219 protein-coding genes, 5 tRNA genes and 5 pseudogenes (2 of these 229 running past the window's edge) are annotated in these 230,686 nt (G+C 38.4%); 106 read left to right on the forward strand and 123 right to left on the reverse strand.

Annotated features, from left to right (window positions below; genetic code table 11):
* The 3 genes in view from FNN08_RS10630 to FNN08_RS10640 are tightly spaced (at most 49 nt apart) and all read left to right on the forward strand, a layout consistent with a single transcriptional unit that may run on beyond the window.
* Window positions 1–858, forward strand: the 3' portion of a protein-coding gene (locus FNN08_RS10630) for an oxaloacetate decarboxylase (protein ID WP_143585578.1). Its footprint begins 6 nt before the window's first position; 858 of the gene's 864 nt are visible here — the last part of the coding sequence; its start codon lies off the left edge, out of view; it ends in the stop codon at window positions 856–858.
* Window positions 851–1,762, forward strand: coding sequence for a hypothetical protein (locus tag FNN08_RS10635; RefSeq protein ID WP_143585580.1), 912 nt, complete (start codon window positions 851–853; stop codon window positions 1,760–1,762). Before FNN08_RS10630 ends, FNN08_RS10635 begins: the two co-directional genes overlap by 8 nt.
* A 49-nt stretch (window positions 1,763–1,811) precedes the next feature.
* On the forward strand, window positions 1,812–2,285 hold the full coding sequence (locus tag FNN08_RS10640) for a hypothetical protein (RefSeq protein ID WP_143585581.1): 474 nt from the start codon (window positions 1,812–1,814) through the stop codon (window positions 2,283–2,285).
* Between the two features lie 36 nt (window positions 2,286–2,321).
* Here FNN08_RS10640 and FNN08_RS10645 read toward each other — a convergent pair whose 3' ends face one another.
* The 16 genes from FNN08_RS10645 to FNN08_RS10720 all read right to left on the reverse strand — a co-directional run bounded on the left by FNN08_RS10645 (window position 2,322) and on the right by FNN08_RS10720 (window position 18,773).
* Window positions 2,322–2,897: a uracil-DNA glycosylase family protein gene (locus tag FNN08_RS10645; RefSeq protein WP_143585583.1), complete on the reverse strand. Its 576-nt coding sequence runs from the start codon at window positions 2,895–2,897 to the stop codon at window positions 2,322–2,324.
* A 37-nt stretch (window positions 2,898–2,934) separates the two neighbouring features.
* On the reverse strand, window positions 2,935–3,519 hold the full coding sequence (locus FNN08_RS10650) for a DUF3833 domain-containing protein (protein WP_143585585.1): 585 nt from the start codon (window positions 3,517–3,519) through the stop codon (window positions 2,935–2,937).
* Window positions 3,516–4,070 (reverse strand): chalcone isomerase family protein, encoded by a 555-nt coding sequence (locus tag FNN08_RS10655; protein WP_143585587.1) that lies wholly within the window; start codon window positions 4,068–4,070, stop codon window positions 3,516–3,518. Before FNN08_RS10655 ends, FNN08_RS10650 begins: the two co-directional genes overlap by 4 nt.
* Window positions 4,071–4,634, reverse strand: coding sequence for a DUF2878 domain-containing protein (locus FNN08_RS10660; protein WP_143585589.1), 564 nt, complete (start codon window positions 4,632–4,634; stop codon window positions 4,071–4,073).
* 144 nt (window positions 4,635–4,778) lie between these two features.
* The gene (locus FNN08_RS10665; protein ID WP_221931786.1) at window positions 4,779–6,305 is read right to left on the reverse strand and encodes a sulfatase; all 1,527 of its coding nucleotides are present in this window, start codon (window positions 6,303–6,305) and stop codon (window positions 4,779–4,781) included.
* Between the two features lie 614 nt (window positions 6,306–6,919).
* Window positions 6,920–7,567 carry a hypothetical protein gene (locus FNN08_RS10670; protein ID WP_143585593.1) on the reverse strand — a complete coding sequence of 216 codons (648 nt, stop codon included), beginning with the start codon at window positions 7,565–7,567 and terminating at the stop codon, window positions 6,920–6,922.
* Between the two features lie 40 nt (window positions 7,568–7,607).
* Window positions 7,608–8,630, reverse strand: a complete 1,023-nt coding sequence (locus FNN08_RS10675; protein ID WP_143585594.1) for an alpha/beta hydrolase family protein — start codon at window positions 8,628–8,630, stop codon at window positions 7,608–7,610.
* A gap of 20 nt (window positions 8,631–8,650) precedes the next feature.
* Complete coding sequence (locus tag FNN08_RS10680; protein WP_143585596.1) at window positions 8,651–9,616, reverse strand: alpha/beta fold hydrolase; 966 nt, start codon at window positions 9,614–9,616, stop codon at window positions 8,651–8,653.
* A gap of 8 nt (window positions 9,617–9,624) precedes the next feature.
* Window positions 9,625–9,978, reverse strand: coding sequence for a hypothetical protein (locus tag FNN08_RS10685; protein WP_143585598.1), 354 nt, complete (start codon window positions 9,976–9,978; stop codon window positions 9,625–9,627).
* Between the two features lie 15 nt (window positions 9,979–9,993).
* Window positions 9,994–11,175, reverse strand: a complete 1,182-nt coding sequence (locus tag FNN08_RS10690) for a methyltransferase domain-containing protein (protein ID WP_143585600.1) — start codon at window positions 11,173–11,175, stop codon at window positions 9,994–9,996.
* Window positions 11,175–11,933, reverse strand: a complete 759-nt coding sequence (locus FNN08_RS10695) for a DUF3108 domain-containing protein (RefSeq protein ID WP_260679324.1) — start codon at window positions 11,931–11,933, stop codon at window positions 11,175–11,177. Before FNN08_RS10695 ends, FNN08_RS10690 begins: the two co-directional genes overlap by 1 nt.
* A gap of 119 nt (window positions 11,934–12,052) precedes the next feature.
* Complete coding sequence (locus FNN08_RS10700; protein ID WP_143585602.1) at window positions 12,053–13,273, reverse strand: CaiB/BaiF CoA transferase family protein; 1,221 nt, start codon at window positions 13,271–13,273, stop codon at window positions 12,053–12,055.
* Window positions 13,273–14,622, reverse strand: a complete 1,350-nt coding sequence (locus FNN08_RS10705) for an amidase (RefSeq protein ID WP_143585604.1) — start codon at window positions 14,620–14,622, stop codon at window positions 13,273–13,275. The genes FNN08_RS10700 and FNN08_RS10705 overlap by 1 nt, the downstream gene beginning before the upstream one ends.
* 2 nt (window positions 14,623–14,624) lie before the next feature.
* Window positions 14,625–16,016 (reverse strand): phenylacetate--CoA ligase family protein, encoded by a 1,392-nt coding sequence (locus FNN08_RS10710; RefSeq protein WP_185962633.1) that lies wholly within the window; start codon window positions 16,014–16,016, stop codon window positions 14,625–14,627.
* Between the two features lie 10 nt (window positions 16,017–16,026).
* A complete protein-coding gene (locus FNN08_RS10715; RefSeq protein ID WP_143585606.1) occupies window positions 16,027–17,406 on the reverse strand; it encodes an MmgE/PrpD family protein in 1,380 nt (459 codons plus the stop codon).
* Window positions 17,406–18,773, reverse strand: coding sequence for an MmgE/PrpD family protein (locus FNN08_RS10720; RefSeq protein ID WP_143585608.1), 1,368 nt, complete (start codon window positions 18,771–18,773; stop codon window positions 17,406–17,408). The genes FNN08_RS10715 and FNN08_RS10720 overlap by 1 nt, the downstream gene beginning before the upstream one ends.
* A 303-nt stretch (window positions 18,774–19,076) precedes the next feature.
* Here FNN08_RS10720 and FNN08_RS10725 point away from each other — a divergent pair, with 303 nt between their 5' ends.
* The 8 genes from FNN08_RS10725 (at window position 19,077) to FNN08_RS10760 (ending at window position 26,163) form a co-directional block, all read left to right on the forward strand.
* Window positions 19,077–19,385 carry an REDY-like protein HapK gene (locus FNN08_RS10725; protein WP_143585610.1) on the forward strand — a complete coding sequence of 103 codons (309 nt, stop codon included), beginning with the start codon at window positions 19,077–19,079 and terminating at the stop codon, window positions 19,383–19,385.
* An 8-nt stretch (window positions 19,386–19,393) separates the two neighbouring features.
* Window positions 19,394–20,236, forward strand: coding sequence for an SDR family NAD(P)-dependent oxidoreductase (locus FNN08_RS10730; protein WP_143585612.1), 843 nt, complete (start codon window positions 19,394–19,396; stop codon window positions 20,234–20,236).
* A 35-nt stretch (window positions 20,237–20,271) separates the two neighbouring features.
* A complete protein-coding gene (locus tag FNN08_RS10735) occupies window positions 20,272–21,156 on the forward strand; it encodes a polysaccharide deacetylase family protein (protein WP_143585614.1) in 885 nt (294 codons plus the stop codon).
* 1 nt (window position 21,157) lies between these two features.
* Window positions 21,158–21,991 (forward strand): HpcH/HpaI aldolase/citrate lyase family protein, encoded by an 834-nt coding sequence (locus FNN08_RS10740; protein ID WP_143585616.1) that lies wholly within the window; start codon window positions 21,158–21,160, stop codon window positions 21,989–21,991.
* Between the two features lie 20 nt (window positions 21,992–22,011).
* Window positions 22,012–22,530, forward strand: a complete 519-nt coding sequence (locus tag FNN08_RS10745; protein ID WP_143585618.1) for a MaoC family dehydratase — start codon at window positions 22,012–22,014, stop codon at window positions 22,528–22,530.
* 8 nt (window positions 22,531–22,538) lie between these two features.
* Entirely contained in the window at window positions 22,539–23,714 is a 1,176-nt protein-coding gene (locus FNN08_RS10750; RefSeq protein WP_143585620.1) for an acyl-CoA dehydrogenase family protein, read from the forward strand.
* A 61-nt stretch (window positions 23,715–23,775) separates the two neighbouring features.
* Complete coding sequence (locus FNN08_RS10755; RefSeq protein ID WP_143585622.1) at window positions 23,776–24,966, forward strand: CaiB/BaiF CoA transferase family protein; 1,191 nt, start codon at window positions 23,776–23,778, stop codon at window positions 24,964–24,966.
* A gap of 36 nt (window positions 24,967–25,002) precedes the next feature.
* A complete protein-coding gene (locus tag FNN08_RS10760) occupies window positions 25,003–26,163 on the forward strand; it encodes a CaiB/BaiF CoA transferase family protein (RefSeq protein ID WP_143585624.1) in 1,161 nt (386 codons plus the stop codon).
* A gap of 20 nt (window positions 26,164–26,183) precedes the next feature.
* Here the strand turns inward: FNN08_RS10760 and FNN08_RS10765 are convergent, their stop codons facing one another.
* Window positions 26,184–26,891: a Crp/Fnr family transcriptional regulator gene (locus FNN08_RS10765; RefSeq protein WP_143585626.1), complete on the reverse strand. Its 708-nt coding sequence runs from the start codon at window positions 26,889–26,891 to the stop codon at window positions 26,184–26,186.
* 412 nt (window positions 26,892–27,303) lie between these two features.
* Here FNN08_RS10765 and FNN08_RS10770 point away from each other — a divergent pair, with 412 nt between their 5' ends.
* Entirely contained in the window at window positions 27,304–27,699 is a 396-nt protein-coding gene (locus FNN08_RS10770; RefSeq protein WP_143585628.1) for a DUF3718 domain-containing protein, read from the forward strand.
* A gap of 55 nt (window positions 27,700–27,754) precedes the next feature.
* Here the strand turns inward: FNN08_RS10770 and FNN08_RS10775 are convergent, their stop codons facing one another.
* Complete coding sequence (locus tag FNN08_RS10775; RefSeq protein WP_143585630.1) at window positions 27,755–28,051, reverse strand: DUF3630 family protein; 297 nt, start codon at window positions 28,049–28,051, stop codon at window positions 27,755–27,757.
* Between the two features lie 29 nt (window positions 28,052–28,080).
* Window positions 28,081–29,535 (reverse strand): protein adenylyltransferase SelO, encoded by a 1,455-nt coding sequence (locus tag FNN08_RS10780; RefSeq protein ID WP_143585632.1) that lies wholly within the window; start codon window positions 29,533–29,535, stop codon window positions 28,081–28,083.
* 268 nt (window positions 29,536–29,803) lie between these two features.
* Between FNN08_RS10780 and FNN08_RS10785 the strand changes: the two genes are divergently transcribed.
* The 3 genes from FNN08_RS10785 to FNN08_RS10795 all read left to right on the forward strand — a co-directional run bounded on the left by FNN08_RS10785 (window position 29,804) and on the right by FNN08_RS10795 (window position 31,974).
* Entirely contained in the window at window positions 29,804–30,103 is a 300-nt protein-coding gene (locus FNN08_RS10785) for a c-type cytochrome (RefSeq protein ID WP_143585634.1), read from the forward strand.
* Between the two features lie 103 nt (window positions 30,104–30,206).
* Entirely contained in the window at window positions 30,207–30,698 is a 492-nt protein-coding gene (locus FNN08_RS10790) for a c-type cytochrome (RefSeq protein WP_143585636.1), read from the forward strand.
* A complete protein-coding gene (locus FNN08_RS10795) occupies window positions 30,670–31,974 on the forward strand; it encodes a hypothetical protein (RefSeq protein WP_260679325.1) in 1,305 nt (434 codons plus the stop codon). The genes FNN08_RS10790 and FNN08_RS10795 overlap by 29 nt, the downstream gene beginning before the upstream one ends.
* Before the next feature lie 113 nt (window positions 31,975–32,087).
* Here FNN08_RS10795 and fre read toward each other — a convergent pair whose 3' ends face one another.
* Together fre and ubiD are read right to left on the reverse strand one after the other, a co-directional pair.
* Window positions 32,088–32,783, reverse strand: coding sequence for an NAD(P)H-flavin reductase (fre, locus tag FNN08_RS10800; protein ID WP_143585638.1), 696 nt, complete (start codon window positions 32,781–32,783; stop codon window positions 32,088–32,090).
* A 59-nt stretch (window positions 32,784–32,842) separates the two neighbouring features.
* A complete protein-coding gene (gene ubiD, locus FNN08_RS10805; RefSeq protein ID WP_143585989.1) occupies window positions 32,843–34,339 on the reverse strand; it encodes a 4-hydroxy-3-polyprenylbenzoate decarboxylase in 1,497 nt (498 codons plus the stop codon).
* Window positions 34,340–34,510: 171 nt separating this feature from the next.
* On the opposite strand from ubiD, the gene FNN08_RS10810 reads away from it, so the two are divergent.
* Both FNN08_RS10810 and FNN08_RS10815 read left to right on the forward strand, forming a co-directional pair.
* Entirely contained in the window at window positions 34,511–35,935 is a 1,425-nt protein-coding gene (locus FNN08_RS10810) for an amidohydrolase (RefSeq protein ID WP_143585640.1), read from the forward strand.
* A complete protein-coding gene (locus FNN08_RS10815; RefSeq protein ID WP_143585641.1) occupies window positions 35,932–37,212 on the forward strand; it encodes an amidohydrolase family protein in 1,281 nt (426 codons plus the stop codon). Before FNN08_RS10810 ends, FNN08_RS10815 begins: the two co-directional genes overlap by 4 nt.
* A 124-nt stretch (window positions 37,213–37,336) precedes the next feature.
* On the opposite strand, the gene rluF is transcribed toward FNN08_RS10815, so the two are convergent.
* On the reverse strand, window positions 37,337–38,203 hold the full coding sequence (gene rluF, locus FNN08_RS10820; RefSeq protein WP_143585643.1) for a 23S rRNA pseudouridine(2604) synthase RluF: 867 nt from the start codon (window positions 38,201–38,203) through the stop codon (window positions 37,337–37,339).
* Between the two features lie 169 nt (window positions 38,204–38,372).
* Between rluF and FNN08_RS16595 the strand changes: the two genes are divergently transcribed.
* The 3 genes from FNN08_RS16595 to FNN08_RS10835 all read left to right on the forward strand — a co-directional run bounded on the left by FNN08_RS16595 (window position 38,373) and on the right by FNN08_RS10835 (window position 41,961).
* The gene (locus tag FNN08_RS16595; protein ID WP_143585644.1) at window positions 38,373–38,879 is read left to right on the forward strand and encodes a type II secretion system protein; all 507 of its coding nucleotides are present in this window, start codon (window positions 38,373–38,375) and stop codon (window positions 38,877–38,879) included.
* A gap of 62 nt (window positions 38,880–38,941) precedes the next feature.
* Window positions 38,942–40,522, forward strand: a complete 1,581-nt coding sequence (locus tag FNN08_RS10830; RefSeq protein WP_185962634.1) for a sialate O-acetylesterase — start codon at window positions 38,942–38,944, stop codon at window positions 40,520–40,522.
* Between the two features lie 47 nt (window positions 40,523–40,569).
* Window positions 40,570–41,961, forward strand: a complete 1,392-nt coding sequence (locus tag FNN08_RS10835) for a sulfatase (RefSeq protein WP_185962635.1) — start codon at window positions 40,570–40,572, stop codon at window positions 41,959–41,961.
* 51 nt (window positions 41,962–42,012) lie between these two features.
* Here FNN08_RS10835 and rho read toward each other — a convergent pair whose 3' ends face one another.
* Together rho and trxA are read right to left on the reverse strand one after the other, a co-directional pair.
* On the reverse strand, window positions 42,013–43,272 hold the full coding sequence (rho, locus tag FNN08_RS10840; protein WP_143585650.1) for a transcription termination factor Rho: 1,260 nt from the start codon (window positions 43,270–43,272) through the stop codon (window positions 42,013–42,015).
* 218 nt (window positions 43,273–43,490) lie between these two features.
* Complete coding sequence (gene trxA / locus FNN08_RS10845; RefSeq protein ID WP_143585652.1) at window positions 43,491–43,817, reverse strand: thioredoxin TrxA; 327 nt, start codon at window positions 43,815–43,817, stop codon at window positions 43,491–43,493.
* A gap of 286 nt (window positions 43,818–44,103) precedes the next feature.
* Between trxA and rhlB the strand changes: the two genes are divergently transcribed.
* Together rhlB and FNN08_RS10855 are read left to right on the forward strand one after the other, a co-directional pair.
* Window positions 44,104–45,378: an ATP-dependent RNA helicase RhlB gene (rhlB, locus tag FNN08_RS10850; RefSeq protein ID WP_143585654.1), complete on the forward strand. Its 1,275-nt coding sequence runs from the start codon at window positions 44,104–44,106 to the stop codon at window positions 45,376–45,378.
* A gap of 10 nt (window positions 45,379–45,388) precedes the next feature.
* Window positions 45,389–46,897, forward strand: a complete 1,509-nt coding sequence (locus tag FNN08_RS10855; RefSeq protein ID WP_143585656.1) for a guanosine-5'-triphosphate,3'-diphosphate pyrophosphatase — start codon at window positions 45,389–45,391, stop codon at window positions 46,895–46,897.
* On the opposite strand, the gene FNN08_RS10860 is transcribed toward FNN08_RS10855, so the two are convergent.
* The 7 genes from FNN08_RS10860 to tatA are packed head-to-tail and all read right to left on the reverse strand — an operon-like array spanning window position 46,894 to window position 51,439.
* Entirely contained in the window at window positions 46,894–47,739 is an 846-nt protein-coding gene (locus tag FNN08_RS10860) for a DMT family transporter (protein ID WP_143585658.1), read from the reverse strand. The genes FNN08_RS10855 and FNN08_RS10860 overlap by 4 nt on opposite strands.
* On the reverse strand, window positions 47,739–48,752 hold the full coding sequence (gene hemB, locus FNN08_RS10865) for a porphobilinogen synthase (protein WP_143585660.1): 1,014 nt from the start codon (window positions 48,750–48,752) through the stop codon (window positions 47,739–47,741). Before hemB ends, FNN08_RS10860 begins: the two co-directional genes overlap by 1 nt.
* 8 nt (window positions 48,753–48,760) lie before the next feature.
* A complete protein-coding gene (locus FNN08_RS10870) occupies window positions 48,761–49,555 on the reverse strand; it encodes a TatD family hydrolase (protein WP_143585662.1) in 795 nt (264 codons plus the stop codon).
* A 1-nt stretch (window position 49,556) separates the two neighbouring features.
* Complete coding sequence (locus FNN08_RS10875) at window positions 49,557–50,129, reverse strand: hypothetical protein (RefSeq protein WP_143585664.1); 573 nt, start codon at window positions 50,127–50,129, stop codon at window positions 49,557–49,559.
* Entirely contained in the window at window positions 50,104–50,868 is a 765-nt protein-coding gene (gene tatC / locus FNN08_RS10880) for a twin-arginine translocase subunit TatC (RefSeq protein WP_143585666.1), read from the reverse strand. Before tatC ends, FNN08_RS10875 begins: the two co-directional genes overlap by 26 nt.
* A complete protein-coding gene (gene tatB, locus FNN08_RS10885) occupies window positions 50,858–51,193 on the reverse strand; it encodes a Sec-independent protein translocase protein TatB (protein WP_143585668.1) in 336 nt (111 codons plus the stop codon). Before tatB ends, tatC begins: the two co-directional genes overlap by 11 nt.
* 3 nt (window positions 51,194–51,196) lie before the next feature.
* The gene (tatA, locus tag FNN08_RS10890) at window positions 51,197–51,439 is read right to left on the reverse strand and encodes a Sec-independent protein translocase subunit TatA (RefSeq protein ID WP_143585670.1); all 243 of its coding nucleotides are present in this window, start codon (window positions 51,437–51,439) and stop codon (window positions 51,197–51,199) included.
* Window positions 51,440–51,597: 158 nt separating this feature from the next.
* Here tatA and FNN08_RS10895 point away from each other — a divergent pair, with 158 nt between their 5' ends.
* Complete coding sequence (locus FNN08_RS10895; protein ID WP_143585672.1) at window positions 51,598–52,554, forward strand: hypothetical protein; 957 nt, start codon at window positions 51,598–51,600, stop codon at window positions 52,552–52,554.
* Between the two features lie 18 nt (window positions 52,555–52,572).
* Here the strand turns inward: FNN08_RS10895 and ubiB are convergent, their stop codons facing one another.
* From ubiB to FNN08_RS10960, 13 genes are all read right to left on the reverse strand, one after another.
* Window positions 52,573–54,198, reverse strand: a complete 1,626-nt coding sequence (gene ubiB / locus FNN08_RS10900; protein ID WP_143585674.1) for a ubiquinone biosynthesis regulatory protein kinase UbiB — start codon at window positions 54,196–54,198, stop codon at window positions 52,573–52,575.
* Between the two features lie 33 nt (window positions 54,199–54,231).
* Window positions 54,232–54,855, reverse strand: coding sequence for an SCP2 domain-containing protein (locus tag FNN08_RS10905; protein WP_143585676.1), 624 nt, complete (start codon window positions 54,853–54,855; stop codon window positions 54,232–54,234).
* A gap of 3 nt (window positions 54,856–54,858) precedes the next feature.
* Window positions 54,859–55,614: a bifunctional demethylmenaquinone methyltransferase/2-methoxy-6-polyprenyl-1,4-benzoquinol methylase UbiE gene (ubiE, locus tag FNN08_RS10910; protein ID WP_143585678.1), complete on the reverse strand. Its 756-nt coding sequence runs from the start codon at window positions 55,612–55,614 to the stop codon at window positions 54,859–54,861.
* Window positions 55,615–55,781: 167 nt separating this feature from the next.
* The gene (gene recG, locus FNN08_RS10915; protein WP_143585680.1) at window positions 55,782–57,884 is read right to left on the reverse strand and encodes an ATP-dependent DNA helicase RecG; all 2,103 of its coding nucleotides are present in this window, start codon (window positions 57,882–57,884) and stop codon (window positions 55,782–55,784) included.
* 38 nt (window positions 57,885–57,922) lie between these two features.
* Window positions 57,923–58,633: a tRNA (guanosine(18)-2'-O)-methyltransferase TrmH gene (gene trmH / locus FNN08_RS10920; protein WP_143585681.1), complete on the reverse strand. Its 711-nt coding sequence runs from the start codon at window positions 58,631–58,633 to the stop codon at window positions 57,923–57,925.
* Window positions 58,633–59,022, reverse strand: a complete 390-nt coding sequence (locus FNN08_RS10925; RefSeq protein ID WP_143585683.1) for a RidA family protein — start codon at window positions 59,020–59,022, stop codon at window positions 58,633–58,635. The genes trmH and FNN08_RS10925 overlap by 1 nt, the downstream gene beginning before the upstream one ends.
* 20 nt (window positions 59,023–59,042) lie before the next feature.
* The gene (gene spoT / locus FNN08_RS10930) at window positions 59,043–61,160 is read right to left on the reverse strand and encodes a bifunctional GTP diphosphokinase/guanosine-3',5'-bis pyrophosphate 3'-pyrophosphohydrolase (RefSeq protein ID WP_143585685.1); all 2,118 of its coding nucleotides are present in this window, start codon (window positions 61,158–61,160) and stop codon (window positions 59,043–59,045) included.
* 208 nt (window positions 61,161–61,368) lie between these two features.
* Complete coding sequence (rpoZ, locus tag FNN08_RS10935; protein WP_143585687.1) at window positions 61,369–61,644, reverse strand: DNA-directed RNA polymerase subunit omega; 276 nt, start codon at window positions 61,642–61,644, stop codon at window positions 61,369–61,371.
* 126 nt (window positions 61,645–61,770) lie between these two features.
* A complete protein-coding gene (gene gmk, locus FNN08_RS10940; RefSeq protein WP_143585689.1) occupies window positions 61,771–62,397 on the reverse strand; it encodes a guanylate kinase in 627 nt (208 codons plus the stop codon).
* A gap of 152 nt (window positions 62,398–62,549) precedes the next feature.
* Window positions 62,550–63,275: an HAD family hydrolase gene (locus FNN08_RS10945; protein WP_221931787.1), complete on the reverse strand. Its 726-nt coding sequence runs from the start codon at window positions 63,273–63,275 to the stop codon at window positions 62,550–62,552.
* An 11-nt stretch (window positions 63,276–63,286) separates the two neighbouring features.
* On the reverse strand, window positions 63,287–64,201 hold the full coding sequence (locus tag FNN08_RS10950; protein ID WP_143585691.1) for an aminotransferase class IV: 915 nt from the start codon (window positions 64,199–64,201) through the stop codon (window positions 63,287–63,289).
* Window positions 64,202–64,641: 440 nt separating this feature from the next.
* Complete coding sequence (locus FNN08_RS10955; RefSeq protein WP_143585693.1) at window positions 64,642–65,829, reverse strand: amino acid aminotransferase; 1,188 nt, start codon at window positions 65,827–65,829, stop codon at window positions 64,642–64,644.
* A 204-nt stretch (window positions 65,830–66,033) separates the two neighbouring features.
* The gene (locus FNN08_RS10960) at window positions 66,034–66,741 is read right to left on the reverse strand and encodes a DUF445 domain-containing protein (protein WP_143585695.1); all 708 of its coding nucleotides are present in this window, start codon (window positions 66,739–66,741) and stop codon (window positions 66,034–66,036) included.
* A gap of 154 nt (window positions 66,742–66,895) precedes the next feature.
* On the opposite strand from FNN08_RS10960, the gene FNN08_RS10965 reads away from it, so the two are divergent.
* The gene (locus FNN08_RS10965) at window positions 66,896–67,750 is read left to right on the forward strand and encodes a peptidylprolyl isomerase (RefSeq protein ID WP_143585697.1); all 855 of its coding nucleotides are present in this window, start codon (window positions 66,896–66,898) and stop codon (window positions 67,748–67,750) included.
* 80 nt (window positions 67,751–67,830) lie between these two features.
* Window positions 67,831–68,031, forward strand: a complete 201-nt coding sequence (locus tag FNN08_RS10970; RefSeq protein ID WP_143585699.1) for a bacterioferritin-associated ferredoxin — start codon at window positions 67,831–67,833, stop codon at window positions 68,029–68,031.
* A gap of 14 nt (window positions 68,032–68,045) precedes the next feature.
* Here the strand turns inward: FNN08_RS10970 and bfr (FNN08_RS10975) are convergent, their stop codons facing one another.
* The 3 genes from bfr (FNN08_RS10975) to FNN08_RS10985 form a co-directional block, all read right to left on the reverse strand.
* Window positions 68,046–68,510 (reverse strand): bacterioferritin, encoded by a 465-nt coding sequence (gene bfr / locus FNN08_RS10975; protein ID WP_143585701.1) that lies wholly within the window; start codon window positions 68,508–68,510, stop codon window positions 68,046–68,048.
* Window positions 68,511–68,521: 11 nt separating this feature from the next.
* A complete protein-coding gene (gene bfr, locus FNN08_RS10980; protein ID WP_143585703.1) occupies window positions 68,522–69,007 on the reverse strand; it encodes a bacterioferritin in 486 nt (161 codons plus the stop codon).
* Window positions 69,008–69,070: 63 nt separating this feature from the next.
* Entirely contained in the window at window positions 69,071–69,538 is a 468-nt protein-coding gene (locus FNN08_RS10985; RefSeq protein WP_143585705.1) for a hypothetical protein, read from the reverse strand.
* Between the two features lie 351 nt (window positions 69,539–69,889).
* On the opposite strand from FNN08_RS10985, the gene FNN08_RS10990 reads away from it, so the two are divergent.
* Window positions 69,890–71,248 (forward strand): APC family permease, encoded by a 1,359-nt coding sequence (locus tag FNN08_RS10990; RefSeq protein ID WP_143585707.1) that lies wholly within the window; start codon window positions 69,890–69,892, stop codon window positions 71,246–71,248.
* 9 nt (window positions 71,249–71,257) lie between these two features.
* Here FNN08_RS10990 and FNN08_RS10995 read toward each other — a convergent pair whose 3' ends face one another.
* The 3 genes from FNN08_RS10995 to FNN08_RS11005 all read right to left on the reverse strand — a co-directional run bounded on the left by FNN08_RS10995 (window position 71,258) and on the right by FNN08_RS11005 (window position 73,218).
* A complete protein-coding gene (locus FNN08_RS10995) occupies window positions 71,258–71,572 on the reverse strand; it encodes an antibiotic biosynthesis monooxygenase family protein (RefSeq protein ID WP_143585709.1) in 315 nt (104 codons plus the stop codon).
* Between the two features lie 5 nt (window positions 71,573–71,577).
* A complete protein-coding gene (locus FNN08_RS11000) occupies window positions 71,578–72,195 on the reverse strand; it encodes a DUF938 domain-containing protein (protein ID WP_221931788.1) in 618 nt (205 codons plus the stop codon).
* Window positions 72,196–72,318: 123 nt separating this feature from the next.
* The gene (locus FNN08_RS11005; RefSeq protein ID WP_260679326.1) at window positions 72,319–73,218 is read right to left on the reverse strand and encodes a mechanosensitive ion channel family protein; all 900 of its coding nucleotides are present in this window, start codon (window positions 73,216–73,218) and stop codon (window positions 72,319–72,321) included.
* Between the two features lie 236 nt (window positions 73,219–73,454).
* Here FNN08_RS11005 and FNN08_RS11010 point away from each other — a divergent pair, with 236 nt between their 5' ends.
* Both FNN08_RS11010 and FNN08_RS11015 read left to right on the forward strand, forming a co-directional pair.
* Window positions 73,455–73,811: a CidA/LrgA family protein gene (locus FNN08_RS11010; RefSeq protein ID WP_143585711.1), complete on the forward strand. Its 357-nt coding sequence runs from the start codon at window positions 73,455–73,457 to the stop codon at window positions 73,809–73,811.
* Window positions 73,812–73,813: 2 nt separating this feature from the next.
* Complete coding sequence (locus FNN08_RS11015) at window positions 73,814–74,545, forward strand: LrgB family protein (RefSeq protein WP_143585713.1); 732 nt, start codon at window positions 73,814–73,816, stop codon at window positions 74,543–74,545.
* 51 nt (window positions 74,546–74,596) lie between these two features.
* Here the strand turns inward: FNN08_RS11015 and FNN08_RS11020 are convergent, their stop codons facing one another.
* From FNN08_RS11020 to FNN08_RS11040, 5 genes are all read right to left on the reverse strand, one after another.
* Window positions 74,597–75,517: a DM13 domain-containing protein gene (locus FNN08_RS11020; protein WP_185962636.1), complete on the reverse strand. Its 921-nt coding sequence runs from the start codon at window positions 75,515–75,517 to the stop codon at window positions 74,597–74,599.
* A 188-nt stretch (window positions 75,518–75,705) separates the two neighbouring features.
* Window positions 75,706–76,569 (reverse strand): YicC/YloC family endoribonuclease, encoded by an 864-nt coding sequence (locus tag FNN08_RS11025; RefSeq protein WP_143585717.1) that lies wholly within the window; start codon window positions 76,567–76,569, stop codon window positions 75,706–75,708.
* Window positions 76,570–76,727: 158 nt separating this feature from the next.
* The gene (locus tag FNN08_RS11030; RefSeq protein WP_143585719.1) at window positions 76,728–78,410 is read right to left on the reverse strand and encodes a GMC family oxidoreductase; all 1,683 of its coding nucleotides are present in this window, start codon (window positions 78,408–78,410) and stop codon (window positions 76,728–76,730) included.
* Window positions 78,410–79,087, reverse strand: coding sequence for a gluconate 2-dehydrogenase subunit 3 family protein (locus FNN08_RS11035; RefSeq protein WP_143585721.1), 678 nt, complete (start codon window positions 79,085–79,087; stop codon window positions 78,410–78,412). The genes FNN08_RS11030 and FNN08_RS11035 overlap by 1 nt, the downstream gene beginning before the upstream one ends.
* Window positions 79,088–79,105: 18 nt before the next feature.
* Entirely contained in the window at window positions 79,106–79,675 is a 570-nt protein-coding gene (locus FNN08_RS11040) for a thioredoxin family protein (RefSeq protein ID WP_143585724.1), read from the reverse strand.
* Between the two features lie 200 nt (window positions 79,676–79,875).
* Here FNN08_RS11040 and rph point away from each other — a divergent pair, with 200 nt between their 5' ends.
* Both rph and pyrE read left to right on the forward strand, forming a co-directional pair.
* Window positions 79,876–80,589 (forward strand): ribonuclease PH, encoded by a 714-nt coding sequence (rph, locus tag FNN08_RS11045; RefSeq protein ID WP_143585726.1) that lies wholly within the window; start codon window positions 79,876–79,878, stop codon window positions 80,587–80,589.
* 24 nt (window positions 80,590–80,613) lie between these two features.
* Entirely contained in the window at window positions 80,614–81,255 is a 642-nt protein-coding gene (pyrE, locus tag FNN08_RS11050; RefSeq protein ID WP_143585728.1) for an orotate phosphoribosyltransferase, read from the forward strand.
* A 145-nt stretch (window positions 81,256–81,400) separates the two neighbouring features.
* On the opposite strand, the gene FNN08_RS11055 is transcribed toward pyrE, so the two are convergent.
* The 5 genes from FNN08_RS11055 to bioH form a co-directional block, all read right to left on the reverse strand.
* Entirely contained in the window at window positions 81,401–81,790 is a 390-nt protein-coding gene (locus FNN08_RS11055) for a VanZ family protein (RefSeq protein ID WP_143585730.1), read from the reverse strand.
* 125 nt (window positions 81,791–81,915) lie between these two features.
* Window positions 81,916–82,245, reverse strand: coding sequence for a DUF4144 family protein (locus FNN08_RS11060; protein ID WP_143585732.1), 330 nt, complete (start codon window positions 82,243–82,245; stop codon window positions 81,916–81,918).
* A complete protein-coding gene (locus tag FNN08_RS11065) occupies window positions 82,242–83,390 on the reverse strand; it encodes a mechanosensitive ion channel family protein (RefSeq protein WP_143585734.1) in 1,149 nt (382 codons plus the stop codon). The genes FNN08_RS11060 and FNN08_RS11065 overlap by 4 nt, the downstream gene beginning before the upstream one ends.
* Before the next feature lie 29 nt (window positions 83,391–83,419).
* Window positions 83,420–84,712, reverse strand: a complete 1,293-nt coding sequence (locus tag FNN08_RS11070; protein WP_143585736.1) for an NADH:flavin oxidoreductase/NADH oxidase family protein — start codon at window positions 84,710–84,712, stop codon at window positions 83,420–83,422.
* A gap of 51 nt (window positions 84,713–84,763) precedes the next feature.
* Complete coding sequence (gene bioH / locus FNN08_RS11075; protein ID WP_143585738.1) at window positions 84,764–85,552, reverse strand: pimeloyl-ACP methyl ester esterase BioH; 789 nt, start codon at window positions 85,550–85,552, stop codon at window positions 84,764–84,766.
* Window positions 85,553–85,686: 134 nt separating this feature from the next.
* On the opposite strand from bioH, the gene FNN08_RS11080 reads away from it, so the two are divergent.
* A complete protein-coding gene (locus FNN08_RS11080; RefSeq protein WP_143585740.1) occupies window positions 85,687–86,421 on the forward strand; it encodes a ComF family protein in 735 nt (244 codons plus the stop codon).
* Window positions 86,422–86,450: 29 nt separating this feature from the next.
* Here FNN08_RS11080 and FNN08_RS11085 read toward each other — a convergent pair whose 3' ends face one another.
* Window positions 86,451–88,994: a M14 family metallopeptidase gene (locus FNN08_RS11085; protein ID WP_409574606.1), complete on the reverse strand. Its 2,544-nt coding sequence runs from the start codon at window positions 88,992–88,994 to the stop codon at window positions 86,451–86,453.
* Between the two features lie 281 nt (window positions 88,995–89,275).
* Here FNN08_RS11085 and nfuA point away from each other — a divergent pair, with 281 nt between their 5' ends.
* Both nfuA and FNN08_RS11095 read left to right on the forward strand, forming a co-directional pair.
* Window positions 89,276–89,854: a Fe-S biogenesis protein NfuA gene (gene nfuA / locus FNN08_RS11090; protein ID WP_143585744.1), complete on the forward strand. Its 579-nt coding sequence runs from the start codon at window positions 89,276–89,278 to the stop codon at window positions 89,852–89,854.
* 307 nt (window positions 89,855–90,161) lie between these two features.
* Window positions 90,162–90,995, forward strand: a complete 834-nt coding sequence (locus tag FNN08_RS11095) for a hypothetical protein (RefSeq protein ID WP_143585746.1) — start codon at window positions 90,162–90,164, stop codon at window positions 90,993–90,995.
* On the opposite strand, the gene FNN08_RS11100 is transcribed toward FNN08_RS11095, so the two are convergent.
* Window positions 90,966–92,216: an MFS transporter gene (locus FNN08_RS11100; protein WP_143585748.1), complete on the reverse strand. Its 1,251-nt coding sequence runs from the start codon at window positions 92,214–92,216 to the stop codon at window positions 90,966–90,968. The genes FNN08_RS11095 and FNN08_RS11100 overlap by 30 nt on opposite strands.
* A complete protein-coding gene (locus tag FNN08_RS11105; RefSeq protein WP_260679327.1) occupies window positions 92,216–93,559 on the reverse strand; it encodes an MATE family efflux transporter in 1,344 nt (447 codons plus the stop codon). Before FNN08_RS11105 ends, FNN08_RS11100 begins: the two co-directional genes overlap by 1 nt.
* 88 nt (window positions 93,560–93,647) lie before the next feature.
* On the opposite strand from FNN08_RS11105, the gene FNN08_RS11110 reads away from it, so the two are divergent.
* The gene (locus tag FNN08_RS11110; protein WP_143585749.1) at window positions 93,648–94,694 is read left to right on the forward strand and encodes a polysaccharide deacetylase family protein; all 1,047 of its coding nucleotides are present in this window, start codon (window positions 93,648–93,650) and stop codon (window positions 94,692–94,694) included.
* A 71-nt stretch (window positions 94,695–94,765) separates the two neighbouring features.
* On the opposite strand, the gene FNN08_RS11115 is transcribed toward FNN08_RS11110, so the two are convergent.
* The 7 genes from FNN08_RS11115 to FNN08_RS11145 all read right to left on the reverse strand — a co-directional run bounded on the left by FNN08_RS11115 (window position 94,766) and on the right by FNN08_RS11145 (window position 100,291).
* Complete coding sequence (locus FNN08_RS11115; protein ID WP_143585751.1) at window positions 94,766–95,491, reverse strand: YebC/PmpR family DNA-binding transcriptional regulator; 726 nt, start codon at window positions 95,489–95,491, stop codon at window positions 94,766–94,768.
* A 164-nt stretch (window positions 95,492–95,655) separates the two neighbouring features.
* On the reverse strand, window positions 95,656–96,210 hold the full coding sequence (locus FNN08_RS11120) for a hypothetical protein (protein WP_143585753.1): 555 nt from the start codon (window positions 96,208–96,210) through the stop codon (window positions 95,656–95,658).
* Between the two features lie 17 nt (window positions 96,211–96,227).
* Window positions 96,228–96,869: an SCO family protein gene (locus FNN08_RS11125; RefSeq protein WP_143585755.1), complete on the reverse strand. Its 642-nt coding sequence runs from the start codon at window positions 96,867–96,869 to the stop codon at window positions 96,228–96,230.
* Between the two features lie 42 nt (window positions 96,870–96,911).
* Window positions 96,912–97,856, reverse strand: coding sequence for a heme o synthase (gene cyoE, locus FNN08_RS11130; protein ID WP_143585757.1), 945 nt, complete (start codon window positions 97,854–97,856; stop codon window positions 96,912–96,914).
* Between the two features lie 8 nt (window positions 97,857–97,864).
* A complete protein-coding gene (locus FNN08_RS11135; RefSeq protein ID WP_143585758.1) occupies window positions 97,865–98,887 on the reverse strand; it encodes a COX15/CtaA family protein in 1,023 nt (340 codons plus the stop codon).
* On the reverse strand, window positions 98,887–99,444 hold the full coding sequence (locus FNN08_RS11140; RefSeq protein ID WP_143585760.1) for a hypothetical protein: 558 nt from the start codon (window positions 99,442–99,444) through the stop codon (window positions 98,887–98,889). Before FNN08_RS11140 ends, FNN08_RS11135 begins: the two co-directional genes overlap by 1 nt.
* An 82-nt stretch (window positions 99,445–99,526) precedes the next feature.
* Window positions 99,527–100,291 carry an SURF1 family protein gene (locus FNN08_RS11145; RefSeq protein WP_143585762.1) on the reverse strand — a complete coding sequence of 255 codons (765 nt, stop codon included), beginning with the start codon at window positions 100,289–100,291 and terminating at the stop codon, window positions 99,527–99,529.
* 67 nt (window positions 100,292–100,358) lie between these two features.
* Here FNN08_RS11145 and FNN08_RS11150 point away from each other — a divergent pair, with 67 nt between their 5' ends.
* Window positions 100,359–100,571 carry a DUF2909 domain-containing protein gene (locus FNN08_RS11150; protein WP_260679328.1) on the forward strand — a complete coding sequence of 71 codons (213 nt, stop codon included), beginning with the start codon at window positions 100,359–100,361 and terminating at the stop codon, window positions 100,569–100,571.
* 81 nt (window positions 100,572–100,652) lie between these two features.
* Here the strand turns inward: FNN08_RS11150 and FNN08_RS11155 are convergent, their stop codons facing one another.
* The 15 genes and pseudogenes from FNN08_RS11155 to FNN08_RS11230 all read right to left on the reverse strand — a co-directional run bounded on the left by FNN08_RS11155 (window position 100,653) and on the right by FNN08_RS11230 (window position 121,096).
* Window positions 100,653–101,540, reverse strand: coding sequence for a cytochrome c oxidase subunit 3 (locus tag FNN08_RS11155; RefSeq protein ID WP_143585764.1), 888 nt, complete (start codon window positions 101,538–101,540; stop codon window positions 100,653–100,655).
* A gap of 17 nt (window positions 101,541–101,557) precedes the next feature.
* Window positions 101,558–102,139 carry a cytochrome c oxidase assembly protein gene (locus FNN08_RS11160; protein WP_143585766.1) on the reverse strand — a complete coding sequence of 194 codons (582 nt, stop codon included), beginning with the start codon at window positions 102,137–102,139 and terminating at the stop codon, window positions 101,558–101,560.
* Between the two features lie 14 nt (window positions 102,140–102,153).
* Window positions 102,154–103,743 (reverse strand): cytochrome c oxidase subunit I, encoded by a 1,590-nt coding sequence (gene ctaD / locus FNN08_RS11165; protein WP_143585768.1) that lies wholly within the window; start codon window positions 103,741–103,743, stop codon window positions 102,154–102,156.
* A 12-nt stretch (window positions 103,744–103,755) separates the two neighbouring features.
* Window positions 103,756–105,291, reverse strand: coding sequence for a cytochrome c oxidase subunit II (coxB, locus tag FNN08_RS11170; RefSeq protein ID WP_409574607.1), 1,536 nt, complete (start codon window positions 105,289–105,291; stop codon window positions 103,756–103,758).
* Window positions 105,292–105,760: 469 nt separating this feature from the next.
* Window positions 105,761–106,375: a transcriptional repressor LexA gene (lexA, locus tag FNN08_RS11175; RefSeq protein WP_143585770.1), complete on the reverse strand. Its 615-nt coding sequence runs from the start codon at window positions 106,373–106,375 to the stop codon at window positions 105,761–105,763.
* A 751-nt stretch (window positions 106,376–107,126) separates the two neighbouring features.
* On the reverse strand, window positions 107,127–109,370 hold the full coding sequence (locus FNN08_RS11185; protein ID WP_143585772.1) for a heavy metal translocating P-type ATPase: 2,244 nt from the start codon (window positions 109,368–109,370) through the stop codon (window positions 107,127–107,129).
* Window positions 109,360–109,791, reverse strand: coding sequence for a MerR family transcriptional regulator (locus FNN08_RS11190; RefSeq protein WP_143585774.1), 432 nt, complete (start codon window positions 109,789–109,791; stop codon window positions 109,360–109,362). The genes FNN08_RS11185 and FNN08_RS11190 overlap by 11 nt, the downstream gene beginning before the upstream one ends.
* Before the next feature lie 74 nt (window positions 109,792–109,865).
* Window positions 109,866–110,777 (reverse strand): copper resistance D family protein, encoded by a 912-nt coding sequence (locus FNN08_RS11195; protein ID WP_143585776.1) that lies wholly within the window; start codon window positions 110,775–110,777, stop codon window positions 109,866–109,868.
* Between the two features lie 18 nt (window positions 110,778–110,795).
* Window positions 110,796–111,143: a copper resistance protein CopC gene (locus FNN08_RS11200; RefSeq protein WP_143585778.1), complete on the reverse strand. Its 348-nt coding sequence runs from the start codon at window positions 111,141–111,143 to the stop codon at window positions 110,796–110,798.
* A 26-nt stretch (window positions 111,144–111,169) separates the two neighbouring features.
* Window positions 111,170–113,026 carry a 2Fe-2S iron-sulfur cluster-binding protein gene (locus tag FNN08_RS11205; protein WP_143585780.1) on the reverse strand — a complete coding sequence of 619 codons (1,857 nt, stop codon included), beginning with the start codon at window positions 113,024–113,026 and terminating at the stop codon, window positions 111,170–111,172.
* 731 nt (window positions 113,027–113,757) lie between these two features.
* A pseudogene (locus FNN08_RS11210) lies at window positions 113,758–116,874 on the reverse strand (efflux RND transporter permease subunit); the annotation flags it as partial.
* An 11-nt stretch (window positions 116,875–116,885) separates the two neighbouring features.
* A complete protein-coding gene (locus FNN08_RS11215) occupies window positions 116,886–118,700 on the reverse strand; it encodes an efflux RND transporter periplasmic adaptor subunit (protein ID WP_143585784.1) in 1,815 nt (604 codons plus the stop codon).
* Window positions 118,690–120,069: a TolC family protein gene (locus tag FNN08_RS11220; RefSeq protein WP_143585786.1), complete on the reverse strand. Its 1,380-nt coding sequence runs from the start codon at window positions 120,067–120,069 to the stop codon at window positions 118,690–118,692. Before FNN08_RS11220 ends, FNN08_RS11215 begins: the two co-directional genes overlap by 11 nt.
* Window positions 120,069–120,518, reverse strand: coding sequence for a DUF411 domain-containing protein (locus tag FNN08_RS11225; RefSeq protein WP_409574608.1), 450 nt, complete (start codon window positions 120,516–120,518; stop codon window positions 120,069–120,071). The genes FNN08_RS11220 and FNN08_RS11225 overlap by 1 nt, the downstream gene beginning before the upstream one ends.
* 170 nt (window positions 120,519–120,688) lie before the next feature.
* Window positions 120,689–121,096, reverse strand: a complete 408-nt coding sequence (locus FNN08_RS11230; protein WP_143585790.1) for a hypothetical protein — start codon at window positions 121,094–121,096, stop codon at window positions 120,689–120,691.
* Window positions 121,097–121,467: 371 nt separating this feature from the next.
* Between FNN08_RS11230 and FNN08_RS11235 the strand changes: the two genes are divergently transcribed.
* The 3 genes from FNN08_RS11235 (at window position 121,468) to csrA (ending at window position 123,513) form a co-directional block, all read left to right on the forward strand.
* The gene (locus tag FNN08_RS11235; RefSeq protein WP_185962637.1) at window positions 121,468–122,373 is read left to right on the forward strand and encodes a response regulator receiver protein; all 906 of its coding nucleotides are present in this window, start codon (window positions 121,468–121,470) and stop codon (window positions 122,371–122,373) included.
* A gap of 171 nt (window positions 122,374–122,544) precedes the next feature.
* On the forward strand, window positions 122,545–123,084 hold the full coding sequence (locus FNN08_RS11240) for a hypothetical protein (protein ID WP_143585792.1): 540 nt from the start codon (window positions 122,545–122,547) through the stop codon (window positions 123,082–123,084).
* Between the two features lie 249 nt (window positions 123,085–123,333).
* Window positions 123,334–123,513, forward strand: coding sequence for a carbon storage regulator CsrA (csrA, locus tag FNN08_RS11245; RefSeq protein ID WP_143585794.1), 180 nt, complete (start codon window positions 123,334–123,336; stop codon window positions 123,511–123,513).
* Window positions 123,514–123,632: 119 nt separating this feature from the next.
* On the opposite strand, the gene FNN08_RS11250 is transcribed toward csrA, so the two are convergent.
* Window positions 123,633–124,124, reverse strand: coding sequence for a DUF2059 domain-containing protein (locus FNN08_RS11250; RefSeq protein ID WP_143585796.1), 492 nt, complete (start codon window positions 124,122–124,124; stop codon window positions 123,633–123,635).
* Between the two features lie 159 nt (window positions 124,125–124,283).
* A complete protein-coding gene (locus FNN08_RS11255) occupies window positions 124,284–124,742 on the reverse strand; it encodes a DUF3592 domain-containing protein (RefSeq protein ID WP_185962638.1) in 459 nt (152 codons plus the stop codon).
* 322 nt (window positions 124,743–125,064) lie between these two features.
* On the opposite strand from FNN08_RS11255, the gene FNN08_RS11260 reads away from it, so the two are divergent.
* The gene (locus tag FNN08_RS11260) at window positions 125,065–126,636 is read left to right on the forward strand and encodes a PQQ-binding-like beta-propeller repeat protein (RefSeq protein WP_185962639.1); all 1,572 of its coding nucleotides are present in this window, start codon (window positions 125,065–125,067) and stop codon (window positions 126,634–126,636) included.
* Between the two features lie 161 nt (window positions 126,637–126,797).
* Window positions 126,798–127,127: a hypothetical protein gene (locus FNN08_RS16455; protein ID WP_221931789.1), complete on the forward strand. Its 330-nt coding sequence runs from the start codon at window positions 126,798–126,800 to the stop codon at window positions 127,125–127,127.
* Between the two features lie 1,540 nt (window positions 127,128–128,667).
* On the opposite strand, the gene FNN08_RS11265 is transcribed toward FNN08_RS16455, so the two are convergent.
* Window positions 128,668–129,528 (reverse strand): hypothetical protein, encoded by an 861-nt coding sequence (locus FNN08_RS11265; RefSeq protein ID WP_143585802.1) that lies wholly within the window; start codon window positions 129,526–129,528, stop codon window positions 128,668–128,670.
* An 823-nt stretch (window positions 129,529–130,351) separates the two neighbouring features.
* On the opposite strand from FNN08_RS11265, the gene FNN08_RS11270 reads away from it, so the two are divergent.
* Genes FNN08_RS11270 through FNN08_RS11285 form a run of 4 tightly spaced genes read left to right on the forward strand, consistent with a single transcriptional unit; the run spans window position 130,352 to window position 135,747 of the window.
* A complete protein-coding gene (locus FNN08_RS11270) occupies window positions 130,352–130,987 on the forward strand; it encodes a TnsA endonuclease N-terminal domain-containing protein (protein WP_143585804.1) in 636 nt (211 codons plus the stop codon).
* A 1-nt stretch (window position 130,988) separates the two neighbouring features.
* On the forward strand, window positions 130,989–132,980 hold the full coding sequence (locus tag FNN08_RS11275; protein WP_143585806.1) for a DDE-type integrase/transposase/recombinase: 1,992 nt from the start codon (window positions 130,989–130,991) through the stop codon (window positions 132,978–132,980).
* Window positions 132,981–133,016: 36 nt separating this feature from the next.
* A complete protein-coding gene (locus tag FNN08_RS11280; protein WP_185962640.1) occupies window positions 133,017–133,961 on the forward strand; it encodes a TniB family NTP-binding protein in 945 nt (314 codons plus the stop codon).
* Window positions 133,954–135,747 carry a TniQ family protein gene (locus FNN08_RS11285; RefSeq protein WP_143585810.1) on the forward strand — a complete coding sequence of 598 codons (1,794 nt, stop codon included), beginning with the start codon at window positions 133,954–133,956 and terminating at the stop codon, window positions 135,745–135,747. The genes FNN08_RS11280 and FNN08_RS11285 overlap by 8 nt, the downstream gene beginning before the upstream one ends.
* 446 nt (window positions 135,748–136,193) lie before the next feature.
* Here FNN08_RS11285 and iadA read toward each other — a convergent pair whose 3' ends face one another.
* From iadA to FNN08_RS11300, 3 genes are all read right to left on the reverse strand, one after another.
* Window positions 136,194–137,363 carry a beta-aspartyl-peptidase gene (gene iadA, locus FNN08_RS11290; protein WP_143585811.1) on the reverse strand — a complete coding sequence of 390 codons (1,170 nt, stop codon included), beginning with the start codon at window positions 137,361–137,363 and terminating at the stop codon, window positions 136,194–136,196.
* 10 nt (window positions 137,364–137,373) lie between these two features.
* Complete coding sequence (gene yfcC, locus FNN08_RS11295) at window positions 137,374–138,822, reverse strand: putative basic amino acid antiporter YfcC (protein WP_143585813.1); 1,449 nt, start codon at window positions 138,820–138,822, stop codon at window positions 137,374–137,376.
* 88 nt (window positions 138,823–138,910) lie between these two features.
* Window positions 138,911–141,823: a TonB-dependent receptor domain-containing protein gene (locus FNN08_RS11300; protein WP_143586002.1), complete on the reverse strand. Its 2,913-nt coding sequence runs from the start codon at window positions 141,821–141,823 to the stop codon at window positions 138,911–138,913.
* A 348-nt stretch (window positions 141,824–142,171) separates the two neighbouring features.
* On the opposite strand from FNN08_RS11300, the gene FNN08_RS11305 reads away from it, so the two are divergent.
* Together FNN08_RS11305 and FNN08_RS11310 are read left to right on the forward strand one after the other, a co-directional pair.
* A complete protein-coding gene (locus FNN08_RS11305; RefSeq protein WP_143585815.1) occupies window positions 142,172–143,902 on the forward strand; it encodes a cyanophycinase in 1,731 nt (576 codons plus the stop codon).
* A gap of 198 nt (window positions 143,903–144,100) precedes the next feature.
* Window positions 144,101–144,373 (forward strand): hypothetical protein, encoded by a 273-nt coding sequence (locus FNN08_RS11310; protein WP_143585817.1) that lies wholly within the window; start codon window positions 144,101–144,103, stop codon window positions 144,371–144,373.
* 66 nt (window positions 144,374–144,439) lie between these two features.
* On the opposite strand, the gene FNN08_RS11315 is transcribed toward FNN08_RS11310, so the two are convergent.
* Window positions 144,440–145,762, reverse strand: a complete 1,323-nt coding sequence (locus FNN08_RS11315) for an amidohydrolase (RefSeq protein WP_143585819.1) — start codon at window positions 145,760–145,762, stop codon at window positions 144,440–144,442.
* 166 nt (window positions 145,763–145,928) lie between these two features.
* Here FNN08_RS11315 and plsB point away from each other — a divergent pair, with 166 nt between their 5' ends.
* From plsB to FNN08_RS11335, 5 genes are all read left to right on the forward strand, one after another.
* A complete protein-coding gene (gene plsB, locus FNN08_RS11320) occupies window positions 145,929–148,361 on the forward strand; it encodes a glycerol-3-phosphate 1-O-acyltransferase PlsB (protein WP_143585822.1) in 2,433 nt (810 codons plus the stop codon).
* A 62-nt stretch (window positions 148,362–148,423) separates the two neighbouring features.
* Window positions 148,424–149,482, forward strand: coding sequence for a Kelch repeat-containing protein (locus FNN08_RS11325; protein WP_260679329.1), 1,059 nt, complete (start codon window positions 148,424–148,426; stop codon window positions 149,480–149,482).
* Between the two features lie 137 nt (window positions 149,483–149,619).
* Window positions 149,620–149,748, forward strand: coding sequence for a hypothetical protein (locus FNN08_RS16535; protein WP_260679330.1), 129 nt, complete (start codon window positions 149,620–149,622; stop codon window positions 149,746–149,748).
* 228 nt (window positions 149,749–149,976) lie between these two features.
* Window positions 149,977–151,926, forward strand: coding sequence for an alpha/beta hydrolase domain-containing protein (locus FNN08_RS11330; RefSeq protein WP_143585824.1), 1,950 nt, complete (start codon window positions 149,977–149,979; stop codon window positions 151,924–151,926).
* 76 nt (window positions 151,927–152,002) lie between these two features.
* Window positions 152,003–152,731 carry a hypothetical protein gene (locus tag FNN08_RS11335; RefSeq protein ID WP_143585826.1) on the forward strand — a complete coding sequence of 243 codons (729 nt, stop codon included), beginning with the start codon at window positions 152,003–152,005 and terminating at the stop codon, window positions 152,729–152,731.
* A gap of 250 nt (window positions 152,732–152,981) precedes the next feature.
* On the opposite strand, the gene FNN08_RS11340 is transcribed toward FNN08_RS11335, so the two are convergent.
* From FNN08_RS11340 to cyaY, 6 genes are all read right to left on the reverse strand, one after another.
* A complete protein-coding gene (locus tag FNN08_RS11340) occupies window positions 152,982–154,109 on the reverse strand; it encodes an MltA domain-containing protein (RefSeq protein WP_143585828.1) in 1,128 nt (375 codons plus the stop codon).
* 17 nt (window positions 154,110–154,126) lie between these two features.
* The gene (locus tag FNN08_RS11345) at window positions 154,127–155,326 is read right to left on the reverse strand and encodes a heme biosynthesis HemY N-terminal domain-containing protein (protein ID WP_143585830.1); all 1,200 of its coding nucleotides are present in this window, start codon (window positions 155,324–155,326) and stop codon (window positions 154,127–154,129) included.
* The gene (locus FNN08_RS11350) at window positions 155,323–156,726 is read right to left on the reverse strand and encodes a uroporphyrinogen-III C-methyltransferase (protein WP_143585832.1); all 1,404 of its coding nucleotides are present in this window, start codon (window positions 156,724–156,726) and stop codon (window positions 155,323–155,325) included. The genes FNN08_RS11345 and FNN08_RS11350 overlap by 4 nt, the downstream gene beginning before the upstream one ends.
* Window positions 156,716–157,480, reverse strand: coding sequence for a uroporphyrinogen-III synthase (locus FNN08_RS11355; protein ID WP_143585834.1), 765 nt, complete (start codon window positions 157,478–157,480; stop codon window positions 156,716–156,718). Before FNN08_RS11355 ends, FNN08_RS11350 begins: the two co-directional genes overlap by 11 nt.
* Window positions 157,467–158,402: a hydroxymethylbilane synthase gene (gene hemC, locus FNN08_RS11360; protein ID WP_143585836.1), complete on the reverse strand. Its 936-nt coding sequence runs from the start codon at window positions 158,400–158,402 to the stop codon at window positions 157,467–157,469. The genes FNN08_RS11355 and hemC overlap by 14 nt, the downstream gene beginning before the upstream one ends.
* A 95-nt stretch (window positions 158,403–158,497) precedes the next feature.
* Entirely contained in the window at window positions 158,498–158,815 is a 318-nt protein-coding gene (gene cyaY / locus FNN08_RS11365; protein ID WP_143585838.1) for an iron donor protein CyaY, read from the reverse strand.
* Window positions 158,816–158,943: 128 nt separating this feature from the next.
* On the opposite strand from cyaY, the gene lptM reads away from it, so the two are divergent.
* The 9 genes from lptM (at window position 158,944) to FNN08_RS11405 (ending at window position 169,042) form a co-directional block, all read left to right on the forward strand.
* Window positions 158,944–159,102, forward strand: a complete 159-nt coding sequence (gene lptM / locus FNN08_RS16365; protein ID WP_185962641.1) for an LPS translocon maturation chaperone LptM — start codon at window positions 158,944–158,946, stop codon at window positions 159,100–159,102.
* A 65-nt stretch (window positions 159,103–159,167) separates the two neighbouring features.
* Window positions 159,168–160,415: a diaminopimelate decarboxylase gene (gene lysA, locus FNN08_RS11370; protein ID WP_143585840.1), complete on the forward strand. Its 1,248-nt coding sequence runs from the start codon at window positions 159,168–159,170 to the stop codon at window positions 160,413–160,415.
* Window positions 160,416–160,455: 40 nt separating this feature from the next.
* Entirely contained in the window at window positions 160,456–161,286 is an 831-nt protein-coding gene (dapF, locus tag FNN08_RS11375) for a diaminopimelate epimerase (RefSeq protein WP_143585842.1), read from the forward strand.
* Window positions 161,283–161,981 carry a DUF484 family protein gene (locus tag FNN08_RS11380; RefSeq protein WP_143585844.1) on the forward strand — a complete coding sequence of 233 codons (699 nt, stop codon included), beginning with the start codon at window positions 161,283–161,285 and terminating at the stop codon, window positions 161,979–161,981. The genes dapF and FNN08_RS11380 overlap by 4 nt, the downstream gene beginning before the upstream one ends.
* A 1-nt stretch (window position 161,982) precedes the next feature.
* Complete coding sequence (locus FNN08_RS11385; RefSeq protein WP_143585846.1) at window positions 161,983–162,696, forward strand: HAD-IA family hydrolase; 714 nt, start codon at window positions 161,983–161,985, stop codon at window positions 162,694–162,696.
* 159 nt (window positions 162,697–162,855) lie between these two features.
* Window positions 162,856–164,370, forward strand: coding sequence for a S10 family peptidase (locus FNN08_RS11390; RefSeq protein ID WP_143585848.1), 1,515 nt, complete (start codon window positions 162,856–162,858; stop codon window positions 164,368–164,370).
* 198 nt (window positions 164,371–164,568) lie between these two features.
* Complete coding sequence (gene uvrD, locus FNN08_RS11395) at window positions 164,569–166,740, forward strand: DNA helicase II (protein WP_143585850.1); 2,172 nt, start codon at window positions 164,569–164,571, stop codon at window positions 166,738–166,740.
* A gap of 179 nt (window positions 166,741–166,919) precedes the next feature.
* A complete protein-coding gene (locus tag FNN08_RS11400) occupies window positions 166,920–168,008 on the forward strand; it encodes a YjgN family protein (protein ID WP_143585851.1) in 1,089 nt (362 codons plus the stop codon).
* Window positions 168,008–169,042 (forward strand): M48 family metallopeptidase, encoded by a 1,035-nt coding sequence (locus FNN08_RS11405; RefSeq protein ID WP_143585852.1) that lies wholly within the window; start codon window positions 168,008–168,010, stop codon window positions 169,040–169,042. Before FNN08_RS11400 ends, FNN08_RS11405 begins: the two co-directional genes overlap by 1 nt.
* Window positions 169,043–169,060: 18 nt before the next feature.
* Here the strand turns inward: FNN08_RS11405 and rarD are convergent, their stop codons facing one another.
* A complete protein-coding gene (gene rarD, locus FNN08_RS11410) occupies window positions 169,061–169,957 on the reverse strand; it encodes an EamA family transporter RarD (RefSeq protein ID WP_143585853.1) in 897 nt (298 codons plus the stop codon).
* A gap of 169 nt (window positions 169,958–170,126) precedes the next feature.
* On the opposite strand from rarD, the gene recQ reads away from it, so the two are divergent.
* Window positions 170,127–171,938, forward strand: coding sequence for a DNA helicase RecQ (gene recQ / locus FNN08_RS11415; RefSeq protein WP_143585854.1), 1,812 nt, complete (start codon window positions 170,127–170,129; stop codon window positions 171,936–171,938).
* A 24-nt stretch (window positions 171,939–171,962) separates the two neighbouring features.
* Here recQ and FNN08_RS11420 read toward each other — a convergent pair whose 3' ends face one another.
* Both FNN08_RS11420 and ubiA read right to left on the reverse strand, forming a co-directional pair.
* Window positions 171,963–172,799: a 23S rRNA (adenine(2030)-N(6))-methyltransferase RlmJ gene (locus FNN08_RS11420; protein WP_143585855.1), complete on the reverse strand. Its 837-nt coding sequence runs from the start codon at window positions 172,797–172,799 to the stop codon at window positions 171,963–171,965.
* A gap of 66 nt (window positions 172,800–172,865) precedes the next feature.
* Window positions 172,866–173,723, reverse strand: a complete 858-nt coding sequence (gene ubiA / locus FNN08_RS11425; protein ID WP_260679331.1) for a 4-hydroxybenzoate octaprenyltransferase — start codon at window positions 173,721–173,723, stop codon at window positions 172,866–172,868.
* Window positions 173,724–173,957: 234 nt separating this feature from the next.
* On the opposite strand from ubiA, the gene FNN08_RS11430 reads away from it, so the two are divergent.
* Window positions 173,958–175,307 carry an MATE family efflux transporter gene (locus FNN08_RS11430; RefSeq protein WP_143585856.1) on the forward strand — a complete coding sequence of 450 codons (1,350 nt, stop codon included), beginning with the start codon at window positions 173,958–173,960 and terminating at the stop codon, window positions 175,305–175,307.
* Window positions 175,308–175,467: 160 nt separating this feature from the next.
* Complete coding sequence (locus FNN08_RS11435) at window positions 175,468–175,890, forward strand: DUF3718 domain-containing protein (RefSeq protein ID WP_143585857.1); 423 nt, start codon at window positions 175,468–175,470, stop codon at window positions 175,888–175,890.
* A 60-nt stretch (window positions 175,891–175,950) separates the two neighbouring features.
* Here FNN08_RS11435 and FNN08_RS11440 read toward each other — a convergent pair whose 3' ends face one another.
* From FNN08_RS11440 to FNN08_RS11460, 5 genes are all read right to left on the reverse strand, one after another.
* Window positions 175,951–176,514: a chorismate--pyruvate lyase family protein gene (locus FNN08_RS11440; RefSeq protein ID WP_143585865.1), complete on the reverse strand. Its 564-nt coding sequence runs from the start codon at window positions 176,512–176,514 to the stop codon at window positions 175,951–175,953.
* Window positions 176,511–177,389, reverse strand: a complete 879-nt coding sequence (glpG, locus tag FNN08_RS11445) for a rhomboid family intramembrane serine protease GlpG (protein WP_143585868.1) — start codon at window positions 177,387–177,389, stop codon at window positions 176,511–176,513. Before glpG ends, FNN08_RS11440 begins: the two co-directional genes overlap by 4 nt.
* Before the next feature lies 1 nt (window position 177,390).
* Window positions 177,391–177,726 (reverse strand): thiosulfate sulfurtransferase GlpE, encoded by a 336-nt coding sequence (glpE, locus tag FNN08_RS11450; RefSeq protein ID WP_143585871.1) that lies wholly within the window; start codon window positions 177,724–177,726, stop codon window positions 177,391–177,393.
* 107 nt (window positions 177,727–177,833) lie between these two features.
* On the reverse strand, window positions 177,834–178,859 hold the full coding sequence (gene tdh / locus FNN08_RS11455; RefSeq protein WP_143585873.1) for an L-threonine 3-dehydrogenase: 1,026 nt from the start codon (window positions 178,857–178,859) through the stop codon (window positions 177,834–177,836).
* Between the two features lie 13 nt (window positions 178,860–178,872).
* Window positions 178,873–180,066 (reverse strand): glycine C-acetyltransferase, encoded by a 1,194-nt coding sequence (locus FNN08_RS11460; RefSeq protein WP_143585875.1) that lies wholly within the window; start codon window positions 180,064–180,066, stop codon window positions 178,873–178,875.
* Window positions 180,067–180,248: 182 nt separating this feature from the next.
* On the opposite strand from FNN08_RS11460, the gene FNN08_RS11465 reads away from it, so the two are divergent.
* Complete coding sequence (locus FNN08_RS11465) at window positions 180,249–180,680, forward strand: Lrp/AsnC family transcriptional regulator (RefSeq protein ID WP_143585876.1); 432 nt, start codon at window positions 180,249–180,251, stop codon at window positions 180,678–180,680.
* A 46-nt stretch (window positions 180,681–180,726) separates the two neighbouring features.
* Here the strand turns inward: FNN08_RS11465 and fghA are convergent, their stop codons facing one another.
* Window positions 180,727–181,590: an S-formylglutathione hydrolase gene (gene fghA / locus FNN08_RS11470; RefSeq protein ID WP_143585879.1), complete on the reverse strand. Its 864-nt coding sequence runs from the start codon at window positions 181,588–181,590 to the stop codon at window positions 180,727–180,729.
* Between the two features lie 12 nt (window positions 181,591–181,602).
* Window positions 181,603–182,721 carry an S-(hydroxymethyl)glutathione dehydrogenase/class III alcohol dehydrogenase gene (locus FNN08_RS11475; protein WP_143585880.1) on the reverse strand — a complete coding sequence of 373 codons (1,119 nt, stop codon included), beginning with the start codon at window positions 182,719–182,721 and terminating at the stop codon, window positions 181,603–181,605.
* Between the two features lie 212 nt (window positions 182,722–182,933).
* Between FNN08_RS11475 and waaA the strand changes: the two genes are divergently transcribed.
* Complete coding sequence (waaA, locus tag FNN08_RS11480; protein WP_143585882.1) at window positions 182,934–184,217, forward strand: lipid IV(A) 3-deoxy-D-manno-octulosonic acid transferase; 1,284 nt, start codon at window positions 182,934–182,936, stop codon at window positions 184,215–184,217.
* 30 nt (window positions 184,218–184,247) lie between these two features.
* Complete coding sequence (locus FNN08_RS11485; protein WP_260679332.1) at window positions 184,248–184,988, forward strand: 3-deoxy-D-manno-octulosonic acid kinase; 741 nt, start codon at window positions 184,248–184,250, stop codon at window positions 184,986–184,988.
* On the opposite strand, the gene FNN08_RS11490 is transcribed toward FNN08_RS11485, so the two are convergent.
* The gene (locus FNN08_RS11490) at window positions 184,985–185,647 is read right to left on the reverse strand and encodes a TetR/AcrR family transcriptional regulator (RefSeq protein WP_143585884.1); all 663 of its coding nucleotides are present in this window, start codon (window positions 185,645–185,647) and stop codon (window positions 184,985–184,987) included. The two genes, FNN08_RS11485 and FNN08_RS11490, sit on opposite strands and share 4 nt — an antisense overlap.
* A gap of 204 nt (window positions 185,648–185,851) precedes the next feature.
* Here FNN08_RS11490 and coaD point away from each other — a divergent pair, with 204 nt between their 5' ends.
* The gene (gene coaD / locus FNN08_RS11495; RefSeq protein WP_143585886.1) at window positions 185,852–186,346 is read left to right on the forward strand and encodes a pantetheine-phosphate adenylyltransferase; all 495 of its coding nucleotides are present in this window, start codon (window positions 185,852–185,854) and stop codon (window positions 186,344–186,346) included.
* 44 nt (window positions 186,347–186,390) lie between these two features.
* On the opposite strand, the gene mutM is transcribed toward coaD, so the two are convergent.
* Window positions 186,391–187,206: a bifunctional DNA-formamidopyrimidine glycosylase/DNA-(apurinic or apyrimidinic site) lyase gene (gene mutM, locus FNN08_RS11500; RefSeq protein WP_143585888.1), complete on the reverse strand. Its 816-nt coding sequence runs from the start codon at window positions 187,204–187,206 to the stop codon at window positions 186,391–186,393.
* 75 nt (window positions 187,207–187,281) lie between these two features.
* Window positions 187,282–187,731 (reverse strand): Lrp/AsnC family transcriptional regulator, encoded by a 450-nt coding sequence (locus tag FNN08_RS11505; protein ID WP_143585889.1) that lies wholly within the window; start codon window positions 187,729–187,731, stop codon window positions 187,282–187,284.
* Window positions 187,732–187,832: 101 nt separating this feature from the next.
* Here FNN08_RS11505 and FNN08_RS11510 point away from each other — a divergent pair, with 101 nt between their 5' ends.
* Window positions 187,833–188,429, forward strand: coding sequence for a LysE family translocator (locus FNN08_RS11510; RefSeq protein ID WP_143585892.1), 597 nt, complete (start codon window positions 187,833–187,835; stop codon window positions 188,427–188,429).
* A 72-nt stretch (window positions 188,430–188,501) separates the two neighbouring features.
* Here FNN08_RS11510 and rpmG read toward each other — a convergent pair whose 3' ends face one another.
* The 3 genes from rpmG to radC form a co-directional block, all read right to left on the reverse strand.
* A complete protein-coding gene (gene rpmG, locus FNN08_RS11515; protein WP_033078277.1) occupies window positions 188,502–188,657 on the reverse strand; it encodes a 50S ribosomal protein L33 in 156 nt (51 codons plus the stop codon).
* 11 nt (window positions 188,658–188,668) lie between these two features.
* Window positions 188,669–188,905: a 50S ribosomal protein L28 gene (gene rpmB / locus FNN08_RS11520; protein ID WP_033078276.1), complete on the reverse strand. Its 237-nt coding sequence runs from the start codon at window positions 188,903–188,905 to the stop codon at window positions 188,669–188,671.
* A 278-nt stretch (window positions 188,906–189,183) separates the two neighbouring features.
* Window positions 189,184–189,858, reverse strand: a complete 675-nt coding sequence (gene radC / locus FNN08_RS11525) for a RadC family protein (RefSeq protein ID WP_143585894.1) — start codon at window positions 189,856–189,858, stop codon at window positions 189,184–189,186.
* 133 nt (window positions 189,859–189,991) lie between these two features.
* Here radC and coaBC point away from each other — a divergent pair, with 133 nt between their 5' ends.
* The 5 genes from coaBC (at window position 189,992) to FNN08_RS11550 (ending at window position 194,755) form a co-directional block, all read left to right on the forward strand.
* The gene (gene coaBC, locus FNN08_RS11530; RefSeq protein WP_143585896.1) at window positions 189,992–191,203 is read left to right on the forward strand and encodes a bifunctional phosphopantothenoylcysteine decarboxylase/phosphopantothenate--cysteine ligase CoaBC; all 1,212 of its coding nucleotides are present in this window, start codon (window positions 189,992–189,994) and stop codon (window positions 191,201–191,203) included.
* Window positions 191,187–191,657: a dUTP diphosphatase gene (dut, locus tag FNN08_RS11535; protein WP_143585898.1), complete on the forward strand. Its 471-nt coding sequence runs from the start codon at window positions 191,187–191,189 to the stop codon at window positions 191,655–191,657. The genes coaBC and dut overlap by 17 nt, the downstream gene beginning before the upstream one ends.
* A gap of 36 nt (window positions 191,658–191,693) precedes the next feature.
* The gene (slmA, locus tag FNN08_RS11540) at window positions 191,694–192,278 is read left to right on the forward strand and encodes a nucleoid occlusion factor SlmA (RefSeq protein ID WP_143585900.1); all 585 of its coding nucleotides are present in this window, start codon (window positions 191,694–191,696) and stop codon (window positions 192,276–192,278) included.
* 106 nt (window positions 192,279–192,384) lie between these two features.
* Complete coding sequence (locus tag FNN08_RS11545) at window positions 192,385–193,845, forward strand: aminoacyl-histidine dipeptidase (RefSeq protein ID WP_143585902.1); 1,461 nt, start codon at window positions 192,385–192,387, stop codon at window positions 193,843–193,845.
* 130 nt (window positions 193,846–193,975) lie between these two features.
* The gene (locus FNN08_RS11550) at window positions 193,976–194,755 is read left to right on the forward strand and encodes a hypothetical protein (protein WP_260679333.1); all 780 of its coding nucleotides are present in this window, start codon (window positions 193,976–193,978) and stop codon (window positions 194,753–194,755) included.
* 88 nt (window positions 194,756–194,843) lie between these two features.
* Here the strand turns inward: FNN08_RS11550 and FNN08_RS11555 are convergent, their stop codons facing one another.
* The gene (locus FNN08_RS11555; protein WP_260679334.1) at window positions 194,844–195,743 is read right to left on the reverse strand and encodes a patatin-like phospholipase family protein; all 900 of its coding nucleotides are present in this window, start codon (window positions 195,741–195,743) and stop codon (window positions 194,844–194,846) included.
* Between the two features lies 1 nt (window position 195,744).
* Complete coding sequence (gene yrfG, locus FNN08_RS11560) at window positions 195,745–196,425, reverse strand: GMP/IMP nucleotidase (RefSeq protein ID WP_143585906.1); 681 nt, start codon at window positions 196,423–196,425, stop codon at window positions 195,745–195,747.
* A gap of 190 nt (window positions 196,426–196,615) precedes the next feature.
* Here yrfG and nudE point away from each other — a divergent pair, with 190 nt between their 5' ends.
* The 3 genes from nudE to FNN08_RS11575 are packed head-to-tail and all read left to right on the forward strand — an operon-like array spanning window position 196,616 to window position 198,582.
* A complete protein-coding gene (gene nudE / locus FNN08_RS11565) occupies window positions 196,616–197,176 on the forward strand; it encodes an ADP compounds hydrolase NudE (protein WP_143585908.1) in 561 nt (186 codons plus the stop codon).
* Window positions 197,176–198,003 (forward strand): 3'(2'),5'-bisphosphate nucleotidase CysQ, encoded by an 828-nt coding sequence (gene cysQ, locus FNN08_RS11570; RefSeq protein ID WP_185962642.1) that lies wholly within the window; start codon window positions 197,176–197,178, stop codon window positions 198,001–198,003. Before nudE ends, cysQ begins: the two co-directional genes overlap by 1 nt.
* Before the next feature lie 9 nt (window positions 198,004–198,012).
* Window positions 198,013–198,582: a YceI family protein gene (locus FNN08_RS11575; RefSeq protein ID WP_143585912.1), complete on the forward strand. Its 570-nt coding sequence runs from the start codon at window positions 198,013–198,015 to the stop codon at window positions 198,580–198,582.
* Window positions 198,583–198,586: 4 nt separating this feature from the next.
* Here the strand turns inward: FNN08_RS11575 and FNN08_RS11580 are convergent, their stop codons facing one another.
* From FNN08_RS11580 to FNN08_RS11590, 3 genes are all read right to left on the reverse strand, one after another.
* Window positions 198,587–198,814 carry a YheU family protein gene (locus FNN08_RS11580; protein WP_143585914.1) on the reverse strand — a complete coding sequence of 76 codons (228 nt, stop codon included), beginning with the start codon at window positions 198,812–198,814 and terminating at the stop codon, window positions 198,587–198,589.
* Window positions 198,815–198,835: 21 nt separating this feature from the next.
* Complete coding sequence (locus FNN08_RS11585; RefSeq protein WP_143585916.1) at window positions 198,836–199,813, reverse strand: hydrolase; 978 nt, start codon at window positions 199,811–199,813, stop codon at window positions 198,836–198,838.
* An 80-nt stretch (window positions 199,814–199,893) separates the two neighbouring features.
* Window positions 199,894–200,373, reverse strand: coding sequence for an META domain-containing protein (locus FNN08_RS11590; protein ID WP_143585918.1), 480 nt, complete (start codon window positions 200,371–200,373; stop codon window positions 199,894–199,896).
* A gap of 198 nt (window positions 200,374–200,571) precedes the next feature.
* Here FNN08_RS11590 and FNN08_RS11595 point away from each other — a divergent pair, with 198 nt between their 5' ends.
* Window positions 200,572–201,144, forward strand: a complete 573-nt coding sequence (locus FNN08_RS11595) for a PhnA domain-containing protein (RefSeq protein ID WP_143585920.1) — start codon at window positions 200,572–200,574, stop codon at window positions 201,142–201,144.
* 66 nt (window positions 201,145–201,210) lie between these two features.
* Here FNN08_RS11595 and FNN08_RS11600 read toward each other — a convergent pair whose 3' ends face one another.
* A complete protein-coding gene (locus tag FNN08_RS11600; RefSeq protein WP_143585922.1) occupies window positions 201,211–203,112 on the reverse strand; it encodes an ATP-binding cassette domain-containing protein in 1,902 nt (633 codons plus the stop codon).
* 112 nt (window positions 203,113–203,224) lie between these two features.
* Here FNN08_RS11600 and FNN08_RS11605 point away from each other — a divergent pair, with 112 nt between their 5' ends.
* Window positions 203,225–203,416: a YheV family putative zinc ribbon protein gene (locus FNN08_RS11605; RefSeq protein ID WP_143585924.1), complete on the forward strand. Its 192-nt coding sequence runs from the start codon at window positions 203,225–203,227 to the stop codon at window positions 203,414–203,416.
* An 11-nt stretch (window positions 203,417–203,427) separates the two neighbouring features.
* Here FNN08_RS11605 and FNN08_RS11610 read toward each other — a convergent pair whose 3' ends face one another.
* On the reverse strand, window positions 203,428–203,658 hold the full coding sequence (locus tag FNN08_RS11610; RefSeq protein ID WP_143585926.1) for a SlyX family protein: 231 nt from the start codon (window positions 203,656–203,658) through the stop codon (window positions 203,428–203,430).
* A 380-nt stretch (window positions 203,659–204,038) separates the two neighbouring features.
* Between FNN08_RS11610 and fkpA the strand changes: the two genes are divergently transcribed.
* Entirely contained in the window at window positions 204,039–204,791 is a 753-nt protein-coding gene (fkpA, locus tag FNN08_RS11615; RefSeq protein WP_143585928.1) for an FKBP-type peptidyl-prolyl cis-trans isomerase, read from the forward strand.
* A gap of 55 nt (window positions 204,792–204,846) precedes the next feature.
* Here the strand turns inward: fkpA and FNN08_RS11620 are convergent, their stop codons facing one another.
* Window positions 204,847–205,713 (reverse strand): S1/P1 nuclease, encoded by an 867-nt coding sequence (locus tag FNN08_RS11620; protein WP_143585930.1) that lies wholly within the window; start codon window positions 205,711–205,713, stop codon window positions 204,847–204,849.
* A 291-nt stretch (window positions 205,714–206,004) separates the two neighbouring features.
* Here FNN08_RS11620 and hemE point away from each other — a divergent pair, with 291 nt between their 5' ends.
* The 14 genes and pseudogenes from hemE to FNN08_RS11685 all read left to right on the forward strand — a co-directional run bounded on the left by hemE (window position 206,005) and on the right by FNN08_RS11685 (window position 214,076).
* A complete protein-coding gene (gene hemE / locus FNN08_RS11625; protein WP_143585931.1) occupies window positions 206,005–207,072 on the forward strand; it encodes a uroporphyrinogen decarboxylase in 1,068 nt (355 codons plus the stop codon).
* A 127-nt stretch (window positions 207,073–207,199) separates the two neighbouring features.
* Entirely contained in the window at window positions 207,200–208,219 is a 1,020-nt protein-coding gene (murB, locus tag FNN08_RS11630) for a UDP-N-acetylmuramate dehydrogenase (RefSeq protein WP_143585933.1), read from the forward strand.
* A gap of 2 nt (window positions 208,220–208,221) precedes the next feature.
* Window positions 208,222–209,196: a bifunctional biotin--[acetyl-CoA-carboxylase] ligase/biotin operon repressor BirA gene (gene birA / locus FNN08_RS11635; protein WP_143585935.1), complete on the forward strand. Its 975-nt coding sequence runs from the start codon at window positions 208,222–208,224 to the stop codon at window positions 209,194–209,196.
* The gene (locus FNN08_RS11640; RefSeq protein ID WP_143585937.1) at window positions 209,196–209,915 is read left to right on the forward strand and encodes a type III pantothenate kinase; all 720 of its coding nucleotides are present in this window, start codon (window positions 209,196–209,198) and stop codon (window positions 209,913–209,915) included. The genes birA and FNN08_RS11640 overlap by 1 nt, the downstream gene beginning before the upstream one ends.
* 162 nt (window positions 209,916–210,077) lie before the next feature.
* Window positions 210,078–210,153 (forward strand) — tRNA-Thr (locus tag FNN08_RS11645).
* A gap of 31 nt (window positions 210,154–210,184) precedes the next feature.
* Window positions 210,185–210,269 (forward strand) — tRNA-Tyr (locus FNN08_RS11650).
* Between the two features lie 30 nt (window positions 210,270–210,299).
* Window positions 210,300–210,373, forward strand: a tRNA-Gly gene (locus tag FNN08_RS11655).
* A 20-nt stretch (window positions 210,374–210,393) separates the two neighbouring features.
* Window positions 210,394–210,469, forward strand: a tRNA-Thr gene (locus FNN08_RS11660).
* 159 nt (window positions 210,470–210,628) lie between these two features.
* Window positions 210,629–211,111: pseudogene (locus FNN08_RS11665) on the forward strand (GTP-binding protein); the annotation flags it as partial.
* Window positions 211,108–211,386 (forward strand): annotated as a pseudogene (locus FNN08_RS16640) (GTP-binding protein); the annotation flags it as partial. The pseudogenes FNN08_RS11665 and FNN08_RS16640, both read left to right, overlap by 4 nt.
* Window positions 211,387–211,404: 18 nt before the next feature.
* Window positions 211,405–211,818 (forward strand): annotated as a pseudogene (locus FNN08_RS16645) (GTP-binding protein); the annotation flags it as partial.
* Window positions 211,815–212,657: pseudogene (locus tag FNN08_RS11675) on the forward strand (elongation factor Tu); the annotation flags it as partial. The pseudogenes FNN08_RS16645 and FNN08_RS11675, both read left to right, overlap by 4 nt.
* 431 nt (window positions 212,658–213,088) lie before the next feature.
* Complete coding sequence (locus tag FNN08_RS11680; protein WP_260679337.1) at window positions 213,089–213,466, forward strand: beta-propeller fold lactonase family protein; 378 nt, start codon at window positions 213,089–213,091, stop codon at window positions 213,464–213,466.
* Window positions 213,435–214,076, forward strand: a complete 642-nt coding sequence (locus FNN08_RS11685) for a lactonase family protein (RefSeq protein ID WP_143585941.1) — start codon at window positions 213,435–213,437, stop codon at window positions 214,074–214,076. The genes FNN08_RS11680 and FNN08_RS11685 overlap by 32 nt, the downstream gene beginning before the upstream one ends.
* Before the next feature lie 110 nt (window positions 214,077–214,186).
* Here the strand turns inward: FNN08_RS11685 and FNN08_RS11690 are convergent, their stop codons facing one another.
* A complete protein-coding gene (locus tag FNN08_RS11690) occupies window positions 214,187–214,744 on the reverse strand; it encodes a chalcone isomerase family protein (protein WP_185962643.1) in 558 nt (185 codons plus the stop codon).
* A gap of 281 nt (window positions 214,745–215,025) precedes the next feature.
* On the opposite strand from FNN08_RS11690, the gene FNN08_RS11695 reads away from it, so the two are divergent.
* The 13 genes from FNN08_RS11695 to fusA all read left to right on the forward strand — a co-directional run.
* Window positions 215,026–215,102 (forward strand) — tRNA-Trp (locus FNN08_RS11695).
* A 64-nt stretch (window positions 215,103–215,166) separates the two neighbouring features.
* Window positions 215,167–215,547: a preprotein translocase subunit SecE gene (gene secE / locus FNN08_RS11700; RefSeq protein WP_143585945.1), complete on the forward strand. Its 381-nt coding sequence runs from the start codon at window positions 215,167–215,169 to the stop codon at window positions 215,545–215,547.
* Between the two features lie 2 nt (window positions 215,548–215,549).
* Window positions 215,550–216,098, forward strand: coding sequence for a transcription termination/antitermination protein NusG (gene nusG, locus FNN08_RS11705; RefSeq protein WP_143585947.1), 549 nt, complete (start codon window positions 215,550–215,552; stop codon window positions 216,096–216,098).
* 143 nt (window positions 216,099–216,241) lie between these two features.
* The gene (locus FNN08_RS11710) at window positions 216,242–217,156 is read left to right on the forward strand and encodes a sulfite exporter TauE/SafE family protein (RefSeq protein ID WP_143585949.1); all 915 of its coding nucleotides are present in this window, start codon (window positions 216,242–216,244) and stop codon (window positions 217,154–217,156) included.
* Between the two features lie 235 nt (window positions 217,157–217,391).
* Window positions 217,392–217,820 carry a 50S ribosomal protein L11 gene (gene rplK, locus FNN08_RS11715; protein ID WP_143585951.1) on the forward strand — a complete coding sequence of 143 codons (429 nt, stop codon included), beginning with the start codon at window positions 217,392–217,394 and terminating at the stop codon, window positions 217,818–217,820.
* A 3-nt stretch (window positions 217,821–217,823) separates the two neighbouring features.
* Complete coding sequence (gene rplA / locus FNN08_RS11720) at window positions 217,824–218,522, forward strand: 50S ribosomal protein L1 (protein ID WP_143585953.1); 699 nt, start codon at window positions 217,824–217,826, stop codon at window positions 218,520–218,522.
* Window positions 218,523–218,820: 298 nt separating this feature from the next.
* Window positions 218,821–219,315 carry a 50S ribosomal protein L10 gene (gene rplJ / locus FNN08_RS11725; RefSeq protein WP_143585955.1) on the forward strand — a complete coding sequence of 165 codons (495 nt, stop codon included), beginning with the start codon at window positions 218,821–218,823 and terminating at the stop codon, window positions 219,313–219,315.
* An 84-nt stretch (window positions 219,316–219,399) separates the two neighbouring features.
* Window positions 219,400–219,768 (forward strand): 50S ribosomal protein L7/L12, encoded by a 369-nt coding sequence (gene rplL, locus FNN08_RS11730; protein ID WP_143585957.1) that lies wholly within the window; start codon window positions 219,400–219,402, stop codon window positions 219,766–219,768.
* A gap of 241 nt (window positions 219,769–220,009) precedes the next feature.
* On the forward strand, window positions 220,010–224,035 hold the full coding sequence (gene rpoB, locus FNN08_RS11735; protein WP_143585959.1) for a DNA-directed RNA polymerase subunit beta: 4,026 nt from the start codon (window positions 220,010–220,012) through the stop codon (window positions 224,033–224,035).
* A gap of 86 nt (window positions 224,036–224,121) precedes the next feature.
* A complete protein-coding gene (gene rpoC, locus FNN08_RS11740; protein ID WP_143585961.1) occupies window positions 224,122–228,336 on the forward strand; it encodes a DNA-directed RNA polymerase subunit beta' in 4,215 nt (1,404 codons plus the stop codon).
* 228 nt (window positions 228,337–228,564) lie between these two features.
* Window positions 228,565–228,939, forward strand: coding sequence for a 30S ribosomal protein S12 (gene rpsL / locus FNN08_RS11745; RefSeq protein WP_044836295.1), 375 nt, complete (start codon window positions 228,565–228,567; stop codon window positions 228,937–228,939).
* An 82-nt stretch (window positions 228,940–229,021) separates the two neighbouring features.
* Window positions 229,022–229,495: a 30S ribosomal protein S7 gene (gene rpsG / locus FNN08_RS11750; protein WP_143585963.1), complete on the forward strand. Its 474-nt coding sequence runs from the start codon at window positions 229,022–229,024 to the stop codon at window positions 229,493–229,495.
* 88 nt (window positions 229,496–229,583) lie between these two features.
* Window positions 229,584–230,686 carry the 5' portion of an elongation factor G gene (fusA, locus tag FNN08_RS11755; protein WP_143585965.1) on the forward strand. 1,003 nt of this gene lie beyond the right edge of the window, so the window shows 1,103 of its 2,106 coding nt (coding positions 1–1,103); it begins with the start codon at window positions 229,584–229,586; the stop codon falls past the right edge of the window.

The raw sequence follows: 230,686 nt of genomic DNA on the forward strand, positions 1-230,686 counted from the left end.
GCAAAAACATTACGTAAATTAATCAATGATAAAGAAATTTTAATTGCCCCAGGTGGCTATGACGGTTTGTCTGCGTCGTTAATTCAGCAAGGTGGCTTTAACGCTATGTACTTATCTGGTGCTAGCATTGCATATACGCGCTTTGGTCGTCCTGATATTGGCCTAGTGAGTATGAACGAAGTCGCTGAAACTCTAGCGGTAATTCGTGAACGTGTTGATTTTCCTATTATTGTTGATGGCGATACGGGGTTTGGTAATGCCATTAATACCCAACGTACAGTTAAATTATTTGAGCGCATGGGCGCATCGGCAATTCAATTAGAAGACCAAGTGATGCCTAAACGCTGTGGTCATTTAAAAGGCAAGGCACTTATATCAAAAGAAGAAATGGCTGGTAAGGTGAGAGCTGCTGTTGATGCTCGTGAAAACCCAGATACCATGATCATTGCTCGTACCGATGCAATTGCGGTTGAAGGCTTTGATGCAGCAATTGCTCGTGCTAAAGCATATTATGAAGCTGGCGCAGATATGTTATTTATTGAAGCTCCGGAAAATCTTGAGCAAATGCAGATTATTAACCAAACCTTTAATGGTAAAGTACCGTTATTAGCGAATATGGTTGAGGGTGGCTCTACACCAATTAAAGCGGCATCAGACTTACAAGATATGGGTTACTCATTAGTTATTTTCCCTGGTGCTATGGTGCGAGCTTATACATTTATGGCGCAAGAGTTTTTAGCGAGTTTAAAAGAAAACCAAAACACTAAGCCATATCAAGATCGTATGCTTGATTTAGGCGGTTTGAATAAACTACTTGGCACCGATGAGATCTTAGCGAACGGACAAAAATATGAGTAATGCGACTCAAGCAAGCGTAAATACTAATGGCCCTATTGCCGGGCCAGTGATAGGTGCAAGTTTAGTGTGCGCTGACATAGATGCTGTTAGCCGTATTTATCAGGCTAATTTCTCTATGAGTGCAGCGCAACCAGGTGTGATTAGTAAAGAGCAAGCCGATTTTTGGCAGAGTCCGCATTTAGCGGGCGCTGAGCAAATTATACTAACCTCGCCAAGTGGCGCTAATTGGTTAAGACTTATAAGCGACAAAACGGCTGAAAAAGTGACACCATTGGCCAATTATGGCTGGATGTCACTTGAGGTCAACGTTGCTAATGTGGATCAATGTGCAGCTAAACTTTCTACTGACTTTAGCGTATTAGGTGCTCCGGCAAACTTAGAATTAAGCGATGCCATAAAAGCAATGCAAGTCGCAGGCCCTGTCGGTGAGGTTTTGTATTTAACCGAGATAAAAGCTGCGGTTCCTCCGTTTGAATTACCAATGACAGATGCCGAGTTAGATTGCTTATTTATTCCTGTATTAAAGAGCCCCGATAGAGCCGCAAGTTTAGCGTTTTATGAACACATAAATAGTCATAAAGGCTTGTCATTCGATACCAAAATTACTGTACTTAACCGTTATCATAACATTGATATTAGTCATCAATATCCGGTGGCGACATTACAGTTTAAAGGTGAGTCGTTAATAGAGATTGACCAAGTTGAATCCGGTAATAGTAATTCTAATGCAGGCTTACCGGCAGGTATTGCCTTAATGACCTTAGAAGTAAGTGAGTTTCCATCAGATATTGATGAATTAGCATCTTTAGTGACTGTAAATGACAGTTACTATGGCAGTTCAGAGGTAAAATTATATCGTGGTCCTGCTGGCGAATTGGTTGAGTTAGTGCTAAAAAACAACTAGCAGATCAAACGTAAACAAGTAATAAAAACAATAAGATGAGGAGATAGTTATGTTCCCACAAGGTTTTTTTGGTACTCGTGCAGATTTAATGATGGATATCGTTATTGTCGCATTTATGATCATTATGCCTATTTTATTCGTGTCTTGGCGTAAGGCACGAGCTAATAACTATGCAACTCACTCTAAAATACAAATAGGCCTTTCCATTGTTTTAGCTATTGCTGTGATTTTATTTGAGGCAGATTTAAAGCTTTCAGGTGGTATGGCACAGCTGACTAAAGAAAGTGCTTATTATGGTAGCAACACGCTAAATTATTGGATGTGGGGTCATACCTTTGTTGCCATAATTACTGCTTTACTGTGGATAGTTTTAATGACGTTATCGATTAAAAAGTTCAAACTACCACCAAAAACCAATGCCTTTAGAAAAGTACATCGACCATTAGGCTATACAACCATGGTTTTTATGTATGCAACTGGCTTGTCATCATTTCCGTTGTACTATTACGGTTTTATGATGTAATACCAATCACATAATTAATGGAAATGGTATGAGCCGTTAGAGTAGCTTGGCAATGCGCTGTTGCAAATGAGGGATAACCTCACCTTCAAACCACGAGTTACGCTTTAACCAAATATTATTTCTCGGACTAGGGTGTGGTAAAGGCAACTGATTTGGCCAATAACTTTGCCATGATTTAACCGTCTGTGTAACTGTACTTTTGTTATTATTTAAATGATATGACTGTGCATATTTACCTATCACCAAGGTAAGCTGTAAGTTTGGTAATTGTGCTAATAACTTCTCTCGCCAAGCAGGTGCACATTCTGGTCTTGGAGGTAAATCTCCTGATTTACCTGTGCCTGGGAAGCAAAACCCCATAGGTAAAATGGCTATTTTACTGTCATCATAAAAGGTGCTTTTGTCGACTCCCATCCACTGTCTCAGCCTGTCACCGCTGGCATCATTAAAGGCAACACCCGACTCGTGAACTTTTATTCCCGGTGCTTGCCCAGCGATCAAAATTTTAGCTTTAGGGTTAATTTGAACAACAGGTCGCACTCCATGCTCAAGATGTGAAGCACATAAGCTACAAGCGCGAACGTCCGCTAATAATTGAGTAAATATAGTCATCTAGCATAGTGTATTCGAATAACTCAAACTTACCTAATTATGCTGCTTGGCATTGTTGAAAAGGTGTTTGCTTATCAAAGTAGATACTAATTTGCCCAACTTCAATGCCAAATTTTATTAACGAAGAGCGGTTGAACATGTAATTCTCATCGAGTTGATACATCCAATCATCAACATCGAACACATACGTTGTTGAGCCACCATCATCATCTTTAATTGCTACACTTAACTCATATTGCCATCTAAATGCATTACCTTCACTGCTGCCATACGCTAACTCAGGCACGTCATTAGCTGTACCTTGGTAAGATACTTTGCCATTATCCTCTATGCGTGTAATAGACCAAATTCGGTTTTGTCGCTCACCATCATCAAAGTAAAACTCTTCGTCTATTGTACCTACTAAATTATCGCCATCAGCTTGCCAGTTGGCATCTATTTCGACACAAAAATGGCGTGTCATTTTATTGCTGTAGTCCTGAACAATGCCTCTGGCGATCAGTTTATTGTTAAAAAACTCTTCTAGTACAAATTTAGGCTTAGTATTTTTGTAGTCTTCGATTTGATGGCTACAGCTTATTAGCATGGACATGCTTAATAGTACTATCAGGATATTTTTCATTTTGTTATTCCAAGTAATTTAGTTCTTAATTTAGGTCTGCTAGTTTTTTCTGACAACCAAATGGCAAGGAAATGGTTGGCAAATTCTTGATCGTTAATATGGCCAATGTTTTGCTTATTAAATAGAAAGTAGCTGTTATTGTGCTCATCAACTATAAAAGTAAGGGTGTCGTCTTCTTTAATATTAGGCCAAATGTTTGTTAACTGTTGTAGCCATAACTCTTGATTGTGATGATTAAGCCCTTGTTGCATCCACTCCTCTGCGGTTTTGCTAATCAAATCTGCAGCTTCAATATCGCGAAAGTAATTGATTTCTAACTTTAATGGTCTTTGATTTTCATTAAATGAGCCATCTAAACTATACAAGGTCGAGTTATAAATAGACCAAAACAATACCGATAATTCAGCCTCGCCAACTTTGGTAAATTGATATTCGCTAAACTCAGTTTTACCTGTACTGTCTGAAGAAACTTCTGTGGCAATCGTGGCATTAGCTACAGATAAAGCGCTTAATAGTAAAAAAGTAGATACCGCTTTCAATAATATGTGCATTTATTTCTCCTTACTTAACATCTTGCTTGTATCAAGCATAACTGATGATTTTGCAACGCTGAGGCTATGGTTTAATACAAGTAGCAGTGGTAACAAAATAGCCCAAATAATGGCTAATATAATCAGTGTTTGTGCTAATGGTTGCGGGAAGCTAACAGCATTAAGTTGCATGGCAAAATAATAGCTTATAGGGCCGGCGAATAAGCCAAGTAAAGCTGCCAGCAACAGTTTTTTTTGCAAAAATGATAAAAAGGCCTTTATGGTGGTAGCAAAACCTATCCATAGCAAGGCTAACCAAAGAGGGAAGCTAGCATGAGCAAATGCAAATACATGTTGTTGGTATAAAAAGAAGTCTATGCAGATGCCAATTCCGGCGAATAATAAATAATGAGTCAGGTGCGTTGTAACTTGCTTTAGGCTAGTAAAATACAATACCAGTAAAGCAAGTAAAATAGCTTCATCTTGATAAATGATGGCTGAAAACCAAAACACTTTAAACCAAACAAAGTTATAGACGCCACGGTGCGCCTCTATTTTATTTTGCCAAAGTTTAAGAAAAGCCATAATTCATCCGTATTTGCATTAATGGACCTGAATAGTCTTTGTTAATACGGATGAAATTTGAAAAAGGTTTAAATTTTGATTAAATAATTAATGGTTTTAAAGTTAACGAATAACTTTTTAGATTAAACCTGAAATCATTAAAATCTAGCGCATAAAAATAGTTTCTTGCTGTTTTAACTTCTGAATCTCAATATAGTTATATTCTGAATTTTCTTGGCTTAAGTCATTCACATTATAACTATCGATACCAAGCATGGTTTCATAAATTTTATCATCAATTAAATAAGCTTTATTTTTATAGCTTGAAATTATTAGCGGTCTAGTTGGCTTGATATACTCTTCTGGAAAAATATTAATGCCATTGCTGTATTGCTCTACTGGATTTGTGCAACCGGCAATATTGGTCAAGATAGTGGGCGCTATATCAATATGAGCTGTTCTTTTGGTTATATTCCTAGCTACTTTTTGTTTTGGCATTTTAATGATCATAGGTACTTTTACTTGGTATTTTGTAAAGTTACTGCCGTGCCCCCAATAACCTTGTTGGTTATCGTTAAATTCTTCACCATGATCTGAGGTAACAATAATCATAGTATTATCGAACTGTTGTGTTGTTGATAGCGCTTCTAAAATCTGGCCAAACAGTTCATCGATATAACGAACTGAATTTTTTGAATCATTGATAAAGGGAATATGGTCTATATATTTATTGAATATAAACGCTTCAGGGTCTTTGCTAATAGGTTTGAATACTGCGTGCTCTTCAGGGTACCTATAAGGGTGATGTGAAGATGTTAAAAAAGTAAATTTAAACCAAGGTTTATGTTGAGGGCTATTTAAGTTACTGAGCAAGACGTTAACAACATTTATATCGTTAATATATGAGCTGTTTTGTCGATAATTTATATATCGTTCATCAGCTATTTTACCAAACATCATTGCTTTTAAAGAAAACCTGTCAAGCCAAGAAGATGTATAAGCACTAATTTCATAATTTTGTGATGCTAGCGTTTTAGTTAGCAAGCTCTGATTGGTATATGGTGAAGCATTTACATAGTCTCGATACGAAGGGTGCAAACCATGCATAAGGCCAAATAAGCCATTAACTGTTACGCTACCGCTACTAAAATGATTGTTATAAACAGAACTTTGCTGAGAAAATTTATAAATATTGGGCGATACCTCGGCATTCATGGCGTCAAAACGCCAACTTTCTATCACAAACATTAAAACATTATGTTTTTGTTCTGCGCTTACATTACATTGCATCTCTGCCATAGGGTAGTTAAGCGTACCCTCTACTTTTTTATTTTTCAGGAGATTTTCTACATACTCAGTCGATGCTTCAGATTTTTGAGGAAACGTTTCTGGTGCAATTTTCTTTAACTGAATCATTAAAAAACTTGACGTTAAAGGTGGATAATAAGGCAAGAAAGGAGTGTATTGTGTATAGGATTTATCTTTATATTCAAAACCAACTACATGTAACATTTGACCAACTAGACATAGGCAGATGATGCTTGTTTGCCACTTCCAAAATTTCAATTTTGGCCACTTTGAGTGGTTTTTAAAAATCATTAAATTTATCGCTACGATAATACTCACAATTACTAGCGAAAATAGGGTTAAACCTATCGATATGCCAATTCCAGAAAAATCATAAATTAACATTTTGATAAAAAGTAAATCTATATGAAAGCGGTACACATTAAACACGAAGAAATCGGCTAGTAGGAATATATCTAAAAGTATTTTAGGAACAACAAGCAACCACAAAAAAGCTTTAGTCCAGATTAATTTAGACAGTAAATAGGTAACTAGGCTGAGGGTGATAAAGTAAAGTGTAGGGATAGTAAAAACATAAAAAAAGCTAAAGACGCTATCTGGTGTCGCGTTATTAAAGGCAAAGGTAAGCAGCAAGATATAAGTAAAAGGGAAGCTATAAAGCAAAAAAGTTAACTTTTTTTGCTCTTTATTTAGCAAGTTTATTTTACTGGCTTTAGCAACTATTTTTTTCTTAATTAGCCAAAACATATTAACAAGGATCCTTCCTTTACTTATGAATTCATACTCATGAGTATCATTAATCAGCAAATATTATCAAAATTATAGTTTAATTTTCAATAGAAGGAATAGCAGCTTTTAGCTGTCCGAAATTATTGTGCTGTAAGGCAGCGGGAGGTTTTAGCTAAGAATTATAAGTTGCTATGGTGAATAGTTGACAGTTTTATGCTTACACTATTCACCATTTTAAAGGGATTAATTAGGGGTTATTCAATACAAAGTTAATGTTTACGCATAAACTTACGTTCGGTAAATAATAAACTTACAATAAAGACTACTTCGGCAAAATTTCCAACGATAAAACCCCACGGTTTAGGCCCTGTTGCACCATTTAGCACAAAGATAAATAGTGAGCCGAGAAACATCCATTTCCACCCAGAGACTTTCCAAATAGCAGCAGCCATTGGCAGAATAATGATATTGGTTAATATGGTAGCAATAGGCGGCATACCTGACGTACTTACCAGTTTCTCTACCCCCATTACAGTGATCGGTGCAAGCTCAAGTAGAAATGCTTCATGATATAAACCAAAGCCTAGTGCAGCAAAGGTAAAGAGCCAGCAGGCATTCATAAGGAGTTTATTTCTGGCTATTTTTACACCTGCTCGTTGCATTATTGATAGAGCAAAAATAGTTAAAAATGGCAGTATTGTGGCATGTAAGAGAAAACGCAGGCTACTCGCGCTTTCAAACCAAGCATCGCTAATGTATAAAAAGCCTGTACCTTGAATTAAATTGTCATAAAACATACCAAAAAGCATAGCTCGCAATACCCACAACCTTAATGATGTTGGGTAGTCCCATTTATAGGTCCATATTAATAAGCTAAGTTGTATTAATGCATAAATTAGTAGCATGTAATTAAGCATAAATTTTTTCCTATAAATAGTTTTTCTGGAAGTTTTCTATTTACCGTTGTTTAAGCACCGAGAAACCATTAGTTAATCTATCTAATTTATCACTGTTAATAAAGGCTAATGATATTTCATCATTTTTTAAATACGCATTTAAAAATGCTGTACTGGTTGCGTTGAGCATATTCAGTGCATCTGTTTGTGGCGCAGCTTCTCGCTCTGGGCGACAAATTAAATTGCCCAAGTAATGATCGGCACCTTGCGTAATTAACGCGTACTTATCATTGGCCTTTGCGGTATCAAATGACATTTTATGCAATTGCCATTCTGGGAAGAAACTCGCGTCCATATCCCAAGTACCGGTTGTTACAAGCATTGGAGTCGTTACTTGTTGCCAACTGTCTTCAGTTATTTCATCAAACATTGGCCCAGGAGGAGAAATTGCAACAATGGCTTTAATGCGTTCATCTCGGTAATAGTGGTATTGCTCATCATCAGTATTATAAGTACCTGCGCCACCAAATTGTTGCGCCGAAAAGGCGCCGAAAGAATGACCTGTAGCAGCAATGTTATTTAAATCGGCTTTACCTTTAATGTCTTGTTGTTGGGCAATTAAGCTTAAGTTGTCGAGAATAAAACTAAAGTCTTTCATGCGCTCTTCAATAAGGCCAAAGTTACCATACCAAAGACTATTCATAATGCCACTGACCATGCCACAGCAGTCTTGATGATTAGGCGCAATCACCACATAACCATGACTTACCCAGTGATTAATGACGTTATCGTATTTATCATTACTGGCAAAATTACCATGAGAGAAAAGTACCAATGGGTAATTACCACCAGTGCTTGGGTAATAAAGGTTAAATGTAATTTCTCTATCGTTTTTGCTGTCGTTAATGACTAAATTCTTAACTGCACTAACCGTTAAGTTACCGGCATCAATAAAACTTATTTGCGCTAATTGCTCGCTGCTCATGTCTAAAGGATTTGCTTTGGGTAATACCGGTGGTTCACTACAAGCTAATAAAATTGAACTTAAAAAAACTGTGGTGATAAGTGCTTTAATGGTACGCATAGGTTCTCTTATTCTTTTTGTTATTGTCTTTGGCGAACAGGTTCACTTTGTTGTTTAATAAACTTAGCTACATCCATAGCTGATTGGCTTGGGATTTCTAGCGGGATCACATGACCAATGTTTGGATAAATGATGCTTTCTACTGTTTTTGCATTGATTAACTTGCTTGCGATTTGTTGTACGTGTTCGGCCGGTAGTTGTGGGTTTTTCTCTCCCCACAATATTAAGGTAGGCGCAGTGATCTTATTAAGAATAGGGGTTATGTCAGCTTTCTCATAACCACGCATACGATCATATTCCGCCATACGATTACCGCTGCGACGATACATTTGATGAAACTCAGTAAGTAACTCATCAGTCACTATACTATCATCAATAATGGGTGCTTCAAGGAAGCCTCTAAATAAAGACTCTGGTAATAAATAAAAGATAAATCCACCCCAGCTCGGCAGCTCTTTTTCCATATATTTATTGCTTACCTTAGGCATACCGGGAGTGTTGATTAGGATTAAATTTTCAATGTTATCTGGATTGTTAGCGGCATAAACATAAGCAATACCACCACCCGTTGAAGAGCCCGCTATGCTAGGTTTCGTTATGTTTAAATGATCGAGCAAACCTTGTAAAAGTTGTGTGGCACGCTGGCGTGAATAATCGTTTGTCGGATCAGGACCTGTTAAACCATGGCTAGTTAAGTCGTAGCGAATAACAGTAAAGTCGTGTTTAAGAATATCAACCCACGCTTGCCATTGACGCATGCTATAAAAGTGAGAATGAATAAGGACTAGCGGTGGGCCACTACCTTCAACTTTATAGCGTAGATTTACACCGTCGACATTGAGTTTTTGTAGGTTATCACCGCCATATTTTTGCTCAAGTTCGCTCACATCAATATCGCGATAGGCGATTAATACCCATGCAATATAAACAACTATTGTTAAAAGTAATAATTTGAGAGGCACGGTAATTAATCGCCAACTGAGCATAATATTTCCTAGTCTTTAAGTTCTTCTAAAACCTCAGCAACGCTTTTATCGTTACTTGTCATTGCTTGTTTTTCTTGATCAAGTACTAGCAAGATTCGGTTTAGGTACTCTTGCGTGTCTAGTGAACGTTTTGCGGTCTCGGTAGCGCTTGGTTGGAAGTTATCTAACTCATCACGACTGATAATACCTTTATCTGCTAATAAACACTCAAGGCTAGCTAAACGTTCTTTGGTGCTGTGTAACTCCATAGCTAATGCCATGGTAATAGCCATTACTTGCTCGGTTTGCTTGTCTTGTAAATATTGTGGGCGTTTACCTTTAGCACGGGTATTGGCCAAGCTTAATTTTTCTGCGAAATCCATAATTATTCCTACTACTTATTTCCAAATACCAAAAGCATTCCAAACTGGTGCGCGGCCAAAATCTTCGCCACCTTCATCGGCTTTGCCAAAGATGTTTTCGTCTACTTTTGATATGACACCTGTTTCAAACAGTTTGCTGCCATCAAAACCACATTCACTATGCCATTGTGCTAAATCTCGCTCGTGCATACGTCCCCAATATGGTTCGTTATTATTGAGAGTATCCCAGTCACGGATAAACTGTTCGTATACTGGCTTATCTGTGTATTGTGGCTGTTCTAAACTTATGGTTAAACCACCGGTTTTTAATACTCGGTTGATACCAGTTAAAATTGAAATCATTGAGCGGTCACACGCTTCATGCCAAAACATTGCTGTGGTCACTAAATCGAAAGATTCATCAGCAAATTCAGCCATATCTTCAGCGTCCATTTGCATAAATGTGATGTTGTGCACACCTAATGCTTTAGCACGAGCTGCTGCATAGCGTAGAGAAGGACGAGCTACATCAATTGCGATCACTTCGGCATCAGGAAATGCTTGTGCTAGAGGTACGGCGTTATGGCCAATAGTACAGCCGATATCTAAAATGCGTTTCGGTTTAAAATCTGGGTGCTGTTTCGCAAGCCAATTACCTAAACCTTGACCACCGCCATCACTTAAGCCTCCAAGTAAACCAGCAGTAGTAACAAAAATACCAATGTCATAGCTATTGGCTACGGTAACATCATCTTCGAAATATTCGGTGTAGTAACAGCCAGGTTGGCAATGTACATCAACAGCGCTGACGTTGTATGGCAACGTACAGTTATCATCAAGTACTATGTTGTCACCAGCACTAAGCAGATTTTTTACTTTGGTGGTTACGATATCACTGTCTTTTAATACTATGCTGCGACCCAATTGATGGCGCATTTCCATGGTGTTACGGCGCAGAGCACTCCACATTTGTAGATATGAATTGTCATCCATAGCTTCTCTTACTTCGTGTCTGTCTTGTGGCTCACGGCCATGTTGCTGTTTAAATTCAGGTAACACTTGCGTTTCATAGGCCGTTTTTACGCCAGGTAAAACGTTGCCCGATAAGTGCATATTTAAATGAGTAAGGAAGTTTAAGCGCGATACATCATCACTTTTTACTTGTGGAAAAAGTTCATGTTTATCGAGCGCACTCCAACTTGGTAGTGATTTAGCCATTAGTCTGCTCCATGAGTAATTTGTAATTCTTCAAGTTCATAAGCGGTTTGCATATAACCACCTACTTGGCCTTTTAAGAAGATGTAGTCACCGTCATCAGTAAACCAAACATCGTATAAAGGGTGATCTTCAGGTAGTGCACCAGGTGTTTCTACGAATTGAAAATGTAATGCGTTAAACGTACCGGCAGCAACGGTAATTTCTTCTTTACCTACGTATTGTAAACCGTAAGAGAAAGGGAAAAGCTCAGGACCAGTTGCACCACGGTGATCTGGAGAAGTGAGCATTAGGTTTTCAAAAAATTGCTGGCCCGGGCCATTAGCAATATTGAATATTTGACAAAACCAAGCATCACCACAAGTAGGATGTGCACCCACTGCTAATACTGGCTTATCAAGAGGTAACTTTTGACTTTGACGCCCGTGCTCTTTAGTAAATGACTCACACTCGGCATATTCATCAGTAAAGCGATACCAACCAGTGCCAACAAATTCATCGCCAACACTAATGCGAGAAAAACCATCGAGTGGCTTCCAGTTTTCATCGACAGAGTAAACCACATCACGTAATACTGCTGGCGCATCTTCGATTTCTGTTTGTGCGCGTAGAGTTCGAGCACCGTTGGCATGAACGGTTTGGCTAAAATATTCTCGACCACGAACATGGCCTAAACGCTCAGGTTTATTACTGGTATATTTTATCGTGCCTCTGATTGTTTTATGCGGCATATTTGACTTGTTCATGTTTAACTTGTTCATAGTTACTCTTTATTCGGTTAACTGTTTATCAATAGCTATAGCACTGATAATTGATTAAATTAGCTTGTACTGCATTGTTAAATGTCATTATTAAGCGGTGACTAAACCAGTGCGGTTAGTTAAATAATCTTTTGTTTTTCTAATTCTCTTAGCTGCTCAGGGCTTAGACCTAGCTGACTGGTTAAAATATTGTTTGTATCTTCCCCTAAAATTGGCGGTGCTTTTTTGTATTCCACCTTGGTTTGTGAAAACTTAATTGGGTTCGCCACTTGCTTCACTTTAGGGGCATTAGCATGATTGAGTTCCATCACCATTTCGCGATGCTGTACTTGTGGCTCAGCGTAAACTCTATCTAATGTATTGATTGGCCCGCATGGTACACCTGCCTGATTAAGTGCATCTAACCAATAATCTAAATTTTGCTGTGCAAATGCAGCGCTTACTAATGGCAATAAAAGCTCACGATTAGCCACGCGTAGTTGATTGGTAATAAAGCGCTCATCTTCGGCAAGCTCTGGCACGCCTAATGCTTGTACACATCGTTGGAATTGGCTGTCATTACCAACGGCCAACATAATGTGACCATCTTTGGTGGCAAAGGCTTGATACGGCACTATATTTGGGTGTGCTGTGCCTTGTGGTTTTGGCACTTTTTCGCCGACTAAGTAATTCATCCCTTGATTGGCAAGCCATGACACTTGTGTATCAAGTAATGCTAAATCAATATATTGGCCAATACCTGTGGTATTACGGTGATGCAATGCCGCTAATATACCGCTTACCGCGTACATACCCGTCATGATATCAACCACGGCAACGCCCACTTTTTGTGGCCCTGCGCCCGGTTGCCCCTCAGGTACGCCGGTTAAACTCATTAAGCCACCCATGGCTTGGATCATGGCGTCATAACCAGCACGTTTTGAATCTGGCCCAGTTTGACCAAAACCAGTAATAGAGCAATAAATAATACTTGGATTAACGGCTTTCATGCTTTCATAATCTAAGCCATATTTCTTTAAGCCGCCAACTTTAAAATTTTCAACGACAATATCGGCTTTGGCCGCTAATTGATGTATTAGTTTTTGCCCTTCTGTTGAGGTGATATCAATAGTTACTGAATGCTTTCCTCGGTTTGCCGCTAGGTAGTAAGCGGCCTCGCTGGTGTCATTACCTTGTTCATCTTGTAAAAAAGGAGGCCCCCATTTACGGGTGTCATCACCAGCGTTTGGACGCTCAACTTTCCATACCTGTGCGCCAAAATCGGCAAGCACTTGCGTAGCCCAAGGACCTGCTAAAATTCGGCTTAAATCTAATACCTTAATGCCTTGTAATGGCCCCATTATTTATCTCCAGAGATTAAGTCGGCTAGCGCTTGTGGTAATTTATATTGCCAGCCACTTAATGTTTGATATTGCTCAGCAAGGCCAATTAATTGGTAATCACTACCTGCAGGACCTACAAATTGTATGCCCATTGGTAACTCGTTAGTTGGCATTGGTGCAGTAAGAGCTGCAAGCTCTGCATGATTAGCTAAGGCTGTTAAGTCGGCTTGATTTGCTGGCACAGCTTGGCTAAATTCAAATGCTTGTTGCGGCGCGGTTGGCATAACTAAAATCTCGGCTTGCGCAAATATTTGCTGCGCAAGTTGCTCGGCTTTAGCTAAAACATTAATTGCTTTAGTGACACTTGCATCGTCTTTTGTATTGCCAAAATCGAGCATGCTAGCAAGCTCAGCCGAGAACAAATGATGATTATTTTGGTAGTCAAATTGATGTTCAACCAACATATCTTTTTCACAAATCAATAAACCTGCACGGCGAGCAGCTGAAAAATCATAATCTAGGCTAAAACGCTTTATTTTATGGCCTGCATCAACAAGTAGCTGTAATTGTTGTTCGAATTTTTCAATAATATTAGCCTCAACCCCAAGCTGCTCCAGATTACTTGGCGCCAGTAATTGATAGCTAGTCTGTTCTGCTAAGTAGTCGATTTGTCTTGATTGCTGACAGTCTTTATCAAAGCCTTGTAATATCTCTAAGGCGATTCTTAAATCACGGGCAGAGCGGGTTAAAGGACCTATGTTGTCCAATTCTTTCGCGCAAATCACCGTGCCGCCAATACTAATTGCACCTTTACTGGCTTTTAAACCAAATACGCCACAATAAGCGGCAGGGATGCGAACAGACCCCATGGTATCAGTACCTAAGGCAAGTGGTGTCATAGCCGCAGCAACACTTACGCCACTGCCACCTGATGAGCCACCTGGGGTATGGGTAAGATTATGTGGGTTAAAGCATTTACCAAAATGTGGATTATCATTGGTTGCGCCTAATGCACCTTCATGCATATTAAGCTTGCCACTTATGCTCATGCCACTTGCTAGTAGCTTTTTAATGGCAAAGGCATTGTCCGTCGGCTTGCTATCTTCACGCGTAAGCATGCCGGCGGTGGTGTTAAAACCAAGCACATCAATATTATCTTTAACCGCAACACTGATACCGGCAAATGCTTGCTTAGCATCAGTTGCCGAAATGTGCTTGGCACTTGAAATAAATGCGTTTAGATGCGGGTTAACTTGCTCATTATGAGCAAGCTGCATTGCAAGTAACTGATCAGCAGAAATATCACCTTGCTCAATCAATTGTCTTTGTGCCGTTAAATCTAAGCTTAAGATCTCAAGTGCAGTCATTATTATTTGAACCTGTTATCGATTAAACGAATTGGTTTTTGACGAACTTCGGTTTGCGTTAGTGGCGCTAATTCACCTTTCGATGCTAGCTCTACTGGCATTTCTACACCAAAGCTCTGTTTTAATAACGCTTGATACGCACTTACATCGGAATTGTTTATGTCTTCTACTTCAACTTTAACCAGTAGTTCGTCACGACCAGTACTGTCGCGATCAGCAATACAGATATAATCACCAGCAAAATCACTGCGTTTTTCTAATACAGGAGCAAAACCTTGTGGATAAATATTGATACCACGTAACTTAACCATATTGTCACTACGGCCTAAGAAACCTTCGATACGGTCAAGGTCTAAACCTAATTTTGATGGCGAGGTTTTAATGCGAGTAACATCGCAAGTATTAAAACGAATTACCGGGAATATATCGTCTTTATATAAACAGGTTACGATCAAGTTACCAATATCCCCTTTAGGTAGTGGTTTGTTGGTATCTGGGTCACATACTTCAACATAGTGAGCATCTTCCATCACGTATAAACCGTCGTGATCAGGACCTTCACCTGCTATTGCGCCAGTATCGCCAACGCCATACCAATCAAATATTTCTGCACCGCCCCAAGCTTCAGAGATTGCTTCGCGAGATTCTCGGCCCATATGACCTGAGATCATGCGTACTGGAATATCTTTACCAGGTTCAATGCCTTCTTCTTTCGCTGTGTCAGCGAGTTTTTTAATGTAATCAGCAAAGCCAATAATTACGTTAGTGCCGAAATCTTTCATCAAGTTAACTTGTTGTTTCGAGCGAGTTTCAACGCCAGTACCAGCCGACATAAATAACGCATTAGTGTAATGAGTTACGCCTTCACGCACATAGTGGCCGCCATTAATTAAGCCATGCCCGTAAACTGAATGAACAATTTCATGTGGTTTTAAACCTTGCATGCGGTAAATTCGGCCAAGTAATAAGCCTTGCACTTCGCGTGATTTTGGTGAGAAAAATAACGGCTGCGGTCTGCCAGTAGTACCACTGGTAGTGTGTAAAACCATAGTGTGGTTTGTGTCGCCTTTACTAAAGTCCATACCGTGCATATCACCAAATGGCGGGTAAGCGGCAACACTGTCCATAATTTCTGTTTTTGAATAAACAGGAAGTTTTTCGATGTCTTTTATACTTTGGATGTCTTCAGGTTTTACCCCTGCATTACCCCATAAACGTTGGTAAAAAGGGATCTCCCAAGCACGCTTAACACATTTCATAAACTGTTGATTTTGAAATGCTTGTAATTCATCTTTACTACCAGTGCTGTATTTTTCTAAAAATGCATCACCAATAGGGTAATCATTTAGCATGGCTTTTACGTCAAAAGACTCAAAATAGGTTGGGTAACTCATGAAACTTCCTTTAAATTTTCTTTTTATACATGAGGGGGATTAATTCATTGATCGAATCTAACTTCTCAAGTTGCTGTAATTTTTGGTGTAATTGGGTGATTTCAGTTTCTGTCAAAGGTGTTTGAGCCGATTGGCAACACAAACTAAATTTTTCAAATTGCTGTTTTGCTGACAATGGACGTAATGGATGCCCTAATACATTATCTAATGTCAGTTGTAATCTTTGGCCTGAAACTAAATTAACCGTGATAGTTTGTGGCACCATAGCATTAGGATCTTGGCAGTCACTTTGCTCGGTAATAATTTTTTCAGCTAAAGCCAGACGTTGCTGATCGACTAAAGCTTGTTTACTGAAATCTTCTACTGATACTTTGCCAGTTAACAAATAAGTCGCGGCGGTATAGGCGTTACATAACTTAGCGTAGTTAGCATCCATAGTTGGGGATGGCCTACGATCGACTAATCGACAAATAAGCTCTGGAGCCGATATATGGATATTCGCAATATCATCTGAGCTAAAGTTATGTTGTTGCTGTAATTCGATTAAAGCGTCTATGGTGCCGTGTGCAGCGCGACCCGTAGGGAATGGTTTATGGGCAACATCACATATTTGGTAGTGTTCGCCTAAGTCTTTTAAAAGTAAGCTCAGGTCGAAGCTGTCTTCCATTAAGTTAAAGTAACCAAAAGGCCCTTCTAAAAAGTTGTGTGGGCCGGTAAATCCTTGCTGGGCAAGAGTTATTGCATTAATTGCGTTACGAGCGTTAAAGGCAACTTGCATTGGTAGCATAGGTGAGCCTTCGATATGCGCTTGCATAGTGCCACTGCCATGACTATAGGCAATCCCCATAGCGTCTAGTGTTTGCTGTTTGCTTAGATTAAGCATATTAGCAATGCCGGCACTTGCGCCAATGGCACCACAAATAGCAGGTCGGAAAAACTTGATTGGTGATGTCGCACTTTGACCAATTCTTGTTGCTACTTCTACCGCAGCAACAACACCTTGAATAAGCTGTTGTCCTGATAGTTTATGTTCTTCGGCCACGGCAGTTAAAGCCGATAAAATTACAGCCATAGGGTGTACTACGGCTTTTTCGTGCACACAATCCCATTCTTGGTTGTGAATTTGAAAAGCATTTACCATGGCTGCAGCCGCAGCCGATTGTTTTTCACCAGAGTGCCAAATGGTTGCACCATCACAGCTACCTTGACTAGCAGCCAGTGCTTTAACTGCTTTTACTAATGGCATTCTTGAGCCACTAATGCCAACGCCAACGCTGTCGGTAATAAACACCTTGGCACGCTCAATTACATCTTCAGGTAACTGGGCGTAGCTTATTTGCAATGCAAATTGTACTAATTGTTGGGTACTTGATTCTGGCTTACTACTCATTACTCTGCCTTGCTTAAATTTTCGAGATAGTTATTTAGTGTTAAAGCGTGGCGAGATTGGTTATCGCAAATTGTCAGTAAGGCAGCTGTATTGGCGGTTGCAATACCAGCTTTACTGATCAGATATTCGGCTTTATGTTTAATGGCGGCAATACTCATTGGTTTATTTGGATCGCCTAATGTATCTACTGTTGTCGCCTTTAGAACTTCACCAGAGCTTAAGGTCACTGAAATATTTGCGGCGAACTGTTCTGGATAATTTGCGCTTATCGCTTGCTCAGCTACAACGCTAATTTTACTGCGCAGGGTGAGTAACTCATCATTAATACCATTGTCACTGCAATAATACTGCGCCTGATAATGCTCGAGCTTTGGCTCGCCTAAACAAACCCATGCGGCTAACGCATGCTGGATACTAAATTTGGCTTGTACGTCGGTGCTCGGGTTAGGACGATCGCAAAAGGTTATAGCATCATTGTATGTACTTACCGTAATCGCTTTAATGTCAGAAGCTTTTAGTTTGTTACTTTGTAATATTTGCTGCAGCGCATCCATAGCAGGATGTACATGACGACATGCAGGCCAAGGTTTAAAGCTGCAATCATGAATAAGCCACTGCGGATTTTCAGCGCTTAAATAAAGAATATTGGCATCAGTTGATGTGGCTGCTAAAAAACCTTGTTCACCATCAATGATTGATTTTGGCCCACGTAAACCAATGCTGGCCATTTGTGCAGCCATAACACCGATACGAGTAGCTTCTGCATTATGCCATTGCTTGGTATGAACATCTTCATGGCGCATTTGCCATAGACCGCCAGTACGCGAAAGGGCATTGCCCATGGCTGATAAGGTTTGCTGCTGATCTAACTTTAATAAATGAGCGCTTGCTACTGCTGCACCTAATACGCCACAAGTTGAAGTATTGTGATAGTAACGATAATGACTTAAGCCAACACTTTGACCTAAGCGTATCGTTGCTTCGTAGCCTTTAATTATGGCATCTAATAATTCATCAATACTGGCGTTTGTAGTTTGTGCTGCAGCAATTGCAGCTGGAATAACGATAGGGCCAGGATGCAAAATAGAGGTGCGATGCACATCGTCCATTTCCATTATGTTACCAAGGGCGCCATTGTAAAATGCGGCACTGGTGATATCGCTTTTACTGCCATCGATACAAGTTATATTACCTTTTGGAGCAAGGGTTAAATAGTTTTTGAACACCTTACCTGTTTCGGTAATGCTGCCGTAAATAGCACAACCTAACCAGTCTAATAAATGCAAACTCGCACGCTGGCGATCACTATCATCGATAGTTCGCTGCAGAGTATTTAATAAATTTTCGCTGGCGCTAAGTTGAGTCATTTTATGCTTATTTAATTAGTTTATAGTCAAAATAATACATTACATTTGTTATAAACATATAACAAATAAGTGTTGAGCTCAATATTTGCCTAATTGTTGAAGAGTTAAAAATGCTAAAAGTCATTTGAACAAAATAGATAAATGACTAATCGCCATGATTTTACAGGGTTTGATTGCGCTAATTGCCTTTTAGCAGTTCGGCATTTATCTAATATTGACAATTACACAACGACAGCTTAATTTGTCGAATAAGAAATTAAATGTTATATATATATAACAATATAATAAAAGGGTGTGAAACCAATGAAAAAACTTGTCGTGTTATTTAACTTAAAAACAGAAACTGATGTAGAAGCTTATGAAAACTGGGCTAAAACAGTGGATATCCCAACGGCAGGTAGCTTGCCGTCGATTGATAGTTTTGAAGTATTAAAGAGCGTATGTTTATTTGGTAGTGATGACACCCCGCCTTACCAGTACGTTGAAGTGTTAGCAATAAATAACTTAGATACGCTAGGTAATGATGTAAGCAGCGAAGAAATGCAAAAAGTAGCTGCTCAGTTCCAAGAGTTTGCCGATAACCCAACCTTTATTCTAATGGAAAATATTTAAGGACTATCATGGCTAATTATCCTGAATTATCTGGCAAAGTAGCGGTTATTACTGGTGCTGGTCGCCACAAAGGTCTTGGTGAAGCAATGGCAAAACGCCTTGCCAGTGAAGGCTGTAAGGTTGTTATTACCGATATAGGTCATGCTGCAGGCGACCATATGCCTGAGTCTGCTATTGGTACTAGTGACGAGATGCAACAAATCGTGGCTGAAATCAAAGCGGCTGGCGGTGAAGCAAGTGCTTTTGCTTGTAATGTATTAAATGCTGAAGAAGTTCAAGCTGCAGCCAAATTTGCAGTAGATACATACGGCTCATTAGATATTTGGGTTAATAATGCCGGTGTTGGTTATTTAATGAAGCCAATTTTAGACATGGATGTGAGTGAGTGGGATACCGTTTTAAATGTTAACTTACGCGGTACATTCTTAGGAATTAAATTTGCTGCTGAGCAAATGGTTAAACAAGGCAATGGCGGCAAAATTATTAACATAGGTTCGCAAGCGTCTAAATCTGCTTTTGCTCACGCATCTGCTTATACAACGTCTAAGCATGGTATGAATGGTATTACTCGTGTTGCGGCGCAGGAACTTGGCGAACATAAGATTAATGTAAACCAAATTTGTCCTAACCACGTAACTACAGGTTTAGGCGCATGGCAAAATTCGCACTTTAGTGAAGTGACAGGTAAAGGCCATGATAAATACATGCAAGATATGCGCGATCGTATTCCTTTAGGTCGACCTGGATTACAAGATGATATCGCTAAGGCTTGTGCATTCTTATGCTCAGAGCAAGCATCGTACATTACGGGTGAATGTATGAATGTATCTGGTGGCGAAGAATACCATTAGTCGTAACGCTAATTTGAGACGAGAATAATAAATATATGAGTGCAGCTACAACTAAAAAGTACCCTTGGCCAAACGATGCCCGCATTGCTTTGTCTATGGTGGTAAATGTAGAAGAGGGCAGTGAATATAATATCACTGAAGGGGATAGAGGACCTGAGCCCGTAGATGAACTACAAGTAAGTTTGTCTAAACCAATGCGTAACTATGGTAATGAGTCTAATTATTTATATGGCATCAAAGAAGGTGCACCAAGAATTATTAAGTTATTGGATAAATACAATGTAAGCGCGACATGGACCGTTTGTGGGCAGAGCCTAGAAAAATATCCTCACTTAGCCGACACCATCAAACAACGTGGTGATGAAGCGTGTTCACACGGTTACCGCTGGATCCATCAATTTCGCATGAAAGAAGATGAAGAGCGTGCTTATATTCGTAAAGCTGCAGACTCAATTGAACAAACAACAGGGCAACGTCCTAAAGGTTGGTTGTCGCGTTATTTACTCACTGACAATACTCGTCGCATCTTACAAGAAGAAGGTTTCTTGTATCACATGGATGATTACAGTGGCGATGAACCATTTTGGGATAGCGTTACTGATAGTGACGAGCCTATGTGTATTTTACCGTACGCAATGGACTCAAATGATATGAAGATGTGGGTCTCTGCCAGCTTTACTCCGGATGATTGGTTAAAGTATGCCAAAGATACCTTTGATACTTTATATGAAGAAGGTGGTGAGCAAACTCGTATGATGTCACTAGGTTTACACCTTCGCATTATTGGCCGACCTGGTCGTATTTGGGCACTAGAAGAGTTTCTTCGCTATGTAAGTTCAAAACCTGGTGTGTGGTTTGCCCAGCGCGGCGAAATTGCCGAGCAATTTATTAAGCACAATCCTGCACCCGAGGCTAAATAATATGAGCTTACCTATTATTCGTTCATTGTTATTTGTACCTGGCTCTCGTCCTGAACGTTTTGCAAAAGCAGCAGGGGCTGGCGCTGATATCATCTGTATTGATTTAGAGGATGCAGTATTACCAGCTGATAAAGCAACGGCGCGACAAGCGGTGGTTAATTATTTAAAAGACAATAACAAGTTAGTTGTACGTATTAACCATATTGCTAGTAGCGATGGTATTGATGATTTAACGGCAATGCTAAATGCAGAAAATACGCCATTGGCGATTATGTTACCTAAAACTGCAAGCGCTGATGAAATTGAACTAGTGGTAAGTAAAATTGCTAATACCGAGATAAAAATTATCGCGTTATTAGAGTCAGTTGCTGGCGTGCAAAATGCAGCGGCTATTGCTTTAGCTGATGATCGTGTTGAAGCGTTAATGTTTGGTGGGGCTGATTACAGTGCTGAGATCGGTGCCGAATTTAGCTATGAACCGCTGCTTTTAGCGCGTAGTCAGTTAGTGCAGGCAAAAGCGGCTAAATCTATACAGCTAATTGATGTGCCGCATATTGATATAAAAAATATCGACGAGCTAAGCCAAGAAACCAGCAAAGTAAAAGCCTTAGGTTTTACTGGCAAAGCGGCAATCCACCCGATTCAACTAGATGCAATACATCAAGCGTTTAGTCCGACGAATGAAGAGATCGAGCAAGCGCAGTCAATACTCGCAAGCGTAACTAGCATTGATGCTGGTGTCGTTGTGGTTAATGGCCGCATGATTGATCGTCCAATTATTGTTGCAGCACAAAGAACAATGGCACTAGCCAATGTTGCAACTAACAAAAATTAATAAGAAGTAAGGAAATTATTATGGTTCAGAATGTTAAACAAGTAGGTGAAAACCGTTTTCGCGAAACTTTTGGTCGTTCATACGAAGACTTCACAGTTGGTCATATTTATGAGCATCGTCCAGGTCGTACTATAACTAAAACTGATAATACTTGGTTTACCTTACTGACAATGAATACTCACCCAATGCATTTTGATGATGAATATGCAAAAGCCAGTGAGTTTGGTAAGTGTATTGTTTGTTCACCGTTAACGGTAGCGATTATGGTTGGTATGAGTGTGACTGATTGTAGTCAAAAAGCGATTGCTAACTTAGGTTGGGATGGCATTAAAATGACTTATCCATTATTTGAAGATGACACGCTAACGGCTGAATCAGAAGTAATTGAAAAGCGCGAATCATCATCTCGTCCAGGTGCCGGTATCGTGACTATTCGTACTACAGGTTTTAACCAAAATGGTAAGCAAGTTTGTACCTTTACTCGCACTATGTTGATCGCCAAAGAAGGTCACAGTGTTGAAGATAAAGTAAATTATTAGGATTAATGATGTCAGAAGTGTATTCAAAAGAAGATGAATTAGCCATCTTAGATATGATCAACAAATGGGTTGATAACGAAGTATTCCCAATTGCTAAAGAATACGATCAAGCCGATAAGTACCCACATGAGCTAGTTGAGCAAATGAAAGAGCTTGGCTTATTTGGTGCCACCATTGGTAGTGAATTTGGTGGTATGGGATTACCGGCTTCAATTTACGCCAAAATAGTAATTAAAGTCGCTTCAGCTTGGATGGCTCCAGGTGGTATTTTTAACTCTCATTTAATACAAGCTTCTACCATTGAGCGTTGTGGTACCCAAGAGCAAAAAGAACGAATTTTGCCGCGCATGGCCATTGGTGAATTACGTGGTGGTATTGCATTAACTGAACCAAATGCTGGTTCAGATTTACAAGCAATTTCAACGACAGCTAAACGTGACGGCGATGATTACATTATCAATGGTGCTAAGACTTGGATCACCAACTCAATGAATGGTAATTCACTTGCGGTACTCGTTAAAACTGATACTGAAATTCAACCACGCCATAAAGGTACTAGTTTATTCTTTATTGAAACCAAGGATAGTGAAGGTAATGTTTTACCAGGTATCGAAATCACCAAAATGAAAAAGATGGGTTATAAAGCCATTGATACTTGTGAAGTTGTATTTACCGACTTTAGAGTATCGGCTGATAACTTAATTGGCGGCGAAGAAGGTAAAGGTTTCTTACAAGCTATCGGTGGTTTAGAGCTTGGCCGTATCAACGTTGCCGCTCGTGGTGCCGGTATTGCGCAAGGCGCGTTAGATTTATCTGTACGTTATGCACAAGAGCGACAAACATTTGGTAAACCAATTGCTGACCATCAGGCTATCCAACTTAAACTTGGTGAAATGGCGGCAAAAGTTGAAGCTTCGCGTTTATTGATTGAGCAAGCAGCAGCTAAATTTGATGCCGAAGAACGTTGTGATATGGAAGCTGGTATGGCTAAGTACTTTGCCTCTGAAACGGGCGTTTTCTGTGCTCAAGAAGGTATGCGTATTTTTGGAGGCTACAGCTACAGTGTTGAGTACGATATTGAACGCTACTATCGCGATGCCATGCTGATGTGTATTGGTGAAGGTACCAATGAAATGCAACGTATGATTATTGCTAAACAATTAATTGCCCGCAATAAAATTTAAATTTAATGAATAAAAACGGTGCTTAAAGCACCGTTTTTGTATGTAACAAATAGGAACAAAGATGTCTGAACTTCCATTAAAAGGTGTACGCATTATTGCCGTGGAGCAATATGGTGCTGGTCCTTTTGCTTCAATGTATTTAGCCGATTTAGGTGCTGAAGTAATTAAAATTGAAAACCCAAAAATTGGCGGAGATATTTCTCGTCATACGGGGCCATATTTTTTGGGAAAAAATGACAGTTATTTTTTCCAAACCTTTAATAGTAATAAAAAAAGTTTCACCCTAAATTTAAAGTCAGAGCAAGGCCAAGAAGTCTTTGCTAAGTTAGTGGCAAGTTCTGATGCGGTACTTAATAACTTACGAGGTGATCAGCCGGATAAGTTAGGCTTAACTTACCAAGCGTTGAAAGCCGTTAATCCAAAGATCGTTTGTGCCCATTTATCGGCTTATGGTCGAGATAACGATCGAGCTACTTGGCCTGGTTATGATTACTTAATGCAAGCTGAAGCTGGCTTTATGCACCTAACCGGCGAGCCTGGTTCTCCTCCTGCTCGATTTGGTTTATCTATGGTTGATTTTATGACAGGTGTAACAACAAGTTTGGGCTTAACTGCAGCCCTATTTGGTGCATTAAAAACAGGTGTTGGTCGCGATGTAGATGTGAGTTTGTTTGATGTTGCATTACACCAATTAACTTACCCAGCTACTTGGTACTTAAATGAAGACCATGTAACGGAGCGTGCTCCTCGCTCGGCGCACCCATCAACGGTGCCATGTCAGTTATTTAAAACCAGCGATGGCTGGATCTTTATTATGGCGATGACAGAAAAGTTTTGGCAAGCATTAGTTGATGAAATCGATGACCAACAGTTACGCGCAGAACAATTCGCTACGGTGGCGCTACGTCGAGATTGTCGTGATCAGTTAACTGAAATCTTAGATGGCTTGTTATCTAAGCAAACAACGGCGCAGTGGCTTGAACGTTTAAATGGTAAGTTACCTGTTGCTCCTGTATATGACTTACCACAAGCATTAAATAATCCTTATTTACGTGAGACAGGGGCAATTCAAAAAGTTCCTCACAGCCAAAACCCTGACATGGAAGTAGTTGCCAATCCAATTCGTTTAAATGGCCAACGCTTACAAAGCAAGGCGTGTGTGACTTTGGGTGAAAACACCGAAGAATTATTAGCAGACGTTGGTTTTAACCAAGATGAAATTAAAGAGTTACAACAACAAAGCGTTGTTTAAAGCCTGAGTTAAAAACTTAGTTTATTAGGAATAATTATGAAGTTAGAAGGTATTAAGGTTTTAGACTTATCATTATTTTTACCTGGCCCACATTTTACTATGATGATGGCGGATCATGGTGCTGAAGTTATTAAACTTGAGCCACCTACTGGCGAGCCGGTACGAGAAGTTGGTTTAAAACAAGGTGGTGAAAGTGTCTGGTTTAGAAACACGCACCGCGGTAAAAAAAGCATCAGCTTAAATTTAAAGCACGCCGATGGTAAAGCCGCATTTTTAAAGCTAGCTGCAACTGTCGATGTCATTGTTGAAGCGTTTCGCCCTGGTGTGGTTGAACGATTAGGCATTGATTATGCTGCCATTAAAGCGATTAACCCAGGTATTGTTTATTGTTCTGTTTCTGCCTATGGGCAAACAGGTGATAAGCGTTTAAATCCAGCACACGATTTAAGTATTCAAGCTGATTCTGGTTTAGTTAGCGTTAACTTAGGTGCAGATGGCGTACCTGCGATGCCAGCAATGCCTACCGCTGATATGGCGGGTAGCTTAATGGCATTTTCTGGGGTGTTAATGGCCTTGCTACGTAAGCAAACCACAGGCTTAGGTGATTTTCTTGATATCTCGATGCAAGACTCGCTTGTGGCGTGGACGCCTAATGTTATGGGCCCTATCTTTGCTCAAGATAAAGCAGCTGAAACTAAAGAAGAGCGCTCGTGGGGCGGCAATGGTTTTTATAATATCTATCAAACCCAAGATGGTGAGTATTTAACCTTAGGTGGCAGTGAAATTAAGTTTGTGCATAATTTATTGTCAGCACTAGGTAGGCCCGAGTTAACTGAACTTGCTAAACAAGGCCCCGGCGCACATCAAGAACCAATGCGAGTGTTTTTAAAAGAGCAATTTGCGAGTAAAACGTTACAACAATGGCATGAGTTTTTAGCCGATATCGATGTTTGTTGGGCGCCAGTAAGAGATTTACACGCAGCAATGAATGAACAGCATTTACAGCAACGTGAAATGATTTTAACTGATGAAGCAGGTAATAAATCTCTTGGTGTGCCAATTAAGTTTGCCGAAGAGCCTGCCAAACCAAACTTATCTACGCCAAGTTTTAGCGCTGACAGCGAACAAGTGCTATTAGATTTAGGTTACAGCTCGGCTGAAATTGCTCAATTTAAACAAGATAAAGCCATTTTTTAATATAGGATAGTGCTCAACAATTAATCTGTAATGTAGTGCTCAAGTGCATCTTTATCATGAATAGTAATTAATGAGTTACTAGCAATACTGATCCAACCTTTTCTTTTTAACGCAGTAAAACCACGACATGCGGTTGATACTGTCATGCCTAAGTAGTCGGCAATGTCTTGACGACTCATAGGTAAGTTGTACTGGCCCTTATGGCAAAATAATCTATTTTCCATATCAAGTAAAAAGTGCGCTAGACGCTGGTGAGCTGTTCTTTGTCCCATCACAAATAGGTGATCGAGCATAGCTGATAATACTATTTCAGTACGCGTATGGTATTTCTTTGATATTTCAAATGAGCGTCTAAAGAAGTCTTCGAGTAATTGTCGACTAATACGAATAGCACTTAAATCGGACAATGCTTTAGCGCTAAAGTTGTATGAGGCAATACTTGAAGTAGAAAGGCCTAATATATTACCGGTAAATAGAAAAGCATATACTTGGCGAGAACCGTTAGAAGCAGTTCTCTCTAACATTACTGAACCTGAAATAGGGATATACACGTATTCAGCAAGTTCACCTTCATTAAGTAGGTAATTATCGGCGGTAATGTTTACTTCGTCTGCATGATTTGCCAATAGTGATAAAAATTCATCACCACCAGAAATACTATCCAAACCAGTGCCGAAACAGCTTGATAATGAATTTTTTACGGAAATTTTATTAATATCTAATGACATGATTGTGTTTCTTTAGTGTGCTTGTAAGTAATGTACTACTAAGCAAGGAAGTACACAATAAGAAGTTAACTATATGGTGTAAAAAAAACATCAAAAAATAGTGTTGTTCTTTCGTGTTGAAACCTGCTGTTAACCTTTATTTTACAAGGGGCTCGGCAAGATTGATAAATGTCAATTTATGTTTGAAATTGTTATCAATATGGCTGTCAATATTCTCTTGATTAAGCGTATAATCGCCGGCGTAAAAACTAGTGACATTATCTACTCATTCCAATAAATATAAATTTAGAAGTGATCCGAAAAATAGTTTTAGCAGTAATTCTAATTAAAGAATTTAAACATACTTTTAAATAACCAAGCTGAGCAAGATTACATAGTGTCAAATATATGTTCAGCAAATGAGGATAAGATCATGACTACATTAAAAACATTAACTTCTATTGCCGCAATTACTACATTAGCTTTATCAGTTTCTGTACAAGCTAAAACAGCTCAGTTTGATACGTCTAATGCTGACCGCTCTATGTACACTTGTATTGCTGCTGCAAGCAATGATGTAAGCAAATTGAAAAAATTAATGAAGCTTGAGCCTTACGGTGAAAAAAGTATTGTAACTGGCTTAAAGTGTAACGATATGGATATTTCAGATTTCGCAGCAAGCTACTACGCTGTTGATACAGTTGCCTACTTAAATAAATTTGCAACGCAAAGTGAACAAATTGATGTTGTTGCTTTAGCAGCTAAAAAACAAGCCACTCAAATTGCGCAAACACAGCAAGAGAGCAAAACGGCTAACAGCGCAAAATAATTTGTTAAATAGCGTCAATTAACAGAAGAAACTCCTACTATGTAGGAGTTTTTTTTTATGCTTGCAATACAGTGCTTAACTGCTTTAAATGTTTACTTGGTAACTGATCTTCAGCTTCAATCCAGCAAGCATTACTGTAGCTTTCAAAATGTAAAATAAGATAATCATCGTGGTAATTAAAGCGGATGTATTCTCGATCGGCACCTGTTACATGTTCAATTATGCGGTGACTTTTTATTTTGCTAAATACTAAATCTGCCAACTCTTTTATATCGTCCTGATCCCAGGCTTTCTTGAATGAGATTAAGATTAAGTCTTCATTATCTAATCTGGCTTTATCAATTAAGTGCAATGCTTTGTCCTAGCTCAGTTAACTTGGTATTAGGTACCACAAAACGTGCGGTAGCCTTGGTCTTGATCGATTGGCGTATCTTGGTATTTTACCGTATTGCTTATCACTTTATAAGGTGAACGTAACACTTCTAAAAATTCATTAGCTAAGTCCATATCTAATGTTTGTTCGCAATGGGCTAAAACCGCCTCCACATGATGATTTCTTGGAATTACGACAGGATTGTTCTCAGTCATCAACTTGTTGGCTTGTACATTTGAAATGTTACTCACTTGCAATGCCAAGCGCCATTTTTCATACCAACCCCCTATAGTTGCCTTAAGCTTTTCGGCTGCTTGCTCACTTAATAGTGACAAGGTAAGTTGCTGGAATGTTTCAGTATAATCGAGCTCTAAATCTTGCATTAAACTAAGCAATTCGTTGATGGCTTCTTTGCCAAATTGAGTAAACTCTTCAAAACCTAACTTATGGCCAAGCATGGTAAAGTAAGCTTGCTCAAAATCGGCTGAAAAATTTACTATTATCGGCTCAACAAGAGCGAGAGCTTGCTCAGTATCATCGCTAATTAAGGGCAGTAAACATTCGGCCAATCTTGCCATATTCCATTGGGCAATATGTGGTTGATTTGCAAAGGCATAACGTCCTTGGCTATCAATAGAACTAAATACAGTCCCCGGATGATAAGTCCCCATCATTGCACATGGGCCAAAATCTATAGTTTCACCGCTGATAGAGTTATTGTCAGTATTCATTACGCCGTGAATAAAACCGACACGCATCCAACTAACAATCAATTTAATTTGTTTGGCGATGACCGCTTTTAAAAATTCCAGTTCACGATTTTCCATATCGATTGATATTTCAGGAAAATGACGAGCAATAGTGTATTGGGTGAGTTGCTTTAACGCTTGGCTATTACCTCTAGCAGCAAAATATTGGAAGGTACCAACTCGAATATGACTGGCGGCTACTCTAGTTACTACAGCTCCAGGCTTTACTGTATCGCGATATACTTGCTCACCCGTTGCTGTTACTGCTAAGCAACGTGAAGTAGGTACACCTAATGCGTGCATGGCTTCACTCATTATATATTCGCGGATGGCTGGGCCTATCGCGCACTTGCCATCGCCTTGACGTGAGAAGGGGGTACGTCCCGAACCTTTAAGCTGAATATCTTGGCGTTGATTGTTGATATCAATGACTTCGCCAAGCAATACTGCTCGGCCATCACCTAACTGAGGGTTGAAACCACCAAACTGATGCCCTGCATACGCTAAGGCTATGGGTTGAGCACCGGGCAGTATTTTATTACCAGAAAAGTAGAGGCTTAAATCATCATTGTTGCCGGCGAGTTCATCAGCCATATTTAACTGCTGCGCTAGGGGCTGGTTAAATAGTAATAATTGCGGTTTTGCAACTGATTCAGGTGACTCAGTTTGAAAAAAATCACTACCAAGATTGATATAGCTATTTGAAAATTTCAACGAATAGTTCTTAATGTAAAGCTAAGGAATAGCCTTATCATATACCTTTTACATCGATAACAAAGCTCTGATTAGGGAATTAATTTATTTTAGTCGCAGATTAATTATTAAAAATGAGCATTTAATTGATGAAATTGCCGGTTAACAGCCATACTTTGGTCGATATTTTCTGTTTTGTTTGAATTTTTCTTTAAAAAACACAGACAGTTTGCAAAAATTTCAATATAATCAAATTAGTTTTAAACATAAATAATAAAGAGTAGTCACTATGAAAAAATTAACTTTAGCTCTAGCCGCTTCTGTAGTTATGGCAGCTCCAGCTTTTGCCGCCGACGTTGAAGCCGGTAAAGCCAAATCAGCAATGTGTGCAGCTTGTCATGGCGCAACTGGTATTTCAGCTGTTCCTATGTACCCAAACCTTGCTGGTCAAAAAGAAGCTTACCTTGTTAAGCAACTTAAAGATTTTAAATCAGGTACTCGTAAAGACCCAGTAATGGGTGCAATGGCTATGCCATTATCTGATGCTGATATTGCTAACTTATCCGCTTACTACGCAAGCGTTAAGTAATAGCTTATTAAGCCAAGAAAAAAAGCGCATTAATGCGCTTTTTTTGTATCTTAAATTTATTAATACCAAGCTCTTTTTGAATTAGGTATAAAATGGACTTTCAATGGCTAAAAAAATTTTAGTATTAAGCCTACTTTTAGTTGCTTTTACTAGCAGTAGTGCCGAGCAGGAAAAAGCGATAGAGAAAAGCTCTGATCAGACTAATCCTGCTTTAGAAGTGGCGCCTGTAGAGCAAACAGAACTTGAAGATGAAGATAATGCAGCAGCTTTACTTGCTGAGCAAGAATTAATAAAAGCTAAGCAGCAACGCTTAAAAATGCAGGTAGAGTTTTGCGCTCCTTGTCATGGCAAATCAGGTTTGTCGGTAATTGATATCTATCCTAATTTAGCTGGCCAACACAGTGACTATTTGCTTAAACAACTGCGCGATTTTAAATCGAAAGCTCGTAAAGATAATGTGATGAATGGCATGGTGAGCCGTTTAACTGATGAAGATATGCAAGGATTAGCTAAGTATTATGCTGAAGTATTAATTGAAACTCAGCAACCAAGTGTGGAGATAAAAGATGAAAAAGTTAGTAGCACTGATTTGTAGTGTGTGGTTGTTTGCTTGTAGTGATAATACTTCGACAACCGCTGTGTCTGAAACAGCTACCGCCGAGAATACCTTAGATCAATTAGCCATACGCTACGTTAAGCTAGCCTTGTTAGTTGGTAAACATCAAGACTACTACATTGATGCTTACTATGGCCCGAGCGAGTGGCGTGATGGTGCAAGTAAATTACCGTTACCTGAATTAGCCAGTAAAGCTGAACTATTATTAGCTGATTTAAACACGGCTAAATTCCCAGAAGAACAGCAATTACGTCACGATATGCTGACTGTTCAAACCCGCTCTGTACAAGCTTTTATCGCTATGCTCAGTGGTGAAAAGTTAAGCTTTGATGATGAATCTATGGCACTTTACGATGCTAAATCACCTGCCTTAACTGAAGCCGACTTCGATCAAGCTTTAGCGAAATTAGATAATTTATTGCCTGGTGAAGGTGATTTAAATACTCGATTAAAAGCATTTAATGATCAATTTGTTATTCCAACAGAAAAACTTGATACGGTATTTACTGCGGCAATTAAAGAATCTCGAAAGCGCACTAAAGCCTACATTGAATTACCTGAAGAAGAAAACTTCACTGTTGAATATGTTAACAATCAACCGTGGAGTGCTTATAACTGGTACAAGGGCAACAGCTTTAGTTTAATTCAACTGAATACTGACTTACCGATTAATATTGAGCGCGCAATAGACTTGGCTAGCCATGAAGGTTATCCGGGCCACCATGTATTTAACTCATTAATGGAAAAGCACTTAGTTAACGACAATGGCTGGGTTGAATATTCAGTTTATCCATTATATTCACCGCTATCATTATTAGCCGAAGGCAGTGCCAATTACGGTATTCATGTGGCATATAATGATGCCGAGCGCTTAGCCTTTGAAAAAAATGTACTATTCCCATTAGCGGGGTTAGATGCAACTAAGGTAGAGCTTTACTATCAAGTGCAAGAGGTTACCGGCCAACTTTCTTATGCAGGTAATGTTGCAGCCAAACGTTATTTAGACGGTGAAATTGATAAGCCAACAGCAATTGCATTTTTAATGAAATATGCCATGAGTACAGAGCAGAAATCGACACAACGCATTAGCTTTTTTGAACGTTACCGTGCTTATGTAATTAACTATAATTTAGGTCAGGATTTAGTTAAAGATTACGTTGAATTTCGAAGTGGGGATGATGAACAAAAGCGCTGGCAGGTATTTGCAGACTTACTTGCTAACCCTCGCAGCGCATCTATGATGGTTGTTAGATAAACATCAAGGTGTCAGACACCTTGATTTAAAAAGAAAAATGCCAGCGTTTATTGCTGGCATTTTATTTTATTGGGAATTAACTTGCTGTTTCAACAACTCTGACACCTTGAAAATTAGATAAAGGCGAATGCATCGCCGTACATATGCTCTTTTATACCACCATGCTCGATAAACTTAGTTTGTAAAAAACCAACCATATCGAATCGACCAGCCATATAAATATCGTAGTCTGCTAAGCAAGTTACATCGTTAAGTAATGGCTCATGCACTTTACCTACACTGCCTTGCCATTGCTCATCCGCTGTTTCAACCACAGGGGTAAATTGGCCCTTAGTTAAACTATCTACTAAGGCTTGGGTTTGATCTAATTGATAACAAGCACTTGGCTCTCTTAGGCCCCAGTAAACTAAAACCGGTTTATCAAATTTACGCTCAACCAAGTCAGCTAATATTGATTTGATATATGAAAATCCAGTACCGCCAGCGAGTAATATAATAGGACGTTCACTGTTGGTTTTTAATTGCGCAACTCCTGCAGCAACTTCTACTGTAACCACGTCGTTAGCTTTAATGTGGTCAATGACTTGCATAGCCCAACTATCAGCGCCAAAGGCGCCAATTTGTAGTTCAATTAATTCATCCTTAGGTGCACTAGCAATTGAAAATGGACGTTTATCATCATCACTCATGACAAAGTTAAGGTATTGGCCAGCTTCAAAACTAACGGCTTGTTCAGGCTTTAATAGAACTTGATAAACATGTTCTGTTAACGGCAAAAGAGAGTGTACTTTACAGCTTGTTGCTTTCATTAATAAAATCTTTTTTAAATAGAGTGAAGCCTTTATCTTTATTGATAAAGGCTGATTTATTAGTCGTTTTCTTGGTTGTTAGATGCAGCTGAAAAGATATCTAGCTCGTCCCAAATTTCATCAACATAGTCTTGAACTTCGCTATCCATAACAATTGGCTCGCCCCATTCACGATCGGTTTCACCTGGCCATTTATTGGTGGCATCCATCCCCATTTTTGAACCTAAACCTGATACCGGAGAGGCAAAGTCTAGATAATCAATTGGTGTGTTTTCAATTAAGGTAGTGTCTCGCGCTGGGTCCATACGTGTGGTCATTGCCCAGATCACATCTTTCCAGTCACGCGCATTAACATCGTCATCACAGACAATAACAAACTTAGTGTACATAAACTGGCGTAAGAAAGACCATACACCCATCATTACTCGTTTAGCATGGCCAGGGTATTGTTTCTTCATTGTTACTACCGCCATACGGTATGAACAACCTTCTGGTGGTAAGTAAAAATCAACAATTTCAGGAAACTGTTTTTGGATAATCGGTACGAATACTTCGTTTAATGCTACACCCAATACCGCAGGTTCATCTGGCGGACGACCAGTAAAGGTACTGTGGTAAATTGGGTCTTTGCGCATAGTAACGTGAGTTACTGTAAATACTGGGAAGTCATCTACTTCGTTGTAGTAACCGGTGTGATCACCATAAGGACCTTCAGGAGCGACTTCATCAGGATCTAAATAGCCTTCTAACACGATTTCAGCAGACGCTGGTACTTCTAAGTCATTACTAATTGATTTAACTACTTCAGTCTTACTACCACGTAATAAACCGGCAAATGCGTATTCAGATAATGAATCTGGTACAGGTGTTACTGCGCCAAGTATTGTTGCTGGATCGGCACCTAATGCTACCGATACTGGGTATTTTTCACCTGGGTATTTGTTTTTAAACTCTTGAAAGTCTAATGCGCCGCCACGGTGTGATAACCAACGCATAATCACTTTATTTTTACCTAACAGTTGTTGACGGTAAATACCTAAGTTTTGACGCTCTTTTTCTGGACCGCGAGTAATGGTTAAACCCCAAGTAATTAATGGCGCTACATCACCAGGCCAACACTTTTGAATTGGTAATTTAGTTAAATCGACATCTTCGCCACTAAATATAATATCTTGACAAGGGGCCTTTTTGAGACGCTTAACTGGCATGTTTAATACTTGCTTATATACAGGTATTTTACTTAAGGCATCTTTAAAACCTTTTGGCGGCTCTGGCTCTTTTAATACAGCTAGCAGCTTACCTACTTCACGTAAGGCTGAGATATCTTTTTGGCCCATAGCCATAGCAACGCGCTCTGGCGTACCGAACAAATTAGTCAGTACTGGCATGTCAAAACCAATAGGGTTTTCAAATAATAATGCCGGTCCTTCTGCTCGTAATGTTCTGTCACTGATCTCGGTCATGGCTAAGTCAGTAGAAATTGGCTGAGTAATACGTTTTAGTTGACCAATCTTCTCTAACTGGTCGATAAAATCTCTAAGATCGTTATATTTCATATTATTTTTGTCGAAATTTGTTTTCAGCATTATATACCCGTTAGCCTGCAAAGTGCGAGATCTCAGTGACAAGTTAGAGCTAATTAACCTATTTTTTACGACTAGTGACCATGACTTTAACGCGATTGACTGCTAGCATAGATAAGAATTTTATAATAAGAAAGTGACATTATGCATAACTCAAAGTTAACTAAAGTCTTGCTTACAGGCTTAACGCTGGTTGCTGCATCTACCATGGTAGGTTGTAGTGATGAACCCGCTAAAGCAGAGCGAGCAGCATTTGTTGAAATCAACAAAAACCCATTCCCAAGCACTTATAAAGCCCTACCAAGTGTGCCGACATTAATTACCAATGTAACTTTACTAGATGGTATTGGTGGCATGGTAGAAAATACTTCTATCTTACTTGAAAACGGTAAAATCAAAGCTATAGGTAATGATTTGCCTGTGCCAGCTGATGATGCAAACGTTATCGATGGTAAAGGTAAGTGGGTAACTCCTGGTATTATTGATGTACATAGTCACCTAGGTGTTTATGCCACTCCAGATACAGGCTCACATGCAGATGGTAATGAGATGGTTAAGCCAGTAACTGCTGCTGTTTGGGCTGAACATTCTATCTGGCCACAAGATCCTGGCTTTCGTCGCGCTTTAGCTGGCGGTGTTACCTCGATGCAGATTTTACCTGGTTCAGGTAACTTAATTGGTGGCCGTGGTGTTACCGTTAAAAACTTACCAAATCGTGTTATTCAAGACATGAAATTTCCAGGCGCTCCATATGGCTTAAAAATGGCTTGTGGTGAAAACCCTAAACGAGTTTACGGCAAGAAAGGTGGCCCAATGACTCGTATGGGTAATGTTGCTGGTTACCGTCAAGCATGGTCTGATGCGCAAAACTATCAACAAGCTTGGGATAAATACAAAAAAGATTACGATGCAGGAAAAGATGTTAAAGCACCAAAGCGTGATTTAAACCTTGAAACCTTAGCGGGTGTTTTAGACGGTGAAATTTTAGTTCATATGCATTGTTATAGAGCCGATGATATGGGCACTATGATGGATGTGATGAAAGAATTTGATTATCAGATTGCTTCATTCCAACACGCTGTTGGCGCATATAAAATTGCCGATAAACTAGCAGAAAACAATGTATGTTCAGCTATGTGGGCTGATTGGTGGGGCTTTAAGATGGAAGCTTACGATGGTATTCGTGAGAACATCCCTATGGTTGCTAATGCCAAAGCTTGTGCCATTGTTCACTCTGATAGTGACCAAGGTATTCAGCGTTTAAATCAAGAAGCAGCTAAAGCACTTGCAGATGGCCAGCGTGTAGGCATTAACTTTACTAAGGCTGATGCATGGACTTGGTTATCATCTAATGCAGCAAAATCGTTAGGTATTTTTGAAGAGACAGGTTCTCTAGAGATAGGTAAAAATGCTGATGTAGTTTTATGGAGCACTGACCCATTCTCTACTTACTCACAAGCTGAGCTAGTATTTATCGATGGTGGCGTTGCTTACGATCGTAAGAAGCCAGAAACTTGGGCAATAAGTGATTATGAGTTAGGACAAGTTGGTGAAGGAGATCACAAATGAGAAATTTAACATTAACAGCCATAGCGGCGATCACATCACTAGCATTTAGTACTTCTGCATTGGCTGAAAAAATTGCCATAATCGGTGGTAAAGTACATACCATGGCAGCGCAAGGTACTTTAGACGAAGCGACAGTGTTAATTGAAAATGGTCGAATTACTAAAATTATTCCACAAACTGTATCAACTGACGCAAGTTATCGAGTTATTGATGCCAAAGGTAAAGTAGTTACCCCTGGTTTTATCGGAGCATTTACTTCGCTTGGGCTTTTGGAAGTACCTTCTTGGGCTGGTACTAATGATGCGACAGTTGAAAATTCATATTTGAACGCTGCATTAGATGCTTCTATAGCAATTAACCCAGAAACGACTCTTAAAAACATCACTCGTATTGAAGGTTTCACTAGTGTAGCTACATCGTTAAGTTACACCGGTTCGATGTTTAAAGGTCGAGGCGCGATAATGACTTTAGGTGATTACGATCAACCGGTTATTAAAAAGCGTGCCTTTATGTCTTTAGATTTATCTAATTCTGGTGCTGATGCCAATGGCGGTTCGCGCGCGGCAATGTGGGTTAATTTAAGAAAAGCATTTAATGAAGCAATTTATGCTGCACCTTTAGATATTACGCCACAAACCGAATGGCATGGTACGGTTAATATTGAGAACGTGAAGGCTTTAATCCCGGTAGTTAAAGGTGAACAGCCATTACTTATCAAGACTCATCGTGCTGCTGATATTCGTCACATACTGCATATGATGAAAAACTTTAAACGCTTAGATGTTACTTTAGTGGGTGCAAGTGAAGCTTGGTTGGTTGCTGATGAGTTAGCGGCAGCTGGTGTAGCAGTTATCTTAAATCCTGAATCTAATTTACCATACGGTTTTGAAGAAAACGCAGCAACACTTGCTAACGCAGCAAGATTAAACGCGGCAGGTGTTGAGGTTGCTATTGGTATTAATACCCATAATATTCGTCTTGCACCACAACATGCGGGTAATGCAGTTGCTAATGGCTTGCCATGGGAAGCAGGTTTAGCGGCGTTAACTACGGTTCCAGCTAAAATTTACGGTATTGATTCATATTACGGTAGTTTAAAGCCGGGTATGGTTGCTGATATTGTCGTGTGGTCAGGTGACCCATTAGAAGTTATGCATGCACCTACTAACGTTATTATTAATGGTGATGAAGTACCTTTAGAGTCTCGCCAAACTAAGTTACGTGATCGTTACTTAGTAATTGATAATGAGAAGCCGCAGCAATACACGCGCCCTTAATATCAAGGGGGTCAGATCAACTTGAAAGCAAACTTAGCGTTTTCAAGTTGATCTGACCCTATTGATTAGGTATTAAAAAACCAGCTTAGTAGCTGGTTTTTTTGTAGTTATAGTTTGGTAAGTTTTAATCTTTTTTAGGTTTTAAACTTAAAGTACCTGAGCTAACTTTACTTGGTCCTTTAGCATTAAGCTCGGCTTCAACTTGCGCCCAAGGATCGGCTGGCTGGTTTGGATTAGCCTTTTTATGATCAACTGGAGCCGTTTTGCTTGAACCTTTAACCGCTTCATTGATCTCTTTCATTTCTTGTGCGTTTAAATTGCGCCATTGACCTGGTTTCATTGAACCAAGAGAAACTGACATAATACGAGTACGTTTTAATGCAGTTACTTCGTAGCCAAGGTACTCACACATACGACGTATTTGGCGGTTTAAACCTTGCGTAAGGGTAATTTGAAACACATATTTACCAACCATGCTTACTTTACAAGGTTTGGTCACTGTTCCTAAAATAGGCACACCACGCGCCATTCTAGCCAAGAAACGTTCGCTGATAGGCTTATCTACGGTAACAACATATTCTTTATCATGAGCATTTTCGGCACGTAAAATCTTATTAACGATATCACCATCACTAGTTAAAAAGATTAAGCCTTCTGAAGGTTTATCTAAACGACCAATAGGGAAGATACGTTCCTTATGGCCAATTGCATCGATAATATTACCACGTACATCTAACTCGGTTGTACAGGTAATACCGGTAGGCTTGTTATAAGCGATATAAATTCGATCAGATTTGTTCGCTGGCATTGCCGCAACTAGTTTGCCATCGACTTTTACCACATCTCCAGGCATTACTTTGGTGCCAAGTTCAGGCACTTTATCATTGATAGTTACTTGCCCTTGTTCAATTAATTTATCTGCACCGCGGCGAGAGCAAAAGCCTGATTCACTTATAAATTTATTTAAACGTTTGCCAATATCTGTGCTCAATGTGTTTTCAACTCTGTAAATATGTTTAATAGAACAGATTATCGCTTAAAAAGTAGCGATACGCTTTAAAAAATGATAATAATTACAATAATAATGATAAATTTTTACTAAAAGCCGCCAATTTTGTAAGTAAAGATATTAGATAAAATAAATAATAAGAAGTCAGTCTATGTACAAGAAAGGTTTTACCTTAATCGAATTAGTTTTTGTTATTTCTATTCTTGGTCTTTTAGCGGCAGTTGTAGCTCCAAAATTTATTAACCTTTCTCGAGATGCGCGAATTGAAGCAATTAATCAGTTAAAAGTCAGTGTTAAATCGGCTAATGACTTATTGTTTGTCAAATCTAAAGTACCTAGCTATTCATTTGAGCAGCCGAACCCTCGCTTTACCGACATAGATATTGATGAAAATGGCGTAATCGAAATAAATCAAAATGATCCTTCAAAGCCTGATGTTAGGTTAATTTGGAGCTACCTAGATAACGCTGATTTAACTAAACGCATTAATATGACAGGGGATTTTGTTGAAGAGCGAGATGACCCCAATTTTACTTACCTTGGTTATGATTTAAATGGTGATGGTAATGTACAAGATGATTTATGCTCATTTAAATATACGCAAGCACTAACTAATGGTGGCTCTCCTGTATATGAGTTAATCACTGACGGTTGTTAGATCGAATAATAAAAATGAATAACCTTCTCACAAAAATAATAATAATAGGTTTTGGGGTAACATTGAGTTGCCAATCTCTGGCTGGGGTGAAGCTTGCAGATGTTTTTTCAGATAATATGGTTTTACAAAGGGATAAGCCAGTAAATATATGGGGGCAGGCTGACCCGGGAGAAGCCGTGAAAGTTACCTTCTCAGAACAAAGTTTGACTACGGTTGCCAATATTGATGGTACGTGGGCAGTACAACTAGCACCTTTATCCGCAAATAAACATGGTCAGCAACTACAAGTAACAGCTCAGAATACCCAAGTAATTAATAATATTTTAATTGGTGATGTTTGGCTTGCCAGTGGCCAGTCTAATATGAAATACCCCACGCAAGGTATTTTAAATAGTAAAGAGGTTATAGCTAAAGGTAACAATCCTTTAATTAGATTGTTGAATATTAAACAAAAAATAGAAAAACAAGCGCAAACAAAGTTAGCGGATAAATGGCAGGTTTCATCTGCCAATAGCATTAAACAATTTAGTGCTCTTGCTGCGGTATTTTCTCAAGAGATACAACCACAATTGGATGTGCCTATAGGTATTATCTCCGCTGCGGTAGGTAGTACATCTGTTGAAGCTTGGGTATCAAAAGATGTATTGCAGTCAGATTTATTTGCCCCTGCAGTTGCTAAATGGCAGGAGGTTGAAAACAATTGGGATGTATATGAGGCGGCTTACTTTCAGGAAGAACTTGTTAAGCATCAGCGCTATCTGGCAAAAATGAAATCTCAAGGCAAAACGATACCGCCAAAAAGATTGAAACCGCCAACCAAAGCGATAGCCCCGCACGAGAGTCGTCAATACCCATCAGGTTCATACAACGGTATGCTGCACCCACTATTTCCAATGACCTTAAAAGGGGTTTTATGGCGCCAAGGTGAAGCCAATATGCAAAGAGGTTGGCAATATCAATTTTTATTGGCTGAAATGATCAACTTATGGCGGAGTAATTTTAAGCAAGCCGATTTACCTTTTATCCAAGTGCAATTACCAGAGCAAAAGCGGGCTGTTGCAGTACCTAGAGATAGTGCTATTGCAGAAACACGTGAATCACAGTTTAAAGTGGGAACCAAGCTAGCTAATGTGCACACTGTTGTAACGATAGACTTACAACAACAAGGTGATATACACCCGAAGAATAAAATAGTGGTTGGCCAGCGCATTGCATCTGTAGCTCTTAATAAAGTTTATGGTATAGATAAAAGATTTTCGAGCCCAGTGTTTAGCCATGTTAAGCAATCAGACACTACATTATTTGTGTACTTTTCTGATATCAGCAAAGGGCTGGTTACGGCTAACAGGAAAATTGGCTCTGGTATACAGTTGCTGCAAACTCATGATGCCCCCGTTGGTTTTGCCATTGCAGGAAAAGATAAAGTATTTCATTGGGCAGATGCTAAGTTGATTAATAATGTTGCAGTATTATCCCACCGTGATGTTAAACAACCTCTGTATGTACGCTATGGCTGGGCCGATAACCCAGAAGGTCTTAATGTTTATGATGCCAGTGGTGGACCATTAATGCCATTTCGTAGCGATACTTTACCAGCTATCAGTAAAGGTAATGTAGAGGATAAAGTTAGGATGAATAGATAATTTTTTTAAAACTATTTTTATAATTAATTGTAATGTCAGGAAGTAAAATGATTAAACGAATCCTAATTTTAGCTATCTCTTGCTTCATTTCTATAAGTGCTGCAGCTAAGCAGCCTAATATTGTTTTTATTCTTGCTGATGATCTTGGAGCTCATACTTTGAGTTCAGATGGCAATCCAATAATGGAAACGCCACACCTAGATAAATTTGCCAATGAAGGCATGAAATTTACGCGAGCTTATGCCAATGCTTCTACCTGTAAGCCATCTCGCGCGGCAATCATGAGTGGTCAATACGCACCTAGAACATCGATTTACCGAGTTGTCGATCGACATAAGATGAAAGGTAAACCTGATCTTAGCAACAGCATTAAGTTTAAAGTACCACCAAATGCGAGTCATTTAGCATTAGAAAATGTGACTATCGCCGAGTCGTTAAAATCTGCTGGCTATACTACAGGGCATTTTGGCAAGTGGCATTTAGAGCAATATAAAAACTACCTACCAGATACCCAAGGCTTTGATGTCTCATATGAAAGCCATAAGGCGCACTTTGCAGCGAAAATAAACGTAGATCAAAAGATATTAGCTGAAGATGTTTATGTTGGTGACTACATGACAGATAAGGCTATTGAGTTTATGTCGCAGGCAGTTGCTAAAAAACAACCATTCTTTACTTATTTACCCTATTTCCTCATTCACAAACCTACAGAAAGTAAAGCTGAAGATGTTGCTTATTTTCAGAAAAAATTAGGTAATGATTATGATCAAACAACCATTCAAGTAGCGGCAATGACTAAAGCATTAGATGATAATGTTGCCCGGGTTTTAACAACGCTAAAAGAGTTAGGAGTTGATGACAATACATTAGTGATATTCACCTCGGATAATGGTGGCTACAAGATGCAAGATAATATTCTTAATGGCGATCTGCGTACTTATAAAGGTGAAGTTTATGAAGGGGGGTTAAGAGTACCTTTCTTAGCTCGTTATCCTGGAAAAATAAAACCAGGAAGTACTAATTCTGAGATGGTGATGGGAATTGATATTTATCCGACTCTAATGGCATTTGCTCAGGCTCAATTAGGGCAAAAAGTATTGGACGGTGAAAATTTGATGCCCTTATTAACTGGAAAAACCCAGCAACTAGAGCAACGTGCTCTTTACTGGTTTTTCCCTAAGTGGTCACAATATAAAGCGGTTACTAAAAAGTGGAAAAATAGCTGGCGTAATGTCATTAACGATGGTCAATACAAGTTAATACAATACCCAGATTATAAAACCATTGAGGTGTATGACTTACAAAATGATCCAAATGAGAAAAAGGATATTGCTAAAATATATCCAGAAATAGCGCAGCGCTTAGAAAAACAGTTAAACCAATGGAAACTAGCTATTTCAGCACATAAAGAAATACCTAATCCTAATTATTCTGAGTGATTAAAAAAAAGGCCTGACAATGTCAGGCCTTTATCTATAACAAATGTGTTATTACTTACGCTTCATTGAATCGAAGAAGTCGTTATTGGTTTTTGTCATTGCTAGTTTATCGATCATGAATTCCATAGCGTCGATTTCGCCCATCTCGTGTACGATTTTACGCAGTATCCACATCTTCTGTAATTCATCTTGTTTAGTAAGTAGCTCTTCACGACGAGTACCAGAGCGGTTAAAGTGAATTGCAGGGAATACACGTTTCTCAGCAATCTTACGAGATAAGTGTAATTCCATATTACCAGTACCTTTAAACTCTTCGTAGATAACTTCGTCCATTTTAGAACCCGTATCAACAAGAGCTGTAGCGATAATTGTTAAGCTGCCGCCTTCTTCAATGTTACGTGCCGCACCGAAGAAACGCTTTGGACGATGCAGAGCGTTTGCATCAACACCACCAGTTAATATTTTACCTGATGATGGAATTACTGTGTTGTATGCACGAGCTAGACGAGTAATTGAGTCGAGTAAGATAACAACATCTTTTTTATGCTCAGTTAAGCGTTTGGCTTTTTCAATTACCATTTCTGCCACTTGTACGTGACGACTTGCAGGTTCATCAAATGTTGAGGCTACAACTTCACCTTTTACTAGGCGTTGCATTTCTGTCACTTCTTCCGGACGCTCATCAATAAGTAATACCATTAACTCACATTCTGGATGGTTATAAGCAATACTTTGCGCGATGTTTTGTAGTAATAACGTTTTACCAGCCTTTGGTGGAGCAACGATTAAACCACGTTGACCTTTACCAATTGGAGAAGCTAAGTCTAGAGTTCGTGCAGTAATATCTTCTGTACTACCATTACCACGTTCCATTGTTAAACGGTCAGTAGGGTGAATTGGCGTAAGGTTTTCAAATAGTATTTTGTTACGAGAGTTTTCAGGCTTATCAAAGTTTACTTCATTAACTTTTAATAAAGCGAAGTAACGTTCACCATCTTTAGGTGGGCGAATCTTACCAAAAACTGTATCGCCTGTTCTTAAGCTAAAACGTCTTATTTGACTTGGAGATACATAAATATCGTCCGGTCCAGCCAAGTAAGATGAGTCAGCTGAGCGTAAGAAGCCAAAGCCATCTTGTAAAATTTCTAACGTACCGCCACCAAAAATATCTTCACCGCTTTTGGCGTGAGCTTTAAGGATTGCGAAAATGACGTCTTGTTTACGGGTGCGAGCTAAATGTTCAAGCTTCATTGTCTCAGCAAGTTTCATTAATTCGCTGATAGATTGAGCTTTGAGTTCGATTAGATTCATATTGATGGGTCTTTGTGCTTTTATAGTGTTTGCTTAATTAAATTGTGTTTTAAGCGAGTGTTAAACTTGCTAAAACGAAAAGGTCTTTGAAAAAAGATATGTTGAGTCTTTAAGTTAGCATTAAAATTACAATAGGTAAAGTTGTTGCTTAATTAACCGGCAGGTATTTTGTGATTTTCATAAAAAAGGCTGATTTTCATCAGCCTTTTTTCGAGAAATTAAAGATTTGCGTCTAAAAATTCTTTTAATTGGTTCTTAGAAAGTGCACCTACTTTAGTGTCGGCAACTGCACCATCTTTGAATAATAATAACGTAGGGATACCACGGATACCATATTTAGGTGGAGTACCAGAATTTTGGTCAATGTTTAATTTACCAACTGTTACTTTACCGTCGTATTCTTCAGCAATTTCTGAAAGGATAGGGGCAATCATTTTACAAGGACCACACCATTCAGCCCAAAAGTCTACTAGTACAGGGCCTGTAGCATTAATTACATCAGCATCAAAGCCGTCGTCAGTTAACTGAACAATTTTATCGCTCATTTTTTTCTCCAAAAGGGTGGCAATACGCCATATCAAGATTCAATATTTATCGATATTGGGATGCATTGCAACTATTTCAAGCTCATTTCTGGTAATTAGTTATAACTTTTCATCATTTGCTTAAATATCGATAATAAACAACGAGCTTATTACATAACCTAATACCATTGCCATTAATTATGTGCACAATGAGCAGAAACTTAATGCATTGCTATAAGCTTGTTATTATCAAGTAAAGCTATATAAATTATGTGCATTGCCATTATATAGTGTTATTCTAAAGGCTATGACAAAAACACATTTAACAGAAACTAAGTTTTCCGAGCTAGGTCTTGCGCAAGCAGTCGTTACCGGCTTGGAATCTATGGGCTTTCACAACTGTACAGCTATCCAAGAGAAATCTTTACCGGTATTACTTTCAGGTAAAGATATTGCAGGACAAGCACAAACAGGTGAAGGCAAAACAATCGCTTTTTTAGCTGCAACGTTTCATCACCTGCTGTCTAAACCTAAACCAGAGCATAATCAGCCACGTGCGATTATCATGGCTCCTACACGCGAACTTGCTATCCAAATTGCTAATGATGCAAAAGAAATGGTAAAAAGCACAGGCCTGCGCCTAGGTGTAGTTTATGGTGGCGAGGGCTATGAGAGTCAACGCGAAACATTAGATAAAGGCGTTGATATCTTAATTGGTACTTGTGGTCGTTTAATTGACTACTTAAAACAAGGCGTTTATAAGCTAGATCAAATCGAAGCGGTAGTTTTAGATGAAGCCGATCGCATGTTTGATTTAGGTTTTATTAAAGATATTCGCTTTATGTTTAACCGCATGCCTGGCGCTAAAGAACGTTTAAATATGTTGTATTCGGCAACCTTATCTTTCCGCGTGAAAGAGCTTGCTTTTGAACATATGAATGACCCGGTAAGTGTTGAAATCGAACCGGAACAAAAAACTAATTTACGCATATCTGAAGAACTATTTTATCCTTCAAATGAAGATAAAATGGCTCTGTTGCAAACCTTACTTGAAGAAGAATGGCCAGATAAAGCCATTATTTTTGCTAATACTAAACATGTTTGTGAACGAGTTCATGCGCATTTAGAAGCGGATAAAATTCGTGTTGGTTTGTTAACTGGTGACGTACCACAGAAAAAGCGTAACAAAATCTTAGAGCAATTTACTGCAGGTCATTTAGATGTGCTAGTTGCTACTGATGTTGCGGCTCGTGGTTTACATATTCCAAATGTTACTCACGTTTTTAATTACGACTTACCTGACGATTGTGAAGATTACGTACACCGTATTGGTCGTACTGGACGTGCCGGTGCTACTGGTCATGCAATAAGCTTTGCTTGTGAAGACTCAGTATTTAATTTGCCTGCAATCGAAACATATATCGAACATGCATTGCCGGTAAGTAAATATGATAGTGACGCACTATTAACTGATTTGCCAAAACCTAAACCTCGACCTCGCAGACATAATGCGAATAATCGTGGGCGTAATGGTAATTCTGGTGGTAATCGTAACCATCGTCGTCCCAACCATAATAGATAGGAAGTGTTAAATGCCTGCAAGTGTCCCTTCTTGCTCTCAGCCGTTATATGCGGTCATTGATTTAGGTTCAAATTCGTTTCATATGTTAATCACTCGCCTGGTCGCTGATAGCGTCCAGGTAGTTGATAAAGTGAAACGAAAAGTTCGTTTAGCTTCTGGTCTAAACGAGCAAAACATTCTCAACCAAGCCGCCATGGCTCGCGGTTGGGAATGTTTAAGTTTTTTTGCTGAACGCCTGCAAGACATCCCCGCCGAAAACATAAAAATAGTTGCTACTGCAACCTTAAGGCTTGCGCAAAATGCCAATGAATTCATCACTAAAGCAGAAGCTATTTTAGGTTATAAAATTGAACTTATTTCGGGTGAAGAAGAAGCTCATAATATTTATTTAGGCGTTGCTCATACAACCGCGAGTGCAGATAAGCGTTTAGTGATTGATATTGGCGGCGCTAGTACTGAGCTTATTGTTGGTAGTGGCTTTGAACCGAAAAAATTATGCAGCTTAGATATGGGCTGCGTGACCTTTAACTCACAGTTTTTCAGTAACGGTGAGCTATCGGCTTCAGCGTTTGCACTAGCCAATAAAAAAGCTAAAAGTTTACTGCAGCCACTTGTTGATACGTATAAGTCAATTGGCTGGGATTGTGCTTTAGGTGTTTCTGGCACATTACAAGCTGTTGCAGAGGTACTTTCAGGACAAGGTAAGGTGCAACAAATTACTTTGGCTAACTTGTTAGATATCCAGCAGCAGGTTATCCAATGTAAAACCCTTGATATGTTAAATATTCAGGGTTTAGAGCAAGAGCGCATTCCTGTTTTTGCCCCCGGTTTAGCTATATTAATCGCTATATTTGAAACCTTCGATATTACAGATGTGCAAATTGCTGGTGGTGCTATCCGCGAAGGTCTACTGTATGAGTTACTGCCGAATATGCGTAATGTTAATATTCGTCAACGTACATTAGCTGGCTTAATTGAGCGTTATAGTATTGATGAGCGTCATGCTTATCGTGTTGCCAATATTGCCGATCAAGGCTTCAATGATTTAGTCAAACCTTGGCAGCTACCTAATAATTTAGCCAGTATTTTACAATCAGCCTGTGTGTTACACGAGATTGGTTTATTACTTGAGTATAAGAAAAACAAACAGCATGCCGAGTATATTCTAAATAATGCCGATTTAGCTGGGTTTTCTGATGCCGAGCGTAAGTTGCTCATAGCCCTAGTGAGTAATTATAAAACCGAAATTAACTTTGTTACTTTAGCCGCGCAAAGCTTTACCACAAATGATCTGGCAGTTCGCATTATTGCAATTTTAAGGTTAGCAGTTATTTTATCAAGACGAAGAAAAGACGATGCATTAGATCGCGTTAACTTTACTGCACAAGATAATAGCTTAACTTTACAGCTTGAAAGTTCGTTCTTAGAGAAGCATCCACTGATTTATGATGGCTTAAAACGTGAAGTTGAATTTTTAGCGCAGTTGCAATTGAGCTTTAGCGTTACAACCTTCGATTAAGCACTTTTTGCTGTTCTCATTACCCACATATTTGTAAGTAAAATGATGGCTGCGCCAGTAACAATGTTTATCGTTACTGGTTCAGAAAATATCAGCATTGCTGCAATCACGCCATAAACAGGCTCTAAATTGAGCGCAATACTTGCACTCCCTGCACTTAAATACCGCAACGAATAGACTAACAGTGTATGAGCCAACGCGGTGAATACTACCCCCAGCAGAATGAGCAAGAGTAGTTCGTTAAATTCAGGTGTTAGTTGGTAGTAAAGCAGACCTGGAGCCAAGATAAAGGCTGCTACTAAGTTTTGATAAAAAGAAATTTGTAAGGCAGGGGTATTCTCGATAAATTTTTTATTAAACAAGGTTAGTGCGGCGAAACTAATTGCTGATAGTAAGCCGCTTACTAAGCTTGTTATTGAGTATTCAATGCTGCCATCAACAAAAATAATTATTAGCCCCAGTAAACAAATGAGTGATGATACTAAGGTTTTGATCTGCAGCTTTTGCTTAAAATAAACAGGTTCAAATAGCGTCACAAATACTGGGAAGCAGGCAAAAGTTAGCAAGCCTAAAGTAACACTTGAGTTGCGTATACAGTGAAAGAAACTCCACCAATGCAGAGCGAGAAGTATGCCGCTTATTAGCAGAGGCATATATTTAGATCGGGTATTTAGTTTTAAGCTTTGTTGAGTAAATTGGCAAAATAAAAAAATAGCCGCGGCCGCAAAAAAACTACGACCGAGTACTATGTATAGAGCAGGTAAGTCTAACCATTTACCAAAGAGTGCACACAGAGCAAATAGTAATACCGCGCAGTGTAGCAGGATAAATGGCTGAGTCATTACTCCTCTTTTAACCAACGTGCTACTTGTTTAGCGAAGTAGGTTAGAATGCCATCAGCACCTGCGCGTTTAAATGCTAATAAGCCTTCCATTACGCATGGCTTTTCCGCTAACCAACCATTTTGAATTGCAGCCATATGCATGGCATATTCGCCACTTACTTGATAAGCATAAGTTGGCACTTGGAAGTTGTCTTTAACGCGGCGCACAATATCTAAATATGGCATACCAGGTTTTACCATAACCATATCTGCACCTTCATGGATATCTTGGGCGATTTCATGCATTGCTTCGTCTGAATTGGCAGGATCCATTTGATATGACTTTTTATTGCCACCTTTAATGTTGCCTGAAGAGCCAACAGCATCGCGAAATGGGCCATAATAGTTTGATGCGTATTTGGCTGAGTAAGCTAAGATGCGGGTATTAACAAAACCCTGGTTTTCTAACTCTTCTCTTATGGCGCCAACTCGGCCATCCATCATATCAGAAGGAGCAACTACGTCAGCACCCGCCCTAGCATGTGATAACGCTTGTTTAACTAAGATCTCTTTAGTTACTTCATTTAATACGTAATTGGTTTCATCAATGATGCCATCTTGACCGTGTGTGGTGAAAGGGTCTAACGCTACATCGGTAATAACACCTAACTCAGGGAATGCTGCTTTTAATGCGCGTACAGTTCGTTGTACTAGAGCATCATCATTGTATGCTTCTTCAGCTAATAAGCTCTTTTTCTCGCTTGGCACTACAGGGAATAAGGCAATTGCGGGAATGCCTAATTCTACTAATTCTGCGGCTTCTTCTAATAGTAAATCTAAACTCTTGCGTTCAACCCCCGGCATTGAAGGTATTGCTTGTTTTTGATTTTCACCTTCAAGTACAAATACTGGGTAAATCAAATCATTAACCGTCAACTGATTTTCAGCCATTAATCGGCGAGAAAAATCATCTTTACGCATACGTCGTAAACGTTTTGCTGGGTATTGACCGAATTGGTTGTTGTTATTCATAAAATCTCCTAACCAGTAATATTGAAGAATGCTTTGGCATTGTTACTAGTATGCATAATTAGTGTATCTGTATCTATCGTCATTGCTTGCGCCAAGGTTTGAGCTACAAAAGGCAAGTACTTAGGTTCGTTTCGGCTACTTTTAGGTTTTGGCCTAATTGTTCTAGGGGTTAAATAAGGCGCATCGGTTTCAATCATAATGCGATCTAATGGTATATATTTCGCGATGTCGTAGAGCTCTTGACCTCGTCTGTCATCGCAAATCCATCCAGTAATGCCAATATATAGGCCCATATCTAAACAACTTTTTAGCTCAGTAAGGTTGCCAGTAAAGCAATGGCTCACTGCCGCAGGTATTGAGTCTAAACTAGGTTTAAGAATAGCTTGCCATGGGGTAAAAGCATCGCGTTGATGTAAAAATAATGGCATATGTAAACGGGCAGCTAATGCAACTTGTTCACTGAACACTCGTTGTTGGTTTTCAGGAGTAGAAAAGTTACGATTAAAATCTAGGCCGCACTCGCCAATGGCACGAACTTCGTCGTTACTGGCAAGCTTTGTTAGTTGCTCGATATAGTTGCTAGGCGCGTTATCAGCATCATGGGGGTGAATACCTGCGGTGCAAAATAGATTGTTATACTGCTGGCAAAGCGCTAGTGCACTCTCGCTCTCAGTTAAACTAGTACCTGTAATAATTTGGTGAGAAACACCCGCATTGAGAGCATTTTCTAGAACGTTATCTCGGTCTTTATCGAAGCGAGAATTAGTTAAATTAACACCAATATCAATCATTTGCGCAGTCATTTTAGTTAATACGTTTAACTTTAACTGAACGATTTGAATTTTCAGTGGTTAATGAAAATGAATTAAACATGCCTCTAGATATTTTTACTTGCTGACCACTTTTAAGCTTTATACGGCCAGAAGAAATAGTTGACCATTTTTGACCATTGGTGAAAGTTAGAGTCCATTTCCCGTGCGGGTTCTTAGAGGCTTTTTCTATGGTAAAAATAAAGTGATCAGTATCAATTTCTGCTTGTGTTTTTTTATGTTCGTTACCAAAGTTATTTTCAAGCTCTTTTGCAGGATCTGGCGCTTGTACAGTAACAGCCGCTGGCTCTGGTAAAATAGGCTCGGTGATTAAAGGCGATGACTCTGCCGTTGTTATAGCTACCTCAGGAGCTGAATTATCAGAGGTGCTTGTTGTTAAATTATTGGCGCTAAACCATGCATCAAAACAGGCTAAACGTTGCTTATCATCGCTAAGTTTTGCACATTTTTGAACATCAGCATCGACCATAGCAACACTGGCGTTAACAGGGATAAATAAGAGAGCAAAAAGGGTAAATAAATTAACTGTTATTGATTGTATTTTCATCTTGTTCATCATTATTAGGACGTGTGTAAAAAGATGCTGCAATAAGCCCAAGCTCAAATAAAAGCCACATAGGTATAGCTAATAATGTTTGTGAAATCACGTCAGGAGGAGTGAGCAACATGCCGATAACGAAGACGCCAACTACAACGTAAGGGCGCTTCTCCCTTAGTGCATTCGGTGTAGTAAACCCAGTCCAACACATAAGTATAATTGCAATTGGTATTTCAAATGCAGCGCCAAAAGCAAAAAATAGCTTAAGCACAAAATCTAAGTAACTTGATATATCGGTTGCAACAACGACTCCTTCAGGAGCAAAGTTACTAAAAAATTCAAACGCTAAAGGAAACACCACAAAATAAGCAAATGAAATGCCGCCGTAAAATAATAAGCTACTGCCAAATAACAAAGGTGCAATTAAGCGTTTTTCATTTTTATATAAACCTGGAGCAATAAAACTCCAAATTTGGTACAAAATAAATGGCATCGCCAGAAAAATGGACACCACTAAGGTTAGCTTAAATGGGGCGAAGAATGGCGAAGCTACATCTGTAGCAATCATATTAGAGCCTTCAGGCATAACTGCGAGAAGGGGCTGAGCTAAGTATTGATAAATATCTTGAGCAAAATAGGCCAGACTAGCAAAAATAACTAATACGCTTAGCACCATAGCCAACAGTCGGCTACGTAACTCTAATAAATGATCAAATAATGAAGAGCCACTAGATTGTTCACTTGTCATTTTTTTCGTCACTTGCGCTAGTTTTATTGTTTGATGCATAAGGTCGATTAGCTTCTTCTGCTGCGGCTTTTAAAGAATTCACTGACTGCTCTAGCTCAGGAGAAAGGTCTTTTAAACCTTGCTCCTCTGCCTTTTTTAGATTGGCATGCAGCTCATGAACTCGTAACTCTTCTTTAAGCTCAGTTTGTACTGAGGTACTGAATTGCTTGATGTTATTTATCCATGCACGAATAGTACGAATAGCAGTAGGTAGGCGCTCTGGTCCCAATATAATAAGACCCATTACGCCTATAACCATAAGCTCCCAAAAACCAATATCAAACATCGATTACGCCTGATCTTTATCTTTTGATTTTTCTTTTACATCATCAAAGCTGCTGTCAGCTTTATCTTGAGTTAGTTTTTCCGCTTCAGGCTCTTCTTTTGAGTCTTTATCGTCACTCACCGCTTTTTTAAAGCCCTTTACTGCAGAGCCTAAATCACCACCAATGTTGCGTAGCTTTTTAGTGCCGAATAATAAAATGATAATGGCAAACACAATTAATAGTTGCCAGATGCTAATTCCACCCATAATGTAATCCTATTAGTTTATATATCGTTATTATAATGTGTATAAGCTATATATCATATCAGTTTCAAATATTTATCAATATTAGTTTTATAAAAAAATTCATTTTAGTGCATACTTGTAATTAATAAGTCTTTGATCTTAAGGAATAAGGATATTTTTTGCTCCGTTTAGCTGTATTTTTTCTATTGAGTATTGCTTATCTACCTTTGGTGCAATCAGCAGAGGATGATATGGAGCGTGTGGCTGTATATCCAGATCCTGAAGATGATTGGTTATTTGGTTTTCATGGCGCTATTAGCGACTCTGTGCACGGTACTGCAGCATGGTTTGATAGCTTCTTTGCTACGCAAGAAGTTGATGGTAGTAAGCCGCAAACATCTGCTCGTATAAGACTTGGCTTTGAGCCTAGGGCAAGAGACTTTGACGTATTTACCCAAAAATTTAGACTGCGCGTGCGTTTACCTAATCTATCTAAAAAAGTCGATTTAATTTTCTCTGATGAAGCTGAAGACGATAAAAAAGAAAATCAAGTTGATCAAGGTCGAGATATTACTAATGACAAAGAAGATTCTTTCACAGCAGCAATACGTTTAATTAATGTCGATAAATTAACTGAGTTTATTGATACTCGTATTGGTATATCAGGCGGGGATTTATTCACAAAAGCGAGGATAAAATATACAAGCGATTTTTCTGATATTCATGAATTTGAATTTCAGCCGTCAATCTACTACTACCTTGATGATGGTTTTGGGCAAAGGCTTTTTGTCGAGTATGACTATAATTTTGCCCCGAAAAAACAGTATCGCATGAACTACAGTATGACATTCTCTGAACGTTATGAGGGGCATCGCTGGCGCAATACCTATAGCTACCTGCATCAAATTGATAGATTTCGTGCTACCGCGTTATCGGTTTCGATAAATGGTGAAGATAATGGCGACAGAGGCTTTGTTGTTGATAACTACGCAGTAAGCTTTCGCTACCGGGTTAATGCATATAGAAAATGGCTTTACTTTGAGGTCGAGCCCTTTATGGAATGGCCAGAGGAATTTGATTATAAAATCACTCCGGGCATTGCTTTAAGGGTTGAAGGCTACTTTACCCGAGAGTGATATTGTGTAACTAGTAGGCTATTTCTTTAATCCTAAATAAGAAAATACAGTGCCAAAGATAGCTGCAGTCGAAGCTATGATTAATTCTTCATTAATATATAACTGACTGGCAATTACCATTAAAGCACCGGCAATAATTAAGTAACGAACACTTTGGTGTTGTTTTAATTGTTGAGCTTGCCATTTTGCCAAGGTTACTTGTTGTTGCTGCGCCGTTTCTTTACCTGTTTTGAGGTAGTCATAGACTAAATCTGGCAGTTCAGGTAATTTCTCACCCCAAAATGGCAGGTTTTCTCTTACTGCATTAAACAATGCTTTAGGACCCATCTGCTCTTTTACCCAATCTTCTAAAAATGGTTTTGCAGTTTTCCATAAGTCTAATTCAGGGTATAGCTGACGGCCTAAGCCTTCAATGTAGAGTAATGTTTTTTGTAATAAAACTAATTGCGGCTGCACTTCCATATCAAAGCGTCTAGCGGTATTGAATAGATTAACTAATACTTGCCCAAATGATATTTCTGCCAGAGGTTTTTCAAAAATAGGCTCACATACAGTGCGAATAGCAGCTTCAAACTCATCGACACTGGTATGGGCTGGTACCCAGCCAGAGTCAACGTGCAGTTGTGCTACTTTTTGGTAGTCGCGGTTAAAAAAGGCGACGAAATTTTCGGCTAAGTAGCGTTTATCATCTTTATGTAATGTACCAACGATACCACAATCTATGGCTATCCAAGTTGGATCTTCTGGGTTGCTTGTATCAACGAATACGTTCCCTGGATGCATATCTGCGTGGAAAAAACTGTCCCTAAATACTTGCGTAAAAAATACTTCAACCCCACGCTCTGCGAGTAATTGCATATTAACATTTTGCGCATTTAATTCGCTGATATCACCAACGCCAATGCCATTGATACGCTCCATAACCATAACGCTTTTACTGCAAAATTCACTGTAAACTTCAGGAACATACAATACATGGTCATTTTCAAAGTTACGTTTTAGTTTTATTGCGTTTGCAGCTTCGCGCAATAAATCGAGCTCATCGATAATGGTTTTGCGATATTCTGCGACTACTTCGACTGGTCTTAAACGTTTGCCCTCACTATAAAAACGGTTTACTAAGCGCGCAAATGTATGCATCACCTTTAAATCAGCAATGATGATTTTTTCTATGTCGGGACGAATAACCTTTATAACGATAGGCGTGCTGATGTCATCGTTGATTAAATTTGCAGTGTGAACTTGTGCTATTGATGCTGAGGCTAACGGTTCTACGTTAAAATCACTAAAGTGTTGTTCAAACTTTTCATTGCCGATAGCGGCAACAATCAAAGCTTTTGCTTGCTCGCCATCAAATGCACCTACTTTATCTTGTAATAAGGCAAGTTCGTTGGCCAGCTCCACTGGTAATAAGTCACGGCGAGTGGATAGCATCTGACCAAATTTAATAAAGATTGGTCCAAGTGATTCAATGGCTAAACGCAGGCGTAATTCAACCGGCTTATCTTTATGTTTATTACGCAGCCAAAATAGACTATGGCGGGCAACTTTGGCGAGGAAAGGGGTTTTATTCGCAGGCAACAACTCGTCTAAACCATAGTTTAGAAATGTTTTGACGATTTTATACAAACGTTTATTGCGCACGAAAATCCTTAATATTAATTATTGTTTAATCAGTTAGTTTATACGATTTTGCAGTAAATCAAGTTTACTCTGCAACTTGTTTAACTCTAATTCAACCGCTTTTACTTTACTGCTAAATGCGCTTAATTCTGAGTCTGTTACCAGTAAGCGTTTTTCATGTAAAAGGTACTCACTAGCATCTTGGCTTATTTGTGCTTTGGCAAAATTAAGCTTGTCGAGTAATTTAGCGCCTAAGCTATTTAGCCTATATGCCGGTATATCACCAATTCGCTCGGCAAGTTGCTTTTCCCAGTCAATATTAAGCTGCTCGGCTATGCCGGCAAATTGCTGCGCAATTTTTAAGTCACCAACAATATCAAGATCGCCAGAGCGTATTAATGAGGTAAGTAGTTCGGTTTGCTTTAATTTTGCTAAGCTCGCAAAGTTACTATGGATAACACAATCATCGCTATGGCTAGAGGCTATTACCGATACTGTATTTAATTCAACATTGAGGGTGATTGGATAGTCTAACTCAGTGATTTGCAGAGTTAGGCTTTTGCCATTGAGTTTACTCAATGGCTCAGTAATATTGCTATCTAAAGATAACGCCTTGTTAATGATTATTTCAATTATAGCCGTTAGCATCTGCTTAGGCATAAGTTGCTCAACATTCATTATTTAGAACTTATAACCTTTATGTAAAGCGACTATGCCACCGGTTAAATTGTGATAAGTGGTTTGCTCAAAACCTGCATTTTCCATCATGGTTTTTAACGTTTCTTGATCTGGGTGCATACGAATTGATTCGGCTAAATATTGGTAACTTTCGCCATCTTTAGCCACGAGTTCACCCATTTTAGGTAAAATATTAAATGAGTAAAAATCGTATGCTTTATTAAGCAGGTCGTGCTCAGGTTTTGAAAATTCTAAAACAAGTAAACGACCACCTGGTTTTAATACGCGGAAAATAGAACGTAGTGCTTTGTCTTTATCAGTAACATTACGTAGACCAAAAGCAATAGTTACAATGTCAAAGCTATTGTCATCAAAAGGCAGGGCTTCGGCATTTGCTTGTACATAATCAACGTTGCCTACAACACCTAAGTCACGTAATTTATCGCGGCCAACATTAAGCATTGAGCTATTAATGTCGGCTAAAATAACTTTACCAGTTGGCCCGGTTAATTTTGAAAATTTTGCCGTTAAGTCACCGGTACCACCAGCTAAATCAAGAATACTATTACCTGGGCGTACGCCACTAGCATCAATAGTAAAACGTTTCCATAAGCGGTGAATACCAAACGACATAACATCATTCATAATGTCGTATTGCTTTGCAACTGAGTGAAAAACACCGGCAACCATAGTTTCTTTTTCTTCCGCCTTAATTGTTTTAAAGCCGAAGTGGGTTGTATCTTTGTTGTCAGTAGTCATGTATTTGGTACCAATATTTTTAAAAATAGTTTAATTGTCTTTAGTTTACGACAAAGTAAGCGAGAGTAAAATTAATTTCCTAGCCGATTGGTAGGTATTTTATATTATTTGTAGTTTTGCTTGATTGATATCAAGACTAAATACCTTGAACGGCTGATTTTTCAATATTAAGCGTTTGAATATTGCTCTTTATTGGCAAGCCAGCGCTTAATTAAGGCCTCTGCTTGTTGCGGTGCTTGTCGCCATAATAAATAAGCCTGTTGCTGTATCTCGGGAATAAGTTCGCCGTCTCTAATTAGATCGGCAATTTTTAAATCGGCTATGCCGGTTTGCTTAGTGCCGAGTAATTCACCAGGACCACGAATTTCTAAATCGCGTTCGGCAATTAAAAAGCCATCATTTGATTCTCGCAATACACCTAAACGTTTGGTTGCGGTTTTTGACAGTGGACTTTTATACAGCAACACACAATGAGAGGCGACAGAGCCTCGGCCAACACGACCGCGCAGTTGATGTAATTGTGCTAAACCTAAACGCTCAGGGTTTTCGATGATCATTAAGCTGGCATTGGGTACATCAACGCCAACCTCTATTACTGTGGTAGCAACTAATAAGTGAATATTTCCAGCTTTAAATTCATCCATAATGGCTTGTTTTTCAGCTGGTTTCATTCGGCCATGCACTAAGCCTACTTTTAATTCACTTAATGTGTCTTGTAAATATGCTGCAGTATCTTCAGCTGCTTGGCATTCGAGTACTTCTGATTCATCAATTAAGGTACAAACCCAGTAGGCTTGTCTGCCTTCGTTTAAACAATTATGGCGTACGCGTTCGATCACATCATCACGGCGAATATCTGCAACCGCAACTGTGGTTATCGGTGTTCGCCCAGGTGGAAGTTCATCTATTACCGAAGTGTCTAAATCAGCATAAGCGGTCATAGCAAGAGTTCTTGGAATTGGGGTTGCTGTCATGATCAGTTGATGTGGGTAGCAGTCGCCAATTTTGCCTTTTTCACGCAGAGACAAACGTTGATGCACACCAAATTTGTGTTGCTCATCAATGATAAGCAAGGTCATTTTGTTAAATTCAACTTGCTCTTGAAATAACGCATGGGTACCAATCACCATTTGCATGCTGCCATCTTTAATTGCTTCTAAAGCTAAGCGCTTAATGCTTACTTTACTTTTACTGGCAAGCCAACCAACTTGAATTCCTAATGGTGCAAACCAATTAGCAAAATTGATTGCGTGTTGTTCGGCTAATATTTCTGTTGGTGCCATTAAAGCGACCTGGTAGCCATTGCCTATAGCAGTTAATGCAGCAAGACCTGCAACTAAGGTTTTACCTGAGCCTACATCTCCTTGTACTAGGCGCATCATAGGCACATCTTTAGCTAAATCAGCTCTTAATTCTTGTACAACTCTTTGTTGGGCATTGGTTGGCGAAAAGGGTAACTGCCCTAAGAACCTTTGTTCTAACTCATTATTTATTACTAATGGAATCGCAGGATGCTTATCACTGGATTGACGTAGTTTAAGCATACTTAAATTATGCGCCAATAATTCTTCTTTGATTAACCTTAACTGAGCGGGGTGGCGACCTTCTTCTAATAAGGTAATTGATATATCTGGAGTTGGTCGGTGCAAGGTTTTTAATGCTTGCGTTAATGAAATTGGCTCAATAAAGAAATCATTTGGTAATAATTCTTCAACGTTACCGCGCTCTAACCGCAATAGTGTTTGTTCGGTAATATTGCGCAAACTTATTTGTCTTAAACCATCGGTAGTTGGGTAAATAGGAGTTAAGGTTTCTTCTACTTGCGGGGCACTAACGTCATCAGTAACGGTTTTATATTCAGGATGAATAATTTCAAAGCCACGTCCACCGCGCTGAATTTCACCAAAACAGCGAATACGGGTGCCATTACTTAAATTATTTTTTTGTGCTGCAGAGAAGTGAAAAAAGCGCAGGGTAATTTCGCCGCTACCATCATTGATTTTGACTAACAGCATTTTGCGACGACCAAAGGACACTTGGCTATCGATAACATTACCTATAACGCCAGTATGCATGCCCGGCATTAAATCGCGAATTTTGGAAACTCGGGTTTTATCTTCGTAACGCAGAGGTAGGTGAAATAATACATCTTGCAGGGTTTTTAAACCGATTTTTTCTAGTTTACTTGCAACGCCAGGGCCAACACCTTTGAGCACACTTACTGGTGTGCTCGCTAGGTTGTGCAATCCTTCGCGTAACAATGATGACATAGTTATGGCCTAAAATTCAGATGCGCGCTAAGACGATGTTACTCGTCTATCTCTTGCCATGCTTCTTTATTCATTTGCATCTTGTTCCACCAATCTTCATCAGCAACAATTTGCCCTTCATCGTCAATCTCAGGGTAAGGTAATCCTTTTCGTTGACAGGCTTTAGCAAATATTGGGTGACCACCTTCAAATAATACTCGGTCACGCTCAACTTTAGTGATGTTAGATGGAGAATCATACATACCAGCTAATTGACGCTGACGCTGAGCTTCGTAAAGGGTTACAGCACAAGCTACCGATACGTTTAACGATTGCACCATGCCTACCATAGGAATGATAATATCTTGATCAGCTAAGGCTAAAGCTTCATCAGAAGCGCCAAATTTCTCTTGCCCTAAGATAATTGCTGTCGGTTTAGTGTAATCAACTTCACGATAATCTACTGCTGAATCTGAAAGGTTAGTAACCAATACCTGCATGCCTTGCTCTTTCAAGTGCATGATTGCATCTTTGGTCTCAGTATGATGATGTAAATTAACCCAGTTTTGTGAACCAACCGCACTATTGCCACTCATATACATGCGACTGTTTTTCCACACTGCATGAACTTCATTAATACCTATAGCATCACAAGTTCGCACCACTGCGGCTAAATTGTGAGGTTTGTGTACACCTTCCATACAAACGGTAAGGTCGGTTTGGCGCTTAGCCAGCATATCAAGTATGCGTTTATGTCTTTCTGGAGTCATTAATTTACGCTCGGGATTTCCAATATGCCGTCAATTTCAATTTCTACGCCACGTGGTAGCTGTCTAACACCAATTGCTGCGCGGGCAGGGTAAGGTTGTTCAAAATAGCGACCCATAATTTCATTTACCGTGGCAAAATTTGCTAGGTCGGTCATAAAAATATTTACTTTAACCATATCATTAATGGTAGCACCTGCAGCTTCACATACCGCAACTAAGTTTTTGAATACTTGCTCAGTTTGCTCGGCAAAACCACCTTGAACCACTTCCATAGTCTCTGGTATTAGAGGAATTTGGCCTGATAAATAAACCGTGGTGCCAACTTTTACTGCTTGACTGTATGTACCTATTGCACTTGGTGCATCGTTTGTTGCGATAATTGTTTTCATGTTAATACCAATAATATTTGTTATTTTCTCGGTCGAGTAACGCGTTCAACATCGACCATAATTTTAATTTTTCTGATGATGTTGGCAATATGTACGCGGTCACGACAAGTGATTTCCATAGTAACCAAATAAATATTTGAATCTTTCTCTTCAGAGTTTAACGTACGAATGTTTGATTCACTTTGTGAGATCACCGAAGTAAGCTTAGCTAATGCACCTTGATGATTGATTATCTCTATTCTTAATGCCGCAACAAATTCTTTATCTATGTCGTTATCCCATTTTACCGGGAAGAACTTTCCTAGCTCTTTCTCTCGGCCATTGATGTTACGACAGCCATCTTGATGCACCATCAAGCCTTTGCCTGAACTGATATATGCAACAATATCATCGCCTGGAATAGGGTGACAACATTTACCATAACTAACCAGCATACCTTCAGAGCCTTTAATTGGCATTTTGCTTTTGCCATAGCTTGGCTCTTCGCTATCGTCAGTAAACTCACCAGTTAATCGTCTGGCGATACCTATACTTAGTTCGTTACCAAGACCAATGTTGGTCATTAAGTCATCTAAGGTGTCATAACCAGTATCTTGCACAACTTCGTTAATGGTTTGCAGATCTATGTCGCTTAGTTTTGTTGCACCTAACGCATGGGTTAATAAACGATGACCTAAATTAAGCGATTCGTTTTGCTCCATTGAGCGCAAATAGTTGCGAATTTGCATTCTGGCTTTGGCGGTAACAACAAAGTTAAGCCAAGTTGCATTAGGGCGAGCACCACTTGATGTGATTACTTCAATTATTTGACCTGATAATAGCGGTTTACGTAGCGGATATGGTTTGCGTTCAACTTTAGCGCCAACACAGCTATTACCTACATCGGTATGAACCGCATAAGCAAAATCTACGGCGGTAGCGCCCATAGGTAATTCTATGATTTTACCATCAGGGGTAAATACGTAAATCTCTTCAGGGAATAAATCGGTTTTAACGTTTTCAATAAATTCAAAAGAGCTACCAGCACTTTGTTGCAACTCTAGTAAACTTTGCATCCACTTACGAGCTCTTACTTGTGCTGTTGTACCTGAACTATCATCTTTGTCTTGCTTGTAAAGCCAATGGGCAGCAACACCTTTATCTGCCATTTGATCCATGTCTTGTGTACGGATTTGGATCTCAACCGGAATACCATGAGGGCCAATTAACGACGTATGCAAAGATTGATAACCATTTGATTTTGGAATAGCGATGTAGTCTTTAAAGCGCGTTTCAATTGGCTTAAACAAATTATGTACGGCACCAAGAGCTCGATAACAAGTATCGTAACTTTCATCAACCACAATACGAAAAGCATAAATATCCATGACTTCATTGAACATTAATTCTTTATTAAGCATTTTGCGATAGATTGAATAGAGGTGTTTCTCACGGCCAATAACTTGTGCAACTATGCCAAATTCAGCTAAGCGACTTTCTATCTCATCTTTGATGTTGGCGATAATTTCTTTACGGTTGCCACGAGCTTGAATAACGGCTTCTTTCAATGCTCTTGAGCGCATAGGATAAAGGGCTTCAAAGCCTAAAACTTCAAGTTCACTCTTGATGCCATGAATACCTAAACGGTTAGCTATTGGAGCGTAAATATCGAGGGTTTCTCGAGCAATTCTTCTACGCTTATCTGGGCGTAAAGAGCCTAATGTGCGCATATTATGAGTGCGATCGGCAAGCTTGATTAAAATGACGCGAATGTCTTGCACCATTGCCATGATCATTTTTCGAAAGTTTTCAGCTTGGGCTTCTTGATGATTACTAAAACTTAGTTTATCTAACTTACTTACCCCTTCCACTAACTCAGCTACTGTACTACCAAAAAGCTCAGCTAGCTCATCTTGGGTAACCTCAGTATCTTCAATTACGTCATGTAATAGGGCAGCCATCAGAGTTTCATGATCTAAGTGCATATCGGCTAAGTTTCGAGCAACTGCAACTGGATGAGTTATGTAGGGATCGCCACTCGAACGCATTTGCCCATCATGAGCATCATGAGCAACGACGTAAGCCTTTTTCAATAGATCGATGTGTTCTTTTGATAAATAGGTTTCAGCTTGTTTTTTTAGGGGTTCAAAAAGGTACAACTAGAGCTCCTATGCTCTCAATACATGGCATATGTGTGAGGTATAAAATATAGAATACGTTGAAAATAATACCAAGTCCATCAAGTTTTTATTGGCTTAGCTGCAGTTAAACTTCAGGAGATTGCGATATTAAATAAAAAAGAAAGCCAATGACTTTCATCATTGGCTTAAATTTATATGTTGCGTTAAACGAGTTTAATATTATTTATTAAACTTGGTTACCAACAATTGCAGCTACAGCAGCTAATTCTGCAGAATCTTGTTGAACTTGATGCTGACGGTCAGCATTGTCCATGATTTCTGTAGTGATTAGGTCAGCTTCTATTTCACGTAGAGCTAAAACAGTAGGCTTATCATTTTCTAAAGGCACTAATGGTTCTTTACCACCAGTAGCAATTTGACGAGCACGACGAGATGCAATTAGCACCAAGTCAAAACGATTACCAACTTTTTCAACAGCATCTTCAACAGTAACGCGAGCCATTTATATACTCCAAGAGAACAAAAATTTTTAAATAAGTCAGTCATTTTACTAAATGCTTAAACTTTATGCTAGTAGAAAAAAGCAACTTCGTAAAAATAACTGTAAGTTTAACTCAATTGTGCAAATTTATTTTTGTAAAAGTTGTTCGAACAATTGTTTATGGGCAATAGCCTGTTGTGATTGTTTAAGGCGCTGATTGTCGACTATGGTTGTTAGCTCTTTTAAGGCGTTGTCAAAATCGTCATTAACAATAATATAATCAAACTCTTGATAGTGTGAACATTCAGCTTGCGCTCTATCCATACGTCCTTGAATTGTTGCATCGTCGTCTTGCCCACGTTTTCTTAGACGTTGCTCTAACTCTTCGCGACTTGGCGGGCAAATAAATATAGTGGTAACTTGTGGTTTTTTTAAACGTACTTGCTGTGCACCTTGCCAGTCAATGTCTAAGAAAACATCTACACCTTTAGCTAGTTGCTCATCAATTGCTGATTCGGAAGTACCGTAGTAATTGCCAAATACTTCTGCCCATTCATAAAAGTCGTTAGCTTTTACCGATTGCTGAAATTTTTCAACCGATACAAAATGATAATGACGACCGTCTTCTTCACCTGGGCGAGGTTGACGCGTTGTATGTGATACAGAAACTTGAATTGGGCGAGATGAGTCCTGTTGTAAATAAGCGCTAATTAAGCTTGATTTACCGGCGCCACTTGGAGCTGAAAGAATAAATAAATTGCCTGGTACCGTCACAACAACCTCTGTGTTTACCGAATTATCGGATATGTTTAATAGGAAATGTTCAAGCGAGCCATTCTAACTTAAAATTGTTTTATACTCTAAATATAATTTAATATTTAACAAATTTTAATGAAATGTTTACTTAGTAACTACAGTGAACAGTCCTAATCTAGCTTAATACGCTGATTAAATAACTCCAAATAATAGTCTCTATTTGCATCAGCCACGGCTTTTTGCTCCTCTGTAAGGTTTATTTTAGGTTCGACAAATTCAGCAAAACAAGTGGAGTTTTCAACGTTTTCATACCAATGCTCAGCCCATACACCATCACTTTCCCTTGCGCCTTTCGGCCAACTTAACATACGCTCGCTAAATTCAATGCCAAGCTCAGCGCAAAGTTTGCTGAGAATGCCCCGTGGATTTAACAGTACATCTTTGCCATCGATAATAGGAATTTGTTGTCCGCTAATCTCACATAATTGTTGATAAAGTTGGTACTGCCTAGCAATGCCAATATCAGCAGAGCACACGGTAGGCATTTTTTTTACGTAAGAGTTAACGACATGCAAGGGATCTCGAATTAAAAAGCAGTGACTTAGATCTTTGGTCCAAGTTAAATCAATATCATCAAGCATATGGTGAGTCATATGCTTTTGATAAAAAATTTCTGTTGGTGGGGTTTCAGTTAGTTGTTCAACAACACTAGGCCACTTTATTGGTTGGCTCAATAAAATACTTTCTTGCATAGGGTGTGGAACAGTAGTGTTAGCCAAATAATAGGCATAAAAGGGCTCATCAATAACTTGGGTATCTGATCTGTTTTCCCATGAACGCATCATTGCTGTTGATATATTGCGCGGACCAGACCACATTGCTATAGTTTTCTTCATTACATTTCTCACTATTGCTTAGCTATCATATCTAGATAGAGAGTTTGCAGACGTGAAACCATAGGTCCTTTACCTTGTGTGGCAAACTCGCCAATATCTCGCCCGTCTACATTTTTTACCGGAGATACTCCAGCGAATGTACCGGTAACGAAGCACTCATCGGCGCCATATACTTGTGCGAGGGTAAAGTTTTTCTCACGAACAGTAATGCCCGCATCTTGGCAAAGCTTAATCACATTGGCTCGGGTAATACCTGCTAAACAATAGTCACCTGTAGAGGTCCAAACCTCGCCATCGCGGACAATAAAGAAATGAGTTGAATTACAGGTGGCCACAAAGCCATGCGGATCTAACATTAATGCTTCGTCAGCACCTGCTTTGGTTGCTTGAATACAGCCAAAGATACAATTGAGTTTTGAGTGAGTATTAAGTTTTTGATCTTGTACATCAGGGTAGCCTCGGCGCACGTAAACGGTATAAAGATTAAGGCCATGGTGCATGGTATTTTCAGATGGCACTTTGTATTCAGGTATGATGACTATGGTCGCGCTAGATATTGTTACTCGCGGGTCTTGATAAGGTGTTGCTTTTATCCCCCGAGTAACCATTAACCGAATATGCACATGATCAAACATTTCATTGGCACTGCAGGTGTCTAAAATTCTTTCGATTAAATCATCCTTACTAATACCTATATCCATATCAAGAGCTTTTGCTCCTTCATATAAACGTTTCATATGCTGGTCTATAAAGGTCAGTTTTCCATGGTGTAATCTTAATCCCTCCCAAACACCATCACCAAGAATAAAGCCAGAATCGAAAACGGATACTTTTGCTTCATCGCGGTGGAATAATTCGCCATTAATATTTATTTTTATATCGGCATTACGAGGATCTGAATTAGTATGATGGCTGCCTTTGCTCATTTATCACCTTAAATTTATAAATATTAGATTTATTAACTTAGCGTGATTTTTGAACAATGCCAATCTATAAAATTGCGCGCAAGAAAATTCAATATGACAGAAAGAAAAAAGCCACTCAAAAAATTTGAGTGGCGGTGACAGATCCGTTGGGTATGACTTCTTTGGGTCACTTGCAACATTTGGCTAGTAATTAGCTTTTTATTTTAATTATTATTATTAAGTGTATTTCTACGCCCGATAAAGAAGTTATCGAAATAAAAATCACTAGGCAATAAAACAGCAATTAAAAAATGTTCACAAAATCATTGAATATTTATTTAATTTGTTATTTAACAATGGGTTATGCTGTTTTTTCTGTGCTTGATATAGGCATAAAAAAAGCTTCAAAATGAAGCTTTTTAGTGTTTACTTTATGTTATTTATTTAATTTTTAAATAAAATTAAAGTACTTTCGAAATTGATTGAGCAAGATACTCGACGTTACTGTTAGCAATACCTGCAATACTCATACGACTTGAACCAACCATATAAATGCTATATTCATCTTGTAATTGTTGCACTTGCTCAGGGGTAATGCCTAAGAATGAAAACATACCTTTTTGCGAAGTAATAAAGTTAAAATCACGTTCAACGCCTTGTGCTTTTAGGTTGTCTACTAATAACTGACGATTACCATTAATGCGGTTACGCATTTGTGCTAATTCTTCATGCCATTGCTGGCGTAATTCGTCTGATGACAAAATTGTTTCAACAATTGCCGCACCATGTGCTGGCGGCATAGAGTAAATACAACGTACTACACTTAATAATACTGAATAAGCGATGTCGGTAGTTGCAACGTCTTTGCCAATAATAGTTGTAGCGCCGATACGTTCACGGTATAAACCAAAGTTCTTTGAACATGAAGTACACAATACCATCTCATCAACGTTAGCTGCCATTAAACGTACGCCATAAGCATCTTCGTCTAAGCCATCACCAAAACCTTGATAAGCCATATCGATTAAAGGCGTAAAGCCATTTTCAACGGCAAGAGCTACGATTTTTTGCCATTGAACCTGATTTAAATCCATACCACTTGGGTTATGACAACATGCGTGGAATAGCACTACGTCGTCTTTACCAACATTGCTAAGTGTTGCTAGCATTTCATCAAACTTTAATGATTTATTTTCGTAATCATAATATGGGTAGGTTTTAACGGTTAAACCAGCGGCTTTAAATAAACCAGTATGGTTTGCCCATGTTGGGTCACTTACCCAGATGGTTGCGCCGGGCTTACAAGAGCGTAAAAATTCAGCAGCAACACGCAATGCGCCTGTTCCACCAGGTGTTGATACGGTGCGAACTCGGTTTTGTGACAATATTTCATGCTCGCCAAAAACTAGCTTGCCCATTTCGTCGTTGTAACTAGCTGAACCGGCTGGCCCAATATAAACTTTGGTATCTTCGGTTTCTAAACGAAATTTCTCAGCGGTCTTAACACAATCTAAAATTGCAGTGTGGCCTGCTTCATTTTTGTAAACGCCAACGCCTAAATCAATTTTATTAGGGTTTTGATCTACTCTATATTTTGCTAATAAACCTAAAATAGGATCGGCTGGAAGAGCTGATAAATTACCGAACATGATACCTTTTACCTTTCTATGGGGCATTCTTAAAACCATTTTTAGAATGCAGACTACTAAAGACCAAGAATATATTAGTTAGCGATGAAAATTAACCCTCTTTTAACGAAAAAAAGAATTTTCTTAGAAGTTTTTATTCTTAAACGATAGAAAGCATTATTAACTAGACCAGAACAAGGTTTGTCTGGCCTAGGAAGATAAGGTTTATAGTTGTAATAAGGCTGAGATTAAACCGATCAAGCCACCAAAAACACCACCCCAAACAACGAGCCAACCAAGGTGTTTACGGATCATATCTTGAATGATTTGTTTAACAAGTTGTGGTGTTAATTCGTCAAGGCGTTTAGTGATAATACTTTCTACTTTTTCTTTAACACTACCTAATACGTCAGGTTGCTCTAATTCAGCTTTAACTAATTCATTAAAATTATCACTTTGGGTAATTTCTACAAATGAGGTTTTCATTTTAATAATGAAAGGCTCTTTAAGAGGGATCAAAGCTTCTGAGCCACCAAACATGGCTAGCATACTGCCAAACGAAGACTCTTCTATGGTGTTCACTAAAGAATTGAAGGCCGGCTCTAAATCTATTTTTTCAATAATAGGTACTAAATTTAAGTGGCTCGCAGCGCCAGAGCTGTCTGATAAAAATTTATCGATATTTTCATCGGTAAAAAACTGGGTCATCATTAAGTCTCTGATGCCAAGTTTGAATTCTTCAAATCGAGCAGGTATTACCCCAGAACCATATAAGCCTGGAACTTTTTCAAATAGCATGTGAATGGCAATCGAGTTAGTAATAGCACCTGATACGGCAAATAAGCCAATTGAAAAAATTATTTCATTTTCTAAAAAATAACCGCCAACTGCGGTAATTAAAGCTATAGCATTAGTAATATAACTTTTGTTCACTGAATACGCCTGTATCTAATAATGATAAAAGCATATGTTACCAATCTAGTGTTTTAATGTGCAACATTTAGTTAAGGCATCGGCTTATGAGTATATTTTTCATTGCTAGTGACTGTGTTATAACTAAATAAATCCTTATAAGTGAGTAATATTGATGAAATTCCTATTTATTTTAGCTGTGGCATTCAGCTTGAGTTTTATACCTTCAGCTTCTGCACAAGAGAGTGAAAATAAGTGGCGCAGTCTCGATCTAAACAATACGGTATTACTTGAATTAGCCACGGGTTCGGTCGTGATAGAGCTTAACCCTAAATTTGCTCCAAAGCATGTTGCGCAAATCTCTAATTTAGTTCGATCGAATGAATACGACGGACAAAGTTTTTATCGGGTAATTGATAACTTTGTGGCGCAAGGTGGAATGAATGTTGAAACAACGACAAAGCTACCTTTACTTAAATTAGAGTCTGATTATCAGCTTTCAATGAAAGATCATTACACTGCGGTGTCAAATAAAGATATGTTTGTTGAAAATACTGCATTTCTCAATGGCTTTGCTATTGGCTTTGAAACTAAAAGTAAAGTCAGTTGGCTATTACATTGCCCAGGCATTGTTGGTTTGTCTAGGCAGAATGAACCTGATACTGGTTCGAGTGATTTTTATATCACGATAGGCCAAGCACCAAGATATTTAGATCGAATTATGACTATTTTTGGCCGAGTAGTCTTTGGTATGGAACATGTACAAAAGCTCAATAGAACCGAAGGTATAGAAGGGGAGCTTACTGATCGTAGCAAGCATAGTAAAATTATTAAAATGCGGATGATGAAAGATATACCTGTAAGTGACAGGATAATTATTGAAGTTGAGCGTACAGATACAGCACAATTTGAAAAAAAATTAACTGATAGGAAGTTAAGGCAACATCCATTTTTTTATAAAAAACCACCGCAAGTACTTGATGTCTGTCAGGTTCCTGTAAGCTCTAGGCAAGTGATAACAAAGAGTTAACATCTAGTTACGTAAATCTTATTGATAATCGTTATCATTTAGATTAGTATGCGTGCAATTGAAGTTAAAGAGATGAAAAAATGTTTGTTTGTATTTGCCATGCCATAACCGAAAAAGATATTGAGCAAGCGGTAGCGCAAGGTGCTGGCACGATGAAAGCATTACGCGAGCAACTTGATGTTGCTAGCCAATGTGGTAAATGCACACAATTTGCTAAAAGCATTTTAACTGAACAAAGCTTTAACTATGATTTAGCTGTAGAAGTTAAACGCGTAGCTTAAATTAAATCTCTTTTTTACATCTGAGATTGTAAGTAGTTTTCAATTCCGGTTTTTTCAATTAAATATAGTTGCGCTTCAAGCCAGTCAACTTGCTCTTCTTGATCTTCTAAAATATCTTCCAATAAGTCTCGACTAACGTAGTCACTGACATTTTCACAATGTTTAATTGCTTGTTTAATGGTTGCTAATGATGACATTTCAAAGTCTAAGTTTGCTTGGATCATCTCACTACTGTGCTGCCCGATACGGAGTCTACCCAAATGTTGAACATTAGGTAACCCTTCTAAAAAAAGTACTCTTTCCATGATTTTATCGGCATTTTTCATTACTTGAATAGAGCGTTTGTAATCCGCCTTGTTGAGCTGTTCTAAGCCCCAATTCTTAAACATTCGGGCATGCAAAAAGTATTGATTAATGGCGATTAACTCATTGGCCAGAACATTATTTAAATTAAGCAAAGTTTCTTTACTGGTTTTCATTATATTCGTCCTTAAGTTACTGGGCTGTCGCCCATTTGTGATTGAATATAATTTTCAATGCCAATCTTATCGATAAGACCAAGTTGTTGTTCTAGCCAGTAAACATGATCTTCTTCGGTGTCATAAAGCAGTTTTTCTAAAATCTCACGACTTTGGTAATCTTGCTCTTGTTCACAAATAGCGATGACTTCACGAACACATGCAACCACTTCTAACTCTAAAGTTAAATCATTGGCCATCATTTCTTTGACATCACTACCTATGATTAAATCACGGCGTTTAACTAGATTTGGTTTGCCTTCTAAAAACAGCATGCGCTTTATTAACCAATCAGCATGTTGAGTTTCTTCTTCGCGTTCGTGTTCAAGACGATCGTAGAGCTTATTTAAGCCCCAATCTTCATACATACGAGAATGGATAAAATATTGATCGATTGCAGCGAGTTCGTTGGCGAGTAAACGATTGAAACTGTCGATTACTTTTTGACTACCTTTCATAAAAGCTCCTAAGTAATTAAATACCTAATTAATAGTTTAGAAGCTAATATGATTTTTGAAAGGTTAATTACTGAGGTATTTTAAGGTTTGGTTGTTAACGCATTGGGTAAAACTTTTTTGGCGTTCACTGCGTGGTAACGAAGCTGTCGCTTGCTCCACTTTATTTAGACTAGCCTGTTGCTCAGTTTCAGGCAATGCACTTAATTGATCGATAAAACAGCCTTTAATACCAAAATTTAATGCTTTGTCTGAGGCAATATTATCATCACCTAAACAAGCCATCAGTTTATTGGCGAGTACGTCTTTATCCATCTCAGTAATTAAGTACTCAATAGTATATTGCGTTTCTTCGGATAAATGGCAGCCATAGTAAATATCAGCGACAGCAACTTTTGGCATCAGTTGTTGATGTAATAGGGAAAACTCTTCAACCATTATATCTGGGCTTTTAGTATTAACAGGAGCTGTTGTAGTTTGAGCAAAAAGGTTTGAACAACTAATAAGGCTAAAAAATAAAATAAGTGCGCGCATAAATAAGTTTAATTTAGATAAAAAATTATAGTAGCTTAATTCAGTCTACTAATTAAGGTATTTTCATTAATCTGCATTTAATAACTCGATATTAAGTTCATCATCATTAAATTTTAAGCAAAAAAAAACACCTGAAAGGTCAGGTGTTATAAAGGGATATCTCAGGGAGAGAAAATAAATGATTAACTCATTTAATGATTGTCATTATAGAGATCTTAAAAACAAAAGCTGTTACCAAGGTGTAATCGTTAGTGCAAGTTTGTAGTAAATGGCTAAAAATATGATTCAATACTGGTATTTTTCTTGATCAGAACTAATAATTAATCAATAAAAACAAACACAAGGGTAAACATGTCGGGCGATAGTTTAATTCGCGCATTATCAAAAAGGGAAGTCTTGGTATTAGCCGTAGGCGCTATGATAGGTTGGAGCTGGGTTATTATGACCGGTATCTGGCTAAATTCTGCGGGCACATTAGGAACACTACTTGCTTTTTTGGTTGGCGGAATTGCTATTTTGCTTATTAGCTTAACCTATGCTGAGTTAGTTTCTGCTATGCCCAAAGCTGGTGGTGAACATGTTTATACCGAGCGAGCATTTGGTAAACTCGGCTCGTTTGTTTGTACCTGGGCCATTATCATGGCCTACATTACTGTCCCAACGTTCGAATCTGCGGCACTGCCGGTTGCTCTTGAGTATATATTTCCAGAAATAAAAGTAGGCTTTCTTTGGTCTGTTTTTGATGCTGATATTTATTTGAGCTCGGCATTAATTGGTGTTGTAGCCTCTATTCTTATGACCGTAACTAATTTTGTTGGTATTCGGTTTATGGCTGTTATCCAAACCACTATTACCGCCGCATTTTTAATTATTGGTTGGATGTTTTTAATGGGGGTAGCAAGTGAGTTTAATCTAACTTATTTAACCCCGTTATTTGTTGATGAATATAGTGGCTTTTTTGCTGTGTTAGCAATGATCCCAGCTTTAATGATCGGGTTTGATGTTATCCCTCAATCTGCAGAAGAAATTAATTTAAAACCACAAATGATTGGTAAGATATTAGTGTTTTCTGTTGCTATATCTATTCTTTGGTATTGTTTAATTAGTTTAGGTGTTTCTCTGTCGATGACATCTGCAGAATTAGCTACCAGCACTATGGCTACAGCGGACGCGCATGCAAATGTATGGCATGGTCAATGGGCTGGTAATTTGACTGTTATTGGCGGTATCGCAGGAATTATTACTAGCTGGAATGCATTTATTCTAGGTGGTAGTCGAGCGATATACGCACTAGCAAAATCAAATCTTCTGCCGCCAATATTTGCTAAGTTACATCCAAAATATAAAACGCCATATGCAGCAATAATTCTAATTGGTGTACTGTGCTGCGTTTCCCCTTTCTTCGGTCGAACTATATTGGTTTGGCTAATTAATGCTGGTAGTTTTGCCGTTGTCTTAGGCTATGGCATGGTGGCTTATGCGTTTTTGAAACTTCGTCAAAATGAACCGGATATGGCAAGACCGTTTAGAGTAAAACATGGTAAAATTGTCGGTTGGTCAGCATTAATCATTAGTATCTGTTTATTTTGGATTTATTTGCCTTGGGGGCCAAGTGCTTTATTGTGGCCTTATGAATGGGCTATGGTTATTGGATGGGCAGGCTTAGGCTTAATTTTTTACCTGATAACTAAAAAATCAAAGACTGATTAAGCCGCATAGTTAAATCTTTTGATAATCGCGCTCGACTAAGCAAATGCGGGTTTTATAGCTTTTGTACCAGTTGTCTTTGCCTTTTTGTTGAGCGATTTTATGCTCTGCATTTTCTTTCCATCGCTTGATAGAGGCAAGATCTCGCCAGTAAGACACGGTGATCCCTACTTCATTTCTTGCTGACTCAATACCTAAAAATCCAGGCTCAAGTTTTGCTAAGTTAACCATACGCTCGGCGACACTTGCATAGGATGGTGAACTTTCATTCATTATCGAGGTAAAAATTACCGCGTAATACGGTGGTTTAGGTGTATTAGCAAACATAATGATTATCCTTTATATTGCCATATCAGTAATTGGTTATTTGCCGGCATGTTTATGTCTTTAAGTAATGTTAATCCTGCTTTTTCGGCTAATAGTTGCACTGCTTCAAAATCTCGAATACCACTTAACGGGTCACGCGCTAATAGCCATTGCTGAAATTGTTCGTTACTTGAGCTGGTGTATTGTGCATTGTATTTAAATGGCCCATAGATACAAACTAAAGTGTTTGCTTTAATGCAGGCACTAATATTTTCAAACATTTTCTCAACATGCTGCCAAGACATAATATGCAATGTATTGGCACTATAAATTACATCAAATACTGTTTTAGGCCAGTGCTCTGCTACAGCGACATTAATCTCGATAGGGTCTAAAAGGTTGGCAAGATTTGCTAGGCGAAAGTTCTGCTCTAAGCCCTGAATATATTGAAATTGATCACTTGCTTGCCAGGTTAAATCTGGTTGGTTATGACAAAAGTGAATCGCATGTTGTCCTGAGTAACTGCCTATTTCAAGTATCTTGGCAGAGCTGGGAATATAAGGTTGTAAATGCTCTAAAATGACTTGCTGATTACGTTCACACGAAGGTGAATAATTTATAATATTATCTTTGTCTAAGTTCAAACTTAACCTTAATCACTCTTTAACTTTACAGTTGAATATAACATTGTATAACTAATAGGTCTTGAAAAATTGACATAAAAAAGCCACTCAATTGAGTGGCTAATTAGATAAATAGTTTTGCTATTACTCTGATTCGTAAGTTGAATTAGAAGATGATGCAGAAGAGGGCTGAGGGATCATATGCACATCTCTTTGCGGGAATGGAATACTAATTCCAGCATCGTCAAAGGCCATTTTAATTTTCTCATGCATATCAAAATAGTACGGCCAGTAATCATCACTTTTAACCCAAGGTCTTACAAAAAAGTCTACAGAGCTAGCGCCGTGTCCACCAACCCATATATCAGATCTTGGGAATTCTAAGGTACGCTCATCTGCTTCTAATACTGACTTAATTACTTCCCTTACTTTAGGGATACTATCACTGTAACTCACGCCAAAAATCATATCTACGCGACGAGTTTTTTGAGTAAAGTCATTCACTAGACAGCCATTAGATAATAAGCCATTAGGGATAAAGATTTTACGGTTATCAAAAGTTACCATGATGGTATTAAATATTTGAATTTCTTCAATCTTACCAACAAAACCTTGCGCTTCAATAACATCACCAGCTTTAAATGGTCTAAAGAATAGGATGATAATACCACCGGCAAAGTTTGACAGACTGCCTTGCAGAGCTAAACCAACGGCTAAACCTGCAGCACCTAATAAAGCAATTAATGATGCGGTTTCGACACCAATCATTGAGGCAAATATAACCACTACTATGGTTTTTAATACTACGCCTATAATACTGACTAAGAATTTGTGTAGAGTTAATTCAACTTTACGAGCAGTCATCGCCATATCTACGAATTTTACAATTCGTTTTACAATCCACATTAAAATGAAAAGAGTAATTAAAGCGACAACGAATTTTGTACCGAACTGAATAACAATATCGATAAAGGTATTAAGATGTTGCTCTACATCTTCCATGTCTATACTTTGTAAAACTTCTGAGGATTCAATAGCATCCATAATCTTGCCTTTTTCTTATTAAATTAAGTTAAATTATTAAAGATTAATATTAGTATGTTTTATAAAAATAATGATGCAAAGATGTGAAATTGTTTGTAGTTTTTTGTAATTAATCCTGGTTCGTAAAGAATACTTTATAGGTTTTAGCTTACTATTTGTCGGCTCTATCACTATCCGCGTTACTTTCTGATATTATCAGCTAATTGAGAGCGTATTTAATTTGCAGTGAGATTTTCATGCCGTTCATTTTAGGCTTCGCCTTGCTTATATTATTCCAATTTCTTGGAGAAGTAGTAGTTATACTTTTAGAGCTTCCTGTTTCTGGCCCTGTGGTTGGTTTAGTCTTGCTATTACTAACATTAATCGTGCGCGGTAGAGTCGGGCAGCCATTACAGCAAGTGTCATCGACTTTATTAGGACATTTATCCTTGCTATTTGTACCTGCCGGCGTAGGTTTAATGTTGCATTATGAGTTATTGGTAAAGGAATGGTTTGCTATTTCTTTAGCATTAATTATTGGTACCGTTATTATGTTAGTTTGTACCGCCTTGTGTATGTCACTTACTAATAAATTATTCACTAAAGGAGATTGATAATGACTTTAGATGAAAAGATTTCGGCTATCTGGCAGCTTGCGCAATCATCTTCTATCCCTTGGTTAATGTTGACTCTATTTGCTTACGCGTTAGCTATGAAACTGTATAAGTCTTCAAACTTTAATCCTATTGTTAATCCTGTGATTATTTCGATCATCATTATCATAAGTACATTGCTAGTCTTAGGGGTAAACTATGAGCAATACTTTAATGGCGGACAATTTATTCATTACCTGCTTGGCCCTGCAACGGTAGCACTGGCGATCCCTCTTTATACGCAGCTTCATCGCATAAAAAAAATGCTTTTGCCAATTACTATCACCTTATTTAGCTCTGTTGTGATCGGTGCTTTTAGTGCCATTTACATTGCTGACCTGTTAGGTGCTAGCGCGTCAACATTATTATCAATTGCTCCTAAATCGGTTACTACGCCAGTTGCTATGGGGATTTCAGAAAATATTGGTGGCATTGTTTCTTTAACCGCGGGTCTGGCAGTAACAACTGGCATTATTGGTGCTATTTTAGGGACAAAAATATTCTCTTTAATGAAGGTCGAAGATGATGCGATAAAAGGTGTCGCTATGGGGCTAACTTCACATGGCATTGGCACCGCAAGAGCGTTTCAAGTAAGTAATGAAATGGGGGCTTTCTCTGGATTAGCTATGGCGTTAACCGCGTTCACCACGGCATTTTTATTGCCTTATTTACTGCAATTTATCGGCATGATTTAGCTGATAGGCGATGCACTTAACGCTGTGCATCGCTTATCGTTTATCTAAGAATTATGGTGTAAATTCCAAATTGCCAAAGTCAGCATTAAAATCCACACACCAAATACTTAAACCGGTAAAATCATCCAAACTTAACCCCTCAGGTAATTTGAGTGTTAATGTTTCACCGTTATATTCTCTACCATTTAATTGCTCACTAATTTTATAGCCATTAGCAAAGTCACCATTTACCCCAGTATAAACAAACACATCAGGGCCACCGCCATCATAATAAAAATTGCTTATGGTAATAGTACAATCATCATTAATTACAGCATCACCAGCAACATTATGGGCTAAGGTTTGGAAACTGCCGCTATAGCCAACTTTTGAATTTACTGATGTACATTCACTTGGCATTTCTTCAGCCATAAGACCTAACGTCATTTGTAGGTGATACTTTGCTTGCTCGGCTGATATTAATGATTGATATACACCTGCACTTTCAATAAGGAGGCTTTCAACACTCATATCGAAAGCAGTACTTGAAAAATCTATTTCCATGTTAGCAGCTAACTCAGTTGATTTAGCTGATATTTCTAAGCCGTTTTCAGCTACACCATCAACATCTAATGATTGTAATAAACGAGCTAAATTGCTCACTCTAATATCATCGATATTTTCAGTAGCAAAAACATCGAGAGGCGAAATTAACGCAGCGCTTGCAGTTTCAGGCAGCACGATACCTCCAATAGAGAAAGTAACCATTTCACCAGATTGATATTTAAATTCGCCATCGCTATTAGTTACACCGGTCTGAGTAGGTGTTTGATAAGTTAAACCCTGAACAACTGAGTCAACAAACCTCCCGGTAAATACTTGCTCAGGGGTTGGTGTTTGACTAGTTGGCTCGGCATTGCTTGAACCACTACCGCCGCCACAAGCTGAAATAATTGAAACTAAGAAAAAAACTAAGATAGGTTTTATGTTCATCGCCATGACTTCTTTTTAAATTATCGTAGTAATAAGAACAGGAAAATGAGGTTTTATTTCGATGACAAAAAATTTTATTTGTAAGCTATATAAGAAAGTAGGGTATAAGAGTAAGAAAATTAAATTGTAAAGATAATAAAAACCCTGCCGAAGCAGGGTATGTATGCAATTTTTAGCTTTACTAGATGCTATTCAATATTTTGAATTTGCTCGCGCATTTGTTCAATTAAAACTTTTAACTCAACTGCCGCTGCGGTGATGTCTGTGTTGATAGACTTTGAGCCAAGGGTGTTTGCTTCACGGTTGAATTCTTGCATCATAAAATCAAGGCGGCGACCTTGTGGTCCACCTTTTTTGAGGATCTTTTTGGTTTCTTTTACATGGCTGTATAGACGGTCAATCTCTTCATCAACATCCATTTTTTGAGCTAGCATAACAAGCTCTTGCTCTAAACGCGTTGAGTCTGGGTCGATGCCTGCATCTTTGAATTTTTCGATGATGCGGTCACGTTGCCATTGAATGATTTCTGGCATGTGCGCTTTAACTGCTTCTGCTTGTGCTGAAATTGCATCAAGGCGTGTATTGATAAGTTCAGCCATATTGCTGCCTTCACTTGCTCTTGCTGCGATGAAATCTTTTAATGCTTGTTCAAAGCCTTTAAGTAATTCGCCAGAGATTGTGTCCATGTCAGCTTCTTCAGCTTCCATAACGCCAGGCCATTTCATGATGTCGACTGGGTTTAAGTTATTTACACCTGCAGTTTCAGCAATGCTGGTGGCGTGTTGGATTAATTGTTCTGCTAGCTTGGCATTTAGGGTGATGTTGCTTTTTGCTGCAGGATTAGCATTAAAGCGTAAGTTACATTCTACCTTGCCGCGGTTAAGTGCTTTACGAAAACGCTCACGTAATACCGGCTCTAAGCCTCTAAATTGCTCTGGCATGCGGAAGTAAGTTTCTAGAAAACGTTGGTTAACAGAGCGGATTTCCCAAACTGCGTTACCCCAATCACCTTTTACTTCGATGCGCGAAAATGCGGTCATGCTGTGGATCATAATAAATACCTTAAAAATGAGTTTAATGATTTATCATAATAAGAACTTCAATATTGTCTTATTAGGAATGCAGCAATTATGCCTGATCGCAGTGCAAGGGGCAATATTGAGGCTAGTTGCTCAATATTGCCTTGAGTTATTTACTAAATTTGTAGTGACTAACTAAAGCGTTTAAGTATCTGGTCTGCCACTCTGAATGAGTTGGCGTAGATAGTATAAGTATATGGAACGCTGCCACCTGTTGGCATAAACGAACCATCGGTAATATAAAGGTTGTCTACATCGTGCGGTTTGCAGTTTTTATCTAGGACTGATGTTTTAGGATCATTGCCAAAACGACAACCTCCAGCTTGTAGATTGGCTGGCGGGTAAGAGCTTACTGACGAACTGATGTTTTTAGCACCCATTGCTGCTAATACATCTTCCGCTTTTTTGCTAATGTATTCGCCGACTTTTAAATCGTGTTGATGTGCGCCTATGCGCACTTTAGCAACCGGGTCGCCCCATTTGTCGGTATTTTCTTTATCGAGTGATACAAAGCAATCATCGGTTGGCAACCAGTCATTGAATACTTCAAAGCGTAAGGTTTTGCCAAAATTAAAGGCAGCTTGTAAATTTGCTTTTAGTTGTTCGCCCCAAACTAAATTGTCGTTTTCATCCCATTTTTCTGAGCTGGCTTTAGATATTGGGTTTTGATGAAATAAAAAGTCTATGGTGCCGCCTTTTGCTGGTGCGCCAAAGTCTTTGTCATCAATTTTGTAATAATCTTGAATTGCGCGATTAATAAAAGGCCCTACAACTCTTAATTGTTGCTGTTGTTGTTCGCTTATTTCGTCAAATAAGAAGTCACCTCTACCTGTGCCTCCAGCAGAAAAAATGATGTTTTTTCCGACTTGGCCATTATTATTGGCTAAACCATTCGGATGTTTTTCACCTTTTGATGCTAGTAATAAGCGTGATGTTTCAATGGCCTGACAAGCAACAACATACATACTTGCATCGACCTTTTGTTTGCGATCATGTTTATCGTAATACCAAACGCCGCTCACATTACCTTTATTGTCGGACTCAAGTTTAAATACTTTGGCGTGCGGTAAAATAGTACAGTTACCGCTAGCGACTGCGTGGTTTAAAAGCGCTGCTCTGCCGCTGCCTTTTGCACCAGTAGAACAGCCATAGCTAGAGCAATAGCCGGCATATTCACAGCTTTTTCGGCCCATTGCTGGCGTTGATAAAATAGCTCTTGGCACTGGAAAAGAATGATAACCAATATCTTTTGCTGCTTTATCTATCCAAGCAGATATAGGGTGCTCTGCAGTTGGTGGAAAAGGGTAATCGCTTTTATGTGGTTCTAAATGTGGATGTTGCACCACTTTTCCTGAAACGCCCACAACGTTATCTACTTTGTCGTAATATGGTTCTAAATCGCTGTAAGATATTGGCCAATCAACGACGTTCGCGCCTTTTATACTGCCAAATTCTGATTTTAAGCGAAAATCCATAGGTTTTAAGCGATGAAAATATCCGCTCATAAAATTTGAGGAGCCGCCTACTACATTACCGTTCCAAAAATCCCAGCCCGATTCACTGGTTGCTTCACCTTGCCAATAGGAATTACCTTGGTTATCTTCGTATTCTTCTTCAATAACGTGCTGTTCGTTTTCAAGTTTAGGTGAGTAAGTGGTACGTCGACAGCAGGCCATTTCATCTTTATAAAAGTCTTCTTCGGTTAACCAAGGGCCTTTTTCTAGAACTAATACTTTTTTACCCGCTTTAGCTAAGGTATAAGCAATAGGGGATGCGCCTGCGCCACTACCGACAATACAAATGTCATATTTCATTACAGTGCTTTTCCTGATGATTTTGGTTCAACTTTATTGGCATTTGTTGATGTGTTAATTTCGATACGCTGACTTTTATCTAAGGCATAGCTTGGAATTTCATAATAGCGTTTACCTTGTGGTGGTAGAGGAAAACCTGCTTGGTGGTTAAGCCATTTCCAGCCTATCCCGTCTGGGTTGCCACCGTAACTCGGTGGTGATAGCATGGCTTCAAAAATATAAGTGAGCAGTGTCGATATCCAGTTTTCTCCCGCCCTAGATTTACTTATCGCGCGCAGTGAAGCTTCTTTTTTCTCTGTACTTAATTCAACAAAATCTGCTTGCTCTTTGCCTTGAGTGTAACCATTTAACCAACCAACACCTTTACTAATAAACTCTTTTTCAGCTTGCTCTACCGGTTGTGATTTCACCACGTTATATAAATAATGAATTGCTTGTATTTCTTTGGCTCCAGGGCCTGTTTTTGAACTTGGCAGTAAGTGTTGTAATACCGCATCTAAACTTTTCCATGGCTCAATACTAGTATCGGCTAATTCAATCTTTGCTTGGGTGAGTGTTGATAACGGAATTGCTGATACTGCAGTAGCAAGCGCTGCCGACTTTAAAAAGTTACGACGAGATAGTCGTTTTTTTAACGCGTGAGGTACTTGGTAGTTAGGATCAAAAAATGAATTCATCTACGGGTATCCTTGATACTAATCACTAGTATTATTTTTGTTTTTAATTTTTTTCTGCTTTGCTAAATTGCTGTCGTTGTTGGCAAATTGCCACTCATCAATAAAATTTAACCATTGCTCTCTAGAGTATGAACCAGAGCGAAGAAATTCAGCAGTATCTTTTGATAATAAAACTTTACCTTGCGCGGTAGATACGTACATGTGTGGATAACCAAGCACTGGCGGTAAACCTTTCATAAAGGCTTCGTTCTCGTTGGCATCGCTAACACTTACTTTAAGCAACACAAAGTTAGCATGAAGTGCTTGATATATATCGGGGTTTTGTTCTAAAAAGGCATCAATTTTATGACACCAAGTGCACCAGTTACCGCCTATTTCAATAAGCACATTACGATTGCTGCTAGTTGCAGATCTAATCGCTGCGGCAGCATCTTTAAATGGATCACTTTGTTCACTATAAATTTTACTGTAAGCAGGCAAGCTTGCAGATAATTGCGCATTACCTTGCGCAGTTGGCGCTTGTGCCTGTAATGACGAGGCAAAACCAATAAGAGAAAACAGGAATGCTTTTGTAAGAGTATTTATCATAAAATTTTTATCAATTGCTTTGCTACTTAATAAACATGACCTTATAAGTATTAACTATATTTCAACATATTGGTTTTTAATAGTAATAAAAGTTTTGATATTAATCCTAATACCATGTGTATAAGCGCTGACAGTAGTATATTTTTTTATCTAGCTTGGTATAATGTCGCATCAAATTTTAGCTTAACTTAAGGATACCTATGCGTCCAAGTGGAAGAACTCCTGGTCAAATCCGTCCAGTAACAATAACTCGTCAATTTACAGCTCATGCTGAAGGCTCAGTGTTAATTGAATTTGGTGATACCAAAGTTATTTGTACTGCCACTGTCGAAGAAGGTGTTCCAAGGTTTTTGAAAGGTAAAGGCCAAGGTTGGGTTACCGCTGAATACGGCATGTTACCTCGTTCAACTCACTCGCGTATGCGTCGTGAAGCTGCAAGTGGTAAACAAAGTGGCCGCACTTTAGAAATTTCTCGATTAATTGCGCGCTCTCTGCGAGCCGCTGTTGACTTAAAGGCTCTTGGTGAAAACATGATCACCATTGATTGTGATGTTATCCAAGCCGACGGTGGTACACGTACTGCTTCTATTACCGGTGCATGTGTTGCACTTGTTGATGCTTTAGATCATTTACGCGCTAAAGGTGTATTAAAAACCAACCCTCTTAAACATATGATCGCAGCTGTTTCTGTTGGTATGTATAAAGGCGTTGCGGTAGCTGATTTAGACTACCCAGAAGATTCAGCCGCTGAAACTGATATGAATGTAGTAATGACAGATACTGGCAAGCTTATTGAAGTGCAAGGTACTGCTGAAGAAGAGCCATTTAGTTTTGACGAAATGCAAGAAATGCTACAACTTGCTAAAGATGGTATTAACGAATTATTTGATGCTCAAAAAGCAGCATTAAGCTAAGAACTAGTAAGACAGGATAGATAAATGAAAGATTATCAACGCGAATTTATAGAGTTTGCCTTAGAAAAACAAGTATTACGTTTTGGTGAATTCACCTTAAAGTCAGGTCGTACTAGCCCTTACTTTTTCAATGCTGGTTTATTTAACACTGGGCGTGATTTAGCTCGCTTAGGTCGTTTTTATGCGGCTGCATTAGCTGAGTCGGGTATTGATTTTGACTTACTGTTTGGCCCTGCTTACAAAGGTATTCCAATTGCGACAACTACGGCTGTTGCTTTAGCTGATCATCACGATATGGATATGCCATATTGCTTTAACCGTAAAGAAGCTAAAACTCATGGTGAAGGTGGCTCTTTAGTTGGTTCACCACTTGAAGGTAAGATCATGTTAGTTGATGATGTGATCACTGCAGGTACAGCGATTCGTGAATCAATGGAAATTATTAAAGCCCACGGCGCAGAGCTTTCAGGTGTACTTATTGCTCTTGATAGACAAGAGAAAGGTCAAGGTGAATTATCTGCAATTCAAGAAGTTGAACGCGACTTCAATACTGCGGTAATTGCAATTGTTGGTTTAGGTGATGTAATTACTTACTTAGCTGATAAGCCAGAAATGAAGCAGCACTTAGAAAGTGTTAAAGCATATAGAGCAAAATACGGCATCTAATATTTATACTTGGTTTTAAAAATAAAACTGTTTAAACACAAAAACCGCTTAGTGCAAACTCTGCGGTTTTTTTATATCTAAATTAATGGACTTGGTATTAGATGGATTTAATCTTTTTTAGGTAGACTACGAAGCGTTTATAAAACTATAAAGAGATGGTGTTTTTATTAAACATTGCATATGAATCAACCTTAATTGCTAACCAGGTAAATACCAATACGCCACAAAAATTAGCGGTTAAATCTAATAAACTAAATGTGCGAGTAGCAACAAACATTTGGCTAAACTCTTCAACGCTGCTGATCATCAAAATAACCACGGCGCCGTGTTGGCTAATTAAGCTTTTGCCAAAGCTACGAAATTTAAGGGCAAAGTTCATTGCAAATGCCAGTAAGCCGTACATAAAGAAGTGACCAACTTTATCACCAAATGGTATGGCATTCTTAATACTTTCAACTATCACATCTTGACCCGCATTGGCGCGAAATTGTACAAAGCAAAGTAAAAACAAACCTAATATAGCCAAATATTTCATGCTGATCCTAATAGTTGCGACGTATTAATTTAATGCACGCATGTTACAGCAATGTTAATAAAGATGTTGTCACAGTTTGTTAAATAATATTTAACTTTGTATGTACTTTATGGAGGGCTTTGATTTTAAGCTGATAATTGCTGGACGAGCTCTATTGCCTGTTTGATGGTTTTGGTTTGTATTTTTTCAATACAGCATGCTTGTGCAATAGCGGCATGAGCTTGTATTAATTCGATAACATTCTCTAAAGAAGCTGTGGCTAATACAGTACTTGAGTTAAGGTGTTGTTGCACTTCGTCTAAGCTAAATACTTGCCCGTTGCTGTCGATAAGTACATCGCGATCAGTAAAAATATAGAGCAACATTTCTTCATCATTTTGCCAATCAAGCTCTGAGCTAATATATATTAGCTCATCTTCACCATCGTGTTTAATGATTGCTGGCCAGTGGATCATGCTTTTTTATCGGTAGTTTGCTTAGTATCAGTAACATCATCAGCGGTTGATGTTGGTTCATTGGCAACTAAGCTGTGGCCAGGAAATTCTTTAATGTACACATCTTGTTTAGCAAAAGGGATCTCAATATTATGCTCAGCAAACTTCTTATAAATAGCACTGTTTAGTTGATGGATTATACGACCTCTAAGTGCGGGCTCACTGATCCAGCCCATTAGTTCAAAATCTAAACTAGAGGCGCCAAACATGCGAAAGCGCACTACTGGCAGAGGGAAGTTACATATATCATCATCTTCTTTAGCCACTTCCATAAGTATTTGTTCAATTAAGTCAATATCGCTGCCATAAGCTGCGCCTATTTTAGCGCGGATGCGGTACTTTGTACTTGGGCCACCAGACTCGTTAATGACTTTAGTATTACCCATTACCGAGTTAGGTACGGTAACTTCAATATTGTCTCTCGTTAGGATACGGGTACTGCGCAGGCCTATGTTAGTTACTTCACCACGCTCACCACTTTCTAGCACAATGTAATCTTTAATTTTATAAGGTGCATCAGCCATGATAAATACACCAGAGAAAAGATTAGCGAGCGTATCTTTCGCGGCAAAACCTACTGCAATACCAACGATACCAGCTGAGGCTAACCAAGCCGACATATCGATGTCCCATGATGAAAATATATAGTAAACCGATAGCGCTAAAATTAAGATCAGCGCTAAATTTTCAAATAAGGGTAGGGTTTGCTGATGTAATACATGGAAGTGCTTTTCGTTTTCAGCCACCCGGCGTAAAACTATTTTGGTAATACGCAAAATAAATAATGTCCATAACACCAACAGCATGGTGTACAGCACAGGAAACATTATGTTTGAAACTTGCTCAGGTAATGAAATTACGCTGGTTGCTACCGAGATACCAATAACTAAGATTGAATAGAATAAAGGCTTATGCAGTAACTCAACTAGTTGATCATCAAGTACTGCATCAGTTTTGGCAGTCATGCTTTTTACATAAGCAATAACCACCTTATCTAAGATCCAAGCAAATATCCAAGAGGCAACTAATATGATGGCGGCATGTAGTACTGGATTGTCGCCAATATAGCTAAGGTAATGCTTAAGCTCAGTTTTCCATGTTTCCATTATTTGCCTCAAAAAGTTGTTAGTGCATTTTAGTTAGTACTAAATAAGGATTTATTTTGTGCTTTTTTACGCTGTAAGTTTAACTTTGTATCATTAATCATGTGTTTAGCAAAGCAAGGAAGTACTTTTAAGCTAGTGTCGACTGGCTTATTTTTAGATAGTCGCATGATTTGCTGATAATAAAAACTGACAGCGCCAACATTATTAATGGCTTTTATTAAGCTAATAGAGCTGTTGTTCCCTAACCAGCCGTTGCCAAGTGTTAAGTTATGTTCAAAGTCATCAATGCGATCAACACTTTGCTCAAGTAGCTGCTGTGAAATGTTTGGTTGTGTACATAGCGGTCTTGCTAAACCAACCATATCAATTTCACCGCTACTAATTGCTTGCTCCATAACATCACGGCTTCTAAAACCACCAGTGATCATCAAAGGTACTTTAGCTGAGGCTTTAATGGCAGCAGCATATTCTAAAAAGTAAGCTTCTCGTTTACGCGTGCTTTCTCTTACTTCCGTTGCTTCAACGCCCATTAACGAAAGTTGCTCGTATGTGCCACCTGAAATTTCTAATAAATCAATCGAATCTTGTGCTAACCAAGCCGCAACTTGTACGCAATCTTCTAGGCTAAATCCGCCCTTTTGAAAATCGGCAGAATTTAGTTTAACGGCAACGGGAAAATCTGGCCCTACCGCTTTTCGAACGGCTTGTACGACTTTACGTGCAAAGCGAGCGCGGTTCTCTAAACTACCACCCCATTGATCACTGCGTTGATTAGTTTTAGGTGACAAAAACTGACTAATTAAGTAGCCATGGGCACAATGTACTTGTACGCCGGTAAAGCCCGCTTCTTTGGCAAGGGCTGCCGTTGTTGCATAGCGTTGAATAATTTCAGCAATTTCAACTTGGGTTAACGCGCGTGGCTTTGAAAACGAACCAAGCATCTTTAGGTGAACTTCTGAAGGTGACAGCGGTTGCTTATTAACAAGGCTAGGACATTGGCGTCCAGGGTGACTGATTTGCATCCATAAATGGTTTCCTGCTTCAGTACCGGCTTGCGCCCATTGCTTAAATTGCTCTAATGCAGAGTCATCTTCTAGCACAACATTACCTGCACGCTCTAAGTAGCGGCGATCAACCATAACATTGCCGGTAATATGTAATCCTGTGCCGCCATGCGACCATGTATTATATAGTTGATTATGTGCTGGGGTTGGTCGATCAAGGCTGTCTGCTAAGCCTTCTGTCATTGCACTTTTACCTAGGCGATTGTTAATGCTTTGTCCACAAGGTAATACGAGTTCTTGTGCAAGTGGTGAATTCATCTTTTTTCCTGAATGTTGCTCATACCTAAGGTATGTGTACTTTTTATTAAACTATTTGTTAATGATTTTACCAGTAATCCAATCACATAACACGGTATAAAATTCATCTGCGTGAGAAATAAACGGGGCATGTGATGCTCGTTCAAAAGTATAACTGTCGGTACTGATAAATAACTTATCCGCTTGCCTAACTACCGCCTTGGGTACCAGTGAATCTAACCGCCCATAAAGTCTAAAAACGGGTATAGATAAGGCATTGACTTTACTGCGTAAATCTACCGTTTCTAAAAGTGTTAATGAATCATCTAGAGTTTGCGGGCTTGGATTTGGATGTTGGTTAATGAGTGCTTTTATGGCTTTTACATCTTGGCGAATACTTTCACTACCCATGGCTTGAATCTTTAAAAAACTATTAATAGTTTTTTCTGCATTGAGCTTAAGTTGGCTGTGGAAGTCCTTTAAAATTTCCGGATTAATGCCTGGCCAATTTTGCTCTTTAACAAAATAGGGACTACTCGTTATAGTTACTAAACCAAGAGCTTTATCTTGATGGTGCAGCGCGATATTCGTTGCAATTAAACCACCTAATGACCAGCCAATAATTAATGACTTATCAGGGATTACTGCGGCGATCATCTGTGAAACATTAGCTAAACTGTAGTCATCGGTAGTAATATGGCTATTTACACCAAAGCCCGGCATATCAATCATAATTACTTGATAATCTTGTGCTAAACGCTCACTTAAAGGTTGAAATATTGCACTGTTAAGGCCCCAACCATGAATGAGAACAATGGGAGTTCCTTGGCCTTTAATTTGAATGTTTAGAGGTTGTTGCATAGCTATCTATTTTACTTGTTAGTTATATTTCTATTTTATACTAAAATATAGCCGTTGGCATTCAAAGTGCACTCCCAATGCTAACGGGTATATCAATTTATAGCATGTTCAAAAATTAACAATGGATTGTTTTTATGAACCACACAATGTTGCAAGCTATTAGCCAATTTGTAAAAGTGCTAACAGCCAATTTTTTATTAGCCGTTAAAGGCTACCCTCTTTGTGAGTTATGCCATCAACCATGTATTAAGGGGTCACTAGTTTGTTCAGTCTGTTGTGATGATTTACCCCGTTTTGACTTAACTGCCTGCCAAGAAAACTTACTAAATGAACCTAAGATTTATCGTCATTTAACTAAAATAAAGTTTCAACAATTGTTAGCATTTTCCTCTTATCAATGGCCTTATAACTTGTGGATCACACAATTAAAGTACTCAGGAAGATTTGAGGTTGCGCACTTATTGGCAAATTTATTTGCCGAACATCTACATTTATCGATAGCAAAAAGTCAGCTACCAGAATTAATCATTCCTGTGCCATTACATGGTTTACGCCTAAAAAAAAGACAATATAATCAGGCGGCATTACTTGCTTTTGAATTGGCTAAAAGTTTAGGCTGCAGTTACCTTGAAAACATAATTGCGCGTAAAAAAAATACTAAACCGCAAGTCGGGCAAAGTGGAGCAAGTCGGAGAAAAAATTTACGAGGAGCATTTGTTTTGAATACTGAAGTTGAGTTGCCTGAACATGTGGGGATTGTTGATGATGTGCTTACTACAGGGGCAACAGTTAATGAAATAGCTAAGCTACTCACTCATCACGGAGTTAAAAAGATTACCGTGATGAGTATTTGTGTAGCAACAGCTTGATCCCAATTTATCCAACTTGGGATTATGGTTTATTTACTGCTGAATGTTTGTGAGAAAAACAGGGCGTTGGCAACTATCTTTGAAGTGCCGTACCAGTAGCCTCGAAAGACTAAGTTTTCACTACTGGCAACTATGCGTCCTTTACCCACATTATGAGCGATAATTGCTGCATTATTACCAACCGTTTCTTGTATTTCTTCAGCGCTATAACCGCTAAGCAAAGGTGAGTCAGTAAATTGTGCAACCATCATAAACGGCTTAGATGGCTTTTCCATGATCAAAGTACTATTTTTAAATACCGGCAAAGTCTCGCCTTTATAGCCATAAGTCAGAGGATGGGTATTGTCTATTTGGGTATTGTAAATTGCACCAGCTATACGTTTTTTCGCAGCTAACGCATCTTTCTCAGCGTAACTAATACCATTAGTGTCGAATAAGCGGTTTATTCTATTTTTGCTAATATACTCAGCTTCTAGTAATTCTTTGCTCGATAGCCATTGAATTGCTTTTTTCTGAGCATAAATATTACCACCTTGTTCTAACCAAGTTTTAAGCTTTTTACTTGCTCTATCAGAAATAGAACTGTATTCACCATTAACCATAATCACATGGCTATAACGTGAGAAATCGATACTATCGAGTCTATGTAAATCAACTACGGTAACAGCAATAGATAACTGGTTATCTAAATAGTTAAGCATGTGTCCAGCTTCGTATTGTGAAACACCTTTACCACCTAGCAATAAAATATCTACTGGCTTTAATGGTTTTAATGACGGGCTACCAAGGTTGATGCCCTCAACTGTTAAACCTGTTGCAAGTGGAGTTAACTCAATCGCTAAATCTTGTTGGACCTTAGTTAATATTTCAAACCAATCTGTTTGTGTTTGGATTTCGGCAGGAATAACAATACTTCCAGGATTAAATGTTATTAGTTTTTGCCCGACCATTTGTTTAAATGACTTAGTCGCTACTCGTGCTTGTACTCCTTGCTCTAAAATACTATTAAGCATTTTAGGTGCTAAGTAGTGGTCCCAAGAAAATGCATAAGCATAAGACGTTACAGTTGGTGTAGGTGTGCTCTCTGATTTTGGTTGCCATGGAGCAGTTGCTATATTTAAACGACGCAACGACTTAATCTCTTGAGTTTGCAGGTTATAGGCAAGAGGCAAAGTCCAACCTGATACATCATAAAAGGTGTTATTTTTAAAACTAGTCACTTTACTAAAGATGGTCTTTATTAAGCGATACTGGTCTTGCTGCAGAGGTACAAAGTAAGAGCTTTCTTTAGGGTAGTAACCATCATCATCTTCATAGTTTTTAGTTAAGCCATAAACATTAATTTGGTGTTGTTTTAATAAACCTAAAAAGCTATTTAAACGACGTGAGTCATTATTTTCGGTAATTAGGTAACCCTTGAAGTCTTCTTTGTCGGCTAACTTAAGGTTTTCTTTATAAAAATCGTCACGGAATTTATGTAATTGCGCTTTATTTTGAAATGCTGCATTAAGAGTTGAGAATGAAGTCATTACCTGATTTTTAACGCCATAACCAAAAGTTAATACGCCATTAATTGATTCTTGTGCATAGCCGCGAGAACTTGCTTGTTCGAATAAAATACCAATCGCGCCGTTAATATCAGGGTAGGTAGATCCCTTACCGTAATAAAAATCATCAAAACTTTCTTCACTGTAATAAAGTCTGTTGTCAGTATCTAATGCCTTTGCGTGGTAAGTTGAAAACAGCTTAGTGAGTTCGATGTTTTTTGCTGGCGTCAAAGGGTTCGTACGTGATGGTACGCCTGGCTGGAAAAAGTAGGTGCCATCTTTACCCATCTCATGAAAGTCGGCTAACACATTTGGTTTGTAAATGTGGAAGTTACGCATTCTGTTTTGACTTTCAATTTGAGTTAACGGTAACCAGTCACGGTTTAAATCGAACATGTAGTGATTCGTTCGACCAGATGGCCACTGTAATCTATGGCTACGGTGGTTAGGGTCGGTATTTAAAGTTTTACTGCGGTTGGTATTTACCCAAGTGGTAAATCTATCCATACCGTCTGGGTTTAAACTTGGTTCGATAACAATAACCAAATTATCTAGTAATTCGGTGGCTTGGCTTGTTTTGGCAGCAGCTAAATAATAAGCAACTAGCATAGAAGCATTAGCGCCGCTGATTTCATTACCATGTATGCTATAACCTAACCAAACAACAGCAGGAGCATCACTGTCCTGCTTTTTATTGTTGGCTCTATCGGCAAGGATTTGATCTAGGTTTTCTAAATTGGTTTTACTACTTATTGTCGCAATTACTTGCTTGCGATGCTCATTGGTTGTGCCAATTTCTTTAAGTAAAACATTGTCACTTACTCGCGCTAGTTGCTGAAAATAATTTACCAGTTGATCATGACGAACATGGCGAGAGCCAACCTCAAAACCTAAGGTAGATTCTGGTGTAGGTATATTACTACGGTAAGCTGGCTCCTCTGGGAAATAGTAAGCTAGCGGCTCTGCTTGTGCGTAAGACAGACTAACTATGCTGATAATGAACCAGGCTTTTATATACTTAAACAAGACCATTCTCCGATAATAATGAAAACTAACCAATCATGAAAACTTAGGTGACTGGCTTATATTTAATAAAATTATAACCTTTTTAACAGCTTAACTAAACTAATCATAATTTTTTTCAAATTAAACATACTTTTTTGCAAATTATTGATAAAAAACGAGGGGAAATGCTAAGCAATGCTAGCGCTTATTCTTTGACAATAGTATTATATTGGCATACTTGAGCTTTTTAGTCGGGTATAGGCAATCGTTTCAACTTTATAAAGCATTTAATGAGAACAATGATGATTAATATTTCAGATACAGCACAGTCGCATTTTGCAAAATTACTTTCCCAACAGGCGCAAGGCACATGTATCAGAGTGTTTGTAGTTAACCCAGGCACAGCACAAGCTGAATGTGGTGTTTCTTACTGTCCACCAGAAGCGGTAGAACCAGACGATATTCGCATCGAATATACTGGCTTTGATGCGTTAGTTGATAAAGACAGTGAAAATTATTTAGTTGATGCTGAAATCGATTTTGTTACTGATCAAATGGGCTCTCAGTTAACACTTAAAGCACCTAATGCTAAATTACGTAAAGTGAGTGATGATGCACCATTATTCGAACGCGTAAATTACTTCATCCAATCTGAAGTTAATCCTCAGTTAGCAGGTCATGGTGGTGAATGTACTTTAATGGAAATAACTGAAGACGGTTTCGCAGTTTTACAGTTTGGTGGCGGCTGTAATGGTTGTAGTCAAATTGATTTAACCGTAAAAGAAGGTGTTGAAAAACAGCTTATCGCCATTATGGGTGATGAAATTAAAGGTGTTAAAGATATGACCGAGCATCAACGTGGCGAGCATTCTTACTACTAATTGAATTGTTGTATCGGTTAATTGAATCGCATTTTATGAAACCAGGATTATCATCCTGGTTTTTTTATACATAGAAGTATTTATCATCGGTTGGCAGGACAGCCAAAGAAGATGGATTATGTGTTCAATTTATGAAATAGGTGTTGATGTTATTAGTGTTTGGTTAGTTATTGGTAGCGCTTTTGTTGGGGTTGTTTATGTGTTTTTAGCAGGATGTTATTTGATTGTTTAATTGTACTTTTGTTCTATTATTTGCTTTTGTGCTTAGTTAGTATCGAAGCTATCCAAGGTACACAGAGACTATGTTATGAACAAAAAATTAGCACTTTCCCTATCAGCACTTTCGCTTTCATTACTGGCATCTACTCAGTCTTTTGCAGAGCAACAAAATGAGCAATCAGATAATTTAATTGGGTATAAACAAAGTCAATTTTCAATAAAATCTGGTTTTTATACAATTCAAAATGGTGCCAAAGACAGTGACTATAAAAAGCTCGACCCAACATTTTCTGGCGTTGATGATACTGTTGTTTCCTCCCTTGAAGCAAAAAGCCAATTTACTTGGGGCGCTACTCAGTTGGTTTTACATCATGGTTTGAAAAATGCTACCAACTTAGATGGTAAACAATACCTTGCCAACTTTATGATTAATACTGGATTTAAGCCAGTTAAGCTTTATCTAGGTTATGATGAATTAGCTTATGATAATGGCCCAACAGAAACTAAGTACCGCTACGGTGTTGGTTTTGGTATGCCCATTAAAGGACAGTTAGTTACAGGCTATTTAGCTAAAATATACGGTACATTTGTAACGCCTGGCTTAGAAGACTTTGAAGATGATAATGGCTATGCCTTAGCATTTAAAACAACTTTCAACTTAACCGATGATATTAAGTGGGATAGTGCATTTGAATATACCTGGGATAGAAAACTAACCTCATTACCACTACCTCAAGGTCATCCGCTAAGAGAAATTGCCGAAGATAATTTAAGTGGAGAGTCTTACCGTTTTGGCAATAAGATTTCATACCAAGTAAGTAGTAATTTTGATTTAGGTATTGAATACGTGTTTTTAAAAGGTGACGCCGCTTTTGTTAAAGACGCTGGCCTGCTAGGTGCGTTTGCCGCTTATAAGTTTTAAATTCCACAAGCAAACCAAAAACATAAGCAACACAAATGGCATACTAATATATACCAAGGTATGCCAGTTGCTTGCAAATAACAGCCAACCGGCGCCAAGTGATGCGATGGCTTGAATGGTAAAAATTGCAAAGTCATTAAGTGCTTGCACTTTAAAACGCTCGTGCGCATGGTAGCTTTTAGGTAACAACACAGTGCCAGTAATAAATAAGAAATTCCAACCAATGCCAAGCAGTACTAAAGCCCACCAATAGTGCACCACTTGTTGCCCTTGTAAGGCAATAACAGCTACTAGCGCAAACATTAACGTACCCACTAACATAATAGCGGTTTCACCAAAGCGCTTAATTAAATAACCAGTAAATAATGATGGTAAAAACATAGCCGTAATATGGCTTTGCAGTACCCCTTTGGTGTCTTCTAAACTATGACCCATCATGTCGTGCATACTAATTGGTGTTGCTGTCATTAAAAAGCTCATCAAGCCATAACCGATAGCGGCACTTAACATGGCAATAATAAAGATAGGTTGTTTGGCTATATCTTTTAACGGTCTTGCTACTTGGCTTAGCTCTTGAGTAGTGGCAACATGAGGGTTAGTAAAAAGTTGGAAGATGATAAGCGCAATGGTTAATAGCCCAGCTAAACCTAAAAATGAACCGGCATAACCATGTGGAGATGCTATCCAATCTTTACCTATTAAAGCTATTTCAGGTCCTATAAATGCAGCTAAAATGCCTGATAGCATTAATGCTGATAAAACTTTAGGGCCATCATCAACACTGACACTTTCAAGTGCGGCAAAACGTAATTGTTGGACAAAAGCTAAACTGATCCCCAAAAATAAGGCGGCAATAATTAATAAATAAAAGCTAGCACTAATTGCTGCCAGCATGGCAACTAAGGTTGCGAGTATGCCATTGATAAAACCAAGAGATGTAGCTGTTTTACGACCTAACCTAATCGAAAAATAAGCAACTGAAAATGTCCCTAAGGCAATCCCTATAATCATAAAGGTTAATGGTAGTGTAGCTAAGGTGGGATCGGGAGCTATTTTGCTTGCTAATAAACCGCCAATAAAAGTAATTACCGGGGAAACACATAGCACCAGTGGCTGCGATACAAATAATACCCAAATATTACGAGGGAACTTAAAGCCTTTAGCTAATACGATAGCCGCAATAAGCATAATGATGGTGACGCTAACTAAAGTATAATTCATTACTTACTCGCAATTATTTGCTTTGAATTTTTATTAAAATGCCAAGCTAACGTAACTCCGCGGCTAAACATAAAAATAGAAAATGCCGCCCAAATGCCATGGTTACCTAAATCGTCTAATATGTACCAACAGCTAAAAAATATTAGGGTAGCAATAAGCATGCTGTTGCGCATTGCTTTACCTTGGGTTAAGCCAATATAGATACCATCGTACAAATAACACCAACATGCAATAATCGGCAGTAAGATAATCCAAGGAAGTAGTTGCTCGGTATAGCTAGCAACGGACTCAATATTAGTTAGCATATGAATAAATGGCTTACCAAAAAGCAAAAATAGTAAGCTAAATGCAAAGGCAAAAATAAGATTGTAAATTAGGGCAATTTTTACTGAATGTTTTAAACCAAAATGATCTTGTGCTCCTTTGGCTTTACCTACTCGCGCTTCAGCGCCAAAAGCAATACCGTCTAAGCCAAAGGATATAAGTAAAATGAAATTCATTAATATGGCGTTGGCAGCAACGACTGTATCTCCTAATTTAGCCCCTTGGAAGGTAATAAAAATAAAGCATATTTCAAGGCAAACTGTGCGGATTAAAATATCACGATTAAGCTGAATATAAGCAAGTAACTGCGAGCGCTCAAATAGATCATCGATGATGTCTTTTATAGCACTAACTAATGAACCAAGTTGTTTGTTTAAAGTCGACTTTATAAAATATAAGCCCATGACTAAACTGGCATATTCAGCAATTAATGTTGCTAGGGCTACACCTTGTACTTGCCATTGGAAGCCAATTACAAACAATAAATCTAAGCTTAAATTAATTAAGTTAGTTACTATGATTATCCACATTGCAATTTTGGCTTTGTGCATGCCAAGTAGCCAACCCAAAATAACTAAGTTAGCAAGCGCTGCGGGAAAACCCCAAACTCGTATCTCACTATACTGCCTTGCATAAAATTGCACTTCATCAGAGCCACCAGCTAAATAAAGTGCGCTGTTAATAAAGGGGACTTGAAGTAATACTAGAAATAAACCAATGCTAAAGGCAACCAGTAAGCCCCGACATAACACTAACAGCATCTTTTGATTGTTCTGGCTACCATAAGCTTGTGCAGCAAGGCCTGATGTGGACATGCGTAAGAAGCCGCAAAACCAAATAATTGCGGTTATTATCATAGAGCCAACAGCCGTTGCTCCTAAATAATAGGCATGAGGTAAGTGACCTATTACTGCGGTATCGACTAAACCAAGTAATGGTACTGTGATATTGGACAGTATCATTGGAATAGCTAAAGCAAATAAGGCATTACGCTCATTTTTATGGGCAGTAGTTAACAAAGTACATCCTTGCTTTATGAGATAGAATTGGTATTAATTTAAATGCTAGTTACACTAATAAGATATTTAATAATAAAGGATTTATGCAATGAAACATATACTATTAGTTGTTTTGTTATTGCTAACTTTCCCAAGCCAAGCAACGGTGATTTTGGTTTATCATCACGTTAGTGATAAAACCCCGAAAAGTACATCAATAACACCTAAGCAATTTGAATTGCATCTGCAATATTTTAAAGACAATGGCTTTAAAGTCATTGCCCTTAACGAAGTAATTGATAAATTAAAAGCGAAACAACCGCTGGAAGATAAAACTATAGTGATTACTTTTGATGATGGCTATAGCGATATTTTTTATGCTGGCCATCCTCTGCTTAAAAAATATGGTTATCCTTACACCATGTTTATTAACCCCAATACTGTACCTGATAAGCCCGGTGTATATTTAGATTGGCAGCAAATTAAGCAAATGGCTGAAGAAGGTGTACTTATTGGTAATCATGGCTTAGTACATGATTCTTTAATTAAGGTGCCAAAAGGTGTAGAGCCAGAGCAATGGCTTGATGAAAAATTAAATGAACTGGTTAAATCGGAGCAAATAATAAAGCAGCAAGTAGGGCAAAATTGGCAATACTTTGCTCTACCTTATGGAGAATATACCCCGCAAGCACAAGATAAACTCGAGCAGTTAGGATATGCCGTTTTTACTCAACAATCAGGCCCGGTTGGCGCAAATACCGACCTTACCGCTATACCTAGATTTCCGGCATCTATGCCTTATGATCAGCTAGGGCCGTTAAAAAATAAACTTAATTCATTAGCATTTAATATATCTGCTGCCACACAACGCTCACCGACCATTGTTACAGATAGCATAAAAGCTGATACTAAAGTTGAGCTTGAAGTCACCGATTTTTATAGTTCGATGCTTGCTTGTTTTGTATCTGGTATGGATAAAACAGAACTGGTTTGGGATGAAAAGAAAAGTTTTACTATGCAGTTTAGCGGCGAGTTAAAACCTGGCCGGACACGCAGTAACTGTACAGCGCCAAGTATTTCTAAACCTGGTCGTTATTACTGGTATTCAAAGCCTTGGTTTATGCCTAATGCCGATGGCAGCTGGTATAAAAACTAATTTTAAAACATGAAAAAAAGGCCGATAAGTTAACTTATCGGCCCTTTTTAGCAATGTGGTTAATGCTCTGACTAGCCTTTAATCTCAGCATTGTGATAGATGTTTTGTACATCATCACTGTCATTTAACATGCCCATGAACTTTTCAAACGCGGCGATATCATCTTCGTCTGAAATTTCTTTATAATCCTGAGGGATCCAAGTGATTTCTTCCATTTCAAAAGTAATGTCAGGCATTTCTTCTGATAAAGCAGTTTTCACTTTAAAGAATTCAGTGTGAGGCGCGTAAACGCTTACTAAGCCATCTTCACATTCAACGTCGGTAACGTCTACATCTGCCATCATAAGCAATTCTAGAATAGCGTCTTCGTCGTCGCCTTTAAATACGAATAATGCTTGGTGATCAAACATAAATGAAGCTGAACCAACGCCACCAATTTTTGAATTGGTTTTAGTAAATGCGTTACGTACATCTTTAATGGTACGGTTGGTGTTATCTGTTAAACAATCGACAATAACCATACAGCCACCAGGACCAAAACCTTCGTAACGAGCTGGTTCGTAGTTTTCACCACCTGCGCCATTGGCTTTATCAATCGCGTTATTAATAACATGTGTTGGTACTTGATCTTTTTTAGCTTTTTCAATTAAGCGGCGTAGTGCTAGGTTGCCATCTGGATCTGTACCACCGTTTTTTGCTACGACGTAAATTTCTTTACCGTATTTTGAATAAACTTTGGTTTTTTGGCCCGCTGTTTTTGCCATGTCGGCTTTACGGTTTTGGTAAGCTCTGCCCATCTTAATCTGCTCTTCTGTTGCTGCTAATTTAATGTGATGATTTTATCAATAATACAGTCATTATTGCTAGCGCCTTTTGGCCTAGCTCAAATTTTATGTAATAGAATCGTTTGATTATACCTAAATGCGGGCATATTAACCATTTTCAATGGCTGATCTAGAGATTAATTACCCAGTTCAATACCTAAACTTGAAATTAATTCATAATAGCCAAAAATGACCACAATAAAGAAAACGAACAAGATCATTTCGTGTTTAAAATGATGACTAAGATAAAACTTTCTATCTTTATGATGAATCACATCCATTAATTCATCGCCAAAACGAATAGATAAAAATGTACCAATACCAGATAAGATAATGACCGCCCAATAAGGGTAAGGAGTGGTTAATATCGCTTCCATCAAGCGGGTAAGTAGGGTGGTTTGATAAAATTCTCTGAAATAGATAAAGGCGATTATATTGATTAAGATCGCAACCGCCCAAACCACAATTTCAGATAACACCATGCGTATGCCAAATAATAAGCGCAAGGGGAAATCTAATAAAAAACCAGCATCAGCAACTGGCGTGCATAACACAAAGAAACTCCATGTAACCAAGGCTGCTATACCGCCGGTTAGTAAATCATACTCAAAGCTTAAGTAGCCAAAATAGCCGACTAATATTAAACAGAGTAAGGCAAACTTAACGAGTACTTGGTGTTTAGGGTGTTTCATCTTTATTTAATACAAGGTTAATTTGCTTCGCTGATCTGATAAATTTTGTCAAAATCGCTAAGCATTATCTCTGAATTTATGGTTGGAATATCTGTTGGTTTAACTTGCGTTGGTTTAAATATCGCATGAATTTGACCATTAGGGTTAGTTAGCACGATTGATGCACTGTGATTAACTAAGTAGTTTTCTTCGGTGCTGTCTTCAACAATTGCATACATCAATCCAATATTGCGAGCAAATGGGTATAGCACTTCATGACCGCCACGCAGGGCGATGAACTCTTCATTAAAGTAACGTATGTAACTGTTTAATTTCTTTTGGCTATCACGTTTAGGATCGGCGGTAACTAGCGCAACCTGTATTTTGTTATCGGTGATTTCTTTTAGCTCGGGATAAATATAATTGAGCTCTTGTAATGTCACCGGGCAAATATCTGGGCAGGAAGTATAACCGAAGAAAAACAACGTCCATTTACCGCGCAATTGTTCATTAGTAAAACTATTACCGTTGTGATCAGTTAATTCAAAGTTCGCTAATGGCCTAGCTTTTTGATAAAGCAAGGCATGCTCAGGTTGCTGTTTAGCAACTTGTGTTTGATATACAAATACTCCGATGGCAGCAGAGACTAAGGCCAAAATTGCGATAAGAATTTTATTCATCTGAGTTTTTATATCCTAAATATATTGAAGTCGGGTTCTGAATTAAGCACTTGGCAAAATATAATGATCTGCCAACAATATTACAAACAATGCCATTAAATGCACAATGGAAAAACGAAATGTTTTCATTGCTGTGTCACTTTCTGCGTTGAATTTTAGTTTCCATGCATAAGCAAAAAACATTAAATTTAATACACAGGCACCGATTAAATATATCCAACTACTCATGCCGACTAAATATGGCATTAAGCCAACGACAAATAATAAAACGGTATAAAGTAAGATTTGTGTTTTGGTGAAGGTTATTCCGTGGGTAACAGGTAGCATCGGGATATTTACTTTGGCGTAATCGTCACGGCGATGAATAGCTAACGCCCAAAAGTGAGGTGGTGTCCACACAAACACTAATAATACTAACAATAATGCATGCGGATGTATTTCATTGGTCATTGCCGTCCAACCAAGAAGAGGAGGGATGGCACCAGCTAAACCGCCAATGGTGATATTTTGTGGTGTAGCGCGTTTTAAATACATGGTGTAAATCACCGAGTAACCTACTAAACCTGAAAATGTTAACCATGCGGTTAAAGGGTTAATTAGGGTATAGAGAATAACAAAGCCGGTTATTGATAAAACGGTGGCAAAGGCAATCGCACGAGAATTACTTATGCGACCATTTGGCAGTGGGCGGTTATGAGTTCTTGCCATAATGGCATCGATACGTTGATCAACGATATGGTTAATTGCCGCTGAAGCGGATGATAATAAACCAATACCTAACATAGCTGGTATTAATACCTGCCAAGGAATAGCGCCTGGTACCGACAAGCTCATACCCACTAATGCTGTTAATACGAGTAATGCGACTACTTTAGGCTTGGTTATTTCGTAATACTCTCGCCATGATACTGGACTAGTATCAACACTTGTTTCTTTATTTGCTTTTTCAAGCTCAACGGCTTCAATGTCTGTTATTACTTTACTCATATTCAACCCTATATTTTTCGTTTTAAGCTATAGGTTAAGGTGATTAAACTTAACATTAAAATAACGGCTACAACGTTGTGACTAACCGCAACTGCTAAAGGTAAACTAAATACGATATTGCTTACGCCAAGTGCAACCTGGCAAGTTAAAAGTAAGCCAATAATAACCGCATTGGTTTTAAAGAAACTTGATTGTGCTTTGCTAAAAATCGAGAAAGCCAGCCAAGCTAAATATACGCTAGTTATTATTGCGCCTATGCGATGTACGGCATGTATGGTAATTCGCTCAGCATGGTTTAAATAACCAAACTCATAGGTATCACGCTCAGGAGGTATTAAATCGAATGAATTGGCAAACGTTAACTGCTCTAACCATCCGTCTTGGCAAATAGGTAATTGCGTACAAACTAATGCGGCATAATTTGATGAAGTCCAGCCACCAAGAGCAATTTGGAAGCCGAGTATTATTATGCCGATAATGGCAAATGTTTGGTATTTTTGTAGTGAATAATCGCCTCCTGGGATGCGATAAGGTTTGAGCCGTAAGTACAGTAAATACAATAAACAAAGGGTAATAAAACCGCCTAACAAATGTCCCATAACTACAATGGGCATCAGCTTCATAGTTACGGTCCATTTCCCTAAGGCCGCTTGAAATATGACTGTACCTAACAACAACATAGGTAAGAACAGCGGCGTACCATGCTGGCGATTTTTAAATGAAATAATAAATATTAAACCAATTACTAAACCAAGAGTGCCGGCAAAATAGCGATGTATCATCTCATTCCAAGCTTTTTCTGGCTCTACAGGTCTTTCGGGAAATGCTTGTTCGGCAATGGCAATTTTTTCAGAGGTCTCAGGCACATCAAGAAAACCGTAGCAGCCTGGCCAATCAGGACAGCCCAAACCTGCGTGAGTTAAGCGCGTATATGCACCTAAGGTGATAACGACTAGAGCGAGTAATATGGCCACAAAGACTATTTTACGAGTACTTACCGCAGCTTTTTTATCTTCAATATAATTATGCATTAGCCAATCCTCGAATACTTTAATACTTTCTTTAAGTCTGCAAGCATGGCTTTACCAAATTCAGGAATAGCGGCTTCTGTTGTTGGCTCTGGATAGCTTAAAACAATATTGCCAAGCGGGTCGGCAACATAAATAAATTTAGTCGATAAGGTTTTGCTAGTATCAGCTGGGGTGCTTATAATTTTCCAATGTTGCTGATTCACTAACTTTAATTGTTCAGCATTAAAAGGTGAGTTGCTGATTGCAATTGGCGTTACTCTTGGCGTTTCACGTCCGAGTGCTAAATAGCTATTTTCAATTCCCTTAAGGGTAAGTAAACATTGCTGCTGGCAGTCATCAGGTAAATTATAAATGACCAGCCATTGTTTGTTTGCGAGTGGGTCGATACCAACTTCATTCAAAGTTAACGGGTTTTCAATTAGGTCACCCTGGTTAGTAACACCATAATTAAACCATTGATTATCTAAAGCGAGCTTTGCTAATAAGATCGGAAGAATGAATGCTAACAGCACTAATACTAGAGTTTTCCTCGATTGCTGTTGTTGTTTACTACTCATGAATTTACCTTTTTATTGTTTTTATTCTAAACGTTAATCTTGAATTTATTTTCGGTGTTTTCTTGTGTTTAAACTTTTTGCTTTAATCTTTTACTCTGTTTTTAAAACCAGCCCAAATCATTAAACTGAGCCAAGCCGCTGCTAATGAAAACCATTGCACTGCGTAACCTTGGTGTTTTTCTGGCGGCATCACGACCGGTTGCCAGTTTTTTTCATAACCTATGTCTTCTTTTTTATCTAAGAACACAACAAAGGGCAAGAGTTGTTTGTTAATTAATTGTGAAATCTGTGCGATGTCAATTTGCTGAATTCGAACTGGCCATTGCTCTGTTGTAAGTTTTTGCTCAGTTAGTACTATGCCTTGCTCAATAATACGTACATTACCTTGCAGTGATTGTATGCCGGTAAAGTCTTTTAAATCAGGGAGTTCACTACGGTTAATCGAGCCTTGTACCCAACCTAAATTAACTAACACTGACTTGTTCGATTGCGTGTCATTAAATATTTGCACAACCCGATAACCTAAACGACCATTATTGGTTTGGTTGTCGAGTAAGAACTTTTGTTGGTTATTAAATTCACCGCTAATACGTACTGGTAAATCATTTATTTCAGGATCTGTAGTGCTGTTAGAATTTAAAGAAAGCAGGGTAGTTAAGTCTATCGCTTTAGTGCTAACTAAGTTTTGAATATGATCTAAACGTAGTTGTTTTTCATTAGCTCGACTTGCTTGCCATAATCCAAGCTTGATTAATATTGAAAATACAAGCAAGGTAAAGATAACCCATGGCCAATGCCAGGATTTTAAAATGGTGAGCAGTAGATGTTCAGATTTTAATTCTTTCATTACTAAAACTTGTTATAACTACAAAAGCAGACGAATATGCTTTTAATAAACAACTTTGGGAGTTCGAGTGGAACTTTATAAAATTGCGATTTTGATTGCGCTTGTGTTTATGATATTTAACTTATTTAAAGCGATGTTTATCATGAACAAAAATGATCCTGATGCGCCTAGAATGTCTAAATATATTGGTCGGCGTGTATTGCTATCAGGGCTTATTGTACTGATTTTACTTATTGGTATAGTCACCGGGTTTATTACCCCAAACCCAAGACCTTACTAACGATGTATGTTTTTTAAATTAAGCAATCACTCAGTTGAAAAATTAAACGGTGCTAGCAAAGCTAAGCACCGTTTTTTATTGCTATAAAATATAGACAAAGATAAACAGCAGTACCCATACCACATCAACAAAATGCCAATACCAACTAGCGGCTTGGAAAGCGAAATGGTTATCTGGGGTAAAGTGGCCTTTTAATACTCTAAAAAACATCACGATAAGCATTATGGTACCTAACGTTACATGCATGCCGTGAAAGCCGGTTAGCATAAAGAAGGTATTACCGTATATACCACTAGCTAGGGTTAACCCCATTGATGAGTATGCATAAATATACTCCTCTACTTGCAGAGCTAAGAAGGCTAAACCTAATAATATGGTGATACCTAACCAAACTTTTAATGCGCCGCGTTTATTTTGCTCTAAGGCAACATGGGCAAAGTGAGCCGTTACCGATGAAGTCATAAGTAAAATGGTGTTATATAAAGGTAATCCACCCCAACCCATAGCTTCAGTAGTTGTGCCATCTGGTGTTTTTGTTAATGGCCATGCCGCTTGAAACTCAGGCCATAATACTTGGAAGGTTTCTAGGTTATTACCAGCACCACCTAGCCATGGTACCGCAAATACACGAGCGTAGAGTAATGCGCCGAAGAAGGCGGCAAAAAACATTACCTCTGAAAAGATAAACCAACTCATACCTTGGCGGAATGAATTATCCATTTGCGCGCTGTATTTACCTTCCATCGATTCGTTGATTACATTAGAAAACCAACCAACTATCATGTAAATAATTAAGGCAATGCCCGCGAGTAAAACCCAGCCACCGATGCCTTCACCTGTTTTGATGTTAGCGACATAACTACCAGCGCCAATTGCGATTAAAAATAATGCTACCGCACCAACAATAGGCCAGTGGCTTGCGTCTGGAACGTAATAACTTTCGTATTCTTTTTCTGTTTTTGTTGTCATTGTTTTTCCCCTACGCCTTAGTCTGATTCTTGACTAGATGGTGTGCTAGCAGTTATGTCGTATAACGTATAAGACAGTGTGATTTCAGTAAATTCTTCTGGTAAGTCTGGGTCCACGTAAAACTGCAGTGGTAACCAAGCTCCTTCGCTCGCTTGTAGTGGTTGCTGATTAAAGCAAAAACACTCTATTTTTTGAAAATAGTTAGCGGCTAAGCCAGGAGAAACTGAAGGAACTGCTTGCGCAACACCGTGTAGTCCGGTTTCATTCTTAGCGTAAAATTTTACAAATTTCATTTCCCCAGGGTGTACTTCAATTGAATTCATTTCAGGCTTGAATTGCCAAGCTGCGCCTTGCGCAGTTCGGCTAATAAATTGCACCTTAATGGTTCTGGAAGTATCAATGCCATCAGCATTGTAAGTGGCGGCAGTGTCAGCTGTTTTGCCATTTAACCCGGTAATATCACAAAATACATCGTACAAAGGCACTAAAGCGAAGCCGAAAGCGAACATCGCAAAAACAGTCAAGACTAGTTTAGTCACGCCTTTTTTTACTTGCTTATCCAGGTTTTCATCTGTCGGCTGTACTTTATCTTTATCCATGTAAAGTGTGTCTCTTATTTAATTTCTGGTGGTGTAGAGAACGTATGGTAAGGTGCTGGCGAATCAACTTCCCACTCTAAACCTTCAGCACCATCCCAAGGTTTGGCAGGCGCTTTTTCACCGCCGCGTATACATTTGATCACTAACACTAAGAAGATCAATTGTGATAAACCAAAGGCGAAACCACCAATACTTACCCACTTGTTAAAGTCAGCAAACTGTAGGGCATAATCTGGAATACGGCGAGGCATACCAGCAAGACCTAAGAAATGCATTGGGAAGAACAATAGGTTTACTGAAATTAGTGAACACCAGAAATGGAATCGACCTAATTTCTCGCTGTACATATGACCGGTCCATTTTGGTAACCAGTAATAAGCCGCAGCGTAAATAGAGAATAACGAGCCGGTAACCAGTACATAATGGAAATGCGCGACCACGAAATAGGTATCATGGTATTGGAAATCCACAGGAGTCATGGCTAGCATTAAGCCCGAGAATCCGCCAATGGTGAATAAAATCACAAAGGCCAATGAGAACAACATGGGCGTTTCAAAGGTCATAGAGCCTTTCCACATTGTTGCTACCCAGTTAAATACTTTTACCCCGGTCGGCACCGCAATTAACATGGTGCAGTACATGAAGAACAGTTCACCAGCTAATGGCATACCTGTAGTAAACATGTGATGCGCCCAAACAATAAATGACAAGAACGCAATTGATGATGTTGCATAAACCATCGAGCTGTAACCAAACAGTTTCTTGCGAGCAAACGCAGGAATTATGGTGGAAACAATACCAAAGGCTGGCAAAATCATAATGTAAACTTCAGGGTGACCAAAGAACCAGAATATATGCTGGAACATTACCGGGTCACCACCACCGGCGGCGTTGAAGAAATCGGTACCAAAGTACGTATCGGTTAATACCATAGTCACAGTACCGGCTAAAACAGGCATTACCGCTATCAATAAGTATGCAGTGATAAAGAATGTCCATACAAATAATGGCATCTTCATGTAGGTCATACCTGGCGCACGTAAATTCATGATCGTTACCACGATATTAATAGCACCCATAATTGATGAGATACCCATAATATGCACGGCGAATACGAAAAATGCTGTACTACCATTTGAATAGGTTGTTGAAAGAGGGGCGTAGAATGTCCAACCAAAGTTTGGACCGCCGCCTTCCATAAACAACGACGATAATAAAATACCGAAGGCAAATGGTAAGATCCAGAATGACCAGTTATTTAAACGTGGTAGCGCCATATCTGGAGCGCCGATCATCATAGGTAGCATCCAGTTAGCTAAGCCGGTAAAGGCTGGCATTATGGCACCAAATACCATGATCAAACCATGAACAGTAGTCATTTGGTTAAAGAAGTCTGGTTCGATAATTTGCAAGCCAGGTTGGAATAACTCGGCACGAATTACCATAGCCATTGCGCCGCCAGTAAGCAGCATAATGAATGAGAACCACAGATAAAGGGTACCAATATCTTTATGGTTAGTTGTATATAACCAACGTTTGAGGCCGGTCATTTTATGATCATGATGTTCGTCATGAGCATCGATTGTATCTGTTGCTGTAGTCATAATCATTCCCCCTTATTTGCTTGCTACTGCACTAGCTTGAACCATATCGCCAGTGCTATTGCCCCAAGCGTTACGTTCATAAGTAATTACTGCCGCCATCTCTTGTGGAGATAACTGCGCAGCAAAGCCCATCATTGCAGTGCCTGCTTTACCATTTTTGACCATGTCAATATGTGCATTAACATCGTTCATTACCATTGCACTACCTTTTAGGGCAGGGAAAGCCGGCGGTAGACCAGCACCATTTGCTTGATGACACGCTGCACACTTGGCTAGATAAACTTCTTCACCTTTAGCCATTAAGTCGGTCATCGATAGATCATCAAGTTTTACGTCAGCTGTATCAATTGCCGGAGCTTGTTCAGCTACAGGTTCAGCTTCAACAACCGGAGCTGCACTTGCTGCCCCACTAACTGCCGCATTAACATCACTTGCTTGTACGTTATCGCCAGTTTTGTTATCCCAAGCATTTCGCTCAAAAGTAACAACCGCTGCAATTTCTTTTAAGCTAAGTTGCTTGCCGTAACCTTGCATACCTGTGCCTGGGCGACCAGTGTAAACAACACTTATGTGCTCGTTTAAGCGTGATGCCTCGGTTGCAATTGCACTTTTATTTAGAGCAGGGAATGCTGGCGGTAAACCGTTACCTGAAGGTTGGTGACATGCTGCACAATGTGCTGCGTAGGTTGTTTCACCTAAAGCCATCATTTCATCCATAGGCACAGATGCATTTAATGATTGTGCTTCAGCTGCTTTGGCTTGAGTAATGGCAAGTTTTTGCTCATTAATCCAAAGCTCATAATCAACTTCGCTACGCACATCAACAACAACTGGCATATAGCCGTGATCTTTACCACATAACTCAGCACATTGGCCGCGGTAAATACCCACTTCGTTAACTTTGGTCCAAGCTTCATTAATAAAACCAGGGTTAGCATCTTGTTTAACGGCAAATGCAGGTACCCACCATGCGTGGATAACATCATCAGAGGTAATTAAAAAACGAACCTTCCGGTTAACAGGAATAACAAGAGGCTTATCTACTTCTAACAAGTAGTTTTCACCTTTAGTGTCGCCATTACCGTCATGATCATTGAATTGCTCTTTAGGTGTAGCTAAAACACTGTAAAATTCAATGCCTTGATCAAAGTATTTATAATGCCACTTCCACTGAGAACCTGTGATTTGGATGGTAATAGCAGATTCACTGTTATCTTCCATTTTGATCAAGGTCGTGGTTGCTGGCCAAGCCATACCGATAAGAATTAAAATTGGGATAGCGGTCCAAAGTATTTCTACTTTAGTGCTTTCATGGAAAGTGGCGGCTTTAGCGCCTTTAGATTTACGATGGAATATCATTGACCAGAACATAGCACCAAATACTAAGATGCCTATAACGGTACAAATCCACATTACCAACATATGCAAATCGTAGACTTCTTGGCTGACATCGGTCACACCTTTAGTCAAATTCAATGGCATATCTGCCCAAGCTGAACTGGAAATTAAACTTCCCAACAACAGCCAACCTAGGTTACGTCTTTTCACTCAACATCTCCTCTGCTTATTTAGCCTAGAAAATACAGAAAAAAGTACAGATACATTATCCAGTAATAAGCCAAAGTGCATTAATTCAATTGATGAAAAGAATATGGAGTTAATGCAGTTTAGTTTTGTTCGCTGTTTTAATGTCTCTTATTTCCGTAATTTATTTTTATAATTAGTTTACGTACAACAAATCTACAGAAGGAAGTGGTAGATTTAGCGCATATTTTTATTTTAATAACTTTATTTTTTGTTTACTTCCTACTCTAGAATTACCTAAATTTTGAACAATATCTAGTTCTTTGTTAAAAATTAGTAAATTAATTTCAATAATTTAGATAGAGTAAATACTCTTGTTTTTAAAGGGATTTAAGAAATATAGCGGGGTGTAGAGATAAAAAAAGGCTGAATTTTGTACAAAATTAAGCCTGAATTATTTGGTTAAAATGTATACAGGTTTTTATAACGGAGACTACATCCAATCAGCGTTTCGTATTACGCCAACGGCTAAGCCTTCAATATTGAAATGTTGCGAAGCTAAATCAACTACGATTGGTGAAAAATCTTCATTTTCAGCATGCAAGTAAACCACATTGCCTTCGCGCTTATAACGCTTAACTGTTACGTCGTCATCAACACGAGCAACAACCACTTGACCGTTATGAATATCCGTAGTTTGATGCACAGCGAGTAAGTCGCCATCTAAAATACCAATATCTTTCATGCTCTCGCCATTAACGCGCAATAAATAATCGGCATTTGGATGAAATAATGTACCGTCGACTTTGTAATGCTCTTCTACATGCTCAGTAGCAAGAATTGGTTCACCAGCAGCAACACGGCCAATTAATGGCAAACCTTCTTCTTCCGCATGCTCCTCTGCAAGGCGAATGCCTCGAGAAGTGCCAGGCAACATTTCAATGAAACCTTTCTTAGCTAAAGCTTTTAAGTGTTCTTCGGCAGCATTGGCAGACTTGAATCCAAAAAAATCAGCTATTTCGGCACGAGTTGGTGGCATACCAGTTTCGGCGATCTTTTCTTTTATTAAATCAAATATCTGTTGTTGGCGAGCGGTAAGTGGACGCATAACATTCCTGTTTATCTGTACAGTACAATATACTGTCAGTATATACAGCTAGAAAAGAAACGCAACTACTTATTATAAAAATAGATTGTGGGATCCAGTTTCATTTGAAATTTAATCCAGAGGGGTGAAACTTTTTTTTTAAGTCAAATTTGGATTATGCTAAGAGAAATATCGTCGTAAGCATTTGTTTTGGTGATTTATATTAAATACACTTATTCAGAGAAAGTTTACGTTATGAAGAAACGATTTATAATCGAGGTAATGGCAGTTAATTTACATAATATAGCTGATAAGCGCAGCTGTTTGTATCTTATATGGCCACAGTGAACTTTTCAGTAGGTGCATTTTTTGCACCAACTCGTGTATGCTATGTGGCAAGCCTGAAAAAGACGAATGTACTAATATGCAAATGGAACCAAAGGTACTTTGTGGTAAAGTTTTAATTATGGCGAATTCGATATAATTAGAATCACCGAACATCACATGTACCAAATCGGAACATCTCACCCAATGTGCAAATTTTGCATGTTGCTATGTCTCCTAAGTGCCATCTACGGTCATTCAGGCGTACGTTAACATTTTCAACTCAATCGCAACTGCGGACGTTGGGCCAACTCACTTTTGAACAAAAACGAGTTAAGCCAAACCACTAACAACTATTTTTATACATCAGGTTTATACAGCCAAAACCACCAGATAATAAGAGCGATTGTCGCCAAACCAACTATATTCGCTATCAACATATCAACTCCTAACTTTCTCTCGATTTGAATAAGCGTAATCTATTTGCGTTGGAAACTACCGTTAGTGAAGAGAACGCCATAGCAGCACCAGCAATAACGGGGCTCAGTAAGATGCCGAATACAGGATAAAGCACGCCTGCCGCCACAGGGATCCCTGCAACGTTGTATATAAAAGCGCCAAATAAGTTTTGTTTTATATTTTTTAATGTCGCTTTACTCACTGCAATAGCATCTGCAAGGCCATGTAAAGAGCCCCTCATTAAAGTAACATCGGCACTTTCAATGGCCACGTCAGTACCTGTTCCTATTGCAAAACCAACGTCTGCTAATGCCAATGCTGGAGCGTCATTGATACCGTCTCCAGTCATACCAACAACTTCACCTGAGTTCTGAAGTTCCTTAACTTTACTCGCTTTATCTTCAGGAAGAACTTCTGCGTAAAACTCCGAGATCCCCGCTTTTAACGCAACCGCCGCTGCTGTCTCTCTGTTGTCACCAGTCAGCATAATCACTTTAATACCGCTTGCTTGCAGTCTTTTAATGGCAGAAATTGAGTCGTGTTTAATAGGGTCTGCCACTGCGATAATTGCTGCCAACTCGCCATCAACAGCAAAGTACATTGGAGTTTTAGCTTCTTTCGCCAGAGATTGTGCTCTTCCTACAAATCCAGTCAGGTCTATATCTTCTTCAGCCATCAATTTAGCATTGCCGAACAATAGCGACTTTCCTTCGCATGTTGCTGTAACACCTTGGCCTGTAATCGCTTTAAATGATTGAATTTTTAATAGTTCGATTTTTTTCAGAGCAGCACTTTCTAAGATTGCTTCTGCAAGAGGATGTTCAGAGCCATTTTCTAAACTGGCAGCTAACTGAAGCACTGACTTTTCATCTGTGGCATTTGCTAAGACTATATCTGTAACTTTAGGAGCGCCCTCTGTAATCGTGCCTGTTTTATCCAAAATCATTGCCGTAACTTTTGACGCTGTTTGTAATGCTTCACCATTGCGAATTAACACACCCGCCTCAGCAGCTTTTCCAACGCCAACCATAACTGACATAGGGGTTGCTAAGCCCAATGCGCATGGACAAGCAATAATCAAAACTGTTGTCGCAGAAACAGTAGCAAATGCAATCGCAGGATCAGGACCAAAGTTGAGCCACGCTAAAGCACTTAACACAGAAATTATCATCACAGCTGGCACAAAATAAGCTGAAATAGCATCAGCTAAGCGACCAATAGGTGGTTTTGAATTTTGTGCTTTCTTTACCATATTAATAATTTGAGCAAGCGCAGTGTCTTTTCCAACTCGTGTAGCTCTAAAAAAGATCAAGCCTGACTTGTTAAGTGTTCCAGCCACTACCAGATCACTCACATTTTTTTCAACAGGTATTGGTTCACCTGTCAGCATTGACTCATCTATAGCTGTATGACCGTCCACGACTTCACCATCTACAGGAATTTTTTGGCCAGGCTTAACCTTTACAACGTCGTTCTCTAAGACTTGTTCAATGCCTATTTCAACCTCTTTATTGTCTCGAATAACAATAGCCGTTTTTGCTTGCAACCCAATCAAACGTTTTATAGCTTGTGATGTCTTGCCCCGTGCTTTTAGTTCAAGTGCTAAACCTAAGTTGATTAACCCAATGATCATTGCTGTAGCTTCGAAATATACATGGCGAGCCATTAAGGGAAGTACGTCAGGTGAAAGCACAACAACCATTGAATAAATCCAAGCTGTGCCTGTGCCTAACGCAATAAGTGTATCCATATTGGCAGAGTGATTTTTGAAACTGTTCCATGCACCAATATAAAAATGTTTGCCTGAAAAATACATCACACCTAAAGTGGCAATACCTACAATAAGCCATGATATTCTTTCTGTTGTTGTAACAACGGTCATCTCACCAATGAACAATCCATAAATCATTAGTGGAATACCTAGAGACAGCGCAATAAAAGTATCTCGCAGTAACTTCTTGTAATACTCCCAATCAGCAGCTTCTTTCTCATCCAAGATCTGATCGGTTTTGGAGGTATCCAATAGTTTTGCATTATAGCCAGCCGACTCAACCGCTTGGATTAACTCACTTGCGTGTGCTGTGCCAGAAACCATCACAGTTCTATCTGCAAAGTTCATTTCAGCTGAAATCACTCCCTCAGTTGATTGAATTGCCGACTCAATTTTGCCAACACAACTAGCACAACCAGCACCTTCGATGATAAGTTGCTGGCTAGTTTCTTTATTTTTCATCACTTGGTTCCTCCGTACTTACAGGCTCGAAGCTATCTATAAGATGGCAAACCATCGTTGATGTTGGCGCTTTATCCTCTTTACATTCCCATTGTTCTAAGGCTCTGCTCATATTTTCTCGTAACGTTAGCATTGCCTGAAATTGTTTTTCTGTTTCAGCTAACCGCTCTTTAATAAGCGCTCGAACGAGTGGGCATGCAGCTTTGCCATGACCAGCCTCATCAACTATTTGCTTAATATCAGACACCGAAAAACCAAGTTGTCTTGCACTTAAGATAAACTTGAATCGAGAAACCTCTGTGGGCGGATAATATTTGTAGCCATTTTCCGACTTTATAGGATTAAGCAATTTCAAACGCGTGTAATACCTTACTGTATCTGGCGTTGTGCCATAAGCCTTGGCTAGTTCGGACACTTTCATAAGACCTCGCAACTTAAAATATTTGAGTAGTTAAGTTGAGTGTAGACCTGTGTGTAAGACACAGGTCAAGTAGTTTAATTTTCAGGACCAAACAAACTGGTTAGTACTGACGTAGTTAATAAAATGGCGAGCGCTATCACTATTTCAATAGAAATAGATTTAGATAACATTTCTCTGCCGGTTGAATTCTTAAGTGCAGGAACTAGCTTAAATTTGTGCATCGCTGCTAGTAATAAAATTGAATTAACTAAAATCAATTTAAAAAGAAGGACTTGTCCATAAGAAGTAGTCACAAGGGCGTCAATACTGCCTACAAGCTGAATCGATAACCAAAGGCCTGCAATAATTATCAGTATCACCATAGAAACGGCTTGTTTGCCAAATTTTCCCATTAGTATAAAAAGCTCATTATGCGCTAAAACGCTACAAGCCAACCTCAACGGTAACAACGCCCCCATCCACCATGCGATTAAAAGAACATGAAGAATTAACGTTATTCTTTCTAGCCACGCTAATTCGGAGACATGTCCCAATACTGAAAATGAGTATGCCAGTAGTAGCAAACTGCACATATAAAGTAAGCCAAGTACATAGCGGTTAACCTTGGTAGGTTTGCTATGCACAGACAAAACAAATGCAAATATTGCAATTGAGAAGCCAATGGAACGGTAAAACGTTACTTCGCCAATAGAGGAATCCCACATGAGCTCAATCATGTCGCTATCCAGAGCTTCTCTGATGCCGTCTTCGGCCATTGCGCCTGTGCTAGCTATGAACCATATAAAATTAGCAACGAGCCCAACAAAAATCGAACCATTGATTAGCTTTAAAAATGTCGAACGTGTTGTTGCCGTTTTCTGTTGAGCTTTCTGCTGGGTTTGCTCAATAACTTGTCCAAGAAATGTATAACTAGCGATACTTACAAAGCCAAGGTAAAACGAAAATTTTGACAGTACAATTAGCGTACTCCAGATATACATTTCCATCGAATTTATCACTCCAAATTAATGAACCATAAAGCCAAAGCTTTCTTTCATTTTATGGCCATCCTTACCTAAAAACGTGGCCTCAACGATGTAATTTGCAGGTGCCAATTTAGGGAGTTTCCATGAGAATTCACTGTTTGACTCTTTCGTTGGCTTAAAACCAAATTTAATCTTTTCTCCTTGTTTATTTTTAAGTGACAACTTTACGATCTTTACATTTTTAGTGAAGATCAAAGATAAGATCTCTGGAGACTTCATTAGCATTGCATTATCTGTAGGCATAGACGCTTTTAAACTGACATGAGCTAACGCACTCACGCTAAATGTCATAATTACGACCATAATAATCTTGATTAATGTATTCATATTTTCACCTCTTTATACTTTATGAATTAACGAGTAAATTTATCTTTAAATATAAGCTGTGAAGGCACACCAATATCTAGGATCATGTTTTCAACTTCCTCCATCATTGCCGCAGGCCCACACAGATAAAACTCAGTAGCGAAAGGCTGCACATTTTCACTGAGTTGCTTCATCAATGCTTTTTGTACGTAACCTCGATTACCTTTCCACTCTGGTGAAGGTGCTGATAATGTTGGTATATAAATGAAATTGTCATGGCTCTGCTCTAACGCTTCTAACTCACTTTGGTATAACAAGTCTTCTTCCGTTCTAGCACCATAAATCAGTATCATCTCGTCTTGATGGTTGTGCTTTTTCAATTCTTCGAAAATGATGGCTCTCAAAGGGGCTAAACCTGAACCTGCCCCAATAAAAATACGTCGATGTTTGTTAGTGCTATTGGGTTGGGACATTGCAAAGAAATCAGAATATGGACCTCTAGCCGTTACTGTTTCACCCACTTCAAGTGCCCCTAAATACGAAGATCCAATACCCGCTCTTTGGCCATCCTCACTGGTTTGCCAACGTATGTTGAACGTTAGTTCATCGGTTTCTTGGTCAAAATTCGCTAAGGAGTAATGACGGCTTGCGCCACTGTGGCTAAACCTTCCGTGAGTATATTCGCTCCAGTATTTTTCAAATGCTCTGGGCATATCATTTGGGCGCAAATTATTCATACCGGCTGGTATGCCAAATTCCATATAGGCACCCGCTTTGTATGTAAGTGGATTGCCAGACTTAACCTTAAATTTCACTTCCTTGATGAATGGGGTTATGAACTGTGATGCAACGACCATTAATTCGTGGGTTTCAATTGCGTTACTGGACATGACCTCCACAGAATCAACTTCTGAAATAGTATGCTGACAGCCTAGTCGGTAACCTTGAACCAATTCTTCTTCAGTTAGCTGTTCTGTTTCAGCAGACGTTGGAGGAAGGTCATTTTCGCTCTTAAACACACATTTAGCACACGTGCCACCGCCTCCACAGCTAGAAGGCAAGTAAACATGCGAGTTAGCTAACCCCTCAAGAATTGAATGACTTTCAGAAGCTAAAATATCACAGCTTGTTCCCGCCTCAGCAAACATCACAGCAACTGTTTGATTGCTTTGATGCCAGCTCAACCTTAGTAATCCATTCTTGTATAACTGGATTAACCAAATAACGCCTGTAATTGACAAAAGTAAGGTACATATGGAAAAAACAATTATCCACCAATGATTAAAGCCACCTGAACTCCCATAGTCCATAAAGTGCAGCGTCATCATCAGGTCTTTAAGTCTGAAATCGTCATTAGCATGTCGAAGTACTTTACCTGTCACTGCATCTAGGTAGATGGTTGTGTTGTTGTCATCTTCAGCGTTAACTTTCCACATCGGATTTTGTTGAGCAACATAGTCGTCAAATGGAGGTTGTAATAGTTCAGGTTTCAACAATTGTCCTGGGCCAGAGTATGATTGCTGGGCAATGATTAACGCCTGAGACGAAGACAGCTTAAAAGGTTCTCCCGTTACAGCATCGAATAATTCAGAACGGCTTTTCTGGTAACTGTGTTGGCCCGCATGGTAAACGAAATGATAGTATGGGTGCTCCAGTATCCATATCAGTTTTACACTTATCGGCTGAATTTTTTTTGACAAGTCACCAACGAGAGAAACTGGTTTAAGTTCAAACGCAGATAACTTGTGGTCACTATGAGAATGAACACGATATTCATGTCCACCTGCTTTATGATGATCCATCAAATTGAAATAAACGCCGGTTCCCAACCAAATAAGTAATTGAATACCCACCACTAAAGAAAGCCACTTATGGAGGGTTTTGCTTGATTTAATAAATGACATTAAACCGCCTCACTTTTATTTGGCGCTGCTACACGGTAGTAAGTCAGTACAGCACCAGTCAATGCGGCTAAAAGTCCTAGCGACGCAACTAGCAACAAAAACCAGTTTGAGACATTTTCACCGTCGTCATAGTCCATAATATGAAAACGCCACATCCAATCAAATAGTCGCCAAAAGTCATGTCTTTTGGCCACTACAGCTCCTGTACTTTGATTTACATACAACGTAGGCGAAGAGAGCCCTTCAAACTTGATCTGCCAAAACGGTAGGTGTCTAGGTGATAATTCCGCTGGCATCTCATTTGCTGAAGTCATTAAAGTTAATGCTTCAACCTGCTCCGAACCGGCATAGTGATAGTTGCCGATTTTTCTGGCCATGGTTTCGTCAATCTGAGGTATAACGTCACCAGTATTTGCGTCTACCGCTACTTTGCCTTCATCCCCATTGGTAAAACGATACACTTGCTTATCCAAAAGCTTACCTAGAGAGATATTTTTAGCCTCTGGAAAATCCTCGATTAAAGAAGCTGTAGTGAAGTTAACCTCGCTCAGCTCAAGTGTTTGGTTTTGATTCTTTACTAAGTTTTCACCATGTATATGGTGAATATCCATGCTCACCATATATAAGCCTGTAATAGACCAAAACAGGAACTGTACGCCAATAAACGCCATTATCCATTTGTGATATTTACGGCTGGATTTCAATAAATTAAAAGGAGGTGTACTTTTGCTTTGTAATGAGCGGCTTTTCCATAGTAAATAAACCGCAGGTAATACTAATAATGTTAAAACAACCGCACTAGCCATACCTCCTACCATAGGTGCTGCGATACGGCTCATCACTTCTGAGCCTGTTCCCGTACCATATAAAATAGGCATTAAGCCAATAATTATGGTGGCAACAGTCATCATCACAGGGCGAACACGTAGACCAGCACCTTGCATGATGGCTTCGGTTAATGCTTTATGGTCAAAATCCCGGCCTTCTGCTTTAGCATTTTCAGCGGCTTCTTTGTATGCTTGGTTTAAATACACCAACATGATGACGCCAATTTCAACTGCAACACCTGCAAGAGCGATAAAGCCAACCCCAACAGCAACCGAGAAATTAAAGCCTTCAAGGTACATCAACCAAATACCACCAATCATGGCAAGTGGTAGTGTTCCCATGATAATGGCAACTTCGGCAAAGCTTCTGAAATTTAAATAAAGCAATACTATGATAATAGCTAGCGTTAATGGTAATACGTAGCTGAGTTTCTCTTGTGCCCGCTCCATATATTCATATTGCCCAGCCCAAGTAATTGAATAACCAGCTGGCAGATCTATTTCATTAGCGACTTTAGTTTTAGCGCCTTCAACGTAACTACCTATATCAACGCCGTCGATATCTATAAATGTCCAACCGTTAATACGGGCATTTTCACTTTTTATCCCAGGAGGCCCATCTTCAACATACACATTAGCTACATCAGCTAAAGCAATTCGCTGCCCTTTAGGGGTTACAATTGGAAGTTTTTGTAACTCTTCAGGTGAGTCACGGTAGTCTTGTGGGTAGCGAAGGTTTACAGGGTAGCGCTCTAACCCTTCAACGGTTTGGGTAACGTTCATGCCACCTATTGCTGTCGCTACCACTTGTTGAACATCAGCAATGTTTAATCCATAACGAGCAGCTTTTATTCTGTCGATATCAACTTTGATATAACGACCTCCGGCAACACGCTCAGAATATACAGACGCTGTACCGGGATAATCTTTTAAAACCGTTTCAAGTTGCTGACCAATATCCTGAATAACAGCCAAATCACTACCAGCTACTTTTATACCAACAGGTGTTTTTATACCTGTGGCAAGCATATCAATCCGTGTTTTGATAGGCATTACCCAAGCATTGGTTAAGCCTGGAAATTGCACAAGTTTGTCAAACTCTTGCTTTAGGCTTTCTGTAGTAACGCCTTCACGCCATTGCTCACGAGGCTTTAATTGAATGAAAGTTTCAATCATGGTTAAAGGGGCTGGATCTGTTGCCGTTTCAGCTCGACCAACTTTACCAAAGACATTTTTAACTTCCGGTACGGAGGCAATGAGTTTATCGGTTTGTTGCAATAACTCTCTTGCTTTACCAATTGATATACCTGGATAAGTAGTAGGCATATACATCAAATCGCCTTCATCTAGTGGCGGGATGAACTCACTACCAATCTTATCAAGTGGCGAAAAGCCAACCCAAGTAACTAAAAGGGCTGCAACGATAGTGCCTTTAGGGAATTTTAAGACCAACTTTAACAACGGCTTATAACCAGCGATTAATGCTCGATTGACCGGGTTCTTATGCTCTGAAACGACTTTACCTCGAATAAAATAGCCCATCAGTACAGGTATTAAGGTAATGGCTAAACCAGCAGATGCTGCCATAGCATAAGTCTTGGTATACGCTAATGGCGCAAACATGCGGCCTTCTTGGGCTTCTAAAATAAATACAGGTAAGAAACTTACGGTAATAATTAACAAGCTAAAAAATAAGGCAGGACCTACTTCACTTGCAGCTTTTGCCACAATTTGCCATCGGTTTTCATTAGTGAGTGGGGTCTTCTCCATATGCTTATGCATATTTTCTATCATCACGATTGCACCATCGGTCATAGCACCAATGGCGATAGCAATGCCACCTAGGGACATAATGTTGGCGTTAATCCCTTGAAAGTACATAATGATAAATGAAACCAATATGCCTAAGGGTAAACTGACAATCGCAACAATTGAGGAGCGAACATGAAACAAGAATACGACACAAACAATCGCAACTACGGCTAATTCTTCAATTAATTTAGACCAAAGGTTATCAACTGCACGCTCGATAAGACCTGAGCGGTCATAGACAGTAACTATTTCTACACCATCAGGTAAACCACGTTTTAATTCATTGAGCTTTGCTTTTACGCCATCAATGGTCTTTTGGGCATTCTCGCCAAAGCGCATTACCACAACACCACCAACAACTTCACCTTCACCGTTAAGCTCTGCAACGCCACGACGCATTTGAGGGCCAAGCTTAATGTCGGCAATATCACCTAATAAAAGCGGTGTGCCATTAACATTTAAGCCAAGTGGTATAGCTTCTAAATCATCTATTGACTGTATATAGCCTGATGCCGTCACCATATATTCAGCTTCAGCCATTTCTACCACTGATGCGCCAACTTCTTGATTACCTTGTTTAATCGCTGTTTGAATTAAACTTAATGGAATATCATAAGCACGCAACTTATCAGGGTTCACCATGACCTGATACTGCTTCACCATACCGCCGATAGCCGCTACTTCAGAGACTCCATCTACGGTTTGCAATTCATACTTTAAAAACCAATCCTGAATACTGCGTAGCTCACTGATGTCGTGCTGACCAGTTTTATCAACGAGTGAATATAAATAAACCCAGCCAACGCCTGTTGCATCAGGGCCAAGTTGTGGCTTAGCTGAAGGAGGTAAACTCGGTGCTACTTGCGATAAATACTCTAGTACACGCGACCGTGCCCAATAAAGGTCAGTGTCATCATCAAAAATAATGTAAACATACGAGTCACCAAAAAAGGAATAGCCTCGCACTGTTTGAGCACCGGGAACTGATAACATTGCGGTGGTAAGAGGATAAGTAACCTGATCCTCTACTACCTGAGGTGCTTGTCCCGGGTAAGAAGTTTTAATAATTACCTGTACATCAGATAAATCAGGGATCGCATCAACAGGTGTATTCTTAAAAGCGAATAAACCTGCGCCAACGATTATTAAGGTGGCCAGCATCACAAAAAAGCGATTGAATACTGACCAATGAATTATACGTTCTATCATGTCAATATTACCTAGTGATTGTGGTGTTTATTAGCATCGTTTTGCTTATCAGACGATGTATTATGTTGGCTATGATCCATTTCATGTCCATCATGGTTCATCGTATGATCTTCAGCGTCATTAATTTCCACAATGATAAAATCATCATGTATTTCAAAGGTAAAATTGATCTCTTGCCCGATTGAAAGCGTCGATAAGTCAATAGTTTCATTGGCGACAAAGTCCAGTGTTGCCGCTGGTCTACTCCATTTTTCAATAGCTTCACGGCTAATATTGATAATACGCGTTGAACTATCTATTGAGTTAATAACACCGTTAACAGTCGCTGACGATATATTGCTTTCTGTTTGGGTATGGTTGTCACTAGGCTCAGACATAATATGAATACCTGTTACTTCATAGCCGTCATCGTCAGTTTTGCTCACTTCAAAGTGCAGTGTTTGACCAGTTTTTAACGCGTCAATATCGACACTGTCACCAACCATAAAGTCCATGGTCATTTCTGGCCACCCCCAAGCATCCGCAGGACCATGCGTAATATTGGCCATTCTATGCCCAGCCATGACACTATTTATTTCTCCTTCCATCCAGACAGATTCTGGCTCTTCTTCATGTGTCATTCTCTTAAAGTCAGAATTTTTGCTAGATTCGGAATCAATCAGGAATTGAGCAGAGGTAACAACTTTATCGCCTTCAGTTAAGCCTTCTAAAATCTCAACTTTTCCGGCTTCAACCGCTCCAAGCGTGACAGCAATTGACTTGTATTGACCTTCACCTAATACCAATACAACACGGTCTTGCTTACCTGTACGAATAACGGCTTCTTTGGGTACTAAAACAGATGCAGTGTTACTTTCAGCTTGGATGCTAATTTGTGCATACATGTTCGGCTTGAGTTCTAAATTTGGATTATCGAAGCGGAGTCTCACCCTTAGCGTTCGGTTTTGTGCATTAAGGCTTGGATAAACATAGTCCACTTCTCCTTGCCAAGATTTACCGGGTAAATAATCTAATGTCATATCAACGGGTAAACCTTGAGAAACAAAAGCAGCATCACGTTCAAATACTTCGGCTTCAACCCAAACTTGCGCTAATTGGCCAATACTCATTAATGTATTGCCCGGCTGCACATAAAACCCTTCTCTGATTTTCAAGCCATCTAACACGCCAGATTGCGGCGCATAAAAAGTAATACTTTGCTTAACTTGTTTAGTTTTCTGTAATTGGTTGATAAAGTTTTCTGATAATTGCAATGTTTGCAAGCGCTCTTTAGCCGCAGTAACCAGAACTTGATTATTACGCTTTACAGCAATGAGAAATTCTTCTTGTGCATTAACTAGTTCAGGCGAATATAAGGTGTAAAGAGCTTGCCCTTTTTCAACGGGATCACCTTCTGCTTTGACGAAAAGCTTTTCAATCCAACCTGAAACGCGAGGATGAATATGAACTAACTTATCTTCGTCATATTGAACATAACCTACCGTTGCTATGTGCTTAGCTAATGTGCCTATTTCGACTTTGGTGGATTTAACCCCTAAGTTATTCACCACATGCGGTGCAATAGTTACCGCACCTGGTCCATGTTCATCACCGCTACTGTCTTCCTCATAAACGGGCACAAGATCCATCCCCATAGGAGATTTGCCCGGTTTATCTCGACGATAATTAGAGTCCATAGGAGCAACCCAGTACAAAGGTTTCTTCTCTCCAGAATCTGCTGTGCTTTCTGAATTATTTGAATGGCTTGGTGCAAATAAAGAATAACTACCAGCGCCGATGACTGCACCTACAGCAAGTGTAATAAGTGTTTTTGAATTAATAGGCATAGTGATTATCCTTTTTACTAAGGTTTGTTGCTTGATTTGTGCTGCTGAAGTAGTAATTCAATCGAGCAACGCTTTTTAATAGCTCTACATCAATTTTAGTTTTTGCAATGGTGGCATTTAATTCGCTGATTCTGGCTCTCACTACTTCTGCAAAATCACCATCATCATTGGTGTATGCTGTGAGTGAAGCCTCTGCTTGATCATGGGTTTGTTTGAGTAGTTGCGTTTCATATAATTTTTGCTGCTTTATCAAGCTAGTTAAATTACTTTGCTCCCTTTTAACCTCACCAATCATATTTCTTATTACTAGCAATTTTTCAGTTTTTACTGCTTCAGACTCTGCTATTGAGGCTTTAACTTCTTGATCTTGCCTATTGTCAGTAAATAGTGGTAAGTCAAAGGTTACACCGACAGAGAAAAAATCAGACCTTTCCATACCATCAGGTGAATCATCTCGATAGCTATAACTTGCATTTACCCCCCACTGAGGTTGATATTGCTGATTTGCTAATTCCACTCCTTTCTGAGCTGCTTTTAATTGCTTATCTAATGCTAATACGGATGGGTGTGAAGCAAATAAATGGGCAAGTTCACTAGGCGTAAGTTGTTGAAGGTTTATTGTTTTTTCATAACCTTTCGTAAAATAAGAAAGACTACCAGCAATGTTAAACTCAATATTATGCATTGCTATATTGGGGTTGGCAGTACCGTGATTTTCACTGTATATCCATTGATAAAAAGCAGAAGATAAAGACTCAAGTTTTTGTTTCTGAATAAGGATCCGTTCATCAAGTTTTATCAGCTCTAATTGGGCACGAATAACATCTTGCTGACGAGTTTTTCCTACAGTAGATGAATAACTGGCTTTGGTAATATCTATCATTTGCTCAAATAACGATTTATCTTTGTTAATTAATTCAATCGTTTTATGTGCAAGATAAGCTTCAAGCCACAATAGACTTATCTGCCTTGTGACTTGTATTTCTCTATTTTCTCTTTGATATGGAAACTTACTAGCTTCTATTTTTAACTGTGCATTCTTTAACGTTAATGTATCCCCACGAGGAAACATTTGGCTCACACCCACTTTAAGCTGAGTCATTGGCTCTTGATCAAAATCCCAACTATCTGTTGGTAAATTCATTGCACTAATAGAGATTTGTGGGTCAGGTAACGTAGAAGAAGCTGTGCTTCTCGCTTCAACTGCCGACTGCTTATATTTATTACCTTTTAGCCAAGGATCATTTTGGTGAGCTAATTGAATTAATTGCTCAAAACTTAATACATTATTAGCATTAGCCTGAAAACCAACAATTGCTGTGAGTAAAAATAAAATCTTCTTCTTACTGCTCAATTTAGCGTTTAGCATTAGAATTGCTCCTGATAGCTGTTGACGTCAGCATATACAGCGCTGCTGCCATCTTTATACAAAATAAGTATTTTATAAGGCTGGAATTTATCTTCTACTTCCATACCTGGTGAACCTAGCGGCATGGCAGGTACAGATAGACCTATAGCATTTGGATGTTCTTCAGTTAAGAATTTTTTGATAAATTTAGCTGGAACGTGGCCTTCAAAGGCAAAGCCACCTCGACTCACGGCAGTATGGCAAGAGCGGTAGTTTGGCTTAATACCATATTTATTCTTGATAGAACTTATACTGCGGTAGTCTTTTGAATGAGCAACAATACCCTCATCTTCAATATGACTTATCCACTTTTTACAGCAGCCACAGGTCGGGGTTTTATAAACCAATAGTTCGAATAATTTTTCGTTTTGTCGTTTCTCTTCAGCTTGTGCGAATAGAGGTAAAAGCATTGCAAACAATGCGATATTAAAAAATCTGATAATCATTTTTGCCCCCAGATAACTCTGGATTATTTCAAACAAAACTTCGCAAAGGATGTTCGTTTGAGGTTTAACGTTTTATTGAGAAAGTGTGCGAAAAGTAGCGCTTTTACAAGTAAAGCAGACGCACTAGTCCTGTGTTAGGCAAAAATCGGTGGACGATATAAAGAAGTGGGAATTGATTTAGTTTGGTTAATAGGCTGGAAAGATACACTTTCGCTTAAACGAGCCAAATAAGCTGTTTTAGGTTCAGAGCCAACAATACTGATGTTTGTACATGCGCTGACAGGACATACGCAATCTGAACCACAGCACTCTTCATGATTTTGCTGACCACTTTGGTCAACAGAAGAATGATTCATCGATGCATGACTCATATCAGAGTGGTCCATACTTGAATGGTTCATAGAATCATGGTTCATGTTCATATGAGATTCATGTGAATCACCAGACATTTCGCAAGACATAGAAGAATACGCCAATGCTTGCCCTAAAAAGGCAATTAGCATAGCGGCAACTACTAAAACTTTTGACAGTGATTTGAACATATAAATCCCAAGTAAAACTCTAGCTAAGATTAAGCCATTTGAGTCGAAAAGTAAATCACTACCCTTTTAAGGCAACATCAAGCAATAGAGTTTTTTAAGTTAACGCACTTTGGGGAAGAAATGCGTTAGTGGAGCGTCCGCTTTGTAAAAACTGCCAATAGTTTATAACTATAGTGACTGTCTCAAATTCGCTCTAAGCAGCCTGTGACGACCACTAAAAACTTGTGTGATTACAATAACATCATGTATGGTTAGTTTACAAACCTAGAAGGACTAAAAACATAGTTTATAAATACTGTTTTAGTCTAAAGGCAAGTTTAAAATAGACCTGAACTTCGATCAGGTAATCAAATATATTTAGAGAGTGACTAGTGAAGCTAATTGATGACATTGTTGAAATTCTTAGTGCTGAAAATGGTAAATTAAGTGATGCTTTGTTTAAAACAAAAGTGTTACTTCATAAAATTGGTCAAAAAGAGTTAGTTCCTTGGGTTAACAGTGAGTTAAACGGTTACTCCGATAGGGACTCTGTTCCAGACTATCGAGTTTTGCATGCACAGGTGTTAGTTAACGCATCCAATGGTGCGTACCAAGCGACATCTCAGCATATCCCAATGGGACACCTTAAAGATGATTACAGAAACACTCTTGAAACAGCTAAAATGGAACAGTCACTGGCTGTCTTAGAGAAGTTTGCTGAAAAAAATTCTGGCCACCTTCAAGCTCATATCCCAATGGAAGCTTATAGTCTTCTTGGCAAAGGGTTGGGTAATGGTTATCAAATAGAAAAAGCTTGGTCAGAAATTAGTCCAGATAGCGTACTACAAATACTGATTCAAGTTAGATCTCGCCTTCTTGATTTTGTATTAGAGCTAAAAGATCAATTCCCTAACGAACTTGATGACAGCCAAGTAAAAGATCGAATAGAAAACATCGATGCGGAAAATCTCTTTAAAAGTGCAATTTTTGGTGATAACACTACGATTGTGGTTGGGAGCGGCAACACTCAAACGGTTACCAACAAAAAATTAGTAGGTGACTGTGCAGCCTTAGAAAAACAACTTGAAACTAATGGGATATCAAGTGACTCAGCTAGGGAACTAGCTCAAATTGTAGAATCAGAAAAGCCTACTTCACCTAATGAACCGTTTGGAACTAGAGCCAAACAATGGCTTCTAGAAAACCTTAAAAAGGCAGAAGATGGAACTTGGAAGGTAGGTATTTCCGTAGCAACAGATGTTATTAAAGATGCGGTTAAGGCGTATTATGATTTGTAAACACTTAACAAGCTGCTAATCAATTGCGACAAATAACAAAGTAGAGTAGATTACAAATTGTAAATCTCAGCAGTTAAGGACTGCTTTGAGCGAACAACGGTCGATGGCTAGGTTCGCAATTTAATATATTTGCAAACTATAATTAGTCCCTCAAATGGGCGTTAGGTGTTTATGAAGTTGCTCAATGTTTTTTTATCCATTCTCATTTCCACAGTATTAATTGGCTGTACAACTAAGCATGAACAAGCAACCGTTGACGAAAAAAAAGCTTGGGATGAACATGTTAAAAAATATAAAAAACACCTAGAAATACCAGCACCAAACATTTGGAGTAAAGATAGCTTATGGTCCTTTGTCTACGTTGACGCAAACGATGAAATTGTTCGTCGAGTTCACGTTAGGATTACAAATGAACCTGTGAGAGCTTGTGTTTCTGGTGATTGGTATATATTACAAATACTAAGTGAAGCCCCAACTAGGAGACCGATTTCACCTAATACTAAAGATATAGCAGCATATTCCATCGAAGGTAGTAATCTTAGTTTCATGCTTAGAGCAAATGTTTGTGATGGTGGTATGGATGTATTAGGTACGGTCTCAGAAAGCGGCTTTGTAGGGAAAGAAGATTTATCACCATGGCCTTGTCTTGACGACTGCTTAACGGAAATGCCAGCTTTTAATCGTGTATATGGTGTTCCAGTCAAAATTTAGCAATATATAAATGCCGACCGTCTCCGAATGGCACAAAACAGCCTATTCAGAGTGTTTTCTTTATTAACTGAGGATTTTCTCTACTAACTCTTTTAGGGCATTACAGCGCTTATCTTGAAGCAGAAAGCACTTAAATAACTTACAATATGCAAAACTTAAAGTTATAGCCTAATATTTATTTAGACAAGGATGTTCAAGAAGTAATAGACGCCTGTCTAAATTCTAATTCAAGAAACAAAAGGATTTATCATGCTCATACTAACTCGTAGAGTCGGTGAAGTTATCAATATAGGTGACACTGTCAAATGCTCAATATTAGGAGTCAAGGGAAATCAAGTTCGAATTGGTATTGATGCTCCAAAAGAAGTCGATGTACATCGTGAAGAAATATATTTACGCATCAAAAGTGGTCAAACAATTTCAGCTTAATTCCGTCTAGCACCAGGTAGCGTTCTAATTGAAAGTTGTTTTTACAATAAAAGGGATCATGCGATTCCTTTATACTTTTTATATGAGCGTCTCTGAAGTGCTGTTAACCGCCAGTCGAGCTACAGCTTTGAAAAACAGTATTCAGCGTGTTTCTGCCCCGCAAGCTTCGCTACAGATTTACTTTCAATTACAGCACTATTAAAGTGTTTCATTATTTTTGAGTTAACAAAATCATTTATTGTTTCAATAGTTTCTTCTGGTAACGATTTAGGGTCGACTTTACCATTCTGAATAGCCAGCCATTGTTGACCTTGTTGGGATTTAAACCAATCGGTTAACTTTACTAAGTCATCAATTGTTAAGTGCTTTTGGAAAAAAGGAATGTATTCTTTTAGGAGGTTGCCATTATCATTTTGAACACATTGAATTAGTTGTTCTTTGTATTTCTCATCTATCATCAACTCTTGCAATTGATTAATTAACTTATCACTTGGTTGAAATAGGTAGGTCACACTTTTCGTAAAGCTATAGAAAGCTTCTTCATAGCTTGCGTTAGTTTGTGCGAACGTAGCTGAACTAAGAAATGTAAGTAAAAATATCCATTTATTCATTCTATTCCTACTTATGTATTAGTCTCTTAATCGCTCTTTTCAGCCCGTGGGCTTTTGATTACATTACGTTATATTGCTATCGGTCTCAAGTGTGCCATAGGCGACAGTCAATAACGCCTCGTTAAAAGCCAACTGTTTTTTGTCCTTTTAAACGACTTGTTATAGCGAAAACAGATACCGCCATATAGCCCCGCCAATAGGTACCCAAAGATATATAGCAAAAAGCAAAATCGCTAAAAAAGCTAAATGATTCAATCGGACACCAGGTTCTAATATTGATTTATTTGGCTTTTTAGGATTTACATAAACTGTTACGTCCCAGCCTAAACAATACCTATCTACGAAATACTCAGCAGAAGATTTTATGTTGTTAGATCCTCCACTTCCAAAACTAATACGATCATTTGAATAGACTTCATCGTTATATTTATACTCGTATTCAACCTGAGGCTCATACATTTCTCCATCGTCTAGATAAGTATGAATTTCAGATTTTATGATTTTCCCACCGACTTTATCCCAAAAAAAAGCCCTGAAACTTAAAATTACACCGACAATATAAATTAATACAAGCAAGTTAAATAAGGCGCTAAAGAAAACCCACGAATTCCACTCCATACTACGAACCTGACCTTTCGCTATAACAGCTTTATTAAGAAGAAAATATCTGCATTTGCTGTATAAAATGTAGATATTTATTGGATAGTGTATGTATAAATCGCTCTTTGCTGCCATTAGGTGTTTGATTTAACTTACGCTATACATATTAGTCTAGTCAAATATGTCATTATGTAATCTAACTTGATACTAGCTAAAGTTTACAGCCAACATGTTGAATGTGTTTAAAATCAATGCAATATAAAAAAACAATTTACAATGACATCGATATCAAACACAATTAACCTTAACAAATATATAACAACATTCATGGATGAAAACGATGAATAATTTAAAAACATTACTGTTATTAGCTATAACTTCTTATTTATTGGGTTGTGGAGGAGGGAGTTCAGACAGTGGCCCTAACATAGATTTAAAGTTTAACCCGGGCTCTATTTCCGCGGATTTAATAGAAACAGAAACCGAATGGTGGCCAATTAGTGTCACTGTTACAGGGGATATTGCTGATATAAAAGATGATGTATATATTTATATCGTAGATGATACAGGAGTAATCTCAACAGATGTATATATTCGCCAAAACAGTCAAACTAGCTACTCTTTTGAATTAAACTCAAAAGACAATTTATCGCCTGGAGAATACAAGGGGAATATAGCCGTTAAACTTTGTAAGAATAGTAGTTGTAGCTCTGAATATAAAAACTCACCTTGGTTATTACCATTTGACATTAAAGTAAAGTCTCACACTAACCTAACCAACAGAACCTACATTCCGGAATATCAAGGCTGGTATACCACCGATGGCAATAATGCTCGAACACGATTTGTACCAGTAAACCTTGACCCTAGTGAATTTTCGCCTCGTTGGTTATGGAAATCTCCGCGAGAATATAGAGTAACTAAATTAATGACCCATGATGAATTCGTTTATTTGTTTGAGGATAACAAGAGGGAGATTGGGAGTGATTATGATTTAAACCTAGTTGCAATAAGTGAAGAAACAGGTACTGAATCATGGCATACGAAAATACCAGCGTATTTCTTTCCTCATAGCTTTACCGTTAATGAAGGGAATATTTTTTTAACTAAAACAGTAAGCATGAACAGAGACGAAATAGCTGAAATATCTAAAATAGATGCCAGTAACGGAACCATTTTAAATCAAAAACAGTTTATAGTTACAGAAGAAGAGGTGGATAATGGAAAAAGTATTACACTAGGGCGCGTATTGGCGGACTTAGGTAATCTTTACTTTAGCGAAAATAATGAACAATTTTCGACTGATTATGATTTTAACGAATCCTGGAGCAGACCTAGTGTAGGAGGTGTATTCGCAAAAGTTGGAGGAAATTTATATGCTTTCAATTCCGAAGGTATTACCATTCTTGATTCTAAAAATGGAAATGTAATTAAACATATAATATTGCCAGACGACATCACTAACTATGCTCCACAATATATAATTTCAGGCAGTTACGCCATAATAAAAACGACCCGAGAAATTATAGGATATGATATCGAAAATGACAGTATAAAATGGGAAGCTGATATCCCCTATAGAAGCTACCCTCATTTAGCTGTCGGAAATGGCACTTTATTTATTGCGGCGAATGCGAGTGTAAAAGCGGTAGATATAAAAACTGGTGATGAAAAGTGGTCCAAAACAATAGAAGACAACGCAACAGGTAGAGGTTCTCTTATTTTAACTAATAATATTTTATTTATTAGCTCTGAATATGGCACTATTGCCATCGATATTAATACTCAAAAGCTTGTTTGGGGATATCCTTTCGGTGGGCAAATGGCAATATCTAAAGGCTCTGTTTTATATATTACTAGGTATGTAAACAGTTTTAAAAGCCATGTTTTGGCGGCAATTAATTTAAATTAGCGGTCCGAAACGAGCGATAAGCAGCCGTTGAAGCTCAAATAACTTACTTTCCCGTTTATGAAAAGGAGTTCCCTCTGAACAAATATAAATTTATATTTAGTAAACTTTATCAATTGGTTATAAATAGTGCTCGAATAATATTAATAGCTATTGCAACTGTAATGTTGTTTTTCACTTTGAAATATTATTTCGATGCTAATGTATTCATATTTGCAATAGGACTTTACTCACTATTTGTATACTGCTGTTTAAATGGTCCTAATTCTATTTACCCAGACTCTAAAGATGGATATTTCTGGTTAAAGATAAAAATGTTATTAGTTGTGATTAGCTTTTTGTCATTTGCTTCACTATCGCTATGGGGAATTTTTGGATTAGGGGGAGCTAAAGGCGTATGGCAAATTGTGCTTAATATTGTTTTTATTTTAGGTTCAGGGATTGCTACATATGAACATTTATCGAAGTTTATAATTCACTTAAAAAGAGCATAGTATGTAACTTAAATCTCATTATCTCTTTAGATTTTCAAGCTAATCCTTTTATGCGTTCCTTTATAGTGTTAGTTAAAAATATAGACTTCCGCTATTGGCACTTAGGAGACATAGCAATGTGCAAAAATTGCACATTGGTTGGTATGTTCCATTTTGGAACATACCATGATCGCAAATTACGATCTCAAGATTGTGCAACAAGCTGTTGCACAATTAAATGTACTTTAACCAGGTCGAATTCGACCTGGTTAAAATGGACCAATATGCAGAATATGCAGAATATGCAGAATATGTATATTGATCAGTTGTTGGCTTAACCTGTCGCAGACCATATGTTCCAAAATGGAACTACGACTTCAATAATTAATGCAAATAGAGCCACTAAGGTACATCAGAAATAGCTACCTAAAGTACACACAAAAGGTGTACTACTCGGGGTTATAAAGTAACTGATGCAGCATCAGTTATGGATGTGGGGTCATCTTTAGGTATATGATTGAGAAGGGAGGCGAATCATTGAAAAGTTATTACAATGAGCAAACTAAAGTTTCAGTAAATTGTTTAGAAATAGCTACCGCTTTCAAATCAGCTCAAGTTAGCTATTGTTAAAACTGTTTTATAAATGATTTCGTTGTACGCTAACTTCTGCGTTTAACTTGTCGAAATGCTATTTATCAAAGATCAATTCAACGCTATATCTAAATAAACAGTAAAAACTAGCGCAATATAACCCGGCAGTCACACTAACAATTATTTGGCTCATCTCTGAAAACATCAGCATCACAATAAGCGATTTTAAGATGTTTATCATGCAAAACATTATTTTTTTCGTGACTGTAGCGTTTTTTAAAGAGGCATGAGTTGTTATATAAAAGTAGGCAGCTATGTTGGCAGTAAAAGCTATTGCTACCCCAAAAATGCCAATGTTGAGGATTGATTCATAAGGTAGCACATATAGAAATACTAACAGAGGGAAGGTTGATAACCCTCCATTGAGCACATTATTTTGATTGAATTGATTTAACAAGGCTACACCTTTGCATGAGGTCTAATTGAATAATGAAGGTGCTTTGTCTTCGTAATGGTAATTTCATCGTTTGGCATTAAATCATAATGTTCAATGAGTGTTTTCATTACACTCCTATTCCTAAAGAATTTTTTCTTACCATCAATGTCAGATTCAAATTTAGTGCCTTTACCAACATCTAAAATAACCTTTTCTTGTGCTTCTTCATTCTTATTTTGCCCGCCAATTGTAGATTTAGGAAACTGGCTTATTATATTCGCAAGGCCAATATAATTATTTTTTAAACTACCAGGGTTAACGTTATTACTTCTTTCATTATGTATTCCTTTTTATTGTTATTTGATTTAAAGCGGTCTTTCCCGCAGTCAGTCACTCACCAACATAAATGTTTATAGTAGTTAGCCCCTATTCGCTAATTACACTTCTCACTTAATACCTTTTCACAGCTGGTCTGGCGTGATTGCGGGTGTTTTAAGCCACCGCCCGCTGGGCCCAACTAACGCAACTCAGACGCTAACTTAACTTTACTTCATCGATAGACTTTAATTTCCACTCCACCGCAGAAACCAAGCCAAATTTTCCATTAGCATTAGGTCTGCGCCAGCGAGCTAATGGCATTTCTTTTAATTGATGTAATGCATCATTAAAATCAGTAACTTTAATGGCATTATCTTTAGGTCCGATAGTGTAATCACCACTTTTGTTTTTACAGTCTATATTAAAGAATGACCCGTCCTTTGCCACAGGTACTAGAATATGTTCAGCTCTGTCATTCGTTGTATCAATTGTAGGTTTAAAATTCTGACGTTTTTTCAACCATTCTGTCGCTTCGGCAACAGGTACAACAATACGTCCATCAAGTTTTACTGTGTTTAATTTTGGCATGCTATTACTCATTGCATTTCGAATAGCTTGTACCGACATGTCTGCAAGAGCAGCCATGCTATCTAACGTTAAAAAGTCGTGTAAGAAAAAACAATCAGGGATGAACTCATCTAAATGTGTAATGCCATAGACTGACTCAATACTAACTTTTTCGTGCAGCATTATTGCTAATCTACCATCCCCCGCATGCATGATGGTCTGTAATAGTGGAGGTAGGTCCGGAAAAAGGGTGCGTTCCAATTCCGCTAATTCTTGAATGTCGTTAAAATCGTCAGGTAAAAAGTCGCCTTCAATCAGCTTACCAAATATACCTAGTTTAGTATGACGTACAGCAAGCGATATCGATCGTTCTGGGTAGCTATTTTCGATGCAGGAATAGTCCGTTTGAAATAAATTTTTTCCAATTCGTTCAAAGCGTTTTTGTAGTTCTAATACATGACTTTCTATTTCTTCTTCAGAAATTATTGAATGTGATATTGGGTAACTCATCTGCGCCTACTTGTTATAAATAATTCATAATCATAAGCTACATTACTGTGTAGCACCTGTCAACAATAGATTATAAATATTTTATAATCATCAGGAGCGGTCGAAGAGGATGGAGTCAAAATCGATGGAGGATGCAAAAAAAACGATTATTTTTACTTTTTTATTTTGTGAATAAATATTCATTTTTATTGCGTGATTCTATTGTTTTCGATTTGTGGTGTTTTGGATTTTTTCAAATGTTATTTTAAAAATGAACATTCAAAATATAGATATTAGTCTGAAAGCCTTTTGTGAACCGGGGTCATAGCCGCCTTCGTTGGTTTTGAGAGAGGGTGTTCTCGTGTTTATCAATAAAAAAATTAAAGTTTTTACAATTTTTTTTTAATAAAAAATTAAAATTTAATAATTTAAAGTTCTTTAAAAACAACGGGTTGCGTATTTTGGGTTTGCGATTGTACAGGCTATTTTATGCACTTTCAATAGGGTTTTTGTGAATAAATATCTTGAATTTTTTTTAAGGAACTATTTAAAATATCCCTTAATTCAAAAAGATAAAAATAATAAAAAGTTTGGGTTCTTTAGTTGCATGATTGAATTTATGCGATAAAAAAATGGCATAACCAGTAAATGGTAAAAGCACTTTGTGTTTCACTTTTTTGAAGGCGTAACCTTTAACTATGACGTATATAAACTATACTTCAAGAAAATCGATGAAAAAATGTTCGATTTTTTTTAATGAACCTCGTGGTTCTGTAACAATAATAATAAGCAGGTGGGGTACTTACTTAACAGGAATGCTTAGGCATTTATTGGGAGGAGTACAATGATAAAAGTAGCCCGTAAGATATCAAAAACAAGCCGAACGTGCTCGCGTCCGAATCCTTACACTCATAAAGGTAAGAAGAGAATTAAACTTGAAAGCCAGCTGGAAATGGATGGCATGATGCATCTTGAATTAAATAAGGATGTTGTTTCATTCAAGGAACAACCTTTTTCTTTTATGTATGAATTTGATGGTAAGCAACGCCGTTATACGCCTGACTTTTTAGTTAAATATCGCTCAGGTCAGTATGAATCTCAGGAAATTAAACCATCATATGAGGCTATTAACCCTAAATTTATAGCTAAATTTGCTCGATTATCTGAAGTATTTAATCAAATCATCGGGCACCCTCTTAAACTCATGACAAGTGATGAGATCCGCAAGGGCCACACAATTTCAAATTTACGTAATTTATACCGTTTCATTCAAATGCCATTCTCTGAAAGCCTTGTTTCTACTGGATTAGCTACTTTTAAAGAGGGAGAGCTCGTGTCATTAGATGACGCGATTTCCATGATGAGTATGTGCGAAATGCCGCAACGTAATGTTATGCAACTTATCGCTCACAGTCACTTCCAATTTGATAAATCAGTTTTGTTACAGGGTTCAACACCATTAGTCTGGGTAGGAGAATAACATGGGACAATTTGCCCTAGCAAAAGGCGGTAACATTATGTATCGCGAAAAACCAGCAACCATTGTTGTGGTTGAGCCTGAATGTATTGTACTTAAGGTGAACCAAGGTTTATGTACTCTAACCCCTGCTGAATTTTATGAAGAAAGTAAGCAGGGGCATATTAAAAAGGCAGAGCCCAAGTTAGCGGTGATTAAACCGGTTGTACGCTTGAGCGATGAGGAACGAAAATTAGCGGATAAGTATAGAGATTATTTTCATGGTCTTGAATTTGAGGATGTTCGTTATTCAACCAAAGGGGTTGCTCGCGTAATTTCTCGCGTATCTAAAGAAAGAGGAGATACAGGGCTAGACATTCCAAAAGTTGGGACGCTGAAAAAGTGGTATAGAAAATTTACGAGTGATGAAATAGGGCGAGATATTATAAAAATGGTTAAGCCTCAGGCTATAACACGTTCTGCTAAATTTTCTGAAGCTATGTTTGAAATATTTTATGACACAGTCGATGAGTGTTACATGAAGCTTAAGGGCGATTCAGTTGAAGCGACTTACCAAGTATATCTAAAGCGTGCGATGGACTTTATTACAACGTTGAATCTAGAGGACCCAAACGAAGAACCTATTATCAGTCGCTCTACATTTTTTGAATACGTAAATGAATACGACCCTTACGAGGTTGATGCAGCTAGGTATGGGCGGGCATATGCTGAAAATAAGTATCGAAATACAACTGAACACATTGTGGCAACCCGTCCTTTAGAATTTGTACAAATTGATGCGGTCCATATTAATCTTGGCCTTACTGATAAAGAAGGTAACTATGTTGGCATGCCCGTTGTGTACTTTGCCATTGACATCTTTACTAGAGCTATTCTTTCGTTTGTTATTAGCTATGGTGAAAAACGATCAGAAGGAGCACTCGCAGCAGTTGAACTCATCAAGCGGCTAATTAAACCTCAAGAAAAGCCCGCACATACTCAAAATGGTTTTTTGCTATTCGGTAAACCTGATTGCATACGACACGATAGTGGTGTATTCAAATCCAAATTATGCTCAGATTATTATGAACACATGTCGATAAGCGCTATCACTTCACAAGTTAAAAAAGCCTACCGTAACGGTATTGTTGAACGATTTCATCGTACATTTAAAGGCCATTGTTGTATGAAAATTGCAGGTTGTGAAGGTGGCCAAAAAAAAGACTACAAAGATAATGTAGACATAAAAGTTGAGGCTGTATGTCAGGTGGATGAGTTTGCATCTATTGTCGAAACTTATATCTTAGATGTTTATCACGAAACAGATCATCGTGGTATTGATAGAATGACACCTAAAGAAATGACGGAAAAATACCAGTCATTAGTTGAACTTCCTTCTGCGGAGTACATTGCTAAAGCTGATGCCTCTATAGGTTACGAAATTTCCCGTACGATCCAACAAGGTAAAGGCATTGAAATAAATGGCTTGTTCTATAACGACCGAGGAGAGAAGTTAATCAAATTATGCGCCAAAATGACCAACGGTTTTACTAAGCCAAATCCGAAAGTTACCGCTTTTTATAATGAGTTGGATATCTCAAAAATAGCCGTTTTAAACCCTTACACTAATGAATTATTTGACGTTCCATCGACAAGCGTTAAAGAGCCTATCAGCTTAACTGAACATAAAGCTGTGAAAGCTAACGGTAAAAAACGTGATACAAAAAAACATACCGACCGTCCAACGATAGAGACTAAGTCGATGGTACTTCTTGCGGTGAACGCTCGCTATGAAAGTAAAGCTAACCAACCTAATGATGATGTACCTAAAGCTGAAGAGGCAGAGCCTGCACGTGAAATTAAGGCTGAAGAGTTAGATCTAATTTTAGAACAAGGTAAGCGCCCATCATTTATTAAACCTGAACCAGAAGTTAAGTCAGAGCCTGAAAGTCAGGGGCAAGTTTCACCACCATCATTAATGACTAAGTTTAAAAAGTCGATAAAACCTATTAAGTAATATTTGGAGATAGATTGTTTTATGTCGAGTATGTTGATGAAACCTGAAACTGAAGAGTTTAAAAAGCATTATTGTTATGTAGATAAATTTAATGTGCCTATGTCTATTATTGAGAATACGGTTAAATATCGAGAATATGAAACGGGCGGCATGATGATATTAGCCCCTTCTGGCTCTGGAAAGTCTTCGATTGCAAGTAAATTTATCGAAGATAATAAATTCAAACCTGTTTCTAATCGAGACATTAAGTTCGGTATCTATGTTGAGGCGTCGGGATGTTCATTAGATGAATTTTTAACTGAAATATTGCGCCAACTTAGTGACCCCAAACCTTCATATGGCAATATGGGACCCAAAGTATCCAGAATCATTTCTTTAATTGATAGCTTAAATGTTAGGGTTGTTTTTTTGGATGAGATTCAAGTTATTTTGCCAACCACTGGTATTTACCCTAACTCAAAAGTCGTAAAAATTCTTAAGGAACTGGTGAATAAAACTTCCGCAGCATGGGTCTTGATTGGAGATCCTAGTGCACGTTCAATAATAGATATTGACAGTCAAATCAGAGAAAGATTTGGCTTAATTCACAATCTTGAACCATTTAACTGTAAGTCTGATGAGGATGTATATGAACTTCTAGAATATACCTTTGAATTATTACGTAAGTACCCGCGCAAATCTTCATATTTTAGGGTGCTTAACAATTACCTTGATGAAGGAGTTAAACCGATTAAATCAAACCGACATGAGGATCATCTTTATCGCTTTTGTCTCGCAACGTTAGGTAAACCTAGATTGATGAGAGATCTTTTATGCGAAGCAATTGAACTCACAGATGAAGATGCCCAAGTAACAAATCGTATTTTACAAAATGCTTGGACTAGACGAGTAGGAGAACGTTCTGGTTTATCCTTTAACCCATTCGTTGCGTCGATGGAAAAAGTCAAAATAGAAATGACGGCTAGGAATCTTTATGGATAATTATTTTCCGGTTCGACCTAAGCCGTATAATAATGAGTGCTTGAAAGGTTATTTACTTAGAATAGCTGCACTCCATGGTTATTCTGGATTTTCTGATATATTTAATGTGATAGGTCTTAAATATAATTCAGATGCTTTGGAACAAAACACAACTAATTTTGATACTTTTATTGAGCGCATAGCTCCATATCTTTTGGAGTCAAAGGTTAGCTTGCTAGAGAAGTTTTCTAGCATTAACCTGGATATATTTGACAGTGACCGATGTATTAAAAGCATAATCCGAACTAAGCCAAATATTTGTATAGCATGTTTAGGTGAAGAACATTCTTATCTCAATGATTCTTGGCGACTTGCGCATGTAACTCATTGCTTAGAGCATAAAACAATATTGACCAGTGTATGCCCTCAATGCAGTTCATGCTTATTTTGGCATACCGATATAAAAAATGGGTGTCCAAGTTGTGGTACACGTTGGTGTTCATTAACCATAGAGAAGGGATCAACTTTGCCTGTTTATCAGTTGATGGTAACTAAGTTAACAGGTGATGATAGAAAGCTTTATTTGCAAGGTTTATATCAAGCACTGTTGATTGCGACTCGGCCCTATGATTTCTTTAATAATAACTTGAACAAAGTAGTGGCATGGCCAGATAATCTTCATGACTATTTTTCATATGCTTACAATTTATTAAGTAAAGAGGAATATAGATATAAATTGGTTCATCAAGTGAATGCTGAGCTCAGCCAGGCTTTTGATGCTATTAACATAGAGTCATTACAGAAAATAAATCACGGGGTAACTAATTTACCTCGACCTATTTTACCTTATGATGATGAACATGAATTTTCTAATCTGTCATCAACAACTGTAATGCTTCCTAAAGTTTTCAGATCAAGAATGTCTTTATATCTTAACAGTGAAAAACCTAATGCTATGTTCAGTGACAAGCAAGCGGGAGATATCTTAGGAATATCTGCAAGCCAGTTAAATGAACTGGCTAGAACCAAAATCATAGACTCCCTTTCTTTTTCATCGCAACTTTACTATTCAGCGGCAGCTGTAAATAAGTTATTAGAAGACATCATGAAAGACATGACAGCTGTAGATGCTAAAAAATTATCAGGCTTATTAAGCCTATCTGATGTGGGAAAGTGGGGAGATAAGTATTTATCCAGTTTTGCTGAAACGATAGAGCTTATTTTTACCCATAAAGAGTATCTATTTCGAGATGTAAAAAGTAATAATTTCACTAACGTGTATATTCATAAAAATGACTTGCTTCGGTTGCTTCGCGAGAATCTAAATAATCAATTTAAGGCGTTACTACCAGCCTCAAAAGTCGCAAAGTTTTTATGTTTTCGTGAGCATAAGGTTAAGTTATTAGGCGATGCATTAAAGTGGAGAAGAATACAAATTAACAATACTCAATGGAGGTATGAACCTGAGGATGTAAAAACATTTTATCAAAACTACCTAGTACTAGATAAGTGGTGCGGCGAACATAATTGTTCTAAACCAAGTTTGTACAGTTTCTTGAGAGCACATAATTTTGAGCCTCTGTCTGTCCAGTCAGGTGACAAGTGGGTTTTCCATATATTTAAAAAATCAGAAAATTTATTTGTGGCATTAAATAAATTTGAGGCCAATTGGATGAAACAAAGGTCTCCAAGAAATTTACTTGAAAATTTCAATCAGGATAGGTCTAATTTTCACCATGCCCCCAAAAAACGAAAACCAATTAATTATTCATTAATTAATCGACAAGAATCTATTTTATTTAGTTAATAAGTGGACCATTAAAAATCCAAACATTCCCTTAAGCTGAACAAATATGGTTCAGCTTTTTGCTTTTCCTCGTTACAATTATACTCTTGCTTTTCAAATTGATTCTGCTACTCTGAAATAGTACCCTGATTAAGGCGCTACATACTATAAAACCTCATCATTACTGGAATTGAAAGTTTCGGTATAAGCTGGATCTATGCTGGCTATTTTCTCCATAATCTGGATTTAGACTACATGTCTAACTGGATTTTTCTACCTAAGTTATTGATTTCAAATGAAGGCAAATTTCACTTAAAACTGGATCCCACAAGATTTTTAAATTATGGAATTAAATCATAAATATATGGGGAAATTATAATAACTTTACTGCAAAAATTTATTGGCTATTGCTTATTTTTAGAAAAGTGAAAGGCCCAATTTAGCGATTGGACCAAGAGGGTAAATTACTACAAATTAAAATATGTAGATTTAATTTTTCCTTGTCTGTTCATTAGGCATTGACCATGAGCAAAGACTTGTTCAATGTTTAGTGTTTCTTTATTAAGCAGAACAATATCGGCATCAAAACCTTGCTTTATTTCGCCTTTATTATACAAAGCCAAAATATTTGCTGGGTTAGATGTGATTGTCTTCAAAGCATCTTCAAAGTTTATGTTTAGCTCTTTTACGGCATCAACCAATGCTTGGTGTAAACTTTGAACTTGGCCTATTTGTAAGTCGGTTAAGCGGCCATTTTCATCAAATACGGGAAGGCTTGCATTGCCGTCAGAGCTCATTGTTATTTGTTTGATGTTGACGCCATTATCCAACGCATTTTTTAATGCTTGTGGTGCTGCTATCTCGCCATCAGCCAAAATTTGCTCGGTGGTACTGGTAGTAAAGTCTATATAGCCTCCGGCCTTAGCCAATACTAAACCTTGTTCTAACACTTGTTTTGTCCGATTAATATGGGTTGGATAGAACTGACTTAATGGAATATCTGAGTTATTTGCGACATCATGTAAAAGATCGAGCCCGCTTTCTCCATCGCCTACATGAATGCTAACAATGCCGCTTTTACCGGAGAGCATGCCACCAACTCTTGCTTGGGCAGCGACCCTAGCTAGCTCTTGCCAACTCATTTGCGAGCCTCGATGATCGGCAATGGCCACTTCTCCAACACCAATAAATTCTTCAATTAACATGATGTCTTTTTCGATACTATTGCTAATAGTCAAAACAGGGTAGTGATATGAGCCTGTATGGCAATATACAGATAACCCATTTTCTTTTAATGCTTTAGCTTTTGCTAATAAATCTTCTAAAGAACGAGATACTGCATCTGTACCCAGCACACCAACTAAACTTGTTACTCCGCCTTTAACAGCATCCGAAAATGGCATTTGTGGCGTGCGGGTAGTAAATCCTCCTTCACCACCACCGCCTGTAATGTGCACTAATGAATCAATAAAGCCTGGTACTAAAATAGTACCTTGGCAATCGACGATTTCTAGCCCATGACTAGAACTCACACTTATATTGTTATCTATAGCGATAATTTTTGAGCCACTAACTAGCACATCTTTAATGCCAAGGTGTTCAGGGCTATATATATTTGCCTGTTTGAATAATTTCATGAAAGTCTCATTAAAAGCCTATAGATACTGCGATGATCATAGCGATAATTGACATGACCATAAGTACTAATAGAAAACGAAAAATAAATTTAGCCCATTCAAGCCAATCAACATGAGTTACACCTAAGCAACCAATTAAGGAAGCAGAAGTAGGAATAATAATGTTAGTAAAACCATCACCAAGTTGAAACGCTAATACTGCTACTTGTCTGCTAACGCCCACTAAATCGGCTAGTGGTGCCATAAGAGGCATGGTTAATGCTGCTTGACCAGAGCCTGATGAGATAAAAAAATTAAATACTGATTGAAATATCAGCATAAAGACTGCACTAATGTTGGCAGACCAACCTTCAGCAGTACCTGCAGCATAATGTAAAATGGTATTTAATACAGAAGGACTAGCAGGATCATCGCCGCCTAGTAAAATTACAATACCTTTGGCAAGGCCAACGATTAAAGCTGCTGGTAATAAATCTTGCGCGCCTTTTTGAAATGCAGCAGATACTTGGTTCATTGACATGCGTTTCGTTATCACCGCCACTAGGCCTATAGCACAACCCATGGTGAAAAATTGACTGGCTATTTCTGGAATGTAGTAACCTTGTGTAACAACACCCCAAATAATCCAGGCAATAACTGCGACAAATACCAGCAATATAGAGATGTCTGTTTTACCAAAAACATACGCATTATCGTTGTGCAATATGGCACGCTCTTGCTCAGTTACTTTTACCTTAGTTAATGCCGCGTAGCGCATAGTAAAAATTAGCCCTGTAAGGGTGAATACCACCCAGAGTACAACGCGATATCCTGCCCCTGATAATAAAGGTACTTGCGCTATACCTTGAGCGATAGCAACACTAAATGGATTCATCCAAGACGTGGCAAAACCTATTTGAGTAGCAACGTAAGTTACCATAACTGTTATTATGCCGTTGTAGCCTAACGCTTTCATTAATGGTAGCAATACAATACAAAAAGCGATTGCCTCTTCGCCCATACCAAATACGGCGCCGCCTAGTGAAAACAGTACAAATAATATTGGAATGAACAATTTTTCAGCATGACTTGCTTTGTTAATTAATGCATGTATTGCATTAGTAATAGCTCCGGTTTGCATCACGATACCAAAGGCGCCACCGGTTATTAAAATAAACATAATAACGCCAATGGCGCTACCCCATTTATCACCAGAGACTAGGCCTTCAAATGCAAAGTTGAAAAAGCCGCTACCTCCCCCCGCAGCAAACAAAGGAACAGACATATCTTGGTCTGATTCCATGTAGGTACCAGCAACAAGTAGTTGCCTGCTGCCATCTTCTGAAGGTGAAGTGGCGAAAGTGCCTGCTGGTACAATATATGTAACAAGGCCTGCAATAAGAACAACAAAAAATAAGATGATAAAAGCATCTGGCATTTGTCTTTTAGTAATTGCTTCGTTTTTAGTATGTATTTGCATTTGGGCTACCAAATTTAATCATTAAAGATATAAACCATAGAAAAGGTTGCGATTATAACAAATCGCAACCCTTAAAAGGCAAATCCCATTACTTAATAAAGTAAGTAAATGATAAGCGATAATTTGCACCAAGTGCATTGTGGTTAATTGAATCAAAACCACGAGATGAACCATAGGCTGTTGGCGGTTCTTCATCTAACACATTGTTCAATGACAGGTTTATGTTAAAATCAGAAAAATCGTAACCAAGGTTAATATTCACTGTAGTCCAAGAATCAACTTCGCGTTCACCATTTGCGTCCAAAGCGCCAATAGTATCTAGTTCATCTAACTCACGACCTCGCAGACCTTCAATGTCATCTTCATAACTGTCAGTGTACAATGTTGTAACGCTCGTATAGAAGCTGTCTAGTTCATAACCAATGCGCAAACTTGCAATGTTTTCAGGGTAACGCCATGTGCCAGCTAACTCTTCAATTTGATCAGAACCTGGTTTGTTGCGTTCGAACTCTAAATAATGAGTCCAGTCCATATCAAAAGACAAACGACCGCTGCCAAGGTTTATATCGTGTATGTAAGTAACATCAACCCCTTTCACATTTTGTTCGCCAGTATTTTGTAGTTCAATCACATGATCGCGATATAAAGGCAATTCAGCATAGCGAGGATCGTCAAATGCAACCCATTCATCTAAAATTTGAGTTAGATTAGCGCCATCATCTTCAATAGTTAAGCCAGCAGCGTCAGTAACTAAACAAAGATCTGGGTCATAAGAAATACCAGTGCTGCCATTTGGCACTAAACCACAATGACGAAGCGCTGAATCGGTAATTGCTGCATCTAACAAAGCAGTCATATCGGTATCAACTAAATCTTCGTGTTCAAACGACCAGTAATCTACCGTTAAGGTAATGCTATCGGTTGGGCTAAAGCCAAAGCCAACACTCACAGATTCTGACTCTTCAGGATTTAGATTCGCGTTACCAAGCTCTAGTACATTTTCGCGACGTTCATCGCCAAAACCTTCACAGTATAAATCGGCGACAGCTTGATTAGAACCACAGTCAAATGCAGCTGTTGTTGTGCGAAGCTTAACTCCAGCTTGTGTTAACGATGGGGCTCTAAAGGCTGTAGACCAAGAGGCACGAAAAACTAATGAGTCGATAGGGCGATAGGTTACACCTACTTTTGGATTAAAGGTGTCACCAAAATCATCATAATCGTCGTAACGGCCAGCTAATTGCAATTCTAAATTATCAGTCAATGGCCAGTAGAATTCAGCAAACATTCCATATTGAGTGCGCTCTGCTTCAGATAAACTTGAACCAAAGCCGAATACATCAACTAGGTAACCGTTCTCTGGGCGAGCACGAGAATTTAACGATGGCACATCGGTAATTTCTTCTTGACGATATTCAACACCGAAAGCGGCACTTATGGTTTGATCGTTTAACTCAAATAGTTCTCCTGTAATTTTTGCATCCCAACCATAAACGCTACTTTCACCGTCACGAGTTGGCTTTTCTTGCGCCATAGCCAGTAGTGCATCATTGGCTGCATCACCCTCTAGAAATGGGTTATACATAGCAAGCAATTGAGAGTTGGCTGGGCAACCTAAATTTGCACCATCAAATAAAGCGGTTGAACCGTCACTACATAGCTCGCCATTTGATACCGCATGATATTTATAACGGTTATAAATACCAGCAATACCAGTTTGCTCAGACTCTGAGCGAGAAACAGTGACAGCTGATTCCCAATCCCACTCGCCAATTTCACCCGAAAGCCCCGTTACTAAACGAAATGAGTTAGTTTCAACTTCCACTGTTCGAGGAGTGCCAAAGCGAGCATCGTATCTAAAGCCCCAGAGTTCTTGGCCTGCTAAGGTATCATATGGGTCAACGTAAATGGCATCGAATAACGCATCTTGAGTATCTTGATCAAAAATCTCTAATGCAGTTTCATTTGCCCACGGACCTTCAGAGTCATCTACTTGGTCAATTGGCGCAGGCGTTGACTGACTTGTTGATTTTGTTTGCGAGTAGAAAAAGTCAGTACTCCACTGAATATCGCCAAACTCCTTGTTGTAGTAAAAACCAGCTGAGGCTGATTCAAGCTCAGTTTGCAGTAAATCATCTTCATTACCATAATAAGCACATATTTCTTCACCAAACTCAGTAGTTACAAATTCTGTTTTGCAGTTTGGTGCGCCAATTTCGTTGCCATCTCTTGCTGACCAGTAATAAATATTGGGTGTGTTTTTAGGTAGGTAGGAGTATGAGCTCTCTAAGATAGGATCTTTAGTATAATCCCTGTCTTGTGCGCTAAAGGCGTTTCTATCGAAGTAGTCTGCATACACAGTAAGTTGGCCACCGGCTAAATCAGTACCGAACACGAAGTTTAAGTTGTACTTGCCTTCATCTGTGCTTTCCATTGAATTACCGTATGAAACGTTAAACTCAGCGCCTTGGTAATCTTTTTTCAAAATATAGTTGATTACACCGGCAACAGCATCTGCTCCGTATATCGCTGATGCGCCGGTTGCTAGTACTTCAATTCGTTCAATAGCAGCTAAAGGAATAGAGTTAACATCAACAAAATTTTGGGTACCAGCTGCGAATGAGCTAGCAGCAATCCTGCGACCATTAACAAGTGTTAAAGTTGAAGATGGGCCTAAACCTCTTAATGAAGCCGCCGCTTGACCTGCTGGTGTTGAAGTTGACGTTGCGCCTGATTCTGATGTGCTAAATGAACCAGTGCCCCCTCGAGTTTGTCCGACTTGTTGCATAAACTCAGAAATGCTCGTCGCTCCAGATTTACTAATCTCTTCAGCTGAAAATACGCTTAAAGGTTGTGCGCCTTCAAGATCTACGCCTTTAATTTGAGAGCCGGTAACGGCTATACGTTCGATGTCTTGTTCTTGTGGTTCTTTATCTTCTGCAGCAAAACTTGAGCCAACGGCAAAAGTCATAGCTCCTGCTAATAACGATTTTGTAAACATTTTCATAATAATATCCCGGGTGAATTTAATATTTTTTAGCGCGAGTGCAAAGCACAGGCAAAAGGAATAAATTGCAGTCGCAGAGGGAACGTAAGCGAATTTTAGTTATTTGAGGTTAGGCAAACGAATGCCCACGACCGCATTAGAAGCTGTCGTGGTTTATTCGTCGAACCACTCAGAAAGATAATAGTTTGAGTAGTTATATGTGTTTAGCTTAAAGGCTTTCTTGTACATATAAGATTTGTCAGTTAGTATGTTTGTGCATTTATACTTCTAGTAACATTTAATTTTTAATGGTTAATAACCTGTAAGTCAAGGGTTATTTTATAGTCAACTTGAGATTTTGTTATGTTACGCCCACTACTTTTTACTTTTTTAGTACCTTCATTTCTACTATTTATATTTCTGCTTACACCAATCAAATTAAGTGCTTCAGAGCTATTAGGAAGCAAGCTTTTTTTAGTCGGTGGTGGGCTTAAGACCTGCTCATCGCAAAACCAAAAACAATGTAAGGAAAATGTTAATTTCGTTACTGCAAAGCAAGAAAGTGTTTATCGAGTTGCAGAAAATCAAACAAAATTATTTAATGATTACGCTCATCATTTTAGCGAAATAGAGCAGATAACAATTAACAACATACTACTAAAAATTAATAAGCTATATGGCAGCAAAGATATAACAAAATCGCAATTAAGAGAAAGCATAAAGAAATTTGACACACAAAAAGTTATTAACTCTCTGAATGATTTTAAATATTATTTATTGCATGATCTTATTGAGATAGGTCAGTTTGAGAATAATTTACGCACAAAAGAGCGGTCTAATCTGAAGGCTAGCAAAGACCTATTTAGCCAAGAAATTTACAACACGTTTGTTGACTATTCCCAGCAAATAGCTAACGGCAAAAAGCCTAAAGTTGTTGTATTGACTGCATCAGCAAGAGATCCGTTTGAAGCGGCAGACTTTTACCAAAGTGTTTTTGAACAAGCTGGTGCTAATAGTCAGTGGCTACCTTTAGATGCGACCTTAAATCAGGCTTGGCAAAGCCCTAATATCACTGTATGCGATAACCTAGAAAAGTTGAGGTTAGAACAAAATGGCTCAACTAACAGGGCTGTTGTTTATCCAGATTTAGTAGAGCAACAAAAGCAAGCATGTTTGAATCCGGCTCTTATATTAGAGGCTATTAAAAACGCGGATGGTGTATTTATTAATGGCGGCGATCAATCCCTAACCCGAAAAGCATTTATTAATAATGATGGGACAGAGAACCAAATTTTAACGGCTATCAAACAAAAGCTTAATCAGGGTAAATTAATCGTTGGCGGTACAAGTGCTGGTACTGCCGTTATGTCAGGCAATAGTTACTTAAATTCACCGACTGTTATGGTAAGTAACGGTACAAGTGAAGCTGCCTTAAATCGTGGGGCAAAAGCAGATATGCTACCGGTTGAAGGCTGCCAAAAAACCAATCAATGTGCTCAAAATTTATTAAATACTGATTTAACCTATAACTCACAAGGTGGTTTAGGTTTAGTTAATTTTGCCATAATGGATACCCACTTTTCTGAAAGAGGTAGGCAGGGGCGAGTCGCAGTGCTAGCTAAGCATACCAACGCAAGTTTTGTGCTAGGGGTGGATGAGGCAACTGCTGCGGTTATCGATTGGCCAACACAAGATAAACCAATACAGTTTAAAGTGATTGGTGCTAAAGGAGTGTTTGTGCTTCAGCCTAAAGCCGAAAGAGTAGCGAATATTCATTATTTAACTCGCGGTGACAGTGCTGAAATTGAAGGTAAACACATTGCGGTTAAGTTCAATAAACAAAACGCAGATATCAAACTTAAAACAAGCACTAAGACAGACAATATTTTTACAGGAGAGAACTTTAAAAAGCTCGCAAAAGGCTTTTGTTATTTAACTCAAGATAAGATTAAAGCAAGTTATCAATGGCAAGAAAAAATTCAGACTATTAGCCTTAAAAGGAATGTAAAGACAAGAACACATTCGGGTGAAACTATCTTTAAGGGGAAAAATTATTCTTATTGTAGTTACACCAATTTAGAATTTTACTTTTAAATCGTTTAAGTTAGTCATCAAAAGATAGTTATATCATCGATACTATGGATAGCGGGTTGTTATCACTGCTTTATTTTTTCTAAACAGGAAATGGAGTTATTATTTCAATTTAGAGCACGTTAATCCGTAAATTTAAAAATGGAATTTATTGCGATTAAACGCATACTTAGGTACAAATTTAATTGATGAGGGTTAGCTGTGGATATAGAAGAAAAGGATAAAGGGGTTATCGCGGTAATCCTAAAACGATTTGAACATGAACGTTATCCTAAGCTCAAGGAGTTAAATGATAAAGTCGATAGTGGTGGTGTACTTGATGAAAAAGATTTGGATTATTTAGAAAAAGTATTATCCGATTATCATCAAGTGATGGCTGTTATAACGCGTCACCCTGAATATGCAGCCTTAGCAAAAGGTGTTTTGTTAATGTATGAAGAGGTGATGAATAAATCGCAACAAAACCAAGGATGAACAAGCTTTGGTGAAATATATTGAGTGGCACTTTTTGCTCACTCAATATATTACTTGTGCTTTACCTTACTTCTTTGGCATTAACTCTAGAAGTGATAAAACCGTAGCCTCTACACCTGCTGTAACTGCAGGTTCTGGTGTGATCTTAAATAATGGGCTGTGATGACTTGGCACGGCAGGACCACCATTTTTCATATTATCGAAATCTTCTTGTGGCGTACCGCCAACTGAAAAATACACACTTGGAATGTACGGCTCAGTGGTAAAGAAGCCAAAATCTTCAGCGCCCATACCTAAGTTTGCCGGTGGAATAAGAGCATCTTCACCCATCTTGCTAGTGATAACTCCTTTTAAGCGTTGCGCTAACTTTTTATCGTTAAACGTTGGCGGAAATGCATCAGGACTTACTAACACTTCTGGTAATTTATCATCTGGCATACCTGCTGTTTTAGCTGTGCCAATGGCAACGCGTTTTATCGCATCAAGTAATTGTTCTCGAACTCTTGGATTTAAGCTACGTACGGTTAATTGCAAATGTGCTTTATCTGAAATTATGTTGTGTTTAGTACCTGAGTGGAAAGCCCCTACGGTAATTACACCGGCATCTCTTGGCGCTAATTCACGGCTAATGATAGTTTGTAAGTTAGTAACGATTTGTGAGCCAATCATGATTGGATCTTTACCTGCATGCGGGTAAGCACCGTGAGCGCCAATACCATGCACTATGATATCTACCGTATCAGCACCAGCATACGGCGAGCTTTCATCGATAGTGATTTTTCCTGCTACTGCGGCGGCATTAACATGGAAAGCCAAAGCGAAATCTGGTGTACCAAATTTATCCCAAATTCCATCTGCCATCATTGCTGAAGCGCCAGGGCCTTTCTCTTCTGCTGGTTGTCCAATAAGCATTAATGTACCAGACCATTGATCTTTTATGCTCGCCATATATCTAGCAGTACCAACTAAACTGGTGATATGAACATCGTGGCCACAAGCGTGCATTACGCCAACTTCTTCACCATTCCAGTCTTTCATTTTTACTTTTGAGGCGTTTTTAAGACCAGACATTTCTACCACAGGTAAACCATCCATATCAGCACGTACCATCACCATAGGGCCAGGACCATTTTCAAGGATTGCAACGATACCAGTGCCGCCAATATTTTCTGTTACCTTAAAACCAGCATCACGAATTTCTTGCGCTAAACGTTTAGCTGTTTTGGTTTCCATCAGAGAAAGCTCTGGGTTTTGATGAAAATGATCCCAAAGTGCGCCTAGATGATTTTTATAATCTTTATCAACAGCGTTTGATAATTCACTGGCTTGTACATTGGTTAACCCCAATGACAGTGAGCTTGATAGAAGAACTGCATAAAGTGCTTTCATTATTGTTATTCCTGTAATCTGCATTTTGATGTTGCCATTACTTTATACAGTAATTAATTAAATGTCTTGTTTGGTATGAAAAATGTTCGTTGTAGAACTAAGCTTGTCATTAATGTTATAATTTATCTCATTATTTTTGTTTTCTTTAACAGAGTCTTTATTGCACATGCGTTCATTGTTTTATTTTTTACTTTCATGGCCATTACGCTTATTAGTTCGTTGTAAAATCGTTCCTGATAATGCGGAAAACCCTCAAGATTTAAGCGATTGCAAATCTACGTTCTATATTGTTCGTCATCGCTCGGCGAGTGATCTTATAGCACTGCAGATGGCCTGTAAGAAACAAGGTCTACCTGATCCACTAGAGAATGTTGAAGTAGATGGTAAGTCATTTAGACGTTGTTTGTGTTTAGAACAACCAAGTTCTATTTTCCCTTGGGTTAAGAAACGTGAAACCAAAGCATTAGAGCAAGGTTTAGTTTTACTTAAGCATCATGAAAAAAATCCTGATGCTCAACTTAAGCTTGTACCAGCAAATATTCTTTGGGGTCGTGTACCGACAAAAGAAAATAAAGCCGATGTTGGTATGGTGTTAGCCGATGATAGGTCACCAAACTTTTTACGTAAATTTTGGATTGTATTGTTTTTAGGGCGAGATACCTTAGTACGTTTTAGTACCGCCGTGTCATTTCGTGAAATGACAGATAACCAAGGAGCTAATGAAGTTTCGGCTCGTAAATTAATGCGCGTAGCTCGTTTTCATTTTCATCGTCAAACGGTTGCCGCTACTGGCCCGCGTTTGATGGACCAACAACAAAAATTTACTGCTTTATTCGCCACTCCTGCAATTAAACGTTTAATCAAAGAAGAAGCCAAGAGCAAGGGCGTTTCTGAAGCTGAAATAAAAAAACAAGCGTTAGCAATAATGAAAGAAATTGCTGCCGATTACCGCAATACTACCATCCGCTTAGGTGAACGCATTTTAAGTTGGTTATGGAATCGTTTATACGATGGTATCGAAGTTCGTCATGCCGATAGATTACGTAAGCTATCGCAAGATGGTCATGAAATTATCTATGTACCGTGTCATCGCTCGCACATGGACTACTTGTTACTTACCTATGTTATTTATCAGCAAGGCCTAGTTACGCCAAGAATTGCTGCTGGCATTAACTTAAACTTTTGGCCTGCAGGTCCTATTTTCCGTAAAGCTGGGGCATTTTTTATTCGTCGCAGTTTTGCTGGTAACCGTTTGTACTCAACAATCTTTCGTGAATACTTAGGTTTATTGTTTAACCGTGGTTACGCCGTTAAATATTACACCGAAGGTGGTCGCTCGCGTACAGGTCGTTTACTGCAACCTAAAACCGGTATGTTAGCCATGACGATACAAAGTATGCTTAAAGGCTTAGACCGTCCGCTTACCCTTGTGCCTGTATATTTAGGCTATGAACATGTTATGGAAGTAGCGAGTTACCATAAAGAGTTAAAAGGTAGTTCAAAACAAAAAGAATCTGTTTTTGGCGTGGTTAAAGCGATCCGTAAGTTGCGTAACTATGGTAAAGGCTTTGTTAACTTTGGCGAGCCTATTAATATTAATGAATTCTTAAACAATCAGGTGCCTGATTGGAAAGATAGCATCGACCCAATTGAACCACCTAAACCGCAGTGGTTAACTCCAGCAGTTAACGTTATGGCTAACCAAGTCATGATGGAAATTAATAAAGCGGTGGCACTAAACTCGGTTACTTTATCAGCATTAATTTTACTTACGGCTAATAACAATTCACTTACTCGAAAAGAACTTGAACAACAGTTAGATTTCTTCTTAGATTTACAGCGCAAAGCACCATTTAGTGCCGATATGTTTATTCCAGAAGAGTCTGGTGCAGAGCTTGTTGATTCTTTAATAAAGTTAAATAAAGTTGATGTTGAAGATGACGATATGGGGCAAATTATTTCTTTAACGGGTCAAGCTGTTTTAGAAATGGGCTATTACCGCAATAATATTTTGCATGCCTTTATGTTACCTTCCGTGGTTTGTCGTTTATTAAAAACTTATGACAAACTTAGTACAGAAGAAATCACTGCTAAAACATTACAGTTAACGCAATTAATTAAAGCTGAACTGTTTTTATGGTTTAACGATGAAGACGTTGTTGAGCAGGTGGGTAAAGTGTTATCAATTCTTGCAGAGCAAGGTATTGTTAAACATAGCAAGGCCGATTACTGGTCAATTAATGAAGAGTGCCAAGATGCACATAAGATAAATTTATTATCACAATGTATTAGTGAAACTGTACAACGTTACACTATAGTGTCTAAATTAATTAAACAATTAGCACCAGTTAGCCGTGCTGCACTTGAAAATGATGCAACCACTTTAGCTAAGCGTATGTCGCAATTACATAATATTAATGCGCCAGAGTTTATTAATAAAAAGTCGCAAGCAGCTATTGTTAATGCATTACGTGAGTATGGATATATTGCTTCAGATGATAGTGGTTGTTTCATTGCTAATGAGTCACTAAATGATTTAGAAGAAACTATCACCCACTTAATTGAGCCAGAAGTGCTGCAAAGTATACTACACTCATAATAGAGTTCGGAAAATGAAACGGAGCTTTGAGCTCCGTTTTTGTTTCAATAAAAGGTGAAAATTTGAATTTTAAATTGTATTTATTTTGCTGTGTTTTTTGTTTCAGTGTCAATGTTAGTGCAACTACCCTTAAATTTCCTAATTTACCCGAGCCGGTCACCAATAATGCCGTAGCCTTAGTTAATACTTCCGAAGGCGACTATTTATTAACCTTTATGGGCCTGGCCAAAGAAAAAGACTATAAAGCGGTACACAATAAAGTATGGGCTCTTAAAATAGGTGAAAGAGCTTGGCAGCCTAAAACACCTGTACCAAGTTCTCTCACATTGAAAGGTCGCTTAGCATCGGTTGCCGTTAGTATTGATGAGCATGTTTATTTATTTGGCGGTTATACTGTTGATCGTCAACATAATGAAATTTCTAGTCCAGATGTTTATCGCTACAATGTACTAGCAGATAGTTATGAAAAGCTAGCTGCAATGCCGGTTCCTGTAGATGATAGTGTGGCATTAGTTTATCAGCAGCGTTATATCTACTTAGTCAGTGGCTGGCATGATGCCGGTAACATTAACTTAGTGCAAGTTTACGATATACAAACCGATACTTGGTCGCAAGCATCACCCTTCTTAGGCGTTCCTGTCTTTGGTCATAGTGGTGGTATTGCCGGTAATCGTATGGTCATTTGTGATGGTGTAGCTGTTGTTCCGCAATTATTAAACCGCCGTAAATACAATAAAGTTGCACAATGTTTAATTGGCCGAATTGATCAAACTAATCACCTTAAAATTGATTGGCAGTTACTTTCTCATCCAACGAATGAAGCGCGCTATCGGATGGCTGCAACTAACTTTGACGACAAAATCATTATGTTGGCGGGATCAACTAATCCCTATAACTATAATGGCATAGGCTATGATGGCATTCCTGCACCTGCAACGAGTAAAGCTTGGGTTTTTGATGTGCATAAGCATTACTGGCGCGTGCGTCTTGGCGATGGTTTAGACTCGATGGACCATAGAGGCTTACTTATTTATCAAAACCACCTCATTACTATTGGTGGTATGGGTATAGAACAACGGGTTTTAGATGAGGTTATCGCAAGGCCATTTACTAACAAATAATCTTCTTTTATAAGCTTTGGTACATTCTGACACGATTGTTAATGGCTTGTTGGTTATTTTTTGATCCAGATCAGAAAAGTACACCTCTGATTGGCTTAACCTAAGACCATAAGTTAAACCGATTAAAGGAGAGTCTCATGGATAACTTACAAGTATTACTTACAGACCCAATCGTCTTATTTTCTGCTGGTGGTTTAGTTACAGTTTTAGCTATTTGTACTTTTTACGTTTATTTCTTTTTAAAGAAAATAAACAACAACGAATAGTAGATATTCATATTCTTTCTCCCTAGGAAGAGTGTCTATACTGGCAGTACAATATGTGCTGCCATTTTTTTACCCATTCATTGGCAATAGCCTCCTCACTTAACCTTAATTACCCTAGCTTTTTAATTACTCTTTTGTGTATTTCTATCAGCTATCGCTACTTGCATTTACCTCATACAAGAGTAAGCTTATGATTAAGTTAATTTAAAATACTAATAAGAATATTCTATGAACAAAATCAAAGCTTTCATTAGTTGTATGTTAGTTTTACTTTTTAGTGTCAGCGCTAATGCCGCTGTGGTTTCTCAACAAGTGTTGAGTAGTAAAACATTTAAATTAAAAAATATCGAATTAGAGGCTATTTCAGGTGTCTTTAACTTTGAGTTCGATCCTAATCTTGAAAACAATAAAGTCATTGTTGATCTAGAGCGAGCGCCTAAAAATAGCAAAGGTGTAGTTACCGCCAAAGCTAATTTTTTTATTATCCAACATAAAGATCCTGCTCTAAGAAAAGGTGCTTTGCTTGAAGTAAGTAACCGTGGCTCGAAAGCGTCGTTACGTTACTTTAATCATGCCCGCAAAAACTCTTTGCCAAATAAAGCATCTGCCTTGGGTGATGGATTAATTCAAGAGCTAGGGCTATCTCTGGTTTGGGTTGGTTGGCAAGGTGATGTTACACCGAGTGATAACGCTATGCAGGCAACCTTACCTAGAATTGCAGGTTTAACTGGTTGGGCAAGAAGTGACTGGACTGTTGATAGTGCTAAGTCGCTGTTGTCTTTGTCTCATAAAAAAGGCATTGAGACAGTATATCCGGTTGATAGCGCTAGAGCTTCAGAAGCTTGGTTGACCAAGCGTTTAGGCCGAGATAACTTACGCAGCGTTGTAGCATCGAATAAGTGGCAGTTTAGCTCTGATGGAAAACAAATTGCGGGCGACTTTGAACCAGGTGTCTATGAATTAGTTTACCCAACTCAAGATCCTATTGTGGCGGGTTTAGGTTTAGCTATTATTCGCGATACAGCCGCTTATTTAAAAGATAAAGAAAGTCCTTATCTGGTGCCTAAAACTATTGCTTTTGGTGTTTCACAAACAGGCCGCTTCCTTCGCCATTTTCTTTATCAAGGTTTCAATCAGACTGAGCTAGGTTTAAAGGCTTTTGATGGCATGTTTATTCATACTGCAGGCGCAGGTCGAGGCAGCTTTAATCATAGATTTGCACAGCCGTCACGCGATGCTCATCGTATGTCGGCATTCTTTTATCCAACTGATATCTTCCCTTTTACCAGTGCCAGAATTCGTAATGATATAACTAATAAAAAGGTTGGCTTGTTAAAGCGTAATGGCGAAGATTTCTACCCTAAAATATTTTACACCAATACTGGCTACGAATACTGGGGCAGAGCTGCAGGTTTAATTCATAGCCATGATGTTTATGATGTAGCGCCATTTGCTAATGAGCGTATTTATCATATCGCCTCGGCGCAGCACTACGTAGAATCAAAAAATAATATTAAGGCTATTGATGAAAGTAAGGGGTTATTTGCTGGTAATAATCTCGATTTTAAGCTGCATTTACGTGCACTACTTTCGCATTTAACTAACTGGGTTGTAGATGATAAAACTCCACCGAAAAGCGCATACCCTAAATATGCCGATCAAACCTTAACTAACTTCTCTCACTTTCAGCTGCCTGAATGGCTAGAAATGGAAAAACCATTTAAACCGCACACTGTTTATGAAGTAGATTACGGCGAGCACTGGCAACAGGGTATAATCACTAATCAACCTCCAATGTTATTAGCTGAAATTGTGCCGCCTGTTCCTAAAGTAGACAATAACGGCCACGAAGTTAGCGGCATAAAACACCCTTTAATACGAGCACCTATTGCTACATTTATGCCTTGGTCATTACGTTATAACAAGTTCGCCAGCAATGAACTTGCTGATTTTCAAGGAAGTATTAAAAAGTGGAAAAAACAGCGTATCTTATCTCGTTATGCAAATAAGAAGTCCTACTTGAATCATCTTAATAAGATGAGTCTAAAAGCACTTTCACAAGGCTGGATTTTGGCTCGTGATGTGAGCAGAATTCAACAGCAGGGTGCTTGGTTGTGGGATTGGAGTATGGATCAACCTGAACCTTTATATCCTGCCTTAGAAGAGTCATCGGAATAGGCGTAGATTTACTGGTACCCTATTATGAAGGGTCGGATAAGAGCGATTAAGAGACAACCCTCCCTAGGTAAAAATAATGTATTTAATGGAATTTATAATAGGTTTGGGCATCTTTCTTCTTATTCTTTTCTTAATACCCAATAAAGACAAGAAATTGAGAAAGCAGTTTGATTTGCCAAAACAAGAAATGTCTGAGCAAGTTCACGGAAAAAGAGTACGACTTCAAGGGCAAGTAAAAAAAATAGTAAGCCTACAAACGCCTATATTTGAAGAAGAGTCTGTAATTTATCAATCATCTGTTTTCAAACTCAGAGAGCTTAGCAAAAGAGACAGTGACCTATGTACAAAAGAACATGATTGGAGCCTTTTTAAAGACGAGAAAAATAAGGAAGATTTTTTAGTTGAAGGGCAAGGATGGTATGTACTTGTAAAGGTCAATAACTCTATTGATTTACTTAATGCAAATAAAAATGATATTAACCAAGTTGATACATTAATATCTAAGCTTAATAAGGGTGATAAAACTTTCGAGCACATTAAAAAGAATCTCGCTCAATTTTTGGAAAAACACAATGTAGCTAGTAATCATTTCTTAGATGAAAAATATGAACAACTAAGAGCTAAAGAGCAGTTTCTTTGTGATGGGCATCACGTTACAGTGGTCGGAAACTGTATTGTTGACGATGCGGAAAACTACCCTGAATTAAAAGGGCACATTCATCCGCAAACGAAAAAAGTCATTGTAGTTTCAAGTGGCGAAGTCCCTGTTTACTTAACCGATGATATGAATATTTTATTCGGTTAACTTACTTCATCTATGGCATAAATGGCACTTTTCAGCCGGTCACCGCATTATCAAAGAAGATCCTGAAACTAGTTCAGGAAGTAGATTTTCTATCCACGGTACGCTTCAGGAGGTCCCCGATGTCGCTTGAACTCCTAGAGGATGACGGTGTACTTTCTCTACTGCTGTTGATGGCACAAAACTGCTTCTCAGCACGTTCAATGAAACCCTCTATTTGCATGTGAATGTGCTTTTAAAGTTGCATTGAAAATTATTTTTTTATCATAATCCAAGTGTTAGCGTAATCAGGTAGGTGTTTATTGGCCTGATGGTAATCACTCCAGCCAAAGTAGCTATCTACAAGAAAGTCTAACTGGAATAAATTGTTATCAAAAGCACCACCAGTGTCGGCGAGAATACCCATTTGGCTGACAGATTCACTCCCTTGTTGGTAATTAATCATGATCAGTTTACCTAGGCCTAATTGCGCTACGTTACCTGCAAAAGTAACGTGAGGTTTAACGGCAATTTTATTTTCAATAGTTTTACCGTAACCCATAATTGATGGCACTTCGGCAAAGTACCAATACCTTGCTTGCTCGGTTTTTCCAATCGAATAATCATAACTAATGTCATTATTACGGTGCACATTAAAGTAGCGAGTTTTGCCGTCAATTTTTAACACGCCTGTACCCTGTAATAGCACATCATGCAAACTATCTTCGCTGATCCATACCAAAGGCTTGGCTAAGTTATTACTATCGAGTACGCCATTAATCACTTGTTGGCGAGTATATTTAAAACGAGTTAATTTGTGTTTTTGTAACTCGGCTTGCTCAAGAGTTAAGTGCTGCTCATCAAATGGAATTGCATAAAGAGCTTGGTTAAACTCAGCAGTCTTTACTGCGCTTGCCTCTAATAACTTAGTGTAATACTTGGTAATGAACAGCTGCTCATCAGGAATGTTGTTAAGTAACCTAGTTTTAATTTCGTTGGTGCTTGTTTTAGCTATGTTATCTGCCGTAGTTTTATCTGGGTACCAGCGATAAAAATCAAAGTTTTGTTTTAAAAATTCACTGTTTTGCATACGGCTTTGTTGCTTAGCTCGCACATCTGTAACATAAGTTTGGCAAATAAATGCCAAGGTCTGGTCTACTTTTTCTAAGCTTATATTTGCATCAAATATTTGCCCTGAATGCACACCATAAGAATCGGTCTTGTGGTTATTAGCAAAATAGGTGCGAGTGTTTTTAGCAACAGTGCATAAATCGCTAGTTTTGAATAACTTAACTTGGCCAATATCAGGCATAGGTTCAAGGACAAATTTACCGCTATTAGCAAAGGCAAAAGAGTTGATGCCACAAAGCATCAACAACATAATTTTTAATTTTAGTTTCATATTAATTAATCAGGTTTTTATTCTTGATTTAAGACTTTTTGATTTAGTATTTCTTGATAAACGCGGTTTGCTTGCTGATGTTCGCCTTTTAGCTCTAATAATTGCGCGTAGCTTTGCATATCATCAGGGTGTTGCTCAATTTTTAATAAGGTTATAAAAGCTTTTTGAGCTTTATCGTAATCCTTTGCGCTAACACTTAAGTTGGCTAATGCACTTAACCATAATGTGTTATCTGGCTGTTTAAGCAAGATCTTTTGAATGTTTGCCACTAAGTGTCCAGGCTGTTCGATATTGAGCTTACTTAAGGCTTTAATAAAGGTTGGTGAAGCACCTTTTTTAATTAAAGGCAGCACCAAATCATCGAGACGATCAGATAAGCCGTAGGCACTTAAGCAGTGCGCATAAGCTAAGATAATACCTTCGCTTTGTCTTTCTTTACGGCTTAAGCCTTTATAATATTTGGCTACGGCTTCTATACTTTGTTTTTGATTAAGCTCGCTAAAGTAACCAATGTTCGCCTTAAGCTCCCAATTGGTTACTTCATCGTTATTAACGCTTTTGTCTTTTTTTACTTGCTTAAGCAATTCTATGGCTTTTTCAAAACGTTGTTCTTGCAAACAAAGCTCAATATCAACACCTAATAAGCGTGCATCATGGCCAATTAAGGTGTGATTTTTGTCTAAAATTTCACGAGCTTTAGTGAACTGTTTATCGGCTAAATTTAAGCGCGTGGCAGCGAGTAATGTTTCGTAGCTAAAGTTTTCTTGTGCTTTCGGGTGTTCACTTATAAATTTTAAGTAGTTTTCGGTATTAGCGCTTAAGCCTTGTTTATGGCTAGCATCGGCTGCGATTAACCATGCACTATTTGCTAACTCTGCTGTTTCAGCACATTTGGCCATTAATTCTTCAGCTTGTTTATAATCACCTAAAAGGTATGCGCTTAAGCCTTTTTGAAATTGCTGTTTGGCTTTAGCTTTGCTGCTAAAAGCCATTTTGCGCCAAGTTTTTGAACTAAATTTAAAACCAAGGCGAAAGCCCCAATATAAAAATATAAAAATAAAAGTGGCGATTGTTAAAAATATCAACGCACTTACTACGGTAAGCTCGTAAGTTAAATCACCCATGGCAATGAGAATATAACCTTTCTCATCAATTAATAATGGCGCAAAGGCAATTAATAATAAGAATAAAGAAAACTTTACAATAGTGCGGATCATGCCTTAGCCTCCGCCGATTGTTCTGGTTTTACTGTTTGCTTACTTTTTTGTTCTGGTTCAGCTTTTTCCGGCATTGGCTCATCATTTACTGTAGATGGCTTAAGTGTCGACATTTTCTTTTTAGGTGCGTTTGATGTTGGGGCTCTATCCATTATTGCTCGCAGCGCTTGTTGAGAGCTTAAAGATTGTGGATAGTCGACATTAACAGGCATACTTTTAAGCTCGACTAAGCGGGCATTAAACTGTTGAGTTTGACTTGCTGTCATATCAAAGTACATGCTCAACCATTGCTGAATATTAGTAATGCTTGCTACATATAATTTGCTGTCTCTCTTACTCGCAGCCCATTGTACTTGCTGAATTTTTAAATCTAAGTTGTGGTAAAGATTTTGCTCAAATTCAGGCTCCATCAATGGCTCTACATCACCACTTCTACGACGAATCGTAATAAATTCAGCTTTAAATTTTTCCCAGCTTTTAGCTAGGTTAGCTTGCCAATCATTAATGTCAGTAGAAAGAGCGGTACTTTCCTGCAACTCTGTCTCTTCTGGTAATTGTACTGATAATAACGGTAATTTCTTAATTTGCTGAGCCAAACCCATGAAAGTCATAATAACTTCATCAGTTTTTAAAGATGGTAGTAATTTTAATTCTTCGATGTCGTTACGCAGTAGCTGTCGAACTTCAAGTAAGCGAGGGTCCTTTAAATCAGCTAAACGCTGATCGGCATCCTGCATTAACGAAATCGCCGTTTTAGTGTCTTTTTCTAACCATAAAACTCGGCCAGCCATACGTACTAGATATTCAGCTTCGGTAACTTGCCAGTTATTTGGTTGACGCTCTAAAATCAGTTCGATTTCTTGTTCTAACTCGGCAATTCGACTGCCGCTGCGCTTTTCAACTTCGCGGATCATCTCGGTGGCTTGTTGCTTAGATTGCGCTTGTAGGCTACTAATTTGTTTTTGTAAGTGGCGATCTAATTGTTCGATGTTAGCCTGTATTTTACTGTCGACTAATTGTGCATTTTCAGCATCAACTTGCTGCTGCCACCAGTAATGACCGCCAACGCCAGCACCTGCAGTTAAGGCTAGCAAAACAGCGAATACGGCTGTTTTTGAAAGCTTTTGTTTACCAATTAAGTTAGGCGTAGTGCTTTTCGTAGATGCTACTTTGCTAGTTACTTTTGAGCTAGCTGCTTTTTTGTTTTTTGCCGCTTTAGCGCTTGTATCACTGACTTTTTCTTTACTGCCAAGTTTGGCTTGTGCTGCTATTTTAGTGGCTTGTGCAGCACTTATTTTGGGTTTTGTAGTATTAGTTTCGGAAGCTTTACCAGATTCAGTCGCTTTACTTGCTCCTGCATCTAAATCATTACTGGCTTTTTTGTTGTCTTTATCGGTCATAATTCACTTCCATTGACCAGGCTGAGTTTGCAATTGCCTGATATATTTTTAAATTGTTTGCCCCTTGGGCATTAATTACATTTACTAAACCTAGCGATTTAGCGTTAGTTTCAATACGAGAACTGGCAACTATCCATAAGCATTGCTTGAGCCACTGAAAGTGTTTTACGTATTGATTTAATTGCATAAGTAATTCATTGCTAGTGATCACAATACAATTAATTTCGGCTTTTCGCCATTGTTCAATTGTATGCTTTTGATCTAAGTCTAACCAACAGCGCTGATATATTTCATTATAGGCGACTTTTGCGCCTCTAAGCTCAAGCTGTTGCTTTAAATATTCTCGGCCGCCATTACCGCGTACAATCAGTATAGTTCTGTCATCAACATGCTGAAGTTCGGCTAAATTTAATAACCCTTCACTGGTGTGCTCTTGTGGCACAATGACTTGTTTCAATCCTGCCTGGATTAAGGCTTTCTTAGTTGCATCACCAACGGCAATAATGTGTTTTGCTTGGCTTAAGTCATCAATAGAAACCGTGTTAAGCGCATACTCAACAGCAGCTTGGCTGATAAATATTATCGTTTCACTAATGCTAACTTGCTGTTTTAAAAGGGAATGGTCTTTGCCTGATTGATAGGCGAATAAAGGGGTAATCACAATGTTATTAGCCAAAGGGGTTAAATCTTTGGCTAATTTTTGTGATTTTTTTAACGGTCGGGTAAGTAAAATATTTAAATTATTTTTGCTCATATACCTGTTTTAAAATATCGTTAGCGCCCAAGTCTAAAAGCTGCTGTGCAAGTGTTGTACCTAGCGCTTGCGTATCGTCAGCTAAATCACCAGAAATTTCACTGTGTAAAATGGTGCTGCCATCAATTGCGCCAACTAAACCACGTAGGTGTAATTGCTCATTATCTATTACTGCATAGCTACCAATTGGTACCTGACAACCACCTTCAAGAGCACGGTTCATAGCGCGTTCAGCTAATACTCGAATACGAGTTTCTTTATGCTCAAGCGGAGCTAGTAAGTTTTTAACACGCTCATCATCAATGCGACACTCAATACCAACAGCACCTTGGCCATTGGCTGGAAGCATAACTTCAGGGGCAATGAATTCTCGAATACGCTCAGGCATTTCTAAACGAATTAAACCAGCCGCTGCAAGAATAATTGCATCGTATTGGCCGTCATCTAACTTGGCTAAACGAGTGTTTACATTACCGCGTAAATCGCGAATATCTAAATCGGGGCGTAATGCTTTTATTTGACACTGACGGCGTAAGCTTGAAGTACCAACTACCGCACCTTGTGGTAAATCGGCTAAACAGGCAATAGTATTTGAAACAAACGCATCACGAGGGTCTTCACGCTGACAAATTACTTCTAAACCTAAACCTTCTGGAAATTCAACCGGTACATCTTTCATTGAATGTACGGCAATATCCGCTCGGCCTTCAAGCATGGCAACTTCTAATTCTTTAACAAATAAACCTTTGCCACCAACTTTTGATAATGGCGAATCAAGAATAATATCGCCTTTAGTAACCATAGGTACTAATTCAACGGTTAAGTTAGGGTGAAACTTTTCCAATTCAGCTTTAACAAATTCCGCTTGCCATAAGGCTAAGGCGCTTTTTCGAGTAGCTATTCTTAAGGTTTGTTCTGTCATTTTGTTCTCGTGTTCAATTTTTAAATTTATATCTTTAAATAATTAAGATATTAATTGCTCATTTACTTTATTGTGTAAAGCCAATATTAAATGCACTAAGCAGTTAACGTGATTTCTTCACCAGCTTGCAGGCTTACGGCTTTAGATAAAAATAGCCAAAATTCATCGGTACCGCGTTTATCATGCCATTGCTCATTTTCATAGGCAAAATGGTGACCATTGAATTTTGTTGCTACCCAAATTTCATGCAAAGGTGCTTGCTTATTAATAATTATTTTTGTGCCATTGATAAACGTTAAGGTTAATAAGCCGCTGGTGCTTTCAAAATCAATGTCTACACCGCAATCTTCAATTGCTTCTTCAACCGCTAATAATAGGTCATCTGCTATCTGGTTGTATTGACTGTCGTTCATTTTTTAGCCTTTTCAATCTGCATTTAAAAAAGAATAGTTATTTCTTGTAATAAATGGCTGTAACAACTTGGTATTTAGAGTTCTGCATGCGATTATAAAGCTACTAGCCATTTAATGCGATCAATAAAATGCTTAATAAAAAACTGTTACTTGTTATATTATCAACTTTGCTTTGTACAATTGTTAGTTGTGGCCAAAAAGGGCCGCTTTATGAAGAGCAACCAGTAGCTGAAAATCAACAGAGTTTGGATACTGAGTCTGCAGAACCACAAAGTACAGAGCAATAAGCTAAATAATAAAAAACTCTTGGCTAATATACTAAAAATTAATCGTTAAATATCAGGAACCCGCAGTGGATTTTTTCAACCGTAACAATGAATCATTATTTGCTGAGCAGTGCTCGGTAACCCAATTGGCGCAAACCTATGGTACGCCATTATATGTTTATTCTCGAGCGACAATTGAGCGCCATTGGCATGCATTTAATGATGCGGCTAAAGATCGAAAACATTTGATTTGTTATGCGGTAAAAGCGAGCTCAAATATTGCCATTTTAAATGTAATGGCACGCCTTGGTTCAGGCTTTGACATTGTTTCAAAAGGTGAGCTTGCACGAGTAATTAAAGCCGGTGGTGACCCTAAAAAAGTGGTGTTTTCAGGTGTGGGTAAAACTGCAGATGAAATTGAATATGCATTAGCACATGAAATTAAATGTTTTAATGTGGAATCTGAAGCTGAATTAACTCGTATTAATGACGTTGCTGCACACCTTGGTAAACAAGCGCCAATTTCGATGCGAGTAAACCCTGATGTTGATGCAGGTACGCACCCATATATTTCAACTGGCTTAAAAGATAATAAGTTTGGTATTCCAATTGATGAGGCCGTTGCTATTTATAAAAAAGCAGCAGCTATGTCTAATTTAACGGTTAAAGGGGTTGATTGTCATATTGGCTCACAACTTACCGAAGTTAAGCCATTTTTAGATGCACTTGACCGTGTACTACTTTTAGTCGATAGCCTAAAAGCAGAAGGTATTGTGCTGAGTCATTTAGATGTTGGTGGTGGTTTAGGTGTGCCATATCAAGGTGAAGAGCCTCCGCATCCAAGTGAATATGCGAAAGCAATTGCCGATAAAATGCAAGGCTACGATTTGGAATTAATCTACGAGCCGGGCCGTGCGATCATGGCAAATGCTGGTATTTTAGTTACCGAAGTTGAGTTTTTAAAAGCTAATGAAGATAAGCATTTTGCTATTGTTGATGCGGCAATGAATGACCTTATTCGCCCTGCATTATACCAGGCATGGCAAAACATTGTGCCAGTAGAGATCAATAATGATGCACCTGCGCGCAACTATGATGTTGTAGGCCCAGTATGTGAAACCGGTGACTTTTTAGGTAAAAATCGTGAGTTAGCAATTGCTGCAGGCGATTTACTCGCGGTGCGCAGTGCCGGTGCATACGGTTTTACAATGAGTTCAAACTATAATTCACGACCACGAGTAGCTGAAGTAATGGTTGACGGTGAGCAGGCGCATTTAATTCGTCAACGTGAAAGCATCGAGTCATTATGGCAAGGTGAAGCGGTTTTACCTTAATACGTAACTATCAATAAGCCAATAAATTAGAAGTACAGCTATGTTAATGAACTTTTCTAAAATGCACGGTCTGGGTAATGACTTTTTAGTATTAGATAATGTTACCCAAAATATATTCTTATCGAATGAGCAGATCCGTAAGCTAGCGGACCGTAATTTTGGTGTAGGTTTTGATCAACTGTTAGTTGTTGAACCGCCTTATGATCCAGATTTAGATTTCCATTATCGAATTTACAATGCTGACGGTAGTGAAGTAATGCAATGTGGTAATGGCGCTCGTTGTTTTGCTCGTTTCGTTAAGATGAAAGGCTTAACTAATAAAAACAAAATTAAAGTGTCTACTGGTGCAGGGAAAATGACTCTGCATATAGAGCGTGATGAACAAATTACCGTTACTATGCCTGTGCCGCAATTTGAGCCAAGTAAAATACCATTTACTGCACAAAAACAAGAAGGTACTTATATTCTACGAACTGAAGAGCAAACCGTGCTTTGTGGCACAGTATCTATGGGTAATCCGCACTGTGTTTTAACTGTTGATTCAGCGGTTGAAGCACCTGTAGCTTCACTGGGCAAATTACTCGCAACACATGAACGCTTTCCTGAAGGCGCTAATGTTAGCTTTATGGAAGTGGTTTCACCTAAATACGTCAAATTGCGTGTTTATGAACGCGGAGCATCTGAAACTCTTGCTTGTGGCAGTGGCGCTTGTGGCGCTGTAGCGGTAGGTATTATGCAAAAGAAATTAGCCAATAACGTCACCGTTGAATTACCCGGTGGTAAATTAAAAATTTATTGGAAAGGACCAGGAAACCCAGTGAAAATGACTGGCCCTGCAGAACATGTTTTTGATGGACAATTACACTTATGATCGATAAAGAGAACGTTGAAGTAGATGAAATGAGCTTGTTAAACGACGAGCTAGTAATTACTTACTTGCAAGATAACCCTAATTTCTTCAACAAAAATCCACAATTATTAACTTCTTTACGTTTAGCCGATGCTAATCGTGGTGTGGTTTCATTGGTTGAGCGTCAGCAGCAAATGCAACGCCAAAAAATTCAATTATTAGAAGAAGAAATTACTCAGTTACTTTCTGTTGCTAGCTATAACGAACAACTATTTACTGTTTATAACGATTTGTATTTGAGCCTGATAGAAAGTCCGGACTTGTCGCACTTTTTAACTTGTTTAAGCGACACTACAACTCAGTTGCTAAACCTAGCTTCATTTAAACTGTACTTAACTAATAAAGATTTTGAAATTGGTCATGAGTCAATTGTAAAAGGTGACTGTAGCGACATTATTAGTAAACGTTTTGAAAAAAATGATTACTATTTTGGTCGAATTCAGCAAGCAGAAAAGCAAGCGATATTTGCTGACCAAGAAGTTGGCTCTGTAGTGCTAATTCAATTGAGTGAAGGTGAACAATGTTTAGGCTTTATTGCGATTAGCTCAAATGATGCTGAACACTTTACACCTTCAATGGATACCTTATTACTTAACCAATTTCGCACATTAATTGCTAAACTATTAATACAACAGTTATTAAAGATAGGTTTATAACGTGCAATTTTATCGAAGGATGTCATCATTTAAAGCGATAAGTTTTGACTTAGATGACACCCTTTATGATAACTTCCCGGTTATCAGCAAAGCAGAACAAGAGTTACAAGACTTCTTAATAAGCACTGCGCCTGAATGTGCCAAACTTGGCCCTGACTTTTGGTGGCAGCATCGCAATGTGTGTTTGTCTAATCAACCTGAACTTTGTCATGATGTTACTGCGCTGCGTTTAGCCTGTATGCAAGCGGGTATTGAGCAGTTAGGTTATTCTGCAACTGTTGCAAAAGAAAAAGCAGAGCAAGCCTTCAAGTTTTTTCTATCACATCGAAACAATTTAACTGTACCTGAGTCGGTAACATCACTGCTGGGTAAGTTAAAGCAAAAATATCCTCTAGTAGCTATCTCTAATGGTAATGTCGGTATTGATGAAATAGGCATTGGCCAATATTTTCAATACAGCTTTTTTGCTGGTGCCGGTAACTTACAAAAGCCTGAAAATGATATGTTTATCCAAGCATGTCAGCAATTAAAGATAAAGCCTAGTGAATTACTCCATATTGGTGATTGTACTCATGCCGATATCTATGGCGCACAATCTGCAGGTTGCCAAACCATTTGGGTAAATAACGACGAATTTGGTATTAAGAAAAAACCTTTAAAAGTATTACCTACAGCTGAATTCGACTGCGTCGAACAATTGGCAATATTCCTCTAAAAATCAAGAGGGTCAGATCAACTTGAAAAGGTTAAGTTGCAGCTAACCATTTTTATCCACCTAACTTACTTAAATACAATTCTATCGAAAATAGTTTGTGTTTAAATGTATCTCTAATAGAATTGACTAAAATAAATCCAATAAAAATTTGGGAAAACCATGAAAAAACTACTTATAAAAGCACTACTATTTTGCTTTGTTTCTGCATCAACTCATGCCATAGCAGAAGATCATAGCCGTAACTTAGAAATAGATCACACCGTTGTGACTAAGCATAAAACTAAGGTAAACGGCACAAAGTTTTCATACACTGCAACTGCAGGTACGCAACCGGTTTGGAATAGCAAAGACGAGGCCGTTGCCGCGTTACACTACACTTACTACACCCGTGATGATGTCAAAGATAGAGCATCACGCCCGTTGCTAATTTCATTTAATGGCGGCCCAGGCTCTGCTTCTGTTTGGATGCATGTTGCCTATACTGGCCCGCGAGTTTTAAATGTTGATTCTGAAGGTTTTCCACTGCAGCCTTATGGTGTAAAGAGCAATGATTACTCGGTATTAGATGTGGCCGATATTGTTTTTGTTAATCCGGTAAATACAGGTTATTCACGCGTACTGCCAAACAAAGAAGGCAAAATGCCAAGCAAAGAAGAGCAAAAGAAAATGTTCTTTGGCGTTAACGCAGATGTTAAGTATTTAGCAGAGTGGATTAATACGTTTGTTACCCGTAATAATCGCTGGCGTTCACCTAAGTTTTTAATTGGAGAAAGCTACGGAACAACACGAGTTTCTGGCTTAGCTTTAGAGCTTCAAGATCGCCAATGGATGTACTTAAATGGCGTAGTGCTAGTATCACCAACAGATATTGGTATTGAACGCAAAGGTCCGGTAAAAGCGGCCAACCGCTTACCTTACTTTGCCGCAGCGGCTTGGTACCATAAAGCGTTAGGCCCAGAACTACAGTCAAAAGACTTAGCAGAAATATTACCAGAAATAGAGCAGTTCACCATTAATGAATACCTGCCAGCGCTTGCTATGGGCGGCTTTATTGCACCTGAGAAAAAACAAAAAATTGCCGAGCAAGTAGCTAAATATTCAGGCTTAGCGGTTGAACAAGTATTAAAGTCGAACCTTGATGTTGAAACTAGCTATTTTTGGAAAGAGTTATTACGTGAACGTGGTCAAACAATTGGTCGCTTAGATTCTCGTTACTTAGGCATAGATAAGAAAGATGTTGGCAGTCGACCAGATTTCTCTGCAGAGTTATCTTCATGGTTGCACTCATTTACTCCGGCAATCAATTACTACATGAGCCAAGAGTTAAATTATAAAACGGATATTAAATACAACATGTTTGGTAATGTTCATCCTTGGGACCGCACTAATGATAGAACAGGTTACAACCTTGGTAAAGCCATGAACGAAAACCCTTACCTGAATGTGATGATACAAGCAGGCTACTTTGATGGTGCAACTAATTATTTTGATGCTAAGTATACAATGTGGCAACTTGACCCAAGTTCTAAAATGAAAGAGCGCTTAAGTTTTAAAGGTTACCGAAGTGGTCATATGATGTATTTACGTAAAGAAGATTTAAAACTATCTAACGAAGATTTACGTCAGTTTATTAAAGCTAGTTTACCTGCGAAAGATCAACCGGCTAAATATTAATTATTAGCAAATAAACAAAATCAAGGGAGTCAGAACAGCTTGAAATCAAGTTGATCTGACCCTCTTGATTTGAAACTTGTTTCAACTACTCTGACACCTTGATTTATTTTTAACTGTTGTTACATACAGTGTTGTGGTAACTTGTTATACTCTACAAAAATTAATACCAAGTTCACCTGCCAACTATAAGAAATTACTATGGATGTATCTGAATTACTCGACTCTTTAAACGATAAACAACGAGAAGCTGTAGCAGCTCCGGCGCAGAACATGTTAGTTCTTGCTGGTGCCGGTAGTGGTAAAACTCGAGTGTTAGTGCATCGTATTGCTTGGCTTGCACAAGTAGAGCAAATATCTCCGCATAGTATCTTAGCGGTAACGTTTACCAATAAAGCCGCAAAAGAAATGCGTGGTAGGGTTGAAGAGGCTATTGGCGGCAATACTCATGGTATGTGGATTGGTACCTTCCATGGGTTAGCGCATCGATTATTGCGTATGCACTTTCAAGAAGCGAACTTACCACAAGAATTTCAGGTGTTAGACTCTGACGATCAATTACGCCTTTTAAAACGCATTGTTAAAACACTGCAACTTGATGAGAAAAAATGGCCAGCAAAACAGGCAATGTACTACATCAATGGTAAGAAAGATGAAGGCTTACGCCCGCAGCATATTGATACTCAGTTTGACCAAACCGAACAAACCTTTGTTAAAATTTATCAAACTTACCAAGATGCTTGTGACCGTGCCGGTTTAGTTGATTTTGCCGAGTTATTACTTCGCGCTCATGAACTTTGGTTAAATAATCCTGTACTACTTGAGCACTATCAACGTAGATTCAGCCGTATTCTAGTGGACGAATTCCAAGATACTAACGCTATTCAATATGCGTGGTTGAGTATTCTTGGCAAAAAACATGGCAATGTGATGATTGTTGGTGATGACGATCAATCTATCTACGGCTGGCGCGGCGCTAAGATTGAAAATATCCAACGTTTCGTTAAGGATTTTGATGCCGAGACTATCAGACTCGAACAAAACTATCGCTCAACCGGTAACATACTTAATTCTGCCAATGCGTTAATTGATAATAACAGTAATCGTTTAGGTAAAGATTTATGGACCGATGATAAAGATGGAGAAAAAATCTCTCTTTATACTGCCTTTAATGAAATCGATGAGGCGCGCTTTATTTCGGGTCGCATTAAGCAATGGTTAGATGATGGCAATAGTTTAGATGATGTAGCCTTGTTATATCGCAGCAATGCACAATCGCGTTTACTTGAAGAAGCCTTATTACAAGCAAACTTACCTTATCGTATTTATGGTGGCTTACGTTTCTTCGAACGCCAAGAAATTAAAGATGCCTTGGGTTATTTAAGAATTATAAATAACCGTAATGATGATGCTGCATTTGAGCGTATTATTAATACGCCAGCGCGCGGAATTGGCAACCAAAGTTTAGCTAATGTGCGAGATTGCGCACGTAGCCAAGGCTCTACTATGTGGGATGCTTGTATCCATCTTATCAATAATAATGAGTTAACTGGCAGAAGCGCTAAAACTATCAAGGCATTTGTCGACTTAATTGTTCAGCTTGAAGATGACACAGCTAATTTAAACTTAGATGAGCAAGCAAATCATGTGATCCAACATAGTGGCTTAAAAGCCATGTATCAAGCTGAGAAAGGTGAACGTGCTGCAGCTCGAATTGAAAACTTAAACGAGCTTGTTAATGCTTGTTCTACTTATGAAGTTGACCCTGAAGTTGCTGATGAGTTAACGCCGTTAACTGCCTTTTTAACACACGCATCATTAGAAGCTGGTGAGTCACAAGCCGATGAATACGAAGCGGCAGTGCAATTAATGACGCTGCACTCGGCAAAAGGTTTAGAATTTCCATTAGTGTTTATTGTTGGTATGGAAGAGGGCATGTTTCCGTCACAACAATCGGCTGAAGATATTGTGCGCTTAGAAGAAGAACGTAGATTATGCTACGTGGGCATGACCCGAGCAATGCAAAAACTGTATTTAACTCATGCAGAATCTCGCCGCCTTTATGGCCAAGAAAAATACCATCGACAAAGTCGTTTCTTAAAAGAAATACCTGACAAATTCGTTGATGAAGTACGCATGAAAAACCAAGCCGTGAAGCCAAAAACTACTGGCCGCTTTAGCAATACTATTACCATGGAAACTTTTGAAAATACCGGTTTCAAACTTGGCCAAAGAGTACGACATACAAAATTTGGTGATGGCACCGTATTAAATTTTGAAGGTACAGGGGCGCAAAGCCGGGTGCAAGTTAACTTTGAAAGTGCTGGTAGTAAGTGGTTAGTTGTTGCCTATGCGCGGTTAGAGGCAATTTAAGATTTATTTTATCAAAAGAGGCCGATAGATAGGCCTCTTTTTTTTGTTCAACAATATGTGAATAAACACTTGATTTATTAACTAAATATTAACATTATTGGTGAGCATAAAAAGCGCAATAGCTTCGACTTTGTAGGTATTGTTCTTTTAGGACTAAAATAACCAAGTAGGGACACAAAATGGAAAATACACAAGAACAAACTTCAGAGCTAAATCTAGCTCAAGAAAACGCGCCAATAAATACTCACCCGGTCGATTTAAAATTTCATGGTAAAACAGGGGAGTTTTTTGGTATTTGGATCGTTAATATCTTACTTAGTATTGTAACTTTAGGCATTTATTCAGCCTGGGCAAAGGTTAGAACTAATCGCTATTTTTACGGTAATACCGAGCTTGACCAACATAGCTTTTCTTACTTAGCTACACCATTACAAATATTGAAAGGAAGAATTATCGCGGTGATTTTATTTGGTGGTTATTTCATCATCAATATGATTTCACCACTTGCGGGCTTAGGTGTAATGGCAGTCTTGTTATTTGCATCTCCTTGGCTCATTTGTGCAAGTTTACGCTTTAAAATGCGTATGACCAGTTACCGCAATGTTCGTTTTAACTTTACTGGTACTTATGGTGACGCATTTATTAACTTTATTCTGTTACCAATAGCCAGTGCATTTACTTTATATTTATTAATGCCATATGCATTAAAACGTATGGACAAGTTCATTGTTGATAATACTTATTATGGCGATCGTCAATTTCAATCTAATTTATCGGCGGGAATTTATTACAAGGTCTGTTTAATTGCTTTGGTGATGATTTTTGCTCTTATGGCAATTATATTTGCCGTAGTTGGTTCTGCTGCAGTACAAGCTCAAGCAGATCCTGGCGCCGGCTTCAGTATGATGACCTTAGTTATGTTTGCTCTATATTTGATTGGTTTTAGCTTAATCCAAGCTTTTTACCAAGCACATATCCGTAACCATATTTTTGCTGAAACAAATCTTGAAGATTTAGCTACTTTTAAATCTGAATTTAGTTTCACTAGTTTAGCCTTTTTACAAGTGACCAATATGTTAGCGTTATTATGTACTCTTGGGCTTGCTTATCCTTGGGTTAAGATACGCTTAGCAGAATATGCCGTAGCTCGAACAGGTGTAAACCTAGCTGAAAATAAAGAAGAAATAGTTGATGTTGCTGGCGAGAAACAATCTGCACTATCTGAAGAAGTTGCCGATGTTTTCGATATTGATGTTGCGCTAGGTTAATGGCTAAATTTGCAACATTATACTTGGCGGGTCATTCAAAAACTCGTCAAGTAAAAGCCACTTTTGAGCAAGGAATGCTTAGCGTTTTTTGTGCCAATGATGGCGAACAAATCTTAACTGAGGATATTAGTTTATGTCAGGTCGACTCAGCGTTAGGTAACTTGCCAGGGGAAATAAAACTTCCTCAAGGTGAGCTACTTGTGTTTCCGGTCGGTAGTGAAGTGATGGATGATGTTCGTAAAAGTCAAACTAAAGCACCACTTTACTTAAATTTTTTAGAGCAAAATAAACTGTTCTGGTTAATTGCATTAATACTTGTACCGATAAGTTTTTATGGTTTGGTGCAATATGTTATTCCAAGTTTAGCAATGAGTTTTGCTAAACAAATACCGTATACGATTAAAGCTGATATCGATGAGCAAGTACTAGTGGTATATGACAAAGCCATGCTTGATGAAACTGAAATTGGTGAGACTACGCAACAACAAATCCAAGTACTATGGCAAGATTTACTAGAGGATATTTATCTAGATAAGCAGCAATTTACTTTGTTATTTAGAAAAAGTGATGCTCTAAAAGCTAATGCATTTGCTTTACCAGGTGGCACTATTGTTGTTACTGATGAATTAGTGAATTTATTAGTGAGTAAACCTGATGCTTTAGAAGCTATTTTATTACATGAAATAGCACATGTTGAGTTAAACCATAGTATGCGAGTGATGGCTGAGTCATTAGGAACAACACTTTTAATGACCTATTTCTTTGGCGATTTAGATGGTTTAGTGGAAGTGTTTTCTGGTATGTCCGTCACACTTTTACAAAATAACTACTCGAGAGATCTTGAGGCCAATGCCGATGCTTATGCCTTTAAAAAACTCAAACAACTAAACAAGTCACCTTTAGCATTTGCCAAAGCAATGACCTTACTTTCAGAGCAAACTAAAGATGACAAATATGATAGTTTATTAAAGTATTTCAGTACTCACCCAAGTACAAAATCACGTATTGAAAAAGCTGAGTCATCAGCTCATTAGCAAAGCGATAAGGCTTCTTTAGGAGCCTTTTTTGTTTTTGAATTGCCTAAAAGAATCTAAACTAAATACAATTAATGCCGTCCAAATACATGCAAAAGTAAGCATTTTCTCAAACGCTAAAGTTTCACCGTATAGCAAGATTGCCACGATGAACATGATGCTTGGGCCTATGTATTGAAAAAAGCCTAGTGTGGATAAAGCTAATCGTTTTGCCGCGCCAGTGAAAAACAATAACGGTGCTGTGGTAACTAATCCGGCGGCAATTAATGTTAAATTCAATGATGTTTGGTTGCTAAGCATATTGCTGGTAGTGCTATCTAAAAAGAAATACCAATACGCTAAACCAATAGGTAACATCCAAGCTGACTCTATTAATAAACCTGGAACAGATTCAACGGGTACCTTTTTACGCATCAGTCCATAAATACCGAAAGTAGCAGCTAAAGAAAGCCCTATATAAGGAATAGTTCCTAAGCTAATAACTTGGATTAGCACGCCAACTAAAGCTAACAGTACGGCAATTACTTGCCATTTTCGCAAGCGCTCAGCAAAAAATATCATTCCTAAAACGACATTAAATAGTGGGTTAATAAAATAGCCTAAACTTGCTTCTAATATGTGATTGTTGTTAACAGCCCAAATAAAAATTAACCAGTTTGCCGCTAAAATAATGGAAGTAGCCAATAGCCAAAGTAAGGTTTTGGGGTGATTAATAATTTGCTGAACTTTACGCCAGTTACCCATGGCAATAACCACGACGAACAAAAGAGCAAAAGACCATACAATACGATGAATAAGTATTTCGGGCGCTGATACATCGGCAAGTAACTTAAAATAGATAGGTGCAATGCCCCAGAGAAAATATGCACAGACTGCATTTATTGCGCCTTTTTTGGTTTCAGATTGAGAATTCATATTGTCCTGAAAATTAATGTTACGGCCTAGATTAAGTGCGAGGAGTGTAGCACATGGTGTTGATATTTCGTAAAACATAAATAATCTCACGGATTATTTAATATTTAGGCTATCGATTATCTAGCTTAGCCGTTAAAATAGGCGCAACTTTCTCCATGATTATATCGCTTTGAGCCAATTAACTGACAGTCCAAATAGCCCTCCAGATTTACTGCACTCGTTAAACCATCATTTTGGGTATCAGAGCTTTCGCAGTGGTCAGCAACAAGTTATTGAAAACTTAATGCAAGGTCGTGATTGTTTAGTATTAATGCCTACCGGTGGTGGTAAGTCACTATGTTATCAATTACCCGCTACATTGATGGGTGGCTTAACCATTGTGGTATCGCCTTTGATCGCATTAATGAAAGATCAGGTTGATGGCTTAATTAGGCAAGGTATAAGCGCAGCTTATATTAATTCTAGTTTAGATGGACAAACCATAAACCAAACAATGCAGCGTATTGCTCGCGGTGAAGTAACCATTTTATACGTTGCTCCAGAGCGTTTGCTCAGCCATTATTTTTTAGAAAGCTTGTCACAATTACATATAAGTTTTTTTGCTATAGATGAAGCCCATTGTATTTCATCTTGGGGTCATGACTTTAGGCCTTCTTATACTCAGCTTGGTCGTTTGAAAGAGTACTTCCCTTATACGCCAATGATTGCCTTAACAGCAACCGCGGATGTAACTACGCGTAAAGATATATTGCAGCAGTTGAAGTTAAACAATCCTTATGTTTTGTTAGATAGCTTCGATCGTCCTAATATCCGTTATACCTTAACGGATAAATACAATGGTGAGTCGCAATTACTCGAATATCTAAAACAGTTTGGTGATGAAAGTGGCATTATTTATTGTAATAGCCGCTGGCAAGTAGATAAGTTAAGTGGTTTTCTTGCATCAAAAGGGTTTAACTGTGCCGCTTACCATGCGGGCATGGAAACCGAAATACGCAATATAGTACAAAATGGTTTTACTAAAGATAATATTCGAATTGTTGTTGCTACCGTTGCTTTTGGTTTAGGTATTAATAAGCCTAATGTACGTTTTGTGGTGCATTACGATATGCCCAGAACGTTAGAGTCGTATTACCAAGAAACTGGCCGTGCTGGTCGAGATGGCTTAAAAGCCGAGGCGCTATTTTTATACGATAGCCAAGACATAGAGCGCATAAAAAAACGCATTAGTGATAACGATAATGAACAACGAGTTAATGTTGAGCTACAACGATTTGCCGCTATGTCTGGCTTTGCTGAAGCGCAAACATGTCGCAGGCAGGTATTATTAAATTATTTTGCTGAATATACACAAAGCGGGTGCGGTAACTGTGATATCTGCCTTGACCCGCCAAGTAGGTACGATGCAACAGTTGATGCGCAAAAGGTTCTGTCGTGTGTTTTTCGAATAAAACAAAGCGGTGATATTCACCATGTAATTGATGTTTTATGTGGCCGAGAAACGGATAAAATTAAACAGCAAGAGCACGATAAAGTAAGTACTTATGGTATTGGTAAAGACCAAAACCGTGGCTATTGGTTTTCGGTAATAAGGCAGTTAATCCACCTTGGGTTTTTACAGCAAGATATCGAACAGCAATCGGCTTTATGCTTAACTAATGCATCGAAAGCAGCTTTAAAAGGTGAAGAGCCTTTATTGATGGCTCGCCCTCGTTTACAAAGCAAAGGCTATTGGCAGCAAAACACTGTGGCATCAAGTTACGATAAACCGCTATTTAAACAGCTTAGAGTGTTACGTAAAACCATTGCTGATGTTGAAGACATTGCACCATTTATTGTATTTAATGATGCGACCTTAATTGAAATGGCGCGCAGAAAGCCGCAGAACTCTACGGAATTTTTAAATATATCAGGCGTTGGAGATACTAAACTTGCTCGTTATGGCAAGCCATTTATGGATTTGATCAAAGAGCACCTTTAATAAAATAGGTATGAGTTGGAGAGTTTATTCTGCAACTAACACATCACACTTAAAAAATGCACCGTTACCATCATCTACGGCATTAACCAGCTTAGGCAATAAATCCTGCATTTTTTTCTTTAAGGTCCACGGTGGATTAATTACTATCATGCCTGATGATGTCATACCGCGTTCATCTGTATCAGCAGATAAACCTAATTCAAAGCGTTGGATATCTTTAATGCCACTTTTAATAAAGCTATTTTCAAGTTTATCAATGCGCACTCTATCAACTACTGGATACCAAATAGCGTAAGTCCCGGTTGGAAACTTTTTGTGGGCTTTAGCAACTGTTCTAAATACCTTATCGTAATCGGTTTTGATTTCATAAGGAGGATCAATTAACACAAATGCTCGGCGTGAAATTGGTGGCACAATCGAGAGTAAACCAGCAAAGCCATCTTCTTGTTTTACTTTTACGCGACGCGATTGACGAATATTTTCATTGAGCAATTCAAAATCGGTTGGGTGTAATTCAAATAACCAGGCTTTGTCTTCATCACGTAAAAAGTGCTGAGCAATAACTGGTGAGCCGGGATAAAAGTCTAGTTTATTTGCCTCGTTATGTACTTCGATAGCTCGAAAGTATTCTCTTAGCTCAGGAAATTTATCAGCGGATAGTTTCGCTATACCATTTAAATACTCACCAACTTTTTGAGAATGCTCAGAGTTTAAATTAAATAAGCCAGCTCCAGAGTGAGTATCAATGTAATCAAATACTTTATCTTTTTGTCCCATATAATCGAGAATTTCAACCTGTACAATATGTTTAAGTACATCGGCAAAATTACCGGCATGGAATGAGTGGCGGTAGCTGAGCATAAATTTTCCTAATGGGTTAAGTTATAGAAATTTAATTAACTTAAATGGCTATTAAAGTCTGTTGGTTTAGTACTGCAATATTATAGCGATTAAGACAATAAATAACCCGTAATGATTATTTAAAAATGCTTGGAAACATTTATCACGCTGTCTCTTTGCTATTAAGAGCTGCTGATAACAAAAGGTTGTGGCAACTATTGATAAAGCAAAATAATAAAACAAATTAAATTGCTGTAATTGTCCTACTTTGATTAGTAGCATTAGGGTAATCAGCTGCAAAAAGGCAATGATGATTTTATCAAATTTACCAAATAACACCGCAGTCGATTTAACTCCGATAAGAATGTCATCATCCCTATCTACCATGGCGTACATAGTGTCGTAAGCTACAGTCCAAATTAAATTAGCGAAAAATAATAGCCAAGCAACTAAAGGTATTTCTCCCCTGATCTCAGCAAAAGCCATGATCATGCCCCAACTAAAAGCAGCGCCTAAGACAACTTGTGGTAGGTGAGTGTAGCGTTTCATAAAAGGATAACTGGTTGCCAGAAGTACGGCGATAACAGATAAAGCTACGGTATACCAAGAAAGTGTAAGCACTAAAGCAAGAGCAATAAAAATAAGCACTGCAAAAACTGCCAAAGCTTGTTTGGATGTCATTAAGCCACTTACTAAAGGGCGCTGTTGAGTCCGTTTTACATGGCCGTCAACTTTGCGGTCGGCTAAATCGTTGATTACACAACCGGCGCTGCGCATCACTATAACTCCTAACGAAAATACAAGGAGTAAATGCCAAGGTGGGGTATATTCATAAGCTACCCAAAGCGCCCATAACGTTGGCCATAGTAATAAGTAAGAGCCGATTGGCTTATCAAAACGGGTAATTAATTTTATCGCCTGCCAAGAGGGCATCGAAGTTAACATCTGTGATCCTAAAATATGCTTTAACAAGACTATTTATTGTTATGTTATTTTTATTGCTTAAATAGTAGGTAGTAGCATGAAAGTAATTGATATTGCGACTAACCTTAAATGCATGAATTATACATTTTCAGCTATTATATGCGAAATATGTTTGTAAATACTCAATATTAAACAGATCTTTACAGTAATTTTATTCACAATAACCCTTTACTAAAGTAGGAATAAAGCCACTTCATGCCTTTACTCAATACCAAAGCCTTAAAATCAAGCATTAAGCTGGCTTGGCCTATCTCATTACAAAATACCTTAATTACATTATTAAGTATGATCGACGTAATGATGGTGAGTCATTTAGGCAATGCCTCTGTTGCGGCGGTTGGTTTAGGTAATCGGGTACAATTTGTCATTTTGGTTATTGTTACTGGACTCTCTTGGGGGGTAGGGATCCTATCTGCTCAGTATTACGGCTCTGGTAATACTCAAAAAATAAGACGTTCTATTTTAATGGGGGCAATTTTAAGCTTTTTTGCCTTATTACCAATTGTTTTACTCAGTTTTTATTTTGCAGATGATGTTATTTCTTTAGGTAGTAATGATGCCGATGTTATCGCTATTGGCGAAAGTTATTTGTGGATAACCATGCCTAGCCTTATTTTTGTTGGCGCGACTATGGTTATCGAAAATGCATTACGCAGTATTAACCAAGTTAAATTACCTATGTTCTTGAGCATGATGGCTATTATGCTCAATATAATCTTAAATTATTGGTTGATTAATGGTGGTTTAGGTGTGCCAGCACTTAATGTTGACGGCGCGGCAATTGCGACATTAGTTTCAAGAATTATGCACTTAATACTCTTGTTTGCCGTGCTGACAGCGATAAAGCACAAAATAAAACCAACCCGTCATGATGTTAAATCCTTACTTGAATTTCAGCCCTGGAAAAAGTTAGTCATACTTGTCATTCCACTTATGTTTAGCTTTGGCGTTTGGTCGGTTGGCACGTTTGTTTATCAGCTTATTTATGGTCGTCTTGGTACGCAAGAATTAGCAGTAATAAGTTTACTTGTACCTATTGAAGGGGTCTTTACATCGTTGTTTTTTGGTTTTGCTTCAGCCTGTTCAATTATGGTTGGCCATCGCTTAGGCGCTAATAAATTTGATGAAGCTTGGGACATTGGTAAAACATTTGCCATCTTAGCTCCAACGGTTGCCCTTGGATTAGGTGGCGTATTACTGTTATTAGAGCCTATTATTTTTATGCCATTTAATGATATGCCAACAGACACATTAACGATGGCTTCAGAAGTGTTTTTAATCATTGCCTTATGTGCTTGGATAAAAATTACCAATATGACACTTGCGATGGGCATACTTAGAGCTGGAGGAGAGACTAAAGCCTGTTTATATATTGATATCTTGGGAATGTGGATGGTTAGTATACCTTTAACTATGTTAGCGGCATTTTACTTTGAACTACCTATGTTTTGGGTGGTGTTAACAGCTTATTCAGAGGAAGCATGTAAGTTTTTCTTATTTGGATGGCGAGTAGCACAAAAGAAATGGTTAAGGAACCTAACCTAATAATACCGTATAAAAACATCTATAAAATATGATGATATGTAATTATGTTTATATAAATCATGAAGTTAAAAAATAGATATTTTAAATATACATTCATCACTAATTTCCATAAAAAATTCACTACATTTTAAGGTGCAAACTTTTAAAGAAGGAATTTTTTATGAAACGTTCAATAACTATTACAAGTTCATTAATCGCATTATTATCATTCCCTGCTTTTACAGCAGGTCAGCATACCTATAAATTTGAAGCTGGTGATTCCAGTCTTGCGACAGAATTATGTGTTGCAGCAGTTAGTAATGATCTAGTTACTACCAAACGTAAAATTAGAAGTATAGGTTTGATGGATAGCGTTTCATCAATGAGTAAGGTTAAACACGCCACATTAAAAATCTCATGCAATAATATGAATATGACGGCTTTTACTGCTAAATATGGTGCTTCTGATACTTTTGATTACTTAAATAGAAAAGGTGCTTCGCAGTATAGAATCAATGAGCAAGAGGTTAAAATTATTGATTTAGCTAGACAGCAACGTGCGGCATTAGGTGGCGAGACATTAATTATTGTTAGTAGTAAATAATTTAAGACAAGTATAGGCATTGTATCGACTCGAAATACTTAATTTCGAGTCGATAAATAGTTACTTAATATATGCAGGTGAACTAGGCAAGAATACTTCAGCAACCATAAGAGGTTTACCCTCAATGGTAAATATGGAGCGTCTGCCCCAAAGATCATGCTCTACTGATAAATTAAGTGTAGATGCTAACTCACAAACTCTTTGGCTTGGTTTTATTCGCGCAACCTCTAATACTTCTCTATGCAATTTAGGGTTGTTGAATAATACTTGCCCTAATGGTTGCTCTCCTAAATTAGCTAAAGCTTGTTGCTCGCCAGTGAGAGAGTTTAGGGGCAGTAAACTGCGGGCAAATACTTGTGGAATATCATCGCAAATTAGAATAACTTCTCGAATTAATACCGACTCACCTTCTTTGATATTGTTATTGGCTTCAGATGATGAACAAGGCTCAACTCTTTGACCAATAACCTTAACCTTAAATTCATTACATTGATTTTTTAGCCGAGCAGTAAGAGATTTTGGATCTAATAGCCAATCATTTAATGGTTGGCTATTAGGTGCTTGTTTGGCACTTACCCAATCTACATTTAAACCAATAGGAAATTGTTTCTGTAATTCGATCATTTTGTTTGTGCTTTAGCCAATACAGCAGCGTAACCCATGCCCGCCAATAGACCGATTAAATGAGCTGTATTTGCTACATTAATAGGCATAAAGTCGGTAAAACCTAATACTAACCAAAACAGCATAAAGCCTATGATCGGATTAGATAAATAAATACCACGGTTAGGCTGTAGGTGCCCATATATCCATGCAAAACCAAGTACGGCATAAACCACACCAGATAAGCCGCCAAAGTTAGGACCAGAGACAAAGAACTGGGCAATATTGGACAGTAGTGCGGAGCTTAAAAATATTGCAATGATGTGCTTTAAGCCGAGAGTTTTTTCAATTTGGCCACCAATTTGCCACCACCACATGGTATTAAAGGCAATATGCAGAATAGAGAAATGAAAAACCGCAGGCGTAAGAAAGCGCCAAGGCTGGGCAAATGTTTGGTTTAAATCGCCATCAATATTAAACTTTAATAAGTTAAAACTAGCATCGAAGAAGTATAAAAATGTTGCAGCAAATACTGCCCAACAAATAGCAAAAATAGCTAAAGTAAATGGACCTGCCTGGCTTAAAAAGTTTGTTTTTACTTGTTGGTAAAACTGACCATTAGTGTTTAATTTAACACTTCGGCTTTGATCCCAAGCAACTTGTTGGTACTTAGGATGATGGGGGTTGTTAATGAACTGCTCAAATTCCACTCGCGAGCGAGTTAACTCTTCTTCAAGGCATAATACTGCCCAACCATCGATAGTGCCGTTGTCATCTCGTGCAGTCTCAATGTCAGATTTAATACCAATGCTTTGTAAGTAATGACTAAAGTTTAATGCAATTACTTTTTGCTGAACATTAACTAATGGTACTAAATCAGATGGCGAAAGACTCATTCTAGCTTGATTCCACATTATCTGGGTGTAATAAGCCCCATTGCTCAAAACCACCATCGAGTGAGTATACATCACTAAAATCTTGGCTTATTAAAAATTGTGCGGCTTGTTGAGATGAAATGCCGTGATAACAACAAACAACGGTTGGTTCATCAAAGTCTAAATCACGAAGCACATCAGTGATGTTATCGTTAGTAAGATGTATTGCTCCTGGGATATGACTAGTAGCATAAGAGTTTGCATCCCGAATATCTAAGATAACGTATTTTTTATCAGGCAGGCCAAGGTGAACTTGTTCTACATTGATATGCTTAAAAGTGGTTTCGGTGTACGACATGGAATAATCTCATAAAGGAATTGCTAATGATTCTAGCAAAAGCGCTAGATACAAAAAAGCCTACTGAGCAATCTAATTGCAAGTAGGCTTTTAAAAGCTTGCTTACTTTAATCCCAGCTAAGAATAACCTTACCTGAATCTCCAGATAACATGGCATCAAAGCCTTGTTGGAAATCATCAATAGGGAAATGATGAGTAATAATTGGTGATAAATCTAAGCCCGATTGAATAAGACTGGCCATCTTGTACCAAGTTTCAAACATTTCACGGCCGTAGATACCTTTAATGGTTAAACCTTTAAAGATAACTTGGCTCCAATCAATCGCCATATCTTTTCCTGGAATACCTAACATGGCAATTTTACCACCGTTGTTCATGTTAGCTAACATGTCAGTGAATGCCATAGGTACGCCAGACATTTCCATGCCCACATCAAAGCCTTCAGTCATACCTAACTCGTTCATTACATCTTTTAGGTTTTCTTTAGATACATTGACAGCGCGAGTTGCTCCCATTTTACGAGCTAGTTCTAAACGGTATTCATTAATATCGGTAATAACTACGTGGCGAGCACCAACGTGTTTAGCAACCGCAGCTGCCATAATACCGATAGGGCCAGCACCGGTAATTAATACATCTTCACCAACTAAATCAAAAGATAAAGCGGTGTGTACAGCGTTACCAAACGGGTCAAAAACAGCGGCTAAATCATCAGAAATTTCATCGGGTAATTTAAATGCGTTATACGCAGGTATTACTAAATATTCTGCAAATGAACCAGTACGGTCAACACCAACACCTATTGTGTTACGGCATAAATGCGTACGGCCGCCACGACAGTTACGACAATGACCACAGGTAATATGACCTTCGCCAGAAACTCTATCGCCTTGTACAAAACCTTTTACTTCACTACCCATGCCAACAACAACACCGGCGTACTCATGGCCTACAACCATAGGTACAGGAATAGTTTTTTGCGACCATTCGTCCCAGTTATAAATATGAATGTCGGTACCACAAATAGCTGTTTTCTTTATTTTAATTAATAAATCGTTCGGTCCAACTTCTGGCTTAGGCGAGTCGGTCATCCAAATGCCCGGCTCAGCCTTTAATTTTGCTAATGATTTCATTGTCATATCCTAATTACACTATGCCCATGTCTTTACCGATACGGGTAAAGGCAGCAATGGCGATATCTAATTGTTCTTTGCTGTGAGCAGCTGATATTTGCGTACGAATACGTGCTTGGCCTTTCGGTACAACAGGGAATGAGAAGCCAATTACATAAATGCCTTCAGCTAATAAGCGGTTTGCCATATCAGCCGCTACTTTAGCATCGCCTAACATCACCGGGATGATTGCATGATCAGCACCGCCACAAGTAAAGCCAGCAGCTTCCATGTTAGTTCTAAAATAATTGGCATTGTCTTTAAGTTTAGCGCGTAAGTCACCGCCTTCTGCCAATAAGTCAATTACTCTTATTGATGCTGAAACAATTGCTGGCGCTAATGAATTTGAAAATAAGTAAGGGCGAGAGCGTTGGCGTAACCATTCAACGATTTCTTTTTTACCCGAAGTATAACCACCAGAAGCACCGCCCATAGCTTTACCTAACGTACCGGTAATAATGTCAACACGTCCCATTACTTCACAATATTCATGTGAACCACGGCCATCTTCGCCAACAAAACCTACCGCGTGTGAATCATCAACCATTACTAGTGCGCCGTATTTATCTGCTAAATCACACACACCTTTTAGGTTCGCGATAACGCCATCCATAGAAAACACGCCATCGGTTGCGATTAGTTTAAAACGAGCGCCCGCTTCGGTTGCTGCGATTAGTTGCTCTTCAAGTGCAGCCATATCGTTATTAGCGTAACGGAAACGCTTGGCTTTACATAAACGTACGCCGTCGATAATTGATGCGTGGTTAAGTGCATCTGAGATGATTGCGTCTTCTGCACCTAAAATTGTTTCGAATAAACCTGCGTTGGCATCAAAACATGAAGAATAAAGAATGGTGTCTTCCATGCCTAAGAAGTTAGATAGTTTGTCTTCTAGAGTTTTATGAATGTCTTGTGTACCACAAATAAAACGCACCGATGCCATACCAAAACCGTGGTCATCTAAACCGTCTTTAGCCGCTTGAATAAGAGCCGGGTGATTGGCTAAGCCTAAGTAATTATTTGCACAGAAGTTTATTACTTCTTCGCCAGTGTTTACTGCGATATCAGCTTGTTGCGCTGTGGTAATGATGCGTTCAGCTTTATATAAGCCTTCAGCTTTTACTTCGTCGATTTGTTGTTGTAAGTGGTCGATAAAATTAGATGACATAACAGCCTCAGTAAATTGTAAGATCCCGCTTTTTGTTGCAGCGGATATGTATACAAAATAGTAGACTTAAATTTAAAGAATAAAAAGTTTACAAATGTACGAAATGATTTGTAATGGTTTCTTTTTGACATATATGTGTGTCAATATGATAGTGTTGCTGTTTTTATAATAAGAGTTGTTTGATGATTTCTGAAAAAGATGAAGAATTATTATCTATATTGCGAAGTAATGCTCGAGCGAGCGTTTCTGATATAGCTAGGGCGTTAAATGTTTCAAGGACGGCAATACAGAACCGTATTAATAAACTCGAAAATAACCAAGTTATAAAGTCGTACACGGTTACTTTAGGAGGTGATTATAGCAAAGATTTAATTACCTCAAATGTATCGTTAAAAGTTAAGCCTAATTTAAGAAAAAAAGTATCAATAGCGTTAAGAAAGATCCACCAAATCACCAATATTTATTCGATCAGTGGTGAATATGATTTATTAATTGTGCTACAAGTGCAGTCATTAAAATCACTTACCGCAATATTAGAAGATATTTGTAATATGGAAGGGGTAGAACGCACTAACTCTTCTATTATTCTAGACTCAATATTTGAAAGAGACTGATAACAAATATAAGAGGTTTATACTTGCTATCAGCTTAGTATACGAGTTAATTTTTGCTTAAATGTTGCCAATGAAACCTTAAGTGTTGCTCAATAAAACTGGCAATAAAAAAGTAGCTATGATCATAACCTTCTTGTCTATTTAGCTGTATGTTCACCTTGGCTTGCTTGGCCGCTTGCTTGGCCGCTTGCTCTATTGCTTCTGGCTTAAGTTGCTCAGCCAAGAAATTATCAGCTAACCCTTGCTCAATAAGAATGGGTAAACTAGGTTTGTCTTGCTTTAATAAATAACATGCATCGTACTGCTGCCAACTCGTTTTATCATCACCTAAATAGTTACTAAATGCCTTTTCTCCCCAAGGACAATTCATTGGATTAGTGATAGGTGAAAAGGCCGAAACTGATGCATACTGGTTTGGATTTTTAAAGGCAATCGTTAGTGCGCCATGCCCTCCCATTGAATGGCCAGAGATAGCTTTTTTATTAGAAACATTAAAGTTATCTTCTAATAGCGCTGGTAATTCATCAACTACATAGTCATACATATGATAATGTTTATTCCAAGGCTCTTGTGTGGCATTTAGATAAAAACCCGCGCCAAGGCCAAAGTCATAGTTTGCATCTACGTCGTCAGGTACATCTTTACCCCTCGGGCTAGTATCAGGCATAACTAAGGCCATGCCTAATTCAGCTGCAATACGCTGTGCTCCAGCTTTATGGCTAAAGTTTTCATCATTACAGGTTAAGCCAGAAAGCCAATACAAAACCGGTACTTTTTGCGTTTTAGCTTGTGGTGGCAAATAAACGGCAAAGGTCATTTCGCACTGAGTACTCGTTGCTTGATGGCTAAAACGTTTATGCCAACCACCAAATATTTTATTTTCACTGATTAAAGTTAATTGCGTGTTCATTAACAATAAACCTTATTTGTCAAAGTGAATAACAGAGCGAATACTTTTGCCTTCGTGCATTAAATCAAAGGCTTCATTAATTTTATCTAAGCCCATAGTGTGGGTAATAAAATCATCTAACTTAAACTCACCTGCTAAATAACGGTCAACGTATTCAGGTAATTGACTACGGCCTTTAACGCCACCAAATGCACTGCCGCGCCACACGCGTCCGGTAACTAACTGGAAAGGCCTTGTACTGATTTCTTGCCCTGCACCGGCAACGCCAATAATTACTGATTCGCCCCAGCCTTTATGACAACATTCTAGCGCTGAGCGCATAATATCGACATTACCAATACACTCAAATGAGTAATCAACACCGCCATCGGTTAACTCAACAATTACTTCTTGAATAGGCTTGTCATAATCTTTTGGATTAATACATTCTGTGGCGCCAAGTTTTTTAGCTAGCTCAAATTTAGATTCATTAATATCAATAGCAATAATTCGACCAGCTTTTGCCATATCACAGCCAATTACCGCAGATAAGCCAATACCGCCAAGGCCAAATATTGCCACTGTATCTCCCGCTTCAACTTTGGCGGTATTAGATACTGCGCCCATGCCGGTTGTTACGCCACAACCAAGTAAACAGACCTCTTCAAGAGGAGCTGTTTTATTAATTTTTGCTAGTGATATTTCAGGAAGTACAGTGTATTCAGAAAATGTGGAGGTGCCCATATAATGAAAAATAGTTTCACCATTTAATGAAAATCGACTTGTGCCATCTGGCATTAAGCCTTTACCTTGAGTTTCTCTAATTTTTTGACATAAATTAGTTTTGCCTGATAAACAAAATTTACACTCGCCACATTCTGGTGTGTACAGAGGAATAACATGGTCACCAACAGCGACAGATGTTACACCTTCGCCTATTTGCTCAACAATACCGCCGCCTTCATGACCAAGAATACACGGGAAGATACCTTCAGGATCTTCGCCTGATAAAGTAAATGCATCGGTATGACAAACGCCACTAGCAATGACTTTTATTAATACTTCGCCTGCCTTAGGAGGTGCTACATCAACGGTTTCAATTGTAAGAGGCTTACCTGGGCCCCAAGCGACTGCTGCACGAGATTTGATCATGAAAATATCCTATGTTGGAAGGGAAAATTTATATTGTAGTTTCATATAGTTCATTCGTAATGCTCTGAAAATAAATTGATGAAATTGGCATTACTATTAGTTTAAATAGGATAGTGCATTATTTGATTTAACCCAAATGAAATTAAGTGTCTGATTGTAATAGAGGATTAGCGCGGTATAATTCGGGTAAGTTATGTTTAAGCGAAATTATTTTGAATAAAGAAAAGTTATCTTTAAGACTTTACCAGTTACTTATTTTATTGCTCACACCTGTGTTAGTAATTGTATTTTTACTGCGTTCAATCAACCATAAAGAATATCGTCAACGTTTAAGTCAACGTTTTGGTTGGGTTCCTTCTTATTTAAAACCTGGCGGTATAATTGTGCATGCGGCGAGTGTTGGTGAAGTTATCGCGGCAAAGCCATTTATTGAACAATTGCTAATTAAATATCCTGATTTACCTATTACTGTAACCACATTTACGCCAACCGGCTCTGCGCAAGTGGTTAAGTCATTTTCTAATCGCGTACAGCATTGCTACTTGCCATTAGATATTTCATTTTGTGTGCATTTATTTTTTAAGTTACTAAAACCTAAAGCTGTAGTGTTAATGGAAACTGAGTTGTGGCCGACATTAATTCAGCGCTGTTATAAATCGAATGTTAAATTACTGCTTATTAATGCGAGGTTGTCGGCTAAATCATTAAAGAGTTATAAAAAACTTAGTTGGTTAATCTCGCCAACGTTAAATAAGTTTTCAGCAATTTTGTGTCAAAGTGAAGATAATGCTCAGCACTTTATTGAGATGGGCGCCAAGCCTGATTTAGTAACAACAAGTGGAAATTTAAAATACGATATCGCCATAACTAAAGCGATGGAAGATAAAGTCGCAGAGTTAAAGGAGTATATCGATACAACTCGAAAACTACTTGTAGTTGGTAGTACCCATCAAGGTGAAGAGCAGCAAATGCTTGCTGCCTATAAACAGTTAAAAATTGATTTTCCAGATTTATTAATGGCAATTGTGCCACGTCATCCCGAGCGTTTTTCTAGTGTTGTACAGCTTTGTCAAGCCCAAGGTTTTAATACCGTTGAGCGTAGTTCAAAACAAAAAATTGAAAAACAAACCGATGTTTGGGTTATCGACACTTTAGGTGAATTATTTGCCTGTTATGCTTTAAGTGACATTTGTATTGTTGCAGGTAGCTTTTCGGATATTGGTGGTCACAATCCATTAGAGCCGGCTTTATTTGCTAAACCCATTATAGTTGGCACTAATATGGCCAACTTTAAAGATATGAACGCTAAGTTATTAGCTGCAAATGGTATTGTACAGTTATCCTCGAATGATGATTTAGCAAGGCAAATTGACAAACTATTAAATGATGCCAGTAAAGCAAAATTACTAGGCGAAAATGCTTTATCAGTTGTTTTGGATAATCAGGGTGCAACGCAAAAAACTGTGGAGCGTTTAGCTTCATTAATAAATAGTTAATCTAACCAACCATAATTAAGGCCTGCTAAGTTGAAATTAAATAATTTTGTTAAACAGTCATCATTGAATATTGCAAAAGAAGGCAATGTCACGTGTCTATACTGTCCTGAATTATTACCCGACTTTTGCAAAGAGATGTTCACTAGTGCTTATTGGCAGGAGCGTGATGCTATTTTAGGTAGCGCAGTAGGGCGTGGTACTGCTTGGTTTGTTAAACATCCTGTAACCGATATGGTGCTGAGACATTATTACCGTGGTGGCTTAATCGGTAAGTTAATTAATGATAGCTATTTCTTTACCGGCATAATGAATACTCGAGCAGCAAAAGAGTTCGCTTTGCTTAATCAAATGCAAGCAATGCAGTTACCTGCGCCAACAGGAGTTGCAGTTAAAGTAACTCGCAATGGGCTTTGGTATCAGGGGGATATCCTAATAGAGCTGATTCCAGGGGCGACTGATTTAGTTGGCTTGTTAACTCGAACTGAGTTACCTGATGAGCTTTGGCTAGAGATAGGGCGCACTATTAAGTTATTTCACCAAAAAAATATTTATCACCATGATTTAAATGCCCACAATATCATGGTCGATAGTGACAATAAGGTATGGCTGATTGATTTTGACCAGGGCAAGTTAATGCCTAAAGCAGGACCTTGGCAACATAATAATATGCAACGTCTATTACGTTCATTTAATAAAGAAGTAAAAAAATTGCCAGTGTTTCATTGGCATGAAAGGCACTGGCAATTATTGATGCAAGGTTATAACTGTTAAGCTGTAACTTGTGTCTCTAGTGCTTTTTGTTCAAGCGCTCGGTAATGAGAACGAGCTTTCTCAAAATCTGGGCGGGCATTATCTGTAACGTATGGACTTAAAAGTGCGAATATTTTAAGTAGGCCGTCATATAGGTTTGAATCGTCAATTTTTGGTTCATCATGCTGAGTTTGTAAATAGCTTAACCAAAAAGTAGTAGTGATCCTCAATAAACAGGTTAGGTCGTCTAGTTCTTCGTCTTTTATATTCAGAATATTTTCTTCTTTTAACGAAACTAACATGGCTAATACTTTTTTGATAATTTCCCTTTGAATTTCACTATAGCGTTTTTTCAATGCTGGGTTCTTACTTAATAAAACGGGTAAGTTACTATAAAAGAAACGGAATTTAGAAATTAGCTGAAATACAATATCCATGTATCTTAAGATACTATCTAACGGATTAATGGTTTCAGATAAGGTTTGAAAACGAGAAATTAAATCATCTGCATATTCACTGTAAATAGCATAAATGATGTCTTCTTTATTACGGAAATGATAATACAAATTACCCGGACTTATGCCTAAATGAGATGCTATATGGTTAGTAGTGATGTTGCGTTCACCCTTTTCATTAAACAGCTCAATGCTGGCGTGTATTATTTTTTCTCTTGTTTTCATTACCAATGAAACCTACTTCCTTTTGATATTAATAAAATCATCATACTATCAAAATAGAGCAAAGTGGAAGTGTTTTGAGTATTTACTTTAATATTTTTTTTAACATTTCACTAACTAGATCAAAAAAGGTTTTACATCAATGCTTTGCAATGTTGTGCTAGGGAGCTAAAATAGGAGCATAATTAGAATTTGAAAAACATTTATATGAATAATAGAGCAATATATCCAGGTACGTTCGATCCTGTTACTAATGGCCATTTAGATTTAATTGAACGAGCTTCACAGTTATTTAAAAATGTCATTGTTGGTGTTGCGGCTAGTCCGAGCAAAAAGCCGCTATTTGATTTAGCTCATAGAGTTGAAATGATCACAGAAATCACCGCTCATCTTGATAATGTTACGGTCCAAGGCTTTAGTGGCTTATTAGTCGACTTTGCCAAACAAACCCAATCAAATGTACTTATACGTGGTTTACGTGCAGTATCAGATTTTGAATATGAATTTCAGCTAGCCAATATGAATCGTCGTCTATACCCTGAATTAGAAAGCGTTTTTTTAACTCCTGCGGAAGAAAATTCTTTTATCTCTTCAACCTTAGTAAAAGAAGTTTCATTACATGGCGGTGATGTAAGTGAATTTGTTCACCCTCACGTGAAGGGCTTATTAGATCAAATAATATTTAATAAAGCCAATAAGTAGCTAATCATTCCCATATTAGAATGTATTTAGAGCCTAGTCTTAAGCTAGGCTTTTTGGCATTTAGGACAAAATACTGAAGCTCGTCCTGACTGCTTTATTTCTTCTAATATAGTTTCACACTGCACGCATTTTTCACCACCACGTCCATATACCTGTAATGATTGCGCAAAGTAGCCAGGTCTGCCATCAGCTTGAGTGAAGTCTTTTAAGGTAGTGCCACCTTGCGCTATCGCCTTTGCTAATACATCTTTAATAATGACCGTTAACGCATCGTATCTCTTTTTACTGACTTTACCGGCAATAGCTGTAGGTAATATACCTGCTTGGAATAGCGCCTCGTTAGCATAAATATTACCGACACCAACGACGATATGGTTATTCATTAAAAAGGTTTTGATCGGCACTGTTTTTTTACGAGACTTAGTAAATAAATAACCATCATTAAAATCATCAAGCAGTGGCTCAGGCCCTAATTTTTCTAGTAATGGATGCTCGTTAATATCATCAGTTACCCATAATACTGCGCCAAATCGTCTAGGATCATTAAGCCTTAAGGCTACGCCAGTGCTAAGTACTAAATCAAAGTGATCATGTTTCGCAACTTCGCAATTTTTATCTATAACCCGAATGGTGCCCGACATACCTAAATGTAAAACAAGAGTGCCTTTGCCCGTTTTAAGTAATAGATATTTTGCTCGGCGACTGATTGCGACAATTTCCTCGCCGCATATCTCATCAATGGTTGGCGTGATCGGCCAGCGCATTTTGCTATTACGAACAACAACGTCGGTCACTGTTTGATTTAATACATGTGGGGTTATACCTAGACGGCATACTTCTACTTCTGGTAACTCAGGCATAAAAAACTCGATAATTTTTTAATTAGTATACTGCAAATCAAGGGGGTCAGATCAACTTGATATTATTATCTTAAACTAAGCTCGATCATCTTTAGGTGAATCCATCACCACGTGTGTCGTTATGGTATTTACTTGTGGTAGTACACCGAGTACATCGGAGTGAAATATTTTATAGGTCTTTAAATCTTTGGTTTCAACTCTAAGTAAATATTCAAAAGTTCCAGTAACATTATGACACTCTCTAACCTCATCCGCTAAAATTATGCCTTGCTCAAATGATTTTTGCGCACACTTAGTGTGCTCTCCTAAACCAACACTAACGTAAGCAACAAATCCATTTCCTAGTAATTCATTATCAAATACGGCTCTATAGCCTTTGATAACTCCTGTACGTTCAAATTCTTGTACTCTTCTTAAGCATGCAGAAGGAGATAAACCTATCTTATCGGCGAGCTCTAAGTTTGATATACGGGCATTTAATTTCAATTCTTGCAATATTTGTTGGTTAAATCGATCTAATTTCATTGTTTGTTGCTTATGTGGTGTTTTATACCTTTAAATTAGCACATTAATTTTGCTTTGTGTGGTGTATTGTTGTTTTATGTTTTTTTGATAAGGAAACCGTGATGAATTACGAAACAGTCCCTGCACTAGTTATGTTTGCTTTTGTATCTTCGGTAACACCCGGTCCAAATAATTTAATGTTAATGGCCTCGGGGGCAAATTTTGGCTTTAAACGAACAATCCCTCATGCTTTAGGTGTAGGGATTGGATTTACACTGATGGTGTTTTTAGTTGGAATAGGGATTATTAAATTATTTGATCAATTCCCAGCGAGCTATAGTATTTTAAAAGTAGTAAGTGTTGGTTATTTATTATATTTAGCCTATAAAATTGCTAAGGCTGGAGCGCCAGTAGAAGAGGGGGGTGAAGGTTCTAAACCTTTAAGCTTTATACAAGCGGCTCTTTTTCAATGGGTTAACCCAAAGGCATGGACTATGGCCCTTACTGCTATTAGCCTTTATGCTCCGTCACAAAGTTTGCAGGCGGTGATAATAGTCGCGGCAATATTTGGCTTAATAAATTTGCCTTCGGTAAGTAGTTGGGTGATGTTAGGTAGACAAATGCAGAGCATGCTGAACAACCAAATTCGTCTAAAAGTCTTTAATATAACTATGGCTCTATTATTAGTCTTATCACTCTATCCTTTATTAGAGTTGTGAATCTAGCCTAGAGAAATCTCAGGCAAAAAAAAACCTAGCTAAAAGCTAGGTTTTTTATTAGAAGAAAATCAATTACTTGATTTTAGCTTCTTTGTAGATCACGTGCTTGCGAGCTTTCGGATCAAACTTTTTGATTTCCATCTTTTCAGGCATAGTCTTTTTATTCTTGTCAGTAGTATAAAAATGACCAGTACCGGCAGATGAAACTAAACGAATTTTATCGCGCATAATTTAGTTCCTTAAACCTTTTCGCCACGGGCACGGATATCTGCTAATACAGAATCAATACCATTTTTATCGATAATACGCATACCTTTAGGGGTAAGACGTAATTTTACAAAGCGGTTTTCACTTTCAACCCAAAAACGGTGAGTTTGTAGGTTTGGTAAAAAACGACGACGTGTAGAGTTTAACGCGTGAGAACGGTTATTACCTACCATCGGTTTCTTGCCTGTTACTTGGCAAATTTTAGACATTTGAGTCACTCCAAAAAAATATTTCAGCTCGAGTTTGTTTGTTCCCAAGGCCGTCGCCACGGGATCCTGAAAAAGGTCGCAAATTATATATACGTCTTTTCAAATGATCAAGCTTTATCGGCTAGAAATTAAGCTGCTGTTTCGATTTGGCGCGATTATACGTCTTTTTTAGCTAAATCCCAATGGAAATTACTAAATAAAACAAAATAATTGCCTATTTGATGAATAAATCAGCTTATTTACTGCTAAACGCAGAATCTTTGTAAAAGAAATTAATTTTACATATCGCCTCTTTCAGCTAAAGAACAGGTTAAATGACCGGCAATAATAATATGATCAAGCACTCTAATATCAACTAAAGCTAATGCTTTGACTAAACGTTGCGTAATTTGCTTATCAGCTAAGCTTGGCTCTGCTATACCTGATGGATGATTATGAGAAAGTATTATTGCTGCAGCTTTGAAGCGTAATGCAGTCTCAACAACGACTCTTGGATAAACGGTTGCCGCATCTATAGTGCCAAAGAATAATTTTTTAAAACATATTATATTGTGCTGGTTATCTAAAAACAGAATGGCAAATACTTCATGGGCTTCGTGTTTGAGCTCAGAAATTAGATAATCTTTTGTTTGGCTAGAAGACGTTAAGCTATCACCTTTAGTTAGTTTTGCGGCTAAATAGCGACGTGACATTTCTAGACATGCTTGAAGTTGCACATATTTTGCCTTACCTAAGCCATACTGTTGGCAAAATATTTCACAATCGACAGAAAATACTTCATGTAAGCTGCCAAAGTGTTTTAGCAATTGCCTTGATAAGTCGACGACATTGATACCTTTGACTCCTGTGCGCAAGAATATTGCTAATAATTCGGCGTCACTTAAGCTGTGTGCACCTTTATTAAGAAGTTTTTCCCGGGGGCGTTCTTGGATAGGCCAATCTTTTAACATAATTGCTTCCTTGCAATGGTTAGTTATTAAGCGATAGTAAGTATTAACTATTTAATTTAATTACGATAACGTGTTATCTTAGCGACACTTATTATTCATCGTACCGACAGGTATAAGTAAATTTTAGCAGGTGATAATGTTTTTACTGAATAAAAATATTGTTTTAGGCGTTACTGGTGGTATTGCTGCATATAAAAGTGCTGAGCTGATCCGTAGACTAAAAGACCAAGGTGCCAATGTACGCGTGGTAATGACAACGGGTGGTAAAGCCTTTATTACGCCATTAACTTTACAAGCAGTTTCAGGAAATCCGGTAAGTGATTCTTTGTTAGACCCTGAAGCTGAAGCGGCAATGGGGCACATAGAATTAGCCAAATGGGCTGACTTAGTACTTATTGCACCAGCGACTGCAAATACAATTGCTAAAATTGCTGCAGGTATGGCGGATAATTTACTTACTACCATTTGTTTAGCAACAGCAGCGCCTATCGCTATTGCTCCTGCAATGAATCAACAAATGTGGCACGCACATGCAACACAAGCAAATATGCAGCTTATCAATGCGATGGGGATTGCTGTTTGGGGACCTGGTGCTGGCGAACAAGCTTGTGGTGATGTCGGTTTTGGCCGAATGATTGAACCAGATGAGTTAGTGCAACATTGCTGTGATTTCTTTAGCCAACCAACTCAATCTTTATCAGGTCAACAGTGGGTTATTACTGCTGGGCCAACTAGAGAAGCCATTGATCCTGTGCGCTATATATCAAATCATAGCTCTGGAAAGATGGGCTTTGCTATTGCCGCTGCGGCGAGTAAGGCAGGAGCTGATGTTACTATTATTGCCGGCCCGGTTAATTTAACAACGCCAGATGGCTGCAGTAGAGTTGATGTACAAAGTGCAGAGCAAATGCATCAACAGGCATTAAGCTTAGCTGCTGATGCCACTGTATTTGTTGCCTGTGCAGCTGTTGCTGATTACCGCGTTGCCGATATTAAAGATCAAAAAATTAAAAAGTCAGCAGATGCAATGAGCATTGAACTTATTAAAAACCCTGATATTGTTGCCGATGTTGCTAAGCTTTCTGGAAAGCCGTTTACTGTTGGCTTTGCTGCAGAGACTCAAGATGTTGAACATTATGCAAAAGGTAAATTGGCCAAGAAAAATTTAGATATGATTGCTGCTAATAATGTTGCTACTCAAGGGCAAGGTTTTAATAGTGATGATAATGCATTAACGCTTTATTGGAGTAATGGCAGTATAGATTTACCATTAACCAGCAAAAAGGAATTAGCAACGCAGTTAGTTGTGAATATCAACGAAAGGATGAATGATGATAGCAGATCTTGATAAACACCCGATAAAACTAAAAATACTTGATCATAGAATTGGTAATGAATTTCCTTTACCTAGTTATGCTACCCCTGGCTCTGCAGGTTTAGATCTTTGCGCATGTTTAGCGACAGAGTTAACTATTGAACCGGGTGAAACGCAATTATTGCCAACAGGGATTTCAATTTACATAGAAGATCCTAAATTATGTGCCACTATTTTACCTCGTTCAGGCTTAGGTCATAAACATGGTATTGTTTTAGGCAATTTGGTTGGCTTAATTGATGCCGATTATCAAGGACCTTTAATGGTATCTTGTTGGAATAGAGGCACGCAAAGCTATACTATCGCACCAGGTGATAGAATTGCTCAGTTGGTGTTTTTACCTGTCGTACAAGCTAGCTTTGATATAGTACATAGTTTTGAAACCACCAGCCGAGGTCAAGGTGGCTTTGGTCACACCGGTAGCTAATCAATACAGAAACAATTGAAAAAAGAAATAATATAAATGTCAGAAAATCAAAAACCAAATCGTCGTCAACAAATACTTGAATGTTTGGCTCACATGCTTGAAACCAGTCCAGGTCAACGCATCACTACGGCTAAGCTTGCCGCTGAAGTTGGCTTTTCAGAAGCTGCTTTATATCGCCATTTTCCTTCGAAGGCGAGAATGTTTGAGGGCTTAATCGAGTATATTGAGGAATCATTATTTTCTCGTATTAACTTAATTCTTAATGATCAAAAAGAAACCTTGATCCGATGTCATCATATATCACACGTTATATTAGTATTTGCTGAACGCAACCCTGGCATGTGCCGTATTTTAGCTGGTGATGCACTTGTTGGTGAAAATGAGCGTTTACGTGCGCGCGTGCATCAATTATTTGAAAAGCTAGAAACTCAATTTAAACAAATTTTACGTGAGCGCAAGTTACGTGAAGGTAAAAACTTCCCTATTAATGAATTAGCTTTAGCAAATATTATTTTAGCGTTTTGTGAAGGTAAGATCAGTCAATATGTACGTTCTGGTTTTGATAAAAAACCAAGTGAAAACTTTAATGAACAATGGCAGTTTTTAATGGCAGGCTGTTAACTGCCGAATAAAAGAGGGTTGATAACAAAAACTTAGCCCTCACATAAAAAACAATTCAGGCTAGGATTTGATTCTTAGCCTTTTTTTATATTTAGAGAGCATTTCCATGAACGATTTAAGTCAACTAGCGCCGTCTAGTTTATGGCAAATATTTGCCAATATTTGTAGTATTCCACACCCATCAAAACATGAACAAAAAATATCTTTGTGGATCCAATCTTGGGCGAAAGAGCAAGGCCTGAGTGTTAAAGAAGATGCAGTTGGTAATTTATTTATTAAAAAGCCAGCAACACAAGGCATGGAAAATCGCAAAGGCGTGATTTTACAGGCGCATATGGATATGGTTCCACAAAAAAATTCAGATACAGTACATGACTTTTTAACTGATCCTATTAAGCCTTATATTGATGGTGAATGGGTAACAGCAGAAGGTACAACATTAGGTGCTGATAACGGTATCGGATTAGCATCTGCATTAGCCGTACTTGCTAGTGATGACTTAGAGCATGGCCCTCTTGAAGTATTAGTTACTATTGACGAAGAGGCAGGCATGAGTGGTGCTTTTGGTTTAGAGGCTGGTTGGTTAGATGGAGAGATCTTAATTAACACCGACTCTGAACAAGAAGGTGAAGTTTACATGGGCTGTGCAGGCGGTGTTGATGCAAGTGCAACCTTTACATTAGAAAATGAAGATGTGCCAAGCGATTATGAGTCATTTAACTTATCTATATCTGGCTTAAAAGGCGGTCATTCAGGTGTTGATATTCATACTGGCCGTGCTAATGCAAACAAGCTTTTAGTGCGCTTTTTATTGCAAGCGAGCAAAGAGTTTGACATTCAGTTAACTGAATTAAATGGTGGTAGCTTACGTAATGCCATACCGCGAGAAGCTAATACAAGTTTTGTTATGCCAAAAGCTAATGTTGCGGGCTTAAAAGCGGCCTTAGATAATTATGTGGCAACCATTAAAGAGAACTTAAAAGCCGTTGAACCAAATGTTTCAATGTTACTTATTCAGCCTGAAACATTTGAGCAAATGTGGACTAAACAATGTCAGTCTAAAATATTATCCGCCCTTAACGCTTGCCCTAATGGTGTTATGCGTATGAGTGATGATATTGAAGGCGTAGTTGAAACATCGTTAAATTTAGGTGTTCTGCGTTGCAAAGGCCCTAAATTCGTTGCCTTAAACTTAATTAGAAGCTTGCATGATGATGGCCGTATCGAAACTGAAGAAATGGTTGAGTCAGTATTTAGTTTAGCTGGCGCTAAAGTCGAATTTTCTGGTACCTACCCAGGTTGGAAGCCAAGTACAGATTCTGCAATTATGAATATTGTACGTGATACTTATCAGCAAAACTTTAATAAGTTACCTGAAATAATGGTTATCCATGCAGGGCTTGAATGTGGCTTATTTAAAACAGAATACCCTAATTTAGATATGGTATCTATTGGCCCAACAATTAAGTTTCCACATTCACCGGATGAAAAGGTTGAGATTGCTACTGTTGCTCAATATTGGCAGTTGCTTACCGCAGTATTAAAAAATATACCTGCTAAAGCTTAGTCAAGAATCTAGAAATATTACCTGTGTGCATAATGGTTTTGTCAAATAATTCATTATCCGCACAGCCTATTTGCATATAAAATATGCACATTAAAACATTATGAAGTGTTATAAAATTTAAGGTTTATTTATGAATATGATGAAAAAAATTGCTTTTGCTAGTGTATTACTACCAGTAGCTGCAGCCGTTTCTGCGGCAGAAGAGAAAGAAGTTCAAGATATGTCTGACCCAACTGCTGTTTATACACAAGGTGGTGTAGGTGTTACTAACAAAGGTTTAAACTTTAAATACGGTGAATCTTACGATACAGGAAACCCAACAAAAATGGGTATGAATGTTGTTGAGATCATGGGTGTTGGTGGTGAAGCTCTTGGTTGGGATGGTAATAACTCAAAAGATAATTCAATTGATTCATTCCGTTTTCGTAATTTTGAATTAAACACTGTTAATGGTCGTGGTACGCAAATTGACATGACTTATAATGTTGATAGCGAAACTGGCTCTGCTGGTTACAACCTAATGCAAGCTCTACCTAAAATGGGTATGTTCCAGTTTTTCCCACTATTAGGTGCTGGTGTTGCTTTTGGTAATGATGTTATAGAAGATGATGGAACTATTGATAGTGGTTACTCGGTAATGGGTACTTATACTACTGTTGGTATGTACTCAAAAATGACTCTTACCGATAAAATTTGGTTAAACTATAACCCGTTCTTCACTAAAACTTTATCTGGCTCTGAAAACTACAAAGAGTTTGGTATGGAAGGTGATGATGCTGTATTAACGCATGAATTTGCAGCGTCTTACCAAATAACTCCACGTATGAACGTGCGTTACTTTGCTAACTGGTCAGAAAATATTGATTTTAGCGATGGTAACCACCGCGTAGAAGTTAACTACCAGTTCTAAACTAGCGCCTTTTGCTGAATTAATCGGTATAAAATAAACGCTAAGTTTGACTAGATAAGAGGCCTAACAATTTTATTGTTAGGCTTTTTTATTTGTGTGCGTCTTTTAGCATCTCTTCGGCTTTTTGATAGCCTAAATCAATTAACTCTGCTGCTCGGTTAAACTCGAGTGTACCACAAAGGTTACGAGGAAATTCAAGTAGGTAATTTGGTGAAGCCGCGGCCAAACGATGACGAGCAATTTGGCTTTGCATTGCATCTACAGCTTGGTTAGCTACTTCAAATGCATCCCAGTTTGGCGTTGATTTACCATTAGCTTTAATCAATCGAGTAAGAAAACGAGTGATACGTTTTTTAAAGGGTGAAAGGCTTAATTCACGAATCTTTTTTATATTTTTTTTACGTTTTTTGGTTTCATATTGCGGGCGACCACCTAAGTTAACGGCAATTGTTAGATCGTTATGATCGACAAAAGTTGGCCCCACAGGTACAGGGTTAAAAATACCGCCGTCGAGTACACGCTTACCCTTAAAGTTATATGGGGTAAATACCATAGGTATTGATATTGAAGCACGGATGGCTTGGAATAAATCACCATCTTGGATCCAAATTTCTTTTTCATTATCAATGTCTGTGGTAATGGCCGTAAATTTGATAGCTAAATCTTCAATGTTTTGACTTCCAACTAGTTTGGTCAACTCATTAATTACCTTGTCGCCTTTAATAAAGCCGCCTTTATCCCAAGACAAATCAAGTAGGGTCATTAAATCAAACTTTGAAATAGCACGTACCCACTTTTCTAACTCATCGAGTTGACCTGCGGCATAAATACCACCAACTAATGCGCCAATTGAACAACCCGAAATAGATTTAATTTGATAACCATTTTCTATTAACCAGCGAATCACACCTATATGAACTAGACCTTTTGCTCCGCCGCTACCAAGTACTAAAGATACCGTTTTATTGTGTTTTTTCATTTTTGTCATATTAGATTTTAATAAATGGGTTGTTGTTTATATCGTCTACTAATATAGAGTAATCAGTGATTGATTTAAATTGATTAATTTCACGTGCTGCTTGTTGGCTATCAGGGTTTGCCACTGCAAGGATATGGTTAATGCCGAAATCCTGAGCAGATTGTAAAATAGGTAGGGAGTCATCGACAAATAAAGTACTTTCATTGTCAAAGTCTAAGTGTTTTTGCAAACGTTGCCAAAGTAGCTGCGATTCTTTGGTCACACCAAACTGATGGGTTGAAATCAATTGATCGAAATACTTATGCAATTGCGTTCTTTCTACTTTTAAAGACAGGCTATCGGGGTGGGCATTAGTAACTAATATCACTTCTCGGCCCGAATTTTGTAAGGCGATAAGAAAGTCATGAGCATCGTCACGTAGCTTGATTAAATGTTGAATTTCTTTTTTTAATTCGGCAATAGGTAAGTTTAACTGTTCAACCCAATAATCTAGGCAGTACCAAGAAATTGTGCCCGCGACTTTTTCAAATTGAGGAATTAGAAATTTTTGCGCATCAATAAGGCTTAAATTATTCTGCTCAGCGTACCTTTTAGGCAGATGTTCCATCCAAAAATGATTGTCAAAATGTAAATCAAGCAATGTGCCATCCATATCTAATAGGACGGTATGAATTTTTGACCAATCAAACATTGAACTTTTCCTGTAAAACTATGAACGAAATGAGTATATTATACCTATTGAGCCAATGCTATTAGTCAATGCTTTTATAAATTTGTTTAGCTAATATAAACGAGCTTTATTGCAAAGGAAGAATAATTACCAATGGCATTATTCTTCAATTATTTAATATATATACGCTAAACTTTAGGTAATCGATAATATGGAAAAGTCAGAAAAGCTAACATTACCGGAAATATTAGCTTGTAGAGAAGTCGCACGTAGCCGTTTAGTGGCTGTTGAAGAAGTCGATTTAAAGTTTAGTAACGGTGAATTAAGAACCTTTGAAAAAATAAAAGGCGGTGGTCGAGGTGCTGTATTAGTTGTACCTATGCTTGATGATGATACATTAATACTTATTAGAGAATACTCCGCAGGCACACATAATTATCAACTAGGATTTCCTAAAGGTTTGATTGACCCTGGCGAAGAACCTAATATTGCAGCTAATCGAGAGTTGCAAGAAGAAGTTGGCATGGCTGCACATGAGCTTACATTTTTACAGCAAGTATCATTAGCTCCTGCTTTTTTTAATGCCAAAATGGATCTGTTTTTAGCAAAAAATCTTTACCCAAGTAGGCTACAAGGTGATGAGCCAGAGCCGCTTGAAATAGTGCACTGGAAACTCAGTGATTATAAAAGTTTATTAGCACAACCTGATTTTACTGAAGCTCGTAGTATTTCAGCATTGATGCTCGCAATTGATTTACTTAAGGGTGAATAATGACTGAAGCCACAACATTATTAGATATTGCCATTAGCACTGCTAAAAAAGCCGGTGTTGAGGTAATGCGTTTCTATGATCAAGGTGATTTTGAGGAATATACCAAAAGCGATGACTCTCCAGTAACAAGTGCGGATCTTGCTGCCAATAAAATTATCGTCGATGAACTTACGCGATTGACTCCTAATATTCCGATTATTTCAGAAGAAAGTGATAACTTAACACTCGCACAACGAGTTGATTGGCCAAGGTATTGGTTACTTGATCCTATTGATGGAACGGGTGAGTTTATTGCCGGTAGCGGAGATTTTGCTGTAAATATTGCTTTGGTTGAAAATAACTGGCCGGTTATCGGTGTTATTCATGCTCCAGCGCACAACATGACTTACTTTGCAGAGCAAGGAGAGGGGGCGTTTAAAGAAAGCGAGCAAGGAGTTGTTCAAATTAAAGTTGCCGACTACGATGGCAAACGAGCACTAAATGTGGGAGTAAGCCGCAGGCAAAAAATTAGCGTTATGGCTCAATATTTAAATGATGATTATCAATATAATCATATTCCACTTGGTAGTTGTTCACTAAAAAGTTGTCAAATTGCGGAAGGTATTACCGATTGCTATTTACGTATAGGTCCAACAGGTGAGTGGGATACTGGAGCGAGTCACTGCATTTTAGAAGAAGCCGGTGGTACGATTATGGATAGCGAGCTAAATTCGCTTTCTTACAATAAGCGTGAAAGCCTAATGAATCCAGATTTTATTGGTCTTGGCAATGTCGACATTCCATGGACCGAAATTATAATAAAACACCGTTGTGAAAGAGATTTTTAAGGAAATTAAATGAGAACAATTTTTATCTTAGTCGCTATGCTTATTAGCTTTCCAAGCTTATCTGCATGGAAGTTAGACAATGATAATTCACTAGTTAGCTTTATTAGCGTTAAAAAATCAGATATCGCCGAAGTGCATCATTTTAATGACATTAGCGGTTCAATTTTTGCTGATGGTAATGCCAAAGTTGAGATTAATTTAGCAAGCGTTGATACCGGTATTGTTATTCGCAATGAGCGTATGCAAAGTTTATTATTTCAAACTGACTTATTCCCTAAAGCCGAATTCAGTGTGGCTTTGGGTAGTACTTATGTTGATGAGTTAAAAGTCGGTGTGAGTAAAGAGATGATGTTAATGGGACAGTTGAGCTTACATGGTGAAACAAAAAGTATGCAAATCCCAACTTATGTCACTAAGGTAAATGATAAAAAATTACTTATCGTTAGCATTAAGCCTGCAATAGTTAACGCCAATGATTTTAGCTTGACCGAAGGCATTACTAAGTTACAAGAAATAGCTAAACTACCAAGCATAAGTAAAGCTGTACCTGTTAGCTTTGTACTTACTTTTACTCGTTAATTCGCTACCCCTCGCTCGCGTTAAACTGCTCAAATGGTAATATATTGATGGTTTCATGAAGCTCAGAATAAACTAAAACAATTTTTTTAGTTTTTAACTGAGCTTTTATTTGAGCAATCTTTTGCTCCATCGAACATTCTTCAAAACCGTAATCGGTTCCCTCGCGAAGAATATATTCTTGAATAATACTATCTAGTGTTTCAGTGTCGAGTCTATCAATTGGGATGATCATTAATTTGTCATTACCTAGTTGTTATTTACCAAATCGCTCAGCAATAAAGTCTAATACTCTATGCTCAAGCCAATAAATAGGTTTTAAAGGGTTATTGCCAGCAATAAAACCAACATGGCCGCCATACTCACTTAACTCAACGTGTAAGTTATGATTATCAACTGTGATCTCTTTTACGTAATCGTGACATAGAAAAGGGTCATCTAGGGCATGAATGATTAATGTAGGATGTTCAATATCCTTTAATACATTAAGACCGCTGGCTTTATCATAATAATCTTCGGCACTATCAAAGCCGTTAATAGGGGCAGTAACCTTTTCGTCAAAATCAAATAAGGTGGTTATTTTATCAAGCTCTGACTTATCAATATTAGGCAGCAAGTTTAAATCAATTTTTATCTTTGTGCTGTCTCTGAGCATATCGACAAGGTATTTTTGATAGACCTTAGAAAAACCTTTGCTGATGCGGTAGCTACAACTCTTTAAATGCAGAGGCGCACATATGATTGCCGCACTTTTATATGGAGTTTGTGTATTTTCGGATAAAAACTTAGCTAATACATTACCACCAAGTGAAAAACCTAAAATGGCAAACTCTCTTTGTGGAAATCGCTGCATTAATAATTCGGTGCAGTAATGAACGTCCCAAGTATCTCCGCTATGATAAGAAGGCCCTTGTCGATTTGGCCTGCCACTACAGCCGCGAAAGTGCATCAACAAGCCAACCCAGCCTCGCTTTTTGATTGAGCCCATCATGCCTTTGGCATAATGGCTATCGATTGAACCTTCTAAACCATGTAGTACGTAAACAATTGGCTTTTCAGGATGTAATGTTGGGTCTTCTGTCCATGCGAGATCAACAAAGTCACCGTCAGGGAGTTCGACGGTTTCGGTGATCACCTCAATGCTTTCTTTACGGCGAAGGACTTTTGCTGCCATGGTTTGTAAGTGTGGACTTTTTAGCCACCATGCAGGTTTAAATGAGCTTTTCTTTATCATCTACTTCTCTATGAACGCTCGATAAGTGCTGGGCGAATTATAACAAAAATGCTGATAAGAGCTAAAGCTATACTGATATTTTATTTAGGCTCAGCTTGATTAGATTGTAATTCTTGAAAGCTAGCTAGGATTTGTTCTTTACTATCAAATAAAAATAATTGGTTGTCTGCAATTTTGTAACTAACCACTTTATCTAAGATGGTGAAAAAAGCCATTTCTTGATCCATGGTATTAGGACAAAACTTACGAGTCGCCATTGCTGGGCCAAACTCTATGCTATCGCTGGTGTGATCAAAACGACCAGAATAATTATTACAACCACCAAAACCTCTAAAAACACTTTTATTATCAAGAAATTCAATATTTAAAGCGCGAAAATTATCACCTAATATTGCCGGTTTTCCCTGCAAATTGACCAGTTGCCATGGTTGACCAATTAGTGTTAATAATTTTTCTTGTTCAGGTTGTGAAGCCGTTTGACAGCCTGTAAAAATAACTAAGGTAAATAAAGCAAAAATGAACTGCGTGAAAGAACGATAATATTTTTTTAATTGCTGCATAGTGTGAACCCTATATAATTTATCTGTTTATCATAGTACTTAGCGTAGACTTTTTAAATCTGAATATCCCACTCTGAGCTTAATTATTTAATTTAGCGCAACTTTTAGGTTAATAACGCAATATTAATCTATATTTATGATGATACTAAATAGCTAATTTTCTATAATGAACTCTTTAAACTTATCAGGACTATGAACATGCCTATCGAACAAGCATTACAAGAACGTAGTGGCAATAAATGTGAGCTTTGTGGCTCAGTAGACAACTTATCAGTTTATGAAGTGCCACCTGTCGCAGAGCCTAATTCAGATAAGAGCATCTTAGTTTGTGATACATGTAATACTCAAATCAACTCTAACGACAACTACAATATGACCCACTGGCGCTGTCTAAATGATAGTATGTGGTCACCAGTACCTGCTGTGCAAGTTATGGCTTACCGTATGTTGAAACGCTTAAATTCTGAGAGTTGGGCGCAAGATTTATTAGATATGATTTATCTTGAAGATGATGTTCGTGCATGGGGCGATTCTGGATTTGGTGATGCACCAGAAGATGAAGAGCCTACTTTAGATAATAACAAAGCAACACTTGCGGCTGGCGATAATGTGGTATTAATTAAAGACTTAGTTGTTAAAGGTGCCAACTTTACCGCTAAACGAGGTACGCCAGTAAGAAATATTTCGCTTACTTCAAACCCTTTACATATTGAAGGCAGAGTTAACGGCACTCGTATCGTTATTATTAGTGATTACGTTAAGAAAATGTAATTACTAATTATCAAGGTGTCAGAGTCAATTAAACGTGTTTCATTGACTCTGACACCTTGATTTTGTTTATCCGCCAACAATCTCTTCAATTTGCTCTTCTAGCTCCATCCATTCTTCCTCGGCACTTTCTATTTGCGGCTTAAGCTTTGCTTGTTTACTTAAACACTCTGTAAGCTGGCTTTTATTTTCTTGTTCATAAATTTCAACTTGCGCTAATTGGTGCTCAACTTCGGCTAACTCGGCTTGCCATTTACTTACTTGTTTTTCGAGTTGGTCTGCTTTTTTTCTTAGTGGCGCAGCTTGTTTACGAAGCTCTGCTTGTTGACGGCGTAGTTCTTTTTTATCGACTTTGTCAGCGGTAGGAGTTTCTTCTTTATCTTTAGATAAGGCTGCTTTTTTATCGTCTTGTAGCCATTTTTGATAATCATCGATATCGCCATCGAAGTTATCTACTTTACCATTGCCAACGATGTAGAACTCATCTACACAAGATTCAAGTAGGTATCTATCATGGGCAATAAGAATGATAGCCCCTTCAAAGTCTTGTAAGGCCATTACAAGCGCTTGACGCATTTCTAAGTCTAAATGGTTAGTTGGTTCATCAAGAAGCAATAATTGTGGTTTTTCAAGCACGATAAGGGCAAGCACTAAACGAGCTTTCTCGCCACCTGACATAGTATTAACCACACTAAGCGCTTTGTCGCCACTAAAGCCAAAACGACCCAAATGGTTTCTAGCTTCAAGTTCGGTAAACTCTGGTTTGGCTAATAGCACCTGATTTATAGCAGAGTCATCGGCTCTTAATTGCTCTAACTGATGCTGTGAAAAGTACCCTACAGAAAGTTCTTGTGCACAAAATCTTTTACCTTGTTGCAGAGCAAGCTCTCCTGCAAGGGATTTTATTAGTGTCGATTTACCAGCGCCATTACGCCCTAATAAGCCGATACGACTCCCCGGTACAAGTGTAAGGTTTACCGATTTTAATATAATTGCTTGCTCTGAATAACCACAATCACCTTGCTCAACCGATAGTAGAGGGTAGGGCATATGGCCAGGATTAATAAAGTTAAAGCTAAATTGGCTATCTACATGGGCAGGCATTAAGTCTGGTAATTTTTGTAATCGTTTTAATCTACTTTGTGCTTGTTTAGCTTTTGATGCTTTAGCGCGAAAACGGTCGACAAACGAAGTTAAATGTTTAACCTCACGTTGCTGCTTGGCATACATTGCATCTTGTTGGGCAAGCTGCTCAGCGCGTTGCCTTTCAAAACTTGAGTAATTACCTGTATATAACTTAGCTCTTTGTTGCTCGATATGTAGAATTTGGCCAATAACATCATCAAGAAAGTCTCGGTCATGAGAAATTAGCACTAATGTCCCGGTGTATCTTTTTAACCAACGTTGTAGCCAAAGCACCGCATCTAGATCTAAATGGTTAGTTGGCTCATCGAGTAGCATTAAGTCGGCGCGGCTGATCAAAGCTTGTGCTAAGTTTAAGCGCATGCGCCAACCACCAGAGAAACTACTTACGCTGTTGTTTAACTGATCTTGAGTAAAGCCTAAACCATGCAGCAATTCACCCGCTCTGGCAGGTAAACTATAACCATCTATGGTATCAATACTGTTGAGCAAGTAAGCTTCTTGACTGCCATTGTCATCAAGTCTGGCCTGCTCTAATTGTTGTTCTAATTGACGAAATTCCTTATCGCCATCCATAACGTAATCTAGCGCTGTTTGTGTTAATGCTGGAGTTTCTTGTTTTACCGTAGCAATAGCCCATGAGCTTGGCATCTCTATATCACCACTATCGGGTTGTAAATCGCCAAGTAAAGCGGCAAATAAAGATGACTTACCACAGCCATTGGCGCCAACTAACCCTACTTTATGGCCAGGGTGAATAGTAAAGCTTGATGAGATGATTAAATTTTTAGTACCTCGGTCTAAACTAAGGTTTGATGCCAGAATCAATTTAATGTCCTTTATGGTTATAGTGTGGTTACTTACTAAATGCTTATATACCTAACATGCTATCCAAGGTAAAATGCTATAAATACAGTGTTGAACCAATATTACTATAATTATGAAAAAAAGATTTATTGCCGGAGCTAAATGCCCTAAATGTAATGCTATGGATACTTTAGCATTAACCAAAGAAAACAATGTCGAAAAAGTAAGTTGTGTTGCTTGTGACATGGAGATGACTCAGCCAGAAGAGCAAGTTGAACCTCAAGTTCGCACCGAAGAGCAAGTTATCGGCGTGTTTAAGCCTTAAAGTAGCCTTGTTTAATAATGAGGAGGTCTTTCGTCGACAGGCTCATCATTTGGTTGTGAATTAAGATCTTTTACCTTTTCACCAATCAAGTTTAGCTTTTCTTTTAAATCTCTAATGTATTCTTGATGGATAGATATTTCATTATTTAATTGCTCAATTACATCATCTTGAAATGCCGTACGCATTTCTAATGCATCTAGCCTTTCTTGTAATTGTCCTAAGAGCTCTTGCTCAGTTGCCATATCTTCTTACCTGTAAACTGCGATATTGCTATTATCGCTAATTGTAGGCGTATGAACAACTAAATGAAGTAGAATCGCGAATAAATACTAATAGAATAGAAATTAGCCTTTAAAAATTAATTTGTATCTCCATATATGTTGGACAAGTTAGTTTTTAGCTATGTCATTGCTAATAACCTTAAGTAATAACAAACACTGGTTTTTAAGTGATTTGGTTAATAACAAAGGCAAATTTGAAATAAGTATTTAATAATGTATTTATGTCCTATTTTAGGGCTATTTTTTTATAAAAATAGTCGCTAGTATAAGGGACTTTATTAAATAAAATTTAAGTGTATTTGGGGAGATTCTCCATATATGAAGTTTTTTTGGAGAAACAAATGAAATTTATCGTTAAACCTACTTTAGTAGCTGTTGCTGTTATGGCATTAGCTGGTTGTGGTGGTCAAGAAGAAGCAAAGCCTGCAGTATTAGAAACTGATGCGCAAAAACAAGCCTACGGTTTAGGTGCTTCTATTGGCTCTTACATGAACAACAATTTAGCTGAACAAGAAAAATTTGGTGTTGTACTAGATAAAGAATTACTTATTGCTGGCTTTAGTGAAAGTCTACAAGGCAAAGCTCAATTAGAAGAAAATGAAATTCGTGAAATTCTAATGGCTCTTGATCAAGAAGTTAATGAGAAGAAACAAGCTGCAGCAGCACTTGAAAGCGAAAAGAATATCTCTGCAGGTCAAGCTTTCTTAGATGAAAATGCTAAAGTTGAAGGTGTTTCTGTTACTGAATCAGGTTTACAGTACCAAGTATTAACTGCAGCTGAAGGTGCAAGCCCGTTAGCAACTGACACTGTTAAAGTTCACTATAAAGGTACTTTAATCGACGGAACTACATTTGATAGTTCATACGATCGTGGCCAACCAATCGAATTCCCTCTTAATGGTGTTATTCCTGGTTGGACTGAAGGTGTACAATTAATGAATGTTGGTTCTAAATACAAATTCGTTATCCCTTCAAACTTAGCCTACGGTCCAAATGGCACAGGTCCTATCCCTGGTAATGCTACATTAGTATTTGAAGTTGAATTACTTGATATCGTTACACCAGAAGCTCCAGAAGCAGATCACGGTCACTAACCTAAAGTTTTTAAAATTTAAAGAGCCAGGCATTGCCTGGCTTTTTTGTGTCTTTTCAAAATTGTTTATCTAAAAATACATACAAGCGACGACTTGCTTGTTTGATTCTATCTTTGAGCACAGAGCTATTATGGACATAATATTTTTTAGATAAGTAAAGTGGCCCTGTAGTACTTTTACATTCGTTATCTATTGTATTTAAATCACAATATCGAGTTGCTTTATTACGTGTAATTGCGAACGACTCATTTGCCCACAACAGCACGTTTTTGGAATTAATCTCATCCTTAGAATTAATTGACCTTGCAAAGCTAAGCTCGGTTAAAACTTGCTGATAGTTTGGTTTTTCTAACCAAATTAAACAATGATCCCAAATTGCATGAAGGTTATTACAACGTTTATTTGAGCTGATTACTTTTGTTTTATTTCCGCCAAGATCGGACTTGAAACTCACATGTAAAGGTTGGTGTAAATCGGCGATCCAGTGGGAGATAAACATTAATGCTTGAGTTTTTAACCAAGGCTGTTGTGAGCTGTGAATAAACTGATGATGGTGAATATCGATAGCATCAATAATACAATCATGGTTACACGCTGACTTGCTAACTCTATTTTGGTCTCTAGCTATATTGATAAAATGCCAATTATTGTACTTTTTATATTTTTTGTCTTGTTTTATGGCATCAGCCCAAACGCATGAGTCAATGTAATGCACTTTAGTGTCTTTACTTCGGTGTAAGTACTGGTTGATTCGATACTGTTCTTGCTTTGCCATTTTATTAAAAAGTATATCTATATTCTTTTGCTTACTGATAGGTAGCTGTTGATAGGCAAGCTGACATACTAAGCGGTGAGTTTTCGTGTCAAAAGCGAATAGCTGTTGGCTAGAAAAAAGTAGGATTAAGATCAGAAAAACTTTCATTATTTAAAGTTAGTCGAACATCTATATTTAACTAACTTTTATTTTAGGAAATAAAAAGGCCTTATCAATGATAAGGCCTGAAATGCTCGCTGTTTGGTCTAGTAAATCTAGCTTCTTATTAGTTATTCTTTAAAAGCTTGTAAAGTTTATAACAAAGCATTTTCGGTTTAGCAACACTTTTTTACAAAAAAACTCATAATTTTCACTAAGTTTGATCTCATCCATAGTATCTGAACTGAACTTTGGGTAGAATATCGCAAAATTTTTACCGATACCGTTACGGAAATATAAATGACAACATTAAAGAATGATACGTACTTACGTGCGTTGCTAAAGCAGCCAGTTGACTACACTCCAGTTTGGATGATGCGTCAAGCAGGTAGGTACTTACCAGAGTATAAGGAAGTTCGCAAAGATGCGGGCGATTTTATGGCGCTTTGCCGTAACACGGAGTTAGCTACCGAAGTTACTATTCAGCCTTTACGTCGTTTTCCATTAGATGCCGCAATTTTATTTAGTGATATTTTAACTATTCCTGACGCTATGGGCTTAGGTCTTTATTTTGAAACGGGTGAAGGTCCTAAATTTGAACGTCCAATCACATGCTCTGCAGATGTTAAAAAAATTGGCCAGCCAGATCCAGAAGGCGAATTACAATATGTAATGAATGCTGTGCGTTCAATCCGCAAAGAACTTAAAGGTGAAGTACCACTAATCGGTTTCTCTGGCAGCCCATGGACTTTAGCAACTTACATGATCGAAGGCGGTAGTTCAAAAGCATTCACTAAAATTAAAAAAATGATGTTTAGCGATCCGCAAACATTACATTTATTACTAGATAAATTAGCAGACTCTGTGATCTCTTATTTAAATGCTCAAATTGCTGCAGGTGCACAATCGGTTATGGTATTTGATACATGGGGTGGTGTGCTATCACCAGCTATGTATAAAGAGTTTTCATTGCAATATATGGCGAAAATTGTTGATGGTCTTACTCGTGAAAACGAAGGTCGCAAAGTACCAGTAACTCTATTTACTAAAAATGGTGGTATGTGGTTAGAGTCTATCGCGGCAACAGGTTGTGACGCAGTAGGCTTAGACTGGACTATTAATATCGAAGATGCAAAAGCACGCGTTGGTGATAAAGTTGCTCTACAAGGTAATATGGACCCTTCAATGCTATACGCACCAAAAGAGCGTATTGAACAAGAAGTACAAACTATCTTAAATGGCTTTGGTGAAGGCGGTACTGGTCATGTATTCAACCTTGGTCATGGTATCCACCCAGATGTTAACCCTGAGCATGCAGGACACTTTATTAATGCAGTACATAAGTACAGTAAGCCATTTCATAAGTAATAATTAAATAAAAGGAGCTTCGGCTCCTTTTATGTTTAATACCAATAATAGCTCCAAGTGGCTGCTTCCTAGAATCTGTTCTTCTTATCCGTTACAATCAAATTAAATATTCAAGAAAATATTATTAATGTCACAAGCAAGTTTATCTCTTAAGTCTCTAAATAGTTTTGCTATAAATGCAAAAGCACAAGAGATCGTAACCCTCACCGATTTAGCTCAACTTGAACAGTTTACTAAAACGCTACCTAAGCAGTTTTATATCTTGGGAGGTGGAAGTAACTCATTATTTATTAATGATTATCAAGGGACAATCATTTGCCCAGACTTTAAAGGAATTAAGCTAACAGAGACTAGTGATTCATACTTACTCGACGTTGCCAGCGGTGAAGATTGGCATGAACTAGTGCAGTATTGTTTAAACAATAATATTGCTGGCTTGGAAAATTTAGCGCTAATACCTGGTAATTGTGGTGCAGCACCGATTCAAAATATTGGAGCCTACGGTATTGAATTTGCAGATGTATGTGACTATGTGAAGTGGTTTGATTTTACTACAGGTAAAGTGCAAGTATTATCCAAGCAAGATTGTCAGTTTGCCTACCGTAATAGTATTTTTAAAGGCGCATTAAAAAATAAAGGCCTAGTGATAGCAATAGGCATAAAGTTAAATAAAAAGTGGCAGCCATTATTAAATTACGCTGGTCTTAATGAATTAGGTAATACGCCAACACCAAAGCAAGTATTTGAGCAAGTTGTTGCTATACGTCAAGCTAAATTACCCGATCCTAAGCAATTGCCTAATGCCGGCAGCTTTTTCAAAAATCCTGTAGTAAATGCAGCGCTATTTGAAAATATTAAACAGCAATACCCACAACTGATTTCTTATCCATTGGCTAATGGCGATATAAAGCTAGCTGCTGGCTGGTTAATTCAAGAATGTGGTTTAAAAGGCAAAACCATAGGTGGTGCAGCAGTACATAAATTACAAGCATTAGTCTTGGTTAATGTAGATAATGCATCTGGCGAAGATGTAATTGCACTAGCTAAATTTGTGCAACGCAGTGTATTTAAAAAATTCGGTGTTAATTTAGAACCTGAAGTTCGCCTCATAGCAAACTGTGGTGAAGTATTATTGGAAAATCTCTAGTCATGGCTAAAGTAGTAAGAGAAGAGTTAATTAAAAGGCTTGCCGATGGCAAGTTTATTTCAGGTCAAGTGCTAGCGGCTGAAACAGGTGTTAGTCGCACCGCTATATCTAAACATATTAAAGTACTCACTGAAATGGGCTTAGATATATTTTCAGTACAAGGTAAGGGTTATAAACTAGCTAATCCCATTCAGCTGTTAGAGCAAAGTGTCATTAGTCAATTATTGCGCGAGCATGGCGCTAAAAACATTGTTGAAGTACATAACTTAATTGATTCAACCAACTCATATTTAATGAGGCGCCTACCTAATAATGTAACCCATGGACAGGTATGTATTGCTGAATACCAATCTTCTGGTCGTGGCCGTAGAGGCAAGCAGTGGATTTCTCCTTTTGGCTCGCATTTATACCTATCAATGTATTGGCACTTAGAGCAAGGCTTAAGTGCTGCGATGGGAATATCAATTGTTATAGGATTAGCTGTTAGTGATGTTTTAAAGTCAGAATACGATTTAGACGTACAATTAAAATGGCCAAATGATATTTATATTCAAGGTAAAAAATTAGCTGGCATATTAGTTGAACTTGAAGGGCAAAGTGTTGGTCCTGGCAACTGTGTTGTTGGTTTAGGGCTGAATTTAAATATGCCACAGCTAAGCGCGAGCCTAATAGATCAGCCTTGGATAGATTTACAACAAGCAGTTAATGCACCTATTGATAGAAACATTCTAGCCGCTAATCTTATTGCTACTATCAGTAAGCGCCTAGAGCAACATCATAAGTTTGGATTATCACCTATGCTCGCTGACTGGCAGCGACAAGATTTCTTTATCAACAAAGCCGTTAGGTTGGTTACAGGTGAGAATGAAACTAGAGGTATTTGCCGAGGTATTAATGCTAGTGGAGCGTTATTACTGGAAGTTGATGGTAAGCAAAAACCTATTTATGGTGGTGAAGTGAGCTTAAGGAGTGCCTAGTGAATATTCTTATTGATATAGGTAATACAAGGGCTAAATACGTTATAGAAAATGATCAACGATTATCTGCAATAACAAATACTGCCTGCATTAATATTCTCCAAGAATTAGAAACTTTAACTGAAATTAACTCGATAATTATTGTGGCTGTTGCAAACCAGAGCGTTGTTGATGAAATTGCAGTTTGGGCGAAAAGTCAAAGCATCAAATTTCAACAGCTAAATACACAAGCCAACACTTTTGGCATTATAAACGGTTACCAAGACTATCAGCAGATGGGGGCCGATCGTTGGATTGCCGTACTTGGTGCACAGGCTCTTTATCCGAATCACAACTTATTAATAGTAGATTCCGGCACGGCTACTACTTTTGATGTACTTGCTGCTAGTGGCAATCATCTCGGAGGTTGGATAGTGCCGGGAGTTGAGTTAATGATAAATTCGTTATTTGATAACACCGATAAAGTAAAAGGCGTTATCAATAAAGTTGAATCAATAGAGTTTGGCTTAAATACAAATGACAATGTTAATTATGGTTGCTGGGCAGCAAGTAATGCATTGGTTGATTATGCAGTACTACAAGCGAAACAAAGCGGTGTTGTGATCGATAGAGTTATATTTACCGGCGGTAATGGTTGCGAATTAAAAAAGCACTGTAACTACAAGAGTAAATTGGAAGAGCAGTTAATATTTATTGGCATGCAAAGATTTATAAAATAATTTTGATATTTGTCTAAAAATCATTCGTTAGGTTGATTTGTTTATATTTTTCTTACAAAAGCGAGTAAAAAAACAGCAAACAGAAAAAAAATTTAATTTTTTTAAAATTATCTATTGCATGGTGCAAAACATTCATCTAGAATTCGCTCCACTTAATGTAGTGCCGTCTTAGCTCAGTTGGTAGAGCAACTGACTTGTAATCAGTAGGTCGCCAGTTCGACTCCGGCAGACGGCACCATTAATACTACTTCAGTAGTGCAAAAGAATATGGAGGGGTTCCCGAGTGGCCAAAGGGATCAGATTGTAAATCTGACGGCTCAGCCTTCGGTGGTTCGAATCCACCTCCCTCCACCATTTCTTCTTGCGAGATAATCTTATAGATTTGCGGACGTCGTATAGTGGTAATACCTTAGCCTTCCAAGCTAAAGCTGCGGGTTCGATTCCCGCCGTCCGCTCCATTATCTTTAGAATTAAAAGCGCTGATATAGCTCAGTTGGTAGAGCGCACCCTTGGTAAGGGTGAGGTCGGCAGTTCGAATCTGCCTATTAGCACCATCTATTTCCTGTTCCATCATCTCCTCTATAGTTAAAAAATTTAAAACATATTTCATCATACTTACTCTATTTATTCGTTCCTTTTTTGTACAATTTCAATTATCCATCTATCATTAACTTTACTTTGAAAAACTCTTTTAATTTTTAAGGCAAAGACTAATGGCTAAAGAAAAATTTGAACGTTCGAAACCACATGTAAACGTTGGTACAATCGGACACGTTGACCACGGTAAAACAACTTTAACAGCTGCAATCTCAGCAGTTTTAACTAAAGTTCACGGTGGTGAAGTTCGTGATTTCGCACAAATCGATAACGCTCCAGAAGAGCGTGAGCGTGGTATTACAATCAATACTTCTCACATCGAATACGATACAGAAACTCGTCACTACGCACACGTAGATTGTCCTGGTCACGCCGATTACGTTAAAAACATGATCACAGGTGCTGCACAAATGGACGGCGCTATCTTAGTAGTTGCTGCTACAGATGGTCCTATGCCACAAACACGTGAGCACATCTTACTTTCTCGTCAAGTTGGTGTTCCTTTCATCATCGTATTCATGAACAAATGTGACATGGTAGACGACGAAGAATTACTAGAATTAGTAGAAATGGAAGTTCGTGAACTTCTTTCNACGCACACGTAGATTGTCCTGGTCACGCCGATTACGTTAAAAACATGATCACTGGTGCTGCACAAATGGACGGCGCAATCTTAGTAGTTGCTGCTACAGATGGTCCTATGCCACAAACACGTGAGCACATCCTACTTTCTCGTCAAGTTGGTGTTCCTTTCATCATCGTATTCATGAACAAATGTGACATGGTAGACGACGAAGAATTACTAGAATTAGTAGAAATGGAAGTTCGTGAACTTCTTTCAGAATACGACTTCCCAGGTGATGACTTACCAGTAATTCAAGGTTCTGCTTTAGGCGNAATCTTAGTAGTTGCTGCTACAGATGGTCCTATGCCACAAACACGTGAGCACATCTTACTTTCTCGTCAAGTTGGTGTTCCTTTCATCATCGTATTCATGAACAAATGTGACATGGTAGACGACGAAGAATTACTAGAATTAGTAGAAATGGAAGTTCGTGAACTTCTTTCTGAATACGATTTCCCAGGTGATGACTTACCAGTGATCCAAGGTTCTGCTTTAGGCGCACTTCAAGGTGAAGCTAAGTGGGAAGAGAAAGTTGTTGAGTTAGCTGACGCACTTGATTCTTACATTCCAGAGCCAGAGCGTGCAATCGACGGTGACTTCATTCTTCCAATCGAAGATGTTTTCTCAATCCAAGGTCGTGGTACTGTTGTAACTGGTCGTGTTGAGCGTGGTATCNACAAACACGTGAGCACATCTTACTTTCTCGTCAAGTTGGTGTTCCTTTCATCATCGTATTCATGAACAAATGTGACATGGTAGACGACGAAGAATTACTAGAATTAGTAGAAATGGAAGTTCGTGAACTTCTTTCAGAATACGACTTCCCAGGTGATGACTTACCAGTAATCCAAGGTTCTGCTTTAGGCGCACTTCAAGGTGAAGCTAAGTGGGAAGAGAAAGTTGTTGAACTAGCTGACGCACTTGATTCTTACATTCCAGAGCCAGAGCGTGCAATCGACGGTGACTTCATCCTTCCAATCGAAGATGTTTTCTCAATCCAAGGTCGTGGTACGGTTGTAACTGGTCGTGTTGAGCGTGGTATCGTACGTGTAGGTGACGAAGTTGCTATCGTAGGTATCAAAGACACAACTACTACTACTTGTACTGGTGTTGAAATGTTCCGTAAGCTTCTTGACGAAGGTCGTGCTGGTGAGAACTGTGGTGTTTTATTACGTGGTACTAAGCGTGAAGACGTACAACGTGGTCAAGTATTATGTAAGCCTGGTTCAGTTAACCCACACACTAAATTCGAATCAGAAGTATACGTGTTAAGTAAAGATGAAGGTGGTCGTCATACGCCATTCTTCAAAGGTTACCGTCCACAGTTCTACTTCCGTACAACAGATATCACAGGTGCTGTAGAGCTTCCTGAAGGTGTAGAAATGGTAATGCCTGGCGACAACCTTAAGTTTGTTGTTGAACTAATCAACCCAATCGCGATGGAAGAAGGTTTACGCTTCGCTATTCGTGAAGGTGGCCGTACAGTTGGTGCTGGTGTTGTATCTAAAATCATCGACTAATCGATGTTTTTAAACAATACAAAAAAAGGTCGCTTCGCGGCCTTTTTTATTGTCTGAAATATAGTAAGCACGCTGTCAATTTAGGAGGTCCCGTCCAAAAGCATGACGGGATGACGCAGTGTAAGTTAACAAACTCTGTGGATATTCAATGATATCTCGAAAAATTCACCGTCACCGCTCCTACACATCCATGTGTCCACGGCATTAGTGCATCCATGCACGTCATTATAAAAATTCAGTCGAACCATGGTGGTTCTAGTACTTAAATACCGAAAAACATCTAATTTACAATTCTGATGAAATCAGTAATATTGATATAAAAGTTTAAGGCAGATATCAAAATTAAATATTTAATACTACTAATCTTAATTACTAATAGTGCTCCCATATTTGCAGCACAAGAATTACTCTATCTTGCCCATGCCGAAACAATAGATATCAAAGAGGTAGCCCCTGAAACAGGTAAGTTATCTGATTATCATAAGGTTGAACTTGCTGGTCTTTCGACGTTCACTTTCTCTCGGGATAAAAAATATCTTTATGCACAAGCTCTAATTGATGGTGATCGCAAACAACCATCAATTGCTACGTATCTGGTAACTGATGATGGTAAATTGAACTTTTTATATAATGCACCTATTAACGCAAAAGCTACTGAGTTAAAAACTGATCTAAATGATCAATATATAGTAGGAGCTAGTTATCGCCATGGGGTTGTTTCTATTTGGAAGCTTGAAAAAGGTATATTTAAAGGTGAGCTAGCAAAAGAAATAACACTTGAAAAAAAAATCCCATGCAGTGCGTTTTAGCCCAGATAATAAGACCTTGTTTGTGCCAGCAACTGGACCTAACAAAATATTTCAACTCGCTTTTGATACGAATAGTGGCAACGTGACTAAGTTAGAGTCTGCATTAGGGCCAACTCAGGGGGCAGCGCAACCGAGACACTTAATATTTCATCCAACATTAAATGTTGCTTATTCTACTCAAGAACGAATTAAACCGGGTGTTGCAGTTTGGCAATGGCTTCCAAATAAAGGCGGATTAGTTTTAAAGCAAACTCTTACTAGTAGTAATGATGTTACTGGCAGGATCACAACTGCTGATTTGCATTTATCTCCAGACAAAAGGTTTCTTTATATTTCAAGTAGGGATAAACAAAAACAGTTGGACCAAATCATTGCTTATAAAGTTAATGTTATCGATGGCAGTTTAACGCTAGTTAAAGAATTTCCAGTAGAGCATTTTCCTCGTTCATTTAGCCTTAATAAAACAGGCGATTACCTTTACGTAGCAGGTCAGCGAGATAATAAACTTGGCGTTTATAAAATTGATCAATCAACGGGTAATTTAACAAAAGTTGTGCAATACAAAACCGGAACAAATCCTATATGGGTTGAAACGTTAATGATTAATTAACACTGCAACGCTTTGACCAATAACTTACTTTGATATATGAATTATTGGTCAAATAGTTAAAAAATTTTAATTCATGAATTATCTACATGCTTCTATTACATTAGAGGCTATTAGTTACCAAGTAACTCTTGTTTTAAGCTTTCTTGTGCAGGCTTATCGCCTAACCAAATTGAAAATAAAGCTTGTTTAAATTCAAAGCCTTTTATTATTTCAGTTTTTGTATTGTTGATATAAATAGTAGTACCAATATCTTGTTGGTAACTCAAAGTATAAACATTGCCGTAACTAGCCTCATCTCCAAAAGTTGTTAAGAATAACTGGATATCTTTTTCCAAATTTGGATATTGATCGCCAAGTGACGAAACAAAACCATCCTTAATAGCGCCTCGCATTGAATCACCATCAACATCTCTAAGCATAATTAAACGTATTGTCATTTGCTTATTACTGTTGATTATCTCTAAACCATTATTTGATGGCTGCTCTAAATACAAAGCAGCGGAATAAACATCAAAGAAAAACTTATCGCGGATCCCTTGTCCATTCAAAACAAGCACATTGTTATTTATTTTAATAGAATTTTCTTGTTCTAAGGCTGAAGCTGTCTGAAGGATAAAGCTTGCAACAACAATGCAAACAAGACTTATTTTTGTAAGAATTTTAGACATATAATTTACTCGCATTAAAAATAGCCATAATAAAACAAGAAATATTCTAATTATGTAAAGTTAGGTTAGTTTTATGTACTGTGATTTTTTAACAATAAAAATTGGATAAACTTTATTATCTTTAGCCATATTTAGTTAATTATCGCTTGAGTAATCCATATTAAAACGTATAATAACGCCTCACTTCTGATGTTAATCTTAATTTTTCCAAACAAAATCTAAGAATCACATGATAAGTGTAACTATACTAAGGTGAGTTTATAGCTTAGTAATTGAAGTTTAGGGGTGTAGTTCCAATTGGTAGAACGGCGGTCTCCAAAACCGACGGTTGGGAGTTCGAGTCTCTCCACCCCTGCCATATTTTCTAAACCGCGTTATTAAACGGGGTTGTTTTGTCTGAGTGACGGGAACAGGTTGTAGTTATGAATGCAAGTACAGAAAACCCAGAAAGTGGTTCTCTAGATTCTTTAAAGTGGTTATTAGTTTTTCTACTTTTAGGTGGTGCCGTTTTCGGTAATTATTATTTTGGTGAGCTTTCAGTTTTAGCTCGTGCTGGTGCTGTAGTAGCTGCAGTTGTTGTAGCAGGTTTAATTGCTGCACAAACAACTAAAGGTCGTGATGGTTTAGCTTTTGCTAAAGAAGCTCGTATCGAAGTACGCAAGGTAGTATGGCCAACTAGACAAGAAGCTGTACAAACTACAGGTATCGTTCTTGTAGCTACTGTATTTATGGCATTAGTTCTTTGGGGATTGGATTCTCTTTTATATCAAATCGTTAGCTTTACTACATCATTGCAGGTTTAATTATGACTGAAGAAACTAAATTAAGATGGTATGTTGTACAGGCGTTTTCAGGTTATGAAGCACGTGTACAAAAAACATTGTTAGAACACATTGAAATCCAAGGCTTAGAAGACAAGTTTGGTCAGATCTTAGTACCTACTGAAGAAGTTGTAGAAATGCGCGCTGGTCAAAAGCGTAAAAGTGCACGTAAATTCTTCCCAGGTTATGTTTTAATTCAAATGGTTGCTGATGACTTAGAAGCATGGCATTTAGTTAAAAGTGTTCCTCGTGTATTAGGTTTTATTGGCGGAACTACTGATCGTCCTGCACCTATTACCCAGAAAGAAGCTGATAGAATTTTACAACGTCTTGAAGATTCAACTGATAAGCCAAGACCTAAAACATTATTTGAGCCAGGCGAAGTTGTTCGTGTTATCGACGGTCCATTTGCTGACTTTAATGGTGTTGTTGAAGAGCTTGACTATGAAAAGAGCAGAATCAAAGTTTCTGTATCTATCTTTGGTCGTTCTACACCAGTTGAACTTGAATTTATTCAAGTTGAGAAAGGTTAATACTTTTCCTATTTTTTAAGAGCCAGGCAATGCCTGGCTTTTTTGTATCTGCGTCAATAAATGGGTCCAGCAATAGTTGCTATAAAGCCTATATCTATTTACTATGTTAAAACTCTTATTTGTTCAACTTATGCTGATTTAATTTGCATCAACTAACCTCAAAAATATTTCCTGTTAAAAAACTAAAAGCAAACTATAAAGCTATTGTTGTATCAATAATTCTTTTAGTTCTTTGGCTTGTATTCTTTTTTGCACAAGCAGAGCCATTAAAATCTATTAGCGAGTTTGGTGGTTTTTTATTTTTAGGTATCGCGGGAGCTATTGCGGCAAACTCTACGGGGGCAGGAGGCGGGGTTGTCTTTGTGCCTTCCTTTCAAGCCTTAAGCATGGATGTTGAGCATATAATAGCAACCAGTTTTGCTATCCAATGTTTTGGTATGACTATGGGCAGTATTTCTTGGCTCAATTTTTTTCGTGGCCATGACCAGCAAAAAATTGAAAAAGTTAGCCTGTTTTATCGAACACTAGGCGTTAGCATTCCTTTTTCAATTCTTGGTTTGTTTTTAGTGCAATATGCTAACTGGCAAGCCATGTCGTCAATCAATAACATGTTTAGCCTATTTTCATTGGTGTTTGGTGTGATTGTGTTATTGCATTGTGTTTATGTGCGCAGCAGATCGAGCCATAGGGGTGTTATTGAATTAACCAAGTTAGAAATTTTGCTTATCGCGGCAACAAGTTTTATTGGCGGTATCATAACAGCGTGGATTTCGGTTGGTGTTGGTGAAATATTAGCAGTAATATTATTACTAAGAGGCTTTTCTGTAATGTTTTCTGTAGCTGCCGGAGTTATGGTTTCAGCCTGTACCGTATTAGCTGGTGTACCATTTTTTATATATAACCAACTTATTTCGTATGATGTATTGATGTATGCAGCTCCTGGTGCATTAATTGGTGGTTTTATCGCCCGTTATATTGCCCAAGCATTAGGAGCAAAAAAATTAAAATTATTTTTGGGCTTATGGATATTACTCGTTGGTTTAATTGGCATATTTTGATTTCAATACATTAACTAATAAAGCCTTTAGCTAACTTTGCTTAGCGCTTGAAAAATCTTACCTACAAGCAATTGCGTTTATTTTAAACAAATCGCAGTTATCTACTTGCACATTTACTGAACATTAATATATAATCCGCTACCGATTTTGTTTGGAGACCAAATAAAATCGTTTTTTGTTAACGGGGAGCTGTTTTTAATAATGGCGTTTGCACCCATATATAAGGTATTAAAACATGGCTAAGAAAGTCACAGCTTTAATCAAGCTACAGGTTGCTGCTGGTGCAGCTAACCCGTCACCACCAGTGGGTCCTGCACTAGGTCAACACGGTGTGAACATCATGGAATTCTGTAAAGCGTTTAACGCAAAAACAGATTCTTTAGAAAAAGGCGCTCCAGTACCAGTAGTAATTACTGTATACAACGATCGCTCGTTTACTTTTGACACGAAAACTCCACCTGCATCTTACTTACTTAAGAAAGCTGCTGGTATCAAGAGTGGTTCTGGTCGTCCTAACACTGAAAAAGTTGGTACAGTTACAACTGCACAACTTGAAGAAATCGTTAAGATGAAAGAACCTGATTTAACTGCTGGCTCATTAGAAGCTGCAGTGCGTACCATTGCGGGTTCTGCTCGTTCAATGGGTTTAGTGGTAGAGGACTAATCAATGGCTAAATTATCAAAACGCGCTCGCATTATCCGTGAGAAAGTAGACGTATTAAAAGAATACGAAATCAATGAAGCTTTAGCTTTATTGAAAGAATTAGCAACTGCTAAATTCAAAGAAAGTGTTGATGTTGCTATTAAATTAGGCATCGATGCACGTAAATCTGACCAAAACGTACGTGGTGCATCTGTACTACCTCACGGTACTGGTCGTGACGTTCGTGTTGCTGTGTTTACACAAGGCGCAAACGTTGAGAAAGCTAAAGAAGCCGGTGCTGATATTATCGGCATGGAAGATTTAGCTGAACAAGTTAAAGCTGGTAACATGGATTTTGACGTAGTTATTGCTACTCCAGATGCAATGCGTGTTGTAGGCCAATTAGGTCAAGTATTAGGTCCTCGTGGTTTAATGCCTAACCCTAAAGTTGGTACTGTAACTCCTGACGTTGCTACTGCTGTTAAAAACGCAAAAGCTGGTCAAGTACGTTACCGCAACGATAAGAATGGTATTATCCATACTACTATCGGTAAAGTTGACTTTGAAAACGCTCACCTAGAACAGAACTTAGTTTCTTTACTAGAAGCTCTTAAGAAAGCTAAGCCTTCGCAAGCGAAGGGTACTTACATTAAGAAAATCAGTATTTCAACAACTATGGGTGCCGGTGTTGCCGTTGCTCAAGGTTCGTTATCTGAAGCTTAATAAGCGTTTACAAGAGGTCGAAGTTAGTCTATAATTTCGCCTCTAAAAATTTGGTAGGTGCTGAGTGGCATGATTCATGCTTCCGCAAGGATTTAACTCAGCTCCCGTCCAAGACCGTAGGTATAATTAGAACCTTAAGTACTTTATGAGTATGGCGATAATTATTTAATTTCCTACGTAGATGGTGTTACCCAGATATTTCCTTAAATTTCTGGCTCTCGCCGTAAATGGCCTAAAACAAATGATTGTTTTAGGAGTTTTAACAACCGGTTAAACCGGTTAACCAGGAGTTAAGCCAATGGCTATCAATCTTGATGATAAAAAAGCAATTGTTGCTGAAGTTCAAGAAGCTGCTAGTGGCGCTCAATCAGCTGTAATCGCGGATGCCCGTGGTGTTACAGTTGGTGCAATTACTACTTTGCGTAAAGAAGCTCGTGAAAACGGCGTATGGATGAAAGTTGTTCGTAATACGTTAGCACGTCGCGCATTAGAAGGTACTCCATTTGAGTGTGTTTCTAGCACTTTAGTTGGTCCTTCATTAATTGCATTTTCAAACGAGCACCCAGGTGCTGCAGCGCGTTTATTCGCAGACTTCGCTAAAACTAACGAAGACTTCGAACTTAAAGCTGCTGCATACGAAGGTGAAGCTGTTGATGTTCAGGTTCTTGCGAAATTACCTACATACGACGAAGCTATTGCACGTTTAATGAGCGTTATGAAAGAAGCATCTGCAGGCAAACTTGCCCGCACTATTGCTGCAATTCGCGATCAGAAAGAACAAGAAGCAGCTTAATTTTAGCTGTTAACTTGTATTTATATAGTTATACCAAGCAGGCCTACTTTAAAGGTACTGTTTAATTAAATAGGAAAGATGAACATGTCTATCTCTCAAGAAGATATTTTAAACGCAGTTGCAGAAATGTCTGTAATGGATGTTGTTGCTTTAGTTGAAGCAATGGAAGAAAAATTTGGCGTATCAGCTGCTGCAGCTGTTGCTGTTGCTGGCGGTGACGCTGGTGGTGCTGCTGCTGAACAAACTGAATTTGATGTTGTAATGACTTCATTCGGTGAGAAGAAAGTAGCTGTAATCAAAGCTGTTCGTGGCGCTACAGGTTTAGGCCTTAAAGAAGCTAAAGAATTAGTTGAAGCTGCTCCAAAAGCAATCAAAGAAGGCGTTGAGAAAGCTGAAGCTGAAGCTCTTAAAGCTGACCTTGAAGCTGCAGGCGCAACTATTGAGCTTAAATAATCTGATTTTTACAGATTATCTGCCTAATTAGGCAATGGCTGGTGGCTTAATCGTCACCGGCCTTTTTGCGCTAAATACCGACGATATTTTTTTCGAGGTAAATATTGGTTTTTTTTTAGACCAAAACAGTGCATATTAGATATCAACATAACATTAACATTTATTAATTAAGTGTCTGATATTTAGTTTTATTCCTGTCTGCAAAGACAGATTCGGCCATAACCAGCAAGATGAGGAACCCATGGTTTACTCTTATTCTGAGAAGAAACGAATTAGAAAGGATTTTGGTAAGAGCAAGAAAGTAATGGACTATCCATTCCTTCTATCTATCCAACTTGAATCTTTCCGTAAGTTTATTGATATCGACTCGACGGGCGCAGTTGGCCTTGAAGCCGCTTTCCGTAGTGTATTTCCAATAAAAAGTTATTCTGGTAATTCAGAATTACAATATGTTAGCTACCGTTTAGGTGAGCCATTATTTGACGTTAAAGAATGTCAAATCCGTGGTGTAACATACTCTGCCGCATTACGCGTGAAACTACGAATGGTAGTTTACGATAAAGAAGCTGCAGCCGGTACAGTTAAAGATATTAAAGAACAAGAAGTCTACATGGGCGAAATCCCAATCATGACAGACAACGGTACTTTTGTAATCAATGGTACTGAGCGTGTTATTGTTTCACAATTACACCGTTCTCCAGGTGTTTTCTTTGATCACGATAAAGGTAAAACTCACTCATCAGGTAAAGTATTATATAACGCACGCGTTATTCCTTACCGTGGTTCTTGGTTAGACTTTGAATTCGATCCAAAAGATAACTTATTTGTTCGTATAGATAGACGCCGTAAATTACCTGCGTCAATTATCTTACGTGCATTAGAATATTCTACAGAAGAAATCTTAGAAATATTCTTTGAAACTACCCGTTTTGATATTAAAAAGAACAAGCTAGTTATGGAGCTTGTGCCAGAACGTTTACGCGGTGAAACTGCAACGTTTGATATCAAACTAGGTAAAGACGTTCTTGTAGAACAAGGTCGTCGTATTACTGCTCGTCATATTCGTACTCTTGCAAAAGAAGGTGTAACGACATTAGACGTACCAGCAGAATACATCGTAGGTCGTTCATTAGCGAAAGCTTATGTAAATAAATCGACTGGCGAAGTAATTGCTGAAGCAAATACCGAATTAACATTAGAGTTGCTTGCTGAACTTTCAGAAGCTGGCTTTAAGTCATTCGAAACACTATACATGAATGAATTCGATTGTGGTTCATACATGTCAGACACCTTACGTGTTGATAGCACAACTAACCGCTTAGAAGCATTAGTTGAAATCTATCGTATGATGCGTCCAGGTGAGCCACCAACAAAAGATGCAGCTGAAGGCTTATTTGAGAACTTATTCTTCTCAGACGAGCGTTACGACTTATCAACTGTTGGTCGCATGAAATTTAACCGTCGTGTAGGTCGCAGCGAAAGTACTGGTTCTGGCATCTTATCGAAAGATGACATTATCGAAGTAATGAAGACGTTGATCGCTATCCGTGACGGTAAAGGCGAAGTTGATGATATCGATCACTTAGGTAACCGTCGTATTCGTTCAGTTGGCGAAATGGCTGAAAACCAATTCCGTGTTGGTTTAGTTCGTGTAGAGCGTGCTGTACGTGAACGTTTATCATTAGGAGATCTTGACGCAGTAATGCCACAAGATTTAATCAATGCTAAGCCTATTTCAGCAGCTGTTAAAGAATTCTTTGGTTCTTCACAGTTGTCGCAATTCATGGATCAAAACAACCCGTTATCAGAAGTAACGCATAAACGTCGTATTTCTGCTTTAGGTCCGGGTGGTTTAACACGTGAACGTGCAGGTTTCGAAGTACGTGACGTACATCCGACTCACTATGGTCGTGTATGTCCAATCGAAACTCCGGAAGGTCCAAACATCGGTTTGATCAACTCGTTATCTTGTTACGCTCGTACTAACGACTACGGTTTCTTAGAAACTCCGTACCGTAAAGTAATTGACGGTGTAGTAACTGACGAAATTGACTACCTTTCAGCTATCGAAGAAGGTAACTTCGTAATCGCTCAGGCGAACGCAGCTGTTGACGCTAATAAAGCGCTTACTGAAGGTCTTGTAAACTGTCGTCATAAGAATGAATTTACTCTTATGTCATCAGAACAAGTTCAGTATATGGATGTTTCACCACAACAGATTATCTCTGTTGCGGCATCACTTATCCCGTTCCTAGAACACGATGATGCTAACCGTGCCTTAATGGGTGCGAACATGCAACGTCAAGCCGTACCTACATTAAAAGCTGATAAGCCTTTAGTTGGTACTGGTATGGAACGTGTTATTGCAGTTGACTCAGGTGTAACAGCAGTAGCTAAACGTGGTGGTGTAGTTGATTATGTAGATGCAAGTCGTATCGTTGTTCGTGTTAACGAAAACGAAATGCACGCTGGTGAAGCCGGTATCGATATCTATAACTTAACTAAATACACTCGTTCAAACCAGAATACTTGTATTAACCAACGTCCAACTTGTAATGTTGGCGAACCAGTGCAACGTGGTGACGTGTTAGCCGATGGTCCATCTACCGATTTAGGTGATTTGGCTCTTGGTCAAAACATGCGTATCGCATTCATGCCTTGGAATGGTTATAACTTCGAGGATTCAATGTTGATTTCTGAGCGTGTAACGAAAGAAGATCGTTTCACAACTATTCATATTCAGGAATTATCATGTATCGCTCGTGACACTAAATTAGGTTCAGAAGAAATTACTTCTGATATTCCTAACGTTGGTGAATCTGCATTATCTAAATTAGATGAATCAGGTGTTGTATACATTGGTGCTGAAGTTAATGGTGGTGACATCTTAGTGGGTAAAGTTACTCCTAAAGGTGAAACACAATTAACTCCAGAAGAAAAACTTTTACGTGCCATCTTCGGTGAAAAAGCAGCTGACGTTAAAGACAGCTCGTTACGTGTACCAAACTCTGTTTCAGGTACTATCATCGATGTTCAAGTCTTCACTCGTGACGGCGTTGAAAAAGATGCTCGTGCCGTTGAAATCGAAGAAATGCAATTGAAAGAAGTTAAGAAAGATCTTGGCGATGAATTCAGCATTTTAGAAGACGGTATTTATGCACGTGCTAAGCGCTTATTATTAACTGCAGGCTTAAATGACTCAGACCTTAACGGTATGTCTCGTGACCAGTGGTTAACACAAAGCTTAGCAGATGAAGGCCAACAAACTGAACTTGAGCAAATTGCTGAGCAATACGAAGCAATTCGTGCCGACTTCGATAAGAAATATGAAGTTAAGCGTCGTAAGATCACTCAAGGTGATGACTTACAACCTGGCGTGCTTAAGATTGTTAAAGTTTACTTAGCTGTTAAACGTCGCCTACAACCAGGTGATAAAATGGCTGGTCGTCATGGTAACAAAGGTGTTATCTCTAACGTTGTTCCTGTGGAAGATATGCCACATGACAAGAACGGTGAGCCGGTAGATATCGTGCTTAACCCGTTAGGTGTACCATCACGTATGAACATCGGTCAGGTTCTTGAAACTCACTTAGGTATGGCTTGTCGCGGTATCGGTGAGAAGATTGACCGTATGATCAAAGAGCAACAAGAATTAGCGAAACTTCGCGAATTCATTCAAGATGTATACAACGTTGGTGAAACACGCCAAGAAGTTGACATCGCGTCGTTCTCTGATGACGAAGTTAGACGCTTAGCGAATAACTTACGTGCCGGTTTACCGATTGCAACACCAGCATTTGATGGTGCAGCAGAGAAAGAAATTAAGCAGTTATTCCGCCTAGCAGATATGCCAGAAAGCGGTCAGTTCACTTTATTCGATGGCCGTACTGGTCGCGAATTTGAGCGTCCTGTAACTGTAGGTTACATGTACATGCTGAAACTGAATCACTTAGTTGATGACAAGATGCATGCACGTTCAACTGGTTCTTACTCATTAGTAACGCAACAACCACTTGGCGGTAAAGCGCAATTTGGTGGTCAGCGTTTCGGTGAGATGGAAGTATGGGCACTTGAAGCATACGGTGCTGCATATACCCTACAAGAAATGCTTACGGTTAAATCAGATGACGTTAACGGTCGTACTAAAATGTACAAGAACCTTGTTGATGGTGATCACCGTATGGAACCAGGCATGCCTGAATCGTTCAACGTATTGTTGAAAGAAATCCGTTCGTTAGGTATCAATATCGAACTGGATCAGGAATAACCTGCAGAGCTGAACTAATTTATTAGACAGTATACGGGGAGGGCGTAAAGCTCTCCCTAGATGTTAACTCCGACAGGAGACAGAGTGTGAAAGATTTACTTAAGTTTCTTAAGCAACAAAATCAAACAGAAGAATTCGATGGTATTCGAATTGGCCTAGCATCACCAGACATGATCCGTTCATGGTCTTTCGGTGAAGTTAAAAAGCCAGAAACGATTAACTACCGTACGTTCAAGCCAGAGCGTGACGGTCTTTTTTGTGCCCGTATTTTCGGACCAGTAAAAGATTACGAATGTTTATGTGGTAAGTACAAACGCCTTAAACATCGTGGTGTTATTTGTGAAAAATGTGGTGTTGAAGTAACGCTAACTAAAGTTCGTCGTGACCGTATGGGCCACATCGAATTAGCTAGCCCAGTTGCTCACATCTGGTTCTTAAAATCATTGCCATCTCGTATCGGTTTATTACTAGATATGACATTGCGTGATATTGAACGCGTTTTATATTTCGAATCTTATGTAGTTACCGAGCCAGGTATGACTACATTAGAGCGTAGCCAAATTTTAACCGAAGAAGAGTACCTAGATTCTCTTGAAGAACACGGTGATGAATTTGATGCGAAAATGGGTGCTGAAGCAGTTTTAGCCCTATTAAAAGAATTAGATCTTGAAGGCGAAATCGCGCAAATGCGTGAAGAACTACCTGAAATCGGTAGTGAAACAAAGCGTAAGAAGATCACTAAGCGTCTTAAATTAATGGAAGCATTCGCTCAATCTGGTAACAAGCCAGAATGGATGATAATGTCGGTTCTTCCGATCCTTCCACCAGATCTACGTCCACTAGTTCCACTAGATGGCGGACGTTTTGCAACGTCTGATCTGAACGATTTATACCGTCGTGTTATCAACCGTAACAACCGTTTAAAACGTCTACTAGACTTAGTAGCACCAGACATTATCGTGCGTAACGAAAAGCGTATGTTACAAGAGTCTGTTGATGCTCTATTAGATAACGGTCGTCGTGGTCGTGCAATTACTGGTTCTAACAAACGTCCTCTTAAATCTCTTGCTGATATGATCAAGGGTAAGCAAGGTCGTTTCCGTCAGAACTTACTTGGTAAGCGTGTAGATTACTCTGGTCGTTCTGTAATCACAGTAGGTCCAACTCTACGTTTACACCAATGTGGTCTTCCTAAGAAGATGGCATTAGAATTATTCAAACCTTTCATCTACGGTAAATTAGAAGCTCGTGGTTTAGCGACTACAATCAAAGCGGCTAAGAAACTAGTTGAACGTGAAGGAGGTGAAGTTTGGGATGTACTTGATGAAGTAATCCGTGAACATCCGGTTATGCTTAACCGTGCACCAACTCTTCATAGACTTGGTATCCAAGCGTTTGAACCTGTTCTTATTGAAGGTAAAGCAATCCATTTACACCCTCTAGTTTGTGCGGCATACAACGCCGATTTCGATGGTGACCAAATGGCGGTACACGTACCATTAACAATCGAAGCTCAAATGGAAGCTCGTACGTTAATGATGTCTACTAACAACGTTTTATCTCCTGCAAACGGCGACCCAATCATCGTTCCTTCACAGGATGTTGTATTAGGTCTTTACTACTTAACACGTGATTGTGTTAACGGTAAAGGTGAAGCTATGGTATTCAAATCTGTTAAAGAAGCAGAGAAAGCATACCGTACTGGCGCTGCAGAATTACACGCACGTGTAAAAATTCGTATTAATCAAGTTGTTAACGGTGAAGATGTTACATCTCTTATCGATACAACTGTTGGTCGTGCACTTTTATGGATGGTTTGTCCTAAAGGTTTACCTTATGAGTTGATTAACCAACCATTAGGTAAGAAGCAAATCTCTACTCTTATTAACCACGCGTATCGTAACCTTGGTTTAAAAGAGACAGTAATGTTTGCCGATCACATTATGTACACTGGTTTCCACTACGCGATGATCGCGGGTGCATCAGTTGGTATCGACGATATGGTAATTCCAGATGCGAAATACACTATCATCGACGCTGCTGAAGAAGAAGTTAGAGAGATCCAAGAGCAATTTGAATCTGGTCTTGTAACTGCTGGTGAGAAATACAACAAAGTTATCGATATCTGGTCATCTGCTAACGAAAAAGTTTCGAAAGCTATGATGGACAACTTATCGAAAGAGTCTATTGAAAACCGCGATGGCGAGATGGAAGAGCAAGACTCATTCAACTCTATATTCATGATGGCTGACTCTGGTGCTCGTGGTAGTGCCGCTCAGATCCGTCAGTTAGCCGGTATGCGTGGTCTAATGGCTAAGCCAGATGGTTCAATCATCGAAACGCCAATCACAGCGAACTTCCGTGAAGGTCTGAACGTATTACAATACTTCATCTCTACTCACGGTGCTCGTAAAGGTTTGGCCGATACGGCACTTAAAACAGCTAACTCGGGTTACTTAACTCGTCGTTTAGTTGATGTTGCACAAGATTTAGTTGTAACTGAAGTAGATTGTGGCACCGAAGAAGGTCTATTAATGACTCCGCTTATTGAAGGCGGTGACGTTGTAGAACCATTACGTGAACGTGTACTAGGTCGTGTAGTTTGTAAAGACGTACTTATCCCTGGCACAGAAGACGTATTATTCGCTCGTAACACATTACTTGACGAAACTAAGTGTGACACGTTAGAAGAACACTCTGTAGACCAAGTTTGGGTTCGCTCAATCATCACTTGTGATACTGACTTTGGTATCTGTGCTCACTGTTACGGTCGTGACTTAGCACGTGGTCATATGATCAACCAAGGTGAAGCTATCGGTGTTGTGGCTGCTCAATCAATCGGTGAGCCAGGTACACAGTTAACGATGCGTACGTTCCATATCGGTGGTGCTGCATCTCGTGCATCTGCTGAAAACAGCGTACAAGTTAAAAACACTGGTACATTGAAGCTACAAAACGCTAAATTCGTTACTAACTCAGACAAGAAACTTGTAATTACTTCACGTTCATCAGAACTAACAGTAATTGATGAGTTAGGTCGTGAGAAAGAGCGCTATAAAGTTCCTTACGGTTCAATCTTAGCGAAAGCTGATGGTGAAGCAATTACAGCTGGTGAGACAATCGCTAACTGGGATCCGCATACGCATCCAATCATTACTGAGGTAGCTGGTAAGATCAAATTTGTTGACCTTATCGACTCAGTAACCATGACTCGTCAAACAGATGAGTTAACTGGTTTATCTAGTATCGTAATTATTGACCCTGCACAACGTGGTTCTGCTGGTAAAGAAATGCGTCCTATGGTGAAACTAGTTGATAAGAAAGGTAAAGACGTAATGATCGCTGGAACAGAGATTCCTGCACAATACTTCTTACCTGCAAACGCTATTGTTAACCTAGAAGATGGTGCTGAAGTTAATATCGGTGATGCGCTTGCACGTATCCCACAAGAGTCGTCAAAAACTCGTGATATTACCGGTGGTCTTCCTCGTGTTGCTGACTTATTTGAAGCTCGTAAACCAAAAGAGCCTGCTATCCTTGCAGAGAAAACTGGTATTATCGGTTTCGGTAAAGAAACAAAAGGTAAGCGTCGTTTACTAATCACTCAACCAAGTGGTGAAGTATACGAAGAGATGATCCCTAAATGGCGTCAACTTAACGTGTTCGAAGGTGAATCAGTTCTACAAGGTGAGGTTATCGCCGATGGTCCTGAGTCTCCACATGACATCTTACGTTTACGTGGTATCGATCATGTTGCTAATTACATTGTTAACGAAGTACAAGATGTATACCGTTTACAAGGTGTAAAAATCAATGATAAGCACATCGAAGTAATCGTTCGTCAAATGATCCGTAAGTGTGAAATCACTTCGACAGGTGACAGTGAATTCTTAGTTGGTGAACAAGTTGAAGTGGCACGCGTTAAAATTGCTAACCGTGAATTAGAAGCTGAAGGTAAAACTCCAGCAGGATTCCAAGTATTAATGCTTGGTATCACTAAGGCTTCACTTGCTACTGAATCATTTATTTCAGCGGCATCGTTCCAAGAAACAACTCGTGTATTAACTGAAGCTGCTGTAGCTGGTAAGAAAGATGACTTACGTGGTCTTAAAGAGAACGTAATTGTTGGTCGTCTTATCCCTGCAGGTACTGGTTATTCTTATCACCAAAATCGTGCGAAACAACGCAACGAAGAAGTGGTAGAAGAAGTAACTGTATCAGCTGAAGATGCAGAACAAGCACTAACGGATGCATTAAATGCAGACTTGTTAGGTGGTTTAACGTCAGGTGCTGACGAATAACTAAACCTTATTGCAGTAAAAGCTAATTAGCTTTTACTGCCTCTGGCTTAGTTTTTGTACAAAAAAGATCAAGGATCTTTTGTACTAAACCTTGACAGTTAGGTGCTTGACCTATAAAATTCCGCGACCCTATAACTGGGGTCGCGGTTTTTCACGTTTATGAGCGTGCGAAATTCACAGAAAAAAACTGTGATATAAGCACATATTTAACTAATCAGGAGCCCTTTAATGGCAACTATTAATCAACTAGTACGTAAACCACGTGTTAGACAAGTAGCTAAAAGTAACGTACCAGCGTTACAAGCTTGTCCACAACGTCGTGGCGTATGTACTCGTGTGTATACAACTACACCAAAGAAACCTAACTCAGCACTACGTAAAGTAGCTCGTGTTCGTTTAACTAACGGCTTCGAAGTTACATCATACATCGGTGGTGAAGGTCACAACTTACAAGAACACAGCGTAATTTTAATTCGTGGTGGTCGTGTTAAAGATTTACCAGGTGTGCGTTACCACACCGTTCGTGGTGCACTAGATTGTTCTGGTGTTAACGACAGAAGACAAGGCCGTTCTAAATACGGTGCTAAGCGCCCTAAATCTTAACGGACTCCGTCAAGTAAGGCCAAACAACCTATATTAACTTTTGTTTTGGGAAATTCCTGAAATTACAATCGGAGTACATAAAATGCCAAGAAGACGTGTCGTAGGACAAAGAAAAATCTTGCCAGATCCGAAGTTCAAAAACGAACTTTTAGCAAAATTCATCAACATCCTTATGGTTGATGGTAAAAAATCGACAGCAGAAAAAATCGTTTACGGTGCACTAGACATCTTAACTGAGAAAAACACTGACAAAGAACATTTAGAGCTTTTCGAAATCGCTCTAGATAACATCCGTCCACAAGTCGAGGTTAAATCTCGTCGTGTAGGTGGTTCAACTTATCAGGTTCCAGTTGAAGTTCGCCCAGTACGTCGTAATGCTCTAGCCATGCGTTGGTTAGTTGATGCTGCTCGTAAACGTGGTGAAAAATCAATGGCTCAGCGCCTAGCTAACGAAATGTTAGATGCGTCTGACAACAAAGGTTCAGCTGTTAAGAAACGTGAAGACGTTCACCGTATGGCTGAAGCGAACAAAGCTTTCGCACATTACCGCTGGTAATAACGACTGGATAGCCATGTTAATGGCTATCCTTTTCTGCAATCTAAGGTTGCTTTAAATAAGCAGACTTTAGAAAGAGGATTTTATATTGTCTCGTACAACTCCTATTGAGCGCTACCGTAACATCGGTATTTGTGCGCACGTAGATGCTGGTAAAACGACAACAACCGAACGTGTATTATTTTATACTGGTCTTTCTCATAAGATTGGTGAAGTACATGACGGTGCTGCAACCATGGACTGGATGGAACAAGAGCAAGAACGTGGTATCACTATCACATCCGCTGCTACCACTTGTTTCTGGAAAGGAATGCAAGGTCAATTTGATGACCACCGTATTAATATTATTGATACTCCAGGGCATGTTGATTTTACTATCGAAGTTGAACGTTCATTACGAGTTCTTGACGGTGCTGTATTAGTACTTTGTGCTTCATCTGGTGTTCAGCCTCAAACTGAAACCGTTTGGCGCCAAATGGAAAAATACGCAGTACCTCGTTTAGTATTCGTTAACAAAATGGACCGTACGGGTGCCAGTTTTCTCGATGTAATTCAGCAAATGAAGGATCGCCTTGGTGCGAATCCTGTACCAATGCAATTGCCTATTGGTGCTGAAGAAGAGTTTGCTGGTGTGGTTGATTTAATCAAGATGAAAGCGATTAATTGGACCGAAGCTGACCAAGGGATGACCTTCACATATGAAGATATTCCTGCGGATATGGTTGATTTAGCAGATGAGTGGCGTGAACACTTAGTTGAATCAGCAGCAGAAGCAACGGAAGAATTAATGGATAAGTACCTTGAAGAAGGTGAATTATCTGAAGCTGACATTAAGTTTGGATTACGTCAACGTACCCTTAATAATGAAATCATTCTTTGTACTTGTGGATCTGCCTTTAAAAATAAAGGTGTTCAGGCCGTACTAGATGGCGTAATTGAATACTTACCTTCGCCGACAGAAGTGAAAGCGATAACGGGTATCAATAACGACAAAGACGAAACTGAAGGGCAACGCGAAGCCGACGATAATGCACCATTTGCTGCATTAGCGTTTAAAATCGCTACCGACCCATTCGTAGGTACATTAACTTTTATCCGAGTATATTCGGGTGTGGTTAACTCTGGTGACACAGTGTACAACCCTATTAAGTCTAAAAAAGAACGTATTGGTCGTATTGTACAAATGCATGC

The sequence above is a fragment of the Thalassomonas sp. M1454 genome (genome assembly GCF_007097525.1).
GTDB lineage: Bacteria > Pseudomonadota > Gammaproteobacteria > Enterobacterales > Alteromonadaceae > Thalassotalea_A.

Coding starts and splice junctions, on each gene's coding strand:
- FNN08_RS11195 (WP_143585776.1), bottom strand. CDS start 110,777: ATGGAAATGTATATCTGGAGTACGCTAATTGTACTGTCAAAATTTTCG.
- birA (WP_143585935.1), top strand. CDS start 208,222: ATGGCTAAAGTAGTAAGAGAAGAGTTAATTAAAAGGCTTGCCGATGGC.
- FNN08_RS11420 (WP_143585855.1), bottom strand. CDS start 172,799: ATGCTCAGCTACCGCCACTCATTCCATGCCGGTAATTTTGCCGATGTA.
- FNN08_RS10855 (WP_143585656.1), top strand. CDS start 45,389: ATGCCTGCAAGTGTCCCTTCTTGCTCTCAGCCGTTATATGCGGTCATT.
- FNN08_RS11060 (WP_143585732.1), bottom strand. CDS start 82,245: ATGATCCACTGGCCAGCAATCATTAAACACGATGGTGAAGATGAGCTA.
- FNN08_RS10680 (WP_143585596.1), bottom strand. CDS start 9,616: ATGCTCAGTTGGCGATTAATTACCGTGCCTCTCAAATTATTACTTTTA.
- FNN08_RS10735 (WP_143585614.1), top strand. CDS start 20,272: ATGAGTGCAGCTACAACTAAAAAGTACCCTTGGCCAAACGATGCCCGC.
- FNN08_RS10970 (WP_143585699.1), top strand. CDS start 67,831: ATGTTTGTTTGTATTTGCCATGCCATAACCGAAAAAGATATTGAGCAA.
- FNN08_RS11240 (WP_143585792.1), top strand. CDS start 122,545: ATGAAGTTGCTCAATGTTTTTTTATCCATTCTCATTTCCACAGTATTA.
- yrfG (WP_143585906.1), bottom strand. CDS start 196,425: ATGTTTGATTGGTCAAAAATTCATACCGTCCTATTAGATATGGATGGC.
- tatA (WP_143585670.1), bottom strand. CDS start 51,439: ATGGGTGGAATTAGCATCTGGCAACTATTAATTGTGTTTGCCATTATC.
- uvrD (WP_143585850.1), top strand. CDS start 164,569: ATGGATGTATCTGAATTACTCGACTCTTTAAACGATAAACAACGAGAA.
- FNN08_RS11265 (WP_143585802.1), bottom strand. CDS start 129,528: ATGAGTTACCCAATATCACATTCAATAATTTCTGAAGAAGAAATAGAA.
- cyaY (WP_143585838.1), bottom strand. CDS start 158,815: ATGAACGACAGTCAATACAACCAGATAGCAGATGACCTATTATTAGCG.
- hemE (WP_143585931.1), top strand. CDS start 206,005: ATGACAACATTAAAGAATGATACGTACTTACGTGCGTTGCTAAAGCAG.
- FNN08_RS11215 (WP_143585784.1), bottom strand. CDS start 118,700: ATGCCTATTAATTCAAAAACACTTATTACACTTGCTGTAGGTGCAGTC.
- FNN08_RS11390 (WP_143585848.1), top strand. CDS start 162,856: ATGAAAAAACTACTTATAAAAGCACTACTATTTTGCTTTGTTTCTGCA.
- FNN08_RS16595 (WP_143585644.1), top strand. CDS start 38,373: ATGTACAAGAAAGGTTTTACCTTAATCGAATTAGTTTTTGTTATTTCT.
- FNN08_RS10835 (WP_185962635.1), top strand. CDS start 40,570: ATGATTAAACGAATCCTAATTTTAGCTATCTCTTGCTTCATTTCTATA.
- FNN08_RS11270 (WP_143585804.1), top strand. CDS start 130,352: ATGATAAAAGTAGCCCGTAAGATATCAAAAACAAGCCGAACGTGCTCG.
- trxA (WP_143585652.1), bottom strand. CDS start 43,817: ATGAGCGATAAAATTGTTCAGTTAACTGACGACGGCTTTGATGCTGAT.
- FNN08_RS10955 (WP_143585693.1), bottom strand. CDS start 65,829: ATGTTCGGTAATTTATCAGCTCTTCCAGCCGATCCTATTTTAGGTTTA.
- dut (WP_143585898.1), top strand. CDS start 191,187: ATGATAGCAGATCTTGATAAACACCCGATAAAACTAAAAATACTTGAT.
- FNN08_RS11200 (WP_143585778.1), bottom strand. CDS start 111,143: ATGAATACATTAATCAAGATTATTATGGTCGTAATTATGACATTTAGC.
- FNN08_RS16535 (WP_260679330.1), top strand. CDS start 149,620: ATGGATAACTTACAAGTATTACTTACAGACCCAATCGTCTTATTTTCT.
- FNN08_RS10685 (WP_143585598.1), bottom strand. CDS start 9,978: ATGGATTTCGCAGAAAAATTAAGCTTGGCCAATACCCGTGCTAAAGGT.
- FNN08_RS10745 (WP_143585618.1), top strand. CDS start 22,012: ATGGTTCAGAATGTTAAACAAGTAGGTGAAAACCGTTTTCGCGAAACT.
- trmH (WP_143585681.1), bottom strand. CDS start 58,633: ATGACTCCAGAAAGACATAAACGCATACTTGATATGCTGGCTAAGCGC.
- FNN08_RS11330 (WP_143585824.1), top strand. CDS start 149,977: ATGAACAAAATCAAAGCTTTCATTAGTTGTATGTTAGTTTTACTTTTT.
- FNN08_RS11035 (WP_143585721.1), bottom strand. CDS start 79,087: ATGAATTCATTTTTTGATCCTAACTACCAAGTACCTCACGCGTTAAAA.
- rpmB (WP_033078276.1), bottom strand. CDS start 188,905: ATGTCTAAAATTTGCCAAGTAACAGGCAAGAAACCGATGGTAGGTAAT.
- FNN08_RS11115 (WP_143585751.1), bottom strand. CDS start 95,491: ATGGGCAGAGCTTACCAAAACCGTAAAGCCGACATGGCAAAAACAGCG.
- cysQ (WP_185962642.1), top strand. CDS start 197,176: ATGACTGAAGCCACAACATTATTAGATATTGCCATTAGCACTGCTAAA.
- yfcC (WP_143585813.1), bottom strand. CDS start 138,822: ATGCAAATACATACTAAAAACGAAGCAATTACTAAAAGACAAATGCCA.
- FNN08_RS11380 (WP_143585844.1), top strand. CDS start 161,283: ATGATCGATAAAGAGAACGTTGAAGTAGATGAAATGAGCTTGTTAAAC.
- rplA (WP_143585953.1), top strand. CDS start 217,824: ATGGCTAAATTATCAAAACGCGCTCGCATTATCCGTGAGAAAGTAGAC.
- FNN08_RS11435 (WP_143585857.1), top strand. CDS start 175,468: ATGAAACGTTCAATAACTATTACAAGTTCATTAATCGCATTATTATCA.
- FNN08_RS16455 (WP_221931789.1), top strand. CDS start 126,798: ATGTTGTTTTTCACTTTGAAATATTATTTCGATGCTAATGTATTCATA.
- dapF (WP_143585842.1), top strand. CDS start 160,456: ATGTTAATGAACTTTTCTAAAATGCACGGTCTGGGTAATGACTTTTTA.
- FNN08_RS10790 (WP_143585636.1), top strand. CDS start 30,207: ATGGCTAAAAAAATTTTAGTATTAAGCCTACTTTTAGTTGCTTTTACT.
- FNN08_RS10720 (WP_143585608.1), bottom strand. CDS start 18,773: ATGACTCAACTTAGCGCCAGCGAAAATTTATTAAATACTCTGCAGCGA.
- tatC (WP_143585666.1), bottom strand. CDS start 50,868: ATGACAAGTGAACAATCTAGTGGCTCTTCATTATTTGATCATTTATTA.
- FNN08_RS11690 (WP_185962643.1), bottom strand. CDS start 214,744: ATGTCTAAAATTCTTACAAAAATAAGTCTTGTTTGCATTGTTGTTGCA.
- FNN08_RS10990 (WP_143585707.1), top strand. CDS start 69,890: ATGTCGGGCGATAGTTTAATTCGCGCATTATCAAAAAGGGAAGTCTTG.
- rhlB (WP_143585654.1), top strand. CDS start 44,104: ATGACAAAAACACATTTAACAGAAACTAAGTTTTCCGAGCTAGGTCTT.
- FNN08_RS11020 (WP_185962636.1), bottom strand. CDS start 75,517: ATGAACATAAAACCTATCTTAGTTTTTTTCTTAGTTTCAATTATTTCA.
- FNN08_RS11025 (WP_143585717.1), bottom strand. CDS start 76,569: ATGATCCACAGCATGACCGCATTTTCGCGCATCGAAGTAAAAGGTGAT.
- FNN08_RS10925 (WP_143585683.1), bottom strand. CDS start 59,022: ATGAAAACAATTATCGCAACAAACGATGCACCAAGTGCAATAGGTACA.
- FNN08_RS11340 (WP_143585828.1), bottom strand. CDS start 154,109: ATGAAACTAAAATTAAAAATTATGTTGTTGATGCTTTGTGGCATCAAC.
- FNN08_RS11285 (WP_143585810.1), top strand. CDS start 133,954: ATGGATAATTATTTTCCGGTTCGACCTAAGCCGTATAATAATGAGTGC.
- rho (WP_143585650.1), bottom strand. CDS start 43,272: ATGAATCTAATCGAACTCAAAGCTCAATCTATCAGCGAATTAATGAAA.
- ubiE (WP_143585678.1), bottom strand. CDS start 55,614: ATGACTACTGACAACAAAGATACAACCCACTTCGGCTTTAAAACAATT.
- FNN08_RS10860 (WP_143585658.1), bottom strand. CDS start 47,739: ATGACTCAGCCATTTATCCTGCTACACTGCGCGGTATTACTATTTGCT.
- FNN08_RS10730 (WP_143585612.1), top strand. CDS start 19,394: ATGGCTAATTATCCTGAATTATCTGGCAAAGTAGCGGTTATTACTGGT.
- FNN08_RS11475 (WP_143585880.1), bottom strand. CDS start 182,721: ATGATCAAATCTCGTGCAGCAGTCGCTTGGGGCCCAGGTAAGCCTCTT.
- FNN08_RS10650 (WP_143585585.1), bottom strand. CDS start 3,519: ATGAAAAATATCCTGATAGTACTATTAAGCATGTCCATGCTAATAAGC.
- FNN08_RS11465 (WP_143585876.1), top strand. CDS start 180,249: ATGATTTCTGAAAAAGATGAAGAATTATTATCTATATTGCGAAGTAAT.
- FNN08_RS10715 (WP_143585606.1), bottom strand. CDS start 17,406: ATGAGTAGTAAGCCAGAATCAAGTACCCAACAATTAGTACAATTTGCA.
- lptM (WP_185962641.1), top strand. CDS start 158,944: ATGCTTAATAAAAAACTGTTACTTGTTATATTATCAACTTTGCTTTGT.
- FNN08_RS11610 (WP_143585926.1), bottom strand. CDS start 203,658: ATGGCAACTGAGCAAGAGCTCTTAGGACAATTACAAGAAAGGCTAGAT.
- FNN08_RS10725 (WP_143585610.1), top strand. CDS start 19,077: ATGAAAAAACTTGTCGTGTTATTTAACTTAAAAACAGAAACTGATGTA.
- coaBC (WP_143585896.1), top strand. CDS start 189,992: ATGTTTTTACTGAATAAAAATATTGTTTTAGGCGTTACTGGTGGTATT.
- FNN08_RS11155 (WP_143585764.1), bottom strand. CDS start 101,540: ATGACAACAAAAACAGAAAAAGAATACGAAAGTTATTACGTTCCAGAC.
- cyoE (WP_143585757.1), bottom strand. CDS start 97,856: ATGAGTAAAGTAATAACAGACATTGAAGCCGTTGAGCTTGAAAAAGCA.
- csrA (WP_143585794.1), top strand. CDS start 123,334: ATGCTCATACTAACTCGTAGAGTCGGTGAAGTTATCAATATAGGTGAC.
- rplJ (WP_143585955.1), top strand. CDS start 218,821: ATGGCTATCAATCTTGATGATAAAAAAGCAATTGTTGCTGAAGTTCAA.
- FNN08_RS11430 (WP_143585856.1), top strand. CDS start 173,958: ATGCCTTTACTCAATACCAAAGCCTTAAAATCAAGCATTAAGCTGGCT.
- FNN08_RS10710 (WP_185962633.1), bottom strand. CDS start 16,016: ATGAGTTACCCAACCTATTTTGAGTCTTTTGACGTAAAAGCCATGCTA.
- recG (WP_143585680.1), bottom strand. CDS start 57,884: ATGTCATCATTGTTACGCGAAGGATTGCACAACCTAGCGAGCACACCA.
- FNN08_RS11100 (WP_143585748.1), bottom strand. CDS start 92,216: ATGAATTATACTTTAGTTAGCGTCACCATCATTATGCTTATTGCGGCT.
- FNN08_RS11275 (WP_143585806.1), top strand. CDS start 130,989: ATGGGACAATTTGCCCTAGCAAAAGGCGGTAACATTATGTATCGCGAA.
- FNN08_RS11335 (WP_143585826.1), top strand. CDS start 152,003: ATGTATTTAATGGAATTTATAATAGGTTTGGGCATCTTTCTTCTTATT.
- FNN08_RS11590 (WP_143585918.1), bottom strand. CDS start 200,373: ATGCAGCAATTAAAAAAATATTATCGTTCTTTCACGCAGTTCATTTTT.
- fghA (WP_143585879.1), bottom strand. CDS start 181,590: ATGAACACGCAATTAACTTTAATCAGTGAAAATAAAATATTTGGTGGT.
- FNN08_RS11095 (WP_143585746.1), top strand. CDS start 90,162: ATGAACAAAAAATTAGCACTTTCCCTATCAGCACTTTCGCTTTCATTA.
- FNN08_RS10985 (WP_143585705.1), bottom strand. CDS start 69,538: ATGCGCGCACTTATTTTATTTTTTAGCCTTATTAGTTGTTCAAACCTT.
- FNN08_RS11605 (WP_143585924.1), top strand. CDS start 203,225: ATGAAAAAAAGATTTATTGCCGGAGCTAAATGCCCTAAATGTAATGCT.
- FNN08_RS11145 (WP_143585762.1), bottom strand. CDS start 100,291: ATGAAAGAATTAAAATCTGAACATCTACTGCTCACCATTTTAAAATCC.
- FNN08_RS10795 (WP_260679325.1), top strand. CDS start 30,670: ATGAAAAAGTTAGTAGCACTGATTTGTAGTGTGTGGTTGTTTGCTTGT.
- FNN08_RS11065 (WP_143585734.1), bottom strand. CDS start 83,390: ATGGAAACATGGAAAACTGAGCTTAAGCATTACCTTAGCTATATTGGC.
- FNN08_RS11620 (WP_143585930.1), bottom strand. CDS start 205,713: ATGAAAGTTTTTCTGATCTTAATCCTACTTTTTTCTAGCCAACAGCTA.
- FNN08_RS10815 (WP_143585641.1), top strand. CDS start 35,932: ATGAGAAATTTAACATTAACAGCCATAGCGGCGATCACATCACTAGCA.
- tdh (WP_143585873.1), bottom strand. CDS start 178,859: ATGAAATCATTAGCAAAATTAAAGGCTGAGCCGGGCATTTGGATGACC.
- FNN08_RS11595 (WP_143585920.1), top strand. CDS start 200,572: ATGCCTATCGAACAAGCATTACAAGAACGTAGTGGCAATAAATGTGAG.
- ubiA (WP_260679331.1), bottom strand. CDS start 173,723: ATGTTAACTTCGATGCCCTCTTGGCAGGCGATAAAATTAATTACCCGT.
- FNN08_RS11230 (WP_143585790.1), bottom strand. CDS start 121,096: ATGTTCAAATCACTGTCAAAAGTTTTAGTAGTTGCCGCTATGCTAATT.
- FNN08_RS10690 (WP_143585600.1), bottom strand. CDS start 11,175: ATGGCTAAATCACTACCAAGTTGGAGTGCGCTCGATAAACATGAACTT.
- tatB (WP_143585668.1), bottom strand. CDS start 51,193: ATGTTTGATATTGGTTTTTGGGAGCTTATGGTTATAGGCGTAATGGGT.
- FNN08_RS10950 (WP_143585691.1), bottom strand. CDS start 64,201: ATGAGCAAAGGCAGCCATCATACTAATTCAGATCCTCGTAATGCCGAT.
- FNN08_RS11185 (WP_143585772.1), bottom strand. CDS start 109,370: ATGAAAAATAAAGAAACTAGCCAGCAACTTATCATCGAAGGTGCTGGT.
- FNN08_RS10695 (WP_260679324.1), bottom strand. CDS start 11,933: ATGAACAAGTTAAACATGAACAAGTCAAATATGCCGCATAAAACAATC.
- FNN08_RS10945 (WP_221931787.1), bottom strand. CDS start 63,275: ATGAAGAAAACTATAGCAATGTGGTCTGGTCCGCGCAATATATCAACA.
- hemC (WP_143585836.1), bottom strand. CDS start 158,402: ATGACAGAACAAACCTTAAGAATAGCTACTCGAAAAAGCGCCTTAGCC.
- FNN08_RS11300 (WP_143586002.1), bottom strand. CDS start 141,823: ATGTTTACAAAATCGTTATTAGCAGGAGCTATGACTTTTGCCGTTGGC.
- rpoZ (WP_143585687.1), bottom strand. CDS start 61,644: ATGGCTCGCGTTACTGTTGAAGATGCTGTTGAAAAAGTTGGTAATCGT.
- hemB (WP_143585660.1), bottom strand. CDS start 48,752: ATGAATAACAACAACCAATTCGGTCAATACCCAGCAAAACGTTTACGA.
- FNN08_RS10810 (WP_143585640.1), top strand. CDS start 34,511: ATGCATAACTCAAAGTTAACTAAAGTCTTGCTTACAGGCTTAACGCTG.
- FNN08_RS10675 (WP_143585594.1), bottom strand. CDS start 8,630: ATGCGTACCATTAAAGCACTTATCACCACAGTTTTTTTAAGTTCAATT.
- glpE (WP_143585871.1), bottom strand. CDS start 177,726: ATGTCGTACACCGAAACCACTTTTAAGCATATCAATGTAGAACAAGTT.
- bfr (WP_143585701.1), bottom strand. CDS start 68,510: ATGAAAACCAGTAAAGAAACTTTGCTTAATTTAAATAATGTTCTGGCC.
- FNN08_RS10700 (WP_143585602.1), bottom strand. CDS start 13,273: ATGGGGCCATTACAAGGCATTAAGGTATTAGATTTAAGCCGAATTTTA.
- FNN08_RS11260 (WP_185962639.1), top strand. CDS start 125,065: ATGAATAATTTAAAAACATTACTGTTATTAGCTATAACTTCTTATTTA.
- rarD (WP_143585853.1), bottom strand. CDS start 169,957: ATGAATTCTCAATCTGAAACCAAAAAAGGCGCAATAAATGCAGTCTGT.
- FNN08_RS10750 (WP_143585620.1), top strand. CDS start 22,539: ATGTCAGAAGTGTATTCAAAAGAAGATGAATTAGCCATCTTAGATATG.
- rplL (WP_143585957.1), top strand. CDS start 219,400: ATGTCTATCTCTCAAGAAGATATTTTAAACGCAGTTGCAGAAATGTCT.
- FNN08_RS11350 (WP_143585832.1), bottom strand. CDS start 156,726: ATGACCGATAAAGACAACAAAAAAGCCAGTAATGATTTAGATGCAGGA.
- FNN08_RS11225 (WP_409574608.1), bottom strand. CDS start 120,518: ATGCTTTTACCTCTATTCGCACAAGCTGAAGAGAAACGACAAAACGAA.
- FNN08_RS11140 (WP_143585760.1), bottom strand. CDS start 99,444: ATGAGTAGTAAACAACAACAGCAATCGAGGAAAACTCTAGTATTAGTG.
- rpoB (WP_143585959.1), top strand. CDS start 220,010: ATGGTTTACTCTTATTCTGAGAAGAAACGAATTAGAAAGGATTTTGGT.
- FNN08_RS11255 (WP_185962638.1), bottom strand. CDS start 124,742: ATGGAGTGGAATTCGTGGGTTTTCTTTAGCGCCTTATTTAACTTGCTT.
- FNN08_RS11015 (WP_143585713.1), top strand. CDS start 73,814: ATGACTTTAGATGAAAAGATTTCGGCTATCTGGCAGCTTGCGCAATCA.
- ubiD (WP_143585989.1), bottom strand. CDS start 34,339: ATGAAATATAACGATCTTAGAGATTTTATCGACCAGTTAGAGAAGATT.
- FNN08_RS10965 (WP_143585697.1), top strand. CDS start 66,896: ATGAAATTCCTATTTATTTTAGCTGTGGCATTCAGCTTGAGTTTTATA.
- FNN08_RS10770 (WP_143585628.1), top strand. CDS start 27,304: ATGACTACATTAAAAACATTAACTTCTATTGCCGCAATTACTACATTA.
- FNN08_RS11280 (WP_185962640.1), top strand. CDS start 133,017: ATGAAACCTGAAACTGAAGAGTTTAAAAAGCATTATTGTTATGTAGAT.
- FNN08_RS11110 (WP_143585749.1), top strand. CDS start 93,648: ATGAAACATATACTATTAGTTGTTTTGTTATTGCTAACTTTCCCAAGC.
- rplK (WP_143585951.1), top strand. CDS start 217,392: ATGGCTAAGAAAGTCACAGCTTTAATCAAGCTACAGGTTGCTGCTGGT.
- FNN08_RS11005 (WP_260679326.1), bottom strand. CDS start 73,218: ATGGATGCTATTGAATCCTCAGAAGTTTTACAAAGTATAGACATGGAA.
- FNN08_RS10665 (WP_221931786.1), bottom strand. CDS start 6,305: ATGTTAATTTATGATTTTTCTGGAATTGGCATATCGATAGGTTTAACC.
- FNN08_RS10740 (WP_143585616.1), top strand. CDS start 21,158: ATGAGCTTACCTATTATTCGTTCATTGTTATTTGTACCTGGCTCTCGT.
- pyrE (WP_143585728.1), top strand. CDS start 80,614: ATGAAAGATTATCAACGCGAATTTATAGAGTTTGCCTTAGAAAAACAA.
- FNN08_RS11545 (WP_143585902.1), top strand. CDS start 192,385: ATGAACGATTTAAGTCAACTAGCGCCGTCTAGTTTATGGCAAATATTT.
- FNN08_RS11550 (WP_260679333.1), top strand. CDS start 193,976: ATGAATATGATGAAAAAAATTGCTTTTGCTAGTGTATTACTACCAGTA.
- FNN08_RS11135 (WP_143585758.1), bottom strand. CDS start 98,887: ATGCATAATTATATTGAAGATAAAAAAGCTGCGGTAAGTACTCGTAAA.
- FNN08_RS11315 (WP_143585819.1), bottom strand. CDS start 145,762: ATGAAAGCACTTTATGCAGTTCTTCTATCAAGCTCACTGTCATTGGGG.
- FNN08_RS11305 (WP_143585815.1), top strand. CDS start 142,172: ATGTTACGCCCACTACTTTTTACTTTTTTAGTACCTTCATTTCTACTA.
- rpsG (WP_143585963.1), top strand. CDS start 229,022: ATGCCAAGAAGACGTGTCGTAGGACAAAGAAAAATCTTGCCAGATCCG.
- FNN08_RS10670 (WP_143585593.1), bottom strand. CDS start 7,567: ATGCTTAATTACATGCTACTAATTTATGCATTAATACAACTTAGCTTA.
- FNN08_RS11510 (WP_143585892.1), top strand. CDS start 187,833: ATGAATTACGAAACAGTCCCTGCACTAGTTATGTTTGCTTTTGTATCT.
- FNN08_RS11440 (WP_143585865.1), bottom strand. CDS start 176,514: ATGATCGAATTACAGAAACAATTTCCTATTGGTTTAAATGTAGATTGG.
- FNN08_RS11490 (WP_143585884.1), bottom strand. CDS start 185,647: ATGAAAACAAGAGAAAAAATAATACACGCCAGCATTGAGCTGTTTAAT.
- FNN08_RS11400 (WP_143585851.1), top strand. CDS start 166,920: ATGGAAAATACACAAGAACAAACTTCAGAGCTAAATCTAGCTCAAGAA.
- FNN08_RS10705 (WP_143585604.1), bottom strand. CDS start 14,622: ATGACTGCACTTGAGATCTTAAGCTTAGATTTAACGGCACAAAGACAA.
- rpmG (WP_033078277.1), bottom strand. CDS start 188,657: ATGCGCGATAAAATTCGTTTAGTTTCATCTGCCGGTACTGGTCATTTT.
- bfr (WP_143585703.1), bottom strand. CDS start 69,007: ATGAAAGGTAGTCAAAAAGTAATCGACAGTTTCAATCGTTTACTCGCC.
- FNN08_RS11355 (WP_143585834.1), bottom strand. CDS start 157,480: ATGAGCAAAAATAATTTAAATATTTTACTTACCCGACCGTTAAAAAAA.
- secE (WP_143585945.1), top strand. CDS start 215,167: ATGAATGCAAGTACAGAAAACCCAGAAAGTGGTTCTCTAGATTCTTTA.
- FNN08_RS11580 (WP_143585914.1), bottom strand. CDS start 198,814: ATGATCATCCCAATTGATAGACTCGACACTGAAACACTAGATAGTATT.
- coaD (WP_143585886.1), top strand. CDS start 185,852: ATGAATAATAGAGCAATATATCCAGGTACGTTCGATCCTGTTACTAAT.
- FNN08_RS11125 (WP_143585755.1), bottom strand. CDS start 96,869: ATGAATAAAATTCTTATCGCAATTTTGGCCTTAGTCTCTGCTGCCATC.
- FNN08_RS11460 (WP_143585875.1), bottom strand. CDS start 180,066: ATGTCATCTAATTTTATCGACCACTTACAACAACAAATCGACGAAGTA.
- FNN08_RS10870 (WP_143585662.1), bottom strand. CDS start 49,555: ATGACTGCGCAAATGATTGATATTGGTGTTAATTTAACTAATTCTCGC.
- FNN08_RS11040 (WP_143585724.1), bottom strand. CDS start 79,675: ATGATAAATACTCTTACAAAAGCATTCCTGTTTTCTCTTATTGGTTTT.
- FNN08_RS11205 (WP_143585780.1), bottom strand. CDS start 113,026: ATGTCATTTATTAAATCAAGCAAAACCCTCCATAAGTGGCTTTCTTTA.
- FNN08_RS10765 (WP_143585626.1), bottom strand. CDS start 26,891: ATGTCATTAGATATTAATAAAATTTCCGTAAAAAATTCATTATCAAGC.
- nusG (WP_143585947.1), top strand. CDS start 215,550: ATGACTGAAGAAACTAAATTAAGATGGTATGTTGTACAGGCGTTTTCA.
- ctaD (WP_143585768.1), bottom strand. CDS start 103,743: ATGACTACAGCAACAGATACAATCGATGCTCATGACGAACATCATGAT.
- FNN08_RS10660 (WP_143585589.1), bottom strand. CDS start 4,634: ATGGCTTTTCTTAAACTTTGGCAAAATAAAATAGAGGCGCACCGTGGC.
- rph (WP_143585726.1), top strand. CDS start 79,876: ATGCGTCCAAGTGGAAGAACTCCTGGTCAAATCCGTCCAGTAACAATA.
- FNN08_RS10905 (WP_143585676.1), bottom strand. CDS start 54,855: ATGAATGTTGAGCAACTTATGCCTAAGCAGATGCTAACGGCTATAATT.
- FNN08_RS11190 (WP_143585774.1), bottom strand. CDS start 109,791: ATGAAAGTGTCCGAACTAGCCAAGGCTTATGGCACAACGCCAGATACA.
- FNN08_RS11585 (WP_143585916.1), bottom strand. CDS start 199,813: ATGATAAAGAAAAGCTCATTTAAACCTGCATGGTGGCTAAAAAGTCCA.
- rpsL (WP_044836295.1), top strand. CDS start 228,565: ATGGCAACTATTAATCAACTAGTACGTAAACCACGTGTTAGACAAGTA.
- plsB (WP_143585822.1), top strand. CDS start 145,929: ATGCGTTCATTGTTTTATTTTTTACTTTCATGGCCATTACGCTTATTA.
- FNN08_RS11345 (WP_143585830.1), bottom strand. CDS start 155,326: ATGATCCGCACTATTGTAAAGTTTTCTTTATTCTTATTATTAATTGCC.
- FNN08_RS11120 (WP_143585753.1), bottom strand. CDS start 96,210: ATGAAACACCCTAAACACCAAGTACTCGTTAAGTTTGCCTTACTCTGT.
- FNN08_RS11055 (WP_143585730.1), bottom strand. CDS start 81,790: ATGAAATATTTGGCTATATTAGGTTTGTTTTTACTTTGCTTTGTACAA.
- FNN08_RS10755 (WP_143585622.1), top strand. CDS start 23,776: ATGTCTGAACTTCCATTAAAAGGTGTACGCATTATTGCCGTGGAGCAA.
- FNN08_RS11080 (WP_143585740.1), top strand. CDS start 85,687: ATGAACCACACAATGTTGCAAGCTATTAGCCAATTTGTAAAAGTGCTA.
- glpG (WP_143585868.1), bottom strand. CDS start 177,389: ATGAGTCTTTCGCCATCTGATTTAGTACCATTAGTTAATGTTCAGCAA.
- FNN08_RS10785 (WP_143585634.1), top strand. CDS start 29,804: ATGAAAAAATTAACTTTAGCTCTAGCCGCTTCTGTAGTTATGGCAGCT.
- FNN08_RS10995 (WP_143585709.1), bottom strand. CDS start 71,572: ATGTTTGCTAATACACCTAAACCACCGTATTACGCGGTAATTTTTACC.
- FNN08_RS11250 (WP_143585796.1), bottom strand. CDS start 124,124: ATGAATAAATGGATATTTTTACTTACATTTCTTAGTTCAGCTACGTTC.
- FNN08_RS11405 (WP_143585852.1), top strand. CDS start 168,008: ATGGCTAAATTTGCAACATTATACTTGGCGGGTCATTCAAAAACTCGT.
- murB (WP_143585933.1), top strand. CDS start 207,200: ATGTCACAAGCAAGTTTATCTCTTAAGTCTCTAAATAGTTTTGCTATA.
- FNN08_RS11505 (WP_143585889.1), bottom strand. CDS start 187,731: ATGAAATTAGATCGATTTAACCAACAAATATTGCAAGAATTGAAATTA.
- iadA (WP_143585811.1), bottom strand. CDS start 137,363: ATGAAATTATTCAAACAGGCAAATATATATAGCCCTGAACACCTTGGC.
- FNN08_RS11220 (WP_143585786.1), bottom strand. CDS start 120,069: ATGCTAAACGCTAAATTGAGCAGTAAGAAGAAGATTTTATTTTTACTC.
- FNN08_RS10655 (WP_143585587.1), bottom strand. CDS start 4,070: ATGCACATATTATTGAAAGCGGTATCTACTTTTTTACTATTAAGCGCT.
- nudE (WP_143585908.1), top strand. CDS start 196,616: ATGGAAAAGTCAGAAAAGCTAACATTACCGGAAATATTAGCTTGTAGA.
- FNN08_RS11010 (WP_143585711.1), top strand. CDS start 73,455: ATGCCGTTCATTTTAGGCTTCGCCTTGCTTATATTATTCCAATTTCTT.
- FNN08_RS10635 (WP_143585580.1), top strand. CDS start 851: ATGAGTAATGCGACTCAAGCAAGCGTAAATACTAATGGCCCTATTGCC.
- FNN08_RS10640 (WP_143585581.1), top strand. CDS start 1,812: ATGTTCCCACAAGGTTTTTTTGGTACTCGTGCAGATTTAATGATGGAT.
- FNN08_RS11030 (WP_143585719.1), bottom strand. CDS start 78,410: ATGAAATATGACATTTGTATTGTCGGTAGTGGCGCAGGCGCATCCCCT.
- slmA (WP_143585900.1), top strand. CDS start 191,694: ATGTCAGAAAATCAAAAACCAAATCGTCGTCAACAAATACTTGAATGT.
- FNN08_RS11070 (WP_143585736.1), bottom strand. CDS start 84,712: ATGAATTCACCACTTGCACAAGAACTCGTATTACCTTGTGGACAAAGC.
- bioH (WP_143585738.1), bottom strand. CDS start 85,552: ATGCAACAACCTCTAAACATTCAAATTAAAGGCCAAGGAACTCCCATT.
- FNN08_RS11575 (WP_143585912.1), top strand. CDS start 198,013: ATGAGAACAATTTTTATCTTAGTCGCTATGCTTATTAGCTTTCCAAGC.
- nfuA (WP_143585744.1), top strand. CDS start 89,276: ATGATTAATATTTCAGATACAGCACAGTCGCATTTTGCAAAATTACTT.
- fre (WP_143585638.1), bottom strand. CDS start 32,783: ATGAAAGCAACAAGCTGTAAAGTACACTCTCTTTTGCCGTTAACAGAA.
- FNN08_RS11555 (WP_260679334.1), bottom strand. CDS start 195,743: ATGACAAAAATGAAAAAACACAATAAAACGGTATCTTTAGTACTTGGT.
- FNN08_RS10760 (WP_143585624.1), top strand. CDS start 25,003: ATGAAGTTAGAAGGTATTAAGGTTTTAGACTTATCATTATTTTTACCT.
- FNN08_RS11160 (WP_143585766.1), bottom strand. CDS start 102,139: ATGGATAAAGATAAAGTACAGCCGACAGATGAAAACCTGGATAAGCAA.
- FNN08_RS10875 (WP_143585664.1), bottom strand. CDS start 50,129: ATGAAAATACAATCAATAACAGTTAATTTATTTACCCTTTTTGCTCTC.
- FNN08_RS10645 (WP_143585583.1), bottom strand. CDS start 2,897: ATGACTATATTTACTCAATTATTAGCGGACGTTCGCGCTTGTAGCTTA.
- mutM (WP_143585888.1), bottom strand. CDS start 187,206: ATGCCTGAGTTACCAGAAGTAGAAGTATGCCGTCTAGGTATAACCCCA.
- lexA (WP_143585770.1), bottom strand. CDS start 106,375: ATGCGTCCACTTACCGCTCGCCAACAACAGATATTTGATTTAATAAAA.
- fkpA (WP_143585928.1), top strand. CDS start 204,039: ATGAAATTTATCGTTAAACCTACTTTAGTAGCTGTTGCTGTTATGGCA.